Genomic DNA, 223,212 nt, shown 5'->3' on the forward strand with positions numbered 1-223,212 from the left:
CGGTACTGCCCGCGGCGGGCGAGTCCGGGCGCTAACTGGATTACACGTACACAGGGTTTGGTCCTCGATTGACCGATGCTGGTGATTGGACTATGGTTCGATTCCATAGATCGGCGTTGAGGCGGCCAGAGCGGTGAGGTTACACCCGTACCCATCCCGAACACGGAAGTTAAGCTCACCTGCGTATTGGGTAGTACTGGAGTGCGCGAGCCTCTGGGAACACCGATTCGCCGCCTCGCTATTCATAATCGGAGAGTCGGAGGGATGCTGGCGGATTCCACCGACTCGTTCATTCGGTATTCGTTTGCCCGGAGAGCCACAGCGCTCTCTATAGCCCTCTCGCAAGCGACTACGTAGCGATGAGGTCGCGCTCGACGGCCGTCAACGGCCGGGTACTCGGCTCGTGCATGAAGGGACGTGCCGCTGTCTCACGGACCTCTCGCTGTCCTCCTCGGTCGACATTTCGAGCGAGACGTACCGTGGGGGTGTCGACGCCGATTCGACTATCGTGACGATTCGTCGCTGTTTACCCGTTACCCGTTGTAGTAGGCGGTCTCCACGGTCGCCCCATCGACCTCGGCGGCGGCCGCGCAGACGGTGTGCTCGAAGTCGGCATCGTACACTTCGCGAGCGGCGGTGTCTGCGGTGTCGGCGGCCAGCGGGTACGGTTCGGGGTCGTCTTTCTCGTACGTTGCGACGAGCGTCGGCTCGGTCACGCGCTCGACGTGGAGCGCGTCGGATCGGACGGTCCCGATGTAGGCCTCGTCATCGTCGACGACGCCGGCAATCCGGGGCGTGTCGTAGTCGTCCTTCTCGTAGTCGAGCGCGAACAGCGCGGTGACGAGGGCGTCGCGGGGGGGATAGCCGAGATCGAGTTTCTCCGCGATGGGATCGACGTGTGATCCGTTGCCGACGACCGCGAGGCCGTCGGTGTCTCCGGCGGCCCGGACGCAGTTGTAGGCGATGTACGGATTGTCCGTCTCGGGAGCGTCCGGCGTTGGACTGACGGTGAGTGCGTCTTCGCGGGCGGTGACGTGGCGGTTCGGGAACGACCGGGAAGAGACACGGTACGCCCCGAGCCCGGGGCCGACGACGACGAAGCGTCCGACGTACATACACGAGAACGTGTGTAGATCACGGGCAAATAGATGGCGATGTGGGCATGTCCGGGCGACCGACCCGCGAGTAGGGCGCCACGTAGGGGATGTGACCGCGGCGCTCGTCGGTACGCTCCGCAAGACTCATGTTCGTCGACCGGTTACCATCGAATGCGACGTAAGAAGCGTAGTTCCATGGGGTAGCGGCCAATCCTGAAGCCTTCTGGGGGCTTCGACCCAGGTTCGAATCCTGGTGGAACTATACTCCGTTCTCGCCGTTTACCGTCGGATTCGGTACCTCTCTCGCTCTCGTCTGACGTGCGTCAGCCAGACGCGGGCGCCGTTTCGGGTGGAGACCGACAGACGAGGACTCGACTCCGTGCGAGCCTACGGTGATTCCTCGCGCTCCTCTTGGTCCATCGCGTCGAGTTCGCGCTCGGGGTTGTATTCGCTTTCGTCCCCGTGCTCGCCGCCGGCTCTGCCGGTCAGCTCGCCCAGTACCGCCTCGCGTGCGTCCTGTGGGGTGTCGTACTCGTCCGGCGCGAGTCGGTCGAAGACGTCGCCCAGCGTCTCCGTCTCGTTCGGGAGCTCGTTCACGCGATCACCGTACGCCGCCTTCATCTCGCTGGTGTTCGTCGGATACTCCAGGCCGTCGATGGTGTCCTCGAGGATGCTCTCGACGTGCTCGGCGCGCTCGTGCGTGCGTTCGGACGCGTGTTCGTTCGGATCAGCCATATCTGGGACTATCGACGCGACCCGGAAGAACGTAGTGGCCCCGATGGCACCCGCGCGTTCCACGCTCGGGTGGCCTACTTCTCGACGTCGAGGAGTGCGACCCGCTCCCGGACGAGATCACCCAGCGACGCGTCCGTCGCCGCGAGCTCGCTCTCCTCGATTTCGAAGAACTCCCGGATCAGCTCCTCATCGCGTGCGTCGAACCCGCCACCCGGCCCGAGGCGTTCGGCGACGGCGTTTGCGCTCGCCGCTTCCGCCCCCTCGGGATCACCGATACCGGGATCGGCGGCGACGAGCGCGACCGTGGGCGTCTCGCCCGCCTCGACGCCCATCGTCAGCGCGCGGCGGATCTGTCGGCGACCGGCCGCGTATAACAGCACCTCGACGGCGCGCTCGCGCGCGACGTTCTCCCCGCGTTCGAACGCTCGGTCCGCGTGGGCGAGCGCGCTCGCCAGGTGGTCGCGTCCGGCGACGTATCGGGCGTCGAACGCCTGTACCGTACAGTCGTTCGCGTCGCCGATCTCCCCGAGCGCCTCGACGAACGCTTCGACGTCCTCCACGTCGGCGACGCCTTCAACGAGTCTCACTCGAAATCACCGAGACTGGCCTGCCCGTCGCCCTCCTCCGCGTCGACTCCGCTCCGTCCGCTCGCCTCGCCGTCCGCGTCCGGGGCGGCTGCTGGGTCCGCCGCCACGTCGTCCATCTCGGGGTTCGGGTGACCGGCGGCGGCGAGGACGGACTCGGCGGTCTTGCGCCGCCCGCGGAGCGCGCCGAGGACGGTCGCTTTGTCGGCGTTCCGGAGGTCGCTGCGGTCTTCGACGCCCGCGCGGTAGAGTCGGCGAGCGCGTTTACGCCCGACGCCGCGTACCCCGGCGAGATCGAGCAGTTCCTCGCGAACGCCGTAGTCGACGCGCTTGCGGGCGTCCCGGACTGCGCGGACGCAGTCGAGGTCGAGTTCGCCTGCGAGACGCTCGGCCGCGCCGAGCAGCCACTCCGCGGTTTCGGTCTTTCCGCGGATGTCGCCCGGCCCGACGCCGTAGCGCTCGGCGATGCGGTCCTCGTCGAGCTCCTCCGTCCAGTCCTCCATGAGCGTCGCCGTCTTCAGCGCGGCGAGCCAGTCCTCGAACTCCCCCTCGGAGAACTCGGAGGGCGTCGAGCCGGGGATCTCGTCCGCTCGCTCGTAGAGGATCTCGGTGTACGTCTCCCGATCGCCCGATCGGAGGTAGAGCTCGTACATGTCGGGGGTCCGAGAGACGAGGTGGTAAAAGCCGAGCGGCGTCGTGTCCGCGTCGGCCTCCCTGAGTCCGTGGATCATCTCCGCGGCGCTCATCGGGTCGACGTAGAGCCGCGAGACGAGATGGCCGGTCTCGCTCGCGCGGATGCCGTCGTCGTCGCGCTCGACGAACCCGTTCGCGTCGAGGTACGCGAGCACGTCGTCGGTCACCGACGCGAGCCGCCCGGCTTCGTCCGTCTGTTCGGCGTAGAGCGTTCCGTCGAGGAACTCCAGCAGCTCGGATCGCGTCGTGGCGAAACCGGTTGCGATGGTCGCCAGGACGTGCGTCCGGAGCGCGGGTTCGGCGGCGAGCTTCGAGCGGACGGGCTCGGGGTCGGCGTAGATGTACTTATCGAACAGCCCTTCGAGCCCGTCGTGGTCGTCCGTCACGAGTACCGCCTCGCCGTACGGGTCGAGACCGGGGCGGCCCGCACGTCCGAACATCTGGTGGACTTCGAGGACGTCGAGGGGTTGCATTCCGCCGGCATCGCCGTCGTAGCGCTGCCAGTCGCGGACGACGACGCGGCGGGCGGGCGTGTTGACGCCGGCCGCGAGCGTCGGCGTCGCGCAGACGGTGCGCACGAGTCGGTCGCGGAAGGCGCCCTCGACGAGCTCGCGGTGCTCCTTCGCCAGTCCCGCGTGGTGGAAGGCCGCACCGCGCTCGACGGCGCTCGCCAGCGTCTCCGAGGTCTCGGTGTCGCTGACCGCGCGGATCTCTTCGGCGACCGACGCGAGCTCGACACGCTGGTCGTCGGTGAGCTCCTTCTCGACGACGGCCGCGAGGCGTTTGGCCGCGCCTTCAGCGTTTCGGCGGGAGTTGACGAAGACGAGCGTCGAGCCGTCGTCGTGGAGCGTGTCGCGGACGATCGCGGCCGTCTGACTCTCGCCGCGCTCGACGGGAAGCTCCTTCGTGGTGCCGTCGTCGAGGTGGAGGGCCTGCCCGTAGTGGACGCCGGTGCGGAGTTCGATGGGCCGCCAGTCAGAGTCGACGAGTTCGGCGTCGAGCCACGCCGCGAGCTCGTCGGCGTTCCCGACGGTCGCGGAGAGCGCGACCGTCTGGAGGTCCTCGACGCGCGCACGGAGCTTCGCCAGCGTCACCTCGAGGGTGGGGCCGCGGTGTGCGTCGTCGACGAGGTGAACTTCGTCCGCGACGACACAGCCGAGTCGATCGACCCACGCCGCCCCGTTGCGCACGAGCGAATCGACCTTCTCGGAGGTGGCGACGATCACGTCGTTGTTCGCCAGGCGCTCGCCGTCGCTCTCGTAGTTGCCGGTGGAGACGCCGACGGAGAGACCGAAGCGCTCGAAGCGCTCGAACGCGCTCGCCTTCTCGCCGGCGAGCGCGCGCAGCGGAACGATGTAGAGGGCCTTCTCGCCGCGCTCGACCGCCGCGAGCATCGCCAGCTCCGCGATCAACGTCTTTCCGCTCGCCGTCGGCACGCTCGCCACGAGGCTCTCGCCCTCGGTGACGCCGCGTTCGACCGCCTCGGCCTGCGGGGGGTAGAGCGCCTCGATCCCCTCGCCTTCGAGGTGCTCCGGGACGCCGTCGGGGAGCCCGGTCAGCTCCGTCACTCTCATTGCCCGAGGTAGGCTCCCGCTCGGGTTTAAACTGTCGTCGCCGCCGTCGCGCCCCCGAACGTTTTCCCGGCCCGCCCCCGAGACGGCGCGTATGGTCTCCCCGAACTCCCCGCTGGGTCCGATCCGGGACGCCTTCGAGCGCGAGTACGACGACGCGGTCGTCTACGCCGACCGCGAGAGCGAGGACGTCCTCCACGAGGGGCCGGTCCGGATCGGGGCGAACGGCTGGGTCGAACTTCCCTCCGGCAGACTGATCTCCCCGAGCGCGGTCCACCACGTCGACGAGCGCCCCTGACCACCAGCGCTAAACGCGCGCCGTCCCACCCCACGCGTATGCGCATCGAGTTCGACCGGGACGCCTGTATCGGGATGTTCCAGTGCGTCGTGGAGTGGGAGGCGGGCTTCGAAGAGGACCGCGACACCGGGAAGGCCGTCCTCGTCGACGGCGAGAACGTGGAGGGCGGCGTCTACGCCCGCGACGTGCCCGAGGACGCCGAACTCGACGCGAAGTTCGCGGCCCGCGCTTGCCCGGTCGACGCGATCAGCGTGTACGACGACGACGGCGAGCAGATCGTCTGAGCCCGCACAACGCTTTTGATCCCGGCCCGCGTCCCCCCACTCGTCACGATACCATGTGTCACGCTTGGGAGGAGGTCCTCGACTGGCCGGTGGCGGACGAGCGTGAGGGCACGACCGAATCGGGCGACGTGAACGGCGGAGCGAGGGACGCGTCGTGCCGTCCCGAGCGCTCCGCTTAGACGAGGTCCGCGTACTGGTCGGAGAGCTTCTCCGCGGCCTCGCCGAGCTGGTCGCGCTCGTACTCGGTGAGGTCCCACTCGACGATCTCCTCGACCCCGTCGGCGCCGAGCTTGACGGGGACGCCGAGCGCGGTGTCGCTGTGGCCGAACTCGCCGTCGAGGACCACGCTCGCGGGCAGCACCTCACCGGTGTCGCGCACGATGGCCTCGACGGTGTGGGCGACGCCGGTCGCGGGCCCCCACTGCGTCGCGCCCTTGCGCTCGATGACGTCCATCGCGGAGCGCTGGAGCTCGTCGAGGATCGCCTCCTTCCGGTCGTCGCTGAAGTGCGGGTCGCGGCCGTCGACTCGAACCTTCGAGAAGACGGGGACCTGCGCGTCGCCGTGCTCGCCGAGGATGGTCGCCTCGACGTTCCGCACGGGCGTCTCGAAGCGTTCACTGAGGACGTAGCGGAAGCGCGCGGAGTCGAGGCGCCCGCCGAAGCCGATCACCTTCGAGCGATCGCGCTCGCCCGTCTCGTAGAGGTGGCGGTTGAGCAGGTCGACCGGGTTCGAGGTGGTGACGGTGACGAAGTCGTCGTTGTACTCGGCGAGCGAGTCGCCGATGTCGGCCATGATCGGCGCGTTGTCGCCCGCGAGGTCGAGCCGCGACTGGCCGGGCTCGCGCGGGATGCCCGCGGTGATGACGACGACGTCGGAGCCCGCGGTGTCCGCGTAGTCGCCCTGCGTCACCACCGTGTTCGAGTCGTACGCGATCCCGTGGTTCGCGTCCGCTGCCTGTCCGATCGTCACGTCTTCCTGATCGGGGATGTCGACGAACACGAGTTCGTCCACGACGTCCCGAAGCGCGAGGCTGTAGCCCGCCGCCGCGCCGACCGTCCCCGCCGCACCGACGATGCTCACTTTCGTCATGACAGGTATATCGGATGCGGAGGAGTCCGTTAAGCGTACCGCCACCGGTCGTCGAGGTCGGCACCAACTCTTTTCGGCGCGCACGCCCTCCCTGTGGGTATGAGCGACCGCGACGATCCCGAGGGGTTCGATCGGGAGGCCCAGAAGCGCGAACTCCGCGAGAAGTACGCCCGCGACGCGGAGGACCGCGAGCGAACCGGCCGGATGAGCGAGCTGCTCTTGCAGGGCGCGACGATGACGAACAAGCACTGCGATCGCTGCGGGAACCCGCTCTTTCGCCACGAGGGCCGGGAGTTCTGTCCGACCTGTCAGGCCGAGGGCGAACCAGACGCGGGCGCGACGGACGCGGGAGCGAACACCGACGCGGGGGCGTCGCCGACGGCCGCACACGCTGACGAGACTTCCACCGACGCGGACGCGACAGCCGCCGCGAGCGACGAGGATGCGGCGACCGCGACCGACGACGGCGCGTCGCGGCCGTCGACCGGACCCCCCACGGCGTCCGTGACGAACGCCGCCGACGTCGAGGCCGAGGCCCCGGAAACCCACACGCACGACGTCCGCGCGGAACCCGCCGAGAACGGCGCGACGACCGGCCCTGCCGCGTCGGATCGCGCGCGGGACGACGGCATCGCCCACGGGACCGGTCCGTCGGGGGACGCGTCCGGCGACGTCCCGGCGGCCCGCGCGGCGCTCTCGCGGAGCGTGGCACGCCTCGCGGAGCGCGCCGCGGCGGCCGACGATCCGCGGAGCGCCCGCGAACTCGCCGAGGCCGCACGCGAGGCCGCCGAGGCGCTCGACGCGCTCCGCTGAAAGTTTAACACGCCGGCCGGCGACGTGACGGTGTGAAGATTCTCGTCCCAGTCGATGGCTCCGACTGTAGCTTCCGCGCCCTCGCGTTCGCCGCGGAGATGGCGACCAACTTCGACGCGACGCTCCACGTCGTCCACATCACGGACTCGCGCGACGAGGCGACGGAGGAGACCATCCGCCGGGCTCGCGACGTCTTAGACGCCCACGGAGTCGAGGACGACCCGGACGTCAGAACGGACATCGGCCTCGACTTCCGGCCGTCGAACCGTATCGGCGAGGACATCCTCTCGCTCGTGGCGGACGAGGGGTACGACCACGTCGTGATGGGACACCACGGCGCGGGGACGGTCGAGCGCGCCCTCCTCGGGAGCGCGACGGAGACGGTGATGGACGCCGAGCGCGTCCCCGTGACCGTCGTTCCTTAAGCTGGGATCGATCGCCTCACCGTCAGGGCCGATAGTCGCCCGCGACGACCTCGCGGACGCGTTCGGCCGTCACTTCGCCGACGCCGTCGGCCTCCATCAGCGTCTCCTCGTCCGCGGTCATGACGGCCTCGACGCTCCCGAAGTGCGAGAGGAGCGCACGCGCGGTCACGGGGCCGACGTCCGTGATGGACGAGACGACGTACTCCCGTTGTTCCGTGAGCGTCTTCGCGCCCTTCTCGCCGTGGACGGACACCTCCCGATCGCGGGTGAGCTGTTCGCGTCCCGCGAGCACGTCGAGCATGTCCGCGGTGTCGTCCTCGTCCTCGGTCCGGAGGACGCTGAGCCCGTAGTCGACGGCGAGCGACGCGAGCGCCCCGCGGATCGCGTTCGGGTGGACGTTCCGCGCGCCGTAGAGGTCGCCCCCTTCGAGGATGAAAACGGGGCGGTCGTAGTGGCGCGCGAGGTCGCGGGCCTGCTCGAAGAGGTCGCGGTCCCCGCCGAGCAGGGTATCGAGGAAGTCCGCGACGCTCTTGCGTTCGAGCGCGACCCGATCGGAGACGACGTAGTCGCCGACCGCGAGCGTCTCAAGGCGCGTCTCGACGTGCTCGCGCTTCGAGAGGTCGCGCGCGATCGTCGACTCCAGTTCGCGCTGGTCGACGACGACTTCGACGTGGTCGTCCTCGGCCGGCGGGTCGGCGCGAGCGACGGTCCCCTCTGCTTCGCTGGCCTCGTCGGCATCGGCGTCCGCCCCGTCGGCTGTCCCCGCTTCGCTCGCGTCGCCTCCCGCGTCGCTCCCGCCGCCCTCCTTGCCCGCGTCGTCCGTCTCCCCCCCGCCGTCGTCGAAGTCCGTGAGCCCCGCTTGCCCGTCCGCGGCACTCCGGACGCCGGCCGCGTCGCCGCCGTCCGCTCCGCCGGGCGCGACGCTCGCGGGCGCGTCGCCGTCCGCGTACTCCGCGAGCGTCTCCTGCCCGCCGAACTCGTCCGCGAAGTCGTCCGCGAGCGACTGGAGGCTCCGAAGCTCCTCTTCCATCTCCTCCTCGCGACGGCGCGAGATCCAGAAGAACGCCTCGTCGCGGGTGTCCTCCGCCATCAGCACGACGACGCGCCCCTCGGCCTGTCGGCCCGTTCGGCCCTTCCGCTGGACGGAGCGGATCGCGGTCGGGACGGGTTCGAAGAAGCAGACGAGATCGACCTCCGGGACGTCGAGGCCCTCCTCGGCGACGCTCGTCGAGACGAGCACCTCGAACTTCCCGGACTTGAACGCGTCCAAGACCTCCCCCTGTTCCGTTTGCGTCATGCCGTCGGACCCCTCCTTGTCGCCCTGCCCGACGAAGCGTCTGGCGTCGAAGTGGTTCCCGAGGAACTCGGTGAGCGCTTCGGCGGTGTCGCGCGACTCCGTGAAGACGATGACGCGCTCGCCCCCCTCGATGCCGAGCGTCTCGGCGAGGAGCATCCGGACGCGCCGGAACTTCGGGTGGAGCCCGTCGAACGCCTCGGCGCGTCGCATCGCCTCCTTGACGCGCGGTTCGCTCACGAGGCGCTGGGAGGCCTTCGACGCCCCGGAGGAACGCGCGGCGTTCTTCTGTCGCTCGAAGTACCGCCGCACGGATTCGACGCTCTGCGTCTCGACGAGCTCGACGGCGCGCCGGAGCTTCATCACCTCCGCGTGGAGGCTCATCCCCTCGTACCCCTCCGACTGGTCGTTGTCGATGAGCTCGCGGAGCTTCCCCCGCATCCGGTTGAGGTCCTTCTGAGACATGTCGGGCTGCGTCGAGCGCGTCACGCCGAGCTCCTTGAGCGCCTCCAGTCGCTCGGTGATGACGTCGTTCAGCGAGTCCCGGATCTCGAGGACCGCATCGGGGAGCTCGATTCGCTCCCACTCGACGTCCGTGTCGTGGGTGTAGTCGGCGACGTCCGCGTCGTCCTCCGTCATCACGGCGACCTCGCTGACGCCGAGGTTCGCGCAGACGGAGAGGATCTCCTCCTCGTCGCCGCCGGGCGAGGCGCTCATTCCGGTGACGAGCGGATCGGCGGCGTCCGCGTGGTAGCGCTCGGCGATGTAGACGTACGCGTAGTCGCCGCTCGCGCGGTGGCACTCGTCGAAGGTGACGTGGACGACGTCGCGGAGGTCGATCTGCCCCCCGACGAGGTCGTTCTCCACGACCTGCGGCGTGGCGATGACGACGCGCGCGGACCCCCAGAGCTCCGCCCGGTCGTCCGGGCGGACGTCGCCCGTGAAGACGACGATCTCGTCGTCGGGGATCTGGAGGGCCTCCCGGTAGAAGGCGGCGTGCTGCTCGACGAGCGGTTTCGTCGGCGCGAGCAGGAGGCTCTTCGCGCCGACGTCGTCGCGGAGGCGTTCGGCGGTGACGCGGAGGCTCACCGTCGTCTTCCCGAGGCCGGTCGGGAGGCAGACGAGGGTGTGATCGCCGACGGCGGTCTCGACGAGCTCGCTCTGATAGCGGCGGTCCTCGAGGAACCCCTCGGCGAGCAGCGGATGCTCGACGTACGACTGCTCCGGGTCCGCGTCGGTGGCCGCCATTGTCGTCGGTAGTTGGTCGCTCGCTCGGTTAAGCGTTTCCGCGCGCTCAGTCCCCACCAGCGCTTCCGGCCGTCTCGGGTTCGATGTAGACCTTCCGGACGCTCGGGTTCTGCTCGACGAGCGCGTCCTCGATCGCGGTGATGCGCTCGTCCACCTCGCGGGTATCGAGGCCCTCGTCGAACGCGATGTCGGCGGCGACGAGCACGCGATCCGGCCCGAAGTAGACGGTGCGGAAGTCCACGATGCCGGTGACGCCCTCCCAGCCCGCGACCGTCCCGCGCAGTTCGTCCTCCTCGTTCTTCTGGAGGGACTCCCCGAGCAGGAGGCGCTTGTTCTCCCACGCGAGCGCGAGCGCGAACCCCATCAGCAGGAGGCCGATGCAGAGCGCCGCGAGGCCGTCCCAGAGCGGGTTCCCGGTGTAGTCGGTGAGGAAGACGCCGAGGAACGCGAGGACGATGCCGCTGACCGCGACGGTGTCCTCGGTGAACGCGGTGAGCGTCGTGATGTTGCTCGTCTTCTTGAACGCCTCGACGAAGCTCGTCCAGCCGTGCTCGTCCATGTCGATCCGCATCCCGCGGTAGGCGGTGACGAGCGCGTAGGTCTCGAAACAGAACGCGCCGACGAGCACGACGTAGTTCACGTAGACCGCGCGGAAGCTCGCGCCCACCACCTCGACTTGCCCGTGGAGCGCGCTCGCGTGGCCGTGGACGATCGCCTCGTAGCCGTGCGTGAGCGACATCCAGCCCGCGATGCCGAAGAGGAGGACGCTCACGAGGAAGCTGTAGAAGAACTGCGCTTTCCCGTATCCGAAGGGGTGGGTGCGGTCGGCCTCCCGACCGCTGTACCGGAGGCCGATGAGCAAGAAGACCTGATTCCCCGTATCGGAGATGGAGTGATACGTCTCCGAGAGCATCGCTGGGCTCCCGGTCAGCAGAAAGCCGAGGAACTTCATGATCGCGATGGCGCCGTTCGCGACGCCCGCCGCGATCACGACTCGCTTCGAACTCGCCATTGACGGAACGAGGAGCGGCCGCCACCTAAAAGCACCCGCCGCGTCGCCGCACCTTTCTCTCCCCCGCTCGAACGATCCGGCATGTTCGCCGTCCTCAGCGACACGCACAGCCGGACCGGTCACGAGCTCGCGGGCGCGGCCCGCGACGCCGTCGACGGCGCGGACGCCGTGCTCCACGCGGGCGACTTCACGACCGCGGCGGCCCTCGACGCCTTCTACGACGCCGCCGACCGCCTTCACGCCGTCCACGGCAACAGGGACGTCGACGCCGTCCGCGAACGCCTCCCCGAGGCGCGGACCGTCGACCTCGCGGGCGTCCGCGTCGCGCTCACCCACCGCCGGCGCGGCGGGCCGACCGCCCTCGCCATGTTCGGGCGCGAGCGCGGCGCCGACCTCGTCGTCTCCGGGCACACGCACCGCCCGACCGTCACCGAGACCGAGCACTGCACGGTACTGAATCCAGGAAGCCACGCGGACCCACGGGGAAACCCCGCGTCGCACGCGGTGCTCACGCCCGACGCGGGCGGCCTCGCGGGCGAGATCCGCGACCGCGAGGGGAGCGTTCTCGACTCGTTCCGGGTGGAGGGCCGAAACTAGCGGGCGGACGCGACGCCCGTCGCGCCCGTACCACCCCTTTCGAGGGCACCCGGCAAGGGCCTCCCCCAGGCTCAAACGCGTCTTTCACTCATCGCTCCCCCGGCGGCGAAACCGCTTTGTCGCCCGCGACGTACACCACGCGTATGCTCGGTCTCCCCGGCGACCCGGTGTTCTACGCCCTCCTCGTGCTCGTCCTCGGGTTCTTCTTCTTCTGCTACCTCCTCCTCCGCCGGACGCTCCTGAGCTTCCGCGAGGGCCAGCGCGAGCGCTAGACGACCGCCGCGATCCGCGTCAGCGCCGCCTCGACGTCCGCGCGTTCGATCCCGAGGTGCGTGCAAAAGCGCACGGTCTCCGCGTCCATCGCGCCCCCGAGCACGCCGACGTCGGCGCACCGCTCGACGAACGTCTCAGCGTCGACGGCGGCCGCGGTCGTGTCCACGAGCACGATGTTCGTCTCCGGCGTCGCCGCTCGCAGGCCGCCGAGATCGTCGAGACCGGCCGCGAGGCGCGTCGCGTTCGCGTGGTCGTCCGCGAGGCGCTCGACGTTCTCCGTCAGCGCGATCCGGGCGGGCGCGGCGATCAGCCCCGCTTGGCGCATCCCGCCACCGAGGAGCTTGCGGACGCCGCGCGCCCGCTCGACGAACGCCTCGCTCCCGGCGAGCACCGTGCCGATCGGCGCGCCCAGTCCCTTCGAGAGACAGAGGCTCACCGAGTCGACGTGCGTCGTGAACGCGGCGAGCGGTTCGTCGGCGGCGACGGCCGCGTTGGCGAGGCGTGCACCGTCGAGGTGGACGGGCACGCCGCGCTCGTGCGCCGCCTCCGCGGCGGCCTCGATCGCGTCGGGGGCGGCGACCAGCCCGCCCTTCGCGTTGTGGGTGTTCTCCAGGCAGAGCAGGCCCGTCCCGGGGCGGTGGAGGTCGTCCGCGACGAACGCGTCGGCGACCTGCGCGGCGCTCGGGACGGCGCCGTCGCCCGCGTCGATCGGGCGCGTCTGGAGGCCGCCGTGTTGGGCGAACCCGGCGTTCTCGTAGCGCACGACGTGGCTCTCGGCCTCCACGATGGCCTCCTGACCGCGCTCGGTGTGGACGCGCGCGGCCGTCTGATTCGCCATCGTTCCCGAAGGGACGTAGAGCGCCGCGTCCGTTCCGAGGCGCTCTGCGGCCGTCGCTTCGAGGTCGTTCACGCTCGGATCCTCGCCGTACACGTTGTCGCCGACCGGGGCGTCGGCCGCCGCCGCGCGCATCCGGTCGCTCGGCATCGTCACGGTATCGCTGCGGAGGTCGATCCGCTCTCCCTCGGTCTCGCGCTCGCTCATACGTCCCCTCGTCGCTCGCCGCCCAAAACACCGCCCCCTCCGCAAGCGGTTTGGGTCGCCTCGCCGTGGCATCGATATGGACCCGCGCGTTCGGAGACACGCCGAGATCGTCGTCGAGCACTCCACGGACATCGAAGCGGGCGACCGCGTCGTCGTCACCGCCCCGCCCGCCGCCGAGGACTTCGCCGTCGCCGTCTACGAACTGCTCGCGGAGCGCGGCGCACACCCCGTGTCGCTCTCGAACGGACGTTTCGGGACTCCGCGCGCCGAGCGCGCCTATCTCCGCAACGTCGATCAGGACGACCTCGACGAACCCGACCACCTCACTGCGCTCTACGAGCGCACCGACGCCGCGATCCGCGTGCGCGGCGACGAGAACGTCACCGAGATGCGCGACGTGGAGGGCGACGCGCAGGCGGCCTACCAGCGCGCCTACGCCCCCGCTCGCTCGGAACTCCTCGATACGCGCTGGTGTCTCACGCAGTATCCGACGCCGGCGAACGCCCAGCTCGCCGATATGAGCACCGAGGCCTACGAGGACTTCGTCTGGAACGCCGTCGACAAGGACTGGGAGGCCCAGCGTGCACACCAACAGCAGATGGTCGAGATCCTCGATCCCGCCGACGAGGTGCGTATCGTCTCCGGCGACGAGACGGATCTCACGATGAGCGTCACGGGGATGAAGACGCTGAACGACCACGGCGAACACAACCTCCCCGGCGGCGAGGTGTTCACCGCGCCCGTCCCGGACAGCGTCGAGGGCGAAGTCCGCTTCGACCTCCCGCTCTACCACCAGAGCCACGAGATCGAGAACGCCCACTTGACGTTCGAGGACGGGCGGGTGGTCGAGTACGACGCCGATCGGAACGCCGAGGTCCTCGGCGACGTCCTCGACACCGACGAGGGCGCGCGCTACCTCGGCGAACTCGGGATCGGGATGAACCGCGACATCGACCGGTTCACCTACAACATGCTCTTCGACGAGAAGATGGGCGACACCGTCCACCTCGCCGTCGGAATGGCGTACGACGAGTGCGTCCCCGAGGGCCGCGAACCGAACGAGTCCGCCGTCCACGTCGACATGATCGTCGACATGAGCGAGGACTCGCGGATCGAGGTCGACGGCGACGTCGTCCAGCGGAACGGGACGTTCCGGTTCGAGAACGGGTTCGAGGACTAGGGTGATTCCGGAGGAATCGCCGACTCCCGAGCGCTGATCGGTGGGAGGCGCGAGGAATAACGCGACACCCGAGCGACGCGAGGGCGTCGCGATCCACTGCTCGGGGAGCGATAGCGATCCGTGAGGACACGGCACCGCCGCTCAACGGTTAACGTCCCGCAGAAGCCCTTCGTATCTACTGTTTGTGACGGGAAGTACTTAAACGAGGGCGCGATAGAACCCGGTGACGCCTAGTTATTTGAAGCCGCGTCGCCCCCGTGCGGGTATGCCGGAACTCGACATCGGGGCGTCGCAGGCCGAGTACATCGAGGAGCTGCGCGAGGCGCTCGCAGACGAGTACCTCGACGGCTACGGGGCGATGCGGCCGCGCGACGCGCTCCAATACCTCATCGACCGCCACGAGGCGACCCGGCCGGCGGACGCCCTCGTCCCGGACGCGAACGGCGATGCGGACGCGGGCGAACCCGATGGGTCGAGCGGGGAGCCGGCCGCCGCGGGATCGGACACGGTCGATACGTCGGCCGGGAGCACGACCGTCGAGACGGTGCGCCGCGACGCCGACGCGACGAGCGACGACGCGGATTCGACGACCCGCACCGATCCGTCGCCCTCGCCGTCCGGCTCGGAGAGCCCTCTGCGACAGATGATGGAGCTCTTGGAGGAGCACGACGACGCGTGGGAGGAAGTCGATTCGAGCGACGGGAAATACCGGGTGACGCTGCCGGACGGGTCGACGGCGCACGCGCGGACCCGCGACGACGTGCGCGCGCTCCTGTTCAAACACTACCGCTGAGATGGCCGACACCCGCGAGGAGGGGTCGACGTGTCCGCGCTGTGGCGGTGACCTCGAGACGTTCGTCTTCGAAGGGAAACGCGCCGTCGTCTGCGAGGACTGCGGATACGCGGACGTCCCGGCCGATCACTCGCCGCCCGAACGCGCTGACGAGGAGTCGTGGGCGTCGATCCTGCGGCGCTATCGTCGCGGTGGCAGTGGCGATACGACCGATAGCGACGGCGCGGACGACGGGACGGCGTAACTCGTTACTCTTCGGGGGTCGCTTCGGCCTCTTCGGACTCGCGTTCGCCCTCCTCGGAGCGGGCGGCGACGAGCGCGCCGCGAGCGACGCTGTAGAGGGGTTCGCGGGCGCGCCGAACGCCGCTGACGGAGAAGGGGATGTCGGCCTCGCGGAGGCGCTCGCGGAAGAGCCCCTCGAAGCCGTCGGGGCTCGCGGTGCCACCGGTGACGACGACGGGCACGTCGAGGCCCTCCTCGACGTCCTCCTCGTCGACTTCCTCGACGACGTTCTCGACGACGTAGTCGAGGAGGTTCTCGTAGTAGATGCCGAGCGCGCCCTCGATGCCGCCGACGTCGCTCGTGAAGTCGAGGCGGAAGTCGTCCTCCTTCGTCGTCGTGACCTTATCGACGGGCGTCCCGGTGGCGCGCGCGGCCTGCTCGTCGATCCAGTCGCCCCCGCGGGCGATGGAGAAGCGCATGACCGGCACCGCGTAGTAGGAGAGACAGACGTTCGTCATCCCCGCGCCGAAGCTGATACCGAGACCGGTGAAGTCGTTGTCGGCGAGCTCGCTGTAGATGACGGCCATCCCCTCGTTGATCGGTTCGGGGTCGTACCCCATGTCCGAGAGGATGGATTCGAGGGTCTTCTGGTGGTAGAGCGTGGAGAGATCGGAGTCGATGGGGTCGGCGGGCGTCGAGAAGAAGAGGCGCTCGCCGGGGTGTTGGGGCTCGTCGACGACCTGCTGGAGGATGAGCTTGATCATCGGGATGGCGGACTTCTCGTCGGAGGAGAGGATGCCCGCCTTCATCGGCCGTCGCGTCTCGCGGTTGAAGATGTTCGCGAAGTTCAGGGCGTCGTCGCCGACGACGTACACCTTATCCCCCTTCTTGATGTGGAGGACGTCGCTGCGCGAGAGCATCTGATCGGCCATGTCGCTGTAGTCGAGTTCGACGAACGAGTTGCGCTGTTGGACGAACACCGTCTCCGCGCCCTCCTGTCGCGCGGAGATGAGGTTCATCGTACCGACGTCGAGGCCTTTCGCCATGGTTGTTGGTCGAAATCGCCGATCTTAAAGCTATGGCTCGCCCGGTTCTCGTCCCCACGGGCCGTCTCAGCGCCCGAAGAGGGACTTGACGCGCTCGACGACTCCGTCGTCCGCGGTTGCGACCTCCTCCGCCTGCTGTTTCTTCCGGAGCTCTTGGAGCGCCGCGACCTGATCGTCCGCGCCCTCGCCGGTCTCCTCCGCCGGCTCCTCGTTCCCGCGGAGCTTCTGCAGGGCCGCGACCTGATCGTCCGCGCTCGTGCTCCGCGAGACGTTCGCGTTGTCGGGCGTGAGGTTCGAGCGCTCGACCTCCGCCTCGTCGTCGCCGCCGGCGCTGAGGTTCAGTCGCGTCGTACTCGTCTTCTCGACGCCGCCCCACGAGAGCTCCGAGCCGGACATCGCGTCCTCGATGTCGCGTTCGACCTGCTCGTCGCTGACCGTCTCCGCGTCCCCGGTGGTCGTGCCGTCGCCGCCGGCGCTCCCCGCGCCCGTCGCGGTGCTCGCCGACTGTCGGGCGCGCTCGATCCGGTCGGTGACGAGACCCGCGCCGCCCGCGCCGACGAGCACGACGAGGCCGGCAGAGTAGACGAAGACGCCGAGCGTGCTGTAGTCCGCCGTCCCCTGCACGTTCCAGTGTTGGGGGTAGCTCGCCACGAAGACGCCGACGCCGCCGAGGCAGACGACGGCGCCGAGTCCCGCGGCGTACATCGCCCGCCGGTCGACCGGGAGCAACACGGGGATGCTGAGGAGGAACGCCGGGAGGCCGACGAGCGCGAGCGTGCCCGCGACCTCGCGTAGCTGCCAGTGGAAGTGCACGCTCGCCGGGATCGTCGAGGACCACCCGAACACGACCGCGCCGAGAACGCCGAGCGTCGCGCCCGCGAAGAACAGCCCGAACCCGACGTAGACGTCCACCAGCCGCTCCGGTTCGCCGAGATACCGACGGTACACCCGGACGAGTCCGTCCGTCACCCGCTCGGTCGTCTCACTCTCCATGCACACACGTCTAGCAGCCTGCGTTAAGACTGTTCGCCAGCGTACCCCGCGAGCGACACGGGCGCATGATTTAAGACCTTGTGTGTTATTGTGTACCATATGTCGCCCCTCGCGTGTCCGAACTGTGAGCGCGGTATCGAGCGAGACGAGATCCGAGCCCGAACCGTCCCCCGATCCGACGGCATCCGGACGACCTACCGCTGTCCGTTCTGCCGCGGGAACTTCGATACCGTCGCGGAGCTCCTGTGAGCCGCGTCCCGAACGCCTTTTGCCCTCACCGCGATAGGGGACGGTGGGGCACGTAGCTCAGTTCGGACAGAGCGTCTGGCTTCTAACCAGAAGCGCGGGGGTTCGAATCCCCCCGTGCCCGTCCGTCTTTTTACTGCGGGGGGTTCGCGGGGCGAACCCCCGCTTGCAAAAACACGGGAGAAAAACTCCCGGTCGCCGGAGGCGACCGGTGAAACTCGCGCTGCGCGCGAGTACGCTCCCCCATGCTCCGTCTCCGCGTTCCGCACTCCGTTACTCTCCACCGCCCCGTCCCGCGCTTCGGCGTCCTTTTCACGGCGCTCCCCGTGGCGTCGCGCATGAACGCGACTCACGTCCTCGCCGCCCTCGTCGTCGGCATCGCGACCGGCTTCGTCTTCGCCGGTCTCCGCGTCCCGCTCCCCGCGCCGCCGTCGCTCCCGGGCATCGTCGGCATCGTCGGCATCTACGTCGGCTACCGCATCGTCGAGGCTACCGGGGTCGGCTTCGACCTCCTGAGTTGGCTCGGCCTCGGCTGACGTTTTGCGGGCGACGCTTTTGACGCTGTGGCGCGTTCGCCACGTATGGCCGAACAACGCTCCCTCCTCACGCGCGCGCTCTGGTTCGTCTTCGTCGGCTGGTGGGCGACGCCCGCCCTCGTGAACGTCGCGTGGCTCTGCAACGCCACCATCGTCGGCATCCCCATCGGGATCGCGCTCATCAACCTCGTCCCGACCGCGCTGACGCTGCAGGAACCCCGCGACCTCGACGCCGACGGTGGCAGCCAGCACGGCCTCGCGCTGCGCGCCGTCTACTTCGTCCTCGTCGGCTGGTGGGCGAGTTTCCTCTGGGCCAACCTCGCGGCGTTCTTCGCGGTCACGATCGTCGGCCTCCCGGTCGCCATCTGGATGTTCCACCGCCTCCCCTACGTCACCTCGCTCTACCGGCTCTGACGCCGCGTCACCGCGCCGGGCGCCCCCACCGACAGCGCGCGACGGTTCATGCCGCCGGCGTTCGCCCGCCCCGAGCACCCGTCTCCTCCCGCCGGATGCTTGGCTTTAAATCGCCGTCGCGGCTACTTCCGACCATGACTGTCATCGGTATCGTCGGCCTCCCGGGGAGCGGGAAGAGCGAGGCGGCGGCGGTCGCCGAGGAGCTCGACGTCCCCGTGGTGACGATGGGCGACGTCATCCGCGCGGCCTGCGAGGACCGCGGACTCGACCCGGCGACCTACCACGGCGAGGTGGCGCGCGCGCTCCGCGAGGAGGGCGGCGTCGACGCCATCGCTGAGCGCTCCCTCCCGATCATCGAGGACGCCCTCGACGGGAACGACGTCGTGCTCGTCGACGGCATCCGCTCGGACGCGGAGGTCGAGCGCTTCGAGGCGGCCTTCGGCGACGACTTCCTGCTCGTCGAGGTCCACGCGCCCTTCGAACTCCGCCGCGAGCGCCTCGGCGTGCGCGGGCGCGACGCGACGAAGGAGGAGGGGGGTGAGAGCCTCGAAGAGCGCGACGAGCGCGAGCGCGGCTTCGGCATGGACGCGGCGATGGCGGCGGCGGACGTCACCATCGAGAACACGGGCACGCTGTCGGCGTTCCACGACCGCGTGCGCGAGCTCATCGAGGAGGCGGGGGCGTGAGCGTCGTCTACAGCGTCGACGTCGAGATCCGCGCGCCCGTCCGGCCCACGGAGGTCCCGGATCGCGTCGCGCGCGCCGTCGAGGCGCTCTTTCCGACCGCCGAGATCGAGATCGGCCCGGACGAGGTCGTGGCGACGACGCACGATCTCGAAGGGTTCCGCGAGGCGCTCTTCGAACAGCGCATCCTCGACACCGCGCGCTCGGCGTTCCTCGACGGACGCGACGACGTGGAGGACGCGGACGGCTTCGCCTTCGACTTGAAGAAGCAGGCGGCCTTCCGCGGCGTCGTGAACTTCTCCGTGGGGAGCGCGGCGGAACTCGGCGACGTTCACGTGGAGGTGACGGTGCGCGAGCCGTCGGTCGACGAGTTCGTCGCGTACCTCGCGCCGGAGACGGCGGAGGGCGACCCCATCGAGGACGTGGAGGGCGTCGGCGACGACGCCGAGTAGTCAGACGAGCACCTGCACGACGGCGAAGAGGACGACGACGCCGAGTAGTCAGACGAGCACCTGCACGACGGCGAAGAGGACGACGACGCCGAGGACGTCACAGACGTTCGTCACCACGGGAATGACGACGTCGTCGGGATCGAGGCGGAGGCGATAGGCGGCGTACGTCGCGGTGATCGTGACACCGACCGCGAGGAGCGCGAGCGCGGCTCCCGAGGCGAACGAGACGGCGACGACGGTCCACACGGGGAGGTCCGGGTGCGTGCCCGTGAGGCCGGTGGCGGCCCACGCGCCCGCGCCGACGACCGGGAAGAGGGTGAGCGCGAGCGTCACGGTGGCGAGCGCGTTGCCGGCGAGGTCGTCGTCCGTCGGCGCGAAGGAGAGGGTCCCGAGGTGCATCGCGGTGGAGAGCCGCGAGGCGAGGATGCTCCCCAGGTTCCCCGCGGTTCCGATCGTGACGGGGACGAGCACGAGGAGGCTCGGGTAGCGATAGAGCGTCGCCTCGAACGTCCCGAGGACGAGGCCGCTGCCGATCTCGACGGCCGTGAGGCCAAGCAGGACGGGTAGCGTCGCGCGCGTGATCGCGGACACGGTCCACTCCTCGGGCATCTAGGCCACCCCCAGCACGACCTCGACGCCGACGACGAGGAAGGCGAGGCCGAAGACGTCCCCGATGGTCGTGACGAGGGGGCCGACGAGCGCGTCCGGGTTGTACCCCCGGCGGAAGCCGACGAAGACGACGGCGACGACGGCCCCGGTGAGGACGATCCCGGAGAGGAGGCCGGCGACGAGCGCGACGGCGACGAGCGTCCCGAGCCCCGCGACCGTGCGGCCGAGCGCGAGGAGAACGCAGAACGCTAGTGCCGCCGCGAACGCGGAGGCGACGAGGCCGTTGGCCATCGCGGCCGCGCCGGCGGCGACGAGTCGGTCGTCGGCCTCGAACTCCGCTTCGATGAGCCCCTGGTGGAGGCCGGTGGCGAGGCGCGCACCGAGCGACCCGTAGACGTTCCCGCGGGTGGCGAGCAGCGCGGGGACGCAGACGAGGAGGCCGGGGACGAGGCGTAACTCGGCGCGCATCCCGCCGAGGACGACGCCGGCGAAGAGGCCCCCGAGCGTGCTCGCGACGAGCGCCGGTACGGCCTCCCGATAGGCGTCGGCGGCGACGTCGCGGATGCTCATACCGACACCAGACGCGGCGGCCGGTAAAATACCCCGGCCGTCGCGCGCCTCACCGGTCGGTGACGAGCAGCACCCCGGCCGCGACGGCGGCGACGGCGAGTGCGACCCAGAGCACGCCGAACGCGGCCCGGAACCCGGCATAGGTGGAGACAACGCCGACGACGCCCGGCGCGATCGCGCCCGCGCCCATCAGGACGGTGCGGACGACGCCGAGGCCGCCGCCCGAGACGTCCGCGGGGAGGAGCGCCATCAGGTACGCGCCCCTGACCGGTCGGAAGCCGTGACTCCCGAGGCCGAAGACGACGACCACGCCGACGAGCGTGACGATCCCGGCCCCGCCGCCGACGGCGATGAGCGCGAGCAGGCCGACGGTGGCGACGGCGAGCGTGGCGACGATCACGCGGAGCGCGCCGATCCGGTCCGCGAGGTCGCCCGTGACGGTCTGCACGAGGCTGACGACGAACAGGCTCCCGTAGACGGCGCTCGCGGTCGCCGGCGTGAGACCCGCGGTTTCGAGGTAGCGCGGGAGGAACGCGACGACGCCGTTGTACGCGAAGGAGAAGCCGACGGTGACGAGGACGAACCCCGCGAACGCCGGCCGGCGGAAGAGCGCGGCGTAGCGACGGAGCGGGACGCGCTCGTCGTCCCCGTCGTCGCGCTCGGGTTCGCGCGCGCCCAGCCAGCGATGGGCGAGGACGGCGAGTGAGAGCCCGAGCAGCCCGCCCGCGAGGAAGACGGCGTGCCACGTGACGCGCGGGCTCGTGAGGCAGAACGCGACGGCGGCGGGGGCGGCGACGCCCGCGAGCGCCCCCGCGGTGTCGAGGACGCCGAGCGCGCGGCCCGGACGCTCCGTGTAGACGGTCGAGAGCAGGCCGATGGCGACGGTCTTGTGGACGCCCGTGCCGACGCCGACGAGGACCATGGCGCCGACGAGGACGACGAAGGGCGCGTCGAGCGAGAGCGCGAGCGCGGCGACGCCCGCGACGGCCGCGCCCGCGGTGATGACGACCGACGCCCCGATCCGATCGGCGATCGCACCCGCGGGGAACTGCAACAGCGCGTAGACGAGCAACATCGCGGTGAACGCAAGCCCGAGCGTCGCGTCCGTGACGCCGTAGCGCGTGCTCAGCTCCGGGAAGAGCGGCGGGAACGCGTACCGGAGGAACTTCGCGAGGAACCAGATCGCCGCCGTCGCCGCGAGGGCGTCCAGCGAGCGGAGGCGTCGGCGCACATGGGAGGTGTGACCGGCCGGCACAAAAGCGCTTCAGCTTCTAGTCGCCGAACGGGCCCATCCCGCCCATGCCACCGCCACCGCCGCCGCCACCGCCCTGCATCTTCTGCATCATCCGCTGCATGTCGCCGTCGCCCATCCCCTGGAACTGCTTCATCGTCCGCGCCATCATCTTGTGCTGTTCGAGGAGTTCGCGGACCGTCTCCTCGCCCTGCCCCGAGCCCTTGGCGATGCGGCGGATCTGGGAGGCACCGATCGAGCGCGGGTTCTCCAGCTCCTCGTCGGTCATCGAGTCCATGACGACCTCGAAGTTCCGCATCCGGTCCTGGGTGACGTCCATCGCGTCGTCGGGGAGCTGATCCATGAGGCCGCCGCCCATCCCCGGGATCATGTCCATCACCTGATCGAGGGGCCCCATGTTGCTCATCGCGCTCATCTGCCGCTGCATGTCCTTGAGGGTGAACTCCCCCTTCAGCATGTCCTCGGGGTCCCAGTCCTCTTCCTCTTCGGCCTGGGTCTCCTCCATCGCGCGCTCGACGCGCTCGGTGAGCTGCTTGAGGTCGCCCATCCCCAGCAGTCGGGAGATGAAGCCGTCGGGCTCGAAGCGCTCGATGTCCTGGACCGTCTCGCCGGAGCCGAGGAAGGCGATGGTCGAGTCGGTCTCGTTGACGGCGGTCAGCGCGCCCCCGCCCTTCGCGGTCCCGTCGAGCTTCGTGATGACGACGCCGTCGATGCCCACGGAGTCCTCGAACTGCTGGGCCTGGTCCTTCGCGCCCTGACCGATCGCGGCGTCGAGGACGAGGAGCGAGCGGTCCGGCTGGACCGTCGCCTCGATCTCCTCGATCTCGTCGATGAGATCGGCTTCGAGGGCGTGTCGCCCCGCGGTGTCGACGATGCGCACATCGGCGTCCTCGGTCGCTTCGAGTCCCTCGCGCGCGATCTTGACGGGGTCGTCCTCGTCGGGATCGCCGTAGAAGTCGACCTCCGCGCGCTCGCACATCTGCTCGGCCTGCTCGTAGGCCCCGGGGCGGAAGGTGTCGGTCTGGATGACGGCGGGTCGGAGCCCCTTCTTCGAGAACCACCACGCCATCTTCGCGGCGGTGGTGGTCTTCCCCGACCCCTGGAGGCCGGCGAGCATGATCGTCTGCTCCTCCAAGGGGAGCTCGGTGGATTCGCCGACGAGGTCGACGAGCTCCTCGTAGACGATGCGCAGGACGTGATCGCGCGCGGTCGTGCCGCCCGGCGGCTCCTCCTCCAGGGCGCGCTCCTTGATCGAGTCCGAGAGGGCCATCACGAGCGAGACGTCGACGTCGGCCTGCAGCAAGGAGCGCTGGATCTCCTTGACGACCTCCTCGACGTCTTCCTCATCGATGCGGGACTTCCCCCGGAGCGAATCGAGCGTGCCCCTGAGCGAACTCCCGAGGTCGTCGAGTACCATTTGGCCCACGTAGGGGCCGCAGACGCATTAAAGCACTTATCGCCCTATGTAAACTACCCCGCCCTACTCGCTCTCTCGGGCCTTGCGGCCCTCGGTCACTGCTTGAGGACGGGGCTTTACCGCACCGATATTGTGCCCCGCGACCCCATGCGTGGACGCGGCCCGGCTTCCTCTTTCCGTTCTGCCGACGGCGTGGGTGCATTAATGATGCCTCCCACTTCGACCGCCGACGAGGATTGTCCCGCCGATTTAATTCCCGGTGTTCTCGCGCTCTACCCTCAATCGAGGGACGGGGGTCCACCTCGTTCGCAGTCGTCGTTCCCGAGTATAGGGTGCGGGAGTACCGCACCACAGGCGTCGGTCTACTGGCGACGCCTACCGACCCCGACGTGTGCGAGGACGGCAGTAGCACAGGATACGGCGCGGGCGGTCTTAAAGGCGCGCGAACGCCCTTCCTCTCCGCCCTACTCGCTTCGCTCGTTGAGGACGGAGCCTCCGCGCTACCGATTGCTGAACCCGGGAGATACGGTCGCTCGCGTGACACGCCGTCACGGCGCGTCGGCGTCGATACCGCGTTCGGCGAGGCGCTCGAAGAACGCGTCGGCGTCGAGTTCGGGCACGTCGTGTTCGGTGGCGTCCTCGCGCTTGCTCGCGCCCGGGTTCGACCCGACGACGAGACAGTCCGTGTTCGACGAGACCGATGTCGTCGCCGTCGCCCCGTGTCGCTCCACGAGTTCCTGTAGCTCGTCGCGGGTCCACCCCTCCACGCTCCCCGTGAAGACGTACGTCTCCCCGGCGAGCTCGTCGCCTTCTTCGGTCATCTCGGGTGCGTCGGGCTCGCCGAGCCTGGACTCGTCGCGCAGGCGCTCGATGACGCGGCGGTTGCGCTCGTTGTCGCGGAACTCCGCGATGTGCTCGGCGACGGTCGGGCCGACGCCCTCGACGGCCTCGTAGTCGTCCCGCTCGGCGTCGAGGAACGCATCGACGTCACCGAAGTGGGCCGCGAGGTCGGCGGCGACGATCGGACCGACCTCGGGGATCCCGATGGCGGCGAGGAAGTCACCGAGCGGCGGGTGGCGGGCGGCGTCGAGTTCCGCCCGGAGGTTCCGAGCGCTCGTCTCGCCCCACCCCGACAGCTCGGCCAGCGTCTCCACCTCGACGTCGTAGAGGTCCGCGACGTCGTCCGCAACGAGCCCCGCCTCGACGAGCTGTTCGGCCGCGGCCTCGCCCACGCCCTCGATGTCGAGCACGTCCGTGAAGTAGGCCAGCGCGTGGACGAGCTGGGCGTCACAGGCGAGCCCGCCCGTGCAGAAGGCGATCGGGCCGTCGCGCTCGACGTCGCTCCCGCAGACCGGACACGACTCGGGGAAGTCGAAGGTCCCCTCGCTGCGTTTCTCCACCACCTCGTCGACGTACGGGATGACGTCGCCGGCGCGTTCGATCCGCACCTCGTCCCCGACGTTCACGCCCAGTTCGTCGATCTCCTCGGGGTTGTGGAGGCTCGCGCGCGACACCGTGACGCCGCCGACCTCGACGGGTTCGAGGAGCGCGACCGGGGTGAGACGACCCGTTCGGCCGACCTGCACGACGACGTCCGTGATCGTCGTCACCTCCGTGCGCGCCGGGAACTTGTAGGCGTACGCCCACCGGTAGTGTCGGGCCGTGGTGCCGAGGCGCTCGCACTGCGCGCGGTCGTCGACTTTCACCACCGTCCCGTCGATCTCGTAGTTCAGCTCCTCCCGCTCCGTCCGCAGCGCGTCCCGGTAGTCGATGGCCGCCTCGACGTCCGCGACGCGGCGATCCCGGTCGTTCGTCTTCAGCCCCCACTCGGGGAAGCGACCGACCTCGCCCCAGTGGGTGTCGAGGCCGTCGATCCCGGCGCCGAGCCCGCCCCCGGAGGCCGACGATCGCTCGCGGAGCGCGTCGAGCAGCGCCTCGACGTTCGTGCCGCTACCGTTCCACGCCGCGCGGACGGCGTCGTCACCGCCGTCGTCGCCGCTACCGCCGTCACCCGACGCGTCCGCGTCCCACGCCGCGAGCACGTCGTAGAAGAAACAGTCGAGCGGTCGCTCGGCCGTCACCGAGGGGTCGAGCTGTCTGAGCGTGCCGGCGGCGGCGTTCCGGGGGTTGGCGAAGGGGTCGTCCCCGCGCTCGACGCGCTCGCGGTTATACTGTTGGAAGGCGTCCCGCGGGATGTACACCTCACCCCTGACGACGAGGACGTCCGGGTGGTCGCCGCGCAGGCGCTGGGGGACGGACTCGATCGTCCGGACGTTCTCCGTGACGTCCTCGCCGGTCTCGCCGTCGCCGCGCGTCGCCGCGCGCTCGTAGCGCCCGTCGACGTAGACGACCTCGACGGAGAGCCCGTCGAACTTCGGCTCGCAGACGTAGGCGACGTCCGCCCCGCCGAGGTCGCGTCGCACGCGCCGGTCGAACTCCCGGACGTCCGCGGCGTCGCCGCTGGAGTCGATGGAGAACAGCGGCGCGACGTGCTCGACGGTCCCGAGCTCGTCGACGGGTTCGCCGCCCACGCGCTGGGTGGGAGAGCCCTCGCGTTCGAGGTCGAACGCGTCCTCCAGTTCGCGCAGGCGCTCGAACAGTCGATCGTAGGCCCGATCGCCGATCACGGGGTCGTTCAGGACGTAGTACCGGTAATCGTGGAACCGAACGGCCTCGCGGAGGCGCTCGGCCTGCGCGCGCGCGTCGGCCTCGCCGAGCGCCTCGACGTCGCGGAAGTCGAGGGCGGGATCGGTGACGTAGGGGTTGTCGTCGGCCACCTCGTCCGCGCCGTCGAGGTCGGTGCCTGGCATACCCGCGGTGTCGCCGTGCGGCCCCGTAAAGCACTCGGGCGCGAGTACCAGCGGATTTTGCCGTAACTCGCGCGCATATCCCGCTGGGGAAATATGCATATGATACATGAGCGACGAGGACGACCGGCGGTTCGACACCCGGACCGTCCACGCCGGCCAGGAGTCCGCGGACCCCGCGACCGGCGCCCGGGCACCCCCGATCTATCAGACGACCTCCTACGTCTTCGACGACGCAGACCACGCGGCCGACCTCTACGCCCTCGACGCGGAGGGTGACGTCTACTCCCGCATTAGCAACCCGACCGTCGAGATGCTGGAGGAGCGCCTCGCCAGCCTCGCCGGCGGCGCGGGCGCCGTGGCGACCGCGTCCGGGATGGCGGCCTTCGACGCCGCGACGTTCGTCCTCGCCGAAGCCGGCGACAACGTCGTGTCGTCGTCCGCCATCTACGGCGGCACTCGCACCTACCTCACCGGAACCGCGGGCCGGCGCGGCATCGAGGCCCGTTTCGTGGACACGCTGGACGTCGAGGCGTACGCCGAGGCGATCGACGAGGACACCGCGTTCGTCCACCTGGAGACGATCGGCAACCCCGCGCTCGTCACGCCGGACATCGAGGCGATCGCCGACGTCGCCCACGCGCACGACACGCCGCTGTTCGTCGACAACACCTTCGCCACGCCCGCGCTCTGTCGCCCGCTCGAACACGGCGCCGACGTCGTCTGGCACTCCACGACGAAGTGGCTCCACGGCTCCGGTACGACCCTCGGCGGCGTCGTCATCGACGGCGGCGACTTCGATTGGGACCCGGAGCAGTACCCCGAAATCGCCGGCGACAACCCCGCCTACCACGGCCTCAACCTCTCCGAACGCTTCCCCGACGCCCCGATGGCCGCCGCGACCCGCCTCCGCGGCATCCGCACGCTCGGCAACTCCCAGAGCCCCTTCGACGCGTGGCAGACGATGCAGGGGTTGGAGACGCTCGGTCTCCGCGTCGAACGCCACTGTGAGAACGCGGTCCTCGTCGCCGAGTACCTCGACGACCACGACGACGTCGCCTGGGTCACCTATCCCGGCCTCCCGGATCACGAGACGTACGACAACGCGAAGGAGTACCTCGACGGCGGCTACGGCGGCATGATCACCTTCGGCCTCGAGGGCGGGTTCGAGGCCGGCAAGCGCTTCTGCGAGTCCACGGAGCTCGCCTCCTTCCTCGCCAACATCGGCGACGCGAAGACGCTCGTCATCCACCCCGCGAGCACCACGCACGCCCAGCTGAGCGAGGCCGAACAGCGCTCCTCCGGCGTCACGCCCGACATGATCCGGCTCTCCGTCGGTATCGAGGACCCCGCGGACGTCCTCGCCGACCTCGACCGGGCCATCGCGGAGGCGACGCGATGAGCCGCGGCCGCCGCGAGGACGTCGTGAACGTCGGCTCGTTCGCGTTCGAGCGCGGCGGCGAACTCGACCTCGACGTCGCCTATGCGGCGTACGGCGACCCCACGGACCCCACCGTCCTCGTCTGTCACGCGCTGACCGGCAGCCAGTACGTCGCCGGCCCCGCCCCCGAGGGCGTCAGCGGCCAAGCGGCGGGCTGGTGGGACGCCCTCGTCGGCCCCGGCAAACCCATCGACACCCGCGCCTACCACGTCGTCTGCGCGAACGTCCCGGGATCGTGCTACGGCACCACCGGCCCCGTGAGCGAGGGCCCCGACGGCGACCCCTACGGCCCCGACTTCCCCGCCGTGACGGTCGGCGACTGGACGCGCTCGCAGGCCCGCCTCCTCGACGCGCTCGGCGTGGACACGCTCTACGCCGTCGTCGGCGGCAGCGTCGGCGGCATGAACGTCATCGACTGGGCGAAGCGTTACCCCGAGCGCGTCGAGCGGATCGCCGCTATCGCCACCAGCCCCCGCCTCGACGCGCAGTGTCTCGGTCTCAACACCGCCGCCCGACGCGCCATCACGAGCGACGCGAACTACGGCGACGGCGACTACTACGGCGGTCCCGAACCTGACGAGGGACTCGCCGTCGCCCGCCGCATCGGTCACGTGATGTACCTCTCGAAGGCCTCGATGACCGACCGCTTCGACCGGCGCGTCGCCGAGCGCCGCGCCGACGACCACGACGACCCGACCGCCGAGGGCTTCCCCTACCGAGACGTCGCCTCCTACCTCGACTACAACGCCGAGCGCTTCACCGAGCGCTTCGACGCGAACAGCTACCTCTACCTCCTCCGCGCGCTCGACGAGTACGACCTCGCCGCGGACTACCCATCCGACGCCGCCGCCCTCGCCGACTACGAGGGCGACGCGCTCGTCCTCTCGTTCACCGGCGACTGGCACTTCCCGCCCGAGGGCGGCGAGGTCATCGCCGACGCCTTCGAGGCCGGTCCAGGCGCCGCCGTCCACCGCGTCATCGAGAGCGACTACGGCCACGACGCCTTCCTCGTCGAACCCGACCGCGTCGGCCCGCCCGTCCGAACCCTCCTCGAACGCGGCGCGAGCGCCGTCACCACCGAAGCCGACCAGAACGCGACGCCAGACTACCCGCGGGTGTGCACGGGCCTCCTACCCGACGCCTGAACAACGACCTTTTGCTGTGCGACGGCTTTGCCGTCGCTGGCAAAAGCTCGGCCAAAATGTCCGCCCGGCCCCGGGGGTCTTCGGACCTCGCGGCTTCGCCGCGAGTGAACCGCGCGACGGCCGGGTCTTTCGGACCGCTCGTCGCGCGGACGCTCTTTCGTAGCCTGCCCGTTTTCGCCGTGGCCTAACGAACCACACGTATAGCGTTCGGCGACCGAGTGACTCGAAGAGCCCGGAAGGTCGCCGGTTCGCTCGCCGGAGGCGAGGCCGAAGAGGGTTCGAAGCACCCGACGACGGCTTTTGTCGTCAGAACGCCCCGCGTTCTGACTGAACAGTAGGAAGCTTCGCTTCCTACGGTGGCCGAGCTTTTGCCAGCGCAGAGCGCGCCGTTGGCGCGCTCAAGCGCGGCAAAAGGTCGTTTAGAGTAAGCCGTCCTCCTCGAAGACGCGCTTGAGCCGTCCCATCGTGGCGACGACGACGTCGCAGTGCGGACGGACGGCGGGCTTGGGGACGAAGCCGACGGCGGTGCCGGCGACCTTGAGCATGGGGAGGTCGTTGGCGCCGTCGCCGATTGCGACGGTGTCGTCCATGTCGGTGTTCGTCTCCATGCAGAGCGCTTCCAGGGCCTCGTCCTTCGTGTCCTCGATGAGCGGGCCGTCGGCGTCGCCGGTGAGGCGGCCGTCTTCGACGGGGAGTTCGTTGGCGACGACGTGATCGACCTCCGCGCGGTCGCGCTCCAGGGCGGCCTCGACGCCCGGCGTGAAGCCACCGGTGAGGATCGCGGTGGTGTGGCCGGCGTCGTTCAGCGCTTCGATGAGGTCGGCCGCGCCGGGGCGGAGGTACACCTGCTCGTAGGCGGCCTGCGCTTCGGCCTCGGGGAGCCCTTCGAGGAGCGCGGCGCGCTCGTAGAGCGATTCGGCGTACGAGAGCTCGCCGCGCATCGCGCGCGTCGTGATCTCCTCGATCTCCTCGGCGACGCCGTACTGCTCGCCGAGCAACACCATCATCTCCGAGTCCGAGAGCGTGCCGTCGAAGTCGAACGCGACCAGCGTCATGGTCCCCGTTCGCACGCCGCCGGCCAAGTGCGTTCCGTTCGCACACCGCGTTCCACACGAAACGAAGGGGTCATCCGATAGGGGGCGTGGCCGTGGACATCACGAGCGGTATATAGACGACACTACTCACGTCCGTGTACAGATTGGCCGGGTCGATCGGCGTCACGCGCCGCCGATGAGAAAAGCGTTAATGTGCCGCGCGGGTTTCCCCCGAACGTGAAGGTACTCGTCACGGACCCCATTGCGGACGCCGGCCTCGACACCCTCCGCGAGGCGGGCCACGAGGTCGAAACTGCCTACGACGTCGAGGGCGACGCCCTCCTCGACGCCGTCTCGGACGCGAACGCCCTCATCGTTCGCTCCGGAACCGACGTGACCGAGGCGGTCTTCGAGGCCGCGCCCGACCTCGTCATCGTCGGGCGCGCCGGCATCGGCGTCGACAACATCGACATCGACGCCGCGACCGAACACGGCGTCATCGTCGCCAACGCCCCCGAGGGCAACGTTCGCGCCGCCGCCGAGCACACCGTCGCCATGGCGTTCGCCGCCGCGCGCTCCATCCCGCAGGCCCACGTTCGTCTGAAGGAGGGCGAGTGGGCCAAGAGCGACTACCTCGGCACGGAGGTCAACGGCAAGACCCTCGGCGTCGTCGGTCTCGGCCGGGTCGGCCAGGAGGTGGCGAAGAAGCTCGCCTCCCTCGGCATGGACCTCGTCGCCTACGACCCCTACATCAGCGAGGAGCGCGCCGATCAGCTCGGCGCCGACCTCGTCGACCTCGAGGAGTGTCTCACCGTCGCGGACTTCCTCACCGTCCACGTCCCGCTCACGCCCGAGACGGAGGGACTCATCGACGAGGACGCCCTCGCCAACCTCGAAGGCGGCTACCTCGTCAACTGCGCGCGCGGCGGCGTCGTCGACGAGGACGCCCTCGCCGAGGCCGTCTCCGACGGCGTCATGAAGGGCGCCGCGGTCGACGTCTTCGCCGAGGAACCCCTCTCAGAGGACTCGCCGCTGCTCGACGTCGACGACATCGTCGTCACGCCCCACCTCGGCGCATCCACGGAGGCCGCCCAGGAGCACGTCGCCGTCTCGACGGCCGAGCAGGTCGTCGCCGCGTTCAACGACGAACCCGTTCTCAACGCGCTGAACGCGCCGTCCGTCGACGAATCCGCCTTCCCGCGGATCGAGCCGTACATCGATCTCACGGAGACCGCGGGGAAGGTCGCGGCGCAGCTCTTCGGCGAGCGAATCGAACGCATCGAGGTCTCCTACGCCGGCGACATCGCCGCCGAGGACGTCGATCTCGTCACCGCGAGCGCGCAAAAGGGCGTCTTCGAGCCCCTCGAATGGAACGTCAACGCCGTCAACGCCCCGCGCGTCGCCGAGGAACGGGGGATCGAGGTCACGGAGACGAAGACCCGCTCCTCCGCGGACTTCCAGAGCCTCGTCACCGTCACGGTCGGCGACGGCGAGGAGGAACTCTCCGTCTCCGGCACGCTGTTCGCCGGCGACGACCCCCGTCTCGTCTCCATCGACGGCTACCGCGTCGACGCCATCCCGCACGGCCACATGCTCGTCGCACGCAACCGCGACGAACCCGGCGTCATCGGCTTCATCGGGACGGTACTCGGCGAGTACGACGTCAACATCGCCGGCATGTTCAACGCCCGCGAGACGGACGGCGGCGAAGCCCTCACCGTCTACAACCTCGACGAGGGGCTGCCCGAAGCCGCCCGCGCGGAACTCGAAGGCGACACGCGCATCACCGAGATCACGGAGATCGAACTGAACGGGACGTAGACCCCCCTCCAATCGAGCGGTCGATCGCCGCTCCCGACTCCGTCACGTCACGCACTTCTCGCCGTCTCTATTCTCGCCGCCTCTATCAGCTCACAGCGCGTCCAGCACGCCGTCCGCGTCCGCGGGGACGGGCGTCGTGTCGCCGCCGGCCGCGGCCGCCGCGTCCGGGTCCTTCAGCAGGTGCCCGGTCGTGAGACAGACGACCTGCTCGTCCGCGCCGATCTCGCCCCGTTCGCTGAGCTTCCGTAACCCCGCGACGGACGCCGCGGAGGCCGGCTCGACGCCGACGCCGTCGCGCGCGAGCGAGCGCTGGGCGTCCGTGATCTCGTCGTCCGAGACCGCGACCGCCGTGCCGCCCGTCGCTCGGATCCCCGGCAGGGCCTTCGGCGCGTTCACGGGGTTGCCGATCCGGATCGCGGTCGCGCGCGTCTCGACGTCGTCCCAGCGTCGCACCTCGTCGTTCCCCTCGCGCACCGCCTCCACCATCGGCGCCGCGCCCTCGGCTTGGACGCCCGTGAGCGCCGGCATCTCCGCTTCGTCCATCGCGCCGGCGGCGACGAGCTCGCGGAAACACTTGTAGAGCGCCGCGGTGTTGCCCGCATTACCCACAGGAAGGACGATCCGATCCGGCCACTCGCCCGTCGCCTCGCGCGACTGTTCGAGGATCTCGAGGCCGATCGTCTTCTGCCCCTCCAGCCGGAAGGGGTTGATCGAGTTGAGGAGGTAGACCTCGCCGCGGTCGGCGAGTTCGGCGACGACGTCCAGACACGCGTCGAAGTTGCCGTCGACTTCGAGGATCCGCGCCCCGTGGAGCGCCGCCTGCGCGATCTTGCCAGCCGCGACCTTCCCCGCGGGCAGGAGGACGAGCACCTCGGTGTCCGCGCGCGCGCCGTAACACGCGAGCGCCGCCGACGTGTTCCCCGTCGACGCGCACGCCAGGCGATCGACGCCGAGGCGCTCCGCGACCTTCACGCCGACCGTCATCCCGCGGTCCTTGAACGCGCCCGTCGGGTTCATCCCCTCGTGTTTCACGCGGACGTCCGCGACGTCGACGCCCGCCTCGATCTCCGGGACCGTGTACAACGGCGTGTTCCCCTCCTGGATCGAGACGCCCGTCGGGAGCGGGAGCGCGTCGGCGTAGCGCCAGACGCCGATCCCCTCGAAGTCGTCGAACGTCGGATACTCCGCGTACCGCACCTCAAGGAGACCGCCGCAGTCCGGACACCGGTAGACGACGTCGTCGTAGGGTGCGACCGTCTCGCTACACGCCACGCACGCCAGCCAGACCCCGTCGGTCTCCGCCGCCGGCGTCTCGCCGCCGAGTTCCAGATCGACCATACCGGATGTCACACCCGAACGACCATATAGGGGACGGAGACGGGCCGTCCGAACGCTTAGGTGGCCCCCCGACCGACCGTACGGCGTGCAGACAGCCACCCGCGTCCGCGTCGCCGCCGCGCTCTGCGCCGTCCTCGGCGCCCTCGGCGCGACGCTCCTCCTCCTCCGCGACGGCCTCGCCCGTCCGGCCCTCCTCGCCGCCTGCGCGACGGTCCTCGTCGTCGCCGGCCTCCTCTACCGACGCGCCGACGGTTCCGAGTCGCGCAGACCGGGGTGGTGAGCGACGCCGGTTCGCGCCTCCCGCGGCCCTCGACCCGTCGGCTCCGCGTCACTCGGCGTATCCGGCGAATCCTCCCGCTCGGCCTCCCGGGGGTGTTGGTCGAACGTCGGTGCGGTGACACCCACGGCCTCCGCGACTTCTCCCGCGGTGCCGTCTCCCGCCCGCTCGAAGTAGCCGCCGTCGTAGGCGGTCGAACGCCGCGCGCTGGCGCTCCCTCAACCGCCCGAGGCCGCCGACACGCGGTGCGTCGGCGCCGTCGCACCGATACGGAGCGAACGCTATCCCAGTCTCAGATCAGTCACAGGAGCTCGACGAGGACGCCCTTCTGCCCGTGGAGGCGGTTCTCCGCCTGCGCCCAGATGAGCTCCCGATCGGACTCCATCACCTCGTCCGTGATCTCCTCGCCGCGGTGGGCGGGCAGACAGTGCATCACGGCGGCGTCGTCGGTCTTCGCCAGCAGCTCCTCGTTCAACTGGAACCCAGCGAAGTCCGCGACCTTCTCCGCCCGCCGCTCCTCTTCGCCCATGCTCACCCAGACGTCCGTGTAGACGATGTCCGCGTCCGCGACGCCCGCGTCGGGGTCGTGTCCGATCGTCACGTCGCCGTCGTACGCTTCGGCGCGCTCGACGGCGTCCGGGTTGAACTCGTATCCCTTCGGCGTCGCCGCGGCGACGTCGAGGCCGACCATCGCCGCGCCGACGAGGAACGACGCGCCGACGTTGTTGCCGTCGCCCACCCAGGCGACGGTGGTGTCCTCGAACCCGCAGTGCTCGCGGATGGTCAGGAGGTCCGCGACCGTCTGTGCGGGATGGGCCTCGCTCGACAGGCCGTTGATCACGGGGACGTCCGCGTACTCGGCGAGTTCGAGCATGTCCTCGTGGGTCTTCACGCGCGCCATCACGCCGTCGACGTAGCCCGAGAGCGCGCGCGCCGTGTCCTTGATCGGCTCGCCCCGACCGAGCTGGATGTCGTCCTTCCCGAGGAAGACCGCGTGGCCGCCGAGCTCGGTCATCCCCACCTCGAAGGAGACGCGTGTGCGGGTGCTCGGACGCTCGAAGAGCATCCCGAGACTCGCCCCGTCGAGGTGCGCGGGTGGCTCCTCCTCGCCCGCCTTCAGCGCCGCGGCGGTGTCGAGGACGCGATGCAACTGCGGGACGTCGAAGTCGTCGATATCGATGAGGTTCATGCTGTCAGCCGCTCCGCGGCCGCCGTCAGGACGGCGACGCCGCGGTCGTACTCGTCGAGGTCGATGCGCTCGTCCGGCGCGTGGTCGAGCGACGAGTCGCCCGGCCCGTAGGTCGCCATCGGGCAGTCCCACGCCCCGTGGTAGATGTTCATGTCGCTCGTGCCGGTCTTGCGGAGGTGCGTCGTCTCGCCGCCCGCGGCGCGGACGCCGGCGCGCAGCGCCGCCGCCACCGCGTTGCGCGGCGAGGCCATCACCGGTGGGATGGAGTCCGTCCACTCCACGCCCACTGTCGCCTCCTCGCCGACGTACGTCGGGAGACACGCCTCGACCGTCTCCGCAACCTCGTCGATGGTCCACGACGGCGGGACGCGGAACTGGGCGTCGACCGACGACTCGAACGCGAGGCCGTCGGCCGTGACGCCGCCGTCCATCCCGACGGGCTTCGTCGTCACCTGCTCGAACACCGCCGATTCGCCCTCCGCCTCGAAGGCCTCCTCGACGTCGTGCCACCAGTCCATCGCGTACTCCAGGGCGTTCGGCCCCGGACGCGACGTGTGCGCGGACGGCGTCTCCGCCGTGAACGCGCCCTTCACGAACCCCCGGTAGCCGAGCGTCACGGCGTCCCAGCCCGAGGGCTCGCCGTTGATGACGGCGTCGGGCGCGTCGCGGGTCTCCACGAGGTGGCGCGCGCCGAGCGACGTCGTCTCCTCACCGACGACGCCGACGTAGCTCGCGCCCGTCCGCGCCGCCGCGACCGCCATCGACGCCAGCGGTCCCTTCGCGTCGCAGGCCCCGCGCCCCCACAGCTCGCCGTCCGCCTCGCGCACCTCGATGTCGCCGGGGACGGTGTCCATGTGGCTCGTGAGGAGGACGCCGTCGTCGCCCGGCGCGCGGACGTTGCCGACGTCGTCGCGGTACGCCTCGCGGCCGTGCGCCGCGAAGAAGTCGAGGAGGCGCTCTGCGACCGCGTCCTCCTCGCCCGAGACCGACGGCGTCGCCACGAGGTCGTAGAGCAGATCGCGCGCCTCCCGTTCGCGCGTCGCGCTCATAGGACGTCGCGGAGGCCCTCGACGACCCGATCGGTGTGCGACTCGCGCACCGTCAGCGGCGGGAGGAAGCGTACGACCGTCCGACCCGCGGGGAGCGCGAGGACGCCGTGGTTCATCGCCAACTGCCCGATGACGGGGTTCGCGCCCGTCTTCACTTCGAGGCCGATCATGAGGCCGCGCCCGCGGACGTCGCGGATCGCGCCCGTCTCCGCGGCGAGGTCCTCGAGCGCCGCGCGGAACGACTCGCCGACCTCGCGGGCGTTCCCGGGAACGTCCTCCGCGACGAGCGTTTCGAGCGTGGCGCTCGCCGCCGCGCACGGGACGGGCCCGCCGGAGAACGTCGAGCCGTGGTTGCCGGCGTTCTCCGCGATCCACGGTCGCACCATCGTCGCGCCCATCGGCAGGCCGTTGGCGATCCCCTTCGCGGCCGTGACGACGTCGGGCGCGACGCCCGCGCCCTCGACCGCCCAGAGGTCGCCGGTGCGCCCGACACCGGTCTGGATCTCGTCGGCGATCATCGCCGCGCCCGCGTCGGCCGTGACGTCGCGGACGTGTTCGAGGTAGCCCTCGGGTGCGGGGTTGACGCCGCCCTCGCCCTGGATCGGTTCGAGGATGACCGCCGCCGTTTCCCCGTCGACGGCCTCGCTCATCGCCTCTTCGTCACCGTAGGGGACGAACTCGACGTCGCCCGCGAGCGGGCCGAACCCCTCCTTGTACTCGTCCTTCCACGTGCACGCGAGCGCGCCCATCGTCCGCCCGTGGAAGGCCTGCATCGTGGCGACGATCTTCGAGCGGCCCGTGGCGTGGCGAGCGAACTTCAGCGCCGCCTCGTTCGCCTCCGTCCCCGAGTTCGAGAGCCACACCTTCGAGCAGTCGCCGGGGGCGAGCGCCGCGAGCCGGTCGTAGAGCCCGGTCCGCACGTCCACGGGATACGACCCCTGCACGTACGTCAGCTCGGCGGCCTGCTCGGCGACCGCGTCCGTCACGTCCGGGTGACAGTGGCCGAGCGGCGCGCAGGCGTAGGACGCGCCGAAGTCGAGGTACTCGTCGCCGTCCGTGTCCGTGAGCGTCACGCCATCCCCGGAGGCGATGTCGATCGGCTTCGAGCCGAAGACGAACTCCGCGCCCGACATCTACGGACTCCCCACTGGGTGGAGGCCCGAGAAGTCGAGCCCCGCGCGTTCCTCGAAGCCGAGCGCGACGTTCGCCGCGTGGATCGCCTGCCCGGCCGATCCCTTCATCATGTTGTCGATGGCGCTGAACGCGACGATGCGGTCGTTGCGCTCGTCGCGCTCGAAGCCGACCTCCGCGTAGTTCGACCCCGCCACCGCCTTCGGCTCGGGGTAGCGATAGACGCCGCCGCCGCCCGCCACGAGGCGAACGAACGGCTCGCCGTCGTACGTCTCCCGATACGCCCCCCAGAGGTCCTTCGTCTCGGGCATCGTCTCGGGGTAGACGTGGCAGGTCGCCGCCGATCCGCGCACCATGTCGACCGCGTGGACGGTGAACGAGACCTGCAGACCGAGGTAGGCCTCGATCTCCGCCTCGTGGCGGTGGCTCGTCGGCGCGTACGGGCGCACCACGCCCGAGCGCTCGGGGTGGCTGGACGCCGCGCCGCCGCCCGCGCCGCCCTCCGAGGAGCCGACCTTGACGTCCACGACGACCCGGTCGTCCGGCGTGAGGATGTCCGCGTCGACCAGCGGCTTCAGGCCGAGGATCGTCGACGTGGCGTTACAGCCCCCGGAGGCGATGAGGTCCGCGCCTTCGAGGTTCTCACGGTTGAGCTCCGGGAGCGCGTACTCCGCGTCCGCGAGGTGTTCGGGCGCGACGTGCCCGTCGTACCACGTGTCGTAGAGCGCCGCGTCCGGCAGCCGGAAGTCCGCCGAGAGGTCCACGACCGTCCCCGCGAGGTCGCGGTACGCCTCGATGTGCTCCATCGTCACGCCGTGGGGCGTGCAGACGAAGAGGACGTCCACGGACTCGAGTCCGTCCGGTGCGACGAACCGCAGGTCGAGGCCGCGGAGGTTCGGGTGGACGGAGCCGACGGTCTTGTTCGCGTACTCCCGGCTCGTCGTCTGGGCGATCTCGAACTCGGGGTGGCCGGCGAGCAGGCGCAGCACCTCGCCGCCCGTGAAGCCGCTGCCGCCGACGACGCTCGCGCTCGTCATGCCGACACCTCCGCGTTCGCCGCCGCGTCGGCCTTCGTCTCCAGCCAGTCGACGACCGCCGCGGGCACGTCCGTCTCGACGGCGTCGTTCAGCGCCTTGAACTCCACCGTGTGGTTCACCTCGGGGACCGTGTAGCCGTCCCCGGTCTCCATGACGTCGACGCCGAGGAGCCCGCCGCCGACCGCGTCGCTCGCGTCGCGTGCGAGCTCGGCGACCTCCTCGGGGATGTCGTACTCCGTCACCTCCGCGCCCTTGGCGGCGTTCGTCAGCCAGTGCTCGGAGGAGCGCGCCATCGCCGCGACGGGCTCGCCGTCGAGCGTGAGCACGCGCAGGTCCCGGCCCGGCTTCTCCACGAACTCCTGGACGTAGAAGACGGAGTGCTCGTAGTGGCCGAGCGTCTTCTTGTGCTCCAGGATGGCCTCGGCGGCGCTCTCCGACTCGATCTTGGCGAGGAGGCGACCCCACGAGCCCACGACGGGCTTGATCACGCAGGGATACCCATAGGACTCGATGGCGTCCATCGCGGCATCGACGTCGAACGCGACGGTCGTCGCGGGCGTCGGGATCCCCGCCGCGTCGAGCTTCACGCTCGTCTTCGCCTTGTCGGCGCAGACGTCCGCCGTCGTCGCGTCGTTCACCACGGGCACGCCGTAGGACTCGCAGAACGTCGTCGCGTACTTGCTCCGCGAGGTCGCCAGACACCGGTCGAGGACGACGTCACACGCGGCGAGCGCCTCCGGCGGGTTCCCCACGCCGAACTGTTGCTTTCGGACGTCGACCTTCTCGACGTCGTGCCCCCGTTCGCGGAGCTCGCCGAGGAGGAGCTTCTCGTCCTTCCGGATGCGCGAGTAGAGGAGGCCGACCTTCACGCGAACCACCCCGTGTACGTCGTCGTCATTCCCTTATTCCCCCCAGTCCTCGGCGAGCTCGGGCGCCTCCTCGAGCGTCACCGGGTCGTCGTCGGTCACTTCGAGCTCCGCGCCACACGTGCCACAGTCGACGATTTCGCCGACTTCGAGGTCGTCGTGCAGGTCGAGGTCCGCACCGCACTGGATGCATTCGGTCATACGACTCCGATTTCAGCCTGCACTACCTTATAGCTGGCGAACTTACCAGAAAAATTACAGTAACGCGTACCGTACTCTATCGGCGCGAGACGCGCCGAAAGCTCGAATCGGGACCGCGATGTCCCAGATATCGTATAGTTCGTCGCCCCCGTCGAGGCGGTGATGCGATCGGGACCGACGCCCGCCGTCGCGTCGGTCCCTCCCGTCGGCCCGGTCGCACGCGTCGCCCGCGTCGCTCACGCATGCGTCGCGACCTCCGCCGCGAGCGCGTCGCGCGCGGCCTCCAGGTCGGCCGCGAGCGCGCCAACGCGGTCCGTGTCCGTCACACACCCGTCGAGCGCCGCCGCCAGCGCCTCCGCGACCGCCTCGGGGGCCGGACCGCCCGCCGAGTCGCGCGACGCCACGCTCGCCGCGGGGTCGAGCGTCGCCTCGACCGTCTCCCGGTCGGCGTACGCCTCGATCCCCTCGCCGAGGACGTCCTCACAGGCCCGATCGAGCGCGTCGTAGTCCGCGCCGCGCTGAGCGGCCTCGGCGACGACCTCGTGGGCCGTCCGGAACGGCAGGCCGCACATCGCCAGCAGATCCGCGACGCCCGTCGCCGTCGAGAACCCCTCGCCGGCGGCGGCTTCGAGGGCCGCGGCGGGCCACTCGGCCGTCGCGACCGCGCCCGCCGCGACGTCCGTCGCCTCCGCCACCGCGTCCGCGACGCGCCACGCGTGCGGCGAGGCGTTCTGCAAGTCCCGGTTGTACGCCCGCGGAAGGCCCTTCAGCGTCGTCAACAGCCCCTGCAGCCCACCGTAGGCGTCGCCCGCCGTCGAGCGGACGAGTTCGAGCGTGTCCGGGTTCTTCTTCTGGGGCATGATCGACGACGTGGAGGCGTAGTCGTCGTCGAGCTCGACGAGGCCCTTGTTCGAGAACACCACGAGGTCCTCCGCGAGCCCCGAGAGCGTCGTCGCCAGCCCCGCGAACGCCGCGGTGCCCTCGACGAGGAAGTCACGCGCCGAGACGGCGTCCATCGAGTTGCCGAGCACCGCATCGAAGCCGAGCAGCTCGGCGACGCGCTCCCGGTCGACGTCGAAGGGCGTGCCGGCGAACGCCGCCGCACCGAGCGGCGACCGGTTCGTCCGCGCGTACGCGGCCAGCAGGCGCTCGGTGTCGCGCGCGAGCGCCGCCTCGTAGGAGAGCGCCCAGTGCGCGACCGTCGTCGGCTGAGCCGGCTGGAGGTGCGTGTACCCCGGCATCACGGTCTCGCGCTCGGCCTCCGCGACCTCGCAGAGCGCCTCGCGGGCCGCGATGGTGGTCTCGGCCGCCTCCAGCAGCGTCTTCCGGTACTCGTAGCGCAGACAGGTCGCCACCTCGTCGTTGCGCGAGCGCGCCGTATGCATCCGCCCGCCCTCCGGGCCGACGCGGTCGATCACTGCGGTCTCGATGGCCTCGTGGACGTCCTCGCCGTCCGGGAGCGCCTCGAAGCCCGCGTCGGACACGTCGTCGAGCGCCTCGAGGATCGCGCTCGCGTCGTCGCCGTCCACGATCCCCTGTTCGGCGAGCATCACGACGTGCGCCCGGTCGACGGCGAGGTCCGCGGCGAACAACCGGTCGTCGAACGCCATCGAGGAGAGGAACTCCCGGGCGGGCCCGCCCGCGAAGCGCTCGCGGCGCACCGCCGTGCCGGCCCCCCCGCTCTCGTCCCCGCCGTCCGTCATCGTTACTCGTCCTCCGGGTCGGGCTTCGCCCGCTTCTCGGCGTCGCGCGCGAGGCGCGCCTGGAAGCCGTGGTACTTCGCCACGCCCGTCGCGTCCGCCTGCTCGATGCCCATGACGGTCTCCGTGTTGAACGAGGCCGCCTGCTCCGAGTAGACCGCGTACTCGCTCTCCCGGGCGACCGGGCGGGCCTGTCCCCCCTCGAACTTGATCGTCACCGTTCCGGTGACCTTTGCGTTCGACTGCATGAGGAAGGCGTCGAGCGAGTCCATCAGCGGCGAGTCGAGGAGACCCTCGTAGGCCTGCTGGGACCACTCCTCGTCGACGGTCTGCTTGAAGTCCCGCTCGTCCTTCGTCAGGACGAGCCCTTCGAGGGCCTCGTGGGCCGCGAGCAGCGTCGTCGCCGCCGGATGCTCGTAGTTTTCCCTCACTTTGAGCCCGAGGATGCGGTCCTCCATCAGGTCGGAGCGCCCCACCCCGTAGGCGCCCGCGAGCTCGTTCAGGTGCTCGATGAGCGCCACGGGCTCCATCGCCTCGCCGTCGACGGCGACCGGGACGCCCGCCTCGAACTCGATCTCGACGAGCTCGGTCTCGTCGCTCGGCTGGCTCGTCCACTCGTAGATGTCTTCCGGCGGGACGTACCCCGGATCCTCCAGCTCCCCGCCCTCGATGGAGCGACTCCAGAGGTTCGTGTCGATCGACCACGTGCCCCCGTCGCCCGCCTCGACGGGCAGGTCCTTCTCGTCGGCGTACTCGATCTCCCACTCGCGGGTGAGGCCCATCTCGCGGACGGGCGCGATGACCTCCATGTCGGTGCCGCGCCAGACGGCCTCGAAGCGCAGCTGGTCGTTCCCCTTCCCCGTACAGCCGTGCGCGAGCCCCGTGCAGTCGTGCTCCTCGGCGACGTCGAGGATGGCGTTGGCGATCACGGGGCGGGCGAGCGCGGTGCCGAGGGGGTAGCCCTCGTAGTCGGCGTTCGCGCCGACCGCGTCCATGCAGACCTCGGCGAACTCCTCGGTCGCGTCGACGACGTAATGTTCGAGGCCGAGCGCTTCGGCGGTCTCGTAGGCCTCCTCGAACTCCTCTTCGGGCTGACCGACGTCGACGGTGACGCCGATGACGTCGTCGTAGCCGTACTCCTCTTTCAGCAGCGGGACGCAGACGGTCGTGTCGAGCCCGCCCGAGAAGGCGAGCGCGACGGTTTCGGTGTCGGACATGTGTAGTGTGATGTTGTGAGCGTGTAGTCGTGGACGATACGCCGGGGTTCGCGGGTCGAACCTCGAAGGCCGTGGAAGTAGATATGGTGGGGTCTAAAGGGACCCCGGTCGTCGTCGCCGTCGGTCGGCCGCGCCGCTCCGGGTGAGAACGTCGGCGGGAGCGGTGAGCCGCGACATGGTTGATCGACCATTGCCCGGTGTCGGTATTAAGCGCTTTCGACTCTGCAACACTTGTTTAGTATGCCATCACACGGCACGCGCGTCGCGCGTCGACGGAAAGGCCGATACGCGCCCGTCCCGAACGCGACGGCGTGTACAGCGTCGGCGTTCCCCTCCCGCCCGCGGTCCGCGAGCTGTTCCGCGACGTCCGCCCGCTCCTCACCGGCTTCGAACGCGTCCGTGCGTCGCGGGACGCGACGCTCGTCGTCAAGCGCCTCGACGCCGCCGACCGCCGCGAGTACCTCCGCGCCGCCCGCGAGGCGAAGGCCGCCCTCCGCGGCGCGCCCGCCTTCGAGGCCCGCATCGCCGACGTCGGCGTCTTCGAGACCCCCGCTCGCGGCCCCGGCCCGCTCGTCTACCTCGCCGTCGAGAGCCCCGGCCTCGAACGCGTCCACCGCCAGCTCGTCGCCGACCTCGGCGGCGTCGACGGTATCGAGGGCGACGACTACGTCCCACACGTCACGCTCGCCCGCGACGGGGACGCCCGCGCCGTCGAGCGAGTCCGCGGACACGACTTCGCGCCGGTCACGTGGACGGTCGAAGAACTCGAGTTCTACGACGCCCGCCACGGCGAGCGGATCGAGGCCGTTCGCCTCCCCGCCTGAACCGAGGTTTTTCGGCCCTCACCGCCGTCCGTCACACCATGGCACCAACGCTCGGTTTCGTCGGCCTCGGCATCATGGGTCTCCCGATGGCGACCAACCTCCTCGACGCCGGCTACGACGTCGTCGGCCACAACCGCTCGGACGACCCCGAAGCGACGCTCCGCGAGCGCGGCGGCACCGTCGCCGACACCCCCCGCGACGTCGCCGAACGCGCCGAGGTCGTCTTCACCTGCCTGCCCGACACGCCGGCCGTCGAGACCGTCGTGCGCGGCGAGGACGGCCTGATGGCCGGATTCAGCGAGGGCGACGTCTACGTCGATCACTCCACGATCAACCCCGTCGCCACCGAGGAGCTCGCCGCCGACCTCGCCGACGCCGGCGTCGACATGCTCGACGCGCCGATCAGCGGCGGCGAGGAGGGCGCCATCGACGCCACGCTCTCCATCATGGTCGGCGGTGACCCCGCCGTCTTCGCGGCCTGCACGGAGTTCTTCGAGGCGACGGGCGAGACGGTCACGCACTGTGGCCCCAGCGGGGCCGGCCAGACCACCAAGGCCTGCAACCAGATCGTCGTCGCCGCCCAGATGGTCGGCGTCAGCGAGGCGCTCGTCTTCGCGCAGAAAGCCGGCGCGAACCTCGACGCCGTCGTCGACGCGATCTCCGGTGGCGCGGCCGGCTGTTGGACGCTCGACAACCGCGCGCCCGACATGATCCGCGGCGACTTCGACCCCGGCTTCTTCGCCGACTACCAGTACAAGGACCTCCGCATCGCCACCGACGCCGGCGAGACCTACGCCGCGCCGATGCCGCTCACCGAACTCGCCCACGAGCTCTACAAGAGCATGTGCGCGAACGGGATGGGCCGCGACGACAACTCCGGCGTCATGCAAGTGATCGAGATGCTGGCGGGCGACGAGGCGCGGGTCGAGGAGTAGGTCGGGTCGGTCCGCGGGAGCGATCGAACACGCGAGCGACGCGCTCAGGGCGCCGGCGGCCCGTCATCTCCCCACGCGTCCATGTCGCCGTAGAAGTTCAGCACCGCGAACTTCAGCTTCTCGGGGTCGATGTCGACCATCTCCGCGCGCTCCTCGGCGGGGAACGCGCTGTTCACGCTGTACTTGCGCATCCCCGTCCGCGACGCGCTCGTGTAACGTCTGTCGACGAGCATCCGGACGCCGTAGTCGTCCGGCGAGCGGATGACACGCCCGAGCGCCTGTCTGGTCTTGCGGACCGTCGGGATCTCGACGCCGTAGCGCCACCCGGCGTCCGGCTTCGCGAACGCCTCGTCGTAGGCGTCCTGCACGGCCTCGGCGCGCGCGTCGAGGCGCGGATAGGGGACGCCGACGACCGCGACTGTCCGCGCGTCGTCGCCGTCGAAGCTCACGCCCTCGGCGAGCGTCCCCCAGAGCGACGTGCAGAGCACCGCGTCGTCGTCCGCGACGAAGCGCTCGCGCAACTCCTCCGCCGGTTCGCCCGCCCGATCGAGATAGCACGTGCCGGCCACCGCCCGCTCGACGAGCGCGTGGTAGCGCTCGGCCTCGCCGTAGCTCGGGAAGAAGAAGAGCGAGTTGCCGGCGGTGAACTCGGCGGCGTCCGCGAGCACGCCCGCGACCGCGTCCTGCACGTCGGGATCGTCGCGGTTCGAGGAGAACAGCGGCTCGGTGTCGACCGCGAACGTCCGGCGGCGCTCCTCGGGGAACTCCAACCCGTAGGCCATCGTCACCGGATCGTCGAGGCCGAGGATCTCCCCCGTGACGTCGAAGGGCCGCAGCGTCGCGGACATCAGGACGCTCGCGTGCACGGCGTCGAAGAGCTCCGCCGTGACGTCCCGCGGGATGCAGGTGTAGAGCTCCGCGCGGCCGTACACCTCGTTCGTCCCCGCGTCCCGGCGGACCGCGGCCGTCGGGTACTGTCCGAGCGCGTCGCCGTCGGTGAGGTAGGCGTCCACGAACTCGGCGGCCTGCAGCGTCTGACACTCCTCGCGCGTCGTCGCCTCGCCGTTCCGATACGCGTCCTCGTAGGCCTCCTCTAAGTCCTCGCCGAGCGAGATCGCGGCGTCGAGGTCCTTCCCGATTCCCCGCCCCTCGTACGCCTGCAGGAACGCGAGCGTCAGGTCGTCGCGCTTCTCGTCGTTCGCCACCGGGACGTCCGCCCAGTTCTCGCCGATCGCGTCGAACGAGCGCGGCCCGTCGCCGTGCGGGCCGACCCCGCCCTCGTACGTCTCGACGAGCGCGTCGCGGAACGCCCGGAGGACGTTCTCCGCGTACTCGGCCCGGGCGTCCGTCTCCGTCTCGCCCGCGAGTTCGTTCAGCGCCTCTCCGAGCGTGTTCTCCGTGAGCGCCTTCGAGGCGTGGTCTCGCGCCGCGTCCTCGACGTTGTGCGCCTCGTCGAAGACGACGACGACGTCCTCGGGATCCCGATCGAGCCACCGGAAGAACTGCGCGCGGATGCCCGGATCGAGGAGGTGGTGGTAGTTGCACACCGCGAGGTCGACGCCCTCCATCGCGTCCTTCAGGAGCTCGTAGCCGCAGAGGCCGTTCTCCTCCGCGTAGTCGTAGACGTCGTCCGGCGTCCGGACGTCGTCGTAGAGCCACGAGACGAACTCGTCGCTCTCCGCCGTGAGGTTCTCGTAGTAGCGCTCGCAGACGTTCTGCTCGCGGAGATCGTCGAGCTCGTCGTCGAGCGCTTCGAGCTCGTCCACGATGGCGCTCCGGGCCTCAGCGGCGTCGTCGTCGCCCTCCCGCGCCGCGTCGAGGAGCTCCTCCTGTTGGCGTTCGAGCTGGCGCCTGTCGCGTTCCGTCTCCGCGAGCTCGTAGGTGTTGTCGCGGAGCACCTGACACTCCTGATAGTCGACGTCGATGTGACACATCGACCCCTTGCCGCGGAAGACGACGGCGCGGATCGGCTCGCCGGCGTGGATCTCGCGGGCGTCGCGGACGAACTGTCGCATCTGCTGGTGGACGTTCGTCGTGATGACGACGGTCTTGTCCTCCTCGCGGGCGTGATCGAGCGCGGGCGCGAGCGACGCGAGCGTCTTGCCCGTGCCGCAGGCTCCCTCGAAGAGCACGTCGCGTTCCTCGTCGAGCGCGTCCCGGATGCGGTCCATCGCCTCCCGCTGGTTCTCGTACGGCGACGGCTTCGGGAAGAACCGGAGGTACTCCGCATCCGCGTCCGCGTCCCGGTCGCTGGCTGCCACGGCAGTCTCTGGGTGCGTCACGCTATAAAGTCCCGCGGTCGGATACGGTCGCGCGCCGTCGACGCCCCGACTCCCCCCGCCGCCTCAGTTCCCGACCTCGGTCACCGGCTCCACGAGGCGTTCGCCGTCCGCGGCGTGGGGGACCGCGGCGACGATCACGGGCGCGACGACGGGCGCGATCGCCCGCTCGATCGGGTCATCCTTCGACCTTCGAACCCGTCGAATCTACCCTTGGACCGTTCTCGGCCGCTCACGCGAGCTGCACGCCGATCCACATCGCGCTCGCGGCCACGATCGGGATGGTGAGGTTGTCGTCGATCACGTGTCCCCGGACCGTCGGTGACAGCCCGTCAGCGAGCGTCGCGCCGAGCGCGCCGAGGGCGGCGGGCAGGAGCGCCACGCCCGACGTCACGCCGAGGACGACGCAGAGCGCGAACGTCGCGGCCATCACCCCGAGCGGCTTGCGATCGAGGCCGCCCGCGTGGAGCATCCCGCTGAACGGATCGGCGAGCGCGAGCAGCAACATCGCGGGCGCCGCGACGTGCGGCGGGAAGCCGAGGCCGGTGACGGCCATTCCCACGACGTAGAGGAAGTAGCCGGCGAGATGCTCCTGCTCGTACTCGCGTGTGAGTCGGTCGTACACCGCCCACTCCGCGCGCCCCGAGAGCCGCAGGTATTCGAGGACGGCGCCGAGCGCGAGCCCGCAGACGAGGATCCACTCGATCCATCGCCACGCGACGAGGCCGAAGAGCCACGCGAGCGGGACGACCGCCCCGGACGCGTGGACGGCGCGCCGCCCGAGCTCGGGCATCTACAGGTCGTCGAAGGTCGTCTCGCCCGCCCGGAGGTCGGCGAGGACGGCGCCGAGGTCGGCGGTCGGGACGCGGACCTGCTCGGTGCTGTCGCGCTCGCGCAGCGTCACCGTCTCCGGCACCTCGGTGACGCTCTCGTAGTCGACCGTGACGCAGAACGGCGTCCCGACCTCGTCCTGGCGGCGGTAGCGTCGCCCGATGTTCCCCGAGTCGTCGTAGGTGACGTCGTAGCCGTCCGCGCGGAGGTCAGCGGCGATCTCGCGGGCCCGCTCGCCCATCCCGTCCTTATCCATCAGCGGGAAGACGGCCACGCCGGTCGGCGCGACGGCGGGATCGAGGCGGAGGACGGTTCGCTCGCCCTCGTCGACCTCGTCCTCGTCGTAGGCGTGCGCGAGCACGGTGTAGACGGTGCGGTCGATGCCGATGGAGGGCTCGACGACGTGCGGCGTGACGTGTCGCCCCGCCTCCGTCTCCTCGGCGAACTCGAAGCCGGTCTTCTCGGTCGGGACGGTGTACGTCTCGCCGTCGACGTCCACCGCGACCTCCTCGCCCTCGAAGGCGGTCCGGTCGCGCTCGGCGAGCGCCGCGAGGGCGTCCGCGACGTCGGCGGCCGCCCCGCCGAACTCCGGCCCGAGGTACGACATGTCGGGGTCGACGCTCGCGCGCTCGACCGTCTTCGGCTCGTCGTACTGCTTGAACACGGTGAAGGTCTCCGTACCGTGCTCGGCGTGCTTCGAGAGGTCGTAGTCACCCCGGTAGGCGTAGCCCGCGATCTCGATCCACTCGGGGGCCTCGCCCGGCGCCGAGACGTCCGCCTCGGCGTCCCAGCAATCGGAGGCGTAGTGAGCGCGCTCGCCCGGCTGGTGTTGCCGGTAGCGGAAGCGATCGAAGTCGACGCCGATCGTCTCGTACCACTCCGTGGCGACGCCCAGGTAGTACGCGACCCACGGGTCGACGATCCCCTCCGCCACGGCGTCGCCGACGGTCGTCTCGACGTAGTCCCCGTCGGGCTGGTTCGCCGCGGGATAGAGCGTCACGTCGACGTCCGCGACCGCGGAGACGTCCGGGGCGTCCCCGTCGGGATCGACGAAGAGTTCGAGTTCGGCCTGCGTGAACTCGCGCGTGCGGACGAGGGCGTTCCGGGGGCTGATCTCGTTCCGGTACGACTTCCCGATCTGCGTGACGCCGAAGGGGAGCTGCCCGCGGGCGTACTCCTTGAGCCGCGGGAACTCGACGAAGATCCCCTGTGCGGTCTCGGGCCGGAGGTAGCCCGTCTGGCTCGTGCCCGGCCCAATGTTCGTCTCGAACATGAGGTTGAACTCCTCGACGGGCTGGCCGGCGAGCGCCGCGCCGCAGGACGGACAGACGATGTCGTGGGCGTCGAGGAGCGCCGCGACCTCGTCGGTCGGGAGGCTCTCGGCCTCCTCGATGTCCGTGGCGCCCTCGATGAGGTGGTCGGCGCGATGGCTCTCGCCGCACTCCGCGCACTCGACGAGCATGTCGTCGAACCCGTCTAGGTGCCCGGAGGCCTCGAAGACGGGCTCGGGCATAACGGTGGGAGCGTCGATCTGCATGTGCCCCTCCGCGAGGGCGAAGCGCTGGCGCCACGTCTCCTCGACGTGCGCTTTCAGCGACGCGCCCTGCGGACCGTAGGTGTAGAACCCGGAGACGCCGCCGTAGGCTTCGCTCGACTGGAAGAAGAACCCGCGGCGCTTGGCGAGTTCGACGAGGTCCGTCATAGCGAGGCGACGAGATCGACGTCCCGGACGATGCCGGTGAGCGCGTCGCCCTCAACGAGCGGGAGCTGTTCGATGTCGTGTTCGAGGAGCCGCTGGGCGGCCTCCCGGGCCGTCCGACGCTTCGTCACCGTCACGGGGTCCGCGGTCATGAACTCGCTGACGGGCTCGCCCGGGATCTCGACGTTCCGCGTCGGGAAGTAGCGATTCCCGGTGGCCTTGAGCGACTCCCACTTCCACTCGTCGTCGTCGCCGGCGACGCTCGCGCCGACGTCGTCCTCGCCCTCGACGACGCGCGCGACGTCGATGACGTCCGGTTCGGTGAGGACGCCCGCCATGTCCGCCTCGTCGTCGAGCACGATGGCGTACGGGACGTCGGCGTACGCGATCTCGCGCTCCGCGACGGGGAGCGGCGTGCCGGCGTAGGTCGTGTTCACGTCGCGGCGCGCGAGGTCGCCGCAGGTCGCCTCGCCCGCGACGTCGCCGTCCGCGATGGCCCGCACGACGTCGGTGATGGTGACGATGCCGGTGAGTCGCTCGCCGTCCACGACGGGGACGCGGCGGGCGCCCTCGGTGGCCATCAGGCGCCCGACTTCGACGACGGACGTGTCGCCGCTGGTGGTGGGAACCTCACGTAGCAGGAGTGCGAGCTGGTCCTCGTCGGGATCCTCGATCAGGTCCGCACGGGAGATCAGCCCTCGATAGACCTCCTCGTCGCCCTCCCCTTTCACGACGGGGACGGCCGAGAAGTGGCGCTCCTGAAGGTACTCCAGCACGTCGTCGCGGGTCCCCGGGAGCGAGACGGTTACGACGTCCGCCCGCGGCGTCATCACGTCGGCGACTTTCATGGCGCCGACTAGAACGGCGGTCCATTTGTAGGCTACGCACCGTCTCTCCCTGCCTCGCCTCCCTGGTGAAGGCGAGCGAGGGGAGAGACAAGTGGTGAGCCAGGGGTAGTGCGGTAGCGGTGCAGTGACGGTGCGGTGACGGGACGGTGCGGTGACGGGACGACAGCGGTTCGATGTCCCCTCTATCTCTCCCGCCTCTTCGGTGAGGCGAATGAGGTGATCCCCGCTGCCAATATTCTAAATGGTCGTTCATTCGGTATTGTCGTATGTTCGATACACGTTCGTCCTGTTCGGATGTATATTACAGAATATTCAGATATTACCGGGGTGCAATAACTTCATGCGTCTACCTTTTTGGCCAAAAGGTGCGACAGTCACGGGGAATCATCGATGGGCTTAAGTGGGTGCTGTCTCCTCGTATCAGATGACATGGCATCCGATACGACCGTCGTGCCGAGCGCTGACGGCAGCGCCGGTGAGGTCATGGCCGCCGTCGACGAGGACGGCGGCGTGGAGCGGTACGTCATCGCCGACGTCGAACGCGACGGGGCTTGGCTCGCCACCCCCACTGCGGAGGCGGCGCCGCTTCACGAGATGTGCTAACCACGCCCCTTTTTCTCGCCCCGCCGCGACCCCCACACATGGACGCACGGGAAGTCACGGGCGATCGCGAGTTCGCCGTCCGCCTCGACTACGGCACGGAGTGGATCGACGAGATCGAATCCTTCGCCGCGGCCGCCGACGTCGAGGCCGGCTGGTTCCACGCCACGGGCGCCGTCGAGGACGCCGAGCTCGCCTACTACGACCAGGACGCCTTCGCGTACGAGACCGTCAGCTACGACGAACCGCTCGAAGTCGCGTCGTGCACGGGGACGATCGCCCTCGGCGACGACGATGACGAACCCGCCGTCGCCGCGCACGTCGTCCTCTCGCGGCCCTCGGGGCAGTCGATCGCGGGCGCGCTCGAACGCGCGACGGTGTTCGACGGGGAGCTCTACTGTCGGACCTTCGACGACTACCTGACGCGCGACGTCGACCCGGCGGGCGGCCGAGCGCTGTGGGAGTAGCGCGCGCTTTGCGCCGCGAACGACGAACGGGGAGCGAAGCGACCCGTGAGTAGCGAGGGCCGACGGCCCTCGAAACCGAACGGACGAGCGTCGAGCGTCGCGATCCGCGAGTAGCCGACGCGTCGCGGCGGCGGGGCGAGCACAACCCTCAAGAGCGTCAGCGCTGTACATGTCGTGAACTGATGCGCCCGGTAGACGACGCCTACTTCGAGGGGCTCGAATCGCAGTTGGACGAGGCCTTCGACGTCGCGGAAGCGGCGAAGACCCGCGGCGAGGACCCTGTTCCGGCGGTCGAGATCCCGGTCGCGCGCGACATGGCGGACCGCGTCGAGAACATCCTCGGGATCGAGGGCGTCGCGGAACGCGTCCGCGAACTGGAGGGCGAGATGGGCCGCGAGGAGGCGGCGCTCGCGCTCGTCGAGGACTTCGTCGAGGGGACGGTCGGCGACTACGACACCCGCGCGGGGAAGATCGAGGGCGCGGTCCGGACCGCCGTCGCCCTCCTCACCGAAGGCGTCGTCGCGGCCCCGATCGAGGGCATCGATCGCGTCGAACTGCTGCAGAACGGCGACGGGACGGAGTTCGTGAACGTCTACTACGCGGGCCCGATCCGCTCGGCCGGCGGGACCGCACAGGCCCTCTCCGTGCTCGTCGCGGACTACGCGCGCTCCCTCTTGGGGATCGAGCAGTACGCCGCGCGCGACGACGAAGTCGAACGCTACGCCGAGGAGGTCTCGCTCTACGACGACGAGACCGGTCTCCAGTACTCGCCGAAGGACGAGGAGACGAAGTTCATCGCCGAGCACATGCCGATCATGCTCGACGGGGAGGCCACGGGCGACGAGGAGGTCTCGGGCTTCCGCGATCTGGAGCGAGTCGACACGAACTCCGCGCGCGGCGGGATGTGTCTCGTGCTCGCGGAGGGGATCGCGCTCAAGGCGCCGAAGATCCAGCGCTACACGCGACAGCTCGACGAGGTGGAGTGGCCGTGGCTTCAGGATCTCATCGACGGGACGTACTACGACGATCACGGCGACGCGACGGGTGACGACGCCGACGGCGACGCGGCCGACGCGGACGCGGCCGAGGGAACCGAGACCGACGACGACGACGACGCGTCCGATCCCGACGGGCCGCCGCGAGTCGACTCCGCGGGGAAATACCTCCGCGACCTCATCGCGGGTCGACCGGTGTTCGGCCACCCCTCGGAGGTGGGCGGCTTCCGCCTGCGTTACGGCCGCGCGCGCAATCACGGCTTCGCGACGGCGGGCGTTCACCCCGCGACGATGCACGTCGTCGACGACTTCCTCGCGACCGGCACGCAGATCAAGACGGAGCGTCCGGGGAAGGCGGGCGGCGTCGTCCCGGTCGACTCCATCGAGGGGCCGACGGTCAAACTGGCGAACGGCGACGTCCGGCGGATCGACGACCCCGCGGAGGCCTTAGAGGTCCAGAACGGCGTCGTCGAGATTCTCGACTTGGGCGAATACCTCGTCAACTACGGGGAGTTCGTGGAGAACAACCACCCGCTCGCGCCCGCGGGATGGACGGTCGAGTGGTGGGAGCAGGCGTTCGCGGCGGCCGGCGCGGACGTGCAGGCCCTGCGCGATTCGCCGTACGTCGACCTCGCGGATCCGGACGCCGAGCAGGCCCTCTCGTGGGCGAGCGAGTACGACGCCCCGCTCCACCCCAAGTACACCTACACGTGGCACGATCTCGACCTCGACGACCTGTGCGCGCTCGCGGAGGCCATCGACGGCGCGGCCGTGCAGGACGACACCCTCCAGATCCCGCGCACCGACGGCGCGCGCCGCGCGCTCGAACGCCTCCTCGTCGAGCACGCACAGGGCGAGGCGACGCTCGCCGTCGACGACTGGCGCCCGCTCGCCCGCACGCTCGGGTTCGACGACGACCTCGAACGCGACTGGACGAGCGACGACTTCGGAGCGGCGGTACGCGAGTGGCCGAACGCGATGAAGGCCGTCGAGGCCGTCGCGCCCTTCGCCGTCCAGGAGCGCGCTCCGACGCGCATCGGTAACCGAATGGGCCGCCCGGAGAAGTCCGAGTCCCGCGACCTCTCGCCCGCCGTCCACACGCTCTTCCCCATCGGCGAGGCCGGCGGCCCGCAGCGCTCCTTCCGCGAGGCCGCCGACTACACGCCCGACATGCGCGCCGAGCAGGGCCTCGTCGACGTCCAGCTCGGCGAGCGCGTCTGCCCCGACTGCGGCGAACGCACCTACAAATCCCGCTGCGGGGCGTGTGGCGCGTGGACCGACCCACACTACGAGTGTGCGGACTGCGGCGTCGTCGCCCGCCCCGACGAGTCCGGGCGCGTCGAGTGCCCGCGGTGCGAGCGCGAACTCGACAACGTCGAGCGTCAGACCGTCGACGTCCGGAGCGCCTACCGCGAGGCCCTCCAGGCCGTCGGCGAGCGCGAGAACGCCTACGATATCCTCAAGGGCGTCAAGGGGCTCACCTCGACGGAGAAGATCCCGGAACCCATCGAGAAGGGCGTCCTCCGCGCGAAACACGGTGTCACGACGTTCAAGGACGGCACCGTGCGATACGACATGACGGACCTCCCCGTCACCTCGGTGCGCCCCGCCGAACTCGACGTTTCCGTCGAACAGTTCCGCGAGCTCGGCTACGACACCGACATCGAAGGCCGCCCGCTCACGCACGACGACCAGCTCGTCGAGCTTCGCGTGCAGGACATCGTCCTCCCCGACGGCGCCGCCGAGCACATGCTCAAGACCGCGGACTTCGTCGACGACCTCCTCAGCGAGTATTACGGGATGGACCCCTTCTACGAGGTCGAGGAGCGCGACGATCTCGTGGGGGAACTCGTCTTCGGTATGGCCCCCCACACGTCGGCCGCGGTCGTCGGCCGCGTCGTCGGCTTCACGTCCGCGGCGGTGGGGTACGCGCACCCGTACTTCCACGCCGCCAAGCGCCGGAACTGCGATGGCGACGAAGATTGCGTCATGCTCCTGATGGACGGCCTGCTGAACTTCTCGAAGTCCTATCTCCCGGACAAGCGCGGCGGGCAGATGGACGCGCCCCTCGTGATGTCCTCGCGGATCGACCCGAGCGAGATCGACGACGAGGCGCACAATATGGACGTCGTCGAGCACTACCCCCTGGAGTTCTACGAGGCGACCCGGGAGATGGCCGATCCCGAGGACGTCGACATCACCATTGCGGAGGAGTCGCTCGGCACCGACGAGGAGTACACGGGCTTCCGACACACTCACGACACGACCGACATCGCCCTCGGTCCCGACTTATCGGCCTACAAGACCCTCGGCTCGATGATGGAGAAGATGGACGCCCAGCTCGAGCTGGCGCGAAAGCTCCGCGCCGTCGACGAGACGGACGTCGCAGAGCGCGTCATCGAGGGCCACTTCCTCCCCGACCTCATCGGCAACCTCCGGGCGTTCAGCCGCCAGGAGACCCGCTGTCTCGACTGCGGAGAGAAGTACCGGCGAATGCCCCTCTCCGGTGACTGCCGGGAGTGCGGCGGGCGCGTCAACCTCACCGTCCACGAGGGCTCCGTGAACAAGTATATGGACACCGCACTTCAGGTCGCGGAGGAGTACGACTGCCGCGAGTACACGAAACAGCGCTTGGAGGTCTTGGAGGCCTCGCTCGAATCCGTCTTCGAGGACGACCACAACAAACAGTCCGGCATCGCGGACTTCATGTAGGACGTTTTTGCCGCGAGGGGTCGCGCTCTGCGCGACCCCTCGCGGCAAAAACCTCCACTCAAAACTCCCGCGCGCCGCCGGCGCGCGGTGGGTGCGGTGCGGTTCCGCACCGCGCCGTGGCGCACCGTATCGTTCTGCGCCGCACCGCGCTGTGGCGAACCGTATCGTTCCGCGCCGCGTCGTACCCGCTCCACGCCGTACTGCGCCGCACTATACCGTACCGCACCGCACTGCTTTGCTTCGTTCCCCTTCCTCGCGACGCCTCCGATCTGCCTACCTCGGGTCTTTAGACGCCGAGCGCGAGCAGCGGCGCGCCGCCGACCTGCGCGTACGCGCCGGACAGGACGAAGGCGCCAATGATCCCGGCGAGGATCACGAAGATCCCGAGGAGGAGTTCGAGGATCACGACGACTTTCGCGCCGGTCTCGCCGGCGAGCTCGACCGCGGCGATTCCGATGACGTTCCCGAGGAGGACGGCCCACACCTCCCAGCGGCCCTGCTCGACGCCGGTCCCCTGCTTCGCCCGGTAGGCGAAGTACGCGGGCACGAGGAGGCCGACGGGGAACGTCAGCGCGGTGACGAGCGCGCTCCCGAGCCACGTCAGCGTGGAGTACTGCTCGAAGAACTCGGCGTCGCCCGCGCTCCTGCCGCCCGTCGGTTGGCGGACGCCGCACTCCGGACAGATGTCGGCGTCCTCGCTGATCTCCGCGCCGCACCCCCGACAGTACACCGTCGAGCGGGGTGCTTCGTCGCGCTCGTCGGGGCCGCCGTTTCCATCGCGTTCGTTGGAGGGCATCGGTGTCAGGATGTCGTCGCGGCGCGGCTTAAAGCCGGCCGCCGACCTATGCGTCCCGGGCCGTCAGCGACCCGACGTCGACGCTCTCGGCGACGTCGCGGAGCGCGTCGAGCGTGTCGGCGATGTCGTCCAGCGTCGTGAGCGGGTTCATCAGCGTCAGCTTCAGCGCCTCGACGCCGTCGACCTCGGTACGCGCGACGACGGCCCGCCCGTCGCGGAAGAGCGCCTCGCGGGCGGCCGTGTTCAGTGCGTCGAGGTCGTCGTCCGCCATCTCCCGCGGTTCGTACCGGAAGAGGACGGTGTTGAGCGACGGCTCGGCGAGCAGCGCGAAGTCGGGGGACGAATCGAGGAGCGTCGCCGCGCGGTTCGCGGTCGTGCACACCGTTTCGACGGCCTCGGCGATCCCCTCGCGGCCGAGCGCGCGGAACGTGAGGTACGGCTTGAGCGCGTCGAAGCGCCGCGTCGTCTGGGTGGACTTCGAGACGAGGTTCGGGAGCGCGGAGTCCGCGGGGTTGAGATAGTCGTCGTTGCGCGCGGCGTACCCGAAGGCCTCGCGCTCGTCGAGGAGGAGCGCGCCGCAGCTGATCGGTTGGAAGAAGAGCTTGTGGAAGTCGACGGAGACTGAGTCCGCACGCTCGATGCCGGCGAGGCGGTCGGCGTCGTCGGTGAGCGCGAGCGCACCGCCAAACGCGGCGTCGACGTGGAACCACGCGTCGCGCGTACGCGCGCGGTCGGCGAGCCGATCGAGCGGATCGATCGCACCGAAGTCCGTCGTGCCGGCGGTCCCGACGACGGCGACGACCTCGTTGCCCGCCTCGTCGAGACGGTCGAGCGTCGCGTCGAGTTCGTCGACGTCCATCCGGTGGTCGGCGTCCGTCTCGACCGTGACGACGGCATCGTGGCCGAGGCCGAGGTGGTGGGCGGACTGCTCCGCGGTGAAGTGGGCCTCCGCCGAGCAGACGATCCGGAGGTCGTCGGCCTGGGGTGGGAGGCCCGCGGCCTGCGCGTCGTGATCCAAGCGCTCCTCGCAGTAGCGATCCCGCGCGAGCAAGAGCGCCTGGAAGTTCGACTGCGTGCCGCCGCTCGTGACGACGCCGTCCGACCCGTCACCGAGGCCGAAGAGGTCGCCGAGAGTCTCGACGAGGCGCTCCTCGACGACGGTCGCCGCGCCGCTCTGATCGAAGGAGTCGAGCGACTGGTTCGTCGCCGAGAGCATCGTCTCCGCCGCGAGGCCGGACACCGTCGGCGGGCAGTGGAGGTGCGCGGCCGTCCGCGGGTGAGAGACGTTCACCGTCTCCGCGAGGATGTCGGCCGCCGCCTCGTCGATGGCCGCGTCGAGGCCGATCCCCGACTCGGGGAGGACGTCCTCGGGGAGCGACGCGCGGATCGCGTCCGGCTCGGCGCCCGAGAAGGGGTCGTCGGTATCGGTCGCGTCGATCGCCGCCTCGCGCGCTCGCTCGGCCGCATCGCGGTAGGCTTCGGCGCCCGCGTCGGTGCCGAGGAAGCGCTCTTCGAGGTCGCTCATGGCGCCACCTCCGCGTTCACGGCGGCCGCGACGGCCTCCGTGAAGATCGCGGCGATCTCGTCGACGTCGTCCGCGTCGACGATCAGGGGCGGGAGGAAGCGCGCCGTCGACCCGCCGCGGCCGCCGAGTTCGATGACGAGGCCGCGCTCGAAACACTCGGTGCGCACGCGGTCCGCGAGGTCCTCGTCGGCGGGCCGCGCGCCCGCGTCGTCCGGCTCGGCGTCGGCGTCCACGAATTCCACGCCGAGCATGAGTCCGCGCCCGCGGACGTCGCCGACCGCGTCGTAGCGCGCTTCGAGAGCGTCGAGCGCCTCGCGGAGGCGCGCCCCCATCCGCTCGGCGTGGTCGTCGAGGTCGTGTTCGAGCACGTAGTCGATGGTGGCTTCGCCGGCCGCCATCGCCAGCTGATTGCCCCTGAACGTTCCGGCGTGCGCGCCGGGCTCCCAGCCGTCCAGCGATTCGTCGTAGACGACGACGGCGAGCGGGAGGCCGCCGCCGACGGCCTTGGAGAGCGTGACGACGTCGGGCGTGATACCCGCGTGCTCGAAGGCGTACGTCTCCCCCGTTCGCCCGAGACCCGACTGGATCTCGTCGACGACCATCGGGATGTCGCGCTCGCGGGTGATCCGACGTATCTCGCGCGTCCACTCGTCGGGGGCGGGCACCGCGCCGCCCTCGCCTTGGACGAGTTCGACGAAGAGCCCCGCGGGGTCGCGAACGCCTCGGCCCGGGTCGTCGAGGAACCGCTCGACGTAGCGCGCGGCCGTCGCGCCGTCTTCGTCACCCGCCTCGCCGAACGGGCTTCGGTACCGGTAGGGGTAGGGGAGGTGGTGGACGCCGGCCATCAGCCCCGAGAGCTCCTTCTTCGCGTGCGTGTCGCCCATCATCGAGAGCGCGCCGTTCGTCATCCCGTGGTACGCGCCGCGGAACGCGAGCACGTCGTCGTTCCCCGTCGCGGTCTTGACGAGCTTCAGCGCGGCCTCGATGGCGTCCGTCCCGGCGGGACTGCAGAACTGCACTTTCGCGTTCTCCGAGACGTCATCGGGGAGGCTCGCCATGAGCGAGTCCACGAAGCGCTCCTTGGCGGGCGTCGTGATGTCGAGCGTGTGGATCGGCCGGTCGTCGTCGAGCGCCGCCTCCATCGCGTCGGTGACCGCGGGGTGATTGTGCCCGAGCGCGAGCGTGCCCGCGCCCGCGAGACAGTCGTAGTACGTGTTCCCGTCCATGTCCGTCAGCTCGACGCCGCTCGCCTCGCGGATGGCGAACGGGAGGTGTCGGGGGTAGGTGCGGGCGCTGGACTCGCGCGCCGCCTGCTGGTCGAGCAGTCCGGCGTTTCCGGCCTCCTCGTACGTCATCGCTCGCCCTCGTGATCACGCTCGCTCGTCTGTCGCGGTGTCCCAGTCACGTCCCTCTCTACTTCCCTTCCGGGTAGTAAGGTATCGACCGGCGAACCCCTCGCCTACTGTGGTGTGCGGTCGTTCCACACCCGTCCGGCGATTGGCTTTAAGGAACGACCGGCCGAACCCCCGTGTATGAGCGACGATTCACCGGTGAAGATCGGGACCGCAGTGTACGACGCGGACGGCCGCGAGATCGGGACGGTCCGCGGGTTCAACGACGACGGCTTCTTCGTCACGACCCGCGAGGGCGTCGCCGCGCTCTCCGTCGAGCACGAGCACACCCCCCACGACCTCGGCGAGGCCGAACTCCTCTGGCGGTGTTCGGACTGCGGTGCGGTCGGCGAGGTCGAGGACATCCCCGACGAGTGTCCGGACTGTAACGCGCCGCGAGAACACCTCTACTACTGGACGGAGGACTGAGGAGTCCGGCGACGCCGTCGCTACGCGCGTCGAGAAAAAACGGAAGAACGGTCGTTTAGAACGGGGCCTGCGGACCTTCGTCGGTCTCGGAGTCGTCGTCCGACGTCTCGCCGGGGAACGACGGAGACATGCCGCCCGAGTGGCCGCCCTCCATTCCGGTGTCGGCGTTGACCGTCTCGATCTCGGGAATCTCCTTCGTCATCCGAGCCTTGATCGCCTGGATCGTCATCGGGGAGATACCGCATCCCGAACAGGCACCGCTCAGCTGGATGTCGACCTCGCCGCTCTCGCGGTCGATGTTCGTAATCGAGGCGCTCCCGCCGTGCATCTGGATCTGTGGGAAGTTCCGCCGGAGGAAGCTCGTGACGCGCTCCTCGAGGTCGTCCCCGGACTGACTCTCGGTGCTCATACGTGGCAATAGGTGATTCGCGGCCTTAGGCTTTTGGTTGCCCGCCGTCCTCGCCCTCGCCCTCGAAACCGAAGGCGACTCGGAGCTGGTGTTCGATCCCCTCGACGTAGCGTTCGAGGACCGCCTCCGCCCTTTCGGGTTCGACGACGCCGTCGAGTCGCTCTATCGGATCCGCGGGGAGGTCGACGCTGAACTCGCCGTCGCCCTCGTAGTGGGGCTCGCTCTCGTTGAGCACCTGCTGGTCGAGCGAGTGGACGAGCGTGCTGTCGTATCGCTCGTTGAGGTCGTTGAACGCGCGCTTGTACGCGGTCTGAAGCTGGGCGAAATACTCCGTGTACTTCCCCTCCTCGAACTCGTCGGGCGTGAAGTCGGCCATACGAGACGTTCCGCCGCGGAGCGCCAAAAGCCGGGCGGTCCGCGTCTATATATTCTATACCGCGATATCAAATCGTCCGGGCCATCGTCAGCTCGACGCGCCCGCGGCGTTCGACCTCGAAGTCGAACCGCCGGTAGAGCGCGCGCGCACACCGATTCGACGACTCGACGGCGAGCCAGACGCGCCCACCACCACGCGTCCGGTGGGCGCCGAGGAGCCCGCGGAGGAGGCCGGTCCCGACGCCGTTTCCGCGCGCGTTCGGGGCGACGAAGACGGCGAGCTCGTGCGCGTCGCCCGCCTCGATCAGCGCCGCGTGTCCGACGATCTCGCCGTCGCGGCGGGCGACGACGCCGTGCGCGTCCAGCAGCGTTCTAAGCCACTCGCGGCGCTCGTCGGCGTCCGTCGGGGGGAGACCTTGCGTCCGATCGGTGAGCGGGAACGCGTCGTACATCGCGGCCAGCGCGTCGGCGTCGCCCGCCGTCGCGGCCCCGATCTCGACGCGCGCACCGTCGGCCGCGCGAAAACTGAACGGGGGGTCACAGAGCAGTTCGTCCGTCGTCGTCGTCCGCGTCGCACTCTGAGTCATCTGGGTGGTGTCGTGGGAAGCGGTGGGCTCTCGGCTCGCGGGTCGATCGTCTGGGTGTACCGGCGCGCGTGTGCTACGGGTGCGGTCATACGACGCCGTACGACTTCCGCCCACAAAACTATAACGGTCGTTCGTTATGAACCGAGCTGCTCACTGACCGCCGCGTCGGCGGCCGCGACGAAGTCCGTCTCCCGGCCCGCCGGCACCGTCGCGCCCGCCGCGACCTCGTGGCCGCCGCCGTCGCCGCCGACCGCCGCCGCGGCCTCCGCCGCGACCGTCGAGAGGTCGAGGCCGCGCTCGACGAGTCTGGGCGTCCCCCGCATCGATACCTTCACGCCCGGCTCGTCGTCCCCGCCGTCGTCCTTCTCGGCGAACGCGATGATCGGGACGCCCGCCTCCACGCCGTCCTCCCCCATCGCCATCCCGGCGACGATCCCGACGACCGTCTCGGGCAGGCGATCCCCGGCGTGGAACCACTGCACGTGCGACTCGCGCTCGACGCCGACCTCTCGAACCACGTCGACGCCCGTCGCCAGCGTCTGACGGTGTTCCCGCAGGAGGTCGCGCGCCGCATCGAGGGGCGCGCCGCGCTCGCCCCGGCAGACCGCGAGCCCCACGGCCGCCCGGTCGTAGCGCGCCGTCGCGTTCAGGAGCGTGGAGAACTCGCTCGCGTCCCGAAGCTCGCTCCCCCGCTCCTCCCCGCACAGCGTGTACGTCGTCCCGATCAGCGCCTCGATCTCGTCGGCCCCCACGCCCGTCCGCATCGCCCGCTGGACGAGCGCGCTCACGACCGTCCGGCGCGCCGCCGTGTCGAGATCGGCCCACGCCTTCCACTCCCCGTCCTCGCGCAGTTCGGCGTCGAGGCCGTCGAGGAACCGGAGCGCGCCGTTCCGATCGCCAGTGATCCCCGGTATCGGCACGTCGCTCGCGTACGCGAGCAGTTTCGGCAGCGGGCGCGTCTGCGTCCCGAACACCGCGAGGTCCTTCGAGGCGTCGAGCACGCCCGCCTCGACGCCCTCCGCGACGATCCCCGCGTTCGCCCCGATCAGCTCGCCCTCCACGACCTGCATGTCGCCGACCGCGCCGACGACCGCCAGCGCCGCCAAGTCGCGGTTGTCTCCGTCGTCCCCTTCGAGCGCACGCGCGACGCAGTAGCTCGCGCCCGCCCCGGAGAGTTCGCTCCCGCCGTCGAGTCCTTCGAGCAGGGGATTCAGGTGGAACTCGATCGCGGCGTCCGCCGGCTGGTGGTGGTCCGCGATCACCGGCGTGAACGCCTCGTAGTCGGTGATGACGTCGAGCTGGCCGCTCCCGAAGTCGGTGAAGAAGACGGCGTCGTAGTCGGCCGCCGCGTAGCGCTCGACGGCCTCGCGGTCGAGTTGCTTCTCGAAGACGACGTCGTGGGCGATGCCGGCGCGTTCGAGCGCCGTGCTGGCGATGCCGGCGCTCGTCAGGCCGTCGGCGTCGATGTGCGACGCGAGCAGGAGGTCGTCCGCCGCGCGGAGCCGCTCGGCGCACCGCGCGGCCCGCGTCGCGAGTTCGGGAACGGGCGCGTCCATGGCGTCCCGATACGCCGTCACGTCCGATAAACGCCCGTATCCGCGTCCGCCGTGCGCGCCGTACTACCGTGCGTCTACTCGTGACGGCTCGGTGCGGCTTCCTCGACGACTGCGGCCGCGAGCGCGTCGAACGACGCCTCCTCGGGGACGACGTCGACGTCGATCCCGTGGCGTTCCGCCGTCCGCGCCGTCGGCTCGCCGATACAGCCCACGACGGCGTCGTTCAGCCCCGCGAGCGCGTCGTCGCGGACGCCGCGCGCCGCCGCGGCCTCCAGGAAGTGCTCGACGGTGAGCGAGGAGGTGAACAGCGCCGCCTCCAGCTCCCCGTCGGCCGCGCGCTCCGACGACACGCCGGCCTCGGGCGGCCGGACGAGCCGGTAGAGGACCGTCTCGTGGACGTACGCGCCCGCGTCTTCGAGGCCGTCCGTGAGCACCGCCGAGCCGTGATCCGAGCGCGCCACCTCGACGCGCGCGCCGTCCACCTCGTCCGCGAGCGCGTCGACGAGGCCGGCGCTGGAGAACTCCGCCGGGACGCGATCGACGGTGTAGCCCGCATCGCGCAGCGTCCCGGCCGTGCGCTCACCGATGGCGCAGACGGTCGCCTCTCCGGGCTCCCAGTCGGTCTCGGAGACGAGCTCGACGCCGGTCTTGCTCGTGAAGATCGCGTAGTCGGCGTCCTCGCGCGCGCTCGCTCGCGTCGGCTCGACGGCGAGCATCGCGTCGGGCACTGGCGTCGCGCCGAGCGATTCGAGCAACTCGGCGGCGGCCTCGAGGCGACCGTCGTCCGGCCGGAACACCGCCGCGCGAACCTCTCGGGTCATCGCAGGAACGCCTCCAGTTCCTCGCGGACGCCGGCGACGCCGCCGATCACCGTCACCGCTGGCGGCTCGATGCCGACCTCGTCGCGCGCCGCGACGATGGTGTCGAGGGTCCCGGTCGCCACCCGCTGATTCGGGCGCGTCCCGCGCTCGACGAGCGCGACGGGGGTCTCGGGGTCCATCCCGGAGTCCCGGAGCGCCGCGGTGTAGTCGGGGAGTCGCGTGACGCCCATCAGGACGACGATGGTCCCGCCCGCCGCGGCGAGCGCCGCCCAGTCGACGCTCGACTCGGGCTTCGTCGGGTCCTCGTGGCCCGTGACGAACGTCACCGACGAGGCGTGATCGCGGTGAGTCACCGGGATGCCGGCGACGCCCGGCGCGGCCACTGGCGACGTGACGCCCGGCACGACCTCGAACGGAACGCCGTGGTCCGCGAGGTACTCGGCCTCCTCGCCGCCGCGCCCGAAGACGAACGGGTCGCCGCCCTTGAGGCGGACGACGCTCTTCCCGTCGGTCGCGTACGCGACGAGCCGTTCGTTGATCTCCGCCTGCGAGGTGCGCTTGTCGCTGTGCGCGCGCTTGCCGACGTCCTCCGCGTTGCCGTCCGGGATGAGATCGAGGATCTCCGGCCCGGGGAGCCTGTCGTGGAGGACGACGTCCGCGCTCTCCAGGAGGTCGCGAGCCTTCACGGTCAGGAGTCCGGGATCGCCCGGCCCGCTCCCGACGAGGTAGACGGTACCGGCCTCGGCGGTCGTCATTCCCCCGTCGCCTCCGCGATGAGGGTCGCCCCGCCCGCGTCCGCGAGGTCGGCGGCGAGCTCGCGCGCCTCGCGCGCGTAGTCGTCGAGGTCGAGTTCGCGCGTCTCCGTCACCGCGCTCGTCCCGTCCGCCGAGTAGACCTGCACGTCCGTGCGCACGACCTCGCCCTGCAGGAACGCGTGGACGCCGATCGGCGCGATACAGCCGCCTCCGAGCGCTTCGAGGACGATGCGCTCGACCGTCGTCTCGACGCGCGAGCGCGGGTGATCGAGGGCCGACTGGATCGCCTCCGCGACCTCCGTCCCCTCGCGCGCCGTCACCGCGAGCGCGCCCTGCCCCGGCGCGGGGACGAACTCGCCCGTCGGGAGGTCGACGAGATTCACGCCGTGCGCCAACCCCGAGCGTTCGAGCCCGGCGCGCGCGAGCACGATCGCGTCGTACTCGGTGTCGACCTCGCGCCCGAGCGCCCGCTTCTCCAGTTCCGTGAGCGAGTCGAACCACGACTCGACCGTCTCCTCGTACTCCCGCTCGACCTCCTCGGGATCTTCTCCCTCCGCCGTCTCCGCGCGCTCACGCTCCGCTTGGTACGTCTCCTCGGCCTCCCGGCGCGCCTCGTGCTCGGCCTGCAGGTGCGTCGCCAGCAGCTTCTCGACGCGCGTGTCGACGTTCCCGCGGAGGCCAGCCACCTCCAAGTCCGGTCGGTGCGCGCGGATTTGCGCACCCCGCCGCATGCTCGACGTCCCGACGACCGCGCCCTCCGGCAGGTCGTCGAACGCGGTGCCGTCGGGCGTCACGAGGGCGTCGCCGGCGCTCGCCCGTCGCGGGACCGCCGCGACGACGAGGTCCTCGGGCATCTCCGTCGGCACGTCCTTCATCGAGTGGACCGCGGCGTCCACGTCGCCCTCGAGCACGCGCTCGTCGAGCGCGCGGACGAACGCGCCCGTCCGCCCGAGGTCCGCGATGCGCTCGTCCGTGATCCGATCGCCCTCGGTCTCGACCTCGACGAGGTCGACGTCGTGGCGTCGCTCCTCTAAGGCGGCCTCGATCTCGCCCGCCTGGCGTAGCGCCAGCGACGACCCCCGCGTCGCCAGCCGAATGGACTCCTCTCGCATACTCTCTCTTCCGATACGCGTCCTGAAACCCCCTTCGGACCGCCGATCAGTACGCGACCCGACGGTCGCTCACAGCGCGTCCCGGTAGGCCTCGATCGTCTTCTCGACGTCCGTCGCCGTGTGGGCGTCCGAGACGAACTGCGATTCGAACTGGTTCTGCGAGAGCATGACCCCTGCTTCGAGCATCTGCGGGCGGAAGACGCGGTTCCAGCGCTGGACGTTCGCGCGCCCGACGGCCGCGCCGTTCCGCGGCGCCTCGCCGTCGCGCGTGAAGACGACCTTGAACATCGAGTCCGTCCCGACGACGCTGTACTCCGGGGCGTGCTCCGCGACGACGTCGCGCAGTCCGTCGCGCAGTCGCTCTCCGAGGTCGTTCACGTGCTCGTAGACGTCGTTCTCCGCGGCGTACGTCAGCGTCTCTAGTCCCGCCGCCATCGTCACCGGATGGCCGGAGAACGTCCCCGCTTGGAAGACGTTCCCCGCGGGCGTGAACTCCTCCATGATCTCGGTCTTCCCGCCGATCGCGCCGATCGGGAAGCCGCCGCCGATGACCTTCCCGAACGTCGTGAGGTCGGGCGTGATCCCGTACTTCCCCTGCGCGCAGGAGAGCCCGCCGACCCTGAAGCCCGTGATGACCTCGTCGAAGATGAGGAGGGCCCCGTGGTCCTCGGTCAGATCGCGCAGCGTCTCGTGGTAGTCCCCGCGGGGCTCGACGATCCCCTTGTTGGCGAGGATCGGTTCGACAAGCACCGCCGCGATGTCGTCGCCGTGCGCCTCGAAGACCTCGGTGACGGCCGCCTCGTCGTTGAACGGTACCGTCAGGGTGTGCTCGGCGAACGACGCCGGGATCCCGGGCGAGGACGGCGCCGTCTCGTCGCCGTCGCCCTCGACCAGCGTCGACTCCTGAGCGCCGTGATAGCCGCCCTGCATCACCACCACCTTGTCGCGCCCGGTGTGACCGCGCGCGAGGCGGACGGCCGAGACAGTGGCCTCGGTCCCGGAGTTCACGAAGCGCACCATCTCGACGCTCGGCACGTGGCGCGCGATGAACTCCGCGTGCTCGACTTCGACCTCGGTCGGCATCCCGTACATCGGCCCCTCGCTCGCGCGCCGTTGGATCGCCGCCTGCACGGCGTCGGGGACGTCGTGACCGAGGAGGAGGGGTCCGAGCCCCATCACCCAATCCACGTACTTCTCGCCGTCCGCGTCCACGATGCGGCCCGCGTCGCCCTTCCGCACGAACGTCGGATACGGCTGTGGCGCCGCGCGGACCGAGGAGTTCACGCCGCCCGGCAGCACGCCCAGCGCCCGGTCGTAGAGGTCGCGCGAGGTCTCGCGGTTCATACGCGAGGACAGCGCTGCCAGCGGGAAAGTCCTTTCTGAGCGCGCGACCCACCGGCCGATCGAGACGCCGATCGGCCGTCGCCGCGTCGTCCGGGCCGACGATCGGCTACCGCGCGCGTGAGGGGGTTCGACCCGCTCAGACCGCTTCCGGGCCGGTCTTCCCGGTCCGGATCTGCGTGGCGGCGCTGACCGGGAGGACGAACACCTTGCCGTCGCCCTTGTTCCCCGTCTTCGCCCCGCGGCAGATCGCGTCGACGACGTCGTCGGTCGGCGCGTCCGCGACGACGCACTCCACCTTCACCTTCTGGTGGAGGTCGACGACGTACTCTTCGCCGCGCCACTGCCCCGTCGTCGCGGGCTGGCTCCCGCGCCCCGAGACGTCCGTAACGGTGAGCGACGGCGCGCCGATCCCGGCGAGTTCCGTCTTCACCTCGCTGAGCTTGTCGGGCCGGATGTAGGCCATCACGAGTTCGATGTCGCTCGCCGGTCGGCCGCCGTCGGTGACGACGCCGCCGTCCGGGACGCTGACGCTCTCGTGCTCGCCGAACTCGGGGTACGTCTCGACGCCGTGCATCGTGACGTCGAGGCCCGTGTTCTCCGAACCGGAGTCGACGCGCGCCCAGTTCGCGGCGCGCGCGGCGAGGAAGACGACCGCGGTGACGCCCGCGCTCAGCGCGATCACGACGCCGACCCCGAGCGCCTGCACGCCGAACGCGGCGAGGCGCGATCCCGTGAAGGAGGCGGCGACGAACGGGAACGCGAGCGTCCCGATGATCCCCGCGGTGCCGTGGACCGGGAAGACCGCGCAGACGTCGTCGACGCGCAGGTGGTGTTCCACGGCGTCGAAGACGACCGGGAGCTGCGCGCCGCCGATCAGACCGAGGGCGACCGCGCCCGGCCACGATGCGACGTCCGCAACGGGCGTGACGCAGACGAGCCCGGCGAGCAGGCCGTTGGCGAGGAAGAGCGTGTCGAGCTTCCGCGTCTTGTACCACGCGACCGCGCCGGCGCCGACGCCGCCGAACACCATCCCGAGCGTCGTGTCGAGGGCGACCCGACCGACGTACGAGAAGCTATCGAGGACGAGCTGCCCGTTCTCCACGGCCAGGACCGACGCGGCGGTCCCGACGTTGAAGCCGTACCACCCGAAGCAGAGGATGAGCGTCCCGAGGACGGCGAGCGTGATGGAGTGGCCGGGCATCACGTTCGTCGAGCCGTCGGCGTCGAAGCGCCCCCGCCGCGGCCCGATGAGATACGCCCCGACGAGACCACCGACGCCGCCGAGCGTGTGAACGACGGCTCCGCCCGCGAAGTCGTGGAAGCCGAGGGTCGCGAGCCACCCGCCCGACCAGACGAGCCCGTCCGCGACCGGGTAGATGACGCCCGCGATGACCGCCGTGTAGACGACGTACATCCGCGGCCGCGTCCGGCCGGCGAGCGCCCCGGAGACGATGTTCGCCGCGGCGATGGCGAAGACGCCGCCGAAGAGCCAGCTTGTCCACGCGCCCGTCTGATCGGCGGGCGTGTACACGCTCATGAACGCCGCACCCACGTCGAGCACGCCGCCCCCGGTCACCTCGCCGACGACGGTCGCCACCGCGGCCCCGACGCCGAAGAAGACGATGAACCCGACGACCATCGTGATGATCGTCTGGGTGAGCTGATTCGCGACGTTCTTCGCCCGCACCTGTCCCGCCTCTAGCATGGCGAATCCCGCCTTCATGAAGAAGACGAGGAACGTCACCAGCAACAGCCAGACGAGATTGACGCCGGTCGCGATCGTCGAGAGGTCGCTCACGGCGTCCCCTCCGTGATACCGTCGGTGATCGTGTCGTGCTCAGTCACGGGAGATCGCAAGCCGTCCACCGATAAAAGCCCTCGCTTAAAAATTCTCGTGTATACGAACTTCTACTGAACACGCATCCAATGTTGGGACAATATAACTCCGTATAAGGGTAAATGAGCCCGGTGGCGCGGCAATTGTTGCGAAAAACGCGAGCGTCCGTACACCGGCCTCGAGGCGGTGAATCCACGCGGCGGCGGGTGGCGCCGCCGGTCGACGGGTGACTGAGTACGACGAACGTGGTCGTCGACCGGAACCACAGCGAGGCGGCTCAGGGTACGACGATCACCCCCGGGTCCGGTCGCCGCGCGCGCGACTGACCGCGACCTTTCCCGACGCCGGGGCGGTCGGGCCCCACGCGGGCGTCCCGTGCCACCGCGTCGGCGCCGGGGGTCACGCTCAGACCGCCTCCGGGCCGGTCTTGCCGGTGCGGATCTGGAGGGCGTCCTCGACGTCGATGATGAAGACCTTCCCGTCGCCGGGCTCGCCGGTCTTCGCACCCTCGCGGATCGCGTCCGCGACGTCCTCCGCGGGGATGTCCGCGACGACGCACTCCAACTTCACCTTCTGGTGGAGGTCGACGACGTACTCCTCGCCGCGCCACTGCTCGGTCGTCGAGGGTTGGCTCCCGCGCCCCGAGACGTTCGTGACGGTGAGCGACGGCGCACCGACCTCCGCGAGCGACTTCTTCACCTCGCCCAGCCGGTCGGGGCGGATGACCGCCATCACGAGTTTGATCTCACCGTCGTCGTCTTCGGCGTCGACGTCCTCGCCCCCGTCCGCGCGGAGTTCGCGGTCGTCGACGTCTACGCCACCGTCGGTGCGGATCTCGTGCGTGTCCTGCGTGTCCATGTTTACGCCGCCGTCAGTCCGAATCTCGTCGTCCGCGCCGCCGTCCGTGCGGACCTGATTGCGTTCGCCGCCGTCCGTGACGACCCCCTCGTCGACGAACTCGGGGTACGCCTCGATGCCGTGCTCGCCGCGGTCGAGCCCGATCTCCTCCTCGCTCTCGTCGACGCGGAGGCCCCAGATGCCGTCCGCGATCTTCAGCGCGATGGCGGTCGTGACGATCGTCCACACCGCGATGACGATCACGCCCGCGATCTGCATCGCGAGCTGCGGGACGAAGTCCGCGTAGCCGCCCGCGGCGAAGACGGGGATCAGGATCGTCCCGATCGCGCCCGCGCTCCCGTGTACCGCGAAGACGCCGCAGACGTCGTCGATCTTGAGGTTCTCGACGACCCAACGGTAGACGATCGGGGTCTGAACGCCCCCGACGAGACCGATGATCAGCGCGCCCCACCAGGTGACGTGTGCGCAGGCGCCCGTGATGGCGACGAGGCCGGCGAGCAGGCCGTTCGCCGCGAAGAGCGGGTCGGGCTTGCCCTCCTGCATCGTCGTGACGATGGTCGAACCGACCGCGCCGATCCCCATCGCCAGCGTCGTGTTCAGGGCGACGCGACCGAGCGCCGCGCCGTTGAAGGAGAGCGTCTGCGCGTCGACGTTCGCGCTGAGCACGCTCGCCTGCGTCCCGACGTTGAAGCCGTACCAGCCGAACGCGAGGATGAGCGTCCCGATGACCGCGAAGACGACCGAGTGACCCGGGATCGGCCGCGGGTTCCCCTCGCTGTCGAAGCGCCCGCGACGCGGCCCGACCATGTACGCCGCGACGAGGCCCGCGACGCCGCCGAGCATGTGGACGACCGTCGCGCCCGCGAAGTCCTCGTAGCCCGCGCCGATGATCTGGCCGAGGAAGCCCGAGCCGGCGAGCAGGCCGCCGCTCCACGCGAAGCCGCCGATGACCGGGTAGATGACCGCGGTCAGGCAGATGGCGAGGAACACGTACGCGGAGAACTTGATGCGCTCCGCCACCGCCCCGGAGACGATGGTCGCCGCCGTCATGGCGAACACCGCACCGAAGAGCCACCCGATCCAGCTCGTCGGTGAGTTGATGTACGCGAACGCGTTAGCGACGCTCACGGCCTGCCCGGACGTGAGCATCCCGGCGAGCGCGTAGACGCCGTTCCCCACGAGGAAGAACACGAGCACGCCGAGCGACCAGTCCATCATGTTCTTCATCACGACGTTCCCAGCGTTCTTCGCGCGGACCTGACCCGCCTCCAGCAGCGCGAACCCCGGCTGCATGAAGAAGATCAGGAAACACACCACCAGCGTCCACACCGTGTTGACCCCGCTGGCGATGTTCGCGACGTCTACCATTTCGCCCCCCCGTCAGACCGCATATCCGTTAGACGCTCGTCCACTTGAATCGCGTATTTGCGTGAAACCATCTTGCTGATCTACGAGAGAAGTGCAGGCAATGGCTAAGTATAATGCTTTGCTTTAAAATAACAATAAATAGGGTCTCGGACTGAGCATTTGACAGATACTTATTCGAGTCATGTCTGTATAAGGATGTATAATGGCCACTTCACCGGCATGAACACCGCCAAAACCGGTCGTCCGTAGTGTCTGCGGACGTACACTACAGCCCGTTTCGGACGGAATACGGGTCCCGCGCGCCGGTCAGGGAAGCGAGCGTGCGATGTCTTCCGCGAAATACGTGATTATCAGGTCAGCACCTGCACGCTTGATCGATAACACGGACTCGTACGCGCTCTCGGTCGCGTCCAGCCACCCCTTCTCGCCGGCCGCCTTCAGCATCGCGTACTCTCCCGAGACGTTGTACGCGGCGACCGGATGATCGAACTCCCGGCGGACGTCCGCGACGACGTCGAGGTACGGGAGCGCCGGTTTCACCATCAGCACGTCCGCGCCCTCCGCGGCGTCGCGCTCGGCCATCCGCATCGCTTCCCGCCCGTTCGCCGGATCCATCTGGTAGTGTCGTCGGTCGCCGAACGCCGGCGCGCCGTCCGCCGCGTCCCTGAACGGGCCGTAGAACGCCGATTCGTACTTGACCGCGTACGCCATCACGGGCACGTTCTCGTGGCCCGCCTCGTCGAGCGCCGCGCGAAGCGCCCCGACCTGCCCGTCCGCCATCGACGACGGCGCGACCATGTCCGCGCCCGCCTCGACGTGCGAGACCGCGGTCCGCGCGAGCAGGTCGAGCGTCTCGTCGTTCTTCACCGTTAGCCCCCCGCCCGTGCGCGCCCCGCCCGCCACGCCGGGGTCGGATCGGCGCTCCTCCCAGTTCTCCCTCGCGTCGCTCGCGAGAACCCCGCAGTGGCCGTGCTCGGTGTACTCACAGAGGCAGACGTCCGTGATCACGTAGGCGTCCGTCTCGGCGGTGATCCGTCGGACGGCCTCTTGGACGACGCCGTCCTCGGCCCACGCGCGCGAGCCGCGCTCGTCCTTGGACTCCGGGACCCCGAAGACGATGACCGCCTCGACGCCCGTCGCCAACACCTCCTCGACGCGCGCCACCGCCTCCGAGACGGGCACGCGCTCGTGCCCGGGCATCGACTCGATCGGCACGCGCGCCTCGGTCGTCGCGTCGACGAACACCGGCGCGATCAGATCGCTCGCGTTCAGCGTCGTCTCGCTCACCAGCCCGCGAACGCCGTCCCGGCGGAGCCGCCGCGGTCGTCGCGTCATGTCCATATCCCGTCCCACGGCGCCCGCCCGCTTATGGCTCCCGAAGGCGCCCCGCCGGGAGATTTCGTATCGCGGTATGGAATTTATGTCCTTTCGCCCGGTGGACAACTATTTGCGTTACCATCCCACATGCCGAGGCGATGACGGCCATCGCACTCGCCGTGACGGACGAGTGGGGCGAGGAGCTCCTCCACGCGTACTACACGACGTTGCAGGCCAAGAAGCGCCGTCTCCGGCCCGACGAGGAGTGGAACGATCCCGCCGCGACGCCCGGGTTCCAGCTCGGCCTCGAATACCTCGGCGAGCGCCCGTACGTCGAGGCCGTCGTGCCGGACGACCTCGGCGCCTGCCTCGACGCCTACGACGGGACCGTCACCGGCGACGCGCTCGCCGACCTCGCCGACGACCTCCGCGACGCCGCCTCCGCCGACCGGTCGTTCGACGTCGAGACCGGCCCGGTCGCCGTCTGCGAGTTCGCCGCCGAACGCGGCCACGCCGTCGAGCTCCGCGAGTAGCGTCTCTCCCTGTGCGCTACCACGCGACGGCGGCCGCGATCAGCGCGCCCGTGAGACACAGGACCGCGTAGTCCCGGCGCGCGAACGAGAGCGCGGGGGGCGTCGGGTTCCACGAGAGACAGCGCGCCCGGAGCGCGAGCGCCAACGCGTCCGCGCGACGAAACGCCCGTTCGAGCGCGCCGACCGCGAGGTGCACCACTCGCCTGTCGACGCGGCGCTCGTCGCCCAGTCGGACCCACGACCCCTCCCGGAGCCGCCGGAGGTCGGCCCGTAGGAGCGGGAGGAAGCGGAAGACGAGCGCCACGCCGAGTCCGAGGAACCGTCCCGCGCGTCCCGGAACGAGTCGCGCGATCGCCGCCCGCGATTCCCGGGGAGACGTCGTCCGCACGTACGCCGCCGCGAGCGCGAGCAGGAGCACCGTCCGATAGACGGCGAGCAGGGGATCTCGTACCCCCGCGGGCTCTATCCACGGCGGCCCGAACCGGAGCGCCCCCACGAGCGGCGCGACGAGCAGAAACGGCAGGACGCCGCGGTACTCCGCGTACACCGCACGCACCGAGAGCCCGCAGCCGCGAAGCGCGACCAGACAGACGAGCGTGAGCGCGAGCAGCCACGCCGGCGTCGAACGCGCGAGCGCGACCGCCGCGATCGCCGCTTGGGCCGCGAGCTTCGTCCGCGGATCGAGGCGGTGGCCCAGCGTGTCGCCGGGCGCGTGGCTCAGCACGGCCGATCGACCGGTACTCCCGCCAACCGCTCGACGGCGGCGTCGGGCGCGTCGTTCACGACGACCGCCCCGCCGCTCAGGACGACCAGCCGGTCCGCAGGCGCGAGCACGTCCCGGAGGTCGTGCGTGACGACGACGACGCTCGTCCCGGCGGCGTGGAGCGCGCACAATCGTTCGAGGACGCTCTCTCGCGCCGGCGCGTCGAGCCCGGTGAACGGCTCGTCGAGGACGAGGTGATCCGGGCGCATCGCCAGCGCTCCCGCGATAGCGACCCGCTCGCGCTCCCCGCCGGAGAGCGTCTCGATCCGCTCGTCCTCCCGTCCCGCCAAGTTCACCGCGTCGAGCGCGTCCCCGACGCGGTCGTCGATCTCGTCCCGGGGGAGCCCGAGGTTCTCCGGGCCGAAGGCGACGTCCGCGCCGACCGTCGCCGCGACGAAGCTGTCGCGCGGTTCCTGGAACACCATCCCGACCGCCGTCCGCGCCGCGACGCGATCCGCGCTCACCCGCGTTCCGTTCACCCGAACCGTCCCCGAATCGGGTTCGAGCAGGCCGTTCCAGTGGCGCACGAGCGTCGTCTTCCCCGAGCCGTTCGCGCCCGCGAGGACGACGAACTCGCCGTCCTCGACCACCAGGTCCACCCTGTCGAGCGCCGTCGCCTCGCCGTAGCGGTGGACGACGCCGGAGACGTCGATCACGCGCCTCGGAGCCGCTCGCTGCGCGCGGCCAACACCGCGACGACGGCCTTCAGGATCTCCCCGGGGACGAACGGCACCGCGGTCACGAGCGCCGCGCTCACCAGCGCGCGGACCGGATCGGCGAAGAGCGCGAGGTCGCCGAAGTAGGCGTACCCGACCGTCCCGAAGGCGTAGATGACGACCGTCGCCGCCGTCAGTCCGGCCGCGAGCCGCCACAGCGCGATCTCACCGGTCGGCGTCCGCTCGTCGGTCCCGTGTGCCACGTAGCCGAGCAGTCCCGCCGCGAACGGATACGACCAGAGGTACCCGCCCCACGGGCTGAACAGTTGACCGATCCCGCTCGCGCCGTACGCGTACACCGGCGCGCCGACCGCGCCCGCGACCACGTAGAGCGCGAGCGAGGCGGCCCCCCATCGCGGCCCGAGGAAGACTCCCGCGAGGAAGATCCCCAACACCTGCAGCGTGTACGGTACCGGCGAGACCGGCAACTGGAAGCTCACGTAGGAGAAGACGCCGGTCAGCGCCGCGAACAGCGCCGCTCGGACCACGTTCTCCACGACCTCGTCGCCGACGAGGGCGACCGATCCCGTGTCCGTGCTCATACTGCCCACCATTCCGTCAACCACAATCAAAACAGCGGTTTACGAGACGCGGCCGCCGTCACCCGAAAGCCTATACACGATTAGGGGTAAGCCCGGACGATATGGACGAGAAGACCCGCGAGCTCCGCGACATCTTCGTCGACGTCACCGACGGCGAAACCGTCACGGAGCGCCAGGAGGAGGGCCACGGGTCGCTCGCCACCGACGCGGAGATCGACGAGCGCCTGCGCGACGCCGTCTCCGCCATGCGCGAGCGTCTCGACTTCCGCACCGACCTCGACCTCGACGCCCTCGTTCGCCTCGTCCGCGGCTTCTACGCCGGGCAGGACGACGCCGCGCTCGCCGACGCCCTCGGCGTCGACGAGGCGACGGTCACCGAGGCCCGCCGCGACCTCCACCTCGTGCAGCCCGACGTCGCCGACGCGCCCCTCGACCTCGACGCCTTCCGACGCGCCATCGAGACCGGCGATCCCGACGCGGCCGAGCTCGCCGACAGCCTCGACAGCGACGAGGCCACCGTCCGCGACTACCGCGACGTCGCCCGCGTCCAGACCGAGATCCGGTCCGTCAACGACCGCTATCGCGCCGAGTTCGAGACCGTCCTCCAGGACCGCGACCTCGCCGAACGCCTCACCACCGCCGCCCGCGAGGACGGCCTGGAGGAAGCCACCGAGGGCCAGGAGACCAACACCAACCTCTAGCAAGCCGTTTTCCGGGGACGATCGGAGAGCGCCCCCGGAAAACCTGATCGGCGGACGCGGAGCGTCCGCCTACATCCAGCAGGACCTCCGGTCCCGCCACGACCTTGCAGATCTCCACCCTTGCCGTGGTCGCCGCGTGCGCTCGTGCGCTACGCCCCGTCTCGTCCCCACGTCGCGCGGAGACCGCCGCCGACGGCGAGCGCGACGACCACCGCCAGCGCGCCCGCGGCGATCCCGGTCGGATCGGGAACGAACAGCGGACCGAGGACGGCCCCGACGACCAGACCGACGACTGCGCAGACGAGCGCCCGAACTCGCTCGGAGACCATGCCCGCTCTTCCGATCCGGCCCCCGTAGGTGTTTCCCCGAAGTTCAAGCCCGATAGCGCGCCCATCGGGTCGCGTGTCCGACCTCGTCTCCTTCAGCGACCTCGCAACGGCCGCCTACTGCCCGCGCCAGCTCTACTACCGGCGTAGAGAGGGGGTCCGCGACCTCCCGGCATCGGTCGATCGCGTCCGCGAGCTCGCCCGCCGCTATCCGACGCTCGTCGAGGCGAGCGACGCCGCGCTCCGGAACACCGTGGCCGTCGACCCCGCGACCTACCGCGCGCGACTCGGGGCCGTCCTGACCCGGTATCCGGGTCTCGTGTCGCCCGACGAGACGGACGTGCTGCTCACCGGGAAGGACTGCCGGGGGCGCGCCGCGAAGGTCGTCTCCCCGCTCGCGCCGACGCTCGTCTCGCCGGGCGAACCGCCCGAGGCGGGCGTGTGGGAACCGCAGCGAGTGCGCGCGGTCGCGGCCGCGAAAGCCCTCGCGTGGCGCGAGCGCACGCCCGTCGAGTACGCCTACGTCGAGTACCCGCGTCACGCCGTCGTCCGCGAGGTGCCGATCACGGCGCGCGCGAAGGCGGCGTATCGACGGACGCTGCGGACCGTCCGCGGGATGGACGGCCCGCCCTCGCGTCTCCGGAACGACGCGAAGTGCGCGAACTGCGACTACCGCACGGACTGCGGCGTCCGCACGCGCTCGCTCTCCTCGCTGCTCTGATCCTCAGTGGTCGGCGAGCCACGCCGCGATGGCGTCGGCGTTCGCCCCCTCGCGGATGATCTCGTCGTTCGCGACGTCCACGACGGTGCTCTCGACGCCGCCCGTCTCGCCGCCGTCGAGGACGACGGCCACGTCGTCGCGGAAGGCCGGATCGAGGTCGGCCGCTCGACGGACGCTTCCCGTTCCGCTCCGGTTCGCGGACGTCGCGGTGACGGGCGCGACGCGTTCCAAGAGCGCGAGCGCGACGTCGTGGTCGGGGACGCGGACGCCGACGCGCTCGCGCCCGCCCGTGAGGGCCGCCGGCACGATGTCGCGCTTCTCGCAGACGACGGTCACCGGACCGGGGAGGAACGCCTCCATGAACCGTTCCTCGCGCTCGCCGGCGACGACGTAGTCGCGCGCGGCGTCGGCGCTCGGCACGCCGAGGCTCAGCGGCTTCGAGCGGTCGCGGCCCTTCGCGGCGTACGCGCGCTCGATCGCGTCCGGGTCAAGGGCGTCCGCGCCGAGGCCGTACACCGTCTCCGTCGGGTAGACGACGAGGTCGCCGCGCTCGATGGCGTCCGCGGCCGCGTCCAGCTCGCCTGCGGGGACGTTCACAGCTCCGCGACGGCCGCCTCGATCGCGTCGTACGCCGGGAAATCGGGCCACTCCTGCGCCGTCCACGCGTACGCGACCGTTCGGTCCTCCTCCACGAGGAAGACGGAGGGTCGGGGTTCGGAGACGCCGGCCATCCCGTCGAGGTCGTGGCTGATCCCGTACGCCTCAGCCACGCCGTTCTGCGGGTCGCTGAAGAGCCGGTAGCCGGCCTCGTCGAGCCCGCGCTCCTCGATCGTCGTCGCGTGCTCGTACGGCGTGGAAATCGAGACGCCGACGACTTGGACGTCGAAGTCGCGCTCGACGAACTCCTGCCACATGTACGTCGTCGGGAACGCGCCGTCCATCGGGTGGAAGAGGAGAAGGACCGGTCCTTCGTCCGTGAGGTCGGAGAGTGCGGCGTCCTCCCAGAACTCCTCGTTCACGAGCGGGCGCGTGAAGTCCGGCGCCGTCTCGCCCACCTCGGGGTGGTCGGCTGCCGGGAGATCCGTGACCTCGAAATCGACAATCAGTTCTCACCCCCCTCGCCGTCGCCGTAGGTGCTCTCTAGGTATCGCACGACGTTCGCGGATTCGGCCATGGCGACGCCCGTGTTCTCGTCCACGATGGCGGGGACGGTCCGCGCGCCGACGAGGCGTTTGACGACGTCGCGCTCCGAGTGCATCGGCTCGACGAAACGCGAGTGGTAGTCCAGACCGAGGTCGTTGAGCACGCGCACGACGCGCTCGCAGTACGGACACGCCTGCAGGCGATACAGCGTGATCGCTTCGTCCTGGCTCTCCGGGTTCGGTGGGGCGCTGGTCGCGCTCATGGTTCGACCGTCGGGCGAATCCCGGGTAAACGCTTCGCCCCCGGCGGAACCGTGCAGAAACGCTTAATCGTCGGGGGCCGGAACCCACGGTACCGAATGGGCGCATCTGCACTTCTCGCGACGACGCCGGCAGTGCTGGGGTTCGACACGCCGACGATCACCGCCGTCGGGGTCGCCGTCCTCGTCGTGCTGATGGGGCTCTCGGCGTTCTTCTCCTCCTCCGAGCTCGCCATGTTCTCGCTCGCGCGCCACCGCGTCGAGTCGCTGGCCGAGGAGGGCGTGCCGGGCGCGCAGGCCGTCGCCGACCTGAAGGCCGACCCGCACCGCCTCCTCATCACCATTCTCGTCGGGAACAACCTCGTCAACATCGCGATGTCGTCGATCGCCACGGGCCTTCTCGGTTTCTACCTCTCGCAGGGACAGGCGGTCATCGCGGCGACGTTCGGCGTCACTGCGCTCGTTCTCCTCTTCGGCGAGAGCGCGCCGAAGTCCTACGCCGTCGAGAACTCGGAGACGTGGGCGCTCCGGATCGCCGGTCCCCTCAAGTGGTGCGAACGCCTCCTCCTGCCGCTCGTCGTTACCTTCGATCACCTCACGCGGATCGTCAACAGCCTCACGGGCGGCGGCGCGGCCATCGAGTCCTCCTACGTCTCGCGCGACGAGATTCAGGAGATGATCCGCACGGGCGAGCGCGAGGGGGTCATCGAGGAGGACGAACGCGAGATGCTCCAGCGGATCTTCCGGTTCAACAACACCATCGCCAAGGAGGTGATGACGCCGCGTCTCGACGTCGACGCCGTCTCGACCGACGCCTCCCTGGAGGAGGCCATCCAGACGTGCGTCCGCTCCGGACACGAACTCCTCCCGGTCTACGAGGGGAGTCTCGACAACGTCGTCGGCACCGTCAGCCTCCGCGATCTCGTCCGCCAACACCAGTACGGCGAGAGCGACGAGGTGACCCTCGACGACCTGATGGAGCCCACCCTCCACGTCCCCGAGTCGAAGAACGTCGACGAACTCCTCCAGGAGATGCAAGAGGAGCGCGTCGGCCTCGTCGTCGTCCTCGACGAGTTCGGCACCACGGAGGGACTCATCACGACCGAGGACCTCATCGAGGAGATCGTCGGCGAGATCCTCGAAGGCGAGGAGGAGCGCCCGGTGACGTTCGTCGACGACGACACCGTGATCGTCCGCGGCGAGGTGAACGTCGACGAGGTGAACGAGGCGCTGGGGATCGAACTCCCCGAGGGCGAGGAGTTCGAGACCATCGCGGGGTTCATCTTCAACCGCGCGGGCCGCCTCGTCGAGGTCGGTGAGACGTTCCGCTACGAGAACGTCGAACTCCGCGCCGAGCAGGTCGAGAACACCCGCATCATGAAGGCGCGCGTGACGAAACTCGATGGGGAGCCCGAGGCCGACGAGGTCGACGAGACGCTCGAGTCTACGTGAGGCCGAGCGCGACGTCGGCCGCGTGGAAGACGGCGTAGCTGGCGGCGAGCGCGATCGCGAGCGACCCCACCCACGCCGCCACGGTCTTGAGCATCTTCTCGCGGCTGACGCCGCCGCCCGCGCTGCCCGCCGCGTAGCCGCCGCCGACGATGGCGGAGACGATGATCTCGTTGAACGAGACGGGGACGCCGAAGAAGACGGCGGCCTGCGCGATGGCGAAACTCGGGATGAGCGCGGCGATCGACCTGCGGGGCCCGAGGCTGGAGTAGTCCTGCGCGAGCGCCTTGATCATCCGCGGCGCGCCGGTCCACGACCCAACGAGGAGCCCGAGACCCCCGCCCACGAGGACGTACGTCGTGGGGACGCTGTCGCCGACGAGCGGGAGGAGCGGGCCGACGGCGAGGCCGACCTGACTTCCGCCCGCGGAGAACGCCACGAGGCCGCCGAGCGCGAGGAGGAAGTGACGGTTCCCCGCGTCGCCGTTCTCGCGGACGTCCCAGCGGACGAGGCCGGCGACGACGAGCGCGATCGCCGCGGTGGCCCCGGCCACGGCGAGCGTCGTCGGAACGCCGGGGAACGCCCGTGCGACCGTCGTGGCGAGCGACTGGCCCACGCCGGGCGGGCCGAGGAGCACGAACTTCACGTTCGCCACGAGCGCGCCGATGACGGCCGCGAGCGCGGGAACGAGCAGGGCGTCGCGGTCGATCTCGCGGAGGCCGTACGCGGTGGCGAACGACGTGAACCCACCGACGAACGGGACGAGCGCCCACAGCGCCGCGATCTGCGCGTACTTGTCCCACGCGGGCGCGCCGCCCATCGCTAGGCCGGTGCCGACGACGGCACCGGTGACGGTGAACGCCGTGGCGATCGGGTAGCCGGTGAAGACGCCGACGGCGACGAGCGTCGCGGCCGTGAGGAGCGCGACGATGACCGCGACGGACGTGAGCGTCGCCCCGCTGATGAGGCCGCGACCGACGGCCTCGGAGACGTTCGCGCCCTGTAGGACCGCCCCGAGGAACCCCAGCAGACCGACGTAGAAGCCCGCGCGCATCACGGGGATGGCGTTCGCCCCGACGGCGGGCGCGAACGGCGTCGATCCGCTCGATCCGGCGCCGATGGTCCACGCCATGAACATGCTGGCGAGCGCGGCGACGAGCAGGGTCCCGGCAGCGGCGACGGTGACCATTTGTAACCTCGACAGGGGGCGCGGAGAAAGGGCTGTCGACTCAGTTCGTCGACGGCTTCGATTCGCCACCGGTCGGGGGCGCTTCGACGCCCTCCGCGGCCGCGGCCGCGTCCGTCTCCTTCTCGGTGTCGACGTGCCAGCGCTCCACGTCGTCGTACTCGTGGAGTACCTCCCGCACGTCGTCACGCAGGTCGTCGTCGTTCACCTGCACCTCGAAGGCGAAGACGTCGTCCTCGCCGCGCACCCGTCGGATGTTCGCGGAGATCAGGTCGTTGTCGAAGTAGTAGGGCGCCACCTGCGTCATCACGCGCTTGTAGACGGTGTTCTCGACCTTTCGGAGAGCCCGTCGGCCCGCGGTGTCGGCGGCGCGCGCGACGTGCCCGATGGACTCACCCCACTTCTCGACGGCGCCCTCAGCGTCGTCGTCCTCCAACTTCTCGTAGGACTCGCTGAGGCGCTCGCCGGCCGTCTGGAGGTCGTCGTCGACGTCCTCGCCGGCCTTTTCGCCCTCGCCCTCGCCGACGCTCGCCTGCTCGGCGGTCTTCTCGTTGACGTCGGTCGTGAGACGCTCGTGGGTCTTCGGCCGCCAGTCGTCCCACTCCTCGTACGCGTCCCGGTAGGGCTCGTCCGCATCGACCTCCCGCAGCGCCGACGTGATACGCTCGCCGTGCTCGACGACGTCGCCCCACGTTCCGCGCACGCGGAAGCCCGAAATGCTCTCGTCCATCCCTTACCGACCTCGGTACGTCGGCATCGCCCTTACGTGTTGCCGGCGACTCGGTGGCACGCGTCTAGCGCCCGTACGTGAGCGCGCGCGCCCACTCGTTCAACGCCGTCTTGAGTCGCCCGAGCGCGACGACGTGACGAGACACCGCGCGGACCTCGCTCTCCTCGACCTCGATGACGTTCGCGTCCGCGAACGGGCTCCGTCCGCTCGTGAGGTCGGCCGCGCTCGACATCGCGCAGCGCCCGCACGCCTCGACGTCGTCCTTGACTCGCATGCGTCTCCCTTGGCACGCCACGAACTTCGGTGTTACGCGCCCGCGAGTCGCCGTCGACCGTGACCTTTTCTCTCTCGGCCACGACGACGTTTCCATGGGATATCACACGATCGACCCGGACGAACTCGAACCCACGCCCGAGCGCCCCTGCGATCAGCGCTCGATCACCGACGCCGCCGACCTCGACAACTTCGCGCTCAACGTCTACACCGCGGACCCCGGCGAGTCCATCCCCCTCGCCTACCACGTCCACGAGGAACAGGAGGAGGCCTTCTACGTGCTCTCCGGGGAACTCCACGTCGAGACGCCCGAGGGCGAGTTCGTCGTCGGCGCGGATGAGGTGTTCGTCGCCGACCCCCAGAGCCCGCACTTCGCCAGCGTCCCGGCGGACGCCGCGGGACCGGTCCGCGCGGTCGCCGTCGGCGCGCCGAACGTGGACGACGTCGCGCCGTACGAGGCGGATGAGTGAGCAGTCGGCCGCCGACGGGACGGGCGACGCGCCCGCTGACGCCGACACTGACGCGGCCCCGGAGGCCCCGACGCGGCCGACGTGGGACGACGCCTACCTCGACGAGGTCGCCGAGCGCCTCCAGTACTCCTTCGACCTCGAACGCGACGCCGACGCCGCGGGCGAGACGTGGCCGCTCTACGGGGAGCTGAACCTCCAGCGCGAGAAGTACTTCCTCCACCCCTCGATCTCCTACGGCCGACACGACTCGGACGAGCATCTCTTCGTCCGCCGCGCCGCCGACCTCCACGCCGACGACCTCGACGACCTCGTCGACCTCGGCCACCGGCTCGCCGACGCCCGCATCACGCCGAACGAACGCCATTACAGCACGGAGTTCACCTTCGCGCTCGTCGTCCCCGAGATCGACGCGTCCGTCCGCGACTACGTCGACGGCTTCCGCGAGCGCACGCTCCTCAAGTACGGCTATTACGGCCACTACGAGGTGAACCTGCTCGTCGTCGCGCCCGACGCCGAGGAGTGCGTGGCGAGCGAGGAGGCCGACGTCGCCGACGCCTTCCGGACGTGGCGCGACCCGGCGGCCCGCGAACGCGGGCTGTTCGGGCGGGTCGCGGACGCGATCTTCGGATAGAAAAAGGGACGCGGGCGAGAGACGCGCTTACTCGTCGACGCCGCCGTCGGTCGCCGCGGGCCGCTTCCCGCGGGCCTCGCGGACGTTCGTGACCCCCTTATTGAGCAGGGAGAGCGCGAGGATAATCAGGACCGTCCCGATGACGATCTGGAGCGCGAGCGACCACGTCGCGCTCGATGAGTTCCCGAGGATCAGCCCCTGGTAGAGGTTCTGGTAGTACTCGAGGTAGACGAGCGCGCACACCGTGATCGCGCTCATGATCGCCATCGGCACGCCGGTGCTGAGGAGCTGTTTCTTCTCGCTCCAGTTCGCGAGCCAGACCGTCCCCGTGAGGAGCGCGAGCGCGGCGAGCAGTTGATTCGCGCTCCCGAAGAGCTGCCAGAGCGGCGTCCACGTCCCGGAGGCGATGAGGACGTACGCGACGACGCACTGTCCGAAGCTGTTGACGTAGCGATTGGAGGCCGCTTCCTGGACCTGCGTCTCGGGCGTGCCGATGATCTCCTCGAAGAGGTACCGACCGAGTCGGAGCGCGGTGTCCGTGGAGGTGAGCAGGAAGCTCACCATCACGAGCGCCATGAACGGCGCGCCGAAGGAGGCCGGGATCCCGAGGCTGCTGAGGAAGATGCCGCCGCCCTCGGCGAACTTCGGGAGAGCGAGGCCGACCCCGCCCGTCGCGTCGCTCGCGGTGACGCCGACGACCGCGACCGCGCAGAGCGAGAGCGTGGCGAGGAGCCCTTCCCCGAGCATTCCGCCGTAGCCGATGAGCCGGGCGTCGGTCTCCTTGTTGAGCTGCTTCGACGTCGTCCCGGAGGAGACGAGCGAGTGGAAGCCGCTGATCGTCCCGCAGGCGATGGTGACGAACAGCATCGGGAACAGCGGGCTGAACGCGCCCAGCGTCGAGTTCCCGCCGAACCCGGTGAAGGCGGGGATGTTCGTCACGAGCGGCTGGCTCGGCGAGACCGCGCCGAGGTACGGGCCGAGCACGGTGCCGACGATGACGGCGACGAGCGCGCCGCCGACGCCCGCGTAGAGCAGGAACGAGGAGAGGTAGTCACGCGGCTGTAGGAGCGTCCAGACCGGGAGGACGCTCGCGATGAGCGAGTAGATCAACACGATGGGGATCCACTGCTGCTGGCTGAGCTGGATCGGGAACTCGAGACCGACGAAGACGCTCACGAAGACGAGCGAGACGAAGATGACGGTCCCCGGGATGAACGGGAGATCGAGCTGGTAGAGGTAGACGCCGAAGAGGAGCGCGAGCCCGATGTAGAGGATGCTCGCCGTCGCGGCGCTCGGATACTGCTGGAAGACGAGCCCGACGACGAAGGCGAAGACGGCCACGACGAGGATGATGGTGAGGAAGGCGAACCACAGCAGGAGGTTCTTCCCCTCGTCGCCGACGTACTCCCCGATGATGTATCCGATCGAGCGCCCCTCGTGCTTGAGGCTGGCGCTCAGCGAGACGAAGTCGTGGACCGCGCCCATCAGGGGGTTCCCGATGGCGATCCAGAGGACCGCGGGGAGCCACCCCCACAGGAGGCCGGCGGTGATGGGCCCGACGATGGGGGCCCCGCCGGCGATGCTCGAATAGTGATGCCCGAGGAGCACCGGTTTCTTCGCCGGAACGTACTCCTGTCCGTCCTCGTATTTGTGCGCCGGCGTCTCGGCGTCCTCGTCGAGCCCCACGAACCCGGCGAGATATTTCGAGTAGCCGAGGTAGCCGATGCTGAAGAGGATCAGGACACCGACGACCAGCCAGAGTAAAGCGACCATGTCATGCGTGAGAAACTCACGAATATACATAATTGTTTCTTCTACGGAAGGCGGCGTCTCCCCCTCGGCGGCGTGTTCCCCGCGGCTCGTCCGTGGTCCGCCGCCCACCGTCTATCGCCCGCCGATCTCCTCTATCATCCGCCGTCTACCGCCCATCGACCGCGCCCGCGCTCGTCCCGTCAGTCGCCGACGTCGATGTCGAGTTCCGCCGCGACCTCGTCGAGGAGCGGGCCGGTCACTTCGCCGGTCCGAGACGCGATGCGCGCGACCACCGGGACGGGGATCGTCTCCTCGGCTTCCGCGATCCGCTCGCGCTCCCGTTCGACGCGCTCTCGGAGATAGTCGGCGCCGCGTCCGCGCTCGTCCCCGTCGGGTTCCGGCGTCACCTTGTTCACGACGAGGCCGGCCACGGCGAGGCCGTGCTCACCGAGGCGCTCGACGGTGCGACGCGTCTCCGCCACCGAGAGCTCGTCCGGATTCAGGACGAGGTAGAAGTCCGCCTCCTCGCGGAGCGTCCGGCCCGCGAACTCGAACTTCTCCTTGCGTTCGCGGAGCCGGCGGATGATCGGGTCGTTCTCGGCGGTCTTGCGCGGTTCCTCCTTGCCGATCGCGGCCTTCTGGTAGAGATCGAGGCTGGTCTCGCGCTTCTCGATGAGCCGATCGACCCAGTCGCCGAGGAAGTCGGGGAGCGAGAGCAGTCGGAGGGTGTTGCCGGTCGGCGCGGTGTCGAAGATCACGCGGTCGTACGCCTCGGCCTCCTCGTGCATCACGCGGATGACGCGATCGAAGAGCGCGGCCTCGTACGCCCCCGGCGTCTCGTGGGCCATCTCGATCTGCTTGTCGATCTCGTTGACGACGACCTGACTCACCTGCGCTTCCATCTCGCGGCGGATGTCCATCAGGTGGGCTTCCACCTCGGCCTCGGGGTCGATCTCCATCGCGTCGAGGCGCTCGTGACCCGCGACCGGCGCCGGCTCGTCGCCGAACGGCTGGTCGAAGACGTCGGAGGTGCTGTGCGCGGGGTCGGTCGAGACCACGAGCGTCTCGTGCCCCGCGTCGGCGCACCGCAGCGCGTACGCCGCCGAGACCGTCGTCTTGCCGACGCCGCCCTTCCCGCCGAAGAAGGTGAATCGCGCCATCAGAAGTGGAAGTGCCCCTTCCAGTCGAGGACGCTGTCCCGGTCCCACATCCGGCGCTCCCAGGCCTCGAAGTCCTCGGCGAGGTAGGGGAGGAGCTCGGCCGTGTAGTAGGAGACGGGGCTCGGGATCCCGAAGGCGTCGGCGAAGCACGCGAAGAAGAACGCGTCCTCTTGGTCCATCGCCTCGTCCTCGATCTGCTCGAACGCCGGGTGCTCGATCATCCCGTGATAGAGTCCGTGCACGACCTCCGCCGCCCGTTCGCGGAAGCGTGCGAACTGCTCGTGGATCGTCACGACCGTCACGTGGGACCGTGAAGGTTTAACACCGCCGGCGTGTGCGGGCCCGAGCGCGGATCGGTACATTCACCCCGAGCCCGGGCCCTTCTCCATCCATGACCATCGAGGACCGTGACGACGCGCACGTCATAACGCACGCGCTCGCCAAGGACACCCTCTCGAAGCTCCGAGACAAGCACACCGAACAGGTCGCCTTCCGCAAGGGGCTCGTGAAGCTCGGCCGCATCGCCGGCTACGAGGTCATCGACGGCGCGATGGAGACCGAGTACGTCTCCATCGAGACGCCGCTCACCGAGACGACGGGCGAGCGCGTGAAGGGGCTCGACGACGTCGTCATCATCAACGTCCTGCGCGCCGCGACGCCGTTCGTCGAGGGCCTCCTCAAGGCCTTCCCCCGCGCGAAGCAGGGCGTCATCTCCGCGGGCCGCGACGAGGACGCCGGCATGCGAGAGGACGGCCAGTTCCCCATCACCGTCGACTACGTGAAGCTCCCCGACATCCGCGAGGAGGACACGGTCATCGTCGCCGACCCGATGCTCGCCACGGGTTCGACGATGTGCACCGTCCTCGACGCCGTTCTCGACGATCAGCCCGACCCGGAGAACCTCTTCGTGCTCTCCGCGGTTTCGGCCCCCGACGGTCTCCTGCGCGTCAGCGAGCAGTTCCCCGAGGCCGACCTCCTCACCGTCTCCATCGACGACCACCTCGACGAGAACGGCTACATCATCCCCGGCCTCGGCGACGCCGGCGACCGGGCCTTCCGGACGCAGTAACCCCCTCGCTTCTCCTCGAAACCGCAGTACTCCACCGGGTCGGCGGGCCGAACGGTCGAGCCGAAACGCACCCCCGGACGGCTCCCCTGTGAGACAGTGACTCGGTGGTGGTGGATCGCGCGTCGACGGAGCGACGCACGCGTTGCCGCTCGGCGCGGCCTTTCATACCCGCCCGAACGTTCGTAGCAAACCAGCAAATATTTACATATACGGTGTGCTACCTCCGTATATGTCGAAGTTTGACCGACGTGACTTCGTGAAAGCTACCGGGGTAGCGGGCATCGCGGCGCTCGCCGGCTGTTCCGGCGGCGGCTCCGGCGACGGCGAGACCACCACGAGCGAGGACGGCGAGACCAGTACGACGAGCGGCGGGAGCGGCGGCGAGACCCGCCTCTCGTGGCACGCCGGCGGCACCGGCGGGACCTACTACCCGCTCTCCAACGAGTTCAAGAGCGTCATCGAGGGCCACACCGACTACGGCGTGCAGGTCCAATCCACGGGCGCCAGCGTCGAAAACGTCGGCAGCCTCTACTCGGGCGACGCCGACTTCGCGCTCATCCAGAACGACATCGCGTACTTCGCGAAGAACGGCACCGGCATCGACGCCTTCCAGGACAACCCCATCGAGAACCTCCGCGGCGTCGCGACGCTCTACCCGGAGACCATCCACGTCGTCACGCTCGCCGAGTCCGGCATCGAGACCCTCCAGGACCTTGAGGGCAAGCGCGTGAACACCGGCGACCTCGGCTCCGGGACGCAGGTCGACGCGCTCCAGATCCTCAACGCCGTCGGCATCACGCAGGACGACTTCGAGGAGCAGAACACGAGCTTCAGCCAGGCGTCCGAGCAGCTCCGTAACGGCGACGTCGACGCGACGTTCACCGTCGGCGGCTGGCCCGTCGGCGCGATCAGCGACCTCGCCACCACCGAGGACGTCCGCATCGTCCCCATCGACGGCGACGCCCGCGCGCAGGTCAAGGACGCCGCCTCCTTCTTCGCGGACGACCAGATCCCCGCCGGCACCTACAGCGGCATCGACGAGGCCGTCCCCACCGTCGCCGTGCAGGCGATGATCGCGACGAACGCCGAGCAGCCCGCCGACGTCGTCGAGAACGTCAGCGCGGCGATCTTCGACAACGTCGACGAGCTCAGCATCAAGACGAACTTCATCTCGAAGGCGAGCGCCCAGGACGGCATGTCCATCGACCTCCACGAGGGCGCGCAGGCCTACTTCGGCTGAACGCGCACCCCGACTCTTCACTCGTGTTCGCTTTCATCGACAGACTCCGCGAGCGCCTCGGCCGGCGAGCCGCGCTGCTCGCCGCCGTCGTCGTGGTCGCGCTCCTCGCGACGGCCACCGCGTCGGCCGTCCCGGCCGGTAAACAGCTCACCGTCACCGATCAGGAGACGGGCGAGGTCGTCATCCAGACGCCGGTCCACGAGAACTCGACGGTCGCGCTCCACTACACGCACAGCGTCCAGAAGTCGCCCGTCGTCGATCAGTACACGGTCCGAGGACACACCCTCGTCTACACCCGCATGGAGTTCGAGTCGTACGGGTGGGGCCTCCCCAGCCGCTCGGACGTCCGCGAGGTGAACGGGACGTTCGTCCTCGCCGATCCCGACTGGCAGGGCCGTGAGATCCACGTGAAACCCGGTCGCGTCGCCGGTCACCGACTCGTCGTCGACGACCGGACGTACGATCTCGTCGAGCGCTCGAACGCGCGAGCCGTCACGATCCGCGTCACCGACCGCTCGCTACTCGCCACGATCTTACACTCATGAGTGAGACACCGACCACCGACGCCGAGACGGACGTCGACGACAGCCTCCCGGACGACGCCGACGAGATCGTCCAGGAACTCGAACGCAAGCGGAGCCTCCGCGGCGCCGCGGCGATCCTCGCGGCAGTCATCGGGACCGCCTTCTCCCTCTTCCAACTCTGGCTCGCCGCGCGCGGTTTCACCCTCACCGTCACGCTCCCGGTCGTCGGCCGGATCAGGATCGCGGCCCTCCAGCAACTCCAGGTCAACGCGATCCACGTGACGTTCGCGCTCCTGTTGGCCTTCCTCCTCTTCCCGCCGACGATGGGTCAGGGGTTCCTCGCCCGCCGACTCTCTGCGGCGCACGACGCCATCGACGCCCGCGTCGGAGGCCCGGTCGCTCGCCTCGCCGACGGCGTCGCGGCCGCGCTCGCGTGGCTCATGCTGGACCGCGAGGGCGAACGCGTCACGCCCGTGGACCTCGTCTGTATGGGGCTCGCCCTCCTCGCCGGCAGCTACGTCGTCACCGAGTTCACCGAGATCCAGCGCCTGCGCGTCTTCGGCCTCGAGGCCGGCCGGCCGATTCAGGAGGTCTTCGGCTTCCTCCACCCGCTCGTCGACGCGCTCGCCGCCGTCGGGATCCCGCTCGGGTCGACGTCGTACGCCTTCCTGATGGGGGTCGTCGGGACGCTCCTCGTCCTCGAGGCCACGCGGCGCGCGCTCGGCTTCCCCCTGATGGTGCTCGTCAGCTCCTTCCTCGTCTACGCGCGCTTTGGCTACCTCATCCCGAGCGACGCGCCGCTCGTCGGCGTCTTCGGGACGACCGCGATCGACTGGCACACAATCATCCAGAACATGTGGTTCAACACGGAGAACGGCATCTTCGGCATCCCCGTCTCCGTCAGCGTGCAGTTCATCTACATCTTCGTGCTCTTCGGGGCGTTCCTGGAGATGTCCGGGGCGGGCCGGTGGTTCATCGACTTCGCGTACTCGCTCACCGGCCGCCGGAAGGGCGGCCCCGCGAAGGCGAGCATCCTCGCCAGCGGCTTCATGGGGACGATCAGCGGCTCCTCCATCGCCAACACCGTCACGACGGGCGCGTTCACGATCCCGCTGATGAAGCGCTCGGGCTACCGCGCCGAGTTCGCCGGGGCGGTCGAGGCCTCCGCCTCCTCGGGCGGGCAGATCCTCCCGCCCGTCATGGGTGCGGCGGCGTTCCTCATCGTCTCCTACACGGGCACGCCGTTCAGCGAGGTCGTCGTCGCCGCGGCCATCCCCGCTATCGTCTTCTTCTTCGGCGTGTGGGTGATGGTCCACTTGGAAGCCTCCCGGACGGGCATCGGCGGCGTCACCGAGGACGCGCTGGTCGACGTCAAAGCCCACCTCCGCAAGGGATGGTTCTACCTCCTCCCGCTCTTCCTCCTCATCTACTACCTCGTTATCGTCCGCTACACGCCCGCGCGCTCGGCGTGGTTCACCATCGTCGCGTTGTTCGCGCTCATCGCGCTCGTCGCCGCGTACAACGAGCGGACACGCCTCCCGATGCTCGTCGGGATCGTCGCGCTCTTCGCCGCTGACCTCGCGTCGTTCGCCGCCGCCGGCGTCAACGTTATCGAGTTCCTCACCGGCGCGCGCGCGACCGGCATGCCCCTCGGCGAGGCCTTCGCGTACGCCTCGCCCCACCTCGGGTGGGTCGTCATCGGCGTCGGCGTCGCCGCCCTCCTCGCCCGCCCGCGCGGTGACAGTCCGCTCCTCGACTACGACGAGCACGTCGAGGAGTCCGCGGAGACGGTCGGCGGCGTCCTCCGCCGCCCCTCGCTCGCCGACAACCGTGCGTTCGGCTACCTCTCCTTCGTCGGCGCGTCGATGGAGTCCGGCGCGCGCACCGCGACGACCGTCGTGGTCGCCGTCGCCGCCGCCGGCATCATCCCCGGCGTCGTCTCCTCCACGGGGCTCGGGCCGAATCTCACGAGCCTCATCCTCGCCGTCAGCGGCGATTCACTCGTCCTCCTCCTCCTCATCACCGGCGTCTCCTCCATCATTCTCGGGATGGGGATGCCGACGACGGTCACCTACATCATCCTCGTCAGCCTCCTCGGCTCCGCGATCAGCAGCATCGGCGGCATCCCGATCCTCGCCGCGCACCTCTTCATCCTCTACTTCGGCGTCATCGCGGACATCACGCCGCCGGTCGCCGTCGCCGCCTACGCGGCCTCCGGGATCGCCAAATCCGATCAGTTCCAGACCGGGGTCGAGGCGTTCAGCCTCTCGCTGAACAAGGCCATCGTCCCCTTCGCGTTCGTCCTCTCGCCCGGCATCCTCCTCCTGCGCGGGACGGGCGGCGCCGATTCAGTCCACACGCTCACCGCCGCCGACATCGCCGATCTCGGCTTCTTCGTCCCCGAGGTCCTCGTCCCCGTCATCGCGGTCTTCCTCGGCGTCTACGCGCTCGGGCCGACCGTCATCGGCTACCTCTACTCGCCGCTCTCGCGCGTCGAACGCGCCGGGTTCGCGCTCGCGGCGCTCTGTCTCATGGCCCCGGGACTCCTCGGCGTCGTCCGCGACACGCTCGGCGTCGCGTCCCTCGCGTTCGACCTCTCCCTGCGCGCGCTCGGGTTCCTCTTGTTCGTCGCGCTCGTCCTGAAGAACCGCCGCACCCGCGACGGCACCGACGGCGAGTCCGTCGACGCCGACGCCGGTGCGGCCGCGAGCGTCGAAGCCTGACTACGCGATCTCGACGCGCCCCGAGGTCGCGCTTCGCAACCGTTCTTTCAGCGCGTCGGCGTCCTCGCGCGGGCACGTCACCGCGAAGGAGACGCGTTCCTCGTACGCCGCCTCGAAGTCGCACTCGGCGGATTCGAGGATCCCCCGGACCGTCCCCGAGTCGTCGTAGTCGACGACGGCGTCGAACGCCGTTCGCGGTTCGCGCGTCGTCACGCCCGCCTCGTCGACCGCTTCCTTCACCGCCCGCGAGTACGCCCGGGCGAGGCCGCCGACGCCGAGTTCCGTCCCGCCGAAGTAGCGCGTCACGACGACGGCGGCGTTCTCGATCCCGCGCTGTTGGAGGACGTTCAGCGCGGGCTTCCCCGAGGACCCCGAGGGCTCACCGTCGTCGCTCTGGTACTCGCGGAGCAGGTGCCCGCCGCCGGGACTGCCGGACTCGACCCTGACCCGGTAGCAGGGAACGTTGTGGGTCGCGTCCGCGTAGCGCTCCTGGACCTCGTCGACGAACGCTTCGGCGGCCGCGACGCCCTCGACGGGGCGGGCGCGGCCGACGAACTCGGACCCTCGGATCTCGAAGCGCGCCTCGCCCGGTCCCGCGAGCGTCTCGTAGGCGTCCTCGCTCACGCGTCCCACCTCACGACAGCTCGACGGAGCGCACGAAGGGCAGTTGCATGAGCTCGGTGACGACGTCGCCGGGGAGGTCGGCGTCGACGACGAGATAGAGGCGCGGTTCGTCCGTGAACTCGGGGTCCTCGCTGATCGTCTGTCTGATGCTGACGTCGTGGTCCGCGAGGAGGCCGGTCACGGTCGCCACGAGCCCGGGCTCGTCGGCGTCGTGGACCGCGACCGTCACCACCGTCAGATCGAGGACGGGGGCGAGATCCATCAGGCTCGGGATCTGACTGATGTTCTGGAAGATGCGTCTGAGCTCCTCGTCGGCGAGGATGGCGTCCGTGGTGGAGTCGACGACGCGGCGATCCACGCCGACCTCTCGGGCCAGTTGCGTGTTCGGGATCTCGATGCCGCCCGTGACCACGCGACCGTCGTCGTTCACCGAGAACCCGCGTTCGAGGAGGAGCCTGATGACGGCCTGCTGGCCCGGGCTCCCCTCGAACTTCCGCATGATGTCCTCGAACACACGGACGCGTACGCGACGCACCCGGTAAAACCGTCCGGGGTCGCCCCGCATGCTTTTTCGCCCCGCCGCCGATAGCTCGAAGCATGCCACGAGACGCGCCGTCGGCCGACGGGCCCTTCGACATCGTGCCGGTCGACGCCATCCGTGACGGCCGGGCGACGGACGCCTACTTCGAGCGGACGCAGACGACGCTCGAACACGCCGGGAAGAACCCGCACGTCGTCGCGGAGGTCACGGCCGATCAGTTCCCCACCGGGGAGTTCGAACTCTTCGGCGGCGTGCGGGACGCCGCCCACCTCCTCGAGGGGCTGCCGATCGACGTCGACGCGATGCGCGAGGGCCGGCTCTTCGACGGCGGGCCCGTCATGCGTATCGAGGGCGACTACCTCGACTTCGCTCGCTACGAGACGAGCCTGCTCGGCTTCCTCTCGCACGCGAGCGGCTGCGCGACCCGCGCGCTCGACGTTCGACGCGCCGCCCCCGAGAGCCAGGTGTTGAGCTTCGGCGCGCGCCACGTCCACCCCTCGATCGCGGCGATGGTCGAGCGGAGCGCGCTCGTCGCCGGTCTCGACGGCATCAGCCACGTCGCCGGCGGCGAGGTCATCGGTCACGAGGCGAGCGGGACGATGCCCCACGCGCTCCTCATCGCGTTCGGCTCGGGCCACCAGGAGGACGCGTGGCGGGCCTTCGACGAGGCCGTCGATCCCTCGGTGCCCCGCGTCGCGCTCGTCGACACCTACTCCGACGAGAAGGACGAGGCGCTGCGCGCCGCCGAAACGCTCGGCGAGCGCCTCGACAGCGTCCGCCTCGACACGACGGGCTCGCGCCGCGGGAACTTCCGCCACATCGTCGAGGAGGTCCGCTGGGAGCTCGACCTCCGGGGGCACGACGACGTCGGGATCTTCGTCAGCGGCGGTCTGGGCCCCGCCGACCTGCGCGACCTCCGCGACGTCGTCGAGGGGTTCGGCGTCGGCGGCTACGTCTCGAACGCCGATCCCGTGGACTTCGCGCTCGACATCGTCGAACGCGACGGCGACCCCTGCGCGAAACGCGGGAAGCTCTCCGGGACCAAACAGGTCTATCGGACGCCGGACGGGGCACACCACGTCGGCCTCGATGTCCGTCCGGGCCCGACCGACGGCGAGGCGCTCTTAGAGCCGCTGCTCCGCGACGGTGAGATCGTCCGGGAGTTCGACATCGAGAAGGCGGCGCGGCGGTCGGCGGCGGACGCGGACGACGTGGACTTCTAACGCTGGCCGCGGACGTCGACCTCGCCGTTCGGCTCGGTCTCCTCGAAGACCTGGCCCTCGAAGAGCGTAACGACGACGTCGTCGCTCTCCCACGCGCCGTTCGGGAGCCCGGCCTTCCGGCAGGTCCGATCGAGGTACTCGAAGACGCTCCAGTCGTTCTCGACCGGGACAGTCGGATACATCCAGCCGTACTGACCGTTGCCGTCGACGATGATGCCGTGCGTCCCGAGGTCGATGTCGGCGACCGGGTCGTCGGTGAGGATGAGGTTCGAGACGGTGCAGACGGAGACGCGGATCGTGTCGAGCTCGGCGGGCTCGACCTCGGATCCGCACGAGGAGTCGCTGGCGGCCTTGATCGCGGCCTCGACGATCGCGTGACCCAACTGCTTCGATTCGTTCCCGAGGTCTCGAACGGAGTCGTGTGCGCCCGCGCAACCGCGGAGTCGTCCGCGTCCCCGTGTCGATTTGAGGCGGACGAACGCGCCCGTCCGGTTGTAGAACGCGTCGCGCATGCTCCCGGGCTGTTCGCGCTGTCCGTTACGAACGAACGCTTCGACCGAGTCACGCGCGAGTTCGACGGCCCGCACGCCGTCGTCTTCAGAAAGATGGATCGACTGGGCCTCGGACATCACGCGTACATATACGGCCCGTTCGGACTTGAATCCTTCCCCGACAGACGAATACGTGATGAGTCACGGAAATCGAGTATTCGGTGCTCGGGCGGTCTCTCGGCGCCGAATCCACCGTCGGGCCGAAACCGGTGTGGCCAGAAGGTACTTATACGATGTGTGGTAGTGGTTGTCACACGTCGCATCGAACCCCTTAACGTCGTCCCGGCGCTAGACTCGATCGAGTCGCGGGAGCCCGGCCCCCGTGCGCGCACGCCGCGTGCATGAGGAAAGTCCCCCCACCTGTCGGGCAGGCGACCGGGCACACGCCCGGGGCGGGAGACCGTCGGCACTGGAACAGAGACGACACGTCTCCGTCCGACCGATGCGGTGTGCGAACCCGCGGCGACGCGAAGCCGCGGGGAGTGAACCCACCGAGGAATGAGGGCGGAGGAGCGATGGAACGGCCACCCTCGCCGGTGCAAGTCCGCGCACAGGAAGGTAGCCCGACGTGCCGCGCGGACGCTCAGCCGAATGCCGGGCCGAACAGAAGGGGGCTTACTCCCCGCAGCTCACTCCACCGTCCCCGCGAGCGGCCGCGCCGTTCGGTAACTCGCGCCGCGTGGCGAGCGCTACTCCTCACGTGTCGGCGGCTCTCCCGTCCGGTCTTCGGCGGTTCCGAGCGTGAGCGAGGACCCGCCCTACTCGAACCAGAACCGCCCGTCCTCCTGGATCGCCTCGCCGTCCACCACGATGCGCGAGTTCTCGCTCACGTCCGTGATGAGGTCGACGTGCACCGCCGACTCGTTCGCCTCGTCCTCGCGGCCCTCCGGGAAGTTCGAGGCGTACGCGCGGCCGAGCGCGAGGTGCACGGTCTCGCCCATCTTCTCGTCGAAGAGGATGTTGTCCGTCACGCGGTCGATCCCGCGGTTCATCCCGATCCCGAGCTCGCCCAGTCGGCGCGCGCCGTCGTCGGTCTCCACCACCTCGGTGATGGCGTCCTCGCCCTGCGCCGCGGTGTAGTCGACGACCTCGCCGTCCTCGAACCGGAGGGCGACGTCCGCCACACGCCGCCCGTTGATCGTCATCGGGACGTCGAAGCACACCTCGCCCTCCGTCGCGTGCGGCGCGGTGAACACCTCGCCGGACGGGAGATTGTGCGAGTCGTAGTCGACGCTCGCCGCCGAGTTCACCGCGACGCGGCCCTCGACCGACATCGTCAGGTCCGTCTCCGTCCCGGAGACGAGTCGGACCTCGCTCGCGTCGTTGAGCACCTCCGCCACCTTCGCCTGCTTCTCCGCTTGCGCCTCCCAGTCGCGGTTGATCGCGTCGTAGACGAACCGCTGATACGCCTCGTAGCTCATCCCGGCCTGCTGGGCGAGCGAGCGCGTCGGATGCTCCGTCAACACCCACTTCGTGTCGAGACGCGCCTTTCGGATCTCCCGTCGGGCCCGGTCGTACGCCTGCCGACGCTCCCCGGGAACGTCCGCTGTCGCCGCCGTGTTCCGTCCGCCGCCGAGCGTCAACACCGCGTCCGCGTTTTCGAGCAGCGCGCGCTCGTACTCGGGATCCACCTCGAAGTCCCCCTCGTGCGCGCGGAGGTACGCCCGCGTGATCTCGCCCGAGGCGTACGTCGTCACGACGTTCGCGTCGCGCTTCCCGAGCTCCTCGGCGACCGCCACCGCGAGCTCGTGAGCGTCCGGCCCGACGCGGACGACGACGTCGTCGCCCGCCTCGATCCGCGCGCTCCAGTCGATCAGGGTCCGTGCGTGTTCCCGAACGCGTTCGTCCATACCCGCGTCGTCGCACGGGCGAGAGAAAAAGCCGACCGCTCGGCTCCGTTCAGACCTGCGCTTCGAGCAGGTCCGCGACAGCGTCGGACGCGTCCGCGTCCGACTGGCCCACGAATCGAACACGATTCGTGGATGTCGCCCATCTCTTCGGGGGGCGTCTCAGACCTGCGCTTCGAGCAGGTCCGCGATATCACCCATCTCCTCGCCGAGGAGGACGAGCACGTCGTCGAGCGAGACGACGCCTGTCGGCTCCTCGTCGTCGTCCACGACGACGACGCGTCGGACCTCTTCTAGTTTCATCCGCTCGACGATCCGGAGGACGTCCATGCCTCGCTCGATAGTCACGAGTTCGTCCGTCGCGAGCTCCGCCACCGTCGTCGACTCCGGGATGACCTGCTCGCGCAGCGAGAGCGCGAGCGTTCGATCCGTCAGCGCGCCCACGGCCCCTCCGTCCTCGGTGACGACGAGGAAGCCGACGCCGTGCGCGGCCATCGTCTCCGCGGCCTGATCGAGCGACGCGCTCGCGGGGATACTCACGACCTCTTCCGACACGTCTCGGACGGGAAGCGACTGACTCTGAGCCATACCCGGAACGCGAAGCGGCTGGTAAGTAAAAACGGTGGCCGGTCGGTTTCCCCTTTGTCTCGCGCGTCGTTCGAGCACGCCCAAATCGTACCGAACGAACTACCGAGTTAGCGTCCGGCGACCGAGTGGCTCGGTAGAGCCCGGTAGGTCGCCGGTTCACTCGCCCGAAGGGCGAGGTCCGAAGACCCCCTCCGTCGGAGGGGGTCTGACGGACATTTTGGTGAAGCTTTTGCAAGCGCTGGCCGCGTTTCGCGCGGCCAAGCGCTGCAAAAGGTTCAGGGGTAGACGAGGACGGTGCCGAACTCGGTCTCGACGACGGCGACCTCCGCGCCGTCTTCCGCGCGGTACTCCTCCTCGACGGTGACCCAGTCGGCGTCGAGCTCGTACTCCTCGCCGTCCGCGGTGAGGGTGACGGTGTCGCCGGAGTTCTTCTGCGCCTGGATGACCTCGGGGTCGGCCTCGTTCAGGGCCTGGAGGACGATCCCGGCCTCGCTGCGGAATTCGGGGCCGATCTCCGCGTCGTCGCCGTCGACGTCGACGGGGACGAGCTCGACGCTCGGACGCCCCTCGCGGACCCGAACGGGCGCGTTGACGGTCTCGGAGAGGTCGTACGTGTCGACGTTCTCGACGACGGTTCCCGGATCGAAGTAGAGTTCGACGTCGTCGAGGTCGGCGTTGAGCGGGTAGCCGTTGGCGGACTTCCACGCGCGGATCTCCCGGACGGCCTCGGCGATGACGTCGCCGCGGGCCTCGGCGTCCTCGTCGTAGGCGTCGAGGGCGGGCCACTCGGCGGTGTGGACGCTCCCCTCGGTGCCGGGGAGGTAGCGCCAGATCTCGTCGGCGAGGTGCGGGCTGAATGGCGCGAGCATCCGCGTGACGGCGGAGACGACGTCGTAGAGCGTCTTACGCGCGGCGTCGCGCTCGCCCGGCCGGCCGTTGTACAGTCGGCCCTTCGCGAGCTCGACGTAGTCGTCCGCGAGGTCGTTCCACGCGAACTCCCGGAGCTCGCGGAGGGCGGCGTCGAAGCGGTAGGCCTCCATCTCGGCCTCGACGTCGCCGGCGACGCGCGTCGCCTTCGAGCGGATCCAACTGTCCGCGTCGCGGTAGGCGGGGTCCGAGATGTCGGGCGTGTCCTCGTCGAAGTGCCCGCTCGCGAACTTGACGATGTTCCAAAGCTTCGTGAGGAAGCGACTCGCCGATTTGACTTCTTTCCACTGGAACTGGACGTCGCTGCCGGGCTGGCCGCCGAGCGCGAGCGCCTGCCGGGCGGCGTCCGCGCTGTACTCCTCCACAGCCTCCTCGGGGCTGACGGTGTTCCCCCGGCTCTTGCTCATCTTGTTGCCGTCGGGGCCGAACACCATGCCGTTGATGAGGACGTTCTCCCACGGCTTCTCGTCGGTGAGTTCGCCGGTGCGCAAGAGCGTGTAGAACGCCCACGTGCGGATGATGTCGTGGCCCTGCGGCCGGAGGCTGACGGGCTCGAACTCCTCGAGGTCGATGTTCTCGGGCCACCCGGAGACGTGCAGGGGCGTGATGGAGGAGTCCATCCACGTGTCCATGACGTCGGTCTCGCCGGTCCACGACTCGCCGCCGCACTCGGGACAGTCGTCGACTGCGGGCGGCTCCTCCGTGGGGTCGACGGGCGTCTCCTCGCCCGCGGCGATGTGCCAATACCCACAAGAATCGCACTCCCACGCCGGGATGGGCGTGGCGAAGACGCGCTGGCGACTGATGACCCAGTCCCAGTCCATCCCCTCCGTCCACTCGACGAGGCGCTGTCGCATGTGCTCGGGGATCCACTCGACCTCCTCGGCCCGTTCGAGGATGGCCTCCTTGTCGACCTCGACGAACCACTGCTCCTTCGAGAGGATCTCGATCGGCGTATCACACCGCCAGCACGCGCCCACGGACTGCTCGGTGGGCTCGGTGTCGTTGAGGTAACCCTCGGCGTCGAGGTCCTCGGCGACGGCTTCTTTCGCCTCGTCGATGGTGAGGCCGGCGTAGTCGCCGGCGTCCTCGGTGAGGTGCCCGTCCTCGGTGAAGACGGCGCGCAGGTCGAGGTCGTGCTCGGCCCACCACGTCACGTCCTGTTTGTCCCCGAACGTACAGACCATGACGGCGCCGCTTCCGAACTCTTGGTCGACGTCCTCGTCCTCGATGAGTTCGACCTCGTGGCCGAAGAGCGGCACCTCGAAGGTGTCGTCCTCGCGGCCGTCGTAGCGCTCGTCGTCGGGGTGGACGGCCATCGCGACGCAGGCCGCCATCAGTTCGGGGCGCGTGGTCGCGATCTCGATGTCGTCGTTGTCGACGCCGGGGAAGGTGACGTAGTGGAGGGTCCCCTCGCGCTCGATTGGTTCGACTTCGGCGTCGGCGATGGCGGTGCCACAGCGCGGACACCAGTTGACGGGGTGCTCGTCGCGGTAGACGAGGTCGTCGTTCGCCATCTCGACGAAGGACTCCTGGGTCTTCCCCCAGTAGTCGGGGTCCATCGTGCGGAACTCGGCGTCCCAGTCCTGACTGAAGCCGAGCTCCCGCATCGTCTCCTTCATCGAGGCGATCTGGTGGCGGGTGTGCTCGACGCACATCTCGCGGAACTCGTCGCGCGGGACGTCCGTGCGCTGGATGCCCTCGTTCTCCTCGACCTTCACCTCGGTGGGGAGGCCGTGGCAGTCCCACCCCTGCGGGAAGAGGACGTCGTCGCCTTGGAGGCGGTGGAAGCGCGCGGCGAAGTCCATGTACGACCAGTTGAGGGCGTGGCCGATGTGGAGTTCGCCCGTCGGGTAGGGGGGTGGCGTGTCGACGACGTAGGCGGTGTCGGGGTCGTTGGCGTCGCCGTCGAAGCGGTAGGTCTCCTCGTCCAGCCAGCGCTGCTGGAGTCGCGGTTCGAGTTCCGCGGGATCGTAGTCGTCGGGCACCTGGGTCATGTCTCTGAAGTCGTCGCTGTCGGTGTAGCGTTTCGATGCGCGCCAGAAACGAGTCGGCCTCTACCGACGTACTACGGCGACAGCGACGCGCATGCCAAAATCGACGGAAGCGCTCCGTAAAAAGGTTCCCGTCCCGACCGACACCGGACCGATGTCTTTTTGTGTTTTAGGCCAACCTAAAAAGTATGCACAGGCGATCCTTCATCGGCGTCGGTGGCGCGGCGATCGGAACGGCGCTCGCGGGCTGCACCGGAACCGGCGACGGCGGGAACACCGCGAACACGACCGGAACCGACACCACGAGCACGACGGAACCCACGTCGTCGTCGACCGGCCCCTACACCGTCTCGATGGCGCCCATGGGCGACGTGACGTTCGATGCCGTCCCCGAAACGTGGGTGGCCAACAACGGGAGCTACGCCGACATGGGCGTCGCGCTCGGCCTCGACGCGCCCGCGGGTCTCTGGCTCGCCAACCGCTGGCACACGGACTACTACGACGCGATCGACGGCGTCTCGGTAGACAAGAGCGATACGATCTCGCTCTACCAGGACGGCGTGTCGAAGGAGCGCTACTACGCGCTCGACGCCGACGTCCACGTGCAGGACCCGAACTTCCTGATGAACCGCTTCAAGGGCTGGTCGGAGGCCGACGTCGACGAGGTCGCGGAGAACGTCGCCCCGTTCTTCGGGAACGCCAGCTTCTCCCGGACCTACTCCTGGCACGAGAGCTACCAGTACTACACGCTCTACGAGGCCTTCGAGAAGGTCGCACAGCTCTTCCAGCGCACCGACCGCTACGAGGCCTTCGCGAGCCTCCACGCGGACGTCCAGTCGAACCTCGACTTCGTCCCGACGAGCGAGTCGGAGCGCCCGCGCGTCGCCATCCTCTGGCCGACGTCGAGCGACCCGACCTCCTTCTACCCGTACCTCGTCGGCGACGGCACGAGCTACAAGCAGTGGCGCGACCTGAACGTCCGCGACGCGCTCGCCGAAACCGACGTCCAGGACTTCCACTCCGGCCGCGGCGAAGTCGACTACGAGACCCTCCTCAAAGTCGATCCCGACTACCTCCTCCTGCGCGGCCACGAGGACGAGAGCGCCGCCGAGTTCGAGGACACCGTCGTCGCCTTCATGGAAGACCACGAGACGGCGAGCGAGCTCACCGCCGTGAAGAACGGCGACGTCTACCGCGGCGGCCCGCTCTACCAGGGCCCGATCAGCAACCTCGTGCTCACGGAGCGCGGCGCGCGCCAGCTCTACGGGCGCGAGGAGGAGCTCTTCGATCGCGGGCGCGTCGCCGACATCGTCGCCGGGTCGCTCTGAGCGTATCGCAATAGATTTAGGTGGCCCTAAATGAAATGGGAGTGATGGACGTGTCGTCGCGGTCGGTGAAGGCATACGCCCGACTCGACTCTCGCGATCGACGGTTGGCATCCCTCGTCGTGGGAAGCGTCGTCGTCGCCTTCGTCGCCGCGTTCGTCCAAGTTTCTCAGGGGTCGTACCCGACGCCGTTCGGCACGACGTTCGACGTTCTCACGGACCCCCGTATCCTCTTCGACGCCGACGTCTGGGCCGCGATCCTTACCGGGAGCGACTTCCCGGATCGGCTCTCCCGGTCCGCGGTCATCGTCTGGAGCCTCCGGATGCCCCGGGTCTTCATCGCGGCGCTCGTGGGCGTGAACCTCTCGATCTCCGGGGCCGTCTTTCAGGCCGTGACCCGCAACGAACTCGCCAGCCCGTACATCCTCGGCGTCAGCGGCGGGGCGGGCCTCGCCGTGCTCGTCACGCTCGTCTTCTTCGCGGGCGCGTCGTACGTCCTCCCGTTCGCCGCCGCGATCGGCGGGCTCGTCGCCTTCGCGATCGTCTACGCTATCGCGTGGCAGGGCGGGACGAACCCCGTCCGCCTCGTGCTCGCGGGGGTCGTCGTCGCCACCGTCTTCCAGTCCCTGCAGACCGGTCTCTTCTACTTCCTCGACAGCACCGCGGTGGTGAAGACCGCGATCGCGTGGACGACGGGGTCGCTCACCGGCGTCGGATGGTCGCAGTTCCGCCTCGCCATCGTCCCGACGCTCCTCGTCGTTCCGATCCTGCTCCTCGCCTCCCGCCACCTCAACGTCCTCCTGCTCGGCGAGGAGACGGCGCGCTCGCTCGGGATGCCGGTCGAGTACGTCCGGTTCGGCCTCTCGGCGCTCGCCATCCTCGCCGCCGCGACCGCGGTCGCCGTCGCCGGCCTCGTCGGATTCGTCGGCCTCGTCGTCCCGCACGCCGTCCGAACCGCCGTCGGGAGCGACTACCGACGCCTCGTCCTCGGCTCGCTCTTCCTCGGGCCCGCGCTCGTCCTCGTCGCCGACGTCGTCGCGCGCTTGGCGCTCATGCCGATCCAGATTCCCGTCGGGATCGTCACCGGCGTCATCGGCGGGCCGTACTTCCTCTACTTGATGCGCCGACACGGCGACTTCAGCGAGTTCTAACCCATGTCCCACACAGACACCACGACCGAGACGACCGATCGCACCGAGACGGCTGACGACCCGCGCGGACACGATTCGGACTCGGAGCAGAAGATCCACGCGACGGACCTCCGCGTCGGCTACCCCGGCCTCGAAGAGCCCGTCGTCGACACCGAGACCCTCGTCGTCCCCGAGGGCGAAGTGACGGCGCTCGTCGGCCCGAACGGCAGCGGAAAGAGCACTCTCCTGAAGGCGCTCGCCCGGCACCTCGACGCCGAGACGGGCGACGTCCTCATCGACGGCCGCGAGATCGCGGAGTTCGGCTCGAAGGAGTTCGCCCGCGAACTCGGGATGCTCTCCCAGCACGGCGCGACCCCCGACGGGATCACCGTCGAGGAGCTCGTCGGCCACGGCCGATACCCGTACAAGGGGTTCCTCGAAGGCCAGACCGAGGACGACCGCGAGGCGATCGAGCGCGCGATCTCCCTCTCGGGGATCGAGCACCTCCGCGAGAAGGACGTCAGCAGCCTCAGCGGCGGGCAGCGCCAGCTCGTCCGCATCGCCATGGCGCTCGCCCAAGAGACGGACACGCTCCTTCTCGACGAACCCACCACGTACCTCGACCTCCGCCATCAACTGCAGGTGATGGAAGTCATCCGGACGCTCAACGAGGAACGCGGCGTCACCGTCTGTATCGTCCTCCACGACCTCACGCAGGCCGCGCGCTTCGCGGACTACCTCGTCGCCCTGCGCGACGGCGACATCTACGACTGGGGACGCCCCGAGGACGTCGTGACCGAGGCGCTCCTCGCCGAGGTCTTCGGCGTCGAGGCGGTCGTCGAGTACGGTGCGGAGCCCCGGATCGTCCCCAAGCGCGCCCTGGAGTGAGTACCCCGCGACCCCGCGGGACGTACTGAACCGACGCGCACCCTCACACGGATGCTCACCGTGTTTTTGACTTTTCTCGCGGAACCGCAACCCCTACGGTCGCGCCCGGGAACGCACGCGTATGGAACTCGGCGTCATTGGTCTGGGTCGGATGGGGCGCATCGTCGTCGATCGAGTCCTCGACGCGGGCCACGACGTGGTCGCGTTCGACATCGACGAGGACGCGGTCGCGGACGCGGCGGACGCGGGCGCGACGCCCGCGAACAGCATCGCGGCCGTCGCGGACCAGCTCGGCACGGAGAAACGTATCTGGTTGATGGTGCCCGCGGGCGACCCCGTGGACGCCGCGCTCGAAGAACTCGATCCGCACCTCGATGCGGACGACATCGTCGTCGACGGGGGGAACTCCCACTTCGAAGACTCGACGCGCCGCGCCGAGGCCGTCGACGCCGCGTACCTCGACTGCGGGACGTCGGGCGGTCCCGCCGGTGCGGAACTCGGATTCAGCCTGATGGTCGGCGGCCCGCAGTGGGCGTACGACGAGCTCGTCCCCGTCTTCGACGCCGTCGCCACCGGGCCCGCCGGCCACGACCGCATGGGTCCCGCCGGGAGCGGCCACTACGTGAAGATGGTGCACAACGGCGTCGAGTACGCGCTCATGCAGACGTACGGCGAAGGGTTCGAGCTCCTCCACGAGGGCCGCTACGACCTCGATCTGGAGGCCGTCGCGCGGACGTGGAACAACGGCGCGGTCATCCGCTCGTGGCTCCTCGAACTCTGTGAGGAGGCCTTCCGCGAGGAGGGAAGCGACCTCGGGACCGTCGCCGATCACGTTGCGGGCGGCTCGACGGGCACGTGGACGGTGCAGGAGTCGCTCGAACAGGAGGTGGCGATCCCGCTCATCTACGAGGCGCTCGGCGAGCGCTTCGACTCGCGCACCGGCGCGAAGTTCTCGCGGCGGCTCGCCAACCGGCTCCGCTACGGCTTCGGACGGCACGACGTCGCCCGTACCGAACGAAGCGAGTGAGGGCGACGTCATCGGCTGAACGCGAAAGAGGAACCGTGAAACACGCGATCGCGCAGCGGGTGAGCGACGCGAACGACAGTGCGCGACAGTCGTGACTGCCGGCGTGTGGCGTGCAGGTGGCTGGGGCGCGCACGGACCGGTCCGCCGCCGGTTTCGCTCTCCGGCCCCTGCCCAGCGTTACGTCATGCGTCGGGGTTGTCGCGCTCTCCCGTTTGAACGCCCGTGCCGACGCGCCCGCACGCTTCACAACCGTTTTACCCCCGCTCCGACTACCGGGTGATGAGGGCGCGTAGCTCAGTGGACAGAGCACTTGGTTCCGGACCAAGATGCCGAGGGTTCAAATCCCTTCGCGCCCGCTTCCTCGCGGGCGTCCCGGGCCGGAAACGACCCGTTCGTTCTCACCTCCCGTTCACTCGACGCCTTCGCCCTGATAGCTCCCATCGTACTCGCCCTCGTGGTTCGCGTCGGCGAGGACGAACTGCGCGAACCGGGCTCCCTTCTCGATTTCGATGGGGTGACCGACTTCGAGGAGGCCTTTCCCCTTGCCTTCGTAGCCGGCGTCCCAGACGGCGGTGTGGAGCATACAGGAGTTGCGCATGAGACTCGAACGCGGATAGACGTAGCCGACGTGGCCCTCCGGGACGCGGACGGTCTCCGCGTACCCGGCGACGTAGTAGCCCGGGTCGAGCGCGTAGCAGTCGCGGCCGTCGCGGTCGACGGTGGCGACGCGAGTGCGCTCGCCGATCGTCTTGCCTTCCGTCGTGATGCGCCCCGGTTCGCGCTGTCGCTCGACGCGCGCGAGCGTGAGATCGACGCCGTTCGGTTGGACCTGTTCGTCCGCGATGTCGCCGAGCGCGTCTGCGACGTACGCCCCGCTCTCGAACATGTCGTTCTCTGTCGAGAGAGAGGGTAACTGTCTGTCGATTTCCCGTCGAGCGGCTCTATCACGAAATACCACGAAGAACGCGTCTCGCACCCGATAGTCGTCGTTCTCCTGCCCCGTCGTACTCGGTCGAATCGCCGGCGAGCGCCGGTTTTCGCGGGTGTTCGCGGGATGGGCAAACACGCGGGATTTATAGTCGTCGGATCCCGACTTCCCGGTGCTATGGGACAAACGCTGACGGAGAAAATCCTCGACGACCACCTCGTCGAAGGGGAACTCGAAACCGGTGAAGAGATCGGTATCGAGATCGATCAGGTCCTCACACAGGACACAACGGGGACGATGGTCTGGCTGCAGTTCGAGGCGCTCGAGCTCGACGAAGTGCAGACGGAGCTCGCCGCGCAGTACTGCGACCACCAGACCTACCAGTTCGACTTCAAGAACACGGACGACCACCGCTTCCTCCGCTCCGCGGCGGGGACGTATGGGGCGTACTTCTCCCGGCCCGGGAACGGCATCTGCCACCAGGTCCACAAGGAGAACTTCGCCGCGCCCGGCAAGACCCTCCTCGGGTCCGACAGCCACACGCCGACGCCCGGTGGCCTCGGTGAACTCGCCATCGGCGCGGGTGGCCTCGACATCGCCGTCGCGATGGGCGGCGGCCCCTACTACGTCGAGGTGCCGGAGATCGTCAACGTCCAGCTCGAGGGCGAGCTCCCCGAGTGGGCGACCGCGAAGGACATCGCGCTCGAGATGCTCCGCCGCCTCTCCGTGAAGGGCGGCGTCGGCAAGATCTTCGAGTACACGGGCGAGGGCGCGGAGTCTCTCACCATCCCCGAGCGCACCACGATCACGAACCTCGGCACCGAGCTCGGTGCGACGTCCTCCATCTTCGAGACGGACGAGAAGACCAAGGACTGGCTCTCCCGCATCGGCCGCGAGGACGAGTACGTCGAGCTGCAGGCCGACGAGGACGCCGACTACGCGGACACGGTCACCATCGACCTTTCCGACCTCGAACCGCTCATCGCACAGCCCTCCATGCCCGACAACGTCGTCCCGGTCCGCGAAGTCGCGGGCGAGGACGTCGAGCAGGTCATGGTCGGCTCCTGTACGAACGGCGCCTACGAGGACATCCTCCCGGCCGCGAAGATGGTCGAGGACCGCGAGGTCGCCAAGCACACCGAGATGATCGTCGCGCCCGGCTCCAAGCAGGCCTCCGAGATGCTCGCCCGCGAGGGCTGGACGGCCGAGATGATGGCCGCCGGCGTCAACTTCTCCGAGGCGACCTGCGGTGCCTGTATCGGCATCGGTCACGTCCCGGCCTCCGACTCCGTCTCCCTGCGGACGTTCAACCGCAACTTCGAGGGTCGCTCCGGCATCGAGGACGACTCCGTCTACCTCTGCTCCCCCGAGGTCGCCGCGGCCGCGGCGATCAAGGGCGAAATCGTCGACCCGCGCGACCTCGCCGACGAACTCGGCGACCTCGAAGCGCCCGGCTTCACGATGGGCGACTCCTACAGCCCCGGCATGGGCCAGGACGACCCCGACATCATCGCGCCCGACGAGGCCATCGACGACGAGCTCATCAAGGGCCCGAACATCGGCGACGTCCCGCTGAAGGACCCGCTCGACGCCCACCTCGAAGGTGAGGCCCTCCTGAAGATGGAGGACAACATCACCACGGACCACATCATCCCGGCGACGTCGGACATCCTGAAGTTCCGCTCCAACGTCCCGAAGCTCTCCGAGTTCACGCTCTCGCGCGTCGACGACACGTTCGCCGAGCGCGCGAAGCAGTCCGACGGCGGCTTCCTCGTCGCCGGCGAGAACTACGGTCAGGGCTCCTCGCGTGAGCACGCGGCGCTCTGCCCGATGTACCTCGGCATCGAGGGCGTCCTCGCGCAGTCCTTCGCCCGCATCCACAAGGCGAACCTGTTCAACTTCGGTCTCGTCCCGCTCACGATCGACGAGGACACCTACGCCCGAATCGAACAGGGCGACGACATCGAGATCGTCGACGACGTCGAGGAAGGCGTCAAGTCCGGCCAGGAGACGTTCACGGTCCGCGTGAACGACGACTGGGAGGCCGAGGCGGAGCTCGACGCCTCCGAGCGCGAGCGCCGCATCCTCGCCGCCGGTGGGAAGCTCTCGCTCACGAAGCAGCAGTACGGCGAGGGCGACAGCGGCGCGACGCCCGCGGACGACTAACGCTCTCGATCCTCTCTCCCGCTCTGTCTTTCTTCGCGCGATCGACCGCCGCCAGCCACGCGAGCGCGGGCCACAGAGTACATATCCCCCCGTCCGGTAGTCAATCGCGTGACGACGGCCGCCGACCGCATGGAACACGACGCTGTCCGCCAGGCGCGGCGGGCGGACCTCCTCGAGGTCTTCCGGATCGAGAAGGCGTCCTTCGAACAGCCGTGGCCGTTCTCGGCGTTCGAGCGCCATCTCGGGAACCCGGGATTCCTCGTCGTGGACGACGCCGACGGCGTCGCGGGCTACGTCGTCGCGGACACGATCCCGAACCACGGCCGCCCGCTCGGTCACGTGAAGGACATCGCGGTCCACCCCGACGCGCGAGGCGCCGGGCTCGGCCACACGCTCGTCTCCCGCGGACTGGGCGTGCTCCGGGCGCAGGGCGTCCAGAGCGCCAAACTCGAAGTCCGGCGTTCGAACGACGGCGCGATCTCCCTCTATCGGGACTTCGACTTCGAGTATCTCCGCACGCTACCCCGGTACTACTCGGACGGCGAGGACGCGTTCGTGATGGTCGCGCGACTCTGAGGCCGCCACGATTTTTGCCGCCGTGGCCCTTCTCACTCGCATGGGCTACGCCTGTCCGGTCTGTGACGAGCACGTTCCCGACGCCGAGCACCTCGCCGATCACCTCGCGTTCGCCGCGGTGACGGGCGACGACGCTCACGAGTCGTGGCTCGACGAGCACGCGCCCGGGTGGGAATCGGGCGGGACCGAGGACCTCGCGCCGCGCGTCACCGCGCACGCCGAGACGGTCGACTTCGATGTCGACACGCACCCGGTCGAGGGCCACGACCACGACCACGACCACGCCCGCGGGGGCGGGAGCGGCGCTCGCGGCGGCGCCGGTGCGGCCCGCGGCGCGCTCGACGACGAGGCCCAACGGATCCTCGAGGAGGCCGCGGAGATGACCCGGGAGATGACCGGCGACGACCAGCCGGCGTCCGAAGGCGAAACCGAGTAGGGTCGCGCGCTCCTCGCTCGTCCATGGAGGAACGCGGATTTCTGGCCCCGGAGACGGCGGCGGAGGCGAGCGAGCAGTACCGCGAACTCGGAGCGGCCGCCCAGACGGTGAGCCGCGAGACGGCGAAGGCGATGGACTTCGACCGCGAGGAGTACCGCGAGCGGGTCACGAGCGACGTCGTCGAGACGGCCCGCGACGCGCTCTTCGCGTCGCTGCTCGTCGTGTCCGTCGGGACGAAAGCGGAGTTCGAGGCCTTCCGCGAGGAGCGTCCGGACCTCGACGTTCGACTGAACGGGAGCGAGAACGTCGAGCGGGCCGTCTGGCACGTCGTCCCGTTCGCGGACACGGTGGTCGCGGCGACGTATCAGAACGAACCGGACGCGGCCGTCGCCACGCTGCGGCGGATCGTCCACGGCCGCTTCTACAGCGACGTCGTCTAGACCCGTCCGCCCTCGGTGATCGTCGGCACCGCACCCGCGGATTCCGCACGGCTTTGTACCGCCCCGCCCTCGCGGGGACATGGACTGGACGGCCGACCCGTGGCCCGTCGTCGAGCGCGAGCGCGAGTACGAGACCGGCTGGTACACCGGTGGCTACGACCGCGTGAGACAGCCGAACGGCACCGAGAAGGACTACTACTGGGCCGCCCTCCCGGACGCCGTCGTCGTCCTCGCTGTCGACGGCGACGATGTCGTCTTCGTCGAGCAGTATCGCCCGGTCGTCCGCGAGCACTGCCTCGAACTCGTCGCCGGGATCGTCGAGGACGGCGAGGACTACGAGACCGCCGCGCGTCGCGAACTCCGGGAGGAGGCGGGTCTGCTCGCCGGCGACGTCACGCTCCTCGAATCGTTCGCGTGCAGTACCGGCATCCTCCGCCACGATCGGGGGATCGTCGTCGCGACGGACCTCACCGAGACCGACCGCGACCTCGACGACAACGAGTTCCTCACGGTGACGCGCGTTCCCGCGGACGACGCGCTCGCACGTGCTCGTGCTCACCCGGCGAACGACGCCACGATCGAGGGCGTGCTCCTCGCGCGGGCGGACGGCTACTTGGATTGATCGCGGCGCTTATCCGCCCGGACGGCCATCCACGCACGTATGGACGGCGAGATCACGCCCGAGGAAGTCGCCGCGCTCGTGGAGGACGACGCGGACGTCCGGATCGTCGACATCCGCCCGGAGGGTACGTACGCGCAGGGCCACATCCCCGGGAGCGAGAACGTTCCGTTCGCCGCGCTCACCCGCGACGTCGAACGCTTCGCCGGCGCGGAGCACGTCGTCACCGTCTGCCCGCACGGCCAATCGAGCGTCCAGGCCGCGAACCTCATCGCCTCGTACGAGGGCGTCGACGCCGACGCGACCGTCCAGAGCATGGCCGGCGGTCTCGTGGCGTGGGACGGTACCCTCGAAAGCGGCGACGACGCCGAGCGCGACCCGGACGAGGGTCCCGAAGCGCCGTTCTAACGCACCTTCACTGCACCGCTCGTCTCCCACCGAGCGGCGCCGTCGCTATGCGATGCACAGCGTGACAGAACACGGGGAGCGGGGGCGGAGCGCTACGGGCTCCGACGCCCGCTCGCGTCACCGTCACCGAGACGCGACGCGTCTCGTTCGCCACCCGGCCGGTGGGGCCGTTCTGGTGACGCCGAACGCGCGAGATCCGAACGGTTCGCCGGCGCGCGAGGCGCGCGAGCGAAACGGTCGTCGCTCAGGCGACGTTGAAGCCCTTGTTTCGGAGGAAGTCCTCGATACGCCCCGAGTGGTTCCCCTGTAGTTCGATCTCTCCGTCCTCGACCGTGCCACCGCACGCGAACTTGGATTTGAGGTCCGAGGAGAGACTGTCGAGGTCGACGTCCTTCGGGTCGAGTCCCTCGACGACGGTGACTTCCTTCCCGTAGCGGCGCTCGTCGATGCGGATTGTGATCTGCTGGGACTCCTTGGCGACGTCCTCGCAGACGCAGAGTTCATCGGGCAATCCGCACGTCGAGCATACGTCCGACATTACGGGTATCGGTTGGGTGTCGGGCTACAAAATACTGTCGCCAGACGCTCCGAACCGGCTACGGGCGGCCGTTTTCGTCGCGGAGCGCACGGAGCGCCCGGCGGGCCTCGTCGGCCTCGTCGGTCCCGACGTCACCCCGATAGCGCGCGCGCTCGTGAAGGGCCGCGAGACGCCGCGCGGGCGCCGACGCGTCGATCGCGTCCAGGTACTCCCGGACGGTCTCCCCCGAGGCGCGCGGTCGGTATCGCCGGGCGAGCACGTACAGCATCCGCTCGTGTGCGCCCGCGACGACCGCGTCGGGGTCGCCGTCGGGGAGCCAGCGAACCCAGAGCGTCCGATACCCGCGCGCGAGGAGTCCGAGGCGGCGGGCGACGGCGGCGATTCCGAGCGCGACGACGGCCCAGAGCAGGAGCGTCCGGGGACCGGGGAGCGTCGACCCGCCCGCTCCCTCCGCTCCGCCGACCGTCGTCACCGGCGTCGCGTTCGCGGTGACCGAGGACGTCGACGCGGTCGTCGTCGAGGTCGTCGTGGTGGTCGAGGTCGACGTGGTCCGGTCGCCGTCCGGCGTCTCGGCATCCGTCCCGGTCGCGTTTGCGATCGCGGCCTCCTCGGCGTTGATGCGCGCGTCGGCGGGCGTCGGATCGAATCGGACCCAGCCGGTGTCGGGTGCGTAGACCTCGACCCAGGCGTGCGAGTCGACACCGCGGACGGTCCACGTCCCGAGGCCGGTCTGCTCGCCCGGCGTGTAGCCGGTGACGAAGCGGGCCGGGACGCCCTCCGCGCGGAGCATGACGACCATCGCGCTCGCGTAGTGGACGCAGTAGCCGGTCTCGGTGTCGAGGAGGAACGTCCGGACGAGGTGGTCGTTCGCCGCCGGCGCGTCGAGCGAGTAGGCCTTCGTCCGCTCCAGCCAGCGCTCGATCGCTCGGGCCTTCGCGTACGGCGTCGACGCGTTCGCGGTCACGTCGGCGGCGAGCGCGTCCACCTCGCCGCCGGTCGTGTCCGGTACTTGGAGGTACCGTCGCTCGATCTCGTCCGGGTAGTCCGTTCCGGCGGCGTAGAGCGCGCGCTGGCCGCTGCGCAACCGCTCGCTGACGACCCGGTAGCTCTCGTTCGTGGCCAGGACGCCCTCGGGGACCGGGGTTCCGCCGCTCGTCACGCGGTAGTCGACGCCGTCGACGGCGACCGGCTCGGCGATCGCCGGCATCGCGGAGAGCGGTCGCTTCGCGGTGACGCGCTGGGCGACGCGCTCGTCCGCTCCCTCGGGCCCCGCGAGCGTCCCGGACTCGCCGGTCCGGATCCAGCCGCTCCCCGTGTAGCGGTCGTAGGTGCCGACGCGCCAGTAGCCCGGTCGGTCGGCGCGGACGACGAACTGGACGGTCGGCGAGAGGTCGATCGCCCCGCCGAGTCCGATCCGCTCCTCGGCGCTGGTCAGGCTCGTCGTCGGTGCGGTGTCCGCCGCGCCGAACGTCGCCCCGCTCCCGCCCGGCGCGACCGACACGACGACCGGCGCGACGGCCACGAGCGCGAGGGCGACCCCGACCGTTTCGACCTGCTCCCGGGTCGCCCCGTGGGCGTCGAGGGTCCCGAAGCCGACCGTTCCGGCGGCGGCGAGCGCGCCGACGAGCGTCGCGGTACCGGTGCTGTCGCCGGTGAGCACGAAGAAGCCGAGCGCGAGTCCGGCGACGCCGACCGCCGGGGCGTATCGCTCCCGGAAGGCGAAGTACCACGTGAGGAACGCGGGTGCGGGAACCACGGCGAGCGCCCAGACGAGGACGTTCACCATCCGCAACACCGAGTAGCCGGTGAGGAGCGTGACGGCGTCGTCGACGACCTGCGCGACGGTGAGCGAGCGCGTGTAGCTCTCGGGCGCCGTGCTGACGTACGCGAGCAGCCCCGCGCCGAGGAGGGCGACGCCGACGGCGAGCGCGTATCGCGGTCGAACGGCCTGCGCGAGCGCGGCGAGACACAGCGACCCGAAGAGCACGGCCCAGAACAGCCGCAGATCGCCGACGACGTCGACGACGTGGTAGAGGACGGCGAGGGACGACGCGGAGAGGACGGCGACGCAGGCGAGCGCGGCGATCCGGGCCGGCGTGCACCGCCCGAGCACGGGGACGTGTCGCGTCACGCCGCCCCCTCCCCGAGGAGTTCTACCGCGGGCCGCGTCTCGCCGTCGATGTCGATTGTCACCCCATCGCCGTCCGCGCGGACGACGACGCGCGCGCCCTCGCGCTCCACCCCCGTGGGTTCCGATCGGTCGAGCTTGGCGAGGAGTTCGAGGACGCGTCGCCGCGCCGCCGCGTCGCTCGCGGGTTCGAGCGTGCCGTCCGGCGTGCGGAGGCCGACGGCCGCGCCGGCGTCGAGACACGCGACGGCGACGCTCGCCGCGGCGATCGCGGCCCGGTCGGGATCCCCGCCCTCGCGGCGGTCGACGGCGATGACGACGCGCGCGTCCGAGCCGTCGCCCGCGTAGGTCGTGACGAGGTACTCCGCCGGCCGCTTCGCCGACGCCTTCCAGTTCACGTCGCGCAGCGGATCGCCGTGGACGTACTCGCGGACGCCCGCGAACTCGCTGCGCCCGCCGGCGGCTCCGACCGTCCCGGCGAGCGCGCGCGGCGGCGCGGCGAGCGGCACGACCGGCGGGTAGACGACCACCTCGGCGCGCCCCGCCCCCCCGAACGACCGTTGCCACAGCCCGAACGGGTCGTTCACGACGGCCGTCGCGGGCCCGAGGACGTGCCGACCGCGCTCCCGGAGCGTGACGCCGTACGCCTCCTCGCGGCCGTCGGCGACGGTTCTGATCGTCCCGCCGCCGTCGAGTCCCGACCCGGGCGCGTCCCGCACGGTGACGAGCGCGCCGTCGCCCTCGACGACGAGCGAAACGCGCCGCTCGTCGCCGGGGAAGCCGTCAGCCGGGGAGCTACGGGCGACGCGCGGCGCGTCGGCGCGCGCGACGAGGAACGCGGCGAGGCCGAACGCGCAGACGGCGGGGACGACGACGGCGTTCAGCGAGCGCGGCCCGAACGCTCGTGCGCTCACGAACCCCGCCAGCGCGATCGCGGCGACGACGACGCCGCGGCCGGTGGGTCGCATCACGGCGCTTCGGGATCGACGACGTCGAGCGCGCGCGAGACGACGCGCCCGGCGTCCGGGCCGCCGAGCTCGGCGCCGGCGTCGGCGCGCACGCGGTGCGTGAGGACGCTCGGTGCCTCTCGCTTCACGTCGTCGGGGACGACGTAGTCGCGCCCGTCGAGCACGGCGCGCGCCTGCGCACATCGGAGGAGCGCGACGCCGCCTCGCGGGCTGGCGCCGAGCGCGGCCCGCTCTCGGGTCTCCGCGACGAGCCGCGCGACGTACCGGCGCACCGGCTCCGCGGTGTCGACGCGCGCCGTCGTCTCGCGCGCCTGTCGGAGCGCCGCGACGTCGGCGACCGGTTCGACGTCCTCCACCGGGTGGTGGCCGACGACGCGTCCGAGCACCTCGATCTCCTCTTCGACGTCGGGGTAGCCGAGCGTGCACTTCTTCGTGAAGCGATCGACCTCCGCCACCGGGAGGTCGTACACCCGGTCGCGCTCGACGGCGTTCTGCGTGGCGACGACGAAGATCGGATCGGGGAGCGCGTGCGCTTCCCCGTCGACCGTCACCTGTCCCTCCTCCATCGCCTCCAGGAGCGCGCTCTGGGTCTTCGGCGGCGCGCGGTTGATCTCGTCGCCGAGGACGACGTTGCCGAACACCGGGCCCGGCTGGAAGTCGAACTCCCCGTCGGCCTCGTCGAAGACGCTCGCCCCGGTGACGTCGCTCGGGAGCAGATCGGGCGTGAACTGGACGCGGGAAAACGTCCCGTCGATCGAGCCGGCGAGTGCCCGAGCGAGCATCGTCTTCCCGACGCCGGGAACGTCCTCCAAGAGGAGATGGCCGCGCGCGAGGAGCGCGACGAGCGCGTCCTCGACGACGTCCGTCTTCCCGACGACGACCGTCCCGACGTTCCCCGTGACGCGCTCGACGAGCGCGCGCGCCTCCGCGACCGGAAGCGGGTCGACGCTACGGTCCCGGTCCGCCGCCGGCGTCGTCGACCCCTCCGTCACGGTCGGTCACCCCCGCTCGTGCGTCCCGCGCCGCGTACCACCCGTGCCCCGGGTCCGCCTGCGCGCCGCCTCACGCCGTCGCCGTCGCGGCCCCGGGCCGCCGGCGTTTCACCAGTCCGCGCAGTCCGCACAGCACCACCCCCGTTCGGTCCGCCAGCGCGTTTTTGCGTCCGAACCGCACGCCTCGCACGCGTCCCCGCCGGGTGCCACCCGGCAGACGACGCCGACGTCTGTTTCGCTCACACCGCCCCGTAGGGGAAGCGGGCGGATAATCCCTCACCCCGATACGCGCCCGTCGGCCGCCCGCTCGCCCCCGCGTCTCTCTCGGCGGAGAGAACCACCAGGAGCTAAGAGGCCGGCAGACGTCGCTTCGGACATGGCAAGCCCCATCGTCTTCGCCGACATTCTCCTCGGCGCGTTCGGCATCATCCCCGCGCTCCTCGTCGTGTGTAGCGTCGTGCTCTTCGCCGTCATCGGCGTCGTCTCCGTCTACCTCGGCGGCGGCGCGCTCGCTGACCTCGTGGGTGGCGCGGACACCGGCTTCGTCGACGGCCAGCCCCGCTAACGAGACTCGCGTCGGCCCACCGTTGTCGGCCTACTGTTCGTAGTGCCACTCGCGGAGCGCCTGCCGGACGAAGTCGCCCTCGACGCTCCGATAGAGGTTCTCGCTTCCCTCGTGGTCGCCGAACGTCCAGTCGCGGACGACGACCGCGGGCGTCCCGTCGTCGCCCTCGCCGGAGACGAGGTTCGCCGTCGCGGCGAGTTCGTCGACGACCGACTCGACCGTGACCTCGAGCTCGTGACCGTCGCGGTCGGTCTCACCGCGCCAGTCGCGCGACGCCGGCATCCCCGCCCACCCGATCGCCACGCCCGTTTGCCCGTGGCGGAACGGCCGCCCCGAGGTGTCCGTGACGACGACCGACGCGTCCACGGAGAGGCGCTCGCGGATGCGCCGCGCCGACTCGCTCGGTCGCTTCGGAAGGAGGAGGAGTTCGGCCCCGCCCGTGTTCGAGCGGTCGATCCCGGCGTTCACGCCGACGTGCCCGAACCGGGTCTCCGTGAGGAGGAACGGCTCGTCCATCACGAGGTCGGTCGACTCCTCCAGGACGGCCTGAGCGAAGCGCGGGTCGCGCTCCTCGCCGGTCTGCTCCTCGAAGCGCGCCGCGATCTCGCGTGCGCGCGGCCCCGCCGGGTAGTCCGCGAGGGTGGCCGTCCGCCCCTCGACCTTCGAGACGATCGTGCTCGCCACACAGAGCACGTCGTCCCCGCGGAGGTCGCACGCGGCCTCGATCGCGGTCGCGATGTCGTCGCCCGTCTCGAACTCGGGGAGCCCCGGAACTGCGAACGCTTCCATACTCGCACTTCCGCCGGCGCCGCTAAAGGACCGCCGATCCCGCGATCACCGACGTGACGCAGCCCCTGAACCTAACCGCGCGCCGCCCCGAGCGTCGGCATGGAGGAGACACACGTCGTCACCGTCTTCCTACGCAATGGCACCGACGTCCTGCTCTTCCGGCGGAGCGAGGACGTCGGCTCCTACGCGGGCCGGTGGGGCGCCGTCGCCGGACACGCCGAGGGCCACCCGGCCGCGCAGGCGCGCGTCGAGATCCGCGAGGAGACGGGGATCGACCCGGACGCCGACGCGACGCTCGTCCGCGCGGGCGAACCGCTCGCCGTCACCGACGACGAGCGCGGAACCCGGTGGATCGTCCACCCGTTCCTCTTCGACTGCGACACGCGCGACGTGACGCCGAACTACGAGACCGCGGGCTACGAGTGGGTCCCGCCGACGGCCATCCGCGAGCGCGAGACGGTCCCCGACCTCTGGACCTCGTACGACCGCGTCCGGCCGTCGGTCGAGAGCGTGCGCGACGACGGGACGCACGGCTCCGCTTACCTCTCCGTTCGGGCCTGCGAGGTCCTGCGGGACGACGCCGCGAGCGGAGCCGACTACGACGCCCTGCTCGGGACGGCGCGCGAGCTGTTGACCGCACGCGAGGGCATGGCCGCCGTCGTCAACCGCGTGAACCGCGTCGTCGCGGACGCCGCCGATGCCGACGCCGACGCGGTCCTGGCGAGCGCGAGCGCGGTGATCGACGCGGCACTCGCCGCCGACCGCGACGCCGCCGCGACCGCCGCGGCCGAACTCGCCGACGCCTCGCTCCTGACGCTCTCGCGCTCCCGGACGGTCCGCGACGCCATCGTCGGCGCCGATCCGGGACGCGTTGTCGTCGCGGAGTCGCGGACCGGCCGCGAGGGCGTCGTCGCCGCCGAACGCCTCGGCGATGCGGGCCTCGACGTGACGCTCACGACGGACGCCGCGGTCGCGTCGCTCGTCGCGGCCGTCGACGCGGTACTCGTCGGTGCGGACACCGTGTTACGGGACGGGAGCGTCGTGAACAAGGTCGGGACGCGCGCCGCGGCGCTCGCCGCCGCCGCCGTGGACGTCCCGGTCTACGCCGTCTGCGCGACCGACAAGGTCGCCCCCGAGACGGACCCCGACGACCCCGACTTAGAGGCCGCCTCGCCGACGGAGCTCTACGACGGCGACGCACCCCTCGACGTCGTGAACCCCCTGTTCGACGTCACGCCCGCGTCGCTCGTGACGCGCGTCGTCACGGAAGACGGCGTCCTCGATCCCGCGGACGTCGAGGCCGTCGCCGCAGACCTCTCGGCCCTCCGCGCATGGCAGTAGGCGGCGCGGGCTCCGATGGACACGACGGACGCCGTGCCCGGGTGGATCGTCCGTCGGATTTCGCGTTTCCCACCCGGGCCGCGCGGTAGCGCACACCGCCACCTCCGTCCGCCATCGCGGATGAACGCGCTCCCGGTCCGATCGCGGACCCCGCGCCTCGAAAGGCGTTTAGACGCGCGGGCCCACGGTCCGCGTGGGCGACGGTGACGAGGAGTTACCCCCTCCGAGCCCCTTGTGACGAGGCCTTTCTCCCGAGTCGCCCCCTTCCGCAAGATTGAACCCGGATTTCTCGGTAGACACTCCCATGGATGTCTCCCGTCTCGGCGTTCACGACTCCGTCCGGGCGGTCTGTCCGCCCGCGGTACTCGCCGAACGCCTCCGAGTCGCCGACGCGGACGTATCGGTGGTCGACGACGACGTCACGGGCGTCGACGCCGTCGTCACGTTCGGTCACGTGGACGCGTTCGTCGGCCTCGACTGGGTGCACTGTATCCGCGCGGGCTACGACGACTTCCCCCTCGACGCGTACCGCGACGCCGGCACGGTGGTGACGAACTCGACCGGCATCCACGGGACGTCGGTCGGCGAGACGGCGCTCGGACTGATGCTCTCGCTCGCCCGCCGCCTCCACGAGTACCGCGACGCCCAGACGGAGAGATCGTGGACGACGCCGGCGTGGGACACCCCGTTCACGCTCCGGGACGAGCGACTCACCGTCGTCGGCCTCGGAACGCTCGGTGGGGGGATCGCCACGCGCGCGGACGCCATCGGGATGCGCGTCGACGGCGTGCGCCGTACCCCGACGCGAACGCCGCACACGCGCACCGTCTACACGCCCGACCGCCTCCACGAGGCCGTCGCCGACGCCCGATTCGTCGCCGTCGCCGTTCCCCTCACCGACGCGACGCGCGGCCTGATCGACGCCGACGTCCTCGCCGCGATGCGCGACGACGCCTACCTCGTGAACGTCGCTCGCGGCGCGGTCGTCGACGAGGACGCGCTGATCGCGGCGCTGGACGCCGACGCCCTCGCTGGCGCGGCGCTCGACGTCTTCGAGACCGAACCCCTCCCCGAGTCGTCGCCGCTCTGGGACCTCGACGACGTGCTCGTCACGCCTCACGCCGCGCCGCTCGACCGGGCGTACCCCGAAGCCGTCGCCCGGATCGTCCGGACGACCCTCCGCCGCGACGACGGCGCGGACGTCGTCAATCGCGTCGCCTGACGTGTCGCTCCCCTGGCCGATCACCGCCGTGCTCGTCGTCGCGGCGTTCGCGCTCCTCTTCGCCCGCCGGGAACCCGGCGGCGAGGTTCTCCGCGACGTCGATTGGACGCTGCTCGTCCTCTTCGTGGGGATGTTCGTCCTCGTCGCCGGCCTCCGGACGACGCCGATCGTCCCCGCGCTCGAAGCGCACGTCATCGACGGCCTCTCGCTCGGCGCGGCGGCGTTCGCGCTCTCGAACCTCGTGAGCAACGTCCCCGCCGTCCTCGTGCTCTCCGCCGGCGTTTCCACCCACGAGGGGTGGCTCGTCCTCTCCGCCGTGGCGACGCTCGCCGGCAACGCCACGCCCGTCGCGTTCGCCGCGTCGCTCATCGTCCTCGAAGGCGCGGCCCGCCGCGGCGTCGATTTCCCCGTTCGGTGTCTCGTCGCCGTCGGCCTCCCGGTCAGCGTCGTCACCTCCGCGCTCGCCGTCGCGCTCCTCGTCTGGGTCTGACGCCGAAACCACCCGACGGAACGCTTTTGTTGTCTCGACTAGCACGGTTCTTCTGTATGCGAACACGGGGCACGGTAACGGATCTGCGCGAGCGCGTCGGCGACGACCTCCGATCGGTCGTCGTCTACACCGAGTCGGATTACGAGATCCGCTACCTCCGCGACGACGTCGCCGCCGACTACGACGAGGAGGGCATCGAGCGCGGCGTCGAGGAGATGCGGTTCAAGTCGTTCGAGGCCGCCTACGTCGACGACGTCTTCCGCGAACACCACGGCGAACTCCGCTGTAACGTCACGTACTTCGCGGATGCCGTCGAGTTACATTTTCCCGTCTCGGAGACGACCGGCGTCTCGATCGCTGTCGACGCCGACTACTTCGCCCAGCAGGACTCGTTCATCGAGTTCGTCGCCGACCGACTCGACGACGTCGTGTAGCGTCGCGCAGTAGATTCGGCGCGCTCGCCCGCTCCCCGACTCCCGAAACGCGGTGACGCGAAGCCTCGGGGTGGTGTAGCGGTGGCCGTCGCGGAGCGGTGACCGCACCGTCGCTGCGATCCGCGCGCCGAAGGCGCGCGGGACTTTTTCGCCGAGCTTTCCGGACCGAGCGGTCGCCCGTGGCGACCCGAGGTCGAAAAAGGTCGCTTAGAAGAACTTCTTGAGGTCGTCGCGTTTCGCGGCTTCGAGGTGGACGCGGATCGCCTCGTCGAGCGCGTCGATGTCGCCCTTCTTGGCGGTGACGGGCGCGATGGTGTCGCGCCACTGCTCCCACGGCGGCACGAGACCGAAGCGGTCCGCGATGTCGTTCAGACGCTCGTCCCGGTCGTCGACCTTGTCCATCTTGTTCACGGCGAGGACGGGCGGGATGCCGAGCTCTCGGAGGAAGCCGTAGAGCTCGACGGCGTGCGGGATCTCCTCCTCGGTGGTGTGACGATCGATGATGTCGACGGCGGCCTTCCCGTCGAGGACGATCACGCCGGCGAGGATCGCGTCGGCGTGCTCCTCCACGTAGCGGACGATGTCGGTCTTGATCGACTCCTGTCTGTCCTCCTCGACGCCGGACATGAATCCGAAGCCGGGGAGGTCGGTGACGACGAACGATTCGGGGGCCCAGTCGTAGTGGTTCGGCTGGCGCGTGACGCCGGGCTTCCCGCCGGTGGTGAAGTCGTGGCCGGTGATCTCGCGCATCAGCGTGGACTTCCCGACGTTCGACCGGCCGAGGAGGACGATCTCCGCGTCTCGTTCCGGTCGGCTCTCGAACATGGGTGACGTAGCCGCGCGGCGCGGTTGTGTCTTTCGTCGCGTGGGACAAACCGCCGTTTCACCCTCCGACGTGTTGACGTTCGCTGCGCTCCTTCGGGAGGGTATGCGTCGCAACGCAACGTTCGTACTGCTCGCATTGCTCACCGTCGTCGGCGTCGGTATCGCCGGCGTCGCCGCAGCCGGGACGGGCGGTGGGACCGCCCCCGCCCCCGCTCAGACGGCGTCGCCGGCCGATCAGACGTCGAACGCGACGACGATCGACGTCTCCGCTTCCGGATCGGCGTCCGCCGACCCCGATCAGGCGGTCGTCTCCGTCGCGGTCACCGCGCACGCTGACTCGGCCGACGACGCGCGCGTCGCCGTCGCGCGCAACACGTCCTCCCTCCGCGAGGCGCTCGCCGACGCGGGCGTGGCGAGCGACGACATCGAGACGACCGCCTACCGCGTCCGGGAGCGCACGGTGAACAACGAGGACGGCACGACGACGACGGACGGCTACGAGGCCGTTCACGCCTTCGCGGTCACCGTGCAGGACCCCGATCGGGCGGGTGACGTGCTCGACGCCGCGGTGGCGGGCGGTGCGAACCGCGTCGACGGCGTTCGCTTCACGCTCTCCTCGGAGACGCGCGCGGACCTCCGGAGTGAGGCCATCCACGCCGCGATGGACGACGCGCGCTCGCAGGCCGACGCGGCCGCCGACGCCGCCGGTCTGTCCGTGACGGGTCTGAAGACCGTCTCCGTCGGTGGCGGCTACGGCCCCGTCGCGTACGAGACCGCGACGAGCGGCGGCGCGAGCGCCGATCGCACGGTCATCGACGACGCGCCGGTCTCGGTCTCCGTCTCGGTACAGACGACCTACACCGCGGCGTAACGGTTCCCACACGCTTTTCTTCGGCCCGGGTGCACGTCAGAGCGTGCGTCTGGTCCAAGTCGTCGTCCCCGCCGGTAAGCGAGAGACCATTCTCGCGGAGCTAGAGGAGCGCGGGATCGACTACGTCGTCACGGACGAGACCGGGAGCCAGGGGTACACCGGCGTCGTCTACTTTCCCCTCCCGACGCAGGCCGTCGAGGACGTCCTCGACGCGCTCCGGGAGGCCGGCCTCGAACGCGACGCGTACACCGTCGTCGTGGACGCCGAGACCGTCGTCTCGACGAAGTTCGAGGAGCTGCAGGAGCGCTACGAGGCGGACGAGTCCGAGGATCGCATCGCCCGCGAGGAGATCACGGCGAAGGCGACCGACCTCGCACCGAAACTCGGTCCGTTCCTCGTGATGACGGTCGTCTCGGCCGTCGTCGCGGCCGCGGGCCTCCTCCTCGACTCCCCGGCGGTCGTCGTCGGCTCGATGGTCATCGCGCCGCTGATCGGGCCGGCGATGGCGACGAGCGTCGGCACGGTGATCGACGACCGCGAGATGTTCCTCCGCGGCGTCAAACTCCAGGCGATCGGGTTCGGCGCCGCCGTCGCCGCCGCCGCCGGGTTCGCGTTCCTCGCGCGGACCGTCCACCTCGTTCCGCCGCTCTCCCCCGCGGAACTGCTCTCGATCGGACAGATCCGCGAGCGGCTCACCCCCGACTTCCTCTCGCTCGCCGTCGCGCTCGCCGCCGGGGTCGCCGGCGCGTTCAGCCTCTCGTCGGGCGTCTCGACGGCGCTCGTCGGCGTCATGATCGCCGCCGCCCTCGTCCCGCCGACCGCCGTCATCGGCATCGGCCTCGCGTGGAGGCTGCCGACGACCGTCGTCGGCTCGACGGTCCTCGTGCTCGTCAACTTCCTCTCGATCAACCTCGCGGCGCTCGCCGTCCTCTGGTACCAGGGCTACCGGCCCGAACACTGGTTCCGCCTCAGCGAGGCGCGCAGCGCCACGCTCAAGCGCATCGCCGTGCTCGCCGTCGCGATCGCCGTCCTCTCGGTGTTCCTCGGTGGCGTCACCTACTCCTCCTACCAGCACGGACAGTTCGAGGAGACGACGCGGATGGAGGTACAGGACACCTTTGAGAGCGGCGAGTACGCCGCCCTCTCGCTCGTCGACGTCGAGGTGACGTACGCCCGGACGCCGTCGCCGATCTCCCCACCGGATCGGGTGGTGCTCACCGTCGGCCGGCCGGACGGGACGTCGTATCCCGACCTCGCCGAGACGCTCAAGCGGGAGATCAACGCGGCGACGGGGTACGACGTCGCCGTGCAGGTCCGCTTCGTGGAGATACAGACCGCCGGGGGCGACGTCACGCCCGCGACGGACGCGACCGCGGCTCTCGTCCGACCGACGCGGGGGCCGACCGCCGCCGGCTAAGCGCCGCTTTCAGTCCCGCGTCGGGAGTTCGAGTTCGTAGCCCGTCGCGTCGATCGCCGCGGTGAGGACGTCCTCGACGCCCTCGTCGGTCTCGACGCTCATGTAGGCGTCCGCCTCGACGTCCGTCGAGAGGTCGCTCTTGTTGCAGACCGTGACGAAGCCGATCTCTCCCTCCGTCCCCTCGACGAACGTCTCGTACACGTCCGCGCGCAGGGCGAGCTGGTCGTCGAGCGGGTAGCCACAGGTCCCGGAGGCGTCCACGACGAAGAGCACGGCGTCCGCGAGGTGCGTCAGCGCCGAGACGGCCTGCGCTTCGATGTCGTTGCGCTCGTCGGCGGGCCGGTCGAGGAGCCCCGGCGTGTCGACGAGCTGATAGCGGATGCGCTCGCGCTCCACGTGGCCGACGCGCACTCCCTTCGTCGTAAAGGGGTATTGGGCGGTCTCGTTGCGCGCGCTCGTCACCTCGTTCACGAACGAGGACTTCCCGACGTTCGGGTAGCCGGCGACGACGATCGCGGGCTCGTCCGGCCGGATGTCCGGGAAGGTCTTGAGGTCGTCCCGGGCCTCGTTGAGGAACTGGAGGTCGTCCTCGATCTCGCGGAGGACGGACCCCATCCGCGCGAACGCCTGCTTGCGGAGCTTCTTCGCCGCGTCCGCGTCCTCGCGCGGGAGTCGACCGATGTACTCCCGACCGAGCGACTTCGTCTTCCGCGACGCCCACGTCACCTCGGAGAGGTGCGTGCGCGCCGCGTCCACGCCGACGACGGCGTCCGCGAGCTCGCGGTAGAACGGGTCCACCTCGTCGAAGTCCGGCCACGCCGTCACGACGTTCTGGAGGTTGTCGCTCAAAACGTTCGACGCCGTCTGCAACATCGACTCCTGCGCCTCGACGCCCGACTTCGCCCGGCCCGCCCGCGCCGCTCGCGAGAACGCCTTGTCGAGCAGCTCCTCCGACGTGGGCGTCGTCGGAAGGTCCTCGAAGATCATAGTCGCCATAGTTCGGCGAGCCGTAAAAACGCACGTATCGCCGCCTCAGGGCGTCACCGAGACGCACGGCGCGCCGCCGTCGCCCGACGGTCGCCTATCCCTGTCGCTCGCGGAGGACGTCGAGCAGCTCCTCGACGTCCACGTCGTGCATCGAGAGCGCGACGAGCAGGTGGTAGACGAGGTCCGCGCCCTCTTCGGCCATCTCCGTACCGTCGTCGTCCTTCGCCGCGAGGACGAACTCCGTTGACTCCTCGCCGACCTTCTCCAACACCCGGTTCTCGCCCTTCTCGTGGGTGAACAGCGACGCCGTGTAGGAGTCCTCGGGGAGCGTCTCCTTGCGTGCCTCGATGACGTCGAAGAGGTCTTCGAGCACCTCCCCCTCTCCGTCACGTTCGCCCCCGTCGCCGTCATCGCGCTCGTCGCTCATTCCGCCGCCACCTCCCGGATGTCCCGGAGGTCGTCGAACGCCGCCCGCTCGCGGCACCCGGCCTCGAACACGCCGGCGTCGACGCCGATCGGGGCATCGGTCCGCGCCGCGAGCGCGAGCGCGTCGCTCGGACGCGCGTCCACCGTCGTCTCCCCTCGCGGCGTCCGCAGATTGACGTCCGCGTAGTACGTCCCGTGCGACTCCGCGCGGATCTCGACGTCGAGCAGCCGACCGCCGAGCTCCTCGATCACGTCGAGGAGCAGGTCGTGCGTGAGCGGTCGGCCGACGTCCGCGGCATCGAGGCCGTGTGCGATGCTCATCGCTTCCTCCACCGCGATGAAGATCGGGAGGATGTCCGCCTCCTCCGCCACGCCTATGAGCACGACGGGCGCCGGACCGTCCGACGTCCCCGCGACCTTCACGCCCGCGATGGTCGCCTCCAGGCGATCGTCTCCCGCCCCCGACCCCGGATCGGCGTCGGCGCTCACAGCGTCGCCTCCGCGTTCTCGAAGAAGGCCAGGTCGTGGATGCGCGCGTCCGCGGTCAGCTCCGGGTGGAACGACGTCCCGACGACCGGGCCGTCGCGGACCGCCACCGGCTGCCCGTCCCACGACGCCAGCACGTCCACGTCGTCACCGACGTCGTCGATGAGCGGCGCACGGATGAACACCGCGGGGAACGGGTCGTCCAGGCCCGCGACGTCGAGCGGCGCCTCGAAGCTGTCCACCTGCCGACCGAACGCATTCCGGTCGACCGTCGCGTCAACGAGCCCGAGCGTCTCCACGCGCTCATCGCGCGCGTCGCGCGAGGCGACGATCAGGCCCGCGCAGGTCGCCAGCACGGGCTTCGCCGCCTCGACGTGTGCGACGATCTCCTCGCCGATGCCCTCGCGTTCGAGGAGGCGCGAGATGGCCGTCGATTCGCCGCCCGGGAGGAGTAACAAATCGCAATCGGGCACGACGCCCGCGCTCCGCACCTCGTGGACGACGGCGTCCTCGCCGTGGTTCGCCACCGCTCGGCGGACGGCGTCGCCGTGTTCGGAGACGTCGCCCTGGACGGCGACGACACCGACTTCGAGTGTCATACCGCTACTTGGACCGCGGAGTGAAAAAGGCTCCCGGCTCAGACCGTGAGCGCGTTCAGCATGACGACGAGGACGCCGAAGAGGGCGCCGAACGCCATCACGCTCTTCGGGTTGATTCGAATCGCGTTCCGCCCCTCAGAGTCGAAGTACCGGACGAGCCCGGCGCTCGACATCAGGCCGCCGGAGTTCTGGCCACTGCTCATACACCCCACTCCGGCGTCCACCACCCTAACCCTTGCGGACGCGTTTCCCCCTACCGGCGCGCGCGTCGCTACGCACGGCCGCTACCCGCCGTCCACGGCGACGGCTCCGGATAACGGCAATCGCCGTTCCGTGAGTAATCCTTATCGGCGTGGCCCGGCCTAGTTCGACACAGAACGATGACTGTCACCCTGAAGGACTTCTACGCCGACTGGTGTGGTCCGTGCAAGACCCAGGACCCGATCCTCGAAGAACTCGAAGAGGAGTGGGGCGACCGCGTCACCTTCGAGAAGGTCGACGTCGACGAGAATCAGGACGTCGCCAACGAGTATCAGGTGCGTTCGATCCCCACTATCGTCGTCGAGAACGACGACGGCGTCGTCGAGCGTTTCGTCGGCGTCACGCAGTCCGAGAAGCTCGAAGACGCCTTCGAGGAAGCCGGCGCGTAGACGCGACCCCGACGATCTCACGGATCCCGATCCCGACCGTCCCGTTTCTCTCGACGCCGCGCCGCACAGCGGCGGCTACAGGTAGCGGACGCCGACGTCGTGCATCCCGTCGTTGTTCATGGCGATGTTGATGACGAGCGGGGTGACGGATTCGACCTCGGCGGCGTTGGCGGCGGGTCCGGCGTCGAGGACGCGGAGTCCTTCGATCTCCGCCCCGAGGTCGGCGACGAGGTCGCGGGCGTCCTCGTCGTCGCCGACGACGAGCGTGTCGAGGTCGAACTCGACGTCGAGGTTGGCGAGACGGTCGGCGGCGAGGTTGTGGAACGCGCCGACGACGCGGACGTCCTCGGGAGCGCGGCGCTGGACGAGCTCGGTGATACTGCCGACGCCCGGCGGGTTGTAGTGCATGCCGTCGTCGTCGCGGCTCATCCCGACCGCGGGGCTGACGAGGATCGTGTCCTCGTCGACGACGTCCGCGACGCCCTCGACGACGTCGCCGATGTGGTAGGCGGGGACGGCGAGGACGACGATGTCGGCGCGGTCGGCCGCCATCTCGTTGTCGAAGCCCTTGACGGCGCGGTCGAGCCCGCGGCTGTCGAGTTCGGTCTCGTACTCCTCGGCTTTCGCGCGCGCCTTCTCGGGGTCGCGCGAGCCGATGAGGACCTCGTGGTCGGTGTCGTAGGCCCAGCGGAGCGCGAGGCCTTCGCCGATGTCGCCGGTGCCGCCGAGTAGGGCGATGCGCATACCGACGGTGTGTGGGCCGGGCGAATAAGGGTTCTGCGTTGCGTGAGCGTTGCCTCAGTCGGTGACGCGGTCGTAGCCGCCGGCGACGAGCAGGCCGCCCGCGACGAGGCCGCAGAAGACCGCCACGCAGTCGAGCAGCAGGTGTGCGGGGTCCCCGGCCGTCGGCACGAGGAACGCGACGAGGCGACCGAGGGCGAACGTGGTGACGAACGCCCCGCCGAGGCCCGCGAGACAGCGTCGCCGGACGTCGCCGCGGTCGGCCGCCTCCTCGCGGAGCAGGTGGACGGCCGGGACGGTGAATAGGGTCGCACCGAGACCGTAGAGGACGAACAACGGCGGCGCGGGGAGGAGCGCGGCGGCGAGGAGGAACGAGACGACGAGGCCGCCGGTGACGGTGCCGCGCGGGCGCGCCATCCTATCCCTCCAGGAGGTCGGGGAGGTCGTTCACGGAGTCGACGACGATCGAGGCGCCCGCCTCCTCGTACTTCCGACGTCCCTCCTCGCCGGTGAGGCCGCCGGTGAGGACGCCGACGCCGTAGTACGTGCGCTCCGGGTCCGCCTCGGCCGCGTTCGTCGCGGTCTCGACGTCGTCGAGGGTGTCACCGGCGAACGCGACCGATTCCGCGCCGCAGCGTTCGGCTAGGGCGACGAGCGCGCGCGGGTGCGGTTTCCCCTCCTCCCAGTCGTCCATCGTGAAGCGCCGCTCCGCGGGCACGTCGAGGCCGACGCGCGCTAACGCGATTTCGGCCTCCGCCTCCGGCCGGCCGGTCAGCACGCAGACGCAGTACTCCCCGGTGAGACGGTCGATCGTCTCCGGCGTGACGATAACGGGCTCGTCCGCGATGAACCCCGACGCGTCGACGGGCGGCGTCCCGCCCTCGATCTCGGCGTAGCGCTCGCTCCCGAGGTAGAGCGCTTGGAAGACCGCCCGGAGTTCCGCCGGGTCCCACGCGTCGTAGACGCGCTCGCGCGCGTCACCGTCGAGCGCGCTCTCGACGACGGCTTCCGCGGCGTCGAGGCCGCCGCCGCGTTTCGCGATCTCGTCCGTGTACGCCCCGACGTCCATCGCCAACCCCTCGCGCGAGGCGAGCACGTAGAGCGCGGCGGCGTCGCTGAGCGTCCAGTCGTTGTTGAAGCCGCCGGCGTCCTTGAAGGCCTGTACGTCGGCCTTCGCGATCGTATCGCCGTGGACGCGCTCGACGGACTCCACGATGGCGCGCCGGTAGGAGTCCGCGACGTCCACGAGCACCCCGTCGACGTCGAGCACGACGGTGTCGACCTGCATGGCTCGTTCTCCGTCGCGGCCCGGCAAAGGGGTTTCTACCTCGGCCGCGCCACGTACAGCGTCTCCGGGCCGATCGTCCGCCGCTCGACGGGGACGGCGGGCTGATCGCCGCCGAGTGTCGTGAACCCACAGCGCGCTCCGGCCGTCCGCGCGACTTCCGCGAGCGGCCGGTGGAGCTCCGGTGGACAGTTCAGTGCGTAGACGCCATCGGCGTCGGCGTAGACGCCCCGGTCCGGCGCCGTGACGTCGTCGCGGACGAAGCGCACGCCCCCGGGCGTCTCGCGCTCGTGCACGTCCGTGGCGCGGACGCGACAGCCCCGCTCGGCGAGCGCCGCCGCGACGGCCGTGCTGTGTCCGACCCCGACCTCGACGAACCGAGCGCGGTCGCGTCCGACGAGATCGACGAGTCCGTCCGCGAGCGCGTCCGCGTGTGTCGATTCCACGGCGGGATGTTTATGCGTCGAGGCGGCATAGCCCTTCGTATGCGCGTCGATATCGTCCCCATCGGCGACGTCCCCGCGACGGTGAAACGCGAGGCGTCGTCGGGTCTCCGCCGTGTCTACGACTGCGAGGTCTCCGTCGCGGCGGCGCAGGACGTCCCGGAGGACGCCTACGATTCGGGACGTCGACAGTACCGGGCGGAGCCCTTCATCGAGGTCGCACGCCGCGCCGGCGGCGGCGGGAAGAACGTCGCCGTCACGCCCGTCGACCTCTTCTACCGACAGCGGAACTACGTCTTCGGCCTCGCCTACCTCGACGGCCGGGGCTGCGTCGTCTCCACACACCGCCTTCAGACCTCCTCAGACGGCGGCTTCAGCCAGCGCTCCGCGAGCGACATCTTCGCCGACCGGGTCCGCAAGGAGGTCGTCCACGAAATCGGTCACACGCTCGGCCTCGAACACTGCGACAACAACCGCTGCGCGATGAGCTTCTCCCCGCAGGTCACCCAAGTCGACCGGAAAGAAGAGACGCTCTGCGGGAGCTGTCAGCGACTCGTCCTCTGATCGGCTCCCCTCTCCCGACCCCTCCGTTCATCCCCGAAGACGCCTCTACCCGGCAGCGTGCCCTGATCGATCCGCACCGGCGCGCCCCGCGACACCCGGCGACGCGCGCGCCGTCGTCCCCTCGTCGCCGTGTCCGCTCACCCCACCGGGAAGCGCAATAGCGCCCCGACGCCGTTGACTCTCTCGACGAGCCGGTCGCGCCCCGAAACGCGGGATCACGGCGACGTCGCCGCCTTCGTCCTCGACGCGCTCCGCGTCCGCCTCGCGTTCGCTCACCGCCACCGTCTCCGCGACCAGCAAGGCGCTCGACGAACGCCTCCGAGGCCCCCGGGCTTGGGCGTGGACGGCGGTCACGTCTCCGTGCATCTCCTTCGCGCTCGGGTCGCCCGTCGGCGATGGCCCCTCGCAGAAACTCCCGCCGAGACGGCGCCCCGCTGCGCTCGGCGTCGGTCGAGGTCGCTTACTGCGTATAGTAGTACTCGCCGTCGCGCTTCTGCTGTTTGTCCTTTTGACTGTCGGGTTTGTTGATGCGCGGGCGTCCCACGTTCTCGTCCCGACGGAACGTGATGTCGAGGTTGGCGAGGAACTCGTTCATGCCGTCGTGCATTCCGAGCGGCGTGCTCGCATGGCCGTGCGCGGCGGGTTCGCCGTCGAAGACGAGCAGGCGATCGGAGAGCAGGTCGATCGTGTAGATGTCGTGGTCGATGACCATGACGCTCGTCTCGTGGTTCTCCGCGTAGCGCCGGATGGCGCGCGCCGCGAGGACGCGCTGTTCGACGTCGAGGTGCGCGCTCGGCTCGTCGAGGAGGTAGAGGTCCGCGTCGCGCGAGAGCGTCGCGGCGATGGCGACGCGCTGGCGCTCCCCACCGGAGAGGTCCGTGAGGTTCTGCTCCATGATGCGGCCGAGCTGGAGCGGGTCCGCGATCTCCGTCTCCCAGTACGAGGAGCCGAAGTCGTCCGTGATCGAGGAGAGGAAGGCGTCGACGCGCATGTGCTGGTCGACCTCGACGTACTGGGGCTTGTACGCGATGTCCAGATCCAGATCGAGGTCGCCACCGTCGGGTGTGAGACGTCCCGCGAGGAGTTTCGCGAACGTCGATTTCCCGATGCCGTTCGGCCCGACGATCCCCAACACCTCGTTGCGATTGATCTCGCCCGCTTCGACGTCGAGACTGAACGCCCCGTCCCCGTACGTCTTCGACATCGCGGGGTACTCGACGAGCGTCTCCGAACGCGACGCGACGCGCGGGGCGTGCTCCTCGAACTCGATCGTCTCCGGACGGATCCGCATGTTCTCGTTGTCGAGATATCCGCGCAGGTACTCGTTGATGCCGTTGCGGGTCGACTTCGGGGACGTGATGACCCCGTACGCGGAGGGCTCACCGTACGCGACGTGGACGCTGTCCGCCAGCAGGTCGAGGACCGCGAGGTCGTGCTCGACGACGAGCATCGCGCGGTCGTCGTCCGCGAGCTCGCGCACGAGGCGCGCGGCGGTGACGCGCTGGTCGATGTCGAGGTAGGGCGTGAGCTCGTCGAGGAAGTAGAAGTCGGCGTCCCGCGCGAGCGTCGCGGCGAGCGCGACGCGCTGGAGCTCTCCGCCGGAGAGCGTGTCGATCTCGCTGTCCAGGACGGGCTCGATCGAGAGCCGCTCGGCGAGCTCGTCGACGACGCCGCGCTCGTCCGCCGACTCCAGGAGCTCGCGCGTGTTCCCGTCGAAGGAGTTCGGGATCTGGTCGACGTACTGGGGTTTGCGCGCGACGTCGATCTCGCCGTCGCGGACGCCCCGCAGGAAGGGCTGGAGTTCGGTGCCGCTGAACTCGTCGATGACCGCGTCCCACCCCGGCGGCTCGTCGAAGTGTCCGAGGTTCGGTGTGATCTCGCCCGCGAGCGCCTTGATCGCCGTCGACTTCCCGATGCCGTTCGGCCCGAGGATCCCGGTCACCTTCCCCCTCTCCGGGATCGGCAGACCGTAGAGCGCGAAGGAGTTCTCCCCGTAGCGGTGCGTCGGCTCGTCGCCGAGCTCCTGGGGGAGGTTGATGATCTCGATGGCGTCGAAGGGGCACTTCTCGACGCAGATCCCGCAGGTCTCGCCCAGACAGATCTCCTCGGAGATCTGGATCTGGTCGGATCCGCCCACGTCGGCCTCCGGGCCGCGCTGCGTGATGCACTCCTTTCCCGTCCGGTTCGGCGGACAGAAGTTCGCGCACTCGTAGTTACAGCGGTCGGGCTGACACCGATCGAGGTCGACGACCGCGATGCTGTCCTCGGCCATCGTTACGCGGAGAGGAGGACGCCCCAGGTGACGAACCAGAGGGCGAAGGTCATGAACGCGGTGTAGAGGTGATCCTTCGCGGAGAAGCCCTCGACGTCCACGCCGAGGACGCGGACGATCCCGAGGTTGAGCGCCGCCGCCGCGACCAGGAGGGCGACCCCGAGCCGATCGGTCGCCCCGGACGCGACGACGTGCGCCCCGAGGCCGGCCGCCACGCCGGTGAGACACGCCACCGTCGTCACGGTGACGCCGCGCCGGTGTGCGGCCTGCTTGTCGAGTGTCTCGGTCATACACGCCCTCCGCGGGCGAGGTGCAAAAGGCGTTCGCTTGCCGAAGCCGCGTCCTGTGGCCGTCTGGCGCGTTCACGTCTCCGCGGCACGTCGCGCCGCGCTACTCGCGCCCCACCATGTTCGGCGCTTCCCGTTCACTTCTCCGCGGAACCAGAGTTCCGCGCTACTCACGTGTCGCTCCGCTCCCCGTTCGCGTCGTCGCGGTTTCGAGCGTCAGCGAGGAACCGCGCTACTCGCGTGTCGCTATCGTTCCCGCTTGCTGTTCGCGGAACCTCCGGTTCCGCGCTACTCCCGCACGACCGTGACCAGCAGCTCCCGGTCGATGGCGCGCTCTAGCTCCTCCGCGATGGCCGATCCGCGCGAGATCTGGATCTCGCCGCCGCGCCCGACCGTCGCCGTGCAGAGGTATTCGCCGTCCGCGCGGACCTCGACGGTCTCGCCCGGGCTCGCTTCCGTGACCGGGATAATGATGTGCTGGCCGGTGATCTCGGGCGTGACGACCTCGCCGCCGACCTCGGCCGCGCTCGCACCGCCGCCGTCGCCCCCGCCGTCACCCGGCGCGCCCGCGTGGTCGGGCTTGTCCTCGAACGTCCGCACGTCGATGGTGACGCCGAGGCGGTTCTCGATGTCCTGGATGCGCCCGCCGCCCTTTCCGATGACGTGGCTGATGTCGTCCTCGGTGACGTAGACGACGGCCTCGTTGCCGCTGCGGAGTTCGACCTCCACGGGCCCGCGCGTCGCCGAGCGGACCTCGCGCTCGATCTCGTTTTTCGCCAGTTTGTCCACGCCGGTCTCGCTCCCCCCGCCCTCGCCGTCGAGCGGCACGGTGACGACCTGGCGGTTGAAGGTGTAGATCTCGTAGGCCGGCGTCCCGGTCTCGAAGTCCGAGACCTGGATGACGGGCCGCGCGAGGTCCTCCTCCATGAGCCCCTCGGGAACCTTGACCTTCGTGGTGACGTCGTAGACGGTGTCGACGTCCCCGTCCTCGATGTAGACGACCGTGTCGACGATCTGCGGGATCATCCCGAGCTCGACGCGGCCGACGAGACGCTGGAGGGCGTCGATGGGACGGGTCGCGTGGACGACGCCGACCATCCCGACGCCCGCGAGGCGCATGTCGCTGAAGACCTCGAAGTCGTCCGTCTTGCGGACCTCGTCGTAGATCGTGTAGTCCGGCCGGACCATCAGGAGCGAGTCCGCGGTCTTCTCCATCGACCCGCCGAGCTCGGTGTACTGCGTGATCTCCTCTTCGACTTGGAGGTCGCGCGGTTTCTCCATCGTCTTCACGACGTAGCCGTTGTCGTCGAGGAACTCGGCGACGGCCTGCGCGAACGTGGATTTCCCCGCGCCCGGCGCGCCGGCGATCAGGACGCCCCGATCGCGCTCCAGGAGGCGCTCCTTGAGGTCTTCCTCGTGCTCGTAGTCCGCCATCGTCGTCTTGACGATGGGACGCACCGCGGTGATCTCGAAGCCGTCCGCGAACGGCGGCGTGGCGATCGCGATCCGCATGTCGCGGACCTGCGCGATCGTCATGCCCTCCTCGGAGAGTTCGATGAAGGCGTCGTCGCTCCGTTTCGCGGTGTCGCGGATCTCGCTCGCGTACTCCTTCAGCGTCTCCGTATCGAGCGGCGTCTCGCCGATCTCCTGGTAGGTGATGTTCCCGACGTCGCCGCGTTTGGCCATCGGAACGACGCCCTCCTTCAGGTGGACGGACATCGTCCCCTCGTCGAAGTAGTTCTCGATGGCGAGCGCTTCGACCTCGCGGGCCTCTGGCTCCAAGTATTCGACCCCGACGCCTTTCGCCTTCGCCACTTCGGCCTGCACGATGTCGCTCGTCACGAACGTCGCGTCGTGCGCGACGGCGAGGTCGCGGATCTTCGCGTCGATGGCACCGGCGGCGGCGCGCTGGATCTCCGCCTCGCTCGCGCGCTCGCCGACGTACTCGACGTCGATCTCGCCGGCGTCGGCGAGCTCGGCCAGTCGCTGGAGCTCCGAGAGGCCGTCCCACCCGATCTCGCGCCCGCTGTTCGCTTGGGCCTCGATCTCGCCGATGACGGCCTCGGGCACGTAGACGGTGGCCCCGGCGTACTCGCCGCTCTCCACGCGTCGGGAGATGCGGCCGTCGATGACCACGCTCGTGTCCGGGACGATCTTCATATGCCCGCGCCTACTCGCCGGTGTCGGATAAGGGTGTCCAAGAACCCCCAGACGGGCGTGCGAACGCCGCTCTCGCGCACCGCGCGCTCGTCGCCGCCCGAGTTTTCCCGCTCGCCCCCGTCCGCCGACGCATGGACGAACTCGAATCGCTGACCCGCGACCTCGTCGCGATCTCCGCCCACGACGACGAGACGGCCGTCGGCGATCGGATCGAGTCGTGGCTCCGCGAGCACACCGACGCGGCGGTCGAACGCGACGACGCCCCGAACGGCGGGAACGTCATCGCCCGGAGAGCGACTGGCCCCCGGTCACCGTCCGGGGACGCCATCGCCCAGCGCGGCCCCGACGAGACCGGCGACGGCGACACGTCGCTCGCCCTCATCGGCCACCACGATGTCGTTCCCCCCGCAGACGACCAACTCGCGGACGACGGCACGTACCGCGTCCACCGCGAGGGCGGACGGCTCTACGGCCGCGGCACTGCGGACATGACGGGCGCGCTCGCCGCGATGCTCCTCGCGTTCCGCGAGGCGGAGCCCGCGGGCGACGTGGTCTTCGCGTCGTTCGTCGGCGAGGAACGGGGAGGGATCGGCGCTCGTCACGCCATTCAGAACGGCTTTTCGCCCGACTACGCCGTCGTCGGCGAGGGCTCGACGGGCTACTCCGCGCCCGAGACGGTGGACGTCGCCGTCGCGCACAAGGGTCGGCGCGCCAGCACGCTTCGCGCGTCCGGAACGGCCGCGCACGCGAGCGAACCCGAGGCGGGTACGAACGCCGTCTACCGGGCCTGCGACGCCGTCGGCGTCGTCCGCGACCTCGACGCACCGGAGACCGAGGTGTTGGGCCACCGGCTCGCCGGGAGCCTCGTCGTGACCGGGATCGACGGCGGCGGGGCGTGGAACGTCGTCCCCGACGCCTGCGAGGTGACGGTCGACGAGCGGACCGTCCCCGGTGAGCGCGCGGCGCTCGCCCGCGCGGCCGAGATCGAGGGGGTCGCGTGGGACGTCGAGCAGGACCTCCCGCCGATGGCGTGCGACGACGCGGCCTTCGCGGACGCGGTGACCGACGCCGCAGCGGGCGCGCAAGCGGGAGCTCCGACGCAGGTGGTGAAGCCCCACGCGACCGACGCGGGGTGGCTCGCGGACACCGGCACGACCTGCGTCGTCTGCGGGCCTGCCGAACCCGGCGAGGCCCACACCGACGCGGAGAGCGTCTCCCTCGACGCCCTCCGCACCTGCCGGGACGCGTACACCGCGATCGCCGCGCGCTGGCCGTAGCGTCGCGGCCGCGACACCGCGCGCCGGGACGGGTGGCTTCTTGTGACCGCGCGCCGCTCGTTCACTCATGACGGACCACCGCGCGGACGCTCCCGAAGCCTATCGCGAACTGCTCGATCAGTACGAACGCGTCACCGCGCTCGGCGGCGTGCAGGGCACGCTCTCCTGGGACCAACAGGTGATGATGCCCGAGGGCGGCAACCCCGCGCGCTCGAAACAGCTCTCCGTGGCGTCCGGGCTGAGCCACGACCTGCTGACCGACGACGTCGTCGCCGACTCGCTGGCCGCGCTCGACGACGCGGCCCTCGCCGACGAGCAGGCCGCGGTCGTCCGCGAGATCGAGCGCCAGTACGTCCGCGCCGAGCGCGTCCCGCGCGACCTCGTCGAGGAGATCTCACGGACTTCCAGCGAGGCCCTGCAGGCGTGGGAGGAGGCCCGCGAGAACGACGACTTCGAGACGTTCGCACCGTACCTCGACGAGCTGGTCGACCTCAAACGCGAGTACGCCGCGCACATCGACGATCAGCGCGACTCGTACGCGGTGCTCTTCGAGGAGTACGAACCCTACCTCGACCTCGAAACGGCCGAGCGCGTCCTCGATCGCCTCCGCGAGGAGCTCGTCCCGCTGATCGACGCGGTGCAGGCGTCCGACGCCGACCTCGCCGCGCCCTTCGCGGGCGGGACGTACGACCCCGAGGCGCAGGAGGCTTTCTCGCGCGACGTCCTCGACGCGCTCGGCTACGACTGGGACCGCGGTCGCCTCGACACGTCGACGCATCCCTTCACCGTCGGCAATCAGTTCGACTCGCGCATCACGACGCGCTTCAGCGAGGACGAGCCGCTCGACTCGATGATGAGCACCGTCCACGAGTTCGGTCACGCGCGCTACAATCTCGGCCTCCCGCGGGAGGAGTACGGGACGCCGCTCGGCGAGGCCCGCGATCTCACCGTCCACGAGTCCCAATCGCGCCTCTGGGAGAACCACGTCGGGCGCTCGGCGGCCTTCTGGGAGCACTTCGCGGGCGACCTCCGCGGGCAGTTCCCCACCGTCGACGCGACGCCCCGCGACCTCTACGAGGCCGCCAACCGCGTCTACCCGGACAACCTCATTCGAGTGGAGGCCGACGAGCTCACCTACCACATGCACATCGTCCTCCGCTTCGAGATCGAGCGCGCCCTCATCTCGGGCGACCTCGACGTCGCGGACGTCCCCGAAGCGTGGAACGACAAGATGGCCGAGTACCTCGGCGTCCGGCCCGACACGGACAGCGAGGGGTGTCTCCAGGACATCCACTGGAGCCACGGGAACTTCGGCTACTTCCCGACGTACTCGCTCGGGAGCGTCCTCGCCGCACAGCTCTACGCGCACGCCGAGGCCGACATCGACGGCCTCGACGCCGCGATCAGCGGGGGCGACTTCGACCCGCTCGCCGACTGGCTCGGCGAACGCGTCCACCGCCACGGCCGTCGCTACACGACGCCGGACCTGATCGAGGAGGCGACCGGCGAACCGTACACGGCCGATCACTTCCTCGACTACGTGAACGCGAAGTTCGGCGACCTCTACGATCTCTGAGCGCCGCCGAGTCGCCGCCACCACGTCGCTCGCGTCCGATGCGGCGTTCATCGAGAGCGTGGTACCGACCACCACAAAGATTATATCGTTGGTGTGGCATACTGTACCATGTATGTCGAGCGCACGGGATACCGAATCGGTTCTGGACGAGTTCCTCGAACACACCGGTCACGACGTCGAGGCCTGGGACCGAAGCTATAACAAGAAACAGTGTCCCGACTGCGGCGGCCTCCACGAGACGGCGGCCCGCGAGTGTAGCGTCTGCGGCTGGTCGCCCTGATCCGCCCCGCCGGCCGCCCCGACTTCAGTCGTCGTTCGCGCTCTCCTCTTCGACCCGTTGTGCCCCGCGCTCGCGGGCGCGTTCCACGAACGCCTCGGGCAGCTCGTCTATTTCGCCGGCCTGCACGCCCCAGAGGTTCGCGTAGAGGCCGTCCTCCGCGAGGAGTTCCTCGTGCGCGCCGCGCTCGACGACTCGCCCGTCCTCCAGCACGAGGATCGTGTCCGCGTCCTTCACCGTCGAGAGCCGGTGCGCGATGGTGAACGTCGTCCGGTCCGCGGTGAGACGATCGAGCGAGCGCTGGATCAGCATCTCCGTCTCCGTGTCGACGTCCGACGTCGCCTCGTCGAGGATCATGATGTCGGGGTCCTTCAGCACCGCGCGGGCGATGTCGATCCGCTGGCGCTGGCCGCCCGAGAGCTTCACGCCCCGCTCGCCCACCATCGTCTCGTAGCCGTCGGGGAGGTTCGTGACGAACTCGTGGGCCTGAGCGGCCTTCGCGGCGTCGACGACGTCCTCGTGGTCGGCGTCGAAGGAGCCGTAGCGGATGTTCTCCGCGACGGTGCCGTAGAAGAGGAACGTGTCCTGCGAGACGTAGCCGATGGCCTCCCGGAGACTCGAGAGGGTCACCTCGCCGATGTCCTGATCGTCGATCCGGATCGCACCCGAGTCGGGGTCGTACATCCGCATGAGGAGTTTGAGCACCGTGGACTTCCCCGCGCCCGTCGGGCCGACGAGCGCGAGCGTCTCGCCGCCGTCGATCTCGAACGAGACGTCCTCGATGATCGTCTCCTCGTCGTAGCCGAACGTCACGTCGTCGTACTCGACCGCGCCGTCATCGACGATCAGGTCCGCGGCGTCGGGCTCTTCGGCGACGCGCGAGGGCTGGTCCATCAGCCCGAAGATGCGTTCGCTCGCCGCGCGCGCCCGCTGGTACATGTTGATGATCTGCCCGAACTGCGCCATCGGCCAGATGAACTGCTGGCTCAACTGGATGAAGACGACGAACGCGCCCACCGTCAGCGTCCCCTCCATCCCGAGCGGCGGGCCGACCGCCACCCAGTACGCGCCGACGAGGAAGGTCAACACGAAGCCGAGCCCCGAGATGACGCGCAGCGCCGGGAAGAACTTGATCCGGACCGTCACCGCCCCCCAGTTCGCGTCGAAGTAGTCCCGCGAGGACTCCTCGACGCGTTCGTCCTCGTACTCCTCCGTGCTCGAGGTCTTGATGACTTGGATGCCGCCGAGGTTGTTCTCCAGTCGGGAGTTCAACTGCCCGACGGAGGAGCGGACGGCCGCGTATTTGGGCTGGATGCGCTTGACGAACCAGTACGTGAAGCCCGCGATCACCGGCACCGGGAGGAGCGTCAGGATCGCCAGCCGCCAGTTGTAGGAGAAGAGGACGACCGCGACGCCGACGACCATCACCGCGAGGCGGAGCGCGGAGTTCAGTCCGTCGTTCAGAAAGCGCTCCAGTCGATTGACGTCGTTCGAGAGGACGGACATCATCTCGCCCGTCTGCTTCTCCGCGAAGAAGGCCATGTTCAGCCGCTGCATCCGCTCGTAGGTGTCCGTGCGCACCGCGTGCTGGACGTGCTGGCTGTACGCGTTCCACCCCCAGTTGCGGACCCAGTGACACCCCGCGCCGAGGACGAACGACCCCGCGACGATCCCCGCCGCGATCAGCACCTGCTCGCCCGTCGTCCATCCAGCGCGCAGCGGCGCCGGGAGGAACGCGAGGAACGTCCCGTCGTCGCGGAGGATCGTGTCGATCGCGTAGCCGAGCATCACCGGCGGCACGAGATCGAGGAGGCGCGCGACGATCGACGCGACGACGCCGAGCGTGAACTGCCCCCAGAACTCCCGGCCGTACTCCGAGAAGAGCCGCCACATCGCGTTCCCAGAGGTCGCCCGCACGTCCGCGAACGCGTCGTCCGCACCCTGTTCGCTCATTCGTCCCGACTACGCGGTGCGCAGGAAAAAGGTTTCAACTCCCGACGTCCCCGCCGCGACCGTACTCGATCGCCACCCGATCCCCGGCCGCGATCCCGTGACGCGCCGTCCACCCCCGTGGGACCTCTATCACCCACTTCGCCCGACCCGTGTAGCGGCGATACGGCGGCTCCTCCGTCCCCGCGTGGTGGATTCGGGTGATCCGCCCGTCCTCCCCGACGAAGACGATGTCGAGCGGGTAGGCCATGTCGCGCATCACGTACGCCCGCGACCCCTCGGTCTCGTAGACGAACAGCATACCCGAGCCGTTCGCCAGCGACGCGGTCTCCGAGAGGCCCCGATAGCGCTCGGCCTCCGAGTCCGCCACCGACGCGTCCACGACGCCGAGCGTCGATCCGTTCTCGTCCGTGATCGTCACCGTCGCGCCGTCGTGGCCCGTCGACCCCGTGAACGCCCACGCCCCGACGGCGACGAGCGCGACCCCGAACAGGACCGCCAGCGCCGTCGTCGCCCGTCGCGTCCGCCGATCCATACCTCGACGAAGCCCGCGACGCCGCCTAAGCGTTCCGCCGCCGGCGGTCGAAGGGAAACCGTTTTGCCGCGCCTCCGCCACTCACGACGTGCGGGTTCGTGGTCTAGTGGTTATGACGTCTCCCTTACAAGGAGAAGGTCGGTGGTTCGAATCCGCCCGAACCCACTTCCGACGTCGTCACGCGACGAGCGACGACGCCGCGTGTGGGATCGCTCTGCTCACCGCGCGTCCCTGTCGACGCCGACGACCGCCGTCCCGCCGGACGCTCGGTCGTCCCTCGTGGATTCAGCGCCGTCGTCCCCCCAGATGACCGCCCATCCGTTTCCAGCGTCGCCCCGCGCGTTTCGTAACCCTTTTTTCCGCGCTCGTCCTCGGGTGACGTGCACGCCGCCTTAGCTCAGACTGGGAGAGCACTCGACTGAAGATCGAGCTGTCCCCCGTTCAAATCGGGGAGGCGGCATTTTCCCGCGAACCCGTGAGAGAGCGATTCGACCGAACCGCGAGCGGGGCCGCCGTCGCCCGTCCCGGCTCGGATCTCGATACTCTGTACCCACGTTTCGCTGTCGTTCACTCCGACGAGCGACCCGGCCGTTACGTCGCTGCCGTCGACACGCGACTCACCGGTCGTGCGCACGTCTACACTCGTTTCCGCGGTCGGCACCGTGGTGTTCGCGCCCGATTTCCGGACCGTTCGTCCTCGGTGCGTTCGTGTCGATGGGCGGCGCGCTCGCACGCTACTACGACTGCTGAACGGTCGCTATCGATGACCATCCCGCCGTCGGACCCGTGCGGTCACATCCCCTCTGGAAGCCGGTCGCACCGAGCGCCTCCATCCCGCAAGGGTTATCCGTGGGCAGTCACATCGTACAAAGGCAATGGCGAAAGGCGTAGTTGACTTCTTCAACGACACGGGCGGTTACGGATTCATCGAGACTGACGACGCGGACGAGGACGTCTTCTTCCACATGGAAGACGTCGGCGGCCCCGACCTGGAAGAAGGTCAGGAGGTCGAGTTCGACATCGAGGAGGCCGAGAAGGGCCCCCGCGCGACGAACCTCACCCGCCTGTAACTCGTTGAAGGAGGCCGCCGTAACGGCGGCATTGCGGTAACGGTTCTCGACTCCCGGAAGCGCTGACGGTTGCGGTGTGAGCGACTCCGGTCCCTTATCTTCCAACGAGAGCGACGCGTCATCCGACTCGTCGCGCTCGGTCTTCCACTCGGCGAGCGACGGCGCCGTCACTCGATCCGCCACTGCCCGCCGAGCTCGCCGCGTTCGGCCCGCGGATCGTCGACGAGGCTCCGCAACGCGCGCTCGTCGAACGCGTATCGCCGCTCGCGGTCCCGCACCACGAGGTCGCGCCCGCGCAGCTCGACGAGAAGGGAGTGGATCGCCTCCATCGAGGCCCCCGTCGCGTCGACGAGCGCCCGCGCCGACTGCGACGTCTCGCTCAGTCGCTCGTAGACCGCTTCGGCGGTCGACTCGTTACACCGCGAGGCGCGTCGCGCCGCATCGAGTCGCGTCCGGACCGCGGACGCGTCGAGGAGCGCCCCCGGTTCGTCCACCGTCGTGGCGCCCGCCTCGCGCTCACCGTCCGCGCTTCCCGTGGACGCGTCCCCGTCGGCCGCTCCGCCCGCGGGTCGTTCGCGTCCGTGTCCGTGTTCGCGCGACGCGCGCTCGCGCTCCGACGAGCGCTGGAGCCGATCGAGGACGTCCCCGATCCGCTCCGTCGGTTCGATACGGCCCTCGCCGTCGCGCTCGGTTTCCGCCGTCGTCTCGCCCGAGTCGTCCGTCCCCGGCGCGGTCAGTTGGTCCTCGACGTCGGACACCGACGCGCCCGCCTCCTCACCGGTGTCCTCACCGACGCCGTCTACGGCGGTGTCGCCGCTCGCCGTTCGCGCGGCCTCGTCGTCCGCGTCACCGGCGTCGGGCGAGTCCTCGCGTCCGACCGCGGCGAGTCGCGCTTCGAGCTCCGCGACGCGCTCGCGGAGGACCGCGACGTCGTCGGTCGTCGTGCCCCCGCCGCCGGTGGTCCCGGTCTCGCCTTCGTCGCTCGCGTCCGCGTCCAGCGTGGTCTGCGCGGCCGCGTCGCCGTCTGTCGTCGTCCCGTCCGCGGTACGCGCGCCGGCGGGACCGCGATCCGGATCGCCGTGCGCCACCGCGTTCGCGAGCTTTCGAGCGGCCGCCGAGACGTCGCGCGCCCGGTCGAGTTCGGCCTCCAGTTCGGCGATGCGCTCCTCCCGGTTCTCCACGCGGCGTTCGAGCTCGGCGATCCGGTCCTGGCGTTGCTCCTCGGCGTCCCTGATGTCCGCGAGGTCCTCGACGAGCGTGTCGCTCACCGACTTCAGCTCCGGGCGTTCGAAGTCGTCGAGGCCGGGCGTCGCGCCCGCGTCGAACGTCCGCTTGCGCTTGAACTGGACGCGCTCGACCGCCGCGTCCGTCCAGTCCGCCTGCACGAACGCCTCCCCGGCGTCGAGGTCCGAGACCGCGGCCTCGTACTCGCTCCCGACGATCCGGCCGACGACCTTCGTGTCGTTCTCCCAGGTGAGCCGGTGCCAGACGAGCCAGTTCGCCTGCGTGATGAAGTCCTTCTTCACGTCCGCGGGACGTTGGCTGATGCCGACCACGCCGAGGCCGTGCTTTCGGCCGCGCTTGCCGACCTTGATGAGCATCCGCCCCGTCTCGCCCATCCCCGCCCCCTCCGGGATGTACTCGTGGACCTCCTCGACGACGAGCAGGAAGGGCTTTTTGAGCTTCTTCTCCTTGGCGAAGAGGTGTTTCGCCGTCTCGAAGACGAGCTCGTCCGCTGCCGCCTCGTCGAGGAACCCCGAGACGTCGAGGATCACGGGCACGTTCTCTTCGAGGGCGATCGTGGCGAGGCGCTCTGCGTGCTCCGGGCTCACCTGGATGTCGCAGCCGTCGTCCGCGCCCGCGTGTAGGAGCTCGTACTCCTCCTTGAGCCCGTAGTACTCGCCGTCCGTGTCGACGACGAGGACGGGATACTGGCGTTCGAGCAGCTCCTCGATGACGACCGAGACGGAGTTGCTCTTCCCGCTCCCGCTCTTCCCGGTGATGAACGCGCGACCGGTCAGGACCTCTTCCGTCGGAAGCCGGAGGGAGTCACCGTCGGCCGTCTCGCCGACAGGGAGATGGCGCTCGTCGACGCCGTCGTCTGCGGGGGCCATGTGGGTCGTCGGGGAGAACGACGCCCGGTGGCAAGAAGATTGCCGTCGTCGCGGGCGGCGTCCCGACCCACATCGTCACGCATCGCTCACGTTCGCGCCCGCCCGCCGTCCCGTCGGCGGAGCGTCGGTATCGCTCCGCTCTACCAGTTCGAAGGCTTTAACCGCGCGCTAGCCGTCAGCCTCGGGTAGTAACCATGGCCGACAATCCCGCCTCCATGTATCGGACGATCGACAAGCCGTCCTACACCCGACGCGAGTACATCACGGGCATCCCCGGCTCGAAGATCGCCCAGTTCAAGATGGGCGACCTGCAGGCGGACCCCGAGGACTACGACGTCCAGATCAGCCTCAAGCCCGAGGAGGAGTGTCAGCTCCGCCACGGCTCGCTCGAGGCCGCTCGCCTCTCCGCGAACCGCCACCTGATCAAGGAGCTCGGCGAGGGCAACTACAAGATGATCCTCCGCAAGTTCCCCCACCAGGTCCTCCGCGAGAACAAGCAGGCGACCGGCGCGGGCGCGGACCGCGTCTCCGACGGGATGCGACAGGCCTTCGGCGTCCCCGTCGGGACCGCGACCCGCATCTACCCGAACGAGCGTCTCTTCACCGCGTGGTGCAGCGTCGAACAGGCCGACGCCGTGAAGGAGGCCTTCCGCCGCGCGTACAACAAGATCACGCCGCCGTGCAAGGTCGAGGTCGAGCGCGGGCAGGACCTCCTGACGAAGGCGGACTGACGGCTAACGAGTCCTTTTACTCGCCCCCCCTCCAAGGGGGGATATGTTCCGGCTCGCGTTCGCCAACGAGGCCGAGACGTTCGAGCGCGTCCGCGACCCCCTCGCCGAGCGCGGCATCGCGGTCGAGGCCGTCGCCGCCTCCCACGGTTCGTACTCCCTCACCGAGCCACCGGTCGACGGTGAGCGCTTCGACGCCGGCTTCGTCTTCCCCGGGCGGATCATGGAGGGCGGGGTGCTCGACGCGTGGCTCGACGTCCCGTGGCTCAACGACCGCGAGGCCGTCCTCACGTCGCGCAACAAGGCGGGCGTGCTCGCCACGCTCGCGGACGCGGGGATCCCGACGCCCGACTCGGTGCTCGTCTCGAACCCCGCGGACACCGACGCGCTCGTCGCGGCCTACGAGTGCCTCCCCTCGCCCGTCGTGGTGAAACCGAACTCGACGACGCGCGGGATCGGCGTGGCGAAGGCCGCGGACCTCGACTCCTTCCTCGGGATCTGCGACTACCTCGACCTCGTCCACGACTACCGGGCGACCGGGGATCGCTCCTACCTCGTCCAGGAGTACCTCCCGAACGCGCGCGATTATCGCGTGATGGTGTTGGAGGGCGACGTCGTCGGGGCGGTCGAGCGCCGTCTCCCAGACGCCGACGTCGCGGCGGGTCGGTGGAAGCACAACGTCCATCGGGGGGCGGAGGCCGTCGGCGTCGATCCGGACCCGGAGGTCGCCGCGCTCGCGGAGCGGACGGCGTCGGCGCTCGACGTGCCGTTCCTCGGGGTGGACGTGCTCGTCACGGCGGACCGTGCGGTGGTGAACGAGACGAACGCCCGTCCGACCATCGACGATAGCGAGAAGTACGACGAGGGGTTCTACGACCGCCTCGCGGCGGCCGTGACGGGACTGTAGCTATTCGAAGCCGATGTTCGCGGACTCCTCGGCGCGGTCGAAGGTGACTTCGAGGACGCCGTTGTTGTAGCTCGCGCTCCCGGAGCGCTCGTCGACGCGGCAGGGAAGTTCGAGACGCTCGTCGTACTCGCGGGTCTCCGTCGCCGCGCTGATCGTGAGCGTGCGCCCGTCGCACTTGAGCGAGAGGTCGCCCTTCTCGACGCCGGGGAAGTCGCCGATGATGCGGACCTCCTCGTCGGTCACCTGTACGTCGAGGTGGGTGTCGCTCCCGAAACCGGCGTCGTCGTAGTTACTCTGCGTTCCCTGCATCACGTCGTCCATCATCCGTTCGATCTCGCTGAAGAAGTCGTCGAAGGGGTCGTCCCGGTCGTCGCGTCGCATGCGCTACCGTAGGCCGTACCCGGCCAAAAGGCTTCGGGGCCCCGCGGGTGACGCCTCTTCTTGCGACCAATGCGCACGATATCGGCGTCTCTTGTCGACTTCTTCCGGGGGGTTTTAAGCTGTTTGATTGTTATTACTCGTGTATGAGTGAACTCTCCCTCGACGCCGAGGAAACCGGCGAGGTCGTTCGCGTCGGCCTGAACGGGTTCGGCCGGATCGGGCGCAACGTCTTCCGTGCCGCCCTCGAGGACCCGCGTATCGACCTCGTCGGCATCAACGACGTCATGGACTTCGAGGACATGGCGTATCTCGCGCAGTACGACACCGTCATGGGCCGCCTCGACGGCGTCGAGCGCGACGGCGACGAACTCGTTGTCGGCGACTCCAGCGTCCAACTCCTCAACGTGCAGGACCCCACCGACCTCCCGTGGGGCGAGAAGGACGTCGACGTCGCCCTCGAGTGTACGGGCATCTTCCGCGAGCGCGGACAGGCCGCCCAGCACGTCGAGGCCGGCGCCGAGAAGGTCGTCATCTCCGCGCCGCCGAAGGGCGAGGAGCCCGTGAAGCAGCTCGTCTACGGCGTCAACCACGACGAGTACGACGGCGAGGACGTCGTCTCGAACGCCTCCTGTACGACGAACTCCGTCACGCCGGTCGCGAAGGTGCTCGACGAGGAGTTCGGCATCGAGACGGGGACCCTCACGACCGTCCACGCCTACACGGGTTCGCAGTCGCTCATCGACGGGCCACAGGCGAAGACCCGACGCGGGCGCGCCGCCGCCGAGAACATCGTCCCGACCTCGACGGGCGCCGCCCAAGCCGCGACGAAGATCCTCCCGAACCTCGAGGGCAAACTCGACGGGATGGCGATCCGCGTTCCGGTCCCGGACGGCTCCATCACCGAGCTCGTCGTCGACCTCGACGAGGAGAACGTCACCGCCGAGGAGATCAACGCCGCGTTCCGCGACGCCGCCGACTCCGGGCCGCTCGCCGGCGTCCTCGGTTACACGGACGACGAGGTCGTCTCCAGCGACATCCTCGGTCTCCCGTTCAGCTCGACGGTCGACCTGAACTCCACGAACGTCATCGGCGAGAACGGCGACCTCGTGAAGATCCTCACGTGGTACGACAACGAGTACGGCTTCTCGAACCGCCTGCTCGACGTCTCCGCGTACATCACGCAGTACTGACGTCGCCCCTCGGGCGACGGTAACGCGAGCCGCACCACGCGCGCCGCGCACCGCTTTTCGCCCACCGCTAAGTACCCACCACCCGATCCATCCGACTATGAGCTTCAACACACTCGACGACCTCGAACCCGGCCAGCGCGTGCTGGTCCGCCTCGACCTCAACTCCCCCGTGGAGGACGGCACCGTACAGGACAACCGCCGATTCGAGCGCCACGCCGAGACCGTGCGCGAGCTCGCCGAGCGCGGCGACCGCGTCGTCTGCATGGCCCATCAGGGGCGTCCCGGCGACGACGACTTCGTCTCGCTGCGCCAGCACGCCGACATCCTCGCCGAACACGTGGGACGCGACGTCCGCTTCGTCCCCGACACGTACGGCCCCGAAGCCATCGAGGCCATCGACGATTTGGACGCGGGCGAGGTCCTCCTGTTGGAGAACGTCCGGATGTGCGAGGATGAACTCCCTGAGGCCGATCCCGAGGAGAAGTCGAAATGCGAGCTCGTGCGGACGCTCGCTGCCGAGTTCGACGCGTACGTGAACGACGCCTATTCGGCCGCGCACCGGAAACACGCCTCGCTCGTCGGCTTCCCGCTCGTCCTCCCCAGCTACGCGGGCCGCGTCATGGAGTCCGAGTACGGGGCGAACACCGCCATCGCGTCGCGCACCTTCGACGGACAGGTGACGATGGTCGTCGGCGGCACGAAGGCCACCGACGTCATCGGCGTCATGAACGCCCTCGACGAGAAGGTCGACCGGTTCCTGCTCGGGGGGATCGCGGGCGAACTCTTCCTCCGCGCCGCCGGCTATCCCGTCGGCGAGGACGTCGAGGGGATGGACCTCTTCGACGACCAGTGGGAGCAGAACGCCGACACCATCCGCGCGCTGCTCGAGGAGCGCGGCGACCAGATCACGCTCGCGACGGACCTCGCCTACGAGGACGCTGAGGGCGAGCGCGCCGAGGTGCTCGTCGAGGACGTCGAAGAGAAGACGCAGGGCTTCCTCGACGTCGGCACCGACACGGTCGCCGCCTACGACGACGTCGTCCGGGACTCGGAGGCCGTCTTCGTGAAGGGCGCGCTCGGCCTCTTCGAGGACGAGCGCTTCAGCGTGGGGACGGTCGGCGTCCTCGAAGCCATCGCGGAGACGGACTGCTTCAGCGTCGTCGGCGGCGGCGACACCTCCCGCGCCATCGAGATGTACGGGCTGAGCGAGGACGACTTCTCGCACGTCTCCATCGCGGGCGGCGCGTACATCCGCGCGCTCACCGGCGAACCGCTTCCCGCCGTCGAAGTCCTCGAAGCGGAGGCGAACTGAATGCTCGTCGGCGTCGTCTCCGACACTCACGACGACCTTGAACGCGCTCGGCGCGCGGTCGCGCACTTCGAGGACGCGGGCTGTGAGACCGTGATCCACTGCGGCGACGTCGTCGCGCCGTTCACCGCCGCGGCCTTCGAGAGCGACGCGTTCGACTTCCACGCGGTCCGCGGGAACAACGACGGCGAGTGGGCCCTCCAAGACACGATCCGAACGTTCGGCGAGTACCACGGGGAGTCGGCCGAGCTCACGATCGACGGGACGGAGTTCGCCGTCTACCACGGCACGAGCGGCACGCTCACGGACGCGCTCGTCGCCTGCGAGAAGTACGAGTACGTGCTCTGTGGGCACACCCACGAGCGGCGCCACGACGTCGTCGGGGACACGCAGCGCGTGAATCCCGGCGGCCTGCCGTTCCCGGCCGGCGACGACCGCTATCACGTCGCCACGATCGACACCGAGACGGACGACGTGACGTTCGCCGACCTCGATTAGTCGTCCGCGCTCGCGGCCGCGCCACCGGTGGTGGCGACGCGGTCCGTCGGGGCGTCGAAGCGACCGACGCCGAGCGCGCGGTTCGTCCGAACGACGCTCTCGGCGGCGTCGGCGTCACCGACGAGCGCTCGGATGGCGTCCACGTTCTCCGGGACCACGTCGCTCTCCTGGTGGATCGCCTGGAAGAAGTAGAGGTCGCGTCCCTCCGTGGCGATCGACTCCTCCCACACGCAGTTCTCCCAGAGGTCGCCCCGCGGGCGTCCGGCGTCCTTCGCCAGCTCCTTGAGGTGTCCGGGACCGGCGACGCGCGCGTGTTCCGGGACCATGAAGATCCGCGACTCGTCCGCCAACGTCTCGCGGATCGCCTCGGCGTCGACGTCGCTTTCGAGGGTGACGTTGACGCTGTGGAGGTGCATCAGCGTCGCCGGGACGGTGACGCCCATCGTGTCGATGTCGAGGTCGGGCAACACGGTGTTGACGTCCGGGCCGTGGTGGGACGGGACGGTCACCGGGTCGGGGAGGATGTCGTTGATCGGGCCGCGATCTGACTGCCCCGGGTCGCCGCCGCGGCGAACGAGCGTCGCGCGGGTCTTCTCGACGCCGTAGGCCTCCGCAAGCGGCGTGAGCACTCGGGACAGCCCGGTCGTGTTGCAGGAGACGACGCGGACGTGCTCGGCGTCACCGCGCGCGATCTCGTCGTAGTTCGCGCGGGCGTTGAAGCTCGCGCCGACCGCCTCGGCGTCCTCGCCGCCCTGATAGAGCGCGGGCGTGTCGTGGGCCTCGTAGACCTCGCGGTTCCGCGCGCCGACCCCGGCAGGCGTGCAGTCGACGACGACGTCGCTCACCGCGACGAGGTCGTCGAGGTCGCCCGCGACGGGAATGTCGGCCTCGGCGAACGGGGCCGCGTCGCCGACGGCGTGGACGGCGTAGCCCGCTCGATGTGCGGCCGTGGCTTCGAAGTTCGGGGTCCGCTTTGCGACCCCCGCAACCTTCATGTCGGGCTGTGCCGCGAGCGCGTCCGCGACGCGCTTGCCGATGGTCCCGTATCCGTTGACGCCGACTCGGAGCATTCACTTCCATCTCCGGTGCCCGCGTGATTAATTCTTTCGGGAAATACTGTAAGAAATTAACTACTCGGCGAGTAATCGGGCGACGACGAGGGGCAAGGCCTAACGCCCGCGCGGGCGAGGTATCCCTCATGCCGACGCTCCGCGACGCCGCCGACACCGCCGTCGTTCAATGTCTGGGCATCGAGGCCGACGAGACCGTCGTCGTCGTGACCGACGACGAGCGACGGACGATCGGCGAGGCGCTCTACGAGGCCGCCAGCGACGTCACCGACGACGTCACGATCCTGCGCTACCCGCCGGGCGACCAGCACGGCGCCGAACCGCCCGCGCCCGTCGCCGCCGCACTCCGCGACGCCGACGCCTTCCTCGCGCCGACCACGAAGAGCCTCTCGCACACGCGCGCCCGCTCCCGCGCGAGCGACGCCGGCGTCCGCGGCGCGACCCTCCCCGGGATCACCGAGGACGTCTTCACGACCGGCCTCGACGCCGACTACGCCACCATCCGGCGCCACTGCGCGGACGTCCTCGCGCAGGTCCGGGACGCCGACGAGATCAGGGTGACGACCGAGGCGGGCACGGACGTCACGTTCGAGCCCGGCGCGCGCGAGTGGCGACAGGACACCGGGATGGTCCACGAGCCCGGCGACTTCTCGAACCTCCCCGCGGGCGAGGTGTTCGTCTCCCCCGAGACCGCCGACGGGACGTACGTCGTCGACGGGACGATGATGCCCCACGGGCTCCTCGATACCGAGCTCCGCTTCGAGGTCGCCGACGGCTTCGTCACCGAGATCTCCGACGACGCCGTCCGGGCGGCGGTCGAGGACGCGGCCGACGAGGTCGGCGACGCCGCGTACAACCTCGCGGAACTCGGCATCGGGACGAACGTGGCCGTCACCGATCTGGTGGGGAGCGTTCTCCTCGACGAGAAGGCCGCCGGTACCGTCCACATCGCCATCGGCGACGACGCGGGCATCGGCGGCGACACCGACGCGCCGCTCCACCTCGACGGGATCGTTCGGGACCCGACCGTGTACGCGGATGGCGAGGTCGTGAGGCTTCCAGAAGGCGAATAGGGCGCGCGATCATCGATCCCGCAAACTGGACGGGCGGATCGCCCGTCCGACGCTGAGGAACGAGGCGTGAGCAGGGCGAAGTCGTCCGGCTCCCCGAGCCGTAGACCTCGGAGACGCGAGCGAGTCGGAACGGCACCGCTTCGGACGGACCGAGAGACCCGCCGGCGTTTCACGGGGTCCCGACCGTCCCACACGGTCCCATGCGGCCCCCGCTCTCCGCGGGTTTTTACGCCTCGGGCCGCTTAGAGCGCCCATGAGCGAACACGCCGAGCGCGCGCCCGTCGCGTGCCCCTCCTGTTCTCCCGACCGGGAGACGGTCCACGAGATCATCACGACCGGCGGGGGCACCGCGACGGTCCGCTGTACCGAATGCGGCCACACCCACAAGGCCCCCCTCGAGAGCGAGACCACCGTCGAACCGACCGTCGTCGTCTCACAGGACGGCGACTCCTTCACCGCGTCCGTCGAGATGCCCGCCGACGAGGACGTCGAGAAGGGCGAGGAGTTCATCCTCGAAACCGAGGCGGTCATCATGCAGGTCCGCGTCACCGACATCGAGGTCGGCCCCGAGGAGCGCGTCACGCGCACCACCGCGGGCGAGGTCGAGACCTTCTGGACCCGCGCCGTCGACAACGTCTCCGTCCCCGTCACCGTCCACCCCCGCGACGGCGAGGGCGACGGCACGCGGAGCCTCGACCTCCAACTCCCCGGCGACGAGGAGTTCACCATCGGCGAGACCTACGAGTTCGGCGACGAGGAGTTCGAAGTCGAGGGCATCCACGTCCGCGAGGACGCCGTCGAACGCTACGACTTCCAGAAGCTCGGCCACGAGGGCGACACCGTCCTCGCCAAGGACGTAAAGCGCGTCTACGGCGTCGACAAGTCCTCGAAGGCCTGGTCCGCCTGGTAACGGCGCCGCCGACACGCACCGGACACCGCGGCGTCTCCCGCGGCCCCTACTTTTTCACGCGCGCCGCGCGCGCAAACCACCAATGGCGTACGAGCAGGCCCGCAATCGACTCGCAGACGGACTCGCCCGACAGTACGATTTCGACCGGCGCGTCGTCGAGGCGATCCGAGCGGTCCCGCGACACGAGTTCGTCCCCGAGGCACGCCGCGACGACGCGTACGCCGATCGCCCGCTCCCGATCGGTCACGACCAAACGATCAGCGCCCCGCACATGGTCGCCGCGATGGCCGACCACCTCGCCCTCGACCGGGGGGAGGCGGTCCTCGAAATCGGGACGGGGTGTGGCTATCACGCCGCCGTCACCGCCGAACTCGTCGGCGCGGAGAACGTCTACAGCGTCGAGTACGTCGCCGACCTCGCCGCGGACGCCCGCGAGACCCTCGCCGAGACGGGATACGGCGACGTCCGCGTCCGACAGGGCGACGGCCGCGAGGGGTGGCCGGCGAACGCGCCGTACGACGCCGTCTACCTCACCTGCGCCGCGCCGGACGTGCCCGACGCGCTCGTCGAGCAGACGCGCACCGGAGGCCGCGTCCTCGCGCCCGTCGGGGACCTCGCGCAGCGGCTCGTCCGCGTCGATGTCGACCCGGATCGAACGACGCGCGAGCGCCTCGAACGCGTCCGATTCGTGCGGATGCAGTAGCCGGCGGTCGGGGGTCGCGCGCACGTGTCTGACGGTTCGTTCAAGAGCCTCGGCGCCCATCGATCCGTATGGAGTACGCGGTCGCTCGGGACGGAATGGTCGACAGCCTCGAACACGACCTCCGGGGCGTCGTCGAACCCGACCCCGTGGGAACGGCGATGCGCGCCGTCCCACGCCACGAGTTCGTCGACGCCGACCACCGCGCGTACACCGATCGGTCGTTCGAAGCGTACGGCACGCGCGTCCTCGCGCCCAGCACCGCCGGCGCGCTCGTGCAGGCGCTCGCGCCGAACCCCGGCGACGACGTCCTGATCGTCGGCGTCGGCGTCGGCTACACCGCCGCGGTGCTCGCCGAAATCGTCGGTCCCGAACACGTCCACGCCGTCGACATCGCCCGCCGCGTCGTGTGGGCGGCCCGCGACAACCTCCGACGCGCGGGCTACGCGGAGGCGCTCGTCGATCGCCGCGACGGCGCGCGGGGCCTCCCGGAGTACGCGCCGTTCGATCGCATCCTCGTCGAGGCCGCGGCGCTCGACGTCCCCGCCGCGCTCCGCGAGCAACTCGCCCCCGACGGTCGGCTCGTGATGCCGCTCGGTGCGGGCGATCAGCGCCTCGCCACCGTCGAGGCCGGCGACGAGGTCCGCGACGGACAAGTGGTCTCGTTCGCCCCGCTCCTCGTCGAGGGAGAACAGGACGGTGTGCCGGCGCGCAACCGGACCGCCCGAGAGGACCGGGAGCACGCCCGGAGACACGCCGAGCGCCGGCGCGGCTGGGAGCTCGACTGGATCGACTGGGGCTAGCGGACGACGAGGACGTCCGTGTTGTCGCGCCGGTCGGCGTACGTGTCACTCGGCGGCTTGACCGTGAGCGCTAGGGTCCCTTGATCGGCCGTCGGCGGGAGCGTCGGCGTCACGCGGAGCGTCGCCACACCGGTTCGCGTTCGTGCGCGCGACGATCGGCTCCCCGCCGGCGAGCCCGGCCGTGTCCCCACTCAGAACGACCGTGACGCCCGGGACGGTGTGACCGTCGGCGTCGACCGCCGCGACCGTGACCGTTCGGTTCCCCGGCCGGACGACGTCCGGTGTCGGCTGCGCGTCGAGCTCCGTCGCTGTGAGCGCACCGACGCCGCTGACCATGTTGAGGATCACGCCGAGGACGGCGGTGCCGACGACGAACGCGACGACGAGGCGGATTGGAAGGCCCGCGACGCCGCGGTCCGTCTTCGACCGCACGGATTCGAAGTTCACACGCCCCCGTGGGCGCGCCATCGTACATTGAGGAAGTGTCCGGGAGTTTGATACCGACCGACGCGCAGATTGGCGTATGGTCGATGGGGATCCCCGCGTCGTGTATCCGCTCGCGGTCGTGCTGTCGGCGCTCTACGCTTCGATCGTCGTGTACGGTGCGTCGCTCCTCGACTACGTCTCGTTCTCTCCCGGGACCGTCGCTGCCGCGACGGCTATCGTCTTCGCCGCGACTTACGTCGCCATCCTCCGCTGACCGCCGACGACGGGACGGTTCCCGTAAGCGCTGACTGGCTCCGTAGTAAACGGGACACACGTTGTGTCAGGTTTACCTATACCCGAGCACCTATTACGGTCAAAGATAATGATAATTGCTGTATGCCACGAACGAAGCGATCCCGACTCGGCCGGATGCTCGTCGCGACGATCACCCTCTTACTCTGTTGTTCGCTGCTCGCCGGTGCCGGCGCGGCGAGCGGCGTGACGTACGTAACTATCTCGGACGTCAGCGTTTCCGACGACAACCCGGCGACCGACGATCTGGTGACGATCACACCGACGATCCGGCACTCCAGCGCGGGCGACGCGGGCTTCCAGATCAACGAGGTCACGCTCACGAACGCGGACGGTGAGCGGATCGCGGAGGCCAACGACCTCGGGACGGTCGGGGGCTCCGAGACGCTGGACGTGCCGCTGCGAACGACCTTCGATACGGCGGGAGATAAGCACCTGACGCTCCACGTCCGGGGCACCACGGTGAACTCGTCCGGTCACATGCAGTCCACCTCGCAGATCACGTATCCGGTCTACGTCGACGTCGACGAGCCGGCCGCGGATGAGCCCGAACCCCGCGTACACATCGACGCCGCGCCGATGGTCGCCGGTGACGACTCGACCGTCGACGTGACGGTCTCGAACGGTGGCGAGGATCCGCTCTCCGACGTGACGCTGCGGCTCTCCGGTGACGGCGTCGACACCAAGACGCAGATGCAGCCGACGATCGCCGCCGAGAGCATGACGACGTTCTCCTTCAGCGTCACCCCCAGCGAGACCGGGAGCACGGACCTCACGGCGTCGCTCTCCTCTTCGGACGTGAACGTCTCGACGACGTCCGCCGTGCCGGTCTCGGCGGTCGATGACGACGTCCGCGTCGACGCGACGGTCGTCGAGGACGACAACACGACGCTGCTGCAGTACCACGTCGCCAACGCGGGGAACGCGCCGATCGAGGACGTCCTCGTGACGGCCGAGTCGCCGGACGCCTCGCTGCCGAGCGCGTCCGTCGAGCAGGTCAACGCCTCGTCCTCCGAGACGGTCTCCGTGCCGATCGGCCACGTGCCGTCCGAGGCGACGATCGACGCCGCGTACACGGTCGCCGGCGAGTCCAGTAGCGTCACCACGACGGTCAGCGGGCAGGGTCTGCAGACGAACGTCCTGAGCGCGTCCGGATCGACCGGTCAGCAGGCCTTCTTCGGTGGCGGCACGGGCGGGATCCCGATCGCCGGGATCGCCCTGCTCTTCGGCGGCGTCGTCGTCGGCGGCGTCGTCGGCAGTCGCTTCCGCAAGTAACGCCCTCGGACTCCCCGACCGACGTCCGACGCGTCGACACCGCTGACCCTTTTCGCCGCTCGACGCCCGTCGCCCGCCGGTCGATCCGGCGGACGCGATTCCGTATCGTTTTTGATTCGGCCAGCCGAGCGTTTATTCGAGCCGCTATTTTGGCCGGCCTAAAACAAAGCGCTTATATTGTTTTAGGCTAGCCTAAAAACTGTATGCCACGAACGAAGCGATCCCGACTCGGCCGGATGCTCGTCGCGACGATCACCCTCCTGCTCTGTTGTTCGCTGCTCGCCGGTGCCGGCGCGGCGAGCGGCGTGACGTACGTGACGGTCTCTGACGTCGGCGTTTCCGACGACAACCCGACGACCGGTGATCTGGTGACGATCACACCGACGATCCGACACTCCAGTGCGGGCGACGCGGGCTTCCAGATAAACGAGGTCACGCTCACGAACGCGAACGGCGAGCGGATCGCGGAGGCCAACGATCTGGGGACGATCGGTGAGTCCGAGACGCTGGACGTCCCGCTGCGGACGACCTTCGATACGGCGGGAGATAAGCACCTGACGCTCCACGTCCGGGGGACCACGGTGAACTCGTCCGGTCACACGCAGGCCGCCTCGCAGATCACGCATCCGGTCTACGTCGACGTCGACGAGCCGTCGAGCGATCCCGAGCCCGCGCCCCGCGTGCACATCGACGCCGACTCGATGGTCGCCGGTGCCGAATCGACGGTCACCGTGACGGTCTCGAACGGCGGCGAGGACGCCCTCTCGGACGTCACGCTCCGCCTCGACGACTTCGGTGACAACATCGACGCGCAGACCCGGGTGCGGCCGACGATTCCCGCCCAGAACATGACGACCTTCACGTTCACCGTCACCCCCGACGAGGCCGGTGACATGAACCTGAAGGCGACGCTCACCAGCGAGAACGAAGACGTCACCGGGATGACGTCCACCACGGTCGACGAGCTCGAAGACACCGTGCGCGTCGACGCGACGACGGTCCACGAGAACGACACGACGCTGCTGCAGTACCACGTCGCCAACGCGGGGAACGCGCCGATCGAGGACGTCCTCGTGACGGCCGAGTCGCCGGACGGCTCCCTGCCGAGCGCGTCCGTCGAACGGGTCAACGCCTCCGCGTCGGAGACGCTCACCGTCCCCGTCGGCTCCGAGCCGGCGAGCGCGACGCTCGACGTCTCCTACACGGTCGGTGGCGACGCCAGCAGCACCACCGAGACGATCGGATCGAAGGGGCTCGAGTCGACCGATAGCGACGCCACGACCGTCTCCGGGCAGAACGCCTTCCTGAACGGCGGGATCGGCGGCATTCCGCTCGGCGGCATCGCTCTGCTCTTCGGCGGCGTCGTCGTCGGCGGCATCGCCGGAACGCGCCTCCGCCGGTAACCGACTCGCCCCCTTCTCGGCGGGCGGTACGGCGTCGGCGAGCACCGGGCGAGCACGGGCGCGGCGGCCTCACGCGCCGCTCGGCTAAACCCCGAGCAACCCACGTGGGGTTCCATCGTTTTTATCCCCGTTTCGCCTGTACGCTCCCGCGATGCGACGTGAAATCGTTCTACTCGTCCTCGCCCTGGCACTCGTCGTGCCGGCCGCACCAGTTATGGCAGACAATTCGGTCTACGGGAGTCCCGACGTCTCGCTCTCCGTGGCCGACGACACGTTCAAAGCGAGCGAGGCCGCCACGCTCTCCGTCGTCGCGTCCAACGACGGCGACATCAGGCAGGGCGGGCCCGCGCAGTACGAGGAGAAGATCAAGACCGCACAGAACGTCCGCATGACGGTGCTCGAAGACCAGATCGACGCACCCATCGACGTGAAGACGGGCACGGTCGTCCGCGGGTCGCTCCCCGGCGCGAGCACGGCGCCGTTCGACTTCAATATCGAGATCGGGAACGCGACGCCCGGCACGTACCGCATCCCCGTCCGCGTCGAGTACAAGCACGTCCGCGCGGTCCAGTACAGCGACACCGAACAGCCCGAGTACGTCTGGAGCACCGTCGACGAGCGCAAGTCCGTCACCATCACCGTCGAGGACCGCCCGCAGTTCGACGTCGTCTCCGAGGGGACGAACTCGATCTTCGCCGGCGACACCGGGAACCTCTCCTTCACGATCGAGAACACGGGCACGCGGACCGCCCACGACGCCTCGGTCCGCCTCTCGACGCAGTCCGACTCGCTCTACTTCGGCTCGCCGACGAACGCCAAAGCCCAGACGGGCCTCTACGTGCCGACGCTCGAACCCGGCGAGCGCACGACCGTCTCCGCGCAGGTCGGCGCCGGCCCCGAGACCGCCGCGGGCGAGTACCCCGTGAACGCCGTCGTCTCCTACGAGAACCAGAACGGCGTTACCGAGCAGTCGGACACCCTCACGACCGGCGTGCAGGTGCGTCCCGAACGCTCGTTCGAGCTCCGGGACGTCTCGACTGAGAACTTCCGCGTCGACGAGAACGAGGCGCGGATCAACGCGACGGTCGTCAACACCGGTCCCGGCGACGCGCGGAACGTCGCGGTCATGTTGGGTCAGACGTCCACGGTGACGGCGACGAACGGCGAATCCGCCGTCGGTGACCTCGCCGTCGGCGAGTCCGCACCCGTCTCGTTCACCGTCGCGATCCCCGCGAGCGCCGAACCCGGCACGAACACCTTCCCGTTCACCGTGCAGTACGAGAACGCCGACGGCGACGTGCGCGAGACCGACGCGCCGCTGCGTCAGTCGATCGCCATTGGTCCCGAGCGCGATCCCTTCACGGTCACGAACGTCTCCACCGGCGTCTCGCCCGGCGGGAGCGACTCCGTGACCGTCAGCGTCCGGTACAACGGTGAGAAGCCCGTGTCCGCGACGAACGCGAAACTGTTCGTGAGCGACCCGATCTCCACGTCCGACGACGGCGCGTACCTCGGCGCGATGACGCCCGGCGAGACGAAGAACGCGACGTTCACCGTCAGCGCCGGCTCGGGGGCGCTCGTCAAGGAGTACGCCGCCTCCGTCGAGGTGCGCTACGACGACGCCGACGGCGACACGAAGTACACCGACGGCCTCCCCATCGGCATCCCCGTCTCGCCGTCCAGCGGCGGCCTCCCCGTTCCGCTCCCGGTCATCGTCGTCGCCGTGCTCGTCGTGGCGGGCGGCGCCTACGTCCTCTACCGTCGCCAATGAGCGGCCACACACACGGAGTGACCACACATGGCTAAGCTCCGCGGCGCTTTCTCGTCCGTCGGCGACCGGGTCCAGGAGCGCCCGGTGGCGACGATCGCGCTCGCCGTCCTCCTGATCTTCGTCTCCGTCGGCGGCGCGGCACAGATCACCAGCGTTACCGGCAACGAGGCCTTCGTCGCCGACAACCCGACGTACGACGCCTACTCCGAGTCCTTCGATCACGGGAGCGTCGCCGTCCTCGTTCGCGGCGACGTCACCGAGCCGTCGACCGTCCGTGCCATCGACAGGCTCGATCGGCGGATGAGCGAGACGCAGAACGTCTACGCCGTCACCAGCCCGGCCGATCAGGTACGAGCCGAGTACGGCCGGATCCCGAACTCCGAGCGGAAGATCGAATCCGTGCTCGGCTCACCGGACTACGCCATCGTCAGCATCACCACGGACACCGGGCTCTCCCAGCAGGAAGAGCGGCCGATCTACGACCGCGCGGTCGACGTCAAACAGTGGGCGGACTTCCCCGCCGGCGTCTCCGTGACCGTCACCGGGAGCGCCGCGTTCTCCGCGCAGATGTCCGCGGTCATCCAGCAGAGCACCTCCCAACTGCTCGGACTCGCGGTCGGGCTGATGGTCGTCGCGCTGTTCTTCCTCTTTCGGGGGGTCAGACTGCGACTCCTCCCGATCGTCGCCGTCTTCGTCGGCGTCATCTACACGTTCGGTGCGATCGGCTACGCCGGGATCCCGAACTCCACGCTGACGAGCGCGGTGTTCCCCATCCTGATCGGGTTGGGGATCGACTACTCCGTGCAGTTCCACGAGCGCTACGAAGAGGAACTAGAGCGCCACCCGCCCCGGGACGCGCTCCCGATCGCGCTCGGCGGCATCGGCCCGCCGGTGCTCATCGCCATGCTCGCCGCCGCGCTCGGCTTCGCCGCGACGTGGGTGTCCACGACGTCGCCCGCGACCATCTGGTTCGCCCAGACGTCGATCCTCGGCGTCATGCTCACGTACGCCGCGGGGATCCTCGTCCTCCTCTCGGTGCTCACCGTCTACGTCCGCTGGCGCTACGACGGCGAGTTCGAGGCCGCGGACGACGCTGACGAACCGGAGAGCGCCGAGGACCGCCTCGCCAGCGTCGGCACCGTCGGGCGCCTCCTTGGACGCTCCTCGCGCACCCTCGCCGGGCATCCGAAGACGGTGCTCGTGCTCGCCCTCGTGCTCGCCGGCGCCGGCTTCCAGGTCGGCTCGTCGCTCGACACGATGACGGACACGAACGAGTTCATCCCGCAAGACCTCCCGGCGTACGTCGACCTCCAGCAGTTCCAGTCCGTCACCGGCGGCGGGTCGAGCACGAGCTACCCCGTCCTCGTCACCGGTACGGATCTGCGCGATCCGGAGGTGTTGCGCTGGATGGTGCAGTTCGAGGACGTGGCGACCGACGCGCCGCTCATCCAGGGCGTCGATTCGCCCGCCACGCTCGTCAAGCAGCACAACGACGGCGAGATCCCCGAGACCGAAGCCGGCGTGAACCGCGTCCTCGCCGACGTCCCCGAGAAGACGCGCGAACAGTACTATAATGACGGGCGCGCGCACGTGACGATTTCCACCGCGCAGGACATGTCCACGGGACAGGTCATCACCTTCCTCGGGAACGCCGAGAGCGCCATCGAGCACAGCAATCCCCCGCCCGGCGTCACCGCCGAGGTGACGGGGACGGCTGCGATCTCCACGCCCTCCATCGTCTCGCAGATCAACTCGCGGAACGTCACGACGGCGCTGGGCGTGCTGTTCGTCCTCCTGCTGTTGCTGGCGTACTACCGCGATCCCGTGAAGGCCGTCGCGCCGCTCGTGCCGATGGCGTTCGTCCTCGGCTGGCAGAACATCTATATGTACGAGCTCGGGATCAAGGTGTCGCCGCTGGGCGCGAGCCTCGGGGCGATGACCGTCGGGATCGGGGCCGAGTACACCATCATCGTGATGGAGCGCTACTACGAGGAGAAGGCCCGCGAGAGCGTGAACAAACTCGACGCCGTGCAGATCGCCGCCGCGCGCGTCGGGAAGGCGATCAGCGTCTCCGGGATGACGACCGTCTTCGGCTTCTCGGCGCTGATCCTCTCGCCGTTCCCCATCCTCAGCAGCTTCGGCTACCTCACCGTCGGCGTCATCTTCCTGACGCTGCTCGCGTCGCTCGCCACGCTCCCGCCGACGCTCGTCCTCCTCGACGGCGTCGCCGAGCGCGTCCACGACTACCGGGCGTCACGCAGTCGGCCGGCCTGAGTCGGCCAGCGCGCCCGATTTTTCGCCACTCCGATACGTCCCGCTTTGCGACGCCCGTGTGCGTAATCGTTCTACACGCCCGGCGCGTCAGACGGGTGTGTGACGCCCTCTCAGACCGTCTCGCGGCGTCAGTACACACAAAGTATTTACCACCGACGCCTCTTGTAGCGAATGTACTCCTACCATGGTGATGGCAGTGACGTCATCTGGTTCCGGGCTTGCAGGTGGTGCCCGAGTCATGATGTACGGTGGTGTCGTCGCCGAGACAGACAACTAACAATGAACCAAACATGAAACGAGATTCAAAACAGGTCCGCGCAGTCTTCCTCGCGGCGCTGATGGTACTCTCCGTCTTCGGAGGGGCCATTGCGTTTGCTGGGGGGGCTGCAGCGGCCGATACGAGCTACGGTATCCAGGCTGGATCCGTAACTCCAAACGACGTTAACAACACGTCGTACACAACCCAGGTATCGTACGAATTCAAGAATCTGAGCAACGACGGTGGGACGGACGACCTTTACGTCACGTTTGACCAGGGTGCTCAGATCTCTAACATCAACGGTGTAAATGTCACTGCTACCCCGCAGGGTGGCAACCAAACCTCCCTTAGTACGAGCAATAGTGGCACGACCTCTAACGCCGGTAGTGGGACGAACAACCAGCTGCATATTCAGGTCAGCCCTGACTCTTCGCAGCTCTCGTCCAGCAACAACACGGTTACCGTCAATGCGAACCTGACGGTTGACTACAGTTCCGTCACATCCAATCAGACGCTCGGTGTTAACGCATCTGTTACGGACTCCAACGGTCCCAACCTCAATTCCACGCAGATCGACTCTGTGAGTGTCACTGCGGTTTCGTCGAATACCGGTGGCAATCAGACCCAGGCAGATGGGTATATCACCGGTCAGGTTGAGGACTCCAATGGTGACCCGGTCTCGAACGCTAACGTCTCGATCATCAACAACGGTACTACGGTCGAGAACATCACCACTGACTCGACTGGGACCTTCGACCCGAGTCGGGTCGCTGTTACGCCCGGTGACTACACGGTGCGCGTCGAACAGTTCGGTTACTCGACGTACGCGCAGACGAAGACCGTCAACAGTGGGGACACGGTCTCGTTCCCGGTCACGCTCAACTTCCAGCTCTCCGCTGACACGCTGGAAGTTAAGCACGTTGACGGGGACACCACCACTGGCAACAGTTCGACTCTCCTCGGTAACGGTGAGTCGGACAATACGGCGACCTACGCTGCGATCCTCTCGAACAGCAGCGTCGAGGATCCCAACACTCGGCTCAATAACTCCTCGTTCACCCACGATGTCACGGTAGACATCTCCGGCCTGGGTGACTTGGTCGACAACGGCTCGGTCGACACGACGACCACCGTTACGACCGAGAACCGCGGAGACATTGATGGCGACGATTACAGCGAGTCCTACGCGCTCTTCGACGTGACGGCTGACAATGCGACGCCGACCTCGCTGAGCCAGCCGCTCACGCAAGAGAACATCACCGCTTCCGACGCGACTGCCAACATTAGCGACTCGGGCGCATACGTCCAGTATGTCCTCGAAGGCGGTGAGTCCATTACGGGCGAAGTCCGGAACACGCAGGGTGAACCTGTCTCCGGCGCGACCGTTTGGGCGGTCTACGACGGAAGCAGTAACGCCTCACAGGCGTTCGCACAGCAGACCTTCGTCAATGACGCTGGTGAAACCTTCCTCGTCGATCAGACCGATGACGATGGTGCCTACACCATCCCCGGCCTGGCTGGCGATGACACCGATGTCACGCTGTACGCCGTCGCAGACGGGTACAACGGCATCAACCTGACTACTTCCACCGTCAACGACTATGTCGCTGCTCAGGAAGCTGAACAGACGGCTGGCGCTGGCTCGGTAACCGAGAACCACGACATCGTGGTTCGTCCTACGGAGGTTACCCTTGATTACCGCGTCAGCCTCGGTGTCGAGGACGCGGATGGTAACTACACTAACGTGACTCGGATGCCGACCTCGTCTGAGCGCGACGTGCAGGTCCAACTCGAAGTCAAGGATCAGAATGATCCCGCAAGCGAGTACGAGCTGATTGAGGACTCCGATTTGGTCTCTCAGAGCACCGTGAACTTCACGTACAGCGGTGCGACAGGTGTTGGTAGCGTGGCCGAAAACCCGCTGACGGTCAACACCACTGAGACGACGGCCTTCGAGTCTACCCGGAGTACAGGGAACGTTACTGTCACGGCGAATGTAGAGAACGATAACGAGACTGTCTTCAACGACAGTGTCGATATCGAGGTCTACGGTGTCGGTGAAATCACGGGCCAGGTCATCAATGATGACAGCCCGGCTGACAACCTGCCGAACGCGAACGTTACGCTGTACCGCGTCCTCAACAACGGAACGGAGGTCGAGCTCCGAGCCACGCAGACTGGCCCGCAGGGCTCTTACTCCTTTACTAACGTTGAGACCGGGTCGAAGTACCGTGTAACGGCCTCCTACACCGGGGCTTCCGGGAACACCTCGACCGGATACACTGACGTCAACAAGACCTCTGGTGGGACCTCGAACGCAGACGTTGTTGTGGTTGGTGTGCAGCCCACCCAGCCCGACAACGGCAGTGGTAATGGGGACTTCCAGCAGGTGCTTGAGACCGTTGATGCGTACAACAACGGCAACGCGTCCTTCCAAGACGTGCTCAACGCCGTCGAGCAGTACAACAATAGCTAAACACAGATAACAACATATGACAAGCAAGAAATCACTCCGCGCGATCGGACTGGCAGCCCTCATGGTGCTGTCCGTCCTCACTGCCGCGGGCACTGTGTCGGCAGCGCCACAGTCCTCGCTGCAGGCGTCTTCCCCTGACAACGTGCAGCAGGGTGGGACGTTTGATGTGACGTATCAGTTCACGAATGACGGTGACGCCAACGGAACGGCTGGGATCGAATTCCAGCTTCCTGACGGCGTCCAGATCGCCAACTACGACCCCGAAAGTGCGTACGACACTGAAGGCGCGTACATCTTCGGTGAAGTCGCACCTGGCGAGACGCAGTCCGTCACAGTCACGTTCCAGGTCGCTGACGATGCGGCGACTGGCGACCAGACTGTGACCGCAACGGGCACGATTACGGGGGCTGACAGCACCTCTACGGTCGACACCTCCGTGACGGTCAACTCCGCTGACGACGGTACGACGACGTCGACGACGACGCCGTCGAACGATGGCGGTGACGACCACCGTGCGGCGAACGCGGACGGGAGTGGTGAAGCGCCGACGGACGGCGTTTCGGAAGTGTACATCTTCCCGGACGCGACCGTCTACAAGGGTGAGGAGGACCTCACCTTCGCGGGCGGTCTCGGAAGCTCGCTGACGGGCGTTGCCGGGAACGCTGAGGGGACGATCCTCAGCCCGCCGGTCCCGCAGGATCAGTCTGAAGGCCGATACACGATCGACGGCGAGTCCGGCTCGGACGGTGTGACGGTGAACACGCCGCGTGTCACCCAGCTTGACGTGAACAACCAGAACGGGAAGGACATCTCCGGTGGCTCGGTCTCCGAGCAGAACGCTCGGAACCTCACCGTCGCCGCGGACTGGAACTTCCAGGAAGCCGAAGACCTCGAAATCACCGTTGAGGACTCCAGCGGTCTGGAGATCACCGGTGACGTCGTCGAGGGATCGGACACGATCAAGAACGCGGACGGTGAGGCCTCTTGGAACCTCGACCTGAGCGATCAGGACGCTGGTGACTACTCGATTACCGTCGAGGGGACGGAAGACCTCGACTTCGGTCAGGCCTCGCAGACGACGTCGATCGCCCTGAACACTGACGACGACATCGAGCTCGACCTCGGTAGCTCGTCGGTGACGCAGGGGTCGAACGTGCAGTACACGATCCGCGGCGGTGTGGCCGGCAACGTCCACCACGTCGTGATCGACGCCAACGACCTCCGTGACAGCACCTCGAACCGTGGTGCGACGCAGGTCTTCCGTAACGTCGGCGACGTCAACGCGCGCGGCATCATCACCGACGACGGGAACGTCTACGGGCCGAACGAGATCAGCGAGCTCGGCTCGGACGAATCGATCGACTACCTGTACGCGGCCGTCGAGATCGACGACGACACGGGTGTCGGCGTCGGCTCGATCGACACGCAGTACCTGGACGACACGTCGATCGACGTGGACGTCTACGACGCGGGTACCACCCCGGACGACATCGTTTCCGGTGTCTCCGAGGCGGACTCGACGTCCCTCGACGTGACTGAGGGCGAGGTCACGATCGACAACCCGAGCGACACGTACGTCGTCGGGTCCGAAGTGGAAGTGAACGGGACGGCGCCGTCCGGACTGGACAGCGTCGCACTGTACGCCCGCGACCAGGGCGACTACGAGCTGATTCCCATCGGTACGATCAGCGTCGACAGCGACGGGACGTGGTCGGAAGAGGACGTCCGGCTGTCGGAAGTGAGCGACATCTTCCGGATCACGGGGACGTACCGTCTGGGTGCGATCGACGCACAGGACGCGCGGAACTCCTCGGGTGGCCTCAGCCCGACGCTCAGCACGTCGGACTTCAATTCGGGGACGAGCGGCCAGACGTCGCTGCGCGTGACGAAGACGAGTCTGGACGCGAAGTTCTGGACGATCAACGGCCAGGTCGCGCAGGAGACCGGGACGATCGACGTGAACGGGACTGCGCCTGGTGCGGATAACGTGCTGATCGGCTTCATCGGCCGCCGCGGGAGCGTCGTAACGACGACGTCGTCCGTGGACTCGGACGATTACACGTTCGATGAGGACGACATTTCGATCAGCAACCTCGCAGAGGGCGAGGTCAACGGGTTCGCCTACCACATCGGCCAGGACGACGTGGTCGGTGACGGCGAGCTGCCCGAGAACCGTAACGCGGACGTGAACGGGCTGACGGACTGGCTGCGCAACGGCCAGGGTTCGCGTGACGGGACGCAGATCTGGAACGCGTTCGAGTCGGAGACGATCGACGACTCGGCATCGGACGACAACGTGGTGCAGACGTCGTTCCGTCTGGCTGATGCCTCCTCGCGCATCAACACGGTCTACACCGAGGGCCACGAGGCCTCGGGGCTCAACCCGATTGCAGTGGGTGAGACCGCGATGGTGAAGGGGCAGACGAACCTGCAGCCGGACGACAACACGATCACGCTGGAACTGCAGAACCAGGACGGCGACACGGTCGCGCTCACCTCGACGGACGAGTGGAGCTGGGACGGGTCGTGGTCGCTGGAGATGCCGGTCGGTGACGACGTCGCGACCGGGAACTACACGCTGGAAGTCGACGACGGCGAGAACACGGACACCGTCGACGTCCAGGTCGTGAACGCTAGCGAGCTCGAAACCTCGACGAGCACGTCCACGAGCACGTCCACGTCGACGAGCACGTCCACGAGCACGTCCACGTCGACGAGCACGTCGACTTCGACGAGTACGTCGAGTTCGACGAGCACGTCGACGTCGAGCGGTAGTTCGCCGGGCTTCGGCGCGGCGCTCGCGCTGATCGCGCTGGCGGGTGCGGCGCTGCTGGCGCTCCGCCGCGAGAACTAACGCAATACGACTGACCGGCGAAACCGGTCACGCGACTCCGCGGTTCTTTCTTTCGCGTACACTACCCGAGCAGCGGCGGCGTCGTGCGTCGACACCCACCCGCTTAAGGTGATCCGTACCGTCATTCCGGGTAGTCCCTCCACGTAGCCATGAGTTTCCCTCGCGCGATCGCCCTCCTCTGTACCCTCCTCCTGTGCACTTCGGGAGTCACCGCGTTCGTCCCGGTCGACGCCGGGCCGTCGGCCGCCACCCTGGGCGGGCCGTCGGCGTCCGCTGCGGTCACGACGCCGGGATACCTCCCGGTCACTGCCGAGCGGAGCGGCTTCGCGTCGGTGGACGTGAGCGTCACGGACTCGCTCGCCACGTCGCGCGCGGCGCTCGATCAGCGCCTGACCCGAGCGACGCTTCAGCAGCGACTCGACGACGCCGAGAACGATACGGAGCGGCGCCGCATCGTCTCGAACGCGACGACCGTCCTCGAAACGCGCACGAACGCCCTCGTCGCGGACGCGGCCGACGCCCGCGAGCGGTTCCGCCGCGGCTCGCTGTCGGCAGCGAACTACAGCACGACGCTCGCGTCGATCGACGCGCGTGCGGAGTCGCTCATCTCCCTCGCGCAGTTCATTGAGGCCCGCCCAGCGGCCAGCGCGACGTCGAAGACGCGCGCGGCGCAGTTCCGTGCGCAACTCCTCGCGTACAGCGACTCGCTCCGCGATCGCATCGCGGCGGCGACCGACGGCGAGTCACGACTGGATCGCCTCTACGTCGAGGCCGGCCCGAACGGGACCGCGCTCGCCGCGGTCGAGGACGAGTCGTACGTCCGGACGGCCTCGCGCCCGACGAACTACGACACCGACCCGGCCGGGGTTCCGTCCGGGAGCGCGATCATCGATCACGTCGAGTCGCTCTACCCGTGGGTGATGAACCAGAGCACCGGCGTCAGCTTCGTCCCGATCCCGATCCAGTCGAGCTCGGCGAAGTACGCGTATCGATTGTCGCTCACGTACTCGAACGGGACCGTCGAGTCGTACGTCGACATGAGCTCCGGCGAGGTCTACCAGGAGACGGAGACCCTCGCCCTCGACGGGCTCGCGGCGTCGCCGGACGCGTCGACGACGAGCGGCGACACGCGGCTGACGGTCAGCCGCGCGTACTCGGGCGGGCCGATGCGCGTGTCGGTAACGGCGGACGGCTCGCCGACGTCCGCGACGGTCTCGATCGGAAACGAGACGGTGGGTTCGACGGGCGCTGACGGTCGACTGTGGACTCCCTCGCCGAGCGACTCCGTCACCGTCGGCGCGCGGACGGCGACGGGCGAGACGCTCCGGGTCCAGTCCACTTCGTTGCCGGCCGCGTAAGCCCGGGACTCGCCCCTCGATCGGTACGGCGTCACTTCCTGCTCGGGTCGGAGTCACTTTCGAAGCGCTTTTGCACCGGACGACTAACCAAACAGTTGGTTAGCTACCGGATGTTCGCTGAACCGTCTTCGTCCCCGCGTCGCTCGCTCGCTCGAACAGCTTCGCCGCCGTACTCGATGCCATGAGTCAGGCGGTCGAAGGGATCGGACGGGAGCGGCTGGTCATCCTCGCCGGCCTCATGCTCGCCGTGCTGATGGCCGCGATGGATCAGACCATCGTCGCCGCCGCGCTCCCCGACATCCTCAGCGATCTCGGCGCGGGGCAGGACAAGATCACGTGGATCATCACGGCGTACCTGATCATGCAGGCGGCCTCCACGCCGCTCTACGGGCGTCTGAGCGACATGTACGGTCGCAAGCCCCTCTTCTTGGGCGCGATCGTGATCTTCTGGGTGGCCTCCGGGCTCTGTGGCGTCGCGCAGAACGCGACGCAGCTCACGTTCTTCCGGGCGATCCAGGGGATCGGTGGCGGGGGACTGATTTCGCTGGCGCTGACGATCATCGGCGACATCTTCAGCCCCCGTGAACGCGGGCAGTACATCAGCGGGATGTTCATCCTGATCGGGATCGCGACGATCCTCGGCCCGCTCCTCGGCGGGTGGCTCACCGATCACTACACGTGGCGGTTGATCTTCGTGATCAACCTCCCGATCGGGCTGCTCGCCATCGCGGTCATCGAGCCGACGCTGGACCTCCCGGTCCCCGACGAGGACCACACCATCGACTACCTCGGCGTGCTGTTCCTCTTCTTGACGACGGTCGCGGTCATCGTCGTCTCCGAGAAGGGCAGCGACTGGGGGTGGGACTCGTGGCGGATCGGCCTCCTCATCGTCACCGCCGTCGTCGCGCTCGCGCTCTTCCTCGTACAAGAGTACGCTTCCCAGGAGCCGATTCTCCCCCTCGAGCTGTTCCGGAATCGGGTCGTCGCGGCCGCGATCGGGCTCAGCTTCTGTGCCGGCATCGGTCGGCTCCTCGTGATCAACTACATCCCGACCTTCCTCCAGTACACGCAGGGGGTCTCCTCGACGACCGCGGGCGCGCTGATCGCGCCGATGATCATCGGGATGGTCGGCTTCTCCTTCGTCGTGGGGAACCTCATGACCAGAACCGGCCGCTACAAGCCGTTCCCGGTGATGGGCGCGGTCTTCGGCGCCGTCGGGTTCTTCTTCCTCTCGACGATTCACGGCGGCACGTCGTTCTCGACGCTCGCGATCTATCTGTTCATCACGGGCGCGGGCTTCGGCCTCATCATGCCCGTGCTCACGACGGCCTCGCAGAACGCCGTCCGCCCCGAGTACCTCGGCGTCGTGACGACGATCATCACCTACCTCCGGACGCTCGCGGGCGGGATCGGCGTCTCCGTCTACGGGACGCTCTACAGCAACTCCTTCAGCGACATGATGGTCCGTCTCACCGGCCGGGCGCAGTCCCGCGGCACGCTCGATCCGGTCCTCCTTCACACGCCGCGGTACGGCCGCGTGCTCCGAGACGACATCGTTCGCGCCGTCTCGCTGAGCATGGATCAGATGTTTCTCTACCTCATTCCCGTGATGGCGATCGCGTTCGTCATCGCCCTCCTCCTCCCCGAGCTCTCACTCTCCCAGCAGTCGAACGTCGAGGAGATGGAGAGCGACGGCGGCACCGATGGCACCGACGCACGACCGACGAGCGACTGAACACCCAGACACACAATGCAGTACGAACGATACGTTACGAGTGCGGTCATCGCGCTCCTCATCGTGAGCGCCGCGCCGCTGACCGCATCGGCACTGACGACGAACAGCTCCGTCGCGGGTCACCCGGACCTCCACGCGTCGGTCGTCGACAACGAGTTCACGGCCGGCACCGAGGCGACCCTCGACCTCTACTTGCAAAACGACGGCGTCATCACGCAGGGCGGGCCCGCCGCGTACCAAGAGCGCGTGAAGACCGCGCGCTCGACTCAGCTGTCGATCAGCAGCGGCGACAGCCCGATCACGGTCCACACGAAACAGTATCCCGCCGGCCACGTCGGCGACGGGACGAACGGTCCCTACGGGATCGACATCACCGTCCCCGAGGGAACGGACCCCGGCACGTACCACCTCACCGTCCACGCCGAGTACACCTACACCGCCCAGGTGCGCTACGGCCCCGAGCAACCGCGATACACGGACTACGAGCGCGACGTGACGTTCGACGTGCCGGTCGTCGTCCGCGACCGCGCGCGGTTCCGGGTCGTGAACCACTCGACGGACGCCCACGTCAACCAGCGCGGGACGTACAGCGTCTCCATCAAGAACGTCGGCTCGGAGGTCGCGACCAACGCGGACGTGAAGGCGTCCTCGCAGACGCAGGCAATCTCGTTCGGCTCGACCGGGAAATCGGCCAGTGCCTCCGTTGATCGCTGGGAGCCTGGTGAGACGAAGACGCTCACGTACGACACCGCGGTCGAGGACATCTCCGGCGTCCACAACTACTCCGTCCCCGTGAATATCACGTTCAACGACGCGGACGGCGTCACCCGGCACTCCAATCGCCTTCTCTCGACGTTCCGGCCGCTTCCGAAGCAGACGTTCTCCGTCGACGACGTCCAGAGCACGCTTCGGATCGGCCGCAGTGACGGGACCCTCACCGGGACGGTGACGAACACCGGGCCCGCGCCAATTCATGATGCGACGGTTGTGGTACAGAACAACCTTTCGTCGCTCTCCTTCGACCAGCACTCGTACGCGTTGCCCGATCTCGACGCTGGTGAGAGCACCTCGTTCTCCTTTGACGGTGGGACGGTCTCGAAGACCGAGAACGCGAGTTCGCTTCCCGTCGAGCTCGCCGTCCACTACGACAACGAACACGATGACGCCTACACGAGCGATGTCCACGAGGTCCACGCGTCGGTCGGCTCGTACGAGTCCCTGTTCAATATCACGGCAGTGAACGCGATTCCCGCCGGTACCCGCGGTGACACGCCGAAAGACTCCGACTGGAGCAAACTCACCTTCCGGGTGACGAACAACGGCGACACGACGCTCCACAACATCAAGCCGAGCGTCGTCTTCGACAACCAGTACTTCGAGCGGCCCATCGAGAGCAACTACCGGACGAGCGTCATCACGACGCTCGAACCCGGCGAGTCGACGAACGTGACGTACGCCGTGAGCGCGGCCGGCGTCGCCGGCGGCACGACGTACCCGCTCGATGTCGTCGTCGACTACGACCAGCCGAACGGCGTCAGCCGGACGACGACGTCGTACACGGTCCCGGTCCGGATCTCGCAGAGCTCCTCGCTCCCGCTCCTCCCGCTCGGCGGCGGCGCGATCATCCTCATCGGCATCCTGCTCGGCGCCTTCATCTGGAAGCGCCGCTCGCCCGACGAGGACACGGACGCGGACGAGGAGTAGCGGCGCTCGTCGCGGCCCGCTCTCCGCGCCCGACAGCGCTCGTCCGACCGTCACTCATATACTCTCGAACGCCCAACGCGTAGCGTATGGCGCTCGAAACCACCGACACGCTCGCGTGGATCGTCGTCGGGCTGTTCGCCGCGAGCGCCCTCCTCGCTACGCGCGACGACTACGAGCGCGTCGCACGCGCCGTCGCCGGCGTCTCGTGGGCGCTGTTCGCGCTCTTCTGGGCGCTCCTCGTCCCCCACTTCTGGTTCGAACAGAAGAGCGTCATCGAGACGGCGCTCATCGCCGCCGCGGTCCCCGGGTCGCTCTACGTCGCGTACCTCGTGTACGCAACCCGGCCGTCGCTCATGATACTCTCGCGCGCCGTCGCCGTCATGGGGCTGATCTACCTCCCGGTTCTCACGATCGATAGCGTCGAGCGGGCGCTGATCGCCATGACGGCGCGTCACGGCGCGTGGCTCCAGAACGCCCTCGGCTATCACCCGCAGGTCCTCACCGGCCCGACGGTCGAATCCTCGCACACCGGCTTCCCGCACGCGTTCCTCTACGTCGTCGACGGCCATCGCTATCTGCTCGAAGTCCTCCTCGCGTGCACCGGTATCGGCAGTATCTCGATCGTCGCCGGCATCGTCATCGCGCTCCGCGCCCCGGTGCGCCGTCGCCTGCTCGCACTCGGCATCGCGGTCCCCGTCATCTACGGGCTGAACGTCGTTCGCGTCTCCTTCATCGCCATCGCGCACGGCAACCAGTGGTTCGAGGGCGCGCTCTCGCGTCGATTCGTCGAACTCGTCTTCAGTCCCACGCAGACCGGCATCACCTCCTACTACATGGCCGATCGCGTCATCGCCCAGTCGCTCTCCGTCGTCGCGCTCGTCGCGCTCACCTTCGTCCTGCTCCGTCTCCTCCCCGAGCTCGGGACCGTCGTGCGCGACCTCCTCTATCTCGTCACCGGGAACGAGTACGACCTCACCACTCGACGCGACTGACGGGCGCGACGCGGTCGTCGTCTCGTAGCGTCACCCTCGGCCCGGACACGCGATCCGAGCGCCGCAACGACGCCGAGAACGCCGAAAAGTAGCGATCGCTCTGCTCACGTCACTCTCTACTCCCGAGACGAACGGCACCGCAGCGGCTCGTGTCGTCGCGTCGTTCGGCGCTCGGCGACCGGCCACGCGTCCCTCGACGAGGGGTGAAAGCGTCGCTCACCGAGTTGAAGTCAGAGAAGCGCCCGGAGCGGGATTTGAACCCGCGTCACGACCGTGACAGGGTCGTATGATGGGCCACTACACCATCCGGGCTTCGAACGCATCTCTTCGTAGCCGGGTGAACTAATTAAGACTTTCTTTCCGACCCCCTCCGCGTCAGGTGTTCACAGGAGTGAGGGGGTCCGGGTGGCTCAGTGACCGATCGCCCAGGGATACCCGCCGTGATCGGGTCCGTCAGGCGCCATCCCCTCGTCCGACGGGTTCGCCGTGGCCGCCGGGAGCACGTCGTCGACGCGAAGCACGGTCGCCGCCGTCTCGAAGGCGTTCGTCAGGCACGACCGGAGCACCGTCGGCGGCTCGACGATCTCTGCGGCCCGAGCGTCGACGAGCGAGCCGTCCACACCGATGCCGATGTCCGGGCCGTCGGCTCGCTGTCGACGCTTCAGGTCGGCTATCGCCGTCGTCGGATCCCGACCGGCGTTCTCCGCGAGCGTCCGCGGGAGCGTGGTGAGCGCCTCCGCATACGCCGACCGGACGAGTTGCTCGCGTCCGCTGACCCGTGTCGCTTCCGACGCGAGCGTCTGCGACAGCGCCGTCGCGCTCGCCCCGCCGCCGGGGACGACGCGACCGTCGCGCACCGCCTGCCGGAGGACGTCGATCCCGTCCGCGACGATGCGGCGCGTCTCCTCGACGACGTGCGGCGTCCCGCCCCGGAGCACGAGCGACGCGTGAGCCTCGACGGGACAGTCGGCGACGACGAGCGTCGACACGTCCCCGATCTCCCGCCGGCGGATCGAACCGGCCCGGCCGAGCGCGGCCGCGTCGAGATCACGCGGCGACGGAACGGCGTCGGCGTCGGTGGCTCGCTCGATCGCCGCGAACTCGTCCGAGCGCGTCCGCTCGACGACGAGCACGCCGGCGCGCGCGAGCGCCACCCGGACCCCGTCGTCGACCGGTTTCGCGCAGAAGAGCGCGTCCGCCCCGCTCTCCCGGACGGCATCGACGAGCCCCGCTGTTACGTCGCGCTCGTGGTCGCGGACGCGCTCGAGCGTGTGGGCGTCGTCGACGGTGACGGTCGTCCCCGCCGCCGTGTCGTCGAGGCCAATCGCGTCGCGCACGAGTGCGATCCGCGGCGCCGCGAGCGACGGGACGTCCGCCCCGACGACCGGCGCGACGCTCGTCGAGGACGCGTCGTGATCCACGAGGATCCCGTCCACGAGCGTCGACGCGGCCACCCCTTCGCCCGCGTAGCCGTGGAGCGTGAGGCGACTGGCGTCGAAGTCGACGCGCCGCAGCGCCGAGACGACGGCCGTCGCGAAGTGGCCGACGGCGTCGTCGTCCCACCGGCCGTTCACGGTCGTCGCGACGATCCGCTCGAGGCGTTCGCGCTCGTCGTCGTCGAACGGGGCCGCGTACTCCGCGAGGCGCTCGCGAGCCCGCTCGGTCGCCCGCGCGTACCCCTTGACGACGGTTCGCGGATGGGCGCCGTCCTCGATCAGCTCACGCGCGCGATCGAGGAGCGCGCCGAGGAGGATCACGGTCCTCGTGCTCCCGTCGCTCGCCGCGCGGTCCTGACTCGCCGCCGCCGCGACCGCGGACCGCCCGATCGGGTGCGCGACGTCGAGTCGCTCCAGCACGCTCGATCCGGTGTTCGTCACGAGGACGGAACCGTCCCGGTCGACCACCATCGTGTCCATCCCGTTCGGGCCGAGGGTCGTCCGGACGGTCGCCGCGACGGCCGTCCCGGCTTCGAGTGCCGGCCGGGCGGGTTCGTCCGTCGACCGCCGACGCGTCGTCGCCTCCATCACTCCCCGAGGGGGTCGTCGGTCACGAGCAGCTCGCCGCGGTCCGTCCGGTTCTCCAGATGGCCGGGCGACACGTCGAACTCGAAGACGCCCTTTGGCACCGCGAGCGTCGAACAGGCGTTCGGGATGTCGACGACGCCGCTCTGTCGACCCTCCGCGGGGACCGTGCCGAGGATGTGGAGCGCCTGCTGGCCGGTGTACCCGAACTCCTTCAGGTAGTCGATGGCCTGTAAGCACGCGCGGCGATAGGCGGTGTGCGAGTCGATGTAGCGCTGCTCGCCCTCCTCGGTCACCGAGTAGCCGCAGAACGTGACGTAGTCCTCGAAGGTCGGCCCGCGATGGCCCGGCTCGAAGATAGGGTGATCGACGCCGTACCGATCCATGCCGTCCTTCACGACGTCTACTTCGACGTCGGCGTAGCCGGCCATCTCGATGGCGCCACAGAACGTGATCTCCCCGTCTCCCTGCGAGGCGTGGAAGTCGCCGATGCCGAACTTCGCCCCCTCGACGTAGACGGGGAAGTAGACCGTCGACCCGATCGAGAGGTCCTTGATGTCGTGGTTCCCCCCGTGTTCGCGCGGCGGGACCGTCCGCGCCGCCTCCTCGGCAGCCGCTTCCGCCGCCTCGGGGTCCATCTCGCCCATCTGTGCGCCCTCCGGCGTCGGGAGGTTGGCGACCGGGGGCTCCGCCTCGCCGGTCGGGTGGTTGGGGATCGACTCGGGATCCGCCTCGTACCGCTCGACGAGGTCCCCCTCGCGCTCGTTCCACCTCTCCAGGAGCTCGTGGCTCGGCGCACAGCCGGCGAGCCCCGGATGGATCTTCCCCTCGTACCGGACGTCCGGAACGTGTCGGGAGGAGACGGTGTAGCCGTCGATGTCCCACACCGACTTCGCGGCTTTCGGGAAGTGATCGGTCAGGAACCCCCCGCCGTTCTGCTGTGAGAACGTCCCGGTGAACCCGAACTCGGAGCGGTCGTTGAGCGGCCCCATGTCGTGAAACTCGACCTTGAGGAGGTCGCCGGGCTCCGCGCCCTCGACGTGGACGGGGCCCGCGAGGTAGTGGACCTGTGTCAGGTCGACGTCACGGACCTCATTCGGGTCGTCGTTGTCGCCGATCTGTCCCCCAGTCCAGTCGAGGGCTTCGAGGCGCATCGTCTCGCCCGGTTCGGCCTCGACGGCCGCGGGAATGTCGGGGTGCCAGCGGTTGAACGGGTTCGGTCCCGGCTGTTCGTCCGGCGCGCTGTCGGTGTCGACTTCGAACGTGACTTCGGGCATTCGAGCTCTCCGAGAGTCGTGTCAACAACCATCTCGATAAGCCGTTTCCTAATACACACGACATTTCATCTCTGACGTGTGAATACCTATAGGACGTACTAGCAGTTACCACTATAACGGCCGGCCGCGCTGTCCAGTGCGTGACCGCACCGCACGCGCGGACGGAGTTGACAAGACTTAACCTCTGCGGGCGCAAAAGATACTGTAGTATCTCGTGAGAGCCGCTTCTGCCCCCACCCAGGTGCACCCATGGTAGATGAAAGCCAACACGAACTCGTGCCCGACCATACCGTCCTGCCGGAGGACGAGGTAGAGGACGTCCTTGAGGAGTACGACGTCGAGCGGACGTCGCTTCCGAAGATCAAACGCCGTGATCCCGCGCTGCCCGACGACGCCGAGCCCGGCGACGTCGTGAAGGTCGTGCGCGACTCCCGAACCACGGACGAAGCCATCGTGTACCGACTGGTCATCGAATAATGCAACAGCAAGATCGACGCAAGCTGTCGAGAGAGTACTTCTCGAAGGAACGGCTCGCCGAACACCACTACCGCTCGTTCAACTCCTTCCTCGAGCGGGGAATGCAGGACGTCGTCACGGAGAAGGGTCGTATCGAGACGGACATCGGGGACAAGGAGGATCAGGAGCCGGTCTTCGTGGAGCTCGGGGACGTGCGCGTCACGACGCCGCGCGTCCGAGAGGCCGACGGCTCGGAGGAGCTCCTCTACCCGCAGGAGGCGCGTCTGCGCAACATCACCTACTCCGCGCCCGTGTTCATGGAGATGAGCATCGTGCGCGGCGGCGAGGAAGAAGAGGAGACGGTCCTCGACACGACCGAGACGAAGGTCGGTCGCATGCCGATCATGGTCGGCTCCTCGAAGTGCAACATCGCGGACTTCAGCGACGAGGAGCTCGTCGACATCGGCGAGGACCCCGCCGACCCCGGTGGCTACTTCATCGTCAACGGATCCGAGCGCGTGCTGATGACCTCGGAGGACCTCGCGCCGAACAAGATCCTCGCCGAATACGACACGAAGTACGGCGACGAGATCCAGGTCGCCAAGACCTTCAGCCAGCGACGGGGCTACCGCGCGCTCGTGCTCTGCGAGCGCAACCGCTCGGGCATCCTCGAGGTCTCGTTCCCGTCCGTCTCGGGCTCGATCAACTTCGTGACGCTCGTGCGGGCGCTGGGACTCGAATCCGACGAGGAGATCGTTCATCGCGTCTCCGACGACCCGGAGATCGTGAAGTTCATGCTGGAGAACTTGGAGGAGGCCGACGTCCAGACGGAGGCCGAGGCCATCGAGACGCTCGGCAAGCGCGTCGCCTCCGGGCAGGGCAAGGACTACCAGCTCAAACGCGCGAACTACGTCATCGATCGCTACCTCCTCCCGCACCTCCACGAGGAGGGCGTCGAGGACGAGGAGACGCGCATCAACAAGGCGTACTACCTCTGTCGGATGGCCGAGGCGTGCTTCGAGCTCGCCCTCGAACGCCGCGAGGCGGACGACAAGGACCACTACGCCAACAAGCGCCTGAAGGTCAGCGGCGACCTGATGAAGGACCTCTTCCGGACGGCGCTCAACAAGCTCTCGCGCGACGTGAAGTACCAGCTCGAACGCGCGAACATGCGCAACCGACAGCTCACCGTCAACACGGTGGTCCGCTCGGACGTGCTGACCGAGCGCCTCGAGCACCCGATCGCCACGGGCAACTGGGTCGGCGGACGCTCCGGGGTCTCCCAGCTCGTCGACCGGACCGACCACATGGGCGTGCTCTCACACCTTCGGCGACTACGCAGTCCGCTCAGTCGCTCCCAGCCCCACTTCGAGGCGCGTGACCTGCACGCGACCCAGTGGGGTCGGATCTGTCCCTCCGAGACGCCGGAGGGACCGAACTGCGGCCTCGTGAAGAACTTCGCGCAGGCGATGGAGCTCTCACAGACCGTCGACGACGAACAGGACTTGAAAGCCGAACTCTCCTCGATGGGCGTGGAGGGAGTGCCCGGTCTGCAACACGAGAACGACGCGCCCGCGGACGACTAACTACATGAGTCAGGCACGAGACGCGAAAGTCTACGTCAACGGGAGTCTCGTCGGGACCCACCCGGACCCCTACGAGCTCGCCGATCAGATCCGTGAAGCCCGCCGCCGCGGCGACGTCTCCGAGATGGTGAACGTCTCGGTGAAAGACCGTACCCGCGAGGTCATCGTCAACGCCGACGCCGGGCGCGCGCGGCGCCCCCTCCTCGTCGTCGAGGACGGCGAGACGATCGCCGACGAGTCCGACGTCGAGGCCGTCCAGAACGGCGAACGCGACTTCGAGGACCTCGTCGACGAGGGGAAAGTTGAGTTCATCGACGCCGAGGAGGAAGAGGACATCCTCGTCGCCGTCGAGGAGGATGAGCTCACCGAGGACCATACGCACCTCGAGATCGACCCGCAGCTGATCTTCGGGATCGGCGCGGGGATGGTCCCGTACCCCGAGCACAACGCTTCGCCGCGTATCACGATGGGCGCGGGGATGATGAAACAGAGCCTGGGACTGCCGGCGGCGAACTACCGGATCCGTCCGGACACCCGCCAGCACATCATGCACTATCCCCAGGCGGCGATGGTCAACACCCAGACCACCGAGCAGATCGGCTACGACGACCGGCCCGCCGGGCAGAACTTCACGGTCGCCGTCATGAGTTACGAGGGGTTCAACATCGAGGACGCCCTCGTCATGAACAAGGGGTCGGTCGAGCGCGCGCTCGGTCGCTCGCACTTCTTCCGCACCTACGAGGGCGAGGAACGACGCTACCCCGGCGGCCAGGAGGACCGCTTCGAGATCCCCGGTGAGGACGTGCGCGGGTCGCGGGGCGAGGACGCCTACACGCACCTCGACGACGACGGGATGGTCAACCCCGAGACGCAGGTGGACGAGAACTCCGTCCTGCTCGGGAAGACCTCGCCGCCACGCTTCCTCGAGGAGCCGGACGACATGGCGGGTCTGAGTCCCCAGAAGCGCCGCGAGACATCCGTCACGATGCGATCGGGCGAGGACGGCGTCGTCGACACGGTCACGGTCATGGAGGGCGAGGACGGGTCGAAGCTCGCCAAGGTGAGCGTCCGCGACGAGCGCGTCCCCGAACTCGGCGACAAGTTCGCGTCACGGCACGGTCAGAAGGGGGTCATCGGTCACCTCGCGCCCCACGAGGACATGCCGTTCACGGAGGAGGGCGTGGTGCCCGACCTCATCGTGAACCCGCACGCCCTGCCGTCGCGGATGACGGTCGGTCACGTGCTGGAGATGCTCGGCGGGAAGGCGGGCGCGCTCGACGGGCGGACCGTCGACGGCACGGCCTTCACCGGCGAGGACGAGGAGGAGATCCGGGCGACGCTCGAGGCACACGGCTTCGACTCCTCGGGGAAAGAACAGCTCTACTCGGGCGTCTCCGGCGAGAAGATCGAGGCCCAGATCTTCGTTGGGAACATCTTCTACCACAAGCTCTACCACATGGTCTCGAACAAGGTGCACGCCCGCTCCAAGGGGCCGGTGCAGGTGCTGACGCGCCAGCCGACCGAGGGGCGCGCCCGCGAGGGTGGGCTCCGCCTCGGCGAGATGGAGCGCGACACCGTCATCGGGCACGGCGCCGCGATGGTGCTCAAAGAGCGCCTGCTCGAATCCTCCGACCAGGAGTACGTCCACATCTGTGGCAACTGCGGGATGACCGCCGTGGAGAACAGAGAACAGCGTCGCGTCTACTGCCCGAACTGCGGGGAGGAGACCGACGTGCACAACATCGAGATGAGCTACGCGTTCAAGCTCCTGCTCGACGAGATGAAGGCGCTCGGTATCGCGCCGCGTCTCGAACTCGAGGACGCCGTCTAACACATGTCAACAGGCCAGTCACCCAAGGAGATCGGGGAAATCAGCTTCGGACTGATGGACCCGGAGGAGTATCGAGAGATGAGCGCGACGAAGGTCATCACCGCCGACACGTACGACGACGACGGGTTCCCCATCGACATGGGCCTGATGGACCCGCGACTCGGCGTCATCGACCCCGGACTCGAGTGTAAGACCTGCGGGAACCGCAGCGGGTCGTGTAACGGCCACTTCGGCCACATCGAGCTCGCCGCGCCCGTCATCCACGTCGGCTTCTCGAAGCTCATCCGACGGCTGCTGCGCGGCACCTGCCGGAGCTGCAGTCGACTCCTCCTCACCGAGGAGGAGATGGAGGAGTACAGCGACGACCTCGAACGGACGCGCGGGCTGCGCCAGGACGTCTCCGACGTCACGAAGGCCGCGATCCGGGAGGCGCGCAAGAAGAGCAACTGTCCCTACTGCGGGGAGGCCCAGTACGACGTCAAACACGAGAAGCCCACGACGTACTACGAGGTCCAGCAGGTCCTCGCCAGCGATTACTCGGAGCGCATCGCCTCCGCGATGCAGCCCGACCCCGACGAGGACGACGCGGGCATCAGCCCGCAGGCGCTCGCCGAGGAGACGGACATCAACATCTCGCGCATCAACGAGATCCTCAGCGGCGAGTTCCGCCCCCGAGAGGACGACCGGAAGGCCATCGAGAAGGCCATCGGTGCGGAACTCACCACGGAGGACATGAACAAGCTGATGCCGAGCGACATCCGGGACTGGTTCGAGGACATTCCGGGGGACGACCTCGAAGTGCTCGGCATCGACGCGGATCGCTCCCGTCCCGAGTGGATGATCCTCACCGTCCTCCCGGTACCGCCCGTCACGGCGCGGCCGTCGATCACGCTCGACAACGGTCAGCGCTCCGAGGACGACCTCACGCACAAGCTCGTGGACATCATCCGCATCAACCAGCGGTTCATGGAGAACCGCGAAGCGGGTGCACCCCAGCTGATCATCGAGGACCTCTGGGAGCTCCTCCAGTATCACGTCACGACGTTCATGGACAACGAGATCAGCGGCACGCCGCCGGCGCGCCACCGCTCCGGTCGGCCGTTGAAGACCCTCTCACAGCGCCTGAAGGGCAAAGAGGGACGGTTCCGCGGGAGCCTCTCGGGGAAACGCGTGAACTTCTCCGCTCGGACCGTCATCAGCCCGGACCCGACCCTGAGCCTGAACGAGGTCGGCGTTCCCGAGCGCGTCGCGCGCGAGATGACGCAGACGATGGTCGTCAACGAGCAGAACATCGAGCGCGCGCGTCAGTACGTCCGCAACGGCCCCGAGGGCCACCCCGGCGCGAACTACGTGCAGCGGCCGGACGGTCGGCGCGTCCGCGTCACCGAGAAGGTCTGCGAGGAGCTCGCCGAGCGCATCGAGACAGGCTGGGAGGTCCAGCGCCACCTCATCGACGGCGACATCGTGATCTTCAACCGCCAGCCCAGCCTCCACCGGATGAGCATCATGGCCCACGAGGTCGTGGTGATGCCGTACAAGACGTTCCGGCTGAACACCGTCGTCTGCCCGCCGTACAACGCGGACTTCGACGGCGACGAGATGAACATGCACGCCCTCCAGAACGAGGAGGCGCGCGCGGAAGCCCGCGTCCTCATGCGCGTACAGGAGCAGATCCTCAGCCCGCGCTTCGGTGAGAACATCATCGGCGCGATCCAGGACCACATCAGCGGGATGTACCTCTTGACGCACGACAACCCCTCGTTCAACGAGACGCAGGCGCTCGACCTGCTGCGTCAGACCCGCATCGACGAACTCCCGCCCGCGGACGGCGTCGACGACGACGGCGCGGAGTTCTGGACCGGCTACACGCTGTTCAGCGAGCTCCTTCCCGACGACCTCAACCTCGAGTTCAAGTCGAGCACGGGCGAGGACGTCGTCATCGAGGACGGCCAGCTGATCCAGGGGACCATCGACGAGGACGGTGTCGGCGAGTTCGGGAGCGACATCGTCGACACCATCATGAAGGTGTACGGCGCGACGCGCGCACGCATCTTCATCAACGAGGTCGCGGCGCTCGCGATGCGCGCGATCATGCACTTCGGGTTCTCGATCGGGATCGACGACGAGTCCATCTCGGCCGAGGCTCAGGAGCGCATCGACGACGCGATCGGGAACGCGTACGACCGCGTCGAGGAGCTCATCGACTCCTACGAGGCCGGCGACCTCGAGAGCCTGCCCGGTCGGACGGTCGATGAGACCCTCGAAATGAAGATCATGCAGACGCTCGGGAAGGCCCGCGACTCCGCCGGCGACATCGCGGGGGATCACTTCGAGGACACGAACCCCGCGGTCGTCATGGCCGAGTCCGGGGCGCGTGGCTCGATGCTGAACCTCACGCAGATGGCGGGCTGCGTCGGCCAGCAGGCCGTGCGCGGCGAGCGGATCAACCGCGGCTACGAGGACCGCACGCTCAGCCACTACGAGCCGAACGACCTCTCCGCGGAGGCCCACGGCTTCGTGGAGTCCTCCTACACCTCGGGACTGAACCCGAAGGAGTTCTTCTTCCACGCGATGGGCGGCCGCGAGGGCCTCGTCGACACCGCAGTCCGGACGTCGAAGTCCGGCTACCTCCAGCGGCGGCTGATCAACGCCCTCAGCGAACTCGAAACGCAGTACGACGGGACGGTTCGGGACACCTCCGACACCATCGTCCAGTTCGAGTTCGGCGAGGACGGCACGAGCCCGGTACGCGTCGCCTCCGACGAGGAGGCCGACATCGACGTGGAGAGCATCGCCGACCGCGTCCTCGAATCCGAGTTCGAGAGCGAGACCGACCTGGAGGAGTTCATCGGCGAGCGCGAACCGCCGACGAACCTCTCCGAACACGGCGAGTCGTGGACGATCGAGGAATCCGCCCGCGCGGAGGGTGACGACTAAATGACCGAGATTACGGACGACATCGAGGCCGTCGTGGAGGACACCGACCTCCCGCGGCGCCTGAAGGAGGACGTATACGACACGATCGAGGCCCGCGACGGCGTCGACACGGAGAACGCGAACTACATCGCCAAGGCCGTCGAGGCTCAGTACACGACCTCGCGCGTCGACCCGCTCGACCCGGTCGGGACGGTGAGCGCGCAGTCCATCGGGGAGCCCGGGACGCAGATGAGCGTCCCCCACGACGAGCGCGTGCTCGTCCGCCGTCACGGCGAGACCGACGTCGTGGAGATCGGCGATCTCGTTGACGACGTGCTCTCCACTCGCGAGTCTCGGACGATTGACGACCACGAGGTCGCGCTCGCGCCCGACGACCTCGAAGTGCCGAGTCTGCGCTCCGATGAGGGTGTCGAGTGGAAGCCCGTAGAGGAGGTCAGCCGGCACGACGCACCCGAGGATCTCCTCGAGTTCACGCTCGAGTCGGGGCGGACGATTCGCGCGACGCGCGCGCACTCGTTCGTGAAGCGAGTGGACGGCGAGATCAAGCCGGTCGCGAGTGACACGCTCGAAATTGGTGACGACCTTCCAGTCGTCGGCTCGTTCGACGGAACCTCGGACACTGCTGAGTTCGACTTCGCCCCCGTCACGGCTGCCGACGGTGGAGCCACGGTCGAAGGTGAGGGATCGGACGAACTCGATCAGACCATCGCTCGTGCGTCTTGGGAGCGCATTGACGCCATCGACGCCATCGAGCCCGCACACGACCACGTCTACGACTTCTCGGTCGCCGGGCTTGAGACGTTCACGACTGCGCAAGGCGTCGTGACGCACAACACGATGAACACGTTCCACTACGCGGGCGTCGCGGAGATCGACGTCACGCAGGGCCTCCCGCGACTCATCGAGCTCGTGGACGCTCGGAAGAACCCGGACACGCCGATGATGACGGTCCACCTCGAGGACGAGTACGCGACGGACCGCGAGCGCGCCCACGAGGTCGTGTGGAACATCGAGGCGACGAAGATCCTCGCTCTCGGGGACATCTCGACGAACGTCGCCGACATGATCGTCTCCATCGACCTGAACGAGGACACGCTCGCGGAGCGCTGGCCCACGGTCGAGAGCACGACGGAGATCGCCGGCGAGATCGCCGACATCATCCAGGACAACCTCGGCGTGCAGGTCACCCAATCGGGCACGGTCATCGAGTTCGGGCCGGAGGAGCCGAGCTACCGCGAGCTCCTGCAGCTCGTCGAGCAGCTCCGCGAGATCACGTTCAAGGGGATCGAGGACATCTCGCGCGTCGTCATCCGCAAGGAGGAGACCGACGCGGGCGAGGAGTTCGTCCTCTACACGGAGGGCTCGGCCTTCAAGAAGACGCTGAAGATCGAGGGGGTCGACGCCTCCCGGACGACGTGTAACAACATCCACGAGGTCCACAAGACCCTCGGCATCGAGGCGGCCCGCGAGGCCATCATCGACGAGACGATGACGACGCTCGAAGAGCAGGGCCTCGACGACGTGAACATCCGCCACCTGATGCTGGTCGCGGACATCATGACGAACGACGGCACGATCCAGTCGATCGGCCGGCACGGGATTTCCGGGAACAAGGACTCCGTGCTCGCGCGCGCGGCCTTCGAGGTGACGGTGAATCACCTGCTCGACGCCGCCATCTACGGCGAGGCCGACGATCTCGACGGCGTCATCGAGAACGTCATCGTCGGAAAGCCCGTCCGCCTCGGGACCGGCGACGTCGACCTCCGCATGGGAACGACGAGCGACTGACCCGTGACGGTCACGCTCTCCGACGAGGCGCGCCGTCTCATCGCCGCGTTCGAGGACGCTACGGACGCGACCGCGGTCGATTGCGTCGTCGACGACGAGCGTGATCGCGTCGTCTTCGTCGTGAAGGCCGGCGAGATGCCACAGGCGATCGGTCGCGGCGGCGAGCGCGTCCAGGGGCTCGAAGACGACCTCGGTCGGGACGTCGAACTCGTCGAGGACGCCCCCAGCGCGGAGGCGTTCGTCGCGCACGCGCTGAGCCCCGCCGCGGTGTACAACGTCACGATCAGCGAGAACGACGACACGGTCGCGTACGCCGAGGTCGCCCACGAGGACCGCGGCGTCGCCATCGGCCAGTCGGGGCGTAACATCGAGATGGCGAAGGAGCTGGCGAAACGCCACTTCGACGTCGACGACATCCAGCTCACGTAGCCCCCGCTCGCACCTCCGACCCGGTCACGCCCTCACGTTCTTGTAGCGCGCGCCGTATCGCAGTGTATGACCGCGGTGTCAGTCGCGCGCGTCCTCGATCGGGTCGTCGCGGTGATCACGTCGTACCACGGCCTCCTCGCGCAGCTCGGGGCCTTCGTCGCCATCGCGCTCGTCGTCTACGCCGTCGGGCGTCTCGCCGTCGTGCCGCCGCTCGTCCGCGCCGTCCGCGCGCGAAACGACGAGAACCGGACCCTCGTGGACGCGACGGAGCTCTACGCTCGGGTCGCGATCGCCGCGACCGCGCTCGTGTTGGCGACGGCCGCCGCGGGGTTCGGGAGGGCCTTTCAGGGATCGGCACTCGTCGTCGCGGCGGCGACACTCGCGCTCGGCGTCGCCGGCCAAGACGTCATCGGAAACCTCGTCAGCGGCGTCTTCCTCGTCGCCGACCCGGATTTCAACGTCGGGGACTACGTTCAGTGGGGCGATCAGGAGGGGACGGTCGAAAAGGTCGACTTCCGAGTGACGCGGGTTCGGACGGCCGCGGGCGAGACGGTGACCGTGCCGAACTCGCAGCTGACGACGAACGCGTTGATCTCGCCCTACGCGGGTGCGACGTACCGCGTCTCGGAGACGTTCGGCGTCCGCCACGACGCCGACGTCGAGACCGCGCTCCGCCTCCCCAAGGAGGCCGCCGAGGCGGACGAGCGGATCGTCGCCGACCCCGAGCCGACGGTGCAGGTCGACGGCTTCGGTGCGAACTCGCTCGACGTCGTCGCACGCTACTGGGTCGGCGAGCCGACGGAGACGCTGATCGCCGAGGTGCGCTCGGCGTACGTCCGACGCGTCGCGGACGCCTTCGAGGCGCACGACATCGCGCCGAACCCGGCGAGCCGGACGGATTCTCGGGTTCGCTCGCGGTCGCTGACGCCCGGTCGGAAGCACGCGACGACGACGGTCGTGTGCCGTAGCGACACGGAGATCCGCGAAAGACCGGGCTTAAGTAGTTGCACTGGGAAATACCGCGCATGCCGAACGGCAAGTACGCCGCGCGCAAACTCAAGAAGGACCGCCAGAACCACCGGTGGTCCGACTCCGACTACGCGCGTCGGGAGCGGGGGCTTTCGGAGAAGTCCGACCCCCTCGAGGGTGCGCCCCAGGGACGAGGTATCGTGCTGGAGAAGGTCGGGATCGAGGCCAAGCAGCCCAACTCCGCCATCCGGAAATGCGTCCGGGTCCAGCTCATCAAGAACGGCAAGCAGGTAACCGCCTTTTGCCCCGGTGACGGTGCGATCTCCTTCATCGACGAGCACGACGAGGTCACGATCGCTGGCATCGGTGGTGCGAAGGGTCGCGCCATGGGTGACCTCTCGGGTGTGAACTACAAGGTCGAGAAGGTCAACGGCGTCTCGCTCATCGAACTCGTTCGCGGTAACGCGGAGAAGCCCGTCCGATAATGTCCACGGAAGAAGCCCCCGAACCCGAGACGCCCGCCGGCACCGAGGAGTCCAGCGAGGCCGACCTCTTCGGCGTCTGGGACGTCTCGGAGATCAGCTACGCAGACCCGTCCACGAAGCGCTACATCACCGTGACGCCCATCGCACACACGATGGGGCGTCACGCGTCCAAGCAGTTCCAGAAGAGCCAGATCTCGGTCGTCGAGCGGCTCACCAACCGTCTGATGAAGACGGGCCGGAACGCCGGCAAGAAGCAGCAGGCGCTCAAGATCGTCCGCGAGGCCTTCGAGACCATCCACGAGCGCACCGACGAGAACCCGGTGCAGGTCCTCGTCACCGCGGTCGAGAACGCCGCGCCCCGAGAGGAGACCGTCCGCCTGAAGTACGGTGGCATCTCGGTCCCGAAGGCCGTCGACGTCGCGCCCCAGCGCCGCGTCGATCAGGCGCTGAAGTTCCTCGCCGACGGCGCGCACTCGGACTCGTTCAAGACGCCGACGTCCGCCGCTGACGCGCTCGCCAACCAGCTCATCGGCGCCGCCGACTACGATCTGCAGACGTACGCCATCTCCCAGAAGGAGGAGAAAGAGCGCGTCGCCGCCGCGGCCCGCTAACACGGCTCTCATTTCTTCTTCGTCTTCTCCAATATCGCGTAGCGACGGCCATCGACGTTCGGACCCGCCCCGCTCGGTACCGCGTCAGTCGGCCGCCGGCCCCGTCGTCGTTTCGTGGGCGTCCACGTACGCGCGCACGAGGTCGACGAGCGCGCGGCGGTGGGCGGACTCGTCCGGGTCGTCCGCGAGCGTGCGGAACCGCTCTTTGAACCACGTCACGTCGACGCCGGGGGCGTCCGAGTCGGCGAGGTCGGCGAACTCGTAGATCCGGTGATCGGCCGGGACGGCGTCGTGGCGTTCGAGGAGCGCGAGCGCGAACGCGGCGTTGACGGCGGTCAGCTCGGGATCGGCAGCGGCGGTGAGTCGGTAGCCGCCCGCGGGCTCGGTGTCGGACGGCGGCCGCTCGGCGACGGCGGTGGCGAGCTGCGATTCGAGGAACGTGAGGAGTCTGTCCGTCGGCGCGACGCTTAGGGTGATGTCGTCGGCGTAGATGTCCTTGGCGTGGTTGGCGAGCTGTTCGCACTGCTGGAGGACGCGACGCTCGACGCGCCGGCCGGGGAGCGCGAGGAAGAGGATCTCGGAGAGCCCCATCGTATGCGAGACGTGATCGGCCTCGTATCGGGCCATGTGAGCGTACTCGTGAATCGCGAGCTCGCGCGCCATCACGGACGTCGCGGCGCGCCGCGAGATGTTGAGGACGTGCCGATCGTCGTAGTGACCGGCCCACGTCCGCTCGTCCGGATCCTCCCGGACGCGGACGTGTACCGGTTTCTCGACGTCGTACTGGTGTTCGAAGAGGTCCCGTGCGCCGAGGAACGGCCCGGCGGGGACGGAACCGTGGACCCGTACATCCATGTGTGCGAATACCACGACCCGGACGGGGTTGACTCTTGCGCCCACGGCGATCGTCGCCCCGCGCGCGTTTCGGGACCACCGGACGGCGAACGGGCCGTGTGTTGCCGGCACACGCGCGGAGACGGAAACACTACCCTTTTCAACCCGCTGGCGGTACATGCGTGCATAATGGGCCGACGCAAGAAGATCGTCGAACAGTGTGAGCGGCTGATGGACGAACCGGAGCAGATCCGGAACATCGCCATCGCCGCCCACGTCGACCACGGGAAGACGACGCTCACCGACAACCTGCTCGCCGGTGCGGGCATGATCTCGGACGAGACGGCTGGCGAGCAGCTCGCCATGGACACCGAGGAGGACGAGCAGGAGCGCGGTATCACTATCGACGCCGCGAACGTCTCCATGACCCACGAGTACGAGGGCGAAGCCCACCTCGTCAACCTCATCGACACGCCGGGCCACGTCGACTTCGGTGGCGACGTGACGCGCGCGATGCGCGCGGTCGACGGCGCGCTCGTCGTCGTGGACGCCGTCGAGGGCGCGATGCCTCAGACGGAGACGGTCGTTCGGCAGGCGCTCCGCGAGGGCGTCAAGCCGGCGCTGTTCATCAACAAGGTCGATCGCCTCATCAGCGAGCTCCAGGAGGGCCCCGAGGAGATGCAAAAGCGCCTGCTCGGCGTCATCAACGAGGTCAACGAGCTCATCCGCGGGATGACCGAGGAGATGGACGACATCGACGACTGGACCGTCTCGGTCGAGGACGGGACGGTCGGATTCGGCTCCGCGCTCTACAAGTGGGGCGTCTCGATGCCGTCGATGCAGCGCACCGGCATGGATTTCGGGGACATCATGGAACTCGAGCGCAACGACCAGCGCCAGGAGCTCCACGAGCGAACCCCGCTCTCGGACGTCGTGCTCGACATGGTGTGCGAGCACTTCCCGGACCCCATCGAGTCCCAGCCGCGACGTATCCCGCGCATCTGGCGCGGCGACGACGAGTCCGACATCGCGGAGTCGATGCGCCTCGTCGACGAGGACGGCGAGGTCGTCCTCATGGTGACGGACATCGGCGTCGACCCGCACGCCGGCGAGATCGCCGCGGGTCGCGTCTTCTCCGGCACGATCGAGAAAGGACAGGACCTCTACGTCTCCGGGACCGCGGGCACGAACCGCGTCCAGTCCGTCGGGATCTACATGGGCGGCGAGCGCGAGGAGGTCGAACGCGTCCCGGCCGGGAACATCGCCGCCGTCACCGGCCTGAAGGACGCCATCGCGGGCTCTACCGTCTCCTCCACGGAGATGACGCCGTTCGAGTCCATCGAGCACATCAGCGAGCCGGTCATCACGAAGTCCGTCGAGGCGAAGAACATGGACGACCTGCCGAAGCTCATCGAGACGCTCCAGCAGGTCGCCAAGGAGGACCCGACGATCCGCATCGAGATCAACGAGGACACGGGCGAGCACCTCATCAGCGGGCAGGGCGAACTCCACCTCGAGGTCATCACCCAGCGCATCGAGCGCAATCAGGGGATCCCGGTCAACACCGGTGAACCGATCGTCGTCTACCGCGAGGCGCCGACGCAGGAGTCCCGAGAGGTCGAGGGGCGTTCGCCGAACAACCACAACCGCTTCTACATCACGGTCGAGCCGCTCAGCGAGGACATCGTCGAGACGATCCAGCTCGGCGACGTCTCGATGGACATGCCCGAGCAGGAACGCCGCGAGGCGCTCCAGGAGGCCGGGATGGACAAGGATACCTCGCAGAACGTCGAGGACATCCACAACACGAACGTCTTCATCGACGACACGAAGGGTATCCAGCACCTCAACGAGACGATGGAGCTCGTCAACGAGGGGCTCCAGGAGGCTCTCAACGACGGCCCGCTGGCGGCCGAGCCCGTGCAGGGCGCACTGATCCGTCTGCACGACGCGCGCCTCCACGAGGACGCCATCCACCGCGGTCCCGCGCAGGTCATCCCCGCGGTCCGTCAGGCCGTCCACAACGCGCTCATCGATGCGGAGATCAAGCTCCTCGAACCGATTCAGGACGTCCGCATCGACGTCCCCACCGAGCACATGGGTGCGGCGAGCGGCGAGATTCAGGGCCGCCGTGGCCGCGTCGACGACATGTATCAGGAGGGCGACCTCATGGTCGTCGAGGGCATCGCGCCCGTCGACGAGATGATCGGCTTCTCCAGCGACATCCGCTCTGCGACCGAGGGTCGTGCGTCGTGGAACACGGAGAACGCCGGCTTCCGCGTCCTCTCCGACAGCATGCAGCGCGAGATCATCATGGAGATCCGCGAGCGCAAGGGCATGAAGACGGAACTCCCCGAAACGGTCGACTACTTCTAAACGGCCGCTTCCCGTTTCGACGCGCTGCGGCGGCGTCGGCCCGTCCGCCGTGATTTCGCTTCGTTCCGCCGTTCGGCTTTCCGCTCTCCGGCCCGTGCGTCCGTCGTCCGACGGCCGTGCCGAAGGTTTCTAACGCGGCGGGGGCGTTCGATCAGGTATGCACGCGGACACGCCCGCGATCCGTCGGAGCGACGCGCAACCACCCGTACGTGTCGCTTTGGGAACATCAAGCGGGAACGCCGTGGGGTGGTCCCGATGAGCGACGGGACCTCGGATGGCGACGCCGACGAGCGACAGGCGCACACCGTTCGGCTCGAACTCGTCGACGAGCCCGGCGAGCTGCTGAAAGCCCTGCACCCGATCGCGGAGAACGGCGGGAACCTCCTGAGCGTCTTCCACGAGCGCGGGTCGCTCACCCCGCGCGGGCGCATTCCGGTCGAAGTCGATCTCGAGTGCACCGCCCGGCAGTTCCGGACGGTCGTCGAATCGCTCCGCGACGCCGGCGTCAACGTCATCCAGGCGGGGACGGAGCACTACGGCGAGGAGGTAACGGTCCTCCTCTCGGGTCCGCTCGTTAGCACCGACCTCTCGGATACGCTCTCGCAGATCGAGGCGTGCACGTCGGCTTCCGTCGTTGACTTCTCGATGACCGACGAACCGGGGGTAGACGACGTGGCGAGCGCGCGCCTGCGACTCGCCGCCACTGAGGGGTCGACCGACGCCGCACTCGACTGTGTGCGGGACGTCGCCGACGAGAAGGAGTTGCACGTCGTCGAACCGCTCGTGGAGGGGAGCGCATGAGGCTGGCCGTGATGGGCGCTGGCGCGGTCGGTCGGAGCGTCGTCGAACTCGCCGGCGAATACGGGCACGACGTGACGGCGTTCGCGGACTCGACGGGCGCGATCGTCGACGCCAACGGGATCGACGCCGACGCGGCGTTCGCGCACAAGGAGCGCGTGGGCTCCGTCGGGGAGGACGATCCGAGCGCGGCGCTCGGCGCCGAGTACGACTGCCTCGTGGAGGCGACGCCGACGACGCTCGGCGACGCCCACCCCGGCTTCGAGCACGTCGAGGCGGCGCTCGAACGCGGCCGGCACGTCGTCCTCGCCAACAAGGGGCCGGTCGCGGAGCGCTACGACGACGTGATGGCGCTCGCGTCGTCGAGTGCGGGTGACGTGCGCTTCGAGGCGACGGTCGGGGGTGCGATTCCGGTCATCGCCACGATCGAGGGGATGGATCCCTCGCACGTCACGGCCGCCCGTGGCGTGCTGAACGGAACGGCGAACTTCGTGCTCTCGCGGATGGCCGCCGAGGGGCTCGGCTACGAGCACGTCCTCGCGGAGGCCCAAGATCTCGGCGTCGCGGAGGCCGACCCGACGTTCGACGTCGACGGCACGGACGCGGCGCTGAAGTGCGCGATCCTGGCGAACGTCCTCCACGGCGGCGGGTACTCGCTCGCGGACGTGGACGTGCAGGGAATCGCGGACGTCCCGTCGAGCGCGCTCGACCTCGCCGCCGAGGACGGCCGGACGGTCCGGCTCATCGGCGAAGTCACCGAGAGCGGCGACGTTCGCGTCGGTCCGCGACTGGTCACGGAACACGACACGCTCGCGGTCACGGGCACACAGAACATCGTCCAGCTGGAGACGACGAACGCGGGCCGACTGAACATCAGCGGGCGCGGTGCCGGCGGCCCGGAGACCGCCTCCGCCGTGCTCGCTGACGTCGGGCGTCTTCCCGAGCGCTGACCGACTAGCCACTTCTTGTCACGGTACGAGGTGCCAGTATTCGGCCGCGTCACGGCGCGACAGGGGCGCTCGCCTTTCGAAACCGTTTTACACGTAACTGGCGAATACGTTGCACAGAGCGCGCGTTCAGCGCGACCCCTGACCATGAGCGACAAACCGCACCAGAACCTGGCCGTCATCGGCCACGTCGACCACGGAAAGAGTACGATGGTCGGGCGGCTCCTCTTCGAGACTGGGAGTGTGCCCGAGCACGTCATCGAGCAGCACCGCGAGGAAGCCGAAGAGAAGGGCAAGGGCGGCTTCGAGTTCGCCTACGTCATGGACAACCTCGCCGAGGAGCGCGAGCGCGGCGTCACCATCGACATCGCCCACCAGGAGTTCGACACCGACGAGTACTACTTCACCATCGTCGACTGTCCGGGCCACCGCGACTTCGTGAAGAACATGATCACGGGCGCGTCCCAGGCCGACAACGCCGTCCTCGTCGTCGCCGCCGACGACGGCGTCGCGCCCCAGACCCGTGAGCACGTCTTCCTGGCCCGCACGCTGGGTATCGACGAGCTCATCGTCGCCGTCAACAAGATGGACGTCGTCGACTACTCCGAGGACACCTACAAGCAGGTCGTCTCCGACGTCACGGACCTCCTCAAGCAGGTCCAGTTCGACACGGACGACGCCTCCTTCATCCCGACCTCGGCCTTCGAGGGCGACAACGTCTCCGAGCACTCGGAGAACACGCCGTGGTACGACGGCGAGACGCTCCTCGAGTCCCTCAACAGCCTGCCGGAGCCGCAGCCGCCGACGGACGCGCCGCTGCGCCTCCCGATCCAGGACGTCTACACCATCTCCGGTATCGGTACCGTCCCCGTCGGACGTATCGAGACCGGGACGATGAACACGGGCGACAACGTTAGCTTCCAGCCCTCTGACGTCGGTGGCGAGGTCAAGACCATCGAGATGCACCACGAGGAAGTCCCGAGCGCCGAGCCCGGTGACAACGTCGGGTTCAACGTTCGCGGCATCGGCAAGGACGACATCCGTCGCGGTGACGTCTGTGGTCCCGCCGACGACCCGCCGAGCGTCGCCGAGACGTTCACGGCGCAGGTCGTCGTGATGCAGCACCCGTCCGTCATCACGGCGGGGTACACGCCGGTCTTCCACGCCCACACGGCGCAGGTCGCGTGTACGATCGAGTCCATCGACAAGAAGATGGACCCGTCCTCCGGCGAGGTCGCCGAGGAGAACCCGGACTTCATCCAGTCCGGCGACGCTGCCGTCGTCACCGTCCGCCCGCAGAAGCCCCTCAGCATCGAGCCGTCCTCCGAGATTCCGGAGCTCGGCTCCTTCGCGGTCCGCGACATGGGTCAGACCATCGCGGCCGGCAAGGTCCTCGACGTCAACGAGGCCTAACGAATGCAGCAGGCACGTGTTCGGCTCGCGGGCGTTAGTCCGTCCGACCTCGACGACATCTGCGACGACGTCCGCGAGATCGCGGACAAGACGGGCGTCAGCCTGAGTGGGCCGGTCCCGCTGCCCACCAAGACCCTCGAGGTCCCGTCGCGCAAGTCTCCCGACGGTGAGGGGACGGCGACGTGGGAGCACTGGGAGATGCGCGTCCACAAACGTCTGATCGACATCGACGCCGACGAACGCGCGCTTCGTCAGCTCATGCGGATCCAGGTCCCGAACGACGTCAGCATCGAGATCGTTCTCGAAGACTGAGCGGCTCTTCGACTCTCGATTCTCCCCGTTTTTCGCGCCGTCGAGCGCTAGCCTCGCCGATCAGCCGTCGTGCAAACCCACTCGAGTGGTGGGTTCCACGGACAGACGCTCGAACTCGGCTTCGCCGACGTCGATCGTCTGACGGAGTTCGACGCGCCCGTGGGCCGGCCAGTGGATCGATGTCGACCAATACTTCTACCCACAGACCGATGGCCGGGCCTCCCACGACCTCACCTATTCGACGCCCGGGTAGCGCTCACCTCTTCCCTCCGTCTCCCGCGTGTCCCTCTCGCCGCGAAGCAGAACCCTCAAATACGTCCCCCCGCTACGTATGGATGCGAACGAGGGCTCGTAGATCAGTGGTAGATCGCTTCCTTCGCAAGGAAGAGGCCCTGGGTTCAAATCCCAGCGAGTCCACTCGCGTTTCTCACCGGTTCCGTTCGATGCCCGTCGGGAATCCGGTGCTCTCTCCGACCCCGAAAGCTTTGACGGTGTAGTTCTACGCTCCGGTATGGACGACGCCGCGTACAACGAACTCGTCTCGTCGCTGACGCCGTACGAAGAAGCCGGCGGTGTGAAGACGTACACGAACACGGTCAGTCTCGCGTGTCCGGCGTGTGAGCAGCCGTTCGACGACCTCGTGGTCTGCCGTAACGACCTCAACAGCCTCGAACTCTCGAAGGTGCTCGACCTCTGCGTGACGACGCACAACGACGACGTCCTCCTGTTCACGCACCAGTAAGCCCGCGGCCGGTACACGGCCGCGCCGCGCGTCTTCGATTGCTCAGTACTGGACGTCGTTGAGGTCGTCGTCGACCTCGATACCGCGGTTCTTCACGGCGTCGGAGTCGAGACCGACCTCCTCTAAGAAGTCTGAATACTCGCGCTCGGCGTTCTCGCCGGCCTTCTGGCGGTCGCTCGCGTGGTCGCAGAGCTCCACGAGGTTCTCGGGGACGTCGTTCTGGTAGACGATCCAGTGGTTCACGAGGTCGCTCATCCGGCGGATCGGGCTCGTGAAGTGGCCGTAGATCTCGAAGTTGAGCGCGTGGTGGCCGCCGAAGGGGTCGTTCATGTACTTCGCGCGGGGCATCACCTTCATCACAGCCCACTGGATCTTCCCGAGTTGGCGCCCCGGGGCCTCCTCCAGGGTGGCGTTAACGGCCTTCCGGGGATCGTCCCACGAGTCGCCGGGGATGGAGACGCCGTCGAGCTCCTGAATCTCGCGGAGCGCGTCGTCCCACTCGTCGGGGCTCGGCTGCGGGTGGACGCGATAGACGGCTTCGACGCCGCGCGACCACATAAGCTCGTGCGTGACGGCCTTGTTCGCCTTCAGCATGCACTCCTCGATGATGGTGTGCGCCCGATCGCGGCGGGGGTTGAGGACGAGACTGCCCTCCTCCTTGCGCTGCTCGTGCATGCGGTCGGCGACGTCGAAGACGAGGTTGCACTCCTCGTGGAGGGGCGCCTCCTCGTCGTCGAGACGCTCCTCGGCCTGCTTGTAGGTGAGACGCTCGTCGGACTCGATGACGGACTTGTAGATGTCGATGGTCTCGTAGCCCAGCGTCTCCTTATCCAGGTGCATCTCGACGGTGTGCGCGAGGCGATCCTCGTTGGGGACGAGCGAACAGACGGTCTCGGCGAGCACGGGCGGGAGCATGTGGACGGTGTAGCCCGGGAGATAGACGGTGTTCCCGCGCTCGATGGCCTCCTCCCACATCGCCGATTCGGGGTGGACGTAGTGGGAGACGTCGGCGATGTGGACCCAGAGGACGTACTCCTCGTCGCGCTCCTCGATGCTGATCGCGTCGTCGAAGTCCTGGGCGTCCGCGGGGTCGGTCGTCCACGTCGTCAGATCGCGGAGGTCCTCCCGATCCGCGATTTCGGCCTCGATCTCGGCTTGGACGTCGTCGACGCGCTCCTCGGCTTCCGCCATCACCTCGTCGGGGAACGCGTCGCGGATCTCGAACTTCTCGAAGAGGTCCTCGCGCTTGTTCTCCAACTGGCGCGCGAGGTCGGCGGGAACGCGGATCGGCCCCTCTGGTTCCCCGTCGGCGCTCGCCGCGTCTGCGGTGTTCGACATGCTATCGGGTATGCGGGTCCGCCAGTTAGTCGTGTCGCCGTGGCCCGAGCGCCGAGCGGACGATTTAAGCGCCGAACGCCCCGTGATGGCACCATGGAAGTCTCGTCCCGCCACCACCTCCGAAGCGACGACGTCAGCGAGCTGAACGACGCCCTCGAGGACCTGCTCGGCGTCACGCTCGACGCCGACAGCTACGAACTCGTCGAGTTCAAGGACGCCGATCGGGACGTCGTCCTCGTCGACGGCGATCCGCTCGCCGCGTACTTCGACGACGACCCGTTTCTCACGGTCAAGGGTGCGAACGAGCACCCGCCAGAGCGCGGCGTCGTCACCGTCGACGCCGGCGCGATCTCGTTCGTCAGCGACGGCGCGGACGTGATGCGCCCGGGGATCACCGAGGCCGACGACTCCATCGACGCGGGCGACCTCGTCGTGATCGTCGAGGAGACCCACGGGAAGGCGCTCGCCATCGGGCGCGCGCTCGTCGACGGCGCGGAGATGGCGGGCGACTCCGGGAAGGTCGTCGACTCGCTGCACCACGTCGGCGACGAACTGTTCGAGTTCGTCGCCTGATCCCCCGATCGTCCGCTCCACCACCGCTACCGCTACCCGCCGGCTCGCAGTGTCGTCGACGAGCGCGACCACGCCCACTCTCAGCGATCGCGTTCGTACGCCTCGGCCGCCCGCGCGAACTCCACCGTCGCGCTCCGATACGTCTCGCGGAGGTCGCGAACCGGCGAGTCGCTCGCGTCGACCCGGAGGTCGTTCCCGTACCCGCCGGCCTCTTCGCCCCCCGTGGTCACGACTTCCACCGCCGCCGACTGGACCGTCAACAACTCCCGCTTGTCGCCGCCCTCGGCCTGTCCGGCCGCGAGCGCGTCGATCAGCCGCGGCGCGAGCGCTTCCTCGCGGTCGCTCGACTCGTAGGCGTCCGCGACGGCCTCGACCACCGACGCGCCCGTGAGCAGGTTCCCGGCGACCGTGTAGTTCTCGCCCTCGCGCGCGCCGTACCAGCCGTGACACTCCGGCCCGGAGAACGCGAACGTCCCCTCGGCGTCGACCCCGTGGACCTGTCGCTCCGCTCTCCCGTCGTCCGCGTTCAACAGCGCCTCCAGCGCGTCGTCGACCGCGACGCCGTCCGCGACGTGATCGAGGCCGACCTCGCCGAGGCGTTCGTTGACCATGGACTGCGTCGCGATCGCGCCGTGTTCGGAGACGTGGGGACAGAGCGAGCCGACCGCCGGGAGTCGCGTCGTCACCGCCACGCCGAAGCGGTCCGCGGGCTCGCCCGCCGCGTCCGCGTCGGTCTCGTGGACGCAGATACTGAACGTCATCGTCACGCCCGAAGCGCCCAACCCCCCTAAACGTCGGGGCAACGCGTCCGTGGACGCAAGAACTATGCGGACGCCGGTGGCTCTATTTCCCCATGGGATTCATGGAGAAGATCCTCGGCGGCTCCGGTAGTAGCACCGAGGACTACGTTGAGCTCGACCTCGGTGACGTCGACACCAGCGCCGGGGACGCCCGCACGACCGTCCACATCGCGGAGATCGACAATCAAGAGGACGTCATCGCCATCAAGGACGCGGTCTACGACGGCGACATCGTCGTCGCGGACATCACGCGACTCCGCACCGAGGACTCGATGACCGAGCACTTCACCGAGGAACTCCGCCAGGTCGCCCGCGAGGTCGACGGCGACATCATCCAGAAGGGCGACGATCAACTCATCCTCACGCCCTCGGGCATCGCCATCAGCCGGCAGAAGCTCAACCGCTGACCGGCGGTCCGCCCGCACCGCACGGCGTCCGCCGGAGGAGAACGCGAACCTCCTCACCGTCGGCCCGCGTCGTGTCGACGGCGATCGCTCTCGGCCCCGATCGACCCGCGAAAAGCGCGCGTGGAGTACGTTCTTCCGAGACGTCCCCCGTCGTGTTCGATCCTTTCCGGCGACGTCCGGCGGTTACGAGACCCCGTCCGGGGTCTCGTCTTTGTCCTCGACCTGCCGCTTGAGCGATTCTCGACGCGACTTCGCGTCCCGTCCCGTGGCTTCGAGGAGGAAGTCGTTCTTCGCGGAGACGGCGTCCTCGGCGGCGTCGGCGTGGCCGTCGGCGATGACCTCGGCCGCGGGGCGCTCCTCGAACTCGACGGCGAGTTTGTCCTTCTTGCCGGAGTAGGAGACCCCGCCGGCGACGATGCGCTCGAAGACCGGGTTGTCGGGGTCCTCGACGACGTAGAGGTCGCTCCCCTTGTACTCCTCGGTCCCCGAGATCGCGCCGAAGTACTCCTCGACCGTGGCCTCCATGTCCGGGATCCGCTCTTCGAGGTACTCCCCGCGACGCATCTTGTACTCCTTCATACGCCACGGAAATGGGTGAACTCGTATAACCCCTTCGCGTCACGCGCTCTCGGGTGACTCCGCGAGGTAGCCGCGGTGACAGTCGGGACAGATGTCGCCGGCACGGAGCGACGACCCGGTCGCACCCGTGCGCTTCCCGCACTCCGGACAGACGAGCTCCCCGCGACCCTCGCGTTCGGAGGAGCCCTCGATCAGGCCGGCACTCGCGATGCCGGTACCGGTGCGAGGCGCCCGCTCCGAATCGTCGCTCCCGTCGTCCGCCGGCGCTCTCGCCTCCGCGCCTCGCTCGGTCTCTCGCGTGTCGTCGCTTGACGGCCACGCGCCGCGCTCGCGCTCGTGCTCCCGTTCGTCGTCGTCGGTGAGGATCACCGCATCGTCGGTCGGCGCCTCCTCGCCCGGAGCGGCGGCGTCGTCACCGTCGCCAGCGCGCCCGTCGTCGTCCGTGGTCGGCCACGCCGCGGCGTCCTCCGTCGCGTCGGTCTCCGCCGTTTCGGACGCTCCCGCTACGGTCGTCTCGTCCTCGGCCGCCGCCCCGGTGGGTGTCGTCGCCTCCGTCGGTTCGTCGGTGATGAACTCGGCGTCGTCGTCCGCCGGGACGTTCCCGGCGTCGGCCATCGCGGGATCGTCCGCGCCGCTCCCTGTGCTCTCGCCTTCGTCGGCCGCCGTCGACGTCCCCGCGACCGCGCTCGCCGCGGCGTCGACGAACTCCGCGGGCTCCGACACCTGCGCGGGCTCGCCGCTCGCCGCCCCCTCGCTCTCGACGCGCTCGAACGCGGCGGCGAGCCCCTCGCCCTCGTCTTCGTCTTCGCCCTCGTCTATCCCGCCGTCGTCGGCGACGGACGGGGGCGCTTGACGGACCGAGCGGACTTCGGTGCTCTCGCTCACGACGCGCTCGCGCCCGCAGCGATCGCAGTATTCGACCGTGCGGACGTACTCGACGACTTCGTCGCCGCGCTCCTCCCGCTCGCGTTCCGTCTCGGGCTCGCCGTACTCGTGTCCGAGCAGGGAGCACGTTAGACCCATTGGACGCGTGATACCCCACCCACCGGGAAAAGCGTACCGCTCGGGGACATCGCTATACGCCAGCGGTCCGTACGCTCGCGCATGCAGGCGAAGCGCGAGTTCCGCTCGCGGGACGACACCGAGGTCGCGGTGTTGGACGCGCTGGTCGACCGGCGCGAGGAAGGGATGACGGTCTTCGAGCTCCGCTCGCGCGTCGACACCGACATCGATGGGCTAGAGGAGGCCCTCGCGGACCTGAAGCGCGACGGGCTCATCGACGCCGAATCGCGCGAGGACCGCACGCTCATCAAGCCCGCGGACCGCGTCGTCCCCGACCCCGCGACCGCCGGCGACGAAGACGAGCAGTCCTTCGTCGCGTGGCTCCGCGAACGCGTCGGGCTCTAAGCCCGGGAGCGGACGCTTTAACCGCACGCCACACCGAGCACGGGTATGACCGTCGTCAGGGACCTCCACGAGGACTACGGCGCCGTCTTCGAGGAACGCGGCGAGCGCGCGCTTCCGCGGCACTTCGGCCGACCCGCGCGTACCCAGCGCGCCGTCCGAAACGCCGTCGGCGTCACCGAACACGCGTACGGCGTCCTCGTCGTCACGGGCGAGGACCGCCACGACTTCGTCGACAACGTCGTTACGAACGCCGTCCCCGAGACGGACGGCCAGGGGGTCTACGCGCTCCTCCTCGAACCGGAGGGCGGGATCCGGACCGACATGTACGTCTACGCGGCCGGCGATCGCCTCCTCTGCTTCCTCCCGCTCGAAACCGCCGACGCGGTCGTCGCGGAGTGGCGCGACAGCATCTTCCTCGCGGACATCGAGATCGCGGAGGCGACCGACGACTTCGCCGTCTTCGGCGTCCACGGTCCCGAGGCCACCGAGAAGGTCGCGTCCGTCCTCCACGGCGCGGGCGCACCCGACGCTCGGCTCTCCTTCACCCGCGGCGAGATCTACGAGCACGGCGTCACCGTCATCCGGACGGACGCCGCGGTCGGCGAGGAGGGGTACGAGATCGTCGTCGACGCCGACGGCGCGAGCGACGTCCTCGAGACCCTCATCACCCGCGGGCTGAACGCCCCGCCGTTCGGGACGCGGGTCTGGGAAGCGCTCACGCTCGAGGCCGGGACGCCGCTCTACCCGCACGACATGGCCGGTCGCGTCCCGAACGTCCTCGGATTGCGAAACGCCCTCGACTTCGAGAAGGGGTGTTACGTCGGTCAGGAGATCGTCTCCAAGGTGGAGAACCGCGGCCGTCCCTCCAAGCGCCTCGTCGGCCTCCGCTTCGACGGCGACGCCGACGACGTTCCCGCCGTCGCCGACCCGCTCGACGTCCGCGTCGACGGGCGGACCGTCGGCGAGGCGACGCGCGCCGCGTGGAGCGACGCGCTCGACGCACCGATCGCCCTCGCACTCGTCCCGTACGACAGCGACGCCGAGACCGCGACGATCGCCACCGACGACGGCGAGCGCGACGCCGACGTCGTCGACCTCCCCTTCCTCGTCGGGAGCGATCGCTCCGCGCGCGCTCCCAGATACGAGTAGCGACCCGAGCCGCCTCGCCTCGCCTCGCCGTCGACCTCCGTCAGCGACGGAAGAGCGCGCCCAGCTGCTCGCGCGAGAAGAGCGTGCTCGGTCGGTCCATGTGGACGCCGATCTCGCCCGAGAAGAATCGCATTCCGACCGTCTGGACGAGCTCCGGGGCGTCGTACCCCTTCCGCACGAGCTTGCCGAGCGCGATGTCGCGTCCGAGCTCGTCGCGCCACGCGTCCTCGAAGGCGGCGAGCGTCCCCGGATCGTCGGGATCGATCGCCTCGGCGGCGACGTCGGCCGCGGTCATCCCGTAGAGGATCCCGCCCCCGGTGAACGGCTTCGTCATCCCGGCGGCGTCGCCGAGGAGGAATCCGCGCGTCGCCGTCACCGTCTCTGGGGGTCCGATCGGGATGAGCCCCGAGCAGCGGCGTTCGATCCGGCCGGCGACGCCGTAGTCGGCGACGAACTCGTCGAAGCGCGTCGCGACATCGCCTGACTCCGTCGGCGTGGCCGCGAGGCCGTACTCGACGCCCGCCTCGCCCCGGGGGATGCGCCACGCGAAGAAGCCCGGGACCGTGAGGTGGACGTCCACGTAGTCGTCGTGGTCGGGCTCGGGGTCGAAGGCGAGGACGCCGTGGAGGAACTCCTCGGGCTCCGGGAGGGCCAACTGATCGCGGACGCGCGAGCGCGGCCCGTCGCACCCCGCGACCATCCGCGCCGCGACCGTCTCGTCGCCGTCCGCGCTCCGCACGTCGAGTTCGACGCCGTCGCTGGTCTCGCGGACCCCGGTGACGGTGTGTCCATCGCGGACGTCCGCGCCGGCGTCCGCGGCCGCTCGGGCGAGCGTCTTGTCGAGCTCGACGCGATCGATCGCGTTCGACACCGGCCGGTCCGTGTAGTAGAACTCGTGGGCGTCGCTGCCGGGACCGCCCGTGTGGAAGCGCGCGCCGTAGACGTCGTTCTCGTGGAGGCGCTCGCGGGCCTCCTCCGGGACGTACGCCCAGACGTCGAGCGAGACGTGGCCGGAACACGCGAGCGGCCGGCCGATCTCGCCGCGTTCGAACGCGACGACGTCGTGGCCGCGCTCGGCCGCTCGGCGGGCGAAGCGCGCGCCCGGCGGCCCGACGCCGACGACCGCGAAGTCGTACATACCCGCCCTATCGCACAGTCCGGTATAGGCTTCCCGGTCACTCGTCCCCGCCACGGCCTTTTTGCACCGTCGCGATCCATCCCACAGTGTGACGCGCTACGAGCAGTGCGCCGTCTGCGGGTGGACCGGCAGCCGAACCGACCTCGACGAACAGGGCGATGGCGGCTCCTGTCCAGCTTGCGGCGAACCGCTCACGTAGTCGAGGCAACCACCGCCGCGTCGTTCAGTAGCCCAGCGTCTTCTCGACGAGGACGACCGTCGTGCGTCCCTCCGTCCCCTCCTGTCGGTAGACGAGCTCCTTCGACGGGTAGCTCTCGACGCCGTAAGCCTCCCGCGCGCGCTCGTTCTCGAAGGCGTAGGCGTACTCGTGGAGGCGCTCGCGGGCCGCGTCCTCGTCCGCGACGACCTTGTTGACGCCGGCGACGACGAGCAGGTGCTTCGCGGCGAACGGGTACGCGCCCATCCGGCTCCCGGAGAGGTCCGCGGCGACGAGCGTGCCGTCTCGCCCGATGGCGTTCGCGCTCCCGAGGAAGTAATCGGAGGCCTGGGCCTCGCGGCGCGCCGCCGCGCGCGCCTCGTCGTCGTCGATCGAGAAGACCTCGCCGTAGCGGTTCTCCCACTCGTGGTCCCCCTCGTTCAGGTGCGACATGAAGCCGATCTCCTCCAGCGTCGTCGAGTGGCCGCTCATGACGGACGCGCCCGACGGGATCGCGTCTACGACGTAGTCGAGGGCCGCCTCGGCGTCCGCGACGACCTCGACGTCGAAGCCGCTCTCTTCGAGGTTCTCCACGGCCTCCTCGAGTTCGGCGTCGCTCGGGTGTTCATCCCACGCGTCGTCGACGTCCACGTCGTCGATGTAGTCGGCCTTCTGCTGGTCGGACATGCACGGTGAGAGACGCGCCCGCACAATGAACGTGGGGACAGCGGCGGCGCGTGCCCGTGCGGGTAACCCCTGTGTCACCGGCCGTCCGACGGCGCGCCCGCTCCCTTCAGTCGTCCTGCGCGGGCGCGGGTGCATCGGGCTTCTCCCGGTCGCTCCGCGGTCCGTCGATGTCGACGGCCGGGAGCTTATCGCGGAGATACCGGCCGGTGTAGCTCGCCTCGACCTCGGCGAGCTCCTCGGGCGTCCCGGTGGCGACGATCTCCCCGCCGGCCTCGCCGCCCTCCGGCCCGAGGTCGATCACGTGGTCGGCGTTCTTCACGAGGTCGAGCTCGTGCTCGATGACGACCACGCTGTTCCCCCTGTCCGTCAGCCGCTGGAGGACGTCGACGAGCTTGCGCTCGTCCTCGGAGTGGAGCCCCGTCGTCGGCTCGTCGAGGAGGTAGAGCGTGTCGCCCGTCGCCTTCTTCCCGAGCTCCTCCGCGAGCTTCACGCGCTGGGCCTCACCGCCGGAGAGGGTCGTCGAGGGCTGGCCGAGGCGCATGTAGTCGAGGCCGACGTCGCTCAGCAGCTGGAGCCGGCGGGCGAGCCGCGAGTCGGCCTCGAAGAAGTCGAGGGCCTCCTCGACGCTCATGTCGAGGACGTCCGCGATCGTCGCGCCCTTGTACGTCACGTCGAGCGTCTCGTCGTTGTACCGCTCTCCCCCGCACTCCTCGCAGGGGACGTGGACGTCCGAGAGGAAGTTCATCTCGATCTTCACGGTGCCCTGCCCGCCGCACTCCTCGCAGCGCCCGCCCTTCACGTTGAAGCTGAAGCGGCCCTTGTCGTAGCCGCGCTGCTTGGCGAGCTTCGTCTCCGCGAACTTCTCGCGGACGTAGTCGAAGACGCCCGTGTAGGTCGCCGGATTGCTCCGCGGCGTCCGGCCGATGGGCGACTGATCGATGAGCCGGACGGTCTCGACGTGCTCGGTGCCCTCGATGCCGTCGTGCTCGCCGGGGTTCACCGAGCTGTTGTCGTTCATCGCCCGGGCGAGCCCCTCGTAGAGGACGTCGTGCATCAGCGTCGACTTCCCGGAGCCCGAGACGCCCGTGATCGCGGTGAACGCGCCCACCGGAATGTCGACGTCGAGATCCTTGAGGTTGTGCTGGCGCGCGCCGCGAACCGTCAGCGACTCGTCCCAGTCGCGGCGCTCCTCGGGGACCGGGATCCGCTTTCGGCCCGCGAGGTAGTCCGCGGTGATCGACTCCTCGCTCCCGAGGATCTCCTCGTAGGTGCCCTGCGCGACGACCTCGCCGCCGTGTCGGCCGGGCCCGGGGCCCATGTCGACGATCTCGTCCGCGCGACGCATCGTCTCCTCGTCGTGCTCGACGACGAGCAGGGTGTTCCCGAGGTCGCGCAGCTCCTCTAAGGTGTTCAGCAGGCGGTCGTTGTCGCGCTGGTGGAGGCCGATGGAGGGCTCGTCGAGCACGTAGAGCACGCCCACGAGCCCCGATCCGATCTGCGTCGCGAGGCGGATGCGCTGGGACTCGCCACCGGAGAGCGTCGAGGCCTCCCGATCGAGCGTGAGGTAGTCCAATCCCACCTCGGTCATGAAGCCGAGGCGCGCGCGGATCTCCTTCAGGATCTCCTCGGCGATCTTCCGCTCGCGCTCCGAGAAGCTCCCCTCCACGCCCTCGAAGTGCGCGAGGGCGTCGGCGATGCTCAACTGATTCACCTCGGTGATCGACGTGCCATCGACGAGCACGGCCCGCGAGGAGGGCTTCAGGCGCGTGCCGTCGCACGCCGGACACGCCGTGACGCTCATGAAGTCCTCGATGTGCTCGCGCACGCGGTCCGAATCCGTCTCGACGTACCGGCGTTCGAGGTTCGGCACCACGCCCTCGAACCGCTCGGTCTTGCGCCGCACGCCGTTCTTCGTCTGCTTCTCGAAGACGACTTCCTCATCGGTCCCCCAGATGAAGGCCTGCTGGGTCGCCTCGTCGAGCTCCTCGAACGGCGTCTCGACGCTCACGCCGAAGTGCTCGGCGACGTTGTCGAGCATGTTGCGGTAGTACGAGCGGTTGTAGCTCCACGGCTCGAAGACGTGCTTGATCGGCTTCGTGGGGTCCTGGACGACGAGGTCCTCGGAGACCTCCTTCGTCTCGCCGATCCCCTCACACTCCGGGCACGCGCCGTGCGGGCTGTTGAACGAGAAACTGCGCGTCTCGATCTCCGAGATGTCGATCCCGCAGTGCGTACACGCCAACTCCTCGGAGAACTCGACGACGAGGCGCTCATCGTCGCCGTCGTCGGCGAGGTCGCCGGTCGCGCGCGCCGTCGCGCCCCCGAGTTCGACGCCCTCGTCGGGGTCGGGGACGATCACCTTCAGGACGCCGTCGGCCTCCGACAGCGCCGTCTCGACGGAATCCGTGATGCGCGAACGGGCGTCCTCGCTCACTCTCACGCGGTCGACGACCACGTCGATCGTGTGGTCGAGGTTCTCGTCCAGCTCGGGCGTCTCCGTCGCCAGATCGTACGCCTCGCCGTCGACCTCGACGCGCGCGTACCCCGCCGAGAGCAGTTCCTCGAAGCGCTCTGCGAAGGCGCCCTTCTGGTCGCGCACCACGGGCGCGGCGAGCTTCGCGCGCGTCCCTTCCGGGAGCTCCATGATCCGGCGAACCATCTGCTGGGCGGACTGCTCGCCGACCTCGCGCCCGCACTCCGGGCAGTGCGGCGTCCCCACTCTGGCGTAGAGCAGCCGCAGGTAGTCGTGGAGCTCCGTCACCGTGCCGACGGTCGATCGGGGGTTGTTCGCCGCGTTCTTCTGGTCGATGCTGATCGCGGGCGAGAGTCCCTCGACCGACTCGACCTGCGGTTTGTCCATCTGCCCGAGGAAGTTCCGGGCGTACGCGGAGAGGGACTCGATGTACCGCCGTTGTCCCTCGGCGTAGATCGTCTCGAACGCGAGCGAGGACTTCCCCGACCCGGAGAGGCCGGTGACGACCGTGAACTCCTCGCGCGGGATCTCGACGTCGAGGTCCTTCAGGTTGTGCTCCTCCGCCCCGCGGACGGTGATGTAGTCCTCACTCATCGCGCTCACCCGCCGTCTCGTCGCCGCGTTCCGCGTGGTGACTCGCCGTCATTCGTTGGGAGGACCCTAGCGCCGAACGCACTTAACCGGATCACTCCCCACGAGAAACGACCGGATCAGGCCATCTCGCGCCGGTCGACGCCTCGGCCCACCCCAGCGCGGCGTCCGATGATCGACCCGGGTCTTTTTTCAGCGCCGACCGCGCACGCGACGGCGTGACCGACGACTACGACATCTCTACCGTCGAACTCGACGACGACCGCTACGAGGTCGTCCAGTCGCTCGTCCGGAACAAGTACGCGGTCCGCGACTCCGCGGGCGAGGTCGTCCTCCGCGGCAAGCAGAAGCTGTTCAAACTCAAAGAGCAGTTCCCGTTCGTGAACGGCGACGGCGAGGACGCCTTCACCGTGAAGGCCGGCGGGATCCTCGACGTCGCGGGCAACTACGCCATCGTCGACGACGCCACCGGGGCGGAGGTCGTCGTCCTCGACGAGGACTGGTCGTGGTTCGCCGAGAACTGGACCGTCCGCGACCCCGACACGGGCGCGGCGCTCGCCACCATCTCCTCGAAGAACAAACTCCTCGAAGTCCTGCGCCACTTCGTCGGCGCGGCCGGCCTCATCCCCCACAAGTACGAGATCGCGGACCCCGAGGGGAATCACGTCGGCGACATCTCGGGGCAGTTCTCCCTCCGCGATGCGTACACCGTCACGATCGGCGACGCGAGCGACGTTCCGAAGGAGGCCGTCGTCGCCGCCGCGTGCGTGCTCGACGCGCTGGAGGGGAGCTGATTAGACGTCCTCGGGGAGCCAGCCGCCGTCCACCTCCACGTTCTCCCCGGAGACGTACCCGCTCTCCGCCGCGCAGAAAAAGCGGACGACGTGCGCGATGTCGTCGACCGTCGCCCAGCGACCCCGCGGGGCGTCCGCCGGGAACTCGTCGCTCGTCTCGACGACGTAGGGCGAGACGGCGTTCACCGTCACGCCGTCGTCCTGCGTCTCGGCGGCGAGCATCCGCGTGAACATCAAGACGCCGGCCTTCGCGGCGAAGTACGGGAAGTTCTTCGCGGCGACGAGCCCCCTGTCGGCCGAGGCGTAGCCGACGTTGACGATCCGGCCCCACTCCTGCTCGCGCATCCCGGGGAGCGCGCGGCGCGCGCAGAGCATCGTCCCGACGAGGTTCGTCTCGTGGACGCGCCGCCAGTCGTCGACCGACTGCTCGGCCCAGTGCGTCGGCTCGAAGTCCCCGACGTTGTTCACGAGGACGTCGACCGTCCCGAGGTCGGCCTCGACCGCCTCGACGGCCGCGTCGACGCTGTCGCGGTCGGTGACGTCCGCCCGCACGGCCGTCGCGTCGGGTGCGCCGCGCTCACGGGCCTCCGCGGCGGTCGCCGTCGCTTCCGCCTCGCTGCTGTGGTAGTGGACCGCGACGGCCGCGCCCGCCTCGGCGAGCGAGAGCGCGATCCCGCGGCCGACGCCTGTCGCGCTCCCCGTGACGAGCGCGGTCCGCCCGGTCAGGTCGAGTGCCGACATACGCCGTCGATCGCCTCCCGCGAGTATATATTTTAAGGGCCCCCCGCGGCTTGTGACGGACATGGCTATCGAGAAGATCCTGCTCGCCGTCGGACCCGGCGACGCCGACCGCGCCGAGGCCCTCGCCGAAACGCTCATCGACATCGCCGTCCCGACCGACGCCGAGGTCGTGTTGGCGCACGTCTTCACCGAGGAGGAGTACGAGTCGACGCTCGACAACCTCGGCGTCGAGGCCGGCGGTGACGTCTCCGTGGACGAGGTCTCGCGGCGCCACGCGACGATCCGACAGCTCTCGGCGGCCCTCGACGAGGCCGAGGTCGACTACACCATCCGCGGCGAGATCGGGACTCACGGCGAACGCATCGTCGACCTCGCCGAGACCGAGGACGCCGACCTCGTCATCGTCGGCGGCCGGAAGCGCTCGCCGACCGGGAAGGCGGTCTTCGGCTCGACGGCCCAGGAGGTCATGCTCTCCGCGCCCTGTCCCGTCACCTTCGTCCGCGGCGAGTAGCGGCGTCGCGTCGACCCGAACGGCGAGCGCGCCCGCCGACCTCCCTCCGTTTTTCCTTCGTTCCTTCCGCGATACGTCGGCCCCGCTCGTCACTCCGTAGTGAAATCTGTGCAGTTAAGTCGCCGGGGCGGCCACTACCGGGCAGATGGCGTACTACGTGGGCGTCGATCTCGGCGCGACGAACCTCCGCGCCGCGGTCGCGGACGAGGAGGCAGTCGTGCTCGGCACCGACCGCCGCGGGACCCCGCGCGGCCCGTCCGGCATCGCCGTCACCGAGGCCGTCCTCGCCGCGATCCGGACCGCGTGCGCGAACGCCGGCGTCGATCCGACGCAGGTGGCCGCGGCCGGGATCGGGAGCATCGGCCCGCTCGACCTCGCCGACGGCGCGATAGACAACCCGGCGAACCTCCCCGAGGGGATCGGCCGTATCCCCCTCGTCGGCCCCGTCCGCGAGCTCGTCGACTCGGAGCGCGTCTACCTCCACAACGACACCATCGCCGGCGTCATCGGCGAGCGCTTCCACAGCGACCGCAACCCCGACGACATGGTCTACCTCACCATCTCCTCGGGGATCGGCGCGGGCGTCGCCGTCGACGGCAACGTCCTCACCGGCTGGGACGGCAACGCCGGCGAGGTCGGCCACATGGCGGTCGACCCCGACGGACGCCGCACCTGTGGTTGCGGACGCGACGGCCACTGGGAGGCCTACTGCTCCGGGAACAACATCCCGCGCTACGCGAAACAACTCGCCGAGGAACGCGACGCCGACACCGCGCTGCCGGTCGAATCCGACTCGTTCTCCGCGAAGGACGTCTTCGAACACGCCGAGAGCGACGACTTCGCGAACGACGTCGTCGGTCGGATCGCGGACTGGAACACGCTGGGCATCACGAACCTCGCGCAGGCGTACGCGCCGCTCGTCGTCTACGTCGGCGGCGCCGTCGCGCTCAACAACCCCGGCCTCGTCCTCGAACCCGTCCGCGAGCGTCTCGACGAGACGGTGTTCAACAACGTTCCCGACCTCCGCCTCACGAACCTCGGTGACGACGTCGTCCTCGACGGCGCGATCGCCTCCGCAATCACCGGCGGTACCGGCGATCGCTCGCAGATCCACTAATCCCCACACACCTCGCGTCGCCTGTTCTCGGCGCTTCGAAAGCCCGAGGTCACCCGTGCGCGATACCCAACGGGTCGGCCGACGCGTCTCGGAACCCCACGAGATGGGCGAGACGACGCGGTCCGTCCGGTGTGGATCACCCGATGCGGACCGTGCGGCGTGAGACACACCCTCCGTCGTCTGTTCGACGGTGTCGTGGCCGTGCCACCGTCGTCGACGCGGTTTGCCGTCGTCGCTACTCTTCGACGGCTGACCGGGGCACCCACACACGGGGCGTCGTAAGCTCTCAGTCGAGATGTCACGACGCCGCCCACCGTGTGCTGTTCGCCCACCACCGACAACTAACGACTTTTGGTGTGTCTCACGACACAGACTATCTTCCGGAATCGGGACGTCCTGAAGGAGGATTACGAACCCGACGAGATCCTCGAACGGGACGACGAGATCCAAGCGTACGCGCGCGCTCAACCCCACCCGCCACGGTGCACACCCGGACGACGTCTTCATCTACGGGAAGACCGGCGTCGGGAAGACCGCCGTCACGAAATACCTCCTCGAAGTCCTCGAAACCGAAGTCGACGAGGATCCGAGCGTCGACTCGGAGGTCACGACGCTCCTCGTCAACCGCCAGTACTCGACGACGTCGTACCAAGCGCTCATCGCGCTGTTGAACGCGCTTCGTGGCCCGCACGATCAGGTATCCGCGACCGGACACGCGCCACAGGACCTTTACAACATGCGCTGGCGCGAGCTCGACCAGCTCGGTGGGACCGTCCTCATTGCGCTCGACGAAATCGACGCCATCGGGGGCGACGACGGTCTCCTCGTCCGACGCGGGTCTCGATCTCCCGGCGTCGATGCCGCGCTGAGCCGCACGTGACTGCGCGAACTCATCTCGCCGTCGCCGAGAACAGACGACGCGAGGTGTGGGTGGGTACGACGCGGCGCGCGCACCGGAACCCGAACGCTTTCACGCGTGCGGACGTAACTCATACTATGAGCGAGGCCAGCGAAACGGACGGCGAGGGCTTTCACGGGCGCGTCGAGCGGTGGCTCGCGGCCCAGATGCCGATCATCCAGATGCACGGCGGCGAGTCCGCCGTCCGGAAGGCCGATCGGGAGTCCGGCGAAGTCGTCATCGAACTCGGGGGCGCGTGCTCCGGGTGCGGTATCAGCCCCCGGACCGCCCACCGGATCAAGACCGACCTCGCCGCCGACTTCGAGGCCGTCACCGACGTCACCGTCCGTTTCTCCGACGACTCCGGTTCGGACTGGACGACCGGTCAGGCCGAGAGCTACATGGGCGTCGACCGGAACGAGGGCGGACGCGGCGGCCGCGGTGAAGGAAGCCCGAACTCCGACGGCATGCACTTCTAGATCCGGACGGCGTTCCCGGGTGCGCGGAACGCGCCCGCGGCAAAAAGTCGCGGGTCGCAGGGTACTTACCGATACGTTCCCCTAGTACCGCGTAATGAGCGAGCAGCAGGGCGAGCAAGCGTCCGAGGACCGCCGGAAGTACGAGTTCCGGAAGGTCATCGAGAAGCTCCAGGACTACTCCGGGAGCGGGACGCAACTCGTCTCCATCTACGTCCCCGAGGACAAGCAGGTCTCGGACGTGGTCGCCCACGTCACCCAAGAGCACTCGGAGGCGTCGAACATCAAGTCGAAGCAGACGCGTACGGCGGTGCAGGACGCCCTGACCTCCATCAAGGACCGCCTGCGCTACTACGATACGTTCCCCCCGGAGAACGGGATGGTGCTCTTCTCGGGGTCGATCGACGTCGGGGGCGGCCAGACGGACATGGTGACCGAAGTCCTCGAGTCGCCGCCGGAGCCCGTCCAGTCCTTCCGCTACCACTGCGACAGCGCCTTTCTGACGGAGCCCCTCAAGAACATGTTCGCGGACAAGGGCCTCTACGGGCTCATCGTCCTCGATCGCCGCGAGGCGAACGTCGGGTGGCTGAAGGGGAAACGGGTCGAGCCCGTGAAGTCCGCCTCCTCGCTCGTCCCCGGTAAGCAGCGCAAAGGGGGGCAGTCCGCCCAGCGTTTCGCCCGCCTCCGCCTCGAGGCCATCGACAACTTCTATCAGGAGGTCGCCGAGATGGCGAACGACCTCTTCGTCGACCGGCGCCACGAACTCGACGGCGTCCTCGTCGGCGGCCCCTCCCCGACGAAGGACGAGTTCCTCGACGGCGACTACCTCCATCACGAGATTCAGGACAAGGTCCTCGGGAAGTTCGACGTCTCGTACACCGACGAGTCCGGCCTCTACGACCTCGTCGACGCGGGCTCGGCCGCGCTCGCCGAGGCGGCGCTCATGGAGGACAAGAACGCGATGGAATCGTTCTTCAAGGAACTCCACGACGGCGATCTCGCCACCTACGGCTTCGAGGCGACCCGTCGCAACCTCGTGATGGGGTCCGTCGACGAACTCCTCCTGAGCGAGGACCTCCGGCAGGACGTCGTCACCTACGAGTGTGAGAACGGCCACGAGGAACGCGAGGTCATCGATCGCCGAACGGAGGAGATCCCCGTCCACGACTGTTCCGAGTGCGGTGTGACGGTGGAAGACGGCGAGCGCGAGGACATCATCGATCACCTGATGAACATCGCCGACCAGCGCGGTACCGAGACGACGTTCATCAGCACGGACTTCGAGAAGGGTGATCAGCTCCTCAACGCTTTCGGCGGGATCGCCGGCCTGCTGCGCTACTCCACCGGCGTGTAAAACGACCTTTTGCTGCGCGTCGGCGAAGCCGACGCTGGCAAAAGCTCGGCCAAAAGCCATCGTCACCCCCTTTGGGGGTACCTCGGCCTCGCGCCTGTCGGCGCGAGTGAACCGGCGACCGACCGGGTTCTGGGCGAGACCAAAGGTCCCGCTTGCCCGCACTTACTTCGTTCGCGCGGACTTCGAGCCGTCACCAGAAATCGAGGATTTCTGGTTGGCGAACGAGACGACGGAGTCGTCTCGTTAACGCTCGGTCGCCGGACGCTAGCCCTGGCGTTCCGTTCGACGGCTGTCGGCGTCGAACATCTGTTAGGTGCGTGTGCGTACTGAACGCCAGTATTCGCGCGAACGAGCGGTCCGAAGGACCCGGTAGTGAGCGTGATTCGCCGCGAGCCGGAGGCTCGCGGGCTTTTTCACCCATGTTTTTGCCATGAGCAGTTCGCGCCTCGCGCGAACTCGAGCGGGAAAAAGATGGTCTACATGGAGCGCGGTGCCTCGATCCCGAGGACGTCGAGCGCGTTGGCGAGCGTGTTGCGGGCGCTCGCCACGAGCGCGAGGCGCGCCCTCCGAACGGCGGGATCGACGTCGTCGGCGAGCACGGGGCACTCGCGGTAGAAGGTGTTGAACGCGTCGGCGTACTCGCGGGCGAAGGTGGCGATCTGGTGGGGCTCCAAGTCCGTGGCGGCGGCGTCGACGACGCCGGGGAAGCGCGCGGTCTCGCGGAGCAGTTCGATCTCGGCGTCGGCTTCGAGGAGGCTCGCGTCCGCCTCGTCGGGCGTCTCGGTGTCGTCGAGGATCCCGCAACTACGTGCGTGCGCGTACTGGATATAGGGCGCGCTCTGCGCTTCGAAGTCGAGCGCCTCGTCCCACTCGAACGTGATGGCCTTCTGGGGTTGTTTGGAGACGATGTCGTACCGGACGGCGCCGACGCCCACCTGCTCGGCGATCCGCTCGACGTCGTCGGCGTCGATGTCGTCCTCCCGGATGCGGTCGTCGAGGCGTTTCTCGACCTCCTCCCGAGCGCGCTGGATGGCCTCGTCGAGCAGGTCGTCGAGGTCGATCCCGGTGCCGCGACGGGTGCTCATCTTCCCCTCGGGGAGGTTGACGTAGGAGTAGATGACGTTCTCCAGCTGGTCGGTGTCGTTCCCGAGGAGCTCGAGAGCGGCCTGCAGCTGGCCGGCCTGGAGCTTGTGGTCCTCGCCGAGGACGGTGACCGAGCGGTCGTACGCGTCGAACTTCCACTCGTGGTGGGCGAGGTCGCGCGTCGTGTAGAGGCTCGTCCCGTCCGAACGGAGGAAGACGAGCTTCTTCTCGTATCCCCACTCGGAGAGGTCGAGCTGCCACGCGCCGTCCTCGATGACGGCCTCGTCGGTCTCCTGCAGGCGCTCGGCGAGTTCTTTCGTACCGCCGTCGCGCATGAACGACGTCTCCTTTACGAACTCGTCGAACTCGGCGGGGAGCCGGAGCAGACACTCTCGCATCCCGCCGAGGACCTGATCGACGACGCGCTGGACGCGCTCGTAGGTCTCCTCGTCGCCCTCTTCGAGCCCTTGGAGGATCGATTGGATCTCGTCCTCGGCCGCCTCGACGGCGTCGGGGTGGGCCTCTTCGAGGTAGGCGTTGCCCTTCCGGTAGTATCGCACGAGGTCGTACTCGACGCGTCCGCGCTCCGGTTCCGAGTCGAGGTCGTCCTCGTCGAACGTCTCGTAGGCCCACGTGAAGACCGCCATCTGGCGCCCGGCGTCGTTCACGTAGTACTCGGTGGTGACGTCGTGGCCGGCGTAGTCGAGGAGGCGCGCGACGGCGTCGCCGACGATGGGATTTCGCGCCCGCCCGACGTGGACCGGCCCGGTCGGGTTCGCGGAGGTGTGTTCGACGAGGACGTCCTCCCCCGTCGCGGGGAGCTCGCCGTAGTCGTCGTCGCGCCCGGCGTCGAGGGTGTCCGCGTAGTATGACGGCGTCGGAAGGACGTTCACGTAGGGGCCCTGCGCGCGGACTTCACGGACGTACTCGTACTCGTCGGCGTCGACGGCGTCGGCGATCCGAGCGGCGACTTCCGCCGGGGGCGCGCCCAGCTCGCCCGCGAGTCGGAACGCGACGCTGGAGGCGACGACGGCGTCCACGCCTTCCGGGGGTTCTTCGATACCGAGGTCGTCCGTCGGCAGGTCGAGGGTCTCGAGCGCCCCGGTGAGGGCGGACTCGACCTCCGCACGGAGTGCGAGGAACATGCTACGGCCTGCGGCGCGCGCGCTCAAAGGCGTTCTGAAACGCCGTGCGTCCCCGTGCTCAGATCGAGACGGTTTCGCCGTCGTCGGGGATCACGGCCTCCGGGACCGCCTCGCGGAGGTCGTCGCGTTCGAGCAGGCAGTGGTTGATCGCCCCCATGTGGACGGCGACGACGGGGCAGTCGGCGCGCTCGACTACCCGCCGGACGCCCGCCGCGTCCATCGTGATGGGTTCGCTGTCGACGAACTGCGCGGCGCCGGCGTTCACGACGACCGCGTCCAGATCGCGCGCTTCGAGGACCTCGGCGACCGGATCGTACCAGACGGTGTCGCCCGTGAGGTAGAGCGACTCCGACCCGTCGAGAACGAACCCGCAGACGGGGGCCATCGCTCGCGCCACCTCCCCGTGGCCGTGGCGCGCGGGCGTTCGCTCGATCGAGACGCCCGCGAACTCTTGTGCGTCCTCGACCGGCCGGACGTCGGTGAGCCCGTCCGCCCGGAAGGCCTCGGTCTCGGCTGGGTTGCAAAAGAGCGGCGTGTCGGGGTCGACGGCCGTCGTCCACGCGTCCCAGTGGTCCTGGTGGCGGTGCGTGACGAGCACCGCGTCGTGGTCGAGATCGACGTCCGGGAGGTCGACGAGGGGATTGCGCCGCTGGCGTGGGGTGTTCTCGACCGGCGGGTTCGCGCCGGCCTCGGAGAGCATCGGATCGACGAGGAAGCGCGTTCCGTCGAGGTCGACGACGAGCGTCGCGTGGCGCGCGAGGGTCACGTCCATGCCCCGTGCGACGGACGCGAGCGGGTTGAAGGTACGCGAGGCGGTGACGGTCGCCGGCACGGTGCGCGTTCCGCCGCGCTTTTGCCCGCGCGCGACCCGCTTGTGGGTATGCCCGAGCAGGTGGATTCGCCGAGCTACCACCACGAGAACCACACGGCCGCCCAGACCTGCGGGTGGACGGCGAACGCCCTCCGCGGCGAGGGCACCTGCTACAAGCACGCGTGGTACGGCATCCGCTCCCATCGCTGTATCCAGATGACGCCCGTCGTACGCTGTAACGAGCGGTGCGTCTTCTGCTGGCGCGACCACAACGGCCACGCGTACGAACTCGACGGCGTCGAGTGGGACGACCCGGAGGCGGTCGTCGACGCCTCTATCGACCTCCAGAAGCGCCTCCTCTCGGGTTTCGGCGGGAACGAGAACGTCCCCCGCGAGCGCTTCGAGGAGGCCCTCGACCCCAAGCACGTCGCCATCAGCCTCGACGGCGAACCCACCCTGTATCCGTACCTCCCCGAACTCTTAGAGGCGTTTCACGACCGGGGGCTCACGACGTTCCTCGTCTCCAACGGGACGCGCCCCGAGGTCCTGCGCGAGTGCGACCCCACGCAACTGTACGTCTCGGTCGACGCCCCCGAGCGCGCGACGTTCGACGACGTCGTGGGCGCGACGGAGGACGACGCGTGGGAGTCGCTGATCGACACGCTCGACGTGCTCGCCGAGAAGGAGGCGACGCGAACCGTCCTGCGGACGACGCTCGTGAACGGGGAGAACATGACGAACCCGGATTGGTACGCGGGGCTCTACCGGCGCGCGGACCCCGACTTCGTCGAGCTGAAGGCGTACATGCACGTCGGACACTCGCGCGGCCGCCTCGACCGGGACTCGATGCCGTCCCCCGAGACGGTCGAGTCCTTCGCGCGGCGGGTCGGAGAGCACATGCCCGAGCACCCGGTCGTCAAAGTCCAGGAGGCCTCGTCGGTCGCGCTGCTCGCACGCGACGAGGAGACGTGGGTGCCCGCGCTCGCCCCGGGCGGTGGCTTCTACGATTAACTCAGTTCTGAGACGCGTCCCACAACCATTATGCTCCGGCCGCCCGTAGTTCGGGTCATGTCACGGGCAACGCTCGCGGTCGGGTACGACGAGCTCGCCGCGCTGAAGCTCCTCGCGCTCGACGGCGCGCGCCACGGCGAGGTGAAGGCCTCCTGTGGCGACCTCGCCGATCGGCTCGACGCCTCGACGCAGACCGCCTCCCGACGCCTCCAAGCGCTGGAGGAGGCCGGCTACGTCGATCGAGACGTCGTCAGCGACGGTCAGTGGGTCGCCATCACCGACGACGGCGAGCGGGTCCTCCAGCGCGAGTACGAGGATTACCGACGGGTCTTCGAGGACCCCGCCGAGCTCGCGCTCAGCGGGCGCGTTACGAGCGGGATGGGCGAGGGCCGCCACTACATCTCGCTCCCCGGCTACAACCGACAGTTCGAGGAACGCCTCGGATACGAGCCGTTCGCGGGAACGCTCAACGTCGAACTCGACGAACCCTCACGGCGCGCTCGCTCCGCCATGGAGTCGCTCGGCGGGATCGATATCGACGCGTGGGAGGACGACGAGCGGACGTACGGCTCCGCGACGTGCTACCCGGCCACCCTCGAAGCCGACGGGGCCTCCTACGACCCCGTCCACGTCATCGTCCCCGACCGAACCCACCACGACGAGACGAAGGTCGAACTCATCGCCGCGGACAAACTCCGCGACGAACTCGGCCTCGACGACGGTGACGAGGTGATCGTCCGTGTCGCACAGTGACGGCGTGAGCGATCCGGAGACGGGTGCCGAAAGCCGATCGGCGGACGCCCGGACCGGCGACGCCTCGAACGCGGTCGGCGCGTCGGACGCCGTCGATGCCGCCGTCGACGCGCTCGCACGCGGTGAGCCGGTGCTCGTCCACGACGCCGCCGACCGCGAAGGGGAAGTCGATCTGATCTATCACGCCGCCGACGTCGCGTCCGAGGCGGTCGCCCGCATGCGCACCGACGCCGGTGGGCTGATCTGCACCGCCCTCTCGCACGACGTCTGTGAGGCCTTCGAGCTGCCGTTCCTCGCGGACGCGCTCGACCATCCCGCGGTGACCGACGAGGACCTGGCGTACGACGAGCGCGCGTCGTTCAGCCTCACCGTCAATCACCGCGACACCTACACCGGGATCACCGACGACGATCGCTCGCTGACGATCACGGCGCTCGCCGAGGCCGCCGCGAACCCCGACGACACGGACTTCCCCGGGACCTTCCGCGCGCCCGGGCACGTCCACCTCCTCCGCGGTGCGCCCGACGGGCTCGCCGACCGCGAGGGTCACACCGAACTCGGCCTCGCGCTCGCGGCCGCCGCCGAGCGCCCGCCCGCCGTCGTCGTCTGCGAGATGCTCGACGCGGAGACCGGCGGCGCGCGGACGCCCGCGGACGCCCGCGACTACGCCGAGGAGCACGGGTTCGTCTACGTCGAGGGGCGCGACGTCCTCGACGCGCTTCGTCGCTAACGAGGAACGTTCATTACGTCGGCCGAACATCGTTTCGCCATGCCTGGCTTCGAACAGATGCGCGCCGAGCGCGACTCTCTCGACACCATCTGGATGAACGGCGAGTTTACCGACTGGGAGGACGCGACGACGCACGTCCTCACGCACGGCCTCCACTACGGCACCGGCGTCTTCGAGGGCGCGCGGTGTTACGACACCGAGAACGGCCCCGCGATCTTCCGCTGGGACGCGCACGTCGAACGGCTCTTCGACTCCGCGAAGCCCTACGACATGGAGATCCCCTTCTCCAAGGACGAACTCACCGAGGCCACCCTCGAAGTCATCCGCCGCAACGACCTCGAATCCTGTTACATCCGCCCCGTCGCCTACTACGGCTACCACCAACTCGGCGTCTCCCCGGGTGACTGTCCGACCGACGTCGCCATCGCCGCCTGGCCGTGGGGCGCCTATCTCGGCGAGGAGGCCCTCCGGAACGGCATCGACGTCATGATCTCCTCGTGGCGCAAACACGCCTCCAGTCAGATCCCGACGAACGCCAAGACGAACGGCCTCTACGTCAACAGCCTCCTCGCCGGCGAGGAGGCCCGCCGGAACGGCTACGAGGAGGCCATCGTCCTCAACAAGGAGGGGAACGTCGCCGAGGGTCCCGGCGAGAACGTCTTCATGGTCCGCGACGGCGAACTGTACACCCCCTCGCTCTCCGAGAGCATCCTCGACGGGATCACCCGCGACACCGTCATCACCCTCGCCGAGGAGCGCGGAATCCCGGTCCACGAGACCGCGATCTCGCGCGGCGAACTCAACACCGCGGACGAACTCTTCTTCACCGGCAGCGCCGCCGAAGTCACCCCCATCCGCAAGGTCGACAACGTCGTCATCGGCGAGGGCACGCGGGGTCCCGTCACCGAGGAGCTCCAGTCCGCGTTCTTCGACCTCGTCGACCGCAAAACCGACGAGCACGACGACTGGTTCACCTACATCTGAAGCTTTTGCAAGCGCGCTTCTCGCGCGCTGCAAAAGCTTCACCAAAAGCCTTCCTCGCTCCTGTCGCTCACTACGTTCGCGTTAGTCGCTCGTCGGCCCGAACGCTGCGCGTTCGGGGAGCTGCGAACCTACCGGGTTCTTCGAACCACTCGGTTCGCGGACGCTAGCCCCGTAGTTCGTTCAGCTACCGCTGTGCGAACGTTCAAACCGGAAGCCGACACCACGTCGTCCCGTGATCTGACGACTACTACGGGACGCCCAGCGAAATCGGCGACGCGCCGTTCCGTGGACGCGGCGACGACTAGCGGGAGTCGCCGAACGAGCGAGCGGTGAAGCCGCGAGCGCGCCAGCGCGTCGCCTGTTCGCCTTTTCACTCCGAGTCTCGCGGCTCTCGCCGCCTCGACGGACCCGGCTACCCGAGGGACGCCTACTTCTCGCGGCGCAGGCGCGTCACGACGAACTCCCGGTCAAGGTCAGCGAGGAACTGCCCGAGCTTCGGGCCCTGCTCCTCGTCGAAGAAGAGCCGGTAGCCCGTCGCGAAGAAGTCGCCGATGTCGATGTCGTGGCGCTTCGCGGTCTCGTAGACCTCTCCCTGAAGGGTCTCGCCGTCGGGTTCTTCGTCCTCGATGAAGGCCGCGAGGTCGTCGAGCGCCGCCGCCGTCTCCTCGTCCACGTCGACCGCCGGCATCGTCCGGCGTTCGATGCGGTAGTTGTACTGGTTGTCCGTGCGCTCGGCCCACTCGCGGGCGCGTTCGACGCGTTCGAGGGCCGCCGCGACCGCCTCCTCGCTCGCACCCTCGGGGATGTGGCCCTCGCGGCGCGCGATCTCCTCGCGGAGCGCGGGGTCCTCGGTCATCCCGAGGACGGCCGCGAACGTGTACGGGAGGCGGATCGGCCGCTCGTCGGGCACGTCCCCGACGACGAACGGGTAGATCCGCTCGGCGCGCTCGATCTCCCGCTCGCTCGCGTCCTCGACGTCGCCGTAGTAGAGCCGCTCGAAGCGGTCGAACTCGTCGACGAGGAGGTCGATACGTTCGATGGAGAAGTCCCGCGCGCGCTTCGGGTCCTTCGTGAAGAAGTAGCGCAGGACGTCCCGCTCGACGAGCTCGAGGACGTCGGAGACGAGGACGACGTTCCCGGCCGAGGAACTGAAGGGGTCGCCATCGAGCGTGAACCACTCGTAGACCATCGGCGTCGGGGGCTCGATCCCGAGGAGGGTCGCGGCGATGTCGGAGCCGGAGGGCCACGACCCCTCGGCGTGGTCCTTCCCGAACGGCTCGAAGTCGACGCCGAGCACCTGCCACTGCGCCGGCCACTCGAAGCGCCACGGGAGCTTGCCCTCGCGGAGGGTCGCGGTTCCCGCGTGCCCACAGCCCTCGATGGTCTGGTCGCCCGCGTCCATGTCCGTGCACTCGTAGTCGACGGTGCCCGCCTCGGCGTCGATGGCGGTGACGGTCTCCGTCACCTTCCCGCAGTTCTCACAGATGGGGTTGAACGGGACGTACGACTCGTCGACCTTGTCCTGATACTTCCCGAGGACGTCCCGTGCTTCGTCGGCGCTCGCGAGGAGATCGCGTGTGACGGCCTCGAACTCCCCACTCTCGTAGAGTTCGGTGTTCGAGACGGTCTCGACGTCGACGCCGAGGCGATCGGCGGAGCGCTCGATGAGGTTCGAGAAGTGCGCGCCGTAAGAGTCACAGCAGCCGAAGGGGTCCGGGATGTCGGTGTACGGATGCCCGAGGTTCCGTCCGAGCGCGCCCGCGTTCACGTCACCGAGGTCGACGATTTTGCCGTCGAGGTCGGCGAGCTTCCGGGGGAGTCCGCGGAGCGGGTCACGGTCGTCGGCGGTGAAGAGCTGGCGGACCTCGTGGCCACGCTCGCGGAGGACCTCGGCGACGTAGTATCCCCGCATGATCTCGTTCATGTTCCCGAGGTGCGGGACGCCCGAGGGCGATATCCCGCCCTTGACGACGAGCGGGTCGTCTCCACCCCGCGCCTCGACGGCGTCGGCGGCCTCGTCGGCCCAGAAGACGGCGTCGCCGGTGAGCGTCGCGTGCGGGTCGTACTCGTCGTCGCTCATTCGCCCTCGGCCCAGTAGTCCATTCCCGCCTCGCTCCCGTCGGGGACGATGTCGGTGCCGTCGTGTTCACCGCGGAGGACGGCGTCGAGGACGGCCGTCGGCTCCGTGCCGTCGAGAACGATCGCGCGGACGCGCGAGCGCTCGATGAGCTTCGCGGCGAGCAGGTCGACCGGCGCGGAGCTCCCCGCGCTCATCTCGATGTCGGCGATGGCGTCGACGAGCTCGCCCGGCGTGATGCGATCGTAACGCTCCGCCGAGTCGTCGGTCTTCGGGTCGGCGCTGAAGACGCCGGGGACGCTCGTCGCGTAGACGAGCAGGTCGGCGTTCGTGTACTCGGCGAGCGCGGCGCTCACGGCATCGGTCGTTTGTCCGGCCGTGACGCCGCCCATGATGGCGACGTCGCCGCGCCGAATCGCCTCGCCGGCCTCCTCGTAGCTCTCCGCCGGGCTGGGCGCGGCGTCGTCGCCGAGCGCGGCGATGAGGAGCTGCGCGTTCAGCCGCGTCACCGAGATCCCGATGTCGTCGAGCTCGATCTCGTTCGCCCCGAGGTCGCGCGCGGTCTTGATGTAGTCGCGCGCGACGCCGCCGCCACCGACGACGACGCCGACCGAACACCCCGCATCGACCAACTGGTCGATGACGTCGGCGTACTGCTCGACCCGTTCGTGCGCCAAGTCGGGCGCGAGCACGCTCCCGCCGACGGAAACGACGACTCTCATACTATCGCCGGATAACCCTGTCGCGGCCTTAAGGGTTGCCAAGCGGCGATCGGGCGGGGCGTCGAAACGGACAAACCGCGTGCAACCCTCCCGTGTCGTATGTACGTTCTCGACGTCGCGGCACCGTCCGGCGGCGATCCGGCGGCCGTCGTCGACGCGCTCCGCGATCGGTTCGCCGACGAGGGCGCCGTCGCCGTCGTCCGTCGCGATCCGACGCTCGGCGATGCCGACGGCGCCCACACGACCGTCCGCCTCGGCGGGGGGCGCCGCCGCACCACCGCTGACTCCCGCGCGTCGCTCACGGCGGTCCTCGACGACCTCGCCCGCGATCACGACTTCGCGCTCACGGTCGGCTTCGCCGACGCCGCGCTCCCCCGACTCGCCGTCGGCGACGCGTCCGTCGCCGACCCGCTCGCTCGCGTCACCGAGGCCGCGACTCTCGATCCCGACTCGGTGCTGGCCGCCCTCCGCGAAACCGAACCCCACGAGTCTCTGTCGTCACTCGTCGCGGCCGCGAAGCGTAGCGCCGACGAACGGTTCGCCGGCGCGATCGCGACGTTCACGGGTCGCGTCCGCGCGCAGGAGAACGCCGACGACGCCCCGACGGAGGCCCTGTCGTTCGAGACGTACGCCGAGGTCGCCGCCGCCCGACTCGACGACATCCGCGCGGCCCTCGAAGCCCGCGAGGGCGTCCACGACGTGCTGCTTCATCACCGGACGGGCCGGATCGAGGCCAGCGAGGACATCGTCTTCGTCGTCGTGCTCGCCGGCCACCGCCGAGAGGCCTTCCGCGCCGTCGAGGACGGCATCGACCGCCTCAAGGACGAAGTGCCGATCTTCAAGAAGGAGGTCACGATCGACGAGGAGTTCTGGCGACACGAGCGCGACGCCTGACGCGCGTCGGCCGCACCGGGTGCACGACCGCCGAACGATCCCCCGAAGCGGTCGCGGGGTGAGTGATCGGGGATATAATTTCTGAGATGAAATAAGCAGTACAAAAATTCTAAGCGCTTCGTGAAACGTCTCGAACTATCTCAGCGATCCGTGAACGGTACGTGAAACGACGTCGGCACCGATTTTGCCCCCGGAAAGAGCGCGAAACCACACTAACGTTCCCCCCCTTATACCGTCGTCCGGTCCCAAGGGTGGGATAGCCATGAGCGCAACCGCGCAGTCCCCGACCGAGTCGGACGACAAGCAAACTCGACTCCTCTCGTACCTGCGCGAGAAGGCGGCAGACGGCGAGCTCTACTTCAAGAGCAAGTTCATCGCCGACGACGTCGAGCTCTCGACGAAGGAGATCGGCGCCCTGATGGCGAAGCTGAGCGACTCGACCGAGGACATCGACCTCGACATCGAGAAGTGGTCGTACACCTCCGCGACCACGTGGCGCGTCCAGCGCGCGTAGACCCGCGCCCGTACCCGCCGCCGCGCACCGCCGCCGCCCGATCGCCCTCCACGACGGCCGCTCCGGTCGTCGATTCGAAGTTCCCTTCTTCGCGTTCGCTACACGTCGAGTCGCGTCGCTCGTCCCGGTATTGACGTCCGCGTGCGCGGAGTCGACCGCACCGTATCCGGGGCGTTCGTCCTCGGCTCGACGTTCCCGACCGCCGGCGACCACGACGTCTCGATCGCGTGCTTCGCGTTCAGCCCCATCCGACGGAGCGCCGCCGACTTCGCCGCGCTGATCTGGGCACTCCGCGGGGGCTTCTCTGGATTTAAACCGCCGCGTCCCGTTCGCCCGATATGCTCGCCGACCCGCCCGACGACGCGCCTCCCTCCGGCGCGCTCTCGTCGGTGTTCTCCGTCTACGAGGTCGCGCGCGACGGCGAGACGGTCGTCTACTACGGTGAGCCGCTCGTCGACCGCCGCACCCTCCAGCGCACCGCCCTCCCTATCTTCCGCGACTACGGCTACGACGTCCGAATCGAGGAGCGTCCGGGCGAAGTCACTCTCGCGGCGACGCCCGCGAGCGACGACGCCGGTTCGGGCGCGGGATTCCCGTGGACGAACGTCGTCCTCGCGGGGCTCACGATGCTCACGACGCTCTACGCGGGCGCGCAGTGGTACTACGTCGACGACTTCCTCTCCCTCGACGTCCTCCGCGCGGTCCCGTTCGTCCTCGCCGTGATGGGCGTGCTCGGCGTCCACGAACTCGGCCACTACGCCATGACGCGGTACCACGGCGTCGACGCCACCCTCCCCTACTTCATCCCCATCCCGTTCTCGCCGATCGGCACGCTCGGCGCGGTCATCCGGATGCGGGGTATCATGCCGGACCGCGACGCGCTCTTCGACATCGGGGTCGCCGGCCCGCTCGCCGGCCTCGTCGCCACGGTCGTCGTGACCGCGGTCGGCCTGCTCCTCCCGCCGATCAGCGTTCCCGCGGCCCAGACGGGCGGCGTCGCCATCGGATTCGGCGACCCGCCGCTCCTTCGCCTCATCGCGTGGGCGCTCGGCCAGCCGCTCTCGTACGGCGCGGGGCTCGCCGTGAACCCCGTCGTCTTCGGCGGGTGGGTCGGGATGTTCGTCACCTTCCTCAACCTCCTCCCGGCCGGTCAGCTCGACGGCGGCCACGTGATGCGCGCCGTCTTCGGCCCCGCCTACGAGCGCGCCGCCCCACTCGTCCCCGCCGCGCTCTTCGGCCTCGCCGCGTACGTCTACGTCGTCCGCGACGCCACCAACGCCGCCGTCGTCTGGGTGATGTGGGGGCTCATCACGTCCTTCCTCGCCTTCCAGGGAGCTGCCCGCCCGCTGGAGGAGAACGCCCTCGACACGCGGCGTCTCGCCGTCGCCGCGATCACCCTCCTCGCGGGACTGCTCTGCTTCATGCCGGTCCCGATCCGTCTCGTCGGCTGAGTCGGGCACGCCTCACTCGCGGCGAAGGCAGAGCGGTCGTCACTCGCCGTGCGTGTAGCCCCGATCCGCGAGCGCCTCGCCGTCCATCGTCACGCCCGCTTCGGTGACGTCGCCGACGACGGTCAGCGGCACGTCGAGCGCCGCCCGCGCGGGCGCGACCCCCTCCGACGGGAGCGTACACACCAACTCGAAGTCCTCGCCGAACGTGGTCGCCCGCGCCAGCCGATCCTCCCCGCGGAGCGCGTCGTGAATCGGGATCGCCGCGCCCTCGACGTCGAATCCGACGCCCGACGTCTCCGAGAGCTGGTGGAGCGAGCGCGCCAGTCCGTCGCTCGAATCCATCATCGCGCTCGCGCGTCCGTTCAGCGCGACGCCCGCCCCGACGCGCGGCGTGAATCGGAAGAGCTCGTTCGCCCGCTCGGTGTCGCCCGCCTCGAAGGCGTCGAGCGCGGCCGCGCTCCGCCCGAGCGCGCCCGTCACCGCGACGACCTCGCCCCCGCTCGCACCGTCGCGCGACACCGGCGTGGGCGTCTCGCCGAGCGCCGCCGTCGCCACCGTGAACTCGTCGTGGCCGTCGAGGTCCCCGCCGACGTACTCCGCGCTGACGCGCTCGCAGACGTCGAGCGCCCCGCGCACGAACGCCTCGACGTCGTCCGTGTCGAACGACGGCGCACCGTAGACGCCGACCGCGCCCGTCGCGCTCGCGCCCATCGCCGCGACGTCCGACAGCGACGCCCCGACCGCGCGCCATCCGGCCGTGTAGCGGGTCGTCCCCGCGGGGAAGTCCGTCGTCTCGTGGAGCATGTCGATCGTCACGACCGTCTCCCCGAGCACCGCCGCGTCGTCGCCCGCCGCGTCCACGAGGTCGTCGACGAGGCCGAGCGCGACCCGTTCGTCCATACCGACACCGCGGCGGCCGCCGGCAAAACGTCACCGCTTCGCACGCCGCCGAGCGGTCGGTGCCTTTAGGCGCACGCCCGCTGTCGGGTCGCGTGAATGGAGTTCGACTCTCGCGCGATCGGCGTCGGGTTCGCCGCCGTCGTCGCCGTCCTCGCCCTGCTCGTCTGGGTCGTCGGCGTCGACGACATCGCCCGCACCCTCTCGCTCCTCGAACCCCGGACGTTCGCCGTCATCCTCGCCGTCGGCCTCGCGTGGCTCGTCGCGTGGGCGCTCGCCCTCCGTCGCGTCCTCGACGCGCTCGGGGTCGCCGCGAGCGCGTGGGACGCCGTCCTCCTCTACGCCGCCGCGGCCTTCGCCAACAACATCACGCCCTTCGGACAGGCCGGCGGCGAACCCTTCAGCGCCCTCCTCATCTCGCGCGCAACCGACAGCGAGTACGAGACCGGGCTCGCCGCCATCGCCAGCGTCGACACCCTCAACTTCGTCCCCTCGATCGTCCTCGCGCTCGTCGGCCTCACCTACTACGTCGCTCGCTACGCCGCCGGCGACAGCGTCCGGTTCGTCTTCGGCGTCGTCGTCGCCCTCGCCATCACTGTCCCGGCCGTCGCCGCGCTGGCGTGGCGCTATCGGGCGGCGACGAAACGCCGCCTCGTCGGCGTCGTTCACCCCGTCTGGGCGCGCCTCGGCCGCCACCTCCCGCGCGTCTCCGCGCCCGGGCGCGACGCGATCCGCGCGCGCGTCGACGGCTTCGTGCGCTCCATCGAGCGCGTCGCCACCAGTCGCCGCGACCTCGCCATCGCCGTCACGTGGTCCGCGCTCGGCTGGTGCTGTCTCTGTCTCGCGCTCTACCTCTCGCTGTGGACGCTCACGCCCGCGACCGACATCAACGCCGCCATCGTCTTCATCGCCGTCCCCGTCGCTACTATCGCGAGCGTCACCCCGCTCCCCGGCGGCGCCGGCGGCGTCGAGGCCGCGCTCGTCCTCCTGCTCGTCCCCACGACCGGCGTCACGGCCGCTACCGCCACGTCCGCCGCGATCGTCTTCCGCGCCGCCGTCTACTGGGCGCCCACCGTTGCGGGCGGCGGCGCGGCCGCGTGGCTCGAACTCCGCGCGAGGCGCTAACGATGGCTTTAACCCTCGCCGCCGACCAAAACAGCGTAATGGCAACCCTCTACGATGCCCCGACGGACGAGCTCATCGACGCGCTGACCGAGGAACTCGACAACGTCGTCGAGGCCCCCGAGTGGGCCGCGTTCGCCAAGACCGGCCACGACCGCGAGATGCCCCCGCAACAGGACGACTTCTGGGCGCGCCGCGCCGCCAGCATCCTGCGAAAGGTCGCCGTCGACGGTCCCGTCGGCGTCGAGCGACTCAGCACCGAGTACGGCTCGCTCACGAAGGGCTCGACGCGCTATCGCGTCGCCCCCCGACAGAAGACCGACGGCTCCAAGAACATCATCCGGACCATCCTCCAGCAGCTCGAGGACGCCGACCTCGTACAGCAGCAGGGATCCGAGGGCCGGATCGTCACCGGCGAGGGTCGCAGTCTCCTCGACGACACCGCCGGTGACGTCCTCGAAGACCTCGACCGCCCCGAACTCGAACGCTACGCATAACGAGCCTTTGCCGCGCTCGGCCAAAAGCCCGTCAGACCCCCTTCGGGGGTTGGTTCGAGAGACGGCCTGGCGCTGACGCGCGAGTGAACCCGACCCCACTGGGTCCTAACGGACCGCTCGGGTCGCGGACGATTGGCCCGCGTGGTTCGCCGGTTCGAGCCGTGATCGCCCCCTGACCGCTCCCGACGCGAGGCCTCGTCAGCCCGCGTGCGTCGGACCGCGACACGACGCGTGTCGCGGCACCCCGCTCGTAGAGGGAGTTTCCGTTTTCGTCTCACCGTTCTGCGTTCCGCGAGCCGCCGGCTCGCGGATTTTTCCGTGCAGAGTTTTGCCAGGAGTGGTCGCGGCGGCGGTTCTCGGGCCGCGGCGGTTGTCCTTCTCTCGTCCGCGAGCGCTCCACGCTCGCGCATTTTTGGTCCAGCTTTTTCGAGGAGCGGGTCGCGGAGCGACCCCGACGAGGGAAAAGGTGGGGGTCCTAAGCCTTTTTCCCGCTCGAACGCCTACGGTGACGTATGAGCGAGAACCCCGACGACGACCGATTGGAGGAGCTTCGCCAGCAGAAACGAGAGCAGTTGAAACAACAACAGCAGGGCGGTGGCGGCAGCGCGGCCGCGAACGCGGAGTCTCAGCAGCAGGCCCAACAGCAGGCCGAGGAGCAAAAGCAGGCGATCCTCCGTCAGTACCTCTCGGACGGCGCGCGCCGTCGGCTGAACTCGGTGAAGATGAGTAAGCCCGACCTCGCGGAGCGCGTTGAACAGCAGGTCGTCGCCCTCGGTCGCTCCGGACGCCTGCAGGATCAACTCGACGAGGAGCAGATGAAGGAGCTGCTGCGCGAGCTGAAGCCGGATTCGAAGTCCTTCGACATCTCGCGTCGATAGGAGGCGGAACGTTTTCCGCGCTCGGCGGGGTCGGGCCAGTATGGTCCCCGGTCTCCTTCCCGCCGTCGCGGCCGCGCTCCTGTGGGGCGGCTATCTCTACTCGCTGAAACGCTATTTCTCGGGTTACTCGGGCGCGGTCATCGCCGTCGTGGTCAACACGGCCGCGACCGCGTGGTACCTCCCGGGCGCGTACGCCTACCTCGGCGGGTTCCCGATCGTGCCGTCGCTCCCCCCGATCGGGATCGCGGTCGTCCTCGTCACGGTCGGGTTCGCGGCGCTCGGGTTCCTGACGGTGACGCGCGCGCTCGCGGCGGGCGACGTGACGCTCGTCGCCCCGGTGGCGAAGATCGTTCCCGCGTTCGTCCTCCCGCTCG

216 protein-coding genes, 7 tRNA genes, 1 rRNA gene, 1 other RNA gene and 5 pseudogenes (1 of these 230 only partly in view) are annotated in these 223,212 nt (G+C 69.2%); 124 read left to right on the forward strand and 106 right to left on the reverse strand.

The genetic code is table 11. The annotated features are described in order from the left end of the window. The first annotated feature begins 117 nt into the window (after nt 1-117). Nucleotides 118-239 (forward strand): 5S ribosomal RNA (rrf, locus tag IEX91_RS00005). A 294-nt stretch (nt 240-533) separates the two neighbouring features. Here rrf and IEX91_RS00010 read toward each other — a convergent pair. Then, nucleotides 534-1,115 (reverse strand): IMP cyclohydrolase, encoded by a 582-nt coding sequence (locus IEX91_RS00010; RefSeq protein WP_188876250.1) that lies wholly within the window; start codon nt 1,113-1,115, stop codon nt 534-536. Between the two features lie 171 nt (nt 1,116-1,286). On the opposite strand from IEX91_RS00010, the gene IEX91_RS00015 reads away from it, so the two are divergent. Next, nucleotides 1,287-1,359, forward strand: a tRNA-Gln gene (locus tag IEX91_RS00015). A 125-nt stretch (nt 1,360-1,484) separates the two neighbouring features. Here IEX91_RS00015 and IEX91_RS00020 read toward each other — a convergent pair. From IEX91_RS00020 to IEX91_RS00030, 3 genes are all read right to left on the reverse strand, one after another. After that, the gene (locus tag IEX91_RS00020; protein ID WP_188876251.1) at nt 1,485-1,832 is read right to left on the reverse strand and encodes a DUF5789 family protein; all 348 of its coding nucleotides are present in this window, start codon (nt 1,830-1,832) and stop codon (nt 1,485-1,487) included. A 74-nt stretch (nt 1,833-1,906) separates the two neighbouring features. Next, entirely contained in the window at nt 1,907-2,419 is a 513-nt protein-coding gene (gene cgi121 / locus IEX91_RS00025; RefSeq protein WP_188876252.1) for a KEOPS complex subunit Cgi121, read from the reverse strand. Next, on the reverse strand, nt 2,416-4,683 hold the full coding sequence (locus tag IEX91_RS00030) for an ATP-dependent DNA helicase (RefSeq protein WP_188876253.1): 2,268 nt from the start codon (nt 4,681-4,683) through the stop codon (nt 2,416-2,418). Before IEX91_RS00030 ends, cgi121 begins: the two co-directional genes overlap by 4 nt. Nucleotides 4,684-4,774: 91 nt before the next feature. Between IEX91_RS00030 and IEX91_RS00035 the strand changes: the two genes are divergently transcribed. Continuing rightward, a complete protein-coding gene (locus tag IEX91_RS00035) occupies nt 4,775-4,978 on the forward strand; it encodes a hypothetical protein (RefSeq protein ID WP_188876254.1) in 204 nt (67 codons plus the stop codon). A 38-nt stretch (nt 4,979-5,016) separates the two neighbouring features. Beyond that, nucleotides 5,017-5,262: a ferredoxin gene (locus IEX91_RS00040; protein ID WP_188876255.1), complete on the forward strand. Its 246-nt coding sequence runs from the start codon at nt 5,017-5,019 to the stop codon at nt 5,260-5,262. Nucleotides 5,263-5,437: 175 nt separating this feature from the next. Here the strand turns inward: IEX91_RS00040 and mdh are convergent, their stop codons facing one another. Next, nucleotides 5,438-6,352 (reverse strand): malate dehydrogenase, encoded by a 915-nt coding sequence (mdh, locus tag IEX91_RS00045; RefSeq protein ID WP_188876256.1) that lies wholly within the window; start codon nt 6,350-6,352, stop codon nt 5,438-5,440. Nucleotides 6,353-6,451: 99 nt separating this feature from the next. Between mdh and IEX91_RS16670 the strand changes: the two genes are divergently transcribed. Together IEX91_RS16670 and IEX91_RS00055 are read left to right on the forward strand one after the other, a co-directional pair. Further along, a complete protein-coding gene (locus IEX91_RS16670; protein ID WP_188876257.1) occupies nt 6,452-7,165 on the forward strand; it encodes an Sjogren's syndrome/scleroderma autoantigen 1 family protein in 714 nt (237 codons plus the stop codon). A 32-nt stretch (nt 7,166-7,197) separates the two neighbouring features. Further along, a complete protein-coding gene (locus tag IEX91_RS00055) occupies nt 7,198-7,590 on the forward strand; it encodes a universal stress protein (RefSeq protein ID WP_188876258.1) in 393 nt (130 codons plus the stop codon). Nucleotides 7,591-7,612: 22 nt separating this feature from the next. On the opposite strand, the gene IEX91_RS00060 is transcribed toward IEX91_RS00055, so the two are convergent. Together IEX91_RS00060 and IEX91_RS00065 are read right to left on the reverse strand one after the other, a co-directional pair. Next, nucleotides 7,613-10,132 carry a DEAD/DEAH box helicase gene (locus IEX91_RS00060; RefSeq protein WP_188876259.1) on the reverse strand — a complete coding sequence of 840 codons (2,520 nt, stop codon included), beginning with the start codon at nt 10,130-10,132 and terminating at the stop codon, nt 7,613-7,615. Between the two features lie 46 nt (nt 10,133-10,178). Continuing rightward, nucleotides 10,179-11,144: a cation diffusion facilitator family transporter gene (locus tag IEX91_RS00065; protein ID WP_188876260.1), complete on the reverse strand. Its 966-nt coding sequence runs from the start codon at nt 11,142-11,144 to the stop codon at nt 10,179-10,181. Between the two features lie 81 nt (nt 11,145-11,225). Here IEX91_RS00065 and IEX91_RS00070 point away from each other — a divergent pair, with 81 nt between their 5' ends. Further along, nucleotides 11,226-11,741, forward strand: a complete 516-nt coding sequence (locus IEX91_RS00070; RefSeq protein ID WP_188876261.1) for a metallophosphoesterase — start codon at nt 11,226-11,228, stop codon at nt 11,739-11,741. A gap of 143 nt (nt 11,742-11,884) precedes the next feature. Beyond that, entirely contained in the window at nt 11,885-12,013 is a 129-nt protein-coding gene (locus IEX91_RS16435; RefSeq protein ID WP_268238644.1) for a DUF7859 family protein, read from the forward strand. On the opposite strand, the gene IEX91_RS00075 is transcribed toward IEX91_RS16435, so the two are convergent. Further along, the gene (locus tag IEX91_RS00075; RefSeq protein WP_188876262.1) at nt 12,010-13,056 is read right to left on the reverse strand and encodes a threonine aldolase family protein; all 1,047 of its coding nucleotides are present in this window, start codon (nt 13,054-13,056) and stop codon (nt 12,010-12,012) included. The genes IEX91_RS16435 and IEX91_RS00075 overlap by 4 nt on opposite strands. Before the next feature lie 76 nt (nt 13,057-13,132). Between IEX91_RS00075 and IEX91_RS00080 the strand changes: the two genes are divergently transcribed. The 3 genes from IEX91_RS00080 to IEX91_RS00090 all read left to right on the forward strand — a co-directional run bounded on the left by IEX91_RS00080 (nt 13,133) and on the right by IEX91_RS00090 (nt 15,273). Further along, nucleotides 13,133-14,236 (forward strand): aminopeptidase, encoded by a 1,104-nt coding sequence (locus tag IEX91_RS00080; protein WP_188876263.1) that lies wholly within the window; start codon nt 13,133-13,135, stop codon nt 14,234-14,236. A 265-nt stretch (nt 14,237-14,501) separates the two neighbouring features. Beyond that, a complete protein-coding gene (locus IEX91_RS00085) occupies nt 14,502-15,029 on the forward strand; it encodes a hypothetical protein (RefSeq protein WP_188876264.1) in 528 nt (175 codons plus the stop codon). Nucleotide 15,030: 1 nt separating this feature from the next. Continuing rightward, nucleotides 15,031-15,273 carry a hypothetical protein gene (locus IEX91_RS00090; protein ID WP_188876265.1) on the forward strand — a complete coding sequence of 81 codons (243 nt, stop codon included), beginning with the start codon at nt 15,031-15,033 and terminating at the stop codon, nt 15,271-15,273. Between the two features lie 4 nt (nt 15,274-15,277). Here IEX91_RS00090 and IEX91_RS00095 read toward each other — a convergent pair whose 3' ends face one another. After that, entirely contained in the window at nt 15,278-16,297 is a 1,020-nt protein-coding gene (locus IEX91_RS00095; protein WP_188876266.1) for a disk-shape morphogenesis protein volactin, read from the reverse strand. Nucleotides 16,298-16,363: 66 nt separating this feature from the next. Further along, a complete protein-coding gene (locus IEX91_RS00100; protein WP_188876267.1) occupies nt 16,364-17,290 on the reverse strand; it encodes a DUF7139 domain-containing protein in 927 nt (308 codons plus the stop codon). 99 nt (nt 17,291-17,389) lie between these two features. Here IEX91_RS00100 and IEX91_RS00105 point away from each other — a divergent pair, with 99 nt between their 5' ends. The 6 genes from IEX91_RS00105 (at nt 17,390) to IEX91_RS00130 (ending at nt 19,621) form a co-directional block, all read left to right on the forward strand. After that, nucleotides 17,390-17,539 carry a hypothetical protein gene (locus IEX91_RS00105; protein ID WP_188876268.1) on the forward strand — a complete coding sequence of 50 codons (150 nt, stop codon included), beginning with the start codon at nt 17,390-17,392 and terminating at the stop codon, nt 17,537-17,539. 46 nt (nt 17,540-17,585) lie between these two features. Further along, nucleotides 17,586-17,660 (forward strand) — tRNA-Arg (locus IEX91_RS00110). 214 nt (nt 17,661-17,874) lie between these two features. After that, nucleotides 17,875-18,072 carry a XapX domain-containing protein gene (locus IEX91_RS00115; RefSeq protein WP_188876269.1) on the forward strand — a complete coding sequence of 66 codons (198 nt, stop codon included), beginning with the start codon at nt 17,875-17,877 and terminating at the stop codon, nt 18,070-18,072. Between the two features lie 45 nt (nt 18,073-18,117). Then, the gene (locus tag IEX91_RS00120; RefSeq protein ID WP_188876270.1) at nt 18,118-18,486 is read left to right on the forward strand and encodes a YccF domain-containing protein; all 369 of its coding nucleotides are present in this window, start codon (nt 18,118-18,120) and stop codon (nt 18,484-18,486) included. A 134-nt stretch (nt 18,487-18,620) separates the two neighbouring features. Next, nucleotides 18,621-19,172: an AAA family ATPase gene (locus IEX91_RS00125; protein WP_188876271.1), complete on the forward strand. Its 552-nt coding sequence runs from the start codon at nt 18,621-18,623 to the stop codon at nt 19,170-19,172. Further along, nucleotides 19,169-19,621 carry an RNA-binding domain-containing protein gene (locus IEX91_RS00130; protein ID WP_188876272.1) on the forward strand — a complete coding sequence of 151 codons (453 nt, stop codon included), beginning with the start codon at nt 19,169-19,171 and terminating at the stop codon, nt 19,619-19,621. The genes IEX91_RS00125 and IEX91_RS00130 overlap by 4 nt, the downstream gene beginning before the upstream one ends. 48 nt (nt 19,622-19,669) lie before the next feature. Here IEX91_RS00130 and IEX91_RS00135 read toward each other — a convergent pair whose 3' ends face one another. From IEX91_RS00135 to ligA, 5 genes are all read right to left on the reverse strand, one after another. Beyond that, the gene (locus IEX91_RS00135) at nt 19,670-20,230 is read right to left on the reverse strand and encodes a magnesium transporter (RefSeq protein ID WP_188876273.1); all 561 of its coding nucleotides are present in this window, start codon (nt 20,228-20,230) and stop codon (nt 19,670-19,672) included. Next, entirely contained in the window at nt 20,231-20,800 is a 570-nt protein-coding gene (locus IEX91_RS00140; protein WP_188876274.1) for a magnesium transporter, read from the reverse strand. A 49-nt stretch (nt 20,801-20,849) separates the two neighbouring features. Next, on the reverse strand, nt 20,850-22,031 hold the full coding sequence (locus IEX91_RS00145) for an MFS transporter (protein WP_188876275.1): 1,182 nt from the start codon (nt 22,029-22,031) through the stop codon (nt 20,850-20,852). A gap of 40 nt (nt 22,032-22,071) precedes the next feature. Continuing rightward, nucleotides 22,072-23,469 carry a signal recognition particle protein Srp54 gene (locus tag IEX91_RS00150; protein WP_188876276.1) on the reverse strand — a complete coding sequence of 466 codons (1,398 nt, stop codon included), beginning with the start codon at nt 23,467-23,469 and terminating at the stop codon, nt 22,072-22,074. Between the two features lie 548 nt (nt 23,470-24,017). Further along, complete coding sequence (gene ligA, locus IEX91_RS00155; protein WP_188876277.1) at nt 24,018-26,279, reverse strand: NAD-dependent DNA ligase LigA; 2,262 nt, start codon at nt 26,277-26,279, stop codon at nt 24,018-24,020. Nucleotides 26,280-26,385: 106 nt separating this feature from the next. Here ligA and IEX91_RS00160 point away from each other — a divergent pair, with 106 nt between their 5' ends. Both IEX91_RS00160 and metX read left to right on the forward strand, forming a co-directional pair. Further along, the gene (locus tag IEX91_RS00160) at nt 26,386-27,678 is read left to right on the forward strand and encodes an O-acetylhomoserine aminocarboxypropyltransferase/cysteine synthase family protein (protein WP_188876278.1); all 1,293 of its coding nucleotides are present in this window, start codon (nt 26,386-26,388) and stop codon (nt 27,676-27,678) included. Then, complete coding sequence (gene metX / locus IEX91_RS00165; RefSeq protein WP_188876279.1) at nt 27,675-28,862, forward strand: homoserine O-acetyltransferase MetX; 1,188 nt, start codon at nt 27,675-27,677, stop codon at nt 28,860-28,862. The genes IEX91_RS00160 and metX overlap by 4 nt, the downstream gene beginning before the upstream one ends. A 419-nt stretch (nt 28,863-29,281) precedes the next feature. On the opposite strand, the gene serB is transcribed toward metX, so the two are convergent. Then, on the reverse strand, nt 29,282-29,917 hold the full coding sequence (gene serB, locus IEX91_RS00170; RefSeq protein WP_188876280.1) for a phosphoserine phosphatase SerB: 636 nt from the start codon (nt 29,915-29,917) through the stop codon (nt 29,282-29,284). A gap of 216 nt (nt 29,918-30,133) precedes the next feature. On the opposite strand from serB, the gene serA reads away from it, so the two are divergent. Continuing rightward, nucleotides 30,134-31,717: a phosphoglycerate dehydrogenase gene (serA, locus tag IEX91_RS00175; protein ID WP_188876281.1), complete on the forward strand. Its 1,584-nt coding sequence runs from the start codon at nt 30,134-30,136 to the stop codon at nt 31,715-31,717. 90 nt (nt 31,718-31,807) lie between these two features. On the opposite strand, the gene thrC is transcribed toward serA, so the two are convergent. Beyond that, the gene (gene thrC, locus IEX91_RS00180; RefSeq protein ID WP_188876282.1) at nt 31,808-33,055 is read right to left on the reverse strand and encodes a threonine synthase; all 1,248 of its coding nucleotides are present in this window, start codon (nt 33,053-33,055) and stop codon (nt 31,808-31,810) included. 85 nt (nt 33,056-33,140) lie between these two features. Between thrC and IEX91_RS00185 the strand changes: the two genes are divergently transcribed. After that, entirely contained in the window at nt 33,141-33,335 is a 195-nt protein-coding gene (locus tag IEX91_RS00185; RefSeq protein WP_188876283.1) for a hypothetical protein, read from the forward strand. Here IEX91_RS00185 and IEX91_RS16675 read toward each other — a convergent pair. The 9 genes and pseudogenes from IEX91_RS16675 to IEX91_RS00230 all read right to left on the reverse strand — a co-directional run. Next, nucleotides 33,290-33,514, reverse strand: a pseudogene (locus IEX91_RS16675) (helix-turn-helix domain-containing protein); the annotation flags it as partial. The gene IEX91_RS00185 and the pseudogene IEX91_RS16675 overlap by 46 nt on opposite strands. A 119-nt stretch (nt 33,515-33,633) precedes the next feature. After that, the gene (gene argF / locus IEX91_RS00195; protein WP_188876284.1) at nt 33,634-34,521 is read right to left on the reverse strand and encodes an ornithine carbamoyltransferase; all 888 of its coding nucleotides are present in this window, start codon (nt 34,519-34,521) and stop codon (nt 33,634-33,636) included. Further along, nucleotides 34,518-35,570 carry a [LysW]-lysine hydrolase gene (locus IEX91_RS00200; protein ID WP_188876285.1) on the reverse strand — a complete coding sequence of 351 codons (1,053 nt, stop codon included), beginning with the start codon at nt 35,568-35,570 and terminating at the stop codon, nt 34,518-34,520. The genes argF and IEX91_RS00200 overlap by 4 nt, the downstream gene beginning before the upstream one ends. Then, nucleotides 35,567-36,703 (reverse strand): aspartate aminotransferase family protein, encoded by a 1,137-nt coding sequence (locus IEX91_RS00205; RefSeq protein ID WP_188876286.1) that lies wholly within the window; start codon nt 36,701-36,703, stop codon nt 35,567-35,569. Before IEX91_RS00205 ends, IEX91_RS00200 begins: the two co-directional genes overlap by 4 nt. Then, nucleotides 36,704-37,738: an N-acetyl-gamma-glutamyl-phosphate reductase gene (gene argC / locus IEX91_RS00210; protein ID WP_188876287.1), complete on the reverse strand. Its 1,035-nt coding sequence runs from the start codon at nt 37,736-37,738 to the stop codon at nt 36,704-36,706. Continuing rightward, nucleotides 37,735-38,607: a lysine biosynthesis protein LysX gene (gene lysX / locus IEX91_RS00215; RefSeq protein ID WP_188876901.1), complete on the reverse strand. Its 873-nt coding sequence runs from the start codon at nt 38,605-38,607 to the stop codon at nt 37,735-37,737. Before lysX ends, argC begins: the two co-directional genes overlap by 4 nt. A 33-nt stretch (nt 38,608-38,640) precedes the next feature. Continuing rightward, nucleotides 38,641-38,805 (reverse strand): lysine biosynthesis protein LysW, encoded by a 165-nt coding sequence (gene lysW, locus IEX91_RS00220; protein WP_188873004.1) that lies wholly within the window; start codon nt 38,803-38,805, stop codon nt 38,641-38,643. Nucleotides 38,806-39,041: 236 nt separating this feature from the next. Then, nucleotides 39,042-40,508 (reverse strand): argininosuccinate lyase, encoded by a 1,467-nt coding sequence (argH, locus tag IEX91_RS00225; RefSeq protein ID WP_188876288.1) that lies wholly within the window; start codon nt 40,506-40,508, stop codon nt 39,042-39,044. 2 nt (nt 40,509-40,510) lie between these two features. Beyond that, nucleotides 40,511-41,722 carry an argininosuccinate synthase gene (locus tag IEX91_RS00230; RefSeq protein ID WP_188876289.1) on the reverse strand — a complete coding sequence of 404 codons (1,212 nt, stop codon included), beginning with the start codon at nt 41,720-41,722 and terminating at the stop codon, nt 40,511-40,513. A 311-nt stretch (nt 41,723-42,033) separates the two neighbouring features. Between IEX91_RS00230 and IEX91_RS00235 the strand changes: the two genes are divergently transcribed. Next, entirely contained in the window at nt 42,034-42,546 is a 513-nt protein-coding gene (locus IEX91_RS00235; RefSeq protein WP_188876290.1) for a 2'-5' RNA ligase family protein, read from the forward strand. Between the two features lie 38 nt (nt 42,547-42,584). After that, nucleotides 42,585-43,481: an NAD(P)-dependent oxidoreductase gene (locus tag IEX91_RS00240; RefSeq protein ID WP_188876291.1), complete on the forward strand. Its 897-nt coding sequence runs from the start codon at nt 42,585-42,587 to the stop codon at nt 43,479-43,481. 44 nt (nt 43,482-43,525) lie between these two features. On the opposite strand, the gene IEX91_RS00245 is transcribed toward IEX91_RS00240, so the two are convergent. The 4 genes from IEX91_RS00245 to IEX91_RS00260 all read right to left on the reverse strand — a co-directional run bounded on the left by IEX91_RS00245 (nt 43,526) and on the right by IEX91_RS00260 (nt 49,138). Continuing rightward, complete coding sequence (locus tag IEX91_RS00245; protein ID WP_188876292.1) at nt 43,526-45,742, reverse strand: ATP-dependent DNA helicase; 2,217 nt, start codon at nt 45,740-45,742, stop codon at nt 43,526-43,528. Nucleotides 45,743-45,992: 250 nt separating this feature from the next. Further along, nucleotides 45,993-46,553: a dolichol kinase gene (locus tag IEX91_RS00250; protein WP_188876293.1), complete on the reverse strand. Its 561-nt coding sequence runs from the start codon at nt 46,551-46,553 to the stop codon at nt 45,993-45,995. Continuing rightward, entirely contained in the window at nt 46,554-48,293 is a 1,740-nt protein-coding gene (gene glyS, locus IEX91_RS00255) for a glycine--tRNA ligase (RefSeq protein WP_188876294.1), read from the reverse strand. After that, nucleotides 48,290-49,138, reverse strand: a complete 849-nt coding sequence (locus IEX91_RS00260) for a CBS domain-containing protein (protein WP_188876295.1) — start codon at nt 49,136-49,138, stop codon at nt 48,290-48,292. Before IEX91_RS00260 ends, glyS begins: the two co-directional genes overlap by 4 nt. Nucleotides 49,139-49,567: 429 nt before the next feature. On the opposite strand from IEX91_RS00260, the gene IEX91_RS00265 reads away from it, so the two are divergent. From IEX91_RS00265 to IEX91_RS00275, 3 genes are all read left to right on the forward strand, one after another. Further along, the gene (locus IEX91_RS00265; protein WP_188876296.1) at nt 49,568-49,741 is read left to right on the forward strand and encodes a DUF7556 family protein; all 174 of its coding nucleotides are present in this window, start codon (nt 49,568-49,570) and stop codon (nt 49,739-49,741) included. 38 nt (nt 49,742-49,779) lie between these two features. Continuing rightward, nucleotides 49,780-50,205 carry a PPC domain-containing DNA-binding protein gene (locus IEX91_RS00270; RefSeq protein WP_188876297.1) on the forward strand — a complete coding sequence of 142 codons (426 nt, stop codon included), beginning with the start codon at nt 49,780-49,782 and terminating at the stop codon, nt 50,203-50,205. 182 nt (nt 50,206-50,387) lie between these two features. Beyond that, the gene (locus IEX91_RS00275; RefSeq protein WP_188876298.1) at nt 50,388-53,912 is read left to right on the forward strand and encodes a DNA polymerase II large subunit; all 3,525 of its coding nucleotides are present in this window, start codon (nt 50,388-50,390) and stop codon (nt 53,910-53,912) included. A 286-nt stretch (nt 53,913-54,198) separates the two neighbouring features. Here the strand turns inward: IEX91_RS00275 and IEX91_RS00280 are convergent, their stop codons facing one another. The 3 genes from IEX91_RS00280 to IEX91_RS00290 are packed head-to-tail and all read right to left on the reverse strand — an operon-like array spanning nt 54,199 to nt 57,588. After that, entirely contained in the window at nt 54,199-54,708 is a 510-nt protein-coding gene (locus IEX91_RS00280) for a zinc ribbon domain-containing protein (protein WP_188876299.1), read from the reverse strand. A gap of 46 nt (nt 54,709-54,754) precedes the next feature. After that, nucleotides 54,755-56,233: a pyridoxal phosphate-dependent decarboxylase family protein gene (locus IEX91_RS00285; RefSeq protein WP_188876300.1), complete on the reverse strand. Its 1,479-nt coding sequence runs from the start codon at nt 56,231-56,233 to the stop codon at nt 54,755-54,757. Continuing rightward, nucleotides 56,230-57,588 carry a diaminobutyrate--2-oxoglutarate transaminase gene (locus IEX91_RS00290; RefSeq protein ID WP_188876301.1) on the reverse strand — a complete coding sequence of 453 codons (1,359 nt, stop codon included), beginning with the start codon at nt 57,586-57,588 and terminating at the stop codon, nt 56,230-56,232. Before IEX91_RS00290 ends, IEX91_RS00285 begins: the two co-directional genes overlap by 4 nt. A gap of 177 nt (nt 57,589-57,765) precedes the next feature. On the opposite strand from IEX91_RS00290, the gene IEX91_RS00295 reads away from it, so the two are divergent. Next, on the forward strand, nt 57,766-58,053 hold the full coding sequence (locus IEX91_RS00295; protein WP_188876302.1) for a DUF7130 family rubredoxin-like protein: 288 nt from the start codon (nt 57,766-57,768) through the stop codon (nt 58,051-58,053). Nucleotides 58,054-58,108: 55 nt separating this feature from the next. Here IEX91_RS00295 and IEX91_RS00300 read toward each other — a convergent pair whose 3' ends face one another. The 11 genes from IEX91_RS00300 to hemB form a co-directional block, all read right to left on the reverse strand. After that, nucleotides 58,109-58,462 carry a NifU family protein gene (locus IEX91_RS00300; protein ID WP_188876303.1) on the reverse strand — a complete coding sequence of 118 codons (354 nt, stop codon included), beginning with the start codon at nt 58,460-58,462 and terminating at the stop codon, nt 58,109-58,111. A 25-nt stretch (nt 58,463-58,487) separates the two neighbouring features. Next, a complete protein-coding gene (locus tag IEX91_RS00305) occupies nt 58,488-58,838 on the reverse strand; it encodes a DUF5783 family protein (RefSeq protein ID WP_188876304.1) in 351 nt (116 codons plus the stop codon). Nucleotides 58,839-58,905: 67 nt separating this feature from the next. Then, nucleotides 58,906-59,424, reverse strand: a complete 519-nt coding sequence (locus IEX91_RS00310; RefSeq protein ID WP_188876305.1) for a GNAT family N-acetyltransferase — start codon at nt 59,422-59,424, stop codon at nt 58,906-58,908. Nucleotides 59,425-59,558: 134 nt separating this feature from the next. Then, entirely contained in the window at nt 59,559-60,980 is a 1,422-nt protein-coding gene (locus IEX91_RS00315) for a DHHA1 domain-containing protein (RefSeq protein ID WP_188876306.1), read from the reverse strand. A gap of 74 nt (nt 60,981-61,054) precedes the next feature. After that, nucleotides 61,055-61,801 carry a uroporphyrinogen-III synthase gene (locus IEX91_RS00320; RefSeq protein ID WP_188876307.1) on the reverse strand — a complete coding sequence of 249 codons (747 nt, stop codon included), beginning with the start codon at nt 61,799-61,801 and terminating at the stop codon, nt 61,055-61,057. Next, on the reverse strand, nt 61,798-62,556 hold the full coding sequence (gene cobA, locus IEX91_RS00325) for a uroporphyrinogen-III C-methyltransferase (RefSeq protein ID WP_188876308.1): 759 nt from the start codon (nt 62,554-62,556) through the stop codon (nt 61,798-61,800). The genes IEX91_RS00320 and cobA overlap by 4 nt, the downstream gene beginning before the upstream one ends. Then, entirely contained in the window at nt 62,553-63,668 is a 1,116-nt protein-coding gene (gene hemC / locus IEX91_RS00330; RefSeq protein ID WP_188876309.1) for a hydroxymethylbilane synthase, read from the reverse strand. Before hemC ends, cobA begins: the two co-directional genes overlap by 4 nt. A gap of 69 nt (nt 63,669-63,737) precedes the next feature. After that, nucleotides 63,738-65,012: a glutamate-1-semialdehyde 2,1-aminomutase gene (gene hemL / locus IEX91_RS00335; protein ID WP_188876310.1), complete on the reverse strand. Its 1,275-nt coding sequence runs from the start codon at nt 65,010-65,012 to the stop codon at nt 63,738-63,740. Nucleotides 65,013-65,148: 136 nt separating this feature from the next. Further along, the gene (locus tag IEX91_RS00340; RefSeq protein WP_188876311.1) at nt 65,149-66,810 is read right to left on the reverse strand and encodes an ammonium transporter; all 1,662 of its coding nucleotides are present in this window, start codon (nt 66,808-66,810) and stop codon (nt 65,149-65,151) included. A 444-nt stretch (nt 66,811-67,254) separates the two neighbouring features. Continuing rightward, a complete protein-coding gene (locus tag IEX91_RS16200; RefSeq protein ID WP_188876312.1) occupies nt 67,255-69,075 on the reverse strand; it encodes an ammonium transporter in 1,821 nt (606 codons plus the stop codon). A gap of 306 nt (nt 69,076-69,381) precedes the next feature. Next, nucleotides 69,382-70,416: a porphobilinogen synthase gene (gene hemB, locus IEX91_RS00350; RefSeq protein WP_188876313.1), complete on the reverse strand. Its 1,035-nt coding sequence runs from the start codon at nt 70,414-70,416 to the stop codon at nt 69,382-69,384. Between the two features lie 134 nt (nt 70,417-70,550). On the opposite strand from hemB, the gene IEX91_RS00355 reads away from it, so the two are divergent. Further along, nucleotides 70,551-70,925, forward strand: a complete 375-nt coding sequence (locus IEX91_RS00355) for a hypothetical protein (protein ID WP_188876314.1) — start codon at nt 70,551-70,553, stop codon at nt 70,923-70,925. A 16-nt stretch (nt 70,926-70,941) separates the two neighbouring features. Here IEX91_RS00355 and IEX91_RS00360 read toward each other — a convergent pair whose 3' ends face one another. From IEX91_RS00360 to IEX91_RS00370, 3 genes are read right to left on the reverse strand one after another with little or no spacing between them, the layout of a single operon-like run. Next, nucleotides 70,942-71,649 carry a CbiQ family ECF transporter T component gene (locus IEX91_RS00360; protein WP_188876315.1) on the reverse strand — a complete coding sequence of 236 codons (708 nt, stop codon included), beginning with the start codon at nt 71,647-71,649 and terminating at the stop codon, nt 70,942-70,944. Beyond that, the gene (locus IEX91_RS00365) at nt 71,643-72,344 is read right to left on the reverse strand and encodes an energy-coupling factor ABC transporter ATP-binding protein (protein ID WP_188876316.1); all 702 of its coding nucleotides are present in this window, start codon (nt 72,342-72,344) and stop codon (nt 71,643-71,645) included. The genes IEX91_RS00360 and IEX91_RS00365 overlap by 7 nt, the downstream gene beginning before the upstream one ends. Beyond that, the gene (locus IEX91_RS00370) at nt 72,341-72,946 is read right to left on the reverse strand and encodes a biotin transporter BioY (RefSeq protein ID WP_188876317.1); all 606 of its coding nucleotides are present in this window, start codon (nt 72,944-72,946) and stop codon (nt 72,341-72,343) included. Before IEX91_RS00370 ends, IEX91_RS00365 begins: the two co-directional genes overlap by 4 nt. 101 nt (nt 72,947-73,047) lie before the next feature. Between IEX91_RS00370 and IEX91_RS00375 the strand changes: the two genes are divergently transcribed. Continuing rightward, complete coding sequence (locus tag IEX91_RS00375; protein WP_188876318.1) at nt 73,048-73,647, forward strand: conditioned medium-induced protein 4; 600 nt, start codon at nt 73,048-73,050, stop codon at nt 73,645-73,647. 149 nt (nt 73,648-73,796) lie between these two features. Here IEX91_RS00375 and IEX91_RS00380 read toward each other — a convergent pair whose 3' ends face one another. Further along, nucleotides 73,797-73,976, reverse strand: a complete 180-nt coding sequence (locus IEX91_RS00380; RefSeq protein WP_188876319.1) for a hypothetical protein — start codon at nt 73,974-73,976, stop codon at nt 73,797-73,799. A gap of 73 nt (nt 73,977-74,049) precedes the next feature. On the opposite strand from IEX91_RS00380, the gene IEX91_RS00385 reads away from it, so the two are divergent. Next, nucleotides 74,050-74,694, forward strand: coding sequence for a CRISPR-associated protein Cas4 (locus IEX91_RS00385; RefSeq protein ID WP_188876320.1), 645 nt, complete (start codon nt 74,050-74,052; stop codon nt 74,692-74,694). Between the two features lie 3 nt (nt 74,695-74,697). Here the strand turns inward: IEX91_RS00385 and IEX91_RS00390 are convergent, their stop codons facing one another. The 3 genes from IEX91_RS00390 to IEX91_RS00400 are packed head-to-tail and all read right to left on the reverse strand — an operon-like array spanning nt 74,698 to nt 76,099. Further along, nucleotides 74,698-75,291, reverse strand: coding sequence for an L-threonylcarbamoyladenylate synthase (locus IEX91_RS00390; protein WP_188876321.1), 594 nt, complete (start codon nt 75,289-75,291; stop codon nt 74,698-74,700). After that, on the reverse strand, nt 75,288-75,797 hold the full coding sequence (locus tag IEX91_RS00395; protein WP_188876902.1) for a redoxin domain-containing protein: 510 nt from the start codon (nt 75,795-75,797) through the stop codon (nt 75,288-75,290). The genes IEX91_RS00390 and IEX91_RS00395 overlap by 4 nt, the downstream gene beginning before the upstream one ends. Next, a complete protein-coding gene (locus IEX91_RS00400; protein ID WP_188876322.1) occupies nt 75,797-76,099 on the reverse strand; it encodes a glutathione S-transferase N-terminal domain-containing protein in 303 nt (100 codons plus the stop codon). Before IEX91_RS00400 ends, IEX91_RS00395 begins: the two co-directional genes overlap by 1 nt. A gap of 96 nt (nt 76,100-76,195) precedes the next feature. On the opposite strand from IEX91_RS00400, the gene IEX91_RS00405 reads away from it, so the two are divergent. Continuing rightward, nucleotides 76,196-77,548 carry a hemolysin family protein gene (locus IEX91_RS00405; protein ID WP_188876323.1) on the forward strand — a complete coding sequence of 451 codons (1,353 nt, stop codon included), beginning with the start codon at nt 76,196-76,198 and terminating at the stop codon, nt 77,546-77,548. Here the strand turns inward: IEX91_RS00405 and IEX91_RS00410 are convergent. From IEX91_RS00410 to IEX91_RS00420, 3 genes are all read right to left on the reverse strand, one after another. Then, nucleotides 77,541-78,734 (reverse strand): inorganic phosphate transporter, encoded by a 1,194-nt coding sequence (locus tag IEX91_RS00410; RefSeq protein ID WP_188876324.1) that lies wholly within the window; start codon nt 78,732-78,734, stop codon nt 77,541-77,543. The two genes, IEX91_RS00405 and IEX91_RS00410, sit on opposite strands and share 8 nt — an antisense overlap. Nucleotides 78,735-78,774: 40 nt before the next feature. Beyond that, on the reverse strand, nt 78,775-79,461 hold the full coding sequence (locus tag IEX91_RS00415) for a DUF5828 family protein (protein ID WP_188876325.1): 687 nt from the start codon (nt 79,459-79,461) through the stop codon (nt 78,775-78,777). Between the two features lie 64 nt (nt 79,462-79,525). Beyond that, nucleotides 79,526-79,735 carry a hypothetical protein gene (locus IEX91_RS00420; protein WP_188876326.1) on the reverse strand — a complete coding sequence of 70 codons (210 nt, stop codon included), beginning with the start codon at nt 79,733-79,735 and terminating at the stop codon, nt 79,526-79,528. Nucleotides 79,736-79,829: 94 nt separating this feature from the next. Between IEX91_RS00420 and IEX91_RS00425 the strand changes: the two genes are divergently transcribed. Together IEX91_RS00425 and IEX91_RS00430 are read left to right on the forward strand one after the other, a co-directional pair. Beyond that, the gene (locus IEX91_RS00425; RefSeq protein WP_188876327.1) at nt 79,830-80,204 is read left to right on the forward strand and encodes a cupin domain-containing protein; all 375 of its coding nucleotides are present in this window, start codon (nt 79,830-79,832) and stop codon (nt 80,202-80,204) included. After that, entirely contained in the window at nt 80,197-80,835 is a 639-nt protein-coding gene (locus IEX91_RS00430; protein ID WP_188876328.1) for a hypothetical protein, read from the forward strand. The genes IEX91_RS00425 and IEX91_RS00430 overlap by 8 nt, the downstream gene beginning before the upstream one ends. A 27-nt stretch (nt 80,836-80,862) precedes the next feature. On the opposite strand, the gene IEX91_RS00435 is transcribed toward IEX91_RS00430, so the two are convergent. The 3 genes from IEX91_RS00435 to IEX91_RS00445 all read right to left on the reverse strand — a co-directional run bounded on the left by IEX91_RS00435 (nt 80,863) and on the right by IEX91_RS00445 (nt 84,040). Further along, nucleotides 80,863-82,608 carry a carbon starvation CstA family protein gene (locus IEX91_RS00435; protein WP_188876329.1) on the reverse strand — a complete coding sequence of 582 codons (1,746 nt, stop codon included), beginning with the start codon at nt 82,606-82,608 and terminating at the stop codon, nt 80,863-80,865. A gap of 179 nt (nt 82,609-82,787) precedes the next feature. After that, on the reverse strand, nt 82,788-83,747 hold the full coding sequence (locus IEX91_RS00440) for an ArsA family ATPase (protein WP_188876330.1): 960 nt from the start codon (nt 83,745-83,747) through the stop codon (nt 82,788-82,790). Then, nucleotides 83,747-84,040, reverse strand: a complete 294-nt coding sequence (locus IEX91_RS00445; RefSeq protein ID WP_188876331.1) for a hypothetical protein — start codon at nt 84,038-84,040, stop codon at nt 83,747-83,749. The genes IEX91_RS00440 and IEX91_RS00445 overlap by 1 nt, the downstream gene beginning before the upstream one ends. 98 nt (nt 84,041-84,138) lie before the next feature. Here IEX91_RS00445 and upp point away from each other — a divergent pair, with 98 nt between their 5' ends. The 4 genes from upp to IEX91_RS00465 all read left to right on the forward strand — a co-directional run bounded on the left by upp (nt 84,139) and on the right by IEX91_RS00465 (nt 89,303). Then, nucleotides 84,139-84,816 carry a uracil phosphoribosyltransferase gene (gene upp, locus IEX91_RS00450; RefSeq protein ID WP_188876332.1) on the forward strand — a complete coding sequence of 226 codons (678 nt, stop codon included), beginning with the start codon at nt 84,139-84,141 and terminating at the stop codon, nt 84,814-84,816. A gap of 229 nt (nt 84,817-85,045) precedes the next feature. After that, nucleotides 85,046-86,056, forward strand: coding sequence for a TAXI family TRAP transporter solute-binding subunit (locus IEX91_RS00455; protein WP_188876333.1), 1,011 nt, complete (start codon nt 85,046-85,048; stop codon nt 86,054-86,056). Nucleotides 86,057-86,079: 23 nt separating this feature from the next. Further along, nucleotides 86,080-86,601 (forward strand): DUF1850 domain-containing protein, encoded by a 522-nt coding sequence (locus tag IEX91_RS00460; protein ID WP_229772751.1) that lies wholly within the window; start codon nt 86,080-86,082, stop codon nt 86,599-86,601. After that, nucleotides 86,598-89,303, forward strand: coding sequence for a TRAP transporter permease (locus IEX91_RS00465; protein WP_188876335.1), 2,706 nt, complete (start codon nt 86,598-86,600; stop codon nt 89,301-89,303). The genes IEX91_RS00460 and IEX91_RS00465 overlap by 4 nt, the downstream gene beginning before the upstream one ends. Here IEX91_RS00465 and IEX91_RS00470 read toward each other — a convergent pair whose 3' ends face one another. Beyond that, complete coding sequence (locus IEX91_RS00470; protein WP_188876904.1) at nt 89,304-89,927, reverse strand: IMPACT family protein; 624 nt, start codon at nt 89,925-89,927, stop codon at nt 89,304-89,306. 10 nt (nt 89,928-89,937) lie between these two features. Further along, nucleotides 89,938-90,441 (reverse strand): amino acid-binding protein, encoded by a 504-nt coding sequence (locus tag IEX91_RS00475; protein ID WP_188876337.1) that lies wholly within the window; start codon nt 90,439-90,441, stop codon nt 89,938-89,940. A gap of 83 nt (nt 90,442-90,524) precedes the next feature. On the opposite strand from IEX91_RS00475, the gene IEX91_RS00480 reads away from it, so the two are divergent. Next, entirely contained in the window at nt 90,525-91,691 is a 1,167-nt protein-coding gene (locus tag IEX91_RS00480; RefSeq protein ID WP_188876339.1) for a nicotinate phosphoribosyltransferase, read from the forward strand. Here the strand turns inward: IEX91_RS00480 and IEX91_RS00485 are convergent. After that, a complete protein-coding gene (locus tag IEX91_RS00485) occupies nt 91,688-92,320 on the reverse strand; it encodes a TIGR00296 family protein (protein ID WP_188876341.1) in 633 nt (210 codons plus the stop codon). The genes IEX91_RS00480 and IEX91_RS00485 overlap by 4 nt on opposite strands. Nucleotides 92,321-92,543: 223 nt before the next feature. On the opposite strand from IEX91_RS00485, the gene rnpB reads away from it, so the two are divergent. Continuing rightward, nucleotides 92,544-92,872: RNase P RNA component (gene rnpB / locus IEX91_RS00490), an RNA gene on the forward strand. Nucleotides 92,873-93,000: 128 nt separating this feature from the next. Here rnpB and IEX91_RS00495 read toward each other — a convergent pair. The 3 genes from IEX91_RS00495 to IEX91_RS00505 form a co-directional block, all read right to left on the reverse strand. Continuing rightward, entirely contained in the window at nt 93,001-94,092 is a 1,092-nt protein-coding gene (locus IEX91_RS00495; protein WP_188876343.1) for an aminopeptidase, read from the reverse strand. A gap of 159 nt (nt 94,093-94,251) precedes the next feature. Then, on the reverse strand, nt 94,252-94,677 hold the full coding sequence (locus IEX91_RS00500; protein ID WP_188876345.1) for a CBS domain-containing protein: 426 nt from the start codon (nt 94,675-94,677) through the stop codon (nt 94,252-94,254). 275 nt (nt 94,678-94,952) lie between these two features. After that, on the reverse strand, nt 94,953-97,601 hold the full coding sequence (locus IEX91_RS00505) for a valine--tRNA ligase (protein WP_188876347.1): 2,649 nt from the start codon (nt 97,599-97,601) through the stop codon (nt 94,953-94,955). Between the two features lie 185 nt (nt 97,602-97,786). Between IEX91_RS00505 and IEX91_RS00510 the strand changes: the two genes are divergently transcribed. The 5 genes from IEX91_RS00510 (at nt 97,787) to IEX91_RS00530 (ending at nt 102,324) form a co-directional block, all read left to right on the forward strand. Further along, the gene (locus IEX91_RS00510) at nt 97,787-98,926 is read left to right on the forward strand and encodes an ABC transporter substrate-binding protein (RefSeq protein ID WP_188876349.1); all 1,140 of its coding nucleotides are present in this window, start codon (nt 97,787-97,789) and stop codon (nt 98,924-98,926) included. A 44-nt stretch (nt 98,927-98,970) separates the two neighbouring features. Further along, nucleotides 98,971-100,074, forward strand: a complete 1,104-nt coding sequence (locus tag IEX91_RS00515) for a FecCD family ABC transporter permease (RefSeq protein ID WP_188876351.1) — start codon at nt 98,971-98,973, stop codon at nt 100,072-100,074. A gap of 3 nt (nt 100,075-100,077) precedes the next feature. After that, a complete protein-coding gene (locus IEX91_RS00520) occupies nt 100,078-100,941 on the forward strand; it encodes an ABC transporter ATP-binding protein (RefSeq protein WP_188876353.1) in 864 nt (287 codons plus the stop codon). A gap of 121 nt (nt 100,942-101,062) precedes the next feature. Next, nucleotides 101,063-101,968, forward strand: a complete 906-nt coding sequence (gnd, locus tag IEX91_RS00525) for a phosphogluconate dehydrogenase (NAD(+)-dependent, decarboxylating) (protein ID WP_188876355.1) — start codon at nt 101,063-101,065, stop codon at nt 101,966-101,968. A 283-nt stretch (nt 101,969-102,251) separates the two neighbouring features. Further along, nucleotides 102,252-102,324, forward strand: a tRNA-Arg gene (locus IEX91_RS00530). A 53-nt stretch (nt 102,325-102,377) separates the two neighbouring features. Here IEX91_RS00530 and IEX91_RS16440 read toward each other — a convergent pair. Further along, complete coding sequence (locus tag IEX91_RS16440; RefSeq protein ID WP_268238645.1) at nt 102,378-103,112, reverse strand: deoxyuridine 5'-triphosphate nucleotidohydrolase; 735 nt, start codon at nt 103,110-103,112, stop codon at nt 102,378-102,380. Between IEX91_RS16440 and IEX91_RS00540 the strand changes: the two genes are divergently transcribed. From IEX91_RS00540 to IEX91_RS00565, 6 genes are all read left to right on the forward strand, one after another. Then, nucleotides 103,074-105,062, forward strand: a complete 1,989-nt coding sequence (locus IEX91_RS00540) for an aconitate hydratase (RefSeq protein ID WP_188876359.1) — start codon at nt 103,074-103,076, stop codon at nt 105,060-105,062. The two genes, IEX91_RS16440 and IEX91_RS00540, sit on opposite strands and share 39 nt — an antisense overlap. Nucleotides 105,063-105,191: 129 nt before the next feature. Continuing rightward, nucleotides 105,192-105,638 (forward strand): ribosomal protein S18-alanine N-acetyltransferase, encoded by a 447-nt coding sequence (rimI, locus tag IEX91_RS00545; protein WP_188876361.1) that lies wholly within the window; start codon nt 105,192-105,194, stop codon nt 105,636-105,638. A gap of 40 nt (nt 105,639-105,678) precedes the next feature. After that, a complete protein-coding gene (locus IEX91_RS00550) occupies nt 105,679-106,074 on the forward strand; it encodes a DUF5810 domain-containing protein (RefSeq protein ID WP_188876363.1) in 396 nt (131 codons plus the stop codon). A 23-nt stretch (nt 106,075-106,097) separates the two neighbouring features. After that, complete coding sequence (locus IEX91_RS00555; protein ID WP_188876365.1) at nt 106,098-106,514, forward strand: DUF5809 family protein; 417 nt, start codon at nt 106,098-106,100, stop codon at nt 106,512-106,514. A gap of 79 nt (nt 106,515-106,593) precedes the next feature. Then, nucleotides 106,594-107,136: an NUDIX hydrolase gene (locus tag IEX91_RS00560; protein WP_188876367.1), complete on the forward strand. Its 543-nt coding sequence runs from the start codon at nt 106,594-106,596 to the stop codon at nt 107,134-107,136. 39 nt (nt 107,137-107,175) lie between these two features. Further along, entirely contained in the window at nt 107,176-107,541 is a 366-nt protein-coding gene (locus tag IEX91_RS00565; protein WP_188876370.1) for a rhodanese-like domain-containing protein, read from the forward strand. Between the two features lie 244 nt (nt 107,542-107,785). On the opposite strand, the gene yciH is transcribed toward IEX91_RS00565, so the two are convergent. The 5 genes from yciH to IEX91_RS16445 all read right to left on the reverse strand — a co-directional run bounded on the left by yciH (nt 107,786) and on the right by IEX91_RS16445 (nt 112,410). Further along, the gene (yciH, locus tag IEX91_RS00570; protein ID WP_188872511.1) at nt 107,786-108,079 is read right to left on the reverse strand and encodes a stress response translation initiation inhibitor YciH; all 294 of its coding nucleotides are present in this window, start codon (nt 108,077-108,079) and stop codon (nt 107,786-107,788) included. Between the two features lie 58 nt (nt 108,080-108,137). After that, nucleotides 108,138-110,210, reverse strand: coding sequence for a DUF4129 domain-containing transglutaminase family protein (locus IEX91_RS00575; protein WP_188876372.1), 2,073 nt, complete (start codon nt 110,208-110,210; stop codon nt 108,138-108,140). Beyond that, nucleotides 110,207-111,175 (reverse strand): DUF58 domain-containing protein, encoded by a 969-nt coding sequence (locus IEX91_RS00580; RefSeq protein ID WP_188876374.1) that lies wholly within the window; start codon nt 111,173-111,175, stop codon nt 110,207-110,209. Before IEX91_RS00580 ends, IEX91_RS00575 begins: the two co-directional genes overlap by 4 nt. Then, on the reverse strand, nt 111,175-112,167 hold the full coding sequence (locus IEX91_RS00585) for an AAA family ATPase (RefSeq protein WP_188876376.1): 993 nt from the start codon (nt 112,165-112,167) through the stop codon (nt 111,175-111,177). The genes IEX91_RS00580 and IEX91_RS00585 overlap by 1 nt, the downstream gene beginning before the upstream one ends. A 108-nt stretch (nt 112,168-112,275) precedes the next feature. Then, nucleotides 112,276-112,410 (reverse strand): hypothetical protein, encoded by a 135-nt coding sequence (locus tag IEX91_RS16445; protein WP_268238646.1) that lies wholly within the window; start codon nt 112,408-112,410, stop codon nt 112,276-112,278. A 133-nt stretch (nt 112,411-112,543) separates the two neighbouring features. Here IEX91_RS16445 and IEX91_RS00590 point away from each other — a divergent pair, with 133 nt between their 5' ends. Next, nucleotides 112,544-112,732, forward strand: a complete 189-nt coding sequence (locus tag IEX91_RS00590; RefSeq protein ID WP_188876378.1) for a hypothetical protein — start codon at nt 112,544-112,546, stop codon at nt 112,730-112,732. Nucleotides 112,733-112,762: 30 nt separating this feature from the next. On the opposite strand, the gene IEX91_RS00595 is transcribed toward IEX91_RS00590, so the two are convergent. After that, nucleotides 112,763-113,521, reverse strand: coding sequence for a coenzyme F420-0:L-glutamate ligase (locus tag IEX91_RS00595; protein ID WP_188876380.1), 759 nt, complete (start codon nt 113,519-113,521; stop codon nt 112,763-112,765). Nucleotides 113,522-113,620: 99 nt separating this feature from the next. On the opposite strand from IEX91_RS00595, the gene IEX91_RS00600 reads away from it, so the two are divergent. From IEX91_RS00600 to IEX91_RS00615, 4 genes are all read left to right on the forward strand, one after another. Then, nucleotides 113,621-114,862 (forward strand): NUDIX domain-containing protein, encoded by a 1,242-nt coding sequence (locus IEX91_RS00600; protein ID WP_188876382.1) that lies wholly within the window; start codon nt 113,621-113,623, stop codon nt 114,860-114,862. Nucleotides 114,863-115,166: 304 nt separating this feature from the next. Further along, the gene (ddh, locus tag IEX91_RS00605; protein WP_188876384.1) at nt 115,167-116,084 is read left to right on the forward strand and encodes a D-2-hydroxyacid dehydrogenase; all 918 of its coding nucleotides are present in this window, start codon (nt 115,167-115,169) and stop codon (nt 116,082-116,084) included. A 1-nt stretch (nt 116,085) separates the two neighbouring features. Further along, nucleotides 116,086-116,574: an SLC13 family permease gene (locus tag IEX91_RS00610; protein WP_188876386.1), complete on the forward strand. Its 489-nt coding sequence runs from the start codon at nt 116,086-116,088 to the stop codon at nt 116,572-116,574. A 56-nt stretch (nt 116,575-116,630) separates the two neighbouring features. Beyond that, complete coding sequence (locus IEX91_RS00615; protein WP_188876388.1) at nt 116,631-117,008, forward strand: DUF7522 family protein; 378 nt, start codon at nt 116,631-116,633, stop codon at nt 117,006-117,008. Between the two features lie 207 nt (nt 117,009-117,215). Here IEX91_RS00615 and engB read toward each other — a convergent pair whose 3' ends face one another. Beyond that, nucleotides 117,216-117,833 (reverse strand): GTP-binding protein EngB, encoded by a 618-nt coding sequence (engB, locus tag IEX91_RS00620; protein WP_188876390.1) that lies wholly within the window; start codon nt 117,831-117,833, stop codon nt 117,216-117,218. Between the two features lie 103 nt (nt 117,834-117,936). Here engB and IEX91_RS00625 point away from each other — a divergent pair, with 103 nt between their 5' ends. Then, a complete protein-coding gene (locus IEX91_RS00625; protein WP_188876392.1) occupies nt 117,937-118,704 on the forward strand; it encodes an SIMPL domain-containing protein in 768 nt (255 codons plus the stop codon). Nucleotides 118,705-118,747: 43 nt separating this feature from the next. Further along, on the forward strand, nt 118,748-120,121 hold the full coding sequence (locus IEX91_RS00630) for a TIGR00341 family protein (protein ID WP_188876394.1): 1,374 nt from the start codon (nt 118,748-118,750) through the stop codon (nt 120,119-120,121). A gap of 9 nt (nt 120,122-120,130) precedes the next feature. Here IEX91_RS00630 and IEX91_RS00635 read toward each other — a convergent pair whose 3' ends face one another. The 5 genes from IEX91_RS00635 to IEX91_RS00655 all read right to left on the reverse strand — a co-directional run bounded on the left by IEX91_RS00635 (nt 120,131) and on the right by IEX91_RS00655 (nt 122,822). Continuing rightward, nucleotides 120,131-121,108 (reverse strand): NOG1 family protein, encoded by a 978-nt coding sequence (locus IEX91_RS00635; RefSeq protein ID WP_188876396.1) that lies wholly within the window; start codon nt 121,106-121,108, stop codon nt 120,131-120,133. 94 nt (nt 121,109-121,202) lie between these two features. Further along, a complete protein-coding gene (gene hisE, locus IEX91_RS00640; RefSeq protein WP_188876398.1) occupies nt 121,203-121,535 on the reverse strand; it encodes a phosphoribosyl-ATP diphosphatase in 333 nt (110 codons plus the stop codon). Further along, a complete protein-coding gene (locus IEX91_RS00645) occupies nt 121,532-121,978 on the reverse strand; it encodes a bifunctional nuclease family protein (RefSeq protein ID WP_188876905.1) in 447 nt (148 codons plus the stop codon). The genes hisE and IEX91_RS00645 overlap by 4 nt, the downstream gene beginning before the upstream one ends. A gap of 41 nt (nt 121,979-122,019) precedes the next feature. Beyond that, complete coding sequence (pdxT, locus tag IEX91_RS00650; RefSeq protein ID WP_188876400.1) at nt 122,020-122,619, reverse strand: pyridoxal 5'-phosphate synthase glutaminase subunit PdxT; 600 nt, start codon at nt 122,617-122,619, stop codon at nt 122,020-122,022. 38 nt (nt 122,620-122,657) lie between these two features. Then, nucleotides 122,658-122,822: a preprotein translocase subunit Sec61beta gene (locus IEX91_RS00655; protein WP_188876402.1), complete on the reverse strand. Its 165-nt coding sequence runs from the start codon at nt 122,820-122,822 to the stop codon at nt 122,658-122,660. A gap of 177 nt (nt 122,823-122,999) precedes the next feature. Here IEX91_RS00655 and trxA point away from each other — a divergent pair, with 177 nt between their 5' ends. Next, the gene (gene trxA, locus IEX91_RS00660) at nt 123,000-123,269 is read left to right on the forward strand and encodes a thioredoxin (protein WP_188872494.1); all 270 of its coding nucleotides are present in this window, start codon (nt 123,000-123,002) and stop codon (nt 123,267-123,269) included. 75 nt (nt 123,270-123,344) lie between these two features. Here trxA and npdG read toward each other — a convergent pair whose 3' ends face one another. Genes npdG through IEX91_RS00680 form a run of 4 tightly spaced genes read right to left on the reverse strand, consistent with a single transcriptional unit; the run spans nt 123,345 to nt 125,741 of the window. Further along, nucleotides 123,345-124,013, reverse strand: a complete 669-nt coding sequence (npdG, locus tag IEX91_RS00665; RefSeq protein WP_188876404.1) for an NADPH-dependent F420 reductase — start codon at nt 124,011-124,013, stop codon at nt 123,345-123,347. Between the two features lie 54 nt (nt 124,014-124,067). Further along, entirely contained in the window at nt 124,068-124,427 is a 360-nt protein-coding gene (locus IEX91_RS00670) for a hypothetical protein (RefSeq protein ID WP_188876406.1), read from the reverse strand. Nucleotide 124,428: 1 nt separating this feature from the next. Continuing rightward, a complete protein-coding gene (locus IEX91_RS00675; protein ID WP_188876408.1) occupies nt 124,429-125,298 on the reverse strand; it encodes a TIGR01548 family HAD-type hydrolase in 870 nt (289 codons plus the stop codon). A 35-nt stretch (nt 125,299-125,333) separates the two neighbouring features. Further along, nucleotides 125,334-125,741, reverse strand: a complete 408-nt coding sequence (locus tag IEX91_RS00680) for a UPF0146 family protein (protein WP_188876410.1) — start codon at nt 125,739-125,741, stop codon at nt 125,334-125,336. 39 nt (nt 125,742-125,780) lie between these two features. On the opposite strand from IEX91_RS00680, the gene IEX91_RS00685 reads away from it, so the two are divergent. Next, nucleotides 125,781-126,302, forward strand: a complete 522-nt coding sequence (locus IEX91_RS00685; RefSeq protein ID WP_188876412.1) for an archaemetzincin family Zn-dependent metalloprotease — start codon at nt 125,781-125,783, stop codon at nt 126,300-126,302. Between the two features lie 460 nt (nt 126,303-126,762). Here the strand turns inward: IEX91_RS00685 and IEX91_RS00690 are convergent, their stop codons facing one another. The 3 genes from IEX91_RS00690 to IEX91_RS00700 all read right to left on the reverse strand — a co-directional run bounded on the left by IEX91_RS00690 (nt 126,763) and on the right by IEX91_RS00700 (nt 131,021). Continuing rightward, complete coding sequence (locus IEX91_RS00690; RefSeq protein ID WP_188876414.1) at nt 126,763-128,574, reverse strand: ribosome biogenesis/translation initiation ATPase RLI; 1,812 nt, start codon at nt 128,572-128,574, stop codon at nt 126,763-126,765. Nucleotides 128,575-128,576: 2 nt separating this feature from the next. Further along, nucleotides 128,577-128,864 (reverse strand): EMC6-like membrane protein, encoded by a 288-nt coding sequence (locus IEX91_RS00695; protein ID WP_188876416.1) that lies wholly within the window; start codon nt 128,862-128,864, stop codon nt 128,577-128,579. Nucleotides 128,865-129,149: 285 nt separating this feature from the next. Then, nucleotides 129,150-131,021, reverse strand: a complete 1,872-nt coding sequence (locus IEX91_RS00700; protein ID WP_188876418.1) for a PINc/VapC family ATPase — start codon at nt 131,019-131,021, stop codon at nt 129,150-129,152. 131 nt (nt 131,022-131,152) lie between these two features. Here IEX91_RS00700 and IEX91_RS00705 point away from each other — a divergent pair, with 131 nt between their 5' ends. The 3 genes from IEX91_RS00705 to IEX91_RS00715 all read left to right on the forward strand — a co-directional run bounded on the left by IEX91_RS00705 (nt 131,153) and on the right by IEX91_RS00715 (nt 134,154). Further along, complete coding sequence (locus tag IEX91_RS00705; RefSeq protein ID WP_188876420.1) at nt 131,153-132,298, forward strand: M20 family metallopeptidase; 1,146 nt, start codon at nt 131,153-131,155, stop codon at nt 132,296-132,298. Nucleotides 132,299-132,365: 67 nt separating this feature from the next. After that, nucleotides 132,366-133,874 (forward strand): carboxypeptidase M32, encoded by a 1,509-nt coding sequence (locus tag IEX91_RS00710; RefSeq protein ID WP_188876422.1) that lies wholly within the window; start codon nt 132,366-132,368, stop codon nt 133,872-133,874. A 112-nt stretch (nt 133,875-133,986) separates the two neighbouring features. Then, nucleotides 133,987-134,154 carry an HVO_0416 family zinc finger protein gene (locus IEX91_RS00715; protein WP_188876424.1) on the forward strand — a complete coding sequence of 56 codons (168 nt, stop codon included), beginning with the start codon at nt 133,987-133,989 and terminating at the stop codon, nt 134,152-134,154. A gap of 24 nt (nt 134,155-134,178) precedes the next feature. Here IEX91_RS00715 and IEX91_RS00720 read toward each other — a convergent pair whose 3' ends face one another. Both IEX91_RS00720 and IEX91_RS00725 read right to left on the reverse strand, forming a co-directional pair. Then, nucleotides 134,179-136,104, reverse strand: a complete 1,926-nt coding sequence (locus IEX91_RS00720; protein ID WP_188876426.1) for an ABC transporter ATP-binding protein — start codon at nt 136,102-136,104, stop codon at nt 134,179-134,181. A 34-nt stretch (nt 136,105-136,138) separates the two neighbouring features. Beyond that, nucleotides 136,139-136,636 carry a DUF192 domain-containing protein gene (locus IEX91_RS00725; RefSeq protein ID WP_188876429.1) on the reverse strand — a complete coding sequence of 166 codons (498 nt, stop codon included), beginning with the start codon at nt 136,634-136,636 and terminating at the stop codon, nt 136,139-136,141. A gap of 92 nt (nt 136,637-136,728) precedes the next feature. Here IEX91_RS00725 and IEX91_RS00730 point away from each other — a divergent pair. The 3 genes from IEX91_RS00730 (at nt 136,729) to IEX91_RS00740 (ending at nt 137,706) form a co-directional block, all read left to right on the forward strand. Continuing rightward, nucleotides 136,729-136,801 (forward strand) — tRNA-Val (locus IEX91_RS00730). A 221-nt stretch (nt 136,802-137,022) separates the two neighbouring features. Further along, a tRNA-Phe gene (locus tag IEX91_RS00735) sits at nt 137,023-137,096 on the forward strand. Between the two features lie 415 nt (nt 137,097-137,511). Further along, nucleotides 137,512-137,706 carry a cold-shock protein gene (locus IEX91_RS00740; RefSeq protein WP_021780643.1) on the forward strand — a complete coding sequence of 65 codons (195 nt, stop codon included), beginning with the start codon at nt 137,512-137,514 and terminating at the stop codon, nt 137,704-137,706. A 167-nt stretch (nt 137,707-137,873) separates the two neighbouring features. On the opposite strand, the gene IEX91_RS00745 is transcribed toward IEX91_RS00740, so the two are convergent. After that, nucleotides 137,874-139,820: an ATP-binding protein gene (locus IEX91_RS00745; protein WP_188876431.1), complete on the reverse strand. Its 1,947-nt coding sequence runs from the start codon at nt 139,818-139,820 to the stop codon at nt 137,874-137,876. 194 nt (nt 139,821-140,014) lie between these two features. Here IEX91_RS00745 and IEX91_RS00750 point away from each other — a divergent pair, with 194 nt between their 5' ends. Next, nucleotides 140,015-140,551, forward strand: a complete 537-nt coding sequence (locus tag IEX91_RS00750) for a 50S ribosomal protein L16 (protein ID WP_188876433.1) — start codon at nt 140,015-140,017, stop codon at nt 140,549-140,551. Nucleotides 140,552-140,594: 43 nt separating this feature from the next. Continuing rightward, nucleotides 140,595-141,455 (forward strand): ATP-grasp domain-containing protein, encoded by an 861-nt coding sequence (locus IEX91_RS00755; protein ID WP_188876434.1) that lies wholly within the window; start codon nt 140,595-140,597, stop codon nt 141,453-141,455. Here the strand turns inward: IEX91_RS00755 and IEX91_RS00760 are convergent, their stop codons facing one another. After that, complete coding sequence (locus tag IEX91_RS00760) at nt 141,456-141,836, reverse strand: Hsp20/alpha crystallin family protein (RefSeq protein ID WP_188876436.1); 381 nt, start codon at nt 141,834-141,836, stop codon at nt 141,456-141,458. A 143-nt stretch (nt 141,837-141,979) separates the two neighbouring features. On the opposite strand from IEX91_RS00760, the gene gap reads away from it, so the two are divergent. The 3 genes from gap to IEX91_RS00775 all read left to right on the forward strand — a co-directional run bounded on the left by gap (nt 141,980) and on the right by IEX91_RS00775 (nt 144,833). Then, on the forward strand, nt 141,980-143,026 hold the full coding sequence (gap, locus tag IEX91_RS00765) for a type I glyceraldehyde-3-phosphate dehydrogenase (protein ID WP_188876438.1): 1,047 nt from the start codon (nt 141,980-141,982) through the stop codon (nt 143,024-143,026). Nucleotides 143,027-143,123: 97 nt separating this feature from the next. Next, nucleotides 143,124-144,338, forward strand: coding sequence for a phosphoglycerate kinase (locus IEX91_RS00770; RefSeq protein ID WP_188876440.1), 1,215 nt, complete (start codon nt 143,124-143,126; stop codon nt 144,336-144,338). Next, on the forward strand, nt 144,339-144,833 hold the full coding sequence (locus IEX91_RS00775; RefSeq protein WP_188876443.1) for a metallophosphoesterase: 495 nt from the start codon (nt 144,339-144,341) through the stop codon (nt 144,831-144,833). It abuts the gene before it with no gap. On the opposite strand, the gene IEX91_RS00780 is transcribed toward IEX91_RS00775, so the two are convergent. Beyond that, on the reverse strand, nt 144,830-145,903 hold the full coding sequence (locus tag IEX91_RS00780) for a type II glyceraldehyde-3-phosphate dehydrogenase (protein WP_188876445.1): 1,074 nt from the start codon (nt 145,901-145,903) through the stop codon (nt 144,830-144,832). The genes IEX91_RS00775 and IEX91_RS00780 overlap by 4 nt on opposite strands. A gap of 128 nt (nt 145,904-146,031) precedes the next feature. Between IEX91_RS00780 and IEX91_RS00785 the strand changes: the two genes are divergently transcribed. From IEX91_RS00785 to IEX91_RS00800, 4 genes are all read left to right on the forward strand, one after another. Beyond that, nucleotides 146,032-146,976, forward strand: coding sequence for an aminopeptidase (locus IEX91_RS00785; RefSeq protein WP_188876447.1), 945 nt, complete (start codon nt 146,032-146,034; stop codon nt 146,974-146,976). Between the two features lie 253 nt (nt 146,977-147,229). Then, complete coding sequence (locus tag IEX91_RS00790; RefSeq protein ID WP_188876449.1) at nt 147,230-147,886, forward strand: HVO_0476 family zinc finger protein; 657 nt, start codon at nt 147,230-147,232, stop codon at nt 147,884-147,886. Nucleotides 147,887-147,968: 82 nt separating this feature from the next. Next, on the forward strand, nt 147,969-148,589 hold the full coding sequence (locus tag IEX91_RS00795; protein ID WP_188876451.1) for a protein-L-isoaspartate(D-aspartate) O-methyltransferase: 621 nt from the start codon (nt 147,969-147,971) through the stop codon (nt 148,587-148,589). A 68-nt stretch (nt 148,590-148,657) separates the two neighbouring features. After that, on the forward strand, nt 148,658-149,389 hold the full coding sequence (locus tag IEX91_RS00800) for a protein-L-isoaspartate O-methyltransferase family protein (protein ID WP_188876453.1): 732 nt from the start codon (nt 148,658-148,660) through the stop codon (nt 149,387-149,389). Nucleotides 149,390-149,434: 45 nt separating this feature from the next. Here the strand turns inward: IEX91_RS00800 and IEX91_RS00805 are convergent, their stop codons facing one another. Further along, entirely contained in the window at nt 149,435-149,836 is a 402-nt protein-coding gene (locus tag IEX91_RS00805; RefSeq protein ID WP_229772752.1) for a DUF7382 domain-containing protein, read from the reverse strand. A gap of 76 nt (nt 149,837-149,912) precedes the next feature. Between IEX91_RS00805 and IEX91_RS00810 the strand changes: the two genes are divergently transcribed. The 11 genes from IEX91_RS00810 to artA all read left to right on the forward strand — a co-directional run bounded on the left by IEX91_RS00810 (nt 149,913) and on the right by artA (nt 168,228). Next, nucleotides 149,913-150,089 carry a hypothetical protein gene (locus IEX91_RS00810; protein WP_188876454.1) on the forward strand — a complete coding sequence of 59 codons (177 nt, stop codon included), beginning with the start codon at nt 149,913-149,915 and terminating at the stop codon, nt 150,087-150,089. 122 nt (nt 150,090-150,211) lie between these two features. Further along, nucleotides 150,212-151,402 (forward strand): CARDB domain-containing protein, encoded by a 1,191-nt coding sequence (locus IEX91_RS00815; RefSeq protein ID WP_188876456.1) that lies wholly within the window; start codon nt 150,212-150,214, stop codon nt 151,400-151,402. Between the two features lie 203 nt (nt 151,403-151,605). Then, nucleotides 151,606-152,805, forward strand: a complete 1,200-nt coding sequence (locus IEX91_RS00820) for a CARDB domain-containing protein (RefSeq protein WP_188876457.1) — start codon at nt 151,606-151,608, stop codon at nt 152,803-152,805. A gap of 214 nt (nt 152,806-153,019) precedes the next feature. Continuing rightward, nucleotides 153,020-154,576, forward strand: coding sequence for a COG1361 S-layer family protein (locus tag IEX91_RS00825; protein WP_229772753.1), 1,557 nt, complete (start codon nt 153,020-153,022; stop codon nt 154,574-154,576). A 27-nt stretch (nt 154,577-154,603) separates the two neighbouring features. Then, entirely contained in the window at nt 154,604-156,850 is a 2,247-nt protein-coding gene (locus IEX91_RS00830; protein ID WP_188876461.1) for an efflux RND transporter permease subunit, read from the forward strand. Between the two features lie 290 nt (nt 156,851-157,140). Next, entirely contained in the window at nt 157,141-159,585 is a 2,445-nt protein-coding gene (locus IEX91_RS00835; protein WP_188876463.1) for a carboxypeptidase-like regulatory domain-containing protein, read from the forward strand. Nucleotides 159,586-159,751: 166 nt separating this feature from the next. Further along, entirely contained in the window at nt 159,752-162,439 is a 2,688-nt protein-coding gene (gene csg / locus IEX91_RS00840; protein ID WP_188876465.1) for an HVO_2072 family ArtA-dependent S-layer glycoprotein, read from the forward strand. Between the two features lie 149 nt (nt 162,440-162,588). Then, the gene (locus tag IEX91_RS00845) at nt 162,589-163,797 is read left to right on the forward strand and encodes a PspA/IM30 family protein (protein WP_188876468.1); all 1,209 of its coding nucleotides are present in this window, start codon (nt 162,589-162,591) and stop codon (nt 163,795-163,797) included. 181 nt (nt 163,798-163,978) lie between these two features. Then, entirely contained in the window at nt 163,979-165,532 is a 1,554-nt protein-coding gene (locus IEX91_RS00850; RefSeq protein WP_188876470.1) for an MDR family MFS transporter, read from the forward strand. A 15-nt stretch (nt 165,533-165,547) separates the two neighbouring features. Then, a complete protein-coding gene (locus IEX91_RS00855) occupies nt 165,548-167,236 on the forward strand; it encodes a COG1361 S-layer family protein (protein ID WP_188876472.1) in 1,689 nt (562 codons plus the stop codon). A gap of 86 nt (nt 167,237-167,322) precedes the next feature. Continuing rightward, complete coding sequence (gene artA, locus IEX91_RS00860) at nt 167,323-168,228, forward strand: archaeosortase A (protein ID WP_188876474.1); 906 nt, start codon at nt 167,323-167,325, stop codon at nt 168,226-168,228. A 239-nt stretch (nt 168,229-168,467) separates the two neighbouring features. Here the strand turns inward: artA and IEX91_RS00865 are convergent. The 3 genes from IEX91_RS00865 to fmdA all read right to left on the reverse strand — a co-directional run bounded on the left by IEX91_RS00865 (nt 168,468) and on the right by fmdA (nt 171,526). Then, nucleotides 168,468-168,540: transfer RNA gene (locus IEX91_RS00865), tRNA-Asp, on the reverse strand. 98 nt (nt 168,541-168,638) lie between these two features. Next, nucleotides 168,639-170,252 (reverse strand): TCP-1/cpn60 chaperonin family protein, encoded by a 1,614-nt coding sequence (locus IEX91_RS00870; protein ID WP_188876476.1) that lies wholly within the window; start codon nt 170,250-170,252, stop codon nt 168,639-168,641. After that, the gene (gene fmdA / locus IEX91_RS00875) at nt 170,252-171,526 is read right to left on the reverse strand and encodes a formamidase (RefSeq protein ID WP_188876477.1); all 1,275 of its coding nucleotides are present in this window, start codon (nt 171,524-171,526) and stop codon (nt 170,252-170,254) included. Before fmdA ends, IEX91_RS00870 begins: the two co-directional genes overlap by 1 nt. 249 nt (nt 171,527-171,775) lie before the next feature. Between fmdA and IEX91_RS00880 the strand changes: the two genes are divergently transcribed. From IEX91_RS00880 to IEX91_RS00920, 11 genes and pseudogenes are all read left to right on the forward strand, one after another. Beyond that, a complete protein-coding gene (locus IEX91_RS00880; protein ID WP_188876480.1) occupies nt 171,776-172,003 on the forward strand; it encodes a DNA-directed RNA polymerase subunit H in 228 nt (75 codons plus the stop codon). Beyond that, a complete protein-coding gene (locus tag IEX91_RS00885; protein WP_188876482.1) occupies nt 172,003-173,568 on the forward strand; it encodes a DNA-directed RNA polymerase subunit B'' in 1,566 nt (521 codons plus the stop codon). The genes IEX91_RS00880 and IEX91_RS00885 overlap by 1 nt, the downstream gene beginning before the upstream one ends. A 4-nt stretch (nt 173,569-173,572) precedes the next feature. Then, complete coding sequence (rpoB, locus tag IEX91_RS00890) at nt 173,573-175,399, forward strand: DNA-directed RNA polymerase subunit B (RefSeq protein WP_188876483.1); 1,827 nt, start codon at nt 173,573-173,575, stop codon at nt 175,397-175,399. A gap of 3 nt (nt 175,400-175,402) precedes the next feature. Further along, nucleotides 175,403-178,336 (forward strand): DNA-directed RNA polymerase subunit A', encoded by a 2,934-nt coding sequence (locus IEX91_RS00895; protein WP_188876486.1) that lies wholly within the window; start codon nt 175,403-175,405, stop codon nt 178,334-178,336. Further along, a pseudogene (locus tag IEX91_RS16680) lies at nt 178,337-178,573 on the forward strand (DNA-directed RNA polymerase subunit A''); the annotation flags it as partial. It lies immediately after the preceding gene. Then, nucleotides 178,565-178,846: pseudogene (locus IEX91_RS16685) on the forward strand (DNA-directed RNA polymerase subunit A''); the annotation flags it as partial. The pseudogenes IEX91_RS16680 and IEX91_RS16685, both read left to right, overlap by 9 nt. Before the next feature lie 177 nt (nt 178,847-179,023). After that, nucleotides 179,024-180,124 (forward strand): annotated as a pseudogene (gene rpoA2, locus IEX91_RS16210) (DNA-directed RNA polymerase subunit A''); the annotation flags it as partial. 3 nt (nt 180,125-180,127) lie between these two features. Continuing rightward, the gene (locus tag IEX91_RS00910) at nt 180,128-180,553 is read left to right on the forward strand and encodes a NusA-like transcription termination signal-binding factor (protein WP_188876488.1); all 426 of its coding nucleotides are present in this window, start codon (nt 180,128-180,130) and stop codon (nt 180,551-180,553) included. Between the two features lie 66 nt (nt 180,554-180,619). After that, nucleotides 180,620-181,414 (forward strand): annotated as a pseudogene (locus IEX91_RS16215) (mechanosensitive ion channel family protein); the annotation flags it as partial. Nucleotides 181,415-181,578: 164 nt separating this feature from the next. Beyond that, a complete protein-coding gene (locus tag IEX91_RS00915) occupies nt 181,579-182,007 on the forward strand; it encodes a 30S ribosomal protein S12 (protein ID WP_188872449.1) in 429 nt (142 codons plus the stop codon). Further along, a complete protein-coding gene (locus tag IEX91_RS00920) occupies nt 182,007-182,618 on the forward strand; it encodes a 30S ribosomal protein S7 (protein ID WP_188876489.1) in 612 nt (203 codons plus the stop codon). The genes IEX91_RS00915 and IEX91_RS00920 overlap by 1 nt, the downstream gene beginning before the upstream one ends. An 84-nt stretch (nt 182,619-182,702) precedes the next feature. Here IEX91_RS00920 and IEX91_RS00925 read toward each other — a convergent pair whose 3' ends face one another. After that, on the reverse strand, nt 182,703-183,473 hold the full coding sequence (locus tag IEX91_RS00925; RefSeq protein ID WP_188876492.1) for a DUF5781 family protein: 771 nt from the start codon (nt 183,471-183,473) through the stop codon (nt 182,703-182,705). Between the two features lie 168 nt (nt 183,474-183,641). Here IEX91_RS00925 and IEX91_RS00930 point away from each other — a divergent pair, with 168 nt between their 5' ends. From IEX91_RS00930 to IEX91_RS00960, 7 genes are all read left to right on the forward strand, one after another. After that, nucleotides 183,642-185,828 (forward strand): elongation factor EF-2, encoded by a 2,187-nt coding sequence (locus IEX91_RS00930; protein WP_188876494.1) that lies wholly within the window; start codon nt 183,642-183,644, stop codon nt 185,826-185,828. 255 nt (nt 185,829-186,083) lie between these two features. Further along, nucleotides 186,084-186,629, forward strand: coding sequence for an amino acid-binding protein (locus IEX91_RS00935; protein WP_188876496.1), 546 nt, complete (start codon nt 186,084-186,086; stop codon nt 186,627-186,629). Continuing rightward, nucleotides 186,626-187,576 carry a homoserine dehydrogenase gene (locus tag IEX91_RS00940; RefSeq protein ID WP_188876498.1) on the forward strand — a complete coding sequence of 317 codons (951 nt, stop codon included), beginning with the start codon at nt 186,626-186,628 and terminating at the stop codon, nt 187,574-187,576. Before IEX91_RS00935 ends, IEX91_RS00940 begins: the two co-directional genes overlap by 4 nt. A 144-nt stretch (nt 187,577-187,720) precedes the next feature. After that, nucleotides 187,721-188,986 (forward strand): translation elongation factor EF-1 subunit alpha, encoded by a 1,266-nt coding sequence (gene tuf, locus IEX91_RS00945; protein ID WP_123074340.1) that lies wholly within the window; start codon nt 187,721-187,723, stop codon nt 188,984-188,986. A gap of 3 nt (nt 188,987-188,989) precedes the next feature. Then, nucleotides 188,990-189,298, forward strand: coding sequence for a 30S ribosomal protein S10 (rpsJ, locus tag IEX91_RS00950; protein WP_188876500.1), 309 nt, complete (start codon nt 188,990-188,992; stop codon nt 189,296-189,298). Between the two features lie 345 nt (nt 189,299-189,643). Further along, nucleotides 189,644-189,715: transfer RNA gene (locus IEX91_RS00955), tRNA-Ala, on the forward strand. A 94-nt stretch (nt 189,716-189,809) separates the two neighbouring features. Further along, nucleotides 189,810-190,040, forward strand: coding sequence for a DUF7385 family protein (locus IEX91_RS00960; RefSeq protein ID WP_188876502.1), 231 nt, complete (start codon nt 189,810-189,812; stop codon nt 190,038-190,040). Nucleotides 190,041-190,082: 42 nt separating this feature from the next. Here the strand turns inward: IEX91_RS00960 and IEX91_RS00965 are convergent, their stop codons facing one another. Beyond that, nucleotides 190,083-191,378 (reverse strand): RNB domain-containing ribonuclease, encoded by a 1,296-nt coding sequence (locus IEX91_RS00965; protein ID WP_188876504.1) that lies wholly within the window; start codon nt 191,376-191,378, stop codon nt 190,083-190,085. 93 nt (nt 191,379-191,471) lie between these two features. On the opposite strand from IEX91_RS00965, the gene IEX91_RS00970 reads away from it, so the two are divergent. After that, nucleotides 191,472-191,951, forward strand: a complete 480-nt coding sequence (locus IEX91_RS00970; protein WP_188876507.1) for an RNA-binding protein — start codon at nt 191,472-191,474, stop codon at nt 191,949-191,951. 80 nt (nt 191,952-192,031) lie between these two features. On the opposite strand, the gene IEX91_RS00975 is transcribed toward IEX91_RS00970, so the two are convergent. Continuing rightward, a complete protein-coding gene (locus IEX91_RS00975) occupies nt 192,032-192,712 on the reverse strand; it encodes a DUF1028 domain-containing protein (RefSeq protein WP_188876509.1) in 681 nt (226 codons plus the stop codon). A gap of 92 nt (nt 192,713-192,804) precedes the next feature. Here IEX91_RS00975 and IEX91_RS00980 point away from each other — a divergent pair, with 92 nt between their 5' ends. Then, nucleotides 192,805-193,158, forward strand: a complete 354-nt coding sequence (locus IEX91_RS00980) for a cell division protein SepF (RefSeq protein WP_188876510.1) — start codon at nt 192,805-192,807, stop codon at nt 193,156-193,158. 183 nt (nt 193,159-193,341) lie between these two features. Here IEX91_RS00980 and IEX91_RS00985 read toward each other — a convergent pair whose 3' ends face one another. Further along, a complete protein-coding gene (locus IEX91_RS00985) occupies nt 193,342-193,737 on the reverse strand; it encodes a DUF5611 family protein (RefSeq protein WP_188876512.1) in 396 nt (131 codons plus the stop codon). 39 nt (nt 193,738-193,776) lie between these two features. Next, nucleotides 193,777-194,760 carry a DUF7093 family protein gene (locus tag IEX91_RS00990; RefSeq protein WP_188876513.1) on the reverse strand — a complete coding sequence of 328 codons (984 nt, stop codon included), beginning with the start codon at nt 194,758-194,760 and terminating at the stop codon, nt 193,777-193,779. Between the two features lie 81 nt (nt 194,761-194,841). Here IEX91_RS00990 and IEX91_RS00995 point away from each other — a divergent pair, with 81 nt between their 5' ends. Together IEX91_RS00995 and ygfZ are read left to right on the forward strand one after the other, a co-directional pair. After that, complete coding sequence (locus IEX91_RS00995; protein WP_188876516.1) at nt 194,842-195,144, forward strand: DUF6432 family protein; 303 nt, start codon at nt 194,842-194,844, stop codon at nt 195,142-195,144. Between the two features lie 45 nt (nt 195,145-195,189). Continuing rightward, nucleotides 195,190-196,293, forward strand: a complete 1,104-nt coding sequence (gene ygfZ / locus IEX91_RS01000) for a CAF17-like 4Fe-4S cluster assembly/insertion protein YgfZ (protein ID WP_188876518.1) — start codon at nt 195,190-195,192, stop codon at nt 196,291-196,293. 40 nt (nt 196,294-196,333) lie between these two features. Here the strand turns inward: ygfZ and IEX91_RS01005 are convergent, their stop codons facing one another. The 3 genes from IEX91_RS01005 to uvrA all read right to left on the reverse strand — a co-directional run bounded on the left by IEX91_RS01005 (nt 196,334) and on the right by uvrA (nt 201,381). Then, complete coding sequence (locus tag IEX91_RS01005) at nt 196,334-197,431, reverse strand: geranylgeranyl reductase family protein (protein ID WP_188876520.1); 1,098 nt, start codon at nt 197,429-197,431, stop codon at nt 196,334-196,336. Between the two features lie 223 nt (nt 197,432-197,654). Continuing rightward, the gene (locus tag IEX91_RS01010; protein ID WP_188876522.1) at nt 197,655-198,314 is read right to left on the reverse strand and encodes a lactate utilization protein; all 660 of its coding nucleotides are present in this window, start codon (nt 198,312-198,314) and stop codon (nt 197,655-197,657) included. 106 nt (nt 198,315-198,420) lie between these two features. Beyond that, complete coding sequence (gene uvrA / locus IEX91_RS01015) at nt 198,421-201,381, reverse strand: excinuclease ABC subunit UvrA (protein WP_188876524.1); 2,961 nt, start codon at nt 201,379-201,381, stop codon at nt 198,421-198,423. 215 nt (nt 201,382-201,596) lie between these two features. On the opposite strand from uvrA, the gene IEX91_RS01020 reads away from it, so the two are divergent. Further along, nucleotides 201,597-202,172: an LURP-one-related/scramblase family protein gene (locus IEX91_RS01020; protein ID WP_188876527.1), complete on the forward strand. Its 576-nt coding sequence runs from the start codon at nt 201,597-201,599 to the stop codon at nt 202,170-202,172. Here IEX91_RS01020 and IEX91_RS01025 read toward each other — a convergent pair whose 3' ends face one another. Then, complete coding sequence (locus IEX91_RS01025; RefSeq protein ID WP_188876529.1) at nt 202,173-202,913, reverse strand: SDR family NAD(P)-dependent oxidoreductase; 741 nt, start codon at nt 202,911-202,913, stop codon at nt 202,173-202,175. It abuts the gene before it with no gap. 61 nt (nt 202,914-202,974) lie between these two features. Between IEX91_RS01025 and IEX91_RS01030 the strand changes: the two genes are divergently transcribed. From IEX91_RS01030 to prf1, 5 genes are all read left to right on the forward strand, one after another. After that, entirely contained in the window at nt 202,975-203,424 is a 450-nt protein-coding gene (locus tag IEX91_RS01030) for a universal stress protein (RefSeq protein ID WP_188876531.1), read from the forward strand. 145 nt (nt 203,425-203,569) lie between these two features. Then, nucleotides 203,570-204,541, forward strand: coding sequence for an ROK family protein (locus tag IEX91_RS01035; protein WP_188876533.1), 972 nt, complete (start codon nt 203,570-203,572; stop codon nt 204,539-204,541). Between the two features lie 505 nt (nt 204,542-205,046). Beyond that, nucleotides 205,047-205,421, forward strand: coding sequence for an AAA family ATPase (locus IEX91_RS01040; RefSeq protein WP_229772763.1), 375 nt, complete (start codon nt 205,047-205,049; stop codon nt 205,419-205,421). A gap of 116 nt (nt 205,422-205,537) precedes the next feature. Then, entirely contained in the window at nt 205,538-205,918 is a 381-nt protein-coding gene (locus IEX91_RS01045; RefSeq protein ID WP_188876535.1) for a NifU family protein, read from the forward strand. Between the two features lie 94 nt (nt 205,919-206,012). Then, nucleotides 206,013-207,269: a peptide chain release factor aRF-1 gene (gene prf1 / locus IEX91_RS01050; RefSeq protein ID WP_188876537.1), complete on the forward strand. Its 1,257-nt coding sequence runs from the start codon at nt 206,013-206,015 to the stop codon at nt 207,267-207,269. Nucleotides 207,270-207,745: 476 nt separating this feature from the next. Here the strand turns inward: prf1 and argS are convergent, their stop codons facing one another. Further along, a complete protein-coding gene (argS, locus tag IEX91_RS01055) occupies nt 207,746-209,497 on the reverse strand; it encodes an arginine--tRNA ligase (protein ID WP_188876539.1) in 1,752 nt (583 codons plus the stop codon). Between the two features lie 58 nt (nt 209,498-209,555). Continuing rightward, nucleotides 209,556-210,269, reverse strand: a complete 714-nt coding sequence (locus tag IEX91_RS01060; protein ID WP_188876541.1) for an MBL fold metallo-hydrolase — start codon at nt 210,267-210,269, stop codon at nt 209,556-209,558. Between the two features lie 108 nt (nt 210,270-210,377). Here IEX91_RS01060 and twy1 point away from each other — a divergent pair, with 108 nt between their 5' ends. Genes twy1 through IEX91_RS01080 form a run of 4 tightly spaced genes read left to right on the forward strand, consistent with a single transcriptional unit; the run spans nt 210,378 to nt 213,786 of the window. Beyond that, entirely contained in the window at nt 210,378-211,319 is a 942-nt protein-coding gene (gene twy1 / locus IEX91_RS01065; RefSeq protein ID WP_188876543.1) for a 4-demethylwyosine synthase TYW1, read from the forward strand. Between the two features lie 57 nt (nt 211,320-211,376). Continuing rightward, nucleotides 211,377-212,072 carry a DUF120 domain-containing protein gene (locus IEX91_RS01070; RefSeq protein WP_188876545.1) on the forward strand — a complete coding sequence of 232 codons (696 nt, stop codon included), beginning with the start codon at nt 211,377-211,379 and terminating at the stop codon, nt 212,070-212,072. After that, nucleotides 212,059-212,802, forward strand: coding sequence for a 3,4-dihydroxy-2-butanone-4-phosphate synthase (ribB, locus tag IEX91_RS01075; protein WP_188876547.1), 744 nt, complete (start codon nt 212,059-212,061; stop codon nt 212,800-212,802). Before IEX91_RS01070 ends, ribB begins: the two co-directional genes overlap by 14 nt. Before the next feature lie 39 nt (nt 212,803-212,841). After that, entirely contained in the window at nt 212,842-213,786 is a 945-nt protein-coding gene (locus tag IEX91_RS01080; protein ID WP_211087063.1) for a branched-chain amino acid transaminase, read from the forward strand. A gap of 427 nt (nt 213,787-214,213) precedes the next feature. Here the strand turns inward: IEX91_RS01080 and lysS are convergent, their stop codons facing one another. Continuing rightward, entirely contained in the window at nt 214,214-215,866 is a 1,653-nt protein-coding gene (lysS, locus tag IEX91_RS01085) for a lysine--tRNA ligase (RefSeq protein WP_188876549.1), read from the reverse strand. Next, nucleotides 215,863-216,585 (reverse strand): UMP kinase, encoded by a 723-nt coding sequence (gene pyrH, locus IEX91_RS01090; RefSeq protein ID WP_188876550.1) that lies wholly within the window; start codon nt 216,583-216,585, stop codon nt 215,863-215,865. Before pyrH ends, lysS begins: the two co-directional genes overlap by 4 nt. A 99-nt stretch (nt 216,586-216,684) precedes the next feature. On the opposite strand from pyrH, the gene IEX91_RS01095 reads away from it, so the two are divergent. The 3 genes from IEX91_RS01095 (at nt 216,685) to IEX91_RS01105 (ending at nt 219,444) form a co-directional block, all read left to right on the forward strand. Beyond that, nucleotides 216,685-217,479, forward strand: coding sequence for a molybdopterin synthase (locus IEX91_RS01095; RefSeq protein WP_188876553.1), 795 nt, complete (start codon nt 216,685-216,687; stop codon nt 217,477-217,479). Nucleotides 217,480-217,741: 262 nt separating this feature from the next. Beyond that, nucleotides 217,742-217,993 carry a DUF7123 family protein gene (locus IEX91_RS01100; RefSeq protein WP_188876555.1) on the forward strand — a complete coding sequence of 84 codons (252 nt, stop codon included), beginning with the start codon at nt 217,742-217,744 and terminating at the stop codon, nt 217,991-217,993. Between the two features lie 338 nt (nt 217,994-218,331). Next, nucleotides 218,332-219,444 (forward strand): site-2 protease family protein, encoded by a 1,113-nt coding sequence (locus tag IEX91_RS01105; protein WP_188876557.1) that lies wholly within the window; start codon nt 218,332-218,334, stop codon nt 219,442-219,444. A gap of 39 nt (nt 219,445-219,483) precedes the next feature. Here IEX91_RS01105 and thiL read toward each other — a convergent pair whose 3' ends face one another. Next, nucleotides 219,484-220,344 carry a thiamine-phosphate kinase gene (gene thiL, locus IEX91_RS01110; protein ID WP_188876559.1) on the reverse strand — a complete coding sequence of 287 codons (861 nt, stop codon included), beginning with the start codon at nt 220,342-220,344 and terminating at the stop codon, nt 219,484-219,486. A gap of 96 nt (nt 220,345-220,440) precedes the next feature. On the opposite strand from thiL, the gene IEX91_RS01115 reads away from it, so the two are divergent. From IEX91_RS01115 to IEX91_RS01130, 4 genes are all read left to right on the forward strand, one after another. Continuing rightward, nucleotides 220,441-221,466: a lysylphosphatidylglycerol synthase transmembrane domain-containing protein gene (locus tag IEX91_RS01115; RefSeq protein ID WP_188876561.1), complete on the forward strand. Its 1,026-nt coding sequence runs from the start codon at nt 220,441-220,443 to the stop codon at nt 221,464-221,466. A gap of 38 nt (nt 221,467-221,504) precedes the next feature. Beyond that, nucleotides 221,505-221,960 (forward strand): 30S ribosomal protein S19e, encoded by a 456-nt coding sequence (locus IEX91_RS01120; RefSeq protein ID WP_188876563.1) that lies wholly within the window; start codon nt 221,505-221,507, stop codon nt 221,958-221,960. Nucleotides 221,961-222,472: 512 nt separating this feature from the next. Beyond that, a complete protein-coding gene (locus tag IEX91_RS01125; protein WP_188876565.1) occupies nt 222,473-222,838 on the forward strand; it encodes a DNA-binding protein in 366 nt (121 codons plus the stop codon). A gap of 40 nt (nt 222,839-222,878) precedes the next feature. Continuing rightward, a protein-coding gene (locus IEX91_RS01130) for an EamA family transporter (RefSeq protein ID WP_188876567.1) crosses the window boundary here: on the forward strand, nt 222,879-223,212 show its 5' end (the start). Its footprint extends 539 nt past the window's final position; 334 of the gene's 873 nt are visible here — the first part of the coding sequence; its start codon is at nt 222,879-222,881; the stop codon falls past the right edge of the window.

Source organism: Halarchaeum nitratireducens (genome assembly GCF_014647155.1).
Taxonomy (GTDB): Archaea; Halobacteriota; Halobacteria; order Halobacteriales; family Halobacteriaceae; genus Halarchaeum; species Halarchaeum nitratireducens.

Coding starts and splice junctions, on each gene's coding strand:
- IEX91_RS00150 (WP_188876276.1), bottom strand. CDS start 23,469: ATGGTACTCGACGACCTCGGGAGTTCGCTCAGGGGCACGCTCGATTCG.
- IEX91_RS00230 (WP_188876289.1), bottom strand. CDS start 41,722: ATGTCCGACACCGAAACCGTCGCGCTCGCCTTCTCGGGCGGGCTCGAC.
- IEX91_RS00635 (WP_188876396.1), bottom strand. CDS start 121,108: ATGATCTTCGAGGACCTTCCGACGACGCCCACGTCGGAGGAGCTGCTC.
- IEX91_RS00775 (WP_188876443.1), top strand. CDS start 144,339: ATGCTCGTCGGCGTCGTCTCCGACACTCACGACGACCTTGAACGCGCT.
- IEX91_RS00970 (WP_188876507.1), top strand. CDS start 191,472: ATGGAAGTCTCGTCCCGCCACCACCTCCGAAGCGACGACGTCAGCGAG.
- rimI (WP_188876361.1), top strand. CDS start 105,192: ATGGAACACGACGCTGTCCGCCAGGCGCGGCGGGCGGACCTCCTCGAG.
- mdh (WP_188876256.1), bottom strand. CDS start 6,352: ATGACGAAAGTGAGCATCGTCGGTGCGGCGGGGACGGTCGGCGCGGCG.
- hemB (WP_188876313.1), bottom strand. CDS start 70,416: ATGGACATGACGCGACGACCGCGGCGGCTCCGCCGGGACGGCGTTCGC.
- prf1 (WP_188876537.1), top strand. CDS start 206,013: ATGAGCGAGCAGCAGGGCGAGCAAGCGTCCGAGGACCGCCGGAAGTAC.
- IEX91_RS00280 (WP_188876299.1), bottom strand. CDS start 54,708: ATGCCCTCCAACGAACGCGATGGAAACGGCGGCCCCGACGAGCGCGAC.
- IEX91_RS00830 (WP_188876461.1), top strand. CDS start 154,604: ATGGCTAAGCTCCGCGGCGCTTTCTCGTCCGTCGGCGACCGGGTCCAG.
- IEX91_RS00065 (WP_188876260.1), bottom strand. CDS start 11,144: ATGGCGAGTTCGAAGCGAGTCGTGATCGCGGCGGGCGTCGCGAACGGC.
- IEX91_RS00750 (WP_188876433.1), top strand. CDS start 140,015: ATGGCCGACAATCCCGCCTCCATGTATCGGACGATCGACAAGCCGTCC.
- fmdA (WP_188876477.1), bottom strand. CDS start 171,526: ATGCCCGAAGTCACGTTCGAAGTCGACACCGACAGCGCGCCGGACGAA.
- IEX91_RS00100 (WP_188876267.1), bottom strand. CDS start 17,290: ATGGAGAGTGAGACGACCGAGCGGGTGACGGACGGACTCGTCCGGGTG.
- IEX91_RS00380 (WP_188876319.1), bottom strand. CDS start 73,976: ATGGTCTCCGAGCGAGTTCGGGCGCTCGTCTGCGCAGTCGTCGGTCTG.
- IEX91_RS00270 (WP_188876297.1), top strand. CDS start 49,780: ATGGACGCACGGGAAGTCACGGGCGATCGCGAGTTCGCCGTCCGCCTC.
- uvrA (WP_188876524.1), bottom strand. CDS start 201,381: ATGAGTGAGGACTACATCACCGTCCGCGGGGCGGAGGAGCACAACCTG.
- serB (WP_188876280.1), bottom strand. CDS start 29,917: ATGACGCTGGTCGCGTTCGACTTCGACGGCACGCTCTCGGACTCGGAG.
- IEX91_RS00075 (WP_188876262.1), bottom strand. CDS start 13,056: ATGAGCGAGCGCGAGACCGAGGGAGAGCGGATCGACCTCCGCAGCGAT.
- IEX91_RS00030 (WP_188876253.1), bottom strand. CDS start 4,683: ATGAGAGTGACGGAGCTGACCGGGCTCCCCGACGGCGTCCCGGAGCAC.
- IEX91_RS01120 (WP_188876563.1), top strand. CDS start 221,505: ATGGCAACCCTCTACGATGCCCCGACGGACGAGCTCATCGACGCGCTG.
- IEX91_RS00505 (WP_188876347.1), bottom strand. CDS start 97,601: ATGACCCAGGTGCCCGACGACTACGATCCCGCGGAACTCGAACCGCGA.
- IEX91_RS00740 (WP_021780643.1), top strand. CDS start 137,512: ATGGCGAAAGGCGTAGTTGACTTCTTCAACGACACGGGCGGTTACGGA.
- yciH (WP_188872511.1), bottom strand. CDS start 108,079: ATGTCGGACGTATGCTCGACGTGCGGATTGCCCGATGAACTCTGCGTC.
- IEX91_RS00845 (WP_188876468.1), top strand. CDS start 162,589: ATGAGTTTCCCTCGCGCGATCGCCCTCCTCTGTACCCTCCTCCTGTGC.
- IEX91_RS00935 (WP_188876496.1), top strand. CDS start 186,084: ATGAGCGACGGGACCTCGGATGGCGACGCCGACGAGCGACAGGCGCAC.
- IEX91_RS00405 (WP_188876323.1), top strand. CDS start 76,196: ATGGGCGCATCTGCACTTCTCGCGACGACGCCGGCAGTGCTGGGGTTC.
- cobA (WP_188876308.1), bottom strand. CDS start 62,556: ATGACGACCGCCGAGGCCGGTACCGTCTACCTCGTCGGGAGCGGGCCG.
- IEX91_RS00595 (WP_188876380.1), bottom strand. CDS start 113,521: ATGGAAGCGTTCGCAGTTCCGGGGCTCCCCGAGTTCGAGACGGGCGAC.
- IEX91_RS00040 (WP_188876255.1), top strand. CDS start 5,017: ATGCGCATCGAGTTCGACCGGGACGCCTGTATCGGGATGTTCCAGTGC.
- IEX91_RS00940 (WP_188876498.1), top strand. CDS start 186,626: ATGAGGCTGGCCGTGATGGGCGCTGGCGCGGTCGGTCGGAGCGTCGTC.
- IEX91_RS00580 (WP_188876374.1), bottom strand. CDS start 111,175: ATGCGACCCACCGGCCGCGGCGTCGTCGTCGCCGCGATCGCGCTGGCG.
- IEX91_RS00800 (WP_188876453.1), top strand. CDS start 148,658: ATGGAGTACGCGGTCGCTCGGGACGGAATGGTCGACAGCCTCGAACAC.
- IEX91_RS00855 (WP_188876472.1), top strand. CDS start 165,548: ATGCAGTACGAACGATACGTTACGAGTGCGGTCATCGCGCTCCTCATC.
- IEX91_RS00300 (WP_188876303.1), bottom strand. CDS start 58,462: ATGAGCACCGAGAGTCAGTCCGGGGACGACCTCGAGGAGCGCGTCACG.
- thiL (WP_188876559.1), bottom strand. CDS start 220,344: ATGGACGAACGGGTCGCGCTCGGCCTCGTCGACGACCTCGTGGACGCG.
- glyS (WP_188876294.1), bottom strand. CDS start 48,293: ATGACGGACCTCGTCGAACTCGCCAAGCGCCGCGGGTTCTTCTTCCAG.
- IEX91_RS00410 (WP_188876324.1), bottom strand. CDS start 78,734: ATGGTCACCGTCGCCGCTGCCGGGACCCTGCTCGTCGCCGCGCTCGCC.
- IEX91_RS16200 (WP_188876312.1), bottom strand. CDS start 69,075: ATGGTAGACGTCGCGAACATCGCCAGCGGGGTCAACACGGTGTGGACG.
- trxA (WP_188872494.1), top strand. CDS start 123,000: ATGACTGTCACCCTGAAGGACTTCTACGCCGACTGGTGTGGTCCGTGC.
- IEX91_RS00675 (WP_188876408.1), bottom strand. CDS start 125,298: ATGCAGGTCGACACCGTCGTGCTCGACGTCGACGGGGTGCTCGTGGAC.
- IEX91_RS00205 (WP_188876286.1), bottom strand. CDS start 36,703: ATGTCGGGCGCGGAGTTCGTCTTCGGCTCGAAGCCGATCGACATCGCC.
- IEX91_RS16435 (WP_268238644.1), top strand. CDS start 11,885: ATGCTCGGTCTCCCCGGCGACCCGGTGTTCTACGCCCTCCTCGTGCTC.
- IEX91_RS00265 (WP_188876296.1), top strand. CDS start 49,568: ATGGCATCCGATACGACCGTCGTGCCGAGCGCTGACGGCAGCGCCGGT.
- IEX91_RS00375 (WP_188876318.1), top strand. CDS start 73,048: ATGGACGAGAAGACCCGCGAGCTCCGCGACATCTTCGTCGACGTCACC.
- IEX91_RS00115 (WP_188876269.1), top strand. CDS start 17,875: ATGAACGCGACTCACGTCCTCGCCGCCCTCGTCGTCGGCATCGCGACC.
- IEX91_RS00095 (WP_188876266.1), bottom strand. CDS start 16,297: ATGGCGAAAGGCCTCGACGTCGGTACGATGAACCTCATCTCCGCGCGA.
- IEX91_RS00835 (WP_188876463.1), top strand. CDS start 157,141: ATGAAACGAGATTCAAAACAGGTCCGCGCAGTCTTCCTCGCGGCGCTG.
- IEX91_RS00670 (WP_188876406.1), bottom strand. CDS start 124,427: ATGGCGCGCCCGCGCGGCACCGTCACCGGCGGCCTCGTCGTCTCGTTC.
- npdG (WP_188876404.1), bottom strand. CDS start 124,013: ATGCGCATCGCCCTACTCGGCGGCACCGGCGACATCGGCGAAGGCCTC.
- IEX91_RS00850 (WP_188876470.1), top strand. CDS start 163,979: ATGAGTCAGGCGGTCGAAGGGATCGGACGGGAGCGGCTGGTCATCCTC.
- IEX91_RS00790 (WP_188876449.1), top strand. CDS start 147,230: ATGAGCGAACACGCCGAGCGCGCGCCCGTCGCGTGCCCCTCCTGTTCT.
- IEX91_RS00435 (WP_188876329.1), bottom strand. CDS start 82,608: ATGGTCGCTTTACTCTGGCTGGTCGTCGGTGTCCTGATCCTCTTCAGC.
- IEX91_RS00825 (WP_229772753.1), top strand. CDS start 153,020: ATGGCAGACAATTCGGTCTACGGGAGTCCCGACGTCTCGCTCTCCGTG.
- IEX91_RS00745 (WP_188876431.1), bottom strand. CDS start 139,820: ATGGCCCCCGCAGACGACGGCGTCGACGAGCGCCATCTCCCTGTCGGC.
- rpsJ (WP_188876500.1), top strand. CDS start 188,990: ATGCAGCAGGCACGTGTTCGGCTCGCGGGCGTTAGTCCGTCCGACCTC.
- argF (WP_188876284.1), bottom strand. CDS start 34,521: ATGAACCTCATCGATATCGACGACTTCGACGTCCCGCAGTTGCATCGC.
- artA (WP_188876474.1), top strand. CDS start 167,323: ATGGCGCTCGAAACCACCGACACGCTCGCGTGGATCGTCGTCGGGCTG.
- tuf (WP_123074340.1), top strand. CDS start 187,721: ATGAGCGACAAACCGCACCAGAACCTGGCCGTCATCGGCCACGTCGAC.
- IEX91_RS01060 (WP_188876541.1), bottom strand. CDS start 210,269: ATGGACGTGACCCTCGCGCGCCACGCGACGCTCGTCGTCGACCTCGAC.
- ddh (WP_188876384.1), top strand. CDS start 115,167: ATGGATGTCTCCCGTCTCGGCGTTCACGACTCCGTCCGGGCGGTCTGT.
- IEX91_RS00560 (WP_188876367.1), top strand. CDS start 106,594: ATGGACTGGACGGCCGACCCGTGGCCCGTCGTCGAGCGCGAGCGCGAG.
- IEX91_RS00795 (WP_188876451.1), top strand. CDS start 147,969: ATGGCGTACGAGCAGGCCCGCAATCGACTCGCAGACGGACTCGCCCGA.
- IEX91_RS00370 (WP_188876317.1), bottom strand. CDS start 72,946: ATGAGCACGGACACGGGATCGGTCGCCCTCGTCGGCGACGAGGTCGTG.
- IEX91_RS01125 (WP_188876565.1), top strand. CDS start 222,473: ATGAGCGAGAACCCCGACGACGACCGATTGGAGGAGCTTCGCCAGCAG.
- IEX91_RS00700 (WP_188876418.1), bottom strand. CDS start 131,021: ATGAAGATCGTCCCGGACACGAGCGTGGTCATCGACGGCCGCATCTCC.
- IEX91_RS00540 (WP_188876359.1), top strand. CDS start 103,074: ATGGGACAAACGCTGACGGAGAAAATCCTCGACGACCACCTCGTCGAA.
- IEX91_RS00980 (WP_188876510.1), top strand. CDS start 192,805: ATGGGATTCATGGAGAAGATCCTCGGCGGCTCCGGTAGTAGCACCGAG.
- gnd (WP_188876355.1), top strand. CDS start 101,063: ATGGAACTCGGCGTCATTGGTCTGGGTCGGATGGGGCGCATCGTCGTC.
- IEX91_RS00290 (WP_188876301.1), bottom strand. CDS start 57,588: ATGACGTACGAGGAGGCCGGAAACGCCGGACTGCTCGACCAGCAGGCG.
- IEX91_RS00770 (WP_188876440.1), top strand. CDS start 143,124: ATGAGCTTCAACACACTCGACGACCTCGAACCCGGCCAGCGCGTGCTG.
- IEX91_RS00760 (WP_188876436.1), bottom strand. CDS start 141,836: ATGCGACGCGACGACCGGGACGACCCCTTCGACGACTTCTTCAGCGAG.
- IEX91_RS00415 (WP_188876325.1), bottom strand. CDS start 79,461: ATGGACGAGAGCATTTCGGGCTTCCGCGTGCGCGGAACGTGGGGCGAC.
- IEX91_RS00995 (WP_188876516.1), top strand. CDS start 194,842: ATGCAGGCGAAGCGCGAGTTCCGCTCGCGGGACGACACCGAGGTCGCG.
- IEX91_RS01025 (WP_188876529.1), bottom strand. CDS start 202,913: ATGTCGGCACTCGACCTGACCGGGCGGACCGCGCTCGTCACGGGGAGC.
- IEX91_RS00565 (WP_188876370.1), top strand. CDS start 107,176: ATGGACGGCGAGATCACGCCCGAGGAAGTCGCCGCGCTCGTGGAGGAC.
- IEX91_RS00885 (WP_188876482.1), top strand. CDS start 172,003: ATGCAACAGCAAGATCGACGCAAGCTGTCGAGAGAGTACTTCTCGAAG.
- lysS (WP_188876549.1), bottom strand. CDS start 215,866: ATGAGCGACGACGAGTACGACCCGCACGCGACGCTCACCGGCGACGCC.
- pyrH (WP_188876550.1), bottom strand. CDS start 216,585: ATGAGAGTCGTCGTTTCCGTCGGCGGGAGCGTGCTCGCGCCCGACTTG.
- IEX91_RS00990 (WP_188876513.1), bottom strand. CDS start 194,760: ATGGGTCTAACGTGCTCCCTGCTCGGACACGAGTACGGCGAGCCCGAG.
- pdxT (WP_188876400.1), bottom strand. CDS start 122,619: ATGACACTCGAAGTCGGTGTCGTCGCCGTCCAGGGCGACGTCTCCGAA.
- IEX91_RS00495 (WP_188876343.1), bottom strand. CDS start 94,092: ATGGACGAACGCGTTCGGGAACACGCACGGACCCTGATCGACTGGAGC.
- IEX91_RS00010 (WP_188876250.1), bottom strand. CDS start 1,115: ATGTACGTCGGACGCTTCGTCGTCGTCGGCCCCGGGCTCGGGGCGTAC.
- IEX91_RS00060 (WP_188876259.1), bottom strand. CDS start 10,132: ATGGCGGCCACCGACGCGGACCCGGAGCAGTCGTACGTCGAGCATCCG.
- IEX91_RS00600 (WP_188876382.1), top strand. CDS start 113,621: ATGGAGGAGACACACGTCGTCACCGTCTTCCTACGCAATGGCACCGAC.
- IEX91_RS00880 (WP_188876480.1), top strand. CDS start 171,776: ATGGTAGATGAAAGCCAACACGAACTCGTGCCCGACCATACCGTCCTG.
- IEX91_RS01010 (WP_188876522.1), bottom strand. CDS start 198,314: ATGTCCGACCAGCAGAAGGCCGACTACATCGACGACGTGGACGTCGAC.
- IEX91_RS00930 (WP_188876494.1), top strand. CDS start 183,642: ATGGGCCGACGCAAGAAGATCGTCGAACAGTGTGAGCGGCTGATGGAC.
- IEX91_RS00915 (WP_188872449.1), top strand. CDS start 181,579: ATGCCGAACGGCAAGTACGCCGCGCGCAAACTCAAGAAGGACCGCCAG.
- IEX91_RS00655 (WP_188876402.1), bottom strand. CDS start 122,822: ATGAGCAGTGGCCAGAACTCCGGCGGCCTGATGTCGAGCGCCGGGCTC.
- IEX91_RS00785 (WP_188876447.1), top strand. CDS start 146,032: ATGCCGACGCTCCGCGACGCCGCCGACACCGCCGTCGTTCAATGTCTG.
- argC (WP_188876287.1), bottom strand. CDS start 37,738: ATGACGAGCGCGAGCGTCGTCGGCGGCAGCGGCTTCACGGGCGGCGAG.
- IEX91_RS00520 (WP_188876353.1), top strand. CDS start 100,078: ATGTCCCACACAGACACCACGACCGAGACGACCGATCGCACCGAGACG.
- IEX91_RS00590 (WP_188876378.1), top strand. CDS start 112,544: ATGGCAAGCCCCATCGTCTTCGCCGACATTCTCCTCGGCGCGTTCGGC.
- IEX91_RS01005 (WP_188876520.1), bottom strand. CDS start 197,431: ATGTACGACTTCGCGGTCGTCGGCGTCGGGCCGCCGGGCGCGCGCTTC.
- IEX91_RS00315 (WP_188876306.1), bottom strand. CDS start 60,980: ATGGACGCGCCCGTTCCCGAACTCGCGACGCGGGCCGCGCGGTGCGCC.
- IEX91_RS00705 (WP_188876420.1), top strand. CDS start 131,153: ATGGACGAACTCGAATCGCTGACCCGCGACCTCGTCGCGATCTCCGCC.
- ligA (WP_188876277.1), bottom strand. CDS start 26,279: ATGCCAGGCACCGACCTCGACGGCGCGGACGAGGTGGCCGACGACAAC.
- IEX91_RS00420 (WP_188876326.1), bottom strand. CDS start 79,735: ATGCGAGTCAAGGACGACGTCGAGGCGTGCGGGCGCTGCGCGATGTCG.
- IEX91_RS01100 (WP_188876555.1), top strand. CDS start 217,742: ATGAGCGCAACCGCGCAGTCCCCGACCGAGTCGGACGACAAGCAAACT.
- IEX91_RS00985 (WP_188876512.1), bottom strand. CDS start 193,737: ATGAAGGAGTACAAGATGCGTCGCGGGGAGTACCTCGAAGAGCGGATC.
- IEX91_RS00020 (WP_188876251.1), bottom strand. CDS start 1,832: ATGGCTGATCCGAACGAACACGCGTCCGAACGCACGCACGAGCGCGCC.
- argH (WP_188876288.1), bottom strand. CDS start 40,508: ATGACGGACGGCGGGGACGAGAGCGGGGGGGCCGGCACGGCGGTGCGC.
- IEX91_RS00755 (WP_188876434.1), top strand. CDS start 140,595: ATGTTCCGGCTCGCGTTCGCCAACGAGGCCGAGACGTTCGAGCGCGTC.
- IEX91_RS00105 (WP_188876268.1), top strand. CDS start 17,390: ATGTCGCCCCTCGCGTGTCCGAACTGTGAGCGCGGTATCGAGCGAGAC.
- IEX91_RS00975 (WP_188876509.1), bottom strand. CDS start 192,712: ATGACGTTCAGTATCTGCGTCCACGAGACCGACGCGGACGCGGCGGGC.
- IEX91_RS00615 (WP_188876388.1), top strand. CDS start 116,631: ATGCGAACACGGGGCACGGTAACGGATCTGCGCGAGCGCGTCGGCGAC.
- IEX91_RS00080 (WP_188876263.1), top strand. CDS start 13,133: ATGGACCCGCGCGTTCGGAGACACGCCGAGATCGTCGTCGAGCACTCC.
- engB (WP_188876390.1), bottom strand. CDS start 117,833: ATGTTCGAGAGCCGACCGGAACGAGACGCGGAGATCGTCCTCCTCGGC.
- IEX91_RS00070 (WP_188876261.1), top strand. CDS start 11,226: ATGTTCGCCGTCCTCAGCGACACGCACAGCCGGACCGGTCACGAGCTC.
- argS (WP_188876539.1), bottom strand. CDS start 209,497: ATGTTCCTCGCACTCCGTGCGGAGGTCGAGTCCGCCCTCACCGGGGCG.
- twy1 (WP_188876543.1), top strand. CDS start 210,378: ATGCCCGAGCAGGTGGATTCGCCGAGCTACCACCACGAGAACCACACG.
- IEX91_RS00240 (WP_188876291.1), top strand. CDS start 42,585: ATGGCACCAACGCTCGGTTTCGTCGGCCTCGGCATCATGGGTCTCCCG.
- IEX91_RS00085 (WP_188876264.1), top strand. CDS start 14,502: ATGCCGGAACTCGACATCGGGGCGTCGCAGGCCGAGTACATCGAGGAG.
- IEX91_RS01070 (WP_188876545.1), top strand. CDS start 211,377: ATGTCACGGGCAACGCTCGCGGTCGGGTACGACGAGCTCGCCGCGCTG.
- IEX91_RS00305 (WP_188876304.1), bottom strand. CDS start 58,838: ATGGCCGACTTCACGCCCGACGAGTTCGAGGAGGGGAAGTACACGGAG.
- IEX91_RS00125 (WP_188876271.1), top strand. CDS start 18,621: ATGACTGTCATCGGTATCGTCGGCCTCCCGGGGAGCGGGAAGAGCGAG.
- IEX91_RS00430 (WP_188876328.1), top strand. CDS start 80,197: ATGAGTGAGCAGTCGGCCGCCGACGGGACGGGCGACGCGCCCGCTGAC.
- IEX91_RS00480 (WP_188876339.1), top strand. CDS start 90,525: ATGCCACGAGACGCGCCGTCGGCCGACGGGCCCTTCGACATCGTGCCG.
- IEX91_RS00555 (WP_188876365.1), top strand. CDS start 106,098: ATGGAGGAACGCGGATTTCTGGCCCCGGAGACGGCGGCGGAGGCGAGC.
- IEX91_RS01080 (WP_211087063.1), top strand. CDS start 212,842: ATGCCTGGCTTCGAACAGATGCGCGCCGAGCGCGACTCTCTCGACACC.
- IEX91_RS00285 (WP_188876300.1), bottom strand. CDS start 56,233: ATGAGCGACCTCGAAGAGCGCTTCCTCGGCACCGACGCGGGCGCCGAA.
- IEX91_RS00160 (WP_188876278.1), top strand. CDS start 26,386: ATGAGCGACGAGGACGACCGGCGGTTCGACACCCGGACCGTCCACGCC.
- IEX91_RS01105 (WP_188876557.1), top strand. CDS start 218,332: ATGCTCGCCGACCCGCCCGACGACGCGCCTCCCTCCGGCGCGCTCTCG.
- ygfZ (WP_188876518.1), top strand. CDS start 195,190: ATGACCGTCGTCAGGGACCTCCACGAGGACTACGGCGCCGTCTTCGAG.
- lysW (WP_188873004.1), bottom strand. CDS start 38,805: ATGACCGAATGCATCCAGTGCGGTGCGGACCTCGACCTGCACGACGAC.
- rpoB (WP_188876483.1), top strand. CDS start 173,573: ATGAGTCAGGCACGAGACGCGAAAGTCTACGTCAACGGGAGTCTCGTC.
- IEX91_RS01095 (WP_188876553.1), top strand. CDS start 216,685: ATGTACGTTCTCGACGTCGCGGCACCGTCCGGCGGCGATCCGGCGGCC.
- IEX91_RS01045 (WP_188876535.1), top strand. CDS start 205,538: ATGAGCGAGGCCAGCGAAACGGACGGCGAGGGCTTTCACGGGCGCGTC.
- IEX91_RS01035 (WP_188876533.1), top strand. CDS start 203,570: ATGGCGTACTACGTGGGCGTCGATCTCGGCGCGACGAACCTCCGCGCC.
- IEX91_RS00310 (WP_188876305.1), bottom strand. CDS start 59,424: ATGACTCAGAGTGCGACGCGGACGACGACGACGGACGAACTGCTCTGT.
- thrC (WP_188876282.1), bottom strand. CDS start 33,055: ATGGTCGATCTGGAACTCGGCGGCGAGACGCCGGCGGCGGAGACCGAC.
- IEX91_RS16670 (WP_188876257.1), top strand. CDS start 6,452: ATGAGCGACCGCGACGATCCCGAGGGGTTCGATCGGGAGGCCCAGAAG.
- IEX91_RS00815 (WP_188876456.1), top strand. CDS start 150,212: ATGCCACGAACGAAGCGATCCCGACTCGGCCGGATGCTCGTCGCGACG.
- IEX91_RS00820 (WP_188876457.1), top strand. CDS start 151,606: ATGCCACGAACGAAGCGATCCCGACTCGGCCGGATGCTCGTCGCGACG.
- hemC (WP_188876309.1), bottom strand. CDS start 63,668: ATGCGAGAGGAGTCCATTCGGCTGGCGACGCGGGGGTCGTCGCTGGCG.
- metX (WP_188876279.1), top strand. CDS start 27,675: ATGAGCCGCGGCCGCCGCGAGGACGTCGTGAACGTCGGCTCGTTCGCG.
- IEX91_RS00500 (WP_188876345.1), bottom strand. CDS start 94,677: ATGGCTCAGAGTCAGTCGCTTCCCGTCCGAGACGTGTCGGAAGAGGTC.
- IEX91_RS00550 (WP_188876363.1), top strand. CDS start 105,679: ATGGGCTACGCCTGTCCGGTCTGTGACGAGCACGTTCCCGACGCCGAG.
- IEX91_RS00320 (WP_188876307.1), bottom strand. CDS start 61,801: ATGACCCGAGAGGTTCGCGCGGCGGTGTTCCGGCCGGACGACGGTCGC.
- IEX91_RS00965 (WP_188876504.1), bottom strand. CDS start 191,378: ATGTCGAACACCGCAGACGCGGCGAGCGCCGACGGGGAACCAGAGGGG.
- IEX91_RS00425 (WP_188876327.1), top strand. CDS start 79,830: ATGGGATATCACACGATCGACCCGGACGAACTCGAACCCACGCCCGAG.
- IEX91_RS00895 (WP_188876486.1), top strand. CDS start 175,403: ATGTCAACAGGCCAGTCACCCAAGGAGATCGGGGAAATCAGCTTCGGA.
- IEX91_RS00690 (WP_188876414.1), bottom strand. CDS start 128,574: ATGGCCGAGGACAGCATCGCGGTCGTCGACCTCGATCGGTGTCAGCCC.
- hisE (WP_188876398.1), bottom strand. CDS start 121,535: ATGAGCGACGAGCGCGATGACGGCGACGGGGGCGAACGTGACGGAGAG.
- IEX91_RS00710 (WP_188876422.1), top strand. CDS start 132,366: ATGACGGACCACCGCGCGGACGCTCCCGAAGCCTATCGCGAACTGCTC.
- hemL (WP_188876310.1), bottom strand. CDS start 65,012: ATGAACCGCGAGACCTCGCGCGACCTCTACGACCGGGCGCTGGGCGTG.
- IEX91_RS00870 (WP_188876476.1), bottom strand. CDS start 170,252: ATGGAGGCGACGACGCGTCGGCGGTCGACGGACGAACCCGCCCGGCCG.
- IEX91_RS00400 (WP_188876322.1), bottom strand. CDS start 76,099: ATGAGCGCGACCAGCGCCCCACCGAACCCGGAGAGCCAGGACGAAGCG.
- IEX91_RS00510 (WP_188876349.1), top strand. CDS start 97,787: ATGCACAGGCGATCCTTCATCGGCGTCGGTGGCGCGGCGATCGGAACG.
- IEX91_RS00780 (WP_188876445.1), bottom strand. CDS start 145,903: ATGCTCCGAGTCGGCGTCAACGGATACGGGACCATCGGCAAGCGCGTC.
- gap (WP_188876438.1), top strand. CDS start 141,980: ATGAGTGAACTCTCCCTCGACGCCGAGGAAACCGGCGAGGTCGTTCGC.
- IEX91_RS00120 (WP_188876270.1), top strand. CDS start 18,118: ATGGCCGAACAACGCTCCCTCCTCACGCGCGCGCTCTGGTTCGTCTTC.
- IEX91_RS00035 (WP_188876254.1), top strand. CDS start 4,775: ATGGTCTCCCCGAACTCCCCGCTGGGTCCGATCCGGGACGCCTTCGAG.
- IEX91_RS00135 (WP_188876273.1), bottom strand. CDS start 20,230: ATGCCCGAGGAGTGGACCGTGTCCGCGATCACGCGCGCGACGCTACCC.
- IEX91_RS00455 (WP_188876333.1), top strand. CDS start 85,046: ATGTCGAAGTTTGACCGACGTGACTTCGTGAAAGCTACCGGGGTAGCG.
- IEX91_RS00465 (WP_188876335.1), top strand. CDS start 86,598: ATGAGTGAGACACCGACCACCGACGCCGAGACGGACGTCGACGACAGC.
- IEX91_RS01115 (WP_188876561.1), top strand. CDS start 220,441: ATGGAGTTCGACTCTCGCGCGATCGGCGTCGGGTTCGCCGCCGTCGTC.
- IEX91_RS00720 (WP_188876426.1), bottom strand. CDS start 136,104: ATGAGCGAACAGGGTGCGGACGACGCGTTCGCGGACGTGCGGGCGACC.
- IEX91_RS00295 (WP_188876302.1), top strand. CDS start 57,766: ATGAGCGACGATTCACCGGTGAAGATCGGGACCGCAGTGTACGACGCG.
- IEX91_RS00355 (WP_188876314.1), top strand. CDS start 70,551: ATGACGGCCATCGCACTCGCCGTGACGGACGAGTGGGGCGAGGAGCTC.
- IEX91_RS00250 (WP_188876293.1), bottom strand. CDS start 46,553: ATGCCCGAGCTCGGGCGGCGCGCCGTCCACGCGTCCGGGGCGGTCGTC.
- IEX91_RS00960 (WP_188876502.1), top strand. CDS start 189,810: ATGGACGACGCCGCGTACAACGAACTCGTCTCGTCGCTGACGCCGTAC.
- upp (WP_188876332.1), top strand. CDS start 84,139: ATGACCATCGAGGACCGTGACGACGCGCACGTCATAACGCACGCGCTC.
- IEX91_RS00810 (WP_188876454.1), top strand. CDS start 149,913: ATGGTCGATGGGGATCCCCGCGTCGTGTATCCGCTCGCGGTCGTGCTG.
- IEX91_RS00200 (WP_188876285.1), bottom strand. CDS start 35,570: ATGAGCGCGACGCGCGAACGGGAGGCGCGCGATCTGCTCTACGACCTC.
- IEX91_RS00725 (WP_188876429.1), bottom strand. CDS start 136,636: ATGGATCGGCGGACGCGACGGGCGACGACGGCGCTGGCGGTCCTGTTC.
- IEX91_RS00140 (WP_188876274.1), bottom strand. CDS start 20,800: ATGAGCATCCGCGACGTCGCCGCCGACGCCTATCGGGAGGCCGTACCG.
- IEX91_RS00925 (WP_188876492.1), bottom strand. CDS start 183,473: ATGGATGTACGGGTCCACGGTTCCGTCCCCGCCGGGCCGTTCCTCGGC.
- IEX91_RS00090 (WP_188876265.1), top strand. CDS start 15,031: ATGGCCGACACCCGCGAGGAGGGGTCGACGTGTCCGCGCTGTGGCGGT.
- IEX91_RS01030 (WP_188876531.1), top strand. CDS start 202,975: ATGGCTATCGAGAAGATCCTGCTCGCCGTCGGACCCGGCGACGCCGAC.
- IEX91_RS00685 (WP_188876412.1), top strand. CDS start 125,781: ATGCGCGTCGATATCGTCCCCATCGGCGACGTCCCCGCGACGGTGAAA.
- IEX91_RS00275 (WP_188876298.1), top strand. CDS start 50,388: ATGCGCCCGGTAGACGACGCCTACTTCGAGGGGCTCGAATCGCAGTTG.
- IEX91_RS00485 (WP_188876341.1), bottom strand. CDS start 92,320: ATGTCCGAGGCCCAGTCGATCCATCTTTCTGAAGACGACGGCGTGCGG.
- IEX91_RS00515 (WP_188876351.1), top strand. CDS start 98,971: ATGGACGTGTCGTCGCGGTCGGTGAAGGCATACGCCCGACTCGACTCT.
- IEX91_RS00715 (WP_188876424.1), top strand. CDS start 133,987: ATGTCGAGCGCACGGGATACCGAATCGGTTCTGGACGAGTTCCTCGAA.
- IEX91_RS00695 (WP_188876416.1), bottom strand. CDS start 128,864: ATGACCGAGACACTCGACAAGCAGGCCGCACACCGGCGCGGCGTCACC.
- IEX91_RS00625 (WP_188876392.1), top strand. CDS start 117,937: ATGCGTCGCAACGCAACGTTCGTACTGCTCGCATTGCTCACCGTCGTC.
- IEX91_RS00920 (WP_188876489.1), top strand. CDS start 182,007: ATGTCCACGGAAGAAGCCCCCGAACCCGAGACGCCCGCCGGCACCGAG.
- IEX91_RS00260 (WP_188876295.1), bottom strand. CDS start 49,138: ATGAAAGTCGCCGACGTGATGACGCCGCGGGCGGACGTCGTAACCGTC.
- IEX91_RS00440 (WP_188876330.1), bottom strand. CDS start 83,747: ATGGCGCGATTCACCTTCTTCGGCGGGAAGGGCGGCGTCGGCAAGACG.